Genomic DNA, 230,686 nt, shown 5'->3' with positions numbered 1-230,686 from the left:
ATCGATGATTTCGTATCTAAAATTTCATTGATTCGATTGGCAGAAACATTGGCTCTTGGCAAGAAGATTGCAATGGTACTGATCATCAAGAAGGCAATGATAATTTGCATCGCATATTGAATAAAGGCCATCATATCGCCGACTTGCAGTTTTCCGGCATCGATGCCATGGGCACCCGAGTAGACGATCAATACACTGATTCCATTCATGATCAACATCATCAAAGGCATCATACAAGACATGGCACGATTGACAAATAAATTGGTTTTCGTTAGATCTTGATTGGCTTTGTCAAAGCGTTTTTCTTCAAACTTTTCTGCTGAGAAAGCACGAATAACAGGAATTCCTGTTAGGATTTCTCGTGAAATCAGGTTCACGCTGTCAATCAATTTTTGTAGGATCTTAAATTTTGGCATGACCACACCAAATAAGATGACCATCACAACGGATAGAACACCGACCGCAACGATCAATATCCAACTTAAATACGATCCTGTCTGTTGGACTTTGATAATGCCACCAATGGCTAAGATGGGTGCATATAAAACGACACGGAAGATCATAGTCATAACCAATTGGATTTGTTGGATATCATTGGTGCTTCGTGTGATCAAACTGGCCGTTGAGAATTGATTCATTTCTTTAGCAGAATACGTTAATACCGTTTCATACGTCTTATTACGTAGGTCTTTTCCCAATTCAGCCGCAATTCGACTGGCAATCAAAGCCACCAAGATGGAACAAATCATTGCCACTACAGCCATAAGAATCATTTTCTTTCCGGTATTCCATAGATAGTCGTTTTGTTTCTGATCGAGATCTACGCCTTGGGCTTTGTATTCTTGTTGCACAAATAAGATAGCAGCTTGAGTGATCATCGTGTCCGGATAATCTTTTAAGCGTTTGTTGATTTCTTTGCGTACTTGTGGCATTTGAACTTGCGGTATCATTTGAACCGGAATATTTCGTTTTTCCATAATATAAAGCATCATTTCGGCTTTGGATAACACATCATTCAAATGGTCGTGGGATTCGGTATCCAAATCTTTGACAACATACATGTCTTTTTTCTTTGAATAGGTATAGCCATCTTCAATCGTTTTTTGATTTTTTTCGGTAGAAACATACAAAAGATTTTGCATCGTTTCCACACGAAAGGAATCGGCAACCGCATCTTCTACTCCTTTTTGTTGAAGACCGGTATCTACGATCTTAGAGGTATAGGAAGGAAGCGATAGATCACAATAGGCTTGCCCTAACAATAAGCCAAAAATGATCAATATCCAGATCACATTCTTCTTCATAAATCGAAACATTCGTACCATATTTATTTCCCTTCTTTACTGAGTCTTTTGATATTTTGATTGATTTGATGTAAAACATCGATAAATATCTTTATGTTATCTTCGGGAATTCCCTCAAACATCTTTTTGATTTCTTTTTGACGCACATCATCCAATTTCTTGGTTAATTGCTGTCCTTTTTCTGTCAATGCGAAATGAATCAATCGCCGATCCGCAATATCGATCTCGCTGATGACATATCCACGCTTTACCAAAGAATCCATGGATCGGGAAGCTTGTCCTTTATTGACACACAATGCGTCACTCAAATCATTGAGGGTATCTGCTTCGGGATGGATATACAATCCATTCATTAAGATCACATCGATCATTTTTAGATCATATTCCTTTAAAAAAGCATCCGCTATTTTTTTGATGAGTTGCTTGATTTTTCGCCAAGATAAAAATTCATAATCTTGCATAGGATCACCTCATTTCATTTTAAATGATTTATTTTTAAACATTACAACTTTCCGATACATATTTCAACTTTATTTTGTTAGAATACTTATATGAATAAAATTATTTATCAAAATGATGATCGTATCTATGCCGCCACGACCATGCGCGATATCACCTGTCCGGAAGCTAACAATATGGCTTTACATGTATGTAACGATCCAGAAGCCATCCTACAGAATCGTAAACAATTAGAAAAAGAAACCATTTCCTTGGATCATTGGGCTTTGCCATGGCAAAAACACACCAACAAATCTTATCGCATCACCCAGGCCGATTGGTCAAGAGGTGCCTATACCAAAGAGAGTTCGATCATGGGTGTGGATGCTGTCTATACGACAGAACCACAAACGTTGATTGGTGTTTTTACAGCTGATTGTGTTGGTTTATTGTTGATTGATGAAACAACACCTTGTATTTGTGCAATTCATTCAGGTTGGAAAGGAACGGTACAAGCCATTACCGATAAGACCGTTCATCAATTATTGGATGAACACCTTTTACATCCAGAATCAACCAGGGCATATTTTAGTCCAAGTCTTCAATTTGAGACCTTAGAAGTTGGTTTGGAAGTCGTTGATCAATTGAAAGAAAACCATATCGATATGGATGGGTGTATCCAATATATGCCTAATCATAAGGCTTATATTGATAATCAAGGTATGAATATCAAAATGTTAGAAAAATATGGAATCACTCACATTTATCCTTCGACCTATGATACGAAACCAGATCCACATTGTTTTTCCTATCGCCGTGATGGTAAAACCACCGGTGAACATTTCACCTTTGCCTATATAAAAAACAAGAATGATTAACAGCCCAAAAAAGGGCTGTTTTTTTGAGACCAAATACAACTTGATTTGTATATATAGTGAAAGGACCTTTAAATATGGAGGAGAGACAATGAAGATTCCAATTGATGATTTGGTACCAGCCTATAAAGACTGCATCTTTCGTACGGCTTTTAGTATTACTCGAAATGTAGCCGATGCAGAAGATATCGTCCAAGAAACATTTTATCAATATATAGTGACAACACGTGATTTTGAAAACGAAGAACATATCAAAGCGTGGCTTTTACGAACTGCAATCAATAAAGCCAAAAATATAAGAATATCGTTCTGGTCACAAAAGCGTGTATCTTTACCTGATTCTATGTGGGGTACATCCCCTCAGATATCCGATGATCAAAGATTAATAAAGGCGGTTTTATCCTTACCAACAAAATATCGAATTGTGATTCATTTGTACTATTATGAAGACTATTCCGTCAATGAAATCAGTCAATTGGTACGGGCTACACCCAGTGCTGTTAAAAACCGTTTGCTTCGCGCGAGACGCATGTTGAAAGATAAATTAAAGGAGGATTGGCATGATGACGAATAAAGAATGGTATAAACGCGCTTTTTCATCGTTACATACATCACCTGATTTTATGGTACAGTTAGAGAATAGAAAAACAGCAAAGTGGTCAAAAAAATGGGCATTTGCGGGGGCATTCATGGTCCTGATCATAGGAACTTCGACCATTTATGCAGCAAATATTGGCGGCATACAAAGAACGATTCAAATATGGATGCATGGAGAATTGACGGATGCAACGTTGACAATCGATGAGAATAATGGAACCTACTCAATCAAGGATCCAAATGGAAAAGCCATACAAAGTGGAGGTGGTGTAGCCATTGATACACAAGGTCATTCCCGTGCTTTAACTCCAGAAGAAATCATGGAAGATCAGGAAAACATGGTATCAACGGAAAAAATAGATGGTCATATGTATCTCTATTATAAAGATCAAAAATATGATATTACCAATCCATTGGCTCATAATACCTATACCTATATCACTTTACGAGATGGCAAAAAAACCTTGTATATCACGGTTGTGAAGTCGGGTGGTGTAGCAACCAGTGAAGATCGATATGTATTACCAGATGAGTTTTCTTGCAACTAAAAAACGATAGTGGTTTTTCGCCACTATCGTTTATGAATTTGTTTATTTACATTTCTGTTTTGAATACTTCTGTTTCATTAGGAAGTAGATACCCAATCCAGTCATCACGATTAAGCTTTCATAGGCTGTAATGTCCATACGGGTACTTGTTTGTACAGTGGTTGAGACTTGTTTAGATGTTTGAGGAACATTTGTTTTTTTGTTTTCTTGTTGTTTTGGACTTTCTATTTCTTTTTTCTTTTCGATATTTGTGATAATGAATCCTTCTTCCATATTTCCACTAATGGAAGTTTCGTATACATCATTGTTTATTTCTTCATAAATTGTATATTGGATTCTTTGCCCATTTTCATCATATTTTTTTAGATCTACAAACGATCCTGTCCATTGGTTTTCTGCATGTAATGTGATAAATACATTTGTTCTTTGTCCATTCGCCAACAATTCCACCTTCACGAAATCGGCTTTTTTTCCATTCCAAACCTTTTGTACATGAATTTGTGTAGAAAGATGGTTTGTCAAAAGATAGCCGTCTTTTTCATTTCCCTCGACTGTATACATATAGCCTTCCAATGACTTTTCCTTGACTCTATAGTGATAATTTGATCCTGTTGCTGTTTGTGTTGGTAAATTTGTAAATACATAATGCCATTGACCATTTTCATCTGCTTTTATATACCCATAACCAACAAAAATTTCTTCATTCAAATCATCGGTTCGATATAAGTCCAACTCTACTAAAGATGGTCTTTTTTCTGGCTCATTTTGATCATCCCATTGTTTCTCTACTGCAATGGATGTTGTGTCTACATCTCCCATAGTGACCAATCCATTGGAACCAATACCACCACGAGTAGTGGAAGTGTTTCCTGTTATCCAAACCTTTGCTAAGGAAGAGGCCATCGCATCTGCCAGCTCATCTGTATGCAAAGATAAGGATTCACTAAAGAGACCAATTAAACTACCTTCTAATTTATCTTGTGGTACTAAAGTGCCATCTTGATATTTCCAATAATATGGATGTCCACCTAACATTGCGTTCATAATGGAAAATTTTGGATTTCCTGAATGAGCCCCCATCGTCGATGAAGCCAAAATATAAATTTCATTCGCATTTTTTGCTTGATTTCCATACAATGCTACACCGTTTTTCAAGTATATTTTTGTGATAGATACAGGACAAGCTGCATAGCCACCACCATCAAGTGTAGCTGTATTATCTGTAATGATCGCATTATTTAATTGTAAGACACCATCATGAAAAGCTTTGTTCATTTTGGAGTATCCATTCACATAGATGCCGCCGCCAAACAAAACATTATCTTTGTGATTGGTACCGAGCATTTGGTTATTTGTGATATAGCCGCCAGTAATCGTTGCTACGGAATAAGATGGTCCGCCATAAGATTCACTATATCCGGCTTGGACAAAAATGCCACCGCCACAACCGCCTGATCGATTCCCATCAATTCGACCACCAGTCATATTTAAAATATTTTGACCATTACTTGCTTGTAAATACCCCAATGAGATACCACCACCAGGGCCTTCCGAATTATTATCCTGAATCAACCCACCACTTAAATTGATCACCGTTTGGGATTTATCACGATCACTGACAACCATGCCCTGTACATAGGCTCCAATGCCGCCGCCACAACCAACAGTATCTCCATCAAATCCGCCTATTTTACCATCAACTGCTGAATTATTGCGAATGGTAGCACCCGACATATTTAAAACTGCAAAATTCAACAAGATGCCACCACCATAACAAGCTTGATTGTTCTGAATGATACCACCCATCATATTGATAGTGCTTAATTCCGCATAGATAGCACCACCTTCTGCACGGTAAATAGGTCCATTCGGACGCTTGATCTTATTGTTTTGGAGAATGGCGCCATCTTGAATATTCAACTGTTGATTATACAAAACTTTAATTAATGATTTTTCGGTATTGGGACAATTTTCACTGTTTCCATCAACCGTGATACCTGAAAGAGTAGCTGTTCCCTTTACATTAAACAAGTATCCATTAAAATTCGGATGACGTTTTATTATCGCATTCGTTCCTTTCAACGAAACATCTCCGCTAATGTCAACCGTATCCGTCACATAAATTGTATTTACTGTTTGGATAGACGTTGCTTTTTCACGTGCTTTCTCGAATGTCTTCAAAGCCTTTTCAATGCTTGTTCCATCATTCGTATCATTTACAGTTTGTCCATTTAAATACAACTCCGTAACATTTTGTACGGGTGTATCTTTCATTGGTGTATCTAACGCACCCGCTGTTGGCATAGTCTTTTCATCTGTAACAGCCGTATTGTCGACAACTTCAGTCTCAGTTTGTACAGGTTCTGGACTGACTTCTTCTGCAAAAATAGTTAAAGTAAATATATGACAAGCACAAACAAAAACGAACGCAAAACAACTCATCCACATCCATTTCCATACTGCTTTCTTATGAATACACATAAATCTCTCTCCTTTCTAGAATAAATTTTATTTATTCATCTTAAATATATCGTTATAATTAATTTTTTGTACTTTTTAAATAAATCAATTTAATTTTTAACATTTAATTATATTTATTTAAATATGTCTATTTATAACACATGAAAAAAGGTATCAAACATTTCGTTCGATACCTTTTTAGAATTGATATTGTAAGAATTAGTAATACCTGCGCATTAACAGGATGATACCTAATAATGGTAAAATTGTCATCATGAAATACACACGGATATCCATTTCTACACCCGTCTGTGTACTCTTTTGCTTGGTTGGTTTTTCTTTTACAGATGCACTAGCAACTATATGTTTATTTGTGATGATAAAGCCATCATTCGCATCCTCGCTGATGGAAGTCGAATAGCAATCCATCTTGTTCTCACTGTTCAGCTTGACGGCCTTGTTCGTATCTTTGCCATCGGCCAACAGATGTACCGTAACCTCTTTGGCGCGTTTGCCATCTTGGTTGTTATTGTCATCCTATTTCTTGGAAATAGCAATTGAAGTTGTCGCCATTTGGTTATTGAATGTGATGCCATCTACTTTCGTTTTTCTGATAGGTTGGATTTGCGAGAATTCGTCCTGTTTCTTTCCCGGATGCATCATATTCCAATTGTGGTGTCACAGTTACTGTATATTCATTATCCGTTCCGGATAATCCTTGTACTGTATATCCAACAGGTACATTTATCATATCCACACCAAATCGTACATAAGTTGTTAAATATCCATCGATTTTCTTTATATTTGTAATCTTTATAGCTTACAGATCTGAAGCAACTTGTTGAATCGAAAAATGCTCATTAGATTCCGCACATAGATATTTAACATACGAATCTAAATGATCAATCAAATGAATTTCATTTTGTGCAAATCCATTGCTATTCCAAAATTTAATCGCCTGATGATGTACTTGCTTGATCCAATGTGTAACGAACCGAGACAATGGCGTTTGTACCAGATTCAAACGTATCATTATTTGTAGTAATCACAGCATGAAAATGAGAGGATACATCTTGATTGGATGTCTCTATTGTTTGATCTTCTGATGACTCAGCTTGTAATGGAATTGAATTCGAAGTCAAAATGCCAAAAAACATCACAACAACTAAAAAACTTGTGAATAGGTTTTAGCTCCCTTTGTTCATTTTCATTGTCTTTCCCTCTTCATACACTTTAATACGATCAACTAAAGTTATCTTTCTCTTAAATAAGTTTACGCTCCTAATTCTGCTTTTATGTGATTTTACATGTATTAAAAAATAACTGAGCTATTCATGATAGCTCAGCTATTTGATTTAGATTCGATTTAAATATATTTTATTCACCGAAATAACGTTTCAACAAGCCTTCGAATGCTTTACCATGACGAGCTTCGTCACGAGCCATTTCATGAACAGTATCATGAATAGCATCCAAATTAAGTTGTTTTGCTTTCTTAGCCAATTCGAATTTACCTTCGGTTGCACCATATTCAGCTTCCACACGAAGTTCCAAATTCTTCTTTGTCGAATCGGTTACAACTTCACCTAACAATTCTGCAAAACGAGAGGCATGATCTGCTTCTTCAAATGCAGCTTGACGATAATACATACCAATTTCAGGATATCCTTCACGCATAGCTACACGACTCATTGCTAAATACATACCAACTTCAGAGCATTCACCTTCAAAGTTTGCACGCAATCCTTCAATAATTTCTGGATCTACACCTTTCGCAACACCAACAACATGTTCGGCTGCCCATTCACGATCAGCGGATTCATCAACCAATACGAATTTGTCTTTTGGTTGTTTACAAGTTGGACATTTCCAATCTGCAGGAAGATCTGCAAATTTTACACCTTCTACTTCTTCATCATAGATGTGTCCACATACTGTACATTTATACTTTGCCATAAAAATTTCCTCCTTTAGTTTCTATTTCTTGATTGGGATTTTTCTAAGCATGACTCACACGTGCCATAAAAGTTAATGGAACACCCCGTGATCTGACCTTTGAAGTGACGACTGGCTCGTTTTTGTATTTCTGTTACGTCCAGATCGTCTTCCATATCATATACACGTCCACACTTTTGGCAGATGAAGTGATTATGAGGAATCATATTTCCATCATAATGATCCGCGCCTATGCCTGTCGATAATCGACGAATAACACCCAAATCAGTCAATACCGATAAGTTACGATAGACCGTACCCAAACTAATATTAGGAAAGGTCTTAGATACATCCTGATACACATCATCCGCTGTTGGATGGTCTGTACGATGTTTGATGTTTTCTAAAATTGCTTCCCGTTGTCGGGTATACTTCAATGTTGCCATCTTTTCTCCTTTTCAATAATAGTAACTATTACTGTTATTATAATAATCAAAAGAGGGTTTACTGTCAACCCTCTTTTTGAAAAATTATTTACTACGAAGTGGTTTTCCTTCTTTATCCCACATACCAATACCGGTAATGGCACAGACCATTGAGAAGATTGGAACGATGAAGATGAACCATGCATATGGAATATACGCATTGGAACATCCCAATACACCCATAACATAGATAGTCGCAACACCCCAAGGAACGATTGGTGCGGATAAGGTACCAGCATCCTCTAGCGTACGTGATAGTACTTTTCGGTTAATGTTCATATCATCAAACGTGGATTCAAACGTTTGTTCGGTCACAATGATAGATACGGTTTGTCCACCAGCTGTCAAGAAATTGACGATGTAGCAATAAATCAAAGTAACCAAGACCAAGATGGATTTATTCTTGATAAACTTCAATAAGACATTTTGTGCTAAGACTTCCAAGATACCTGTAGAAGTAATGATAGCACCCATAACAGAAGCAACCATAAAGGTTACCAACAATTCGGCCATAGATAACACACCACCACGATTCAACATCGGATCGACGATGGCTACACCAGTTTTAATGGAGAATCCATTAAAGGCAAAGTTCATCAAATCCACAAAGTTCACACCTTGGAACAACATCGCAAAAATAACGGATACACATACAGCCAAGCCCATACCTAATAAGGATGGTAATTTGAATACAGAAACCAAAATAACTAAGATTGCTGGTAAGATCAACAATAAATTGATATTGAAGTTTTTAGACAACGTCTCCATGATCAATTTCTGTTGGGCCATATCCATGGCTCCACCACTATAATGTAGACCCGCAATCGTAAACAAGATCAATGCGACTAAACCGGCAGGCAATGTTGTAAACTGCATTGAATGGATATGATCATACAAAGGGACTTTCGATACACCACTGGCTAAGTTGGTCGTATCGGATAATGGTGACATTTTATCACCTAACCATGCCCCTGAAACGATAGCACCAACAACCAATGGAATCGGAATACTGGTTGTCGAGGCAATGCCGACCATGGCCAAACCCATTGTGGCAACCGAACCAAATGATGTTCCGGTAAATTCAGATGTTAAAGCACACAACACAAAGGCCAATGGTACTAAGATTTTTGGCGAGATGACCATCATACCATAATACATCAAGCTAGGAACGGTTCCGCCGGCCATCCAGATACCGACTAACATACCAACCATGATAACAATCAAGAAGGTTGGCATACAATCAGCTGCCGTAGAAATAATGGATTTTTCCACTTCTTTCCAAGGAATGCCTAAAATCTTTGTGATGATAACCGCAACAATCACACCCGCAAACACGGACATGGTCGTATTGACACCAATATTGATCATTACGATCAAAACTAATACGATCGCAAAAAATGAAATCAACGCAAACGCTGTTGATGGTTTTTTTCTTTCCTCCATACTACTTCAATTCCTTTCTTAAAAAGTTTTCAGCACTTTCCATACGTGCTTTTCGATAGGCAAATGACATAAATCGATGTTCTGCTCCTGGTACGATCAACAAGTTGGCTCGATCTTGATAGATTTCTTTGTACTTGTAGGAACATTGACAACTCGCCGTAATATCTTGATCTCCATGCACAATATTGACGTTTTTATCAAATCGTGCGGCATCTTTGTATGGATCCAATTGGAAACAATCTTGATAAAAGGCATAGCCCATCTTTAATCCTTCTGCATCCGCACATTGGATTTGTTCAATATCAGATACATCCGTACCACATAAGGTTTTGTGTTCTCGCAAATTATAAATCAGATCCGGTGCTGGACACCACATTGATAATGCTTTGATTTCATCTTTATGACGACCAGCTACCATGGAAGCAACCGCACCACCAAGGCTTGTTCCATGTAAGGCAATTTTGTGAGGATCCACAAAATCTTGGGCTTGTACATAAGCCAACATGGCTTCAGCATCTTTGATTTCACTGGAAACCGTCATATCCTCAAAGCGACCATCGCTTTCGCCACTACCATTCATATCAAAACGTACACTCGCGATACCATCTTTGCAGAGTCGTTTCGACAATTCTGTATGAACAAAATTAATTTCATTGCGATCATCGCAAAATCCATGTAACAAGATGACCATACCAACGGGTTGGCTTAGATCGTCTGGAACATGCATCATACCTCGAAGTGTCAATCCATCACGAATGATTTCCACATATCTCTCCATGTCATTTTCCTCCCGACCTGAGTATCATACCACAATTTCCCATATTTGTTTATATTTTTGATTCATTTGTTCATTATACAAACACAAGAAAAATCCGAATCCTGAGATCCGAACTTTTCTTATCAGGCACCTGCCATCGGATGATCAATGGTCACGACCAAATACACTTGTTTATCTGTTTTCATATGGGCTTTCAATACTTGAATCAGTTCTTTTTCTGATCTTTTTTCATCGAATGGAACAACTAAATCAAAGACTAAATTGGTGTGGGTTGGTCCATCCACAATACGAAAATCATGAAAGGTCCATCCTTCATCAATTTCTTTGATGGCATTCTTCAATAACTTTCGATATTGGTTCGTTAAAGGATCATTGATCTTGACCGGATCCATATGAATGACCAATTCCATTTGGAGTTGTTTTTTGACCATTCGTTCCAAATTATCAATGCTATCATGAATATCTAAAATATTATCTTCTGCATCCACTTCCACATGTGCACTCGCAAAGACTTGACCAGGACCATAATCGTGGATCATGACATCATGAACGCCAAAAATTTTATCATTTTCCATCAATATTGTTTTTAAGGCTTTAATTTTAGCGGGGTCCGGTGCCTTTCCAATCAAATCATTCATCGTTTCTTTAATTAATTGGAATGCATTATAAATAATTAATATGGATACGATTACACCCATATATCCATCTAAATTAATTGAAATCATTGGTGAAATACATGTCGAAAGCAATACCGCACTGGTACCAAATAAGTCACTGATGGCATCCATGGCTACTGCTTTTAATAAAGAAGATCCATATTTTTTGGATAAGGACATATTGTAGGCATACATATATCCTTTTACACAAATAGAAATCACTAGGATCAAAACTGTGATCCATCGAAAATCAATCGCATTTGGGTGTTGAATCTTCAGCACGCTTTCTTCCATCATGCGTAAACCTAATACACATAGAAACAGCGCAATCACAAAGGATGTCAATGTTTCCGTGCGTTGATGTCCAAATGGATGTTCTTGATCAGCGGGTTTATTCGCAAAATGAAAGGAAATGACCGATACAATGCTGGAACCTGCATCGGTTAAGTTATTGATACCATCGGCCTGAATGGAAATGGAATGAACAATGGTACCAATGCCAAATTTGATCACAAATAAAAATATATTAAGAAAGATACCTAAAATGCCACTGATGCGACCAACGATATCGCGTGTATGTGGTGAATTGGGATCTTGCCCTTTTGTATACCGTTGTATTAACCATTGAATCATATCCCTAATACTAACATTCGCGCTTTACCTTTTCAATGGATTTTCGTAAGCCTCATAAAACTCTTTATTCTTATTGAAAGTTTATGTTATAATGGTCGGGCATGGAGACGTATCGAAGTGGTCATAACGAGCTCGACTCGAAATCGAGTTGTCCATCCGGGCACGAGGGTTCGAATCCCTCCGTCTCCGCCATTACGTAAAGAAAGCAGCCATGAGCTGCTTTTTTTTAATCTTCTCCATATTTTTCTTGATTTTTCTGAACGATCGCAATGATCTCACTGGCCGTTTCTTCAATGGCTTTATTGGTTACATCGATAACACGACAATGCAGACGATGCATAATATTGTGCGCATATTCCAACTCTTTTTCAATGGATTCTACATTGGAGTAATTGGCTTCGGGTTCTAGCCCAATTGTTTTTAATCGTTCACTGCGAATGGAACTCAATTTTTCTTTGGATACTGTCAAACCAATGATTTTATAAGGAGGAACTTGAAAGATTTCCGGCGGTAATGGAACTTCGGGTTCCAATGGCAAATTGGCCACTTTGATTTTTTTGTTTCCCAAATACATCGATAACGGTGTTTTGGATGTACGCGATACACCCACCAAGACAATATCCGCATGTAAGAAACCAATCGGATTTTTACCATCATCGTATTTCACCGCAAATTCAATGGAATTGACTTTCTTGAAATATTCACTATCCAATCGATGCACCAATCCAGGTTCCAAACTCGGTGGACATGACGTAATCGTACCTACTGCACTCATGATTGGCCCCATGATATCAACGGTAACAATGTGATTTTGTTGGCAACGTACACTCAAATAGGTACGCAATTCGGGTGAAATCAAAGTATGGGCAATGATGGCCGATTGATTTTCAATTTCAGAGATCAAAAGATCAATCTGGGAAAACTCGCGTACATTGGGTAAGCGAACAATATCAAACGATTCCTCCGGAAATTGAGAGATAGCAGCCCGTACGACAGTTTCTGCCGTTTCCCCAATCGAATCCGATACAACATAGATTGTTGGTTTTATTTGCGACACACCATCATCTCCTTTCCTGTTTGGCTAGGTCCACAATGATCTGGATAAAATTCGTTTTTGTGATTCGTCCGCGAATGCGGAACGATCCATCTTCTTCTTGATGAAGCACAGGCAAACAATCCACTTCATGATCGATCATTTTCTGTGCTGCAACCACGATCGATTCCGAATCTAGTATGGTCACCAATTTTGACTTCGGTGTCATTACCATCGAAATAGGCAGACTTTTTAGATCATCTTTGTGCATTGCCGCTTTCAATAAATCTTTTCGCGATACGATTCCAACCAATTGATTTTGATTGACGACAAAAACACTTCCCACATCTTCCGTAAATAAAGTAATAATGGCATCATAGACATGACTGTCTGGAGCAACCACAACAGGCAACGAACAATATTGATCAACTCTTTGATTTAATATCGTATTGTTTAAAGGGTCCATTGGTTTGCCAACATAGTAATATCCTAGCTTTCTCTTGGCTCCAATGATTTCTAATGAAGTAAGTAACTCAAAATCACCGCGCAACGCTGCTCGTGTGACATGACACTGTGCCGCAATCGCATTGCCAGAAATTGGCCCTTGTTGGCGAACAATATCAATGATTTTTTCTTGTCGGTCGCTCAACTCCATGATTCCACCATCCTTAGTAAATTTATTTTACCATATTTACCAAGCGGTATCTTCGGTATCCTTGCGACCTTTTCCAGTGGCTGCATCTAAAATCAAACGTTGTTCAAACGATGCCACATTTTTCTTAGTAGTCTTAACCATATCCGGATTTACCGAAATATAATCAATGTCATTTTGCACAAGGAATTGCGCAAACTCTGGATAGACAGATGGTGCTTGTCCACAAATCGATACGGTCTTGCCATCTTGGTGTGCGGTTTCAATCAAATGACGAATGGCACGTTTCACAGCCAAATTTCTTTCATCAAACAAAGAGGAAATGCCTTCATTATTGCGATCACAACCTAACAATAACATCGTTAAATCATTGGAACCAATCGAGTAACCATCCACATATGGATTGAATTGATCGGCTAAGATAATATTGGATGGAATTTCTGCCATTAAATACAATTTAAAATCATCATTTCGAACCAATTCTTCACTTTGCATGATGGCCGTGATTTTTTGAATCTCAGAAACCGTACGACAGAATGGAATCATGCAGTGTAAATTGATCAAACCAAATTCTTCGCGCACTTTTTTTACAGCACGTAATTCCAATTTAAATCCTTCGATATATCTTGGATCATAATAGCGACTGGCTCCGCGCCATCCTAATAAATCCGCTGGTTCTACGGGTTCAAATTCTTCACCGCCTTTTAAATTGCGATATTCACCCGACTTAAAATCAGAGAAACGCAAAACAACCGGGCGTGGATTTAGGGCCCGAGCCACTTTGGCAATGCCATCTGCCAATTGATCAATGACATCTTGGGCTCTTCCGGTTTTGATCATATATAATGGATGTTCATGAATAAAGGTAGTCCAAATAAATTCTTCACGCATCAATCCCACACCATCACAAGGTAATGAAGCATATTTTTCAGCAAGATCGGGATTGCCTAAATTCATCATGATCTTGGTTGCAGTAGGTGCAAAATATTCAGCTTGAACGATGGTTTCTTGTTTCTGCTCTTTTGGCTTAACTAAATCTGTGACCATACCCTCATAGATAATGCCGTTACGTGCATCCACTGTCACTTCCATACCCGTTTTTAAGACATCCGTTGCACTTTGCGAACGTGATTTTGTACCGACTACACACGGAATTCCTAATTCTCTGGATACGATGGATGCATGGCAGGTCATTCCTCCTGCATCGGTAATAATCGCAACGGCTTTTTTCATGGCTGGTACTAAATCAGGTGATGTCATAGAGGTGACTAAGATGTCACCGGCTTTGAATTGATCCATATCGTCTGGGTTGCGGATCACTTGTACTTTTCCAGCAGCCACTCCAGGACTTGCCGGTAATCCTTTCACTAAAACATGATGATTTGTGGTCATAGTTGATTTTTCCTTTTTCTTGCGTGACCAAACGGTTTCAGGACGAGCTTGTAGGATCTTGATTTGGTTATCTCTTCGATCAACGGCCCATTCCATATCCATGTAACAGCCATAGTGCTTTTCAATGGCCAAGGCAATTCTAGCCAATTCTTTCACTTGTTCATCCGTAATAGCTGGTGCGTTCGCCCTTTCATCGGAAACCTTACGTTCTTCTACGCCACCATCTTCTTTTTGAACCAATTCGATTGGTTTGCGATTGATTTGTTTACGAACAATACTTAAATCACTCTTACGAACTAAAAAGTTATCGGGTGTTACGGTTCCTTGTACGACATATTCGCCCAGTCCCCATGCACCTTCGATCATGATGTTTTCATCCGATCCATTGGAAATATCGACGGTAAACATCACACCAGCCGCTTTGGAGAATGCCATCAATTGAACAGCGGCCGATAAGGCAACATCTTCATGGGAAAAGCCTTGTTTTTCTCGATAATAGACTGCTCGATCCGTAAAACAAGAGGCATAACATTCTTTTACTTTTTCAACCACTTCAGCTTTACCTTTCACATTCAAATACGTATCTTGTTGTCCGGCAAATGAAGCATCGGGAAGATCTTCAGCGGTGGCACTGGAACGAACCGCTACAAACGGATCGGATTCCCCAATCTTTTCGGCCAATTGATCATACGCTGTCTCGATGGCTTCTTGTAGATCTTCAGGCATAATAGCTGCCATGATCATTTCACGTATTCTCTTACATACTTTCGAAAGGGCAATGGAATCATCCACATTTTCCAGTTCAGCTAATTCTTTGTGAATCTTTTGATTGGTTCCCGTTGCTTCCATAAAATATCGATAGCCATGGGCCGTTGTTGCAAAGCCATAGGGAACAGGTGCCTTTGTTTGGGATGTCATTTCTCCTAAGGAAGACGATTTTCCACCAACTAGGGCTACATCTTCTTTTCGTAATTCATCAAACCATAATACATAGGCTTCTTCTCTTGTACGCATACTACTTCCTCCTGAATGATATATATAGTATATATCTTTTTGTAACTTATAGTATATACTATTTATATTTTTAAGTATATACTTTTTTAAAAAAAACATAAAAAAAGTCTGAAATCTTTACGACTTCAGACCATTTGATATAGGATTAAGCTGCATTTTGTATATTGAAATCAGGATCATCATCGCCATGTTTATAGACGATCTTCAATAGAATTGGCGTAATGATCGTTGAGAAGACAACGCTTAATAAGACCGGTGTGATAAAGATTTGTGGCAACAAATGGAGTGCCATACCTTTATTGGCTACGATCAAGGCAACTTCACCACGTGAAATCATTCCACATCCAATTCGAATACTTTGTTCTTTTGAATAGTGACAAATAACACCACCTAAACCACAGCCAACAATCTTTGTCAAAACCGCAGCAATACACAAAATCAACGTTAACGCTAACAACTCACCGGTAAAATGAATAGGTGAAAGTTTTAAACCAATACTAGCGAAGAAAATAGGTGTAATCAAAATATACGATACAGTACCAATTCGTTTGGTTACATATGGACATTGTTGCGTACCCGAAATAATCAAACCAGCTACGAATGAACCGGTGATATCGGCAACACCAAAGAATGCTTCAGCAATATAGGCCATGATCAAAGCAAACGCAAATGATGTGATCGAATATCTTTGTAGACCACCTCGTGAATCGTGTTCAAACCAGAATTCAAAGGCTTTGTGTAAAAAGTAACCAGCAACAACCGCAAATACAAAGAACAATACGATTTTCAATAATACCATACCAATATGTACGGACGTATCGGCCATACCAGAGACCAAAGTCAAACAAATGATACCTAATACATCATCGATGACAGCCGCAGCCAAAATGGCATTTCCACTTTCGGTGGCTAAACAATCCATTTCTTTCAATGTTTCTACGGTAATTCCAACACTGGTAGCAGTTAAGATAACACCTAAGAACAAATTACCTAACCAGGCTTCGGGTCCGACATTATAGAAGCCACCAATGATATAACCAACGATCAATGGAACGATGACACCAATCGTGGCAATGATAAAGGCTTTTAGCCCCGCTCGTTTTAAATCGGTGATACTTGTTCCCAAACCGGCACCAAACATTAGAATGATGACACCAATTTCCGATAATGATTCAATCAAATTGCTCATCTGAACAAGGTTTAAACAAGCTGGGCCTAAAATAATACCCGCAATTAATGCACCGACAACACTTGGCATTTGTAGACAACGTGTGAATAAACCAAAAACTTTGGTGCTTAATAATATTAATGCGATATCCAACAAATAACGATAATCTGTCATATACATTCCCCCAAAGAAAATTGTCTTAATTTACATAGCTCATTGTACAACATTCAGACAAAATATAAAAAAATTTTTTATTCATTTTACAACATTTGCCCATTGTGAAACGGATAAAATGGTATCACTTTTCCTTGCATAAAACATAAGATATACCTATAATATTCTTTGTGTTCGGTAGAAGATAGTGAGAGAACATGGGAACCATGTACCGAAGAATTAATGATTTCAGGTCTTTAGATCACTATTGGACGAACCTCTGGAGAGATCCGTATGGACACCGAAGGAGCAAAACTCTCAGGTAAAAGGACAGAGGAGATAAAGTTTTTTATATGTCTCCTCCAATTAAGGAGGAATTTTTTTATGTCTGAGCTGACTGCCATACTTACTACGATCGATAGTGCCATCTGGGGACTACCATTAATCCTCTTGCTTCTCGGAACGGGAATTTATTTCACCTTCCGTCTTGGTTTTTTACAATTCCGGAAATTACCACTTGCTTTCCACTATATTTTCCATGGTGACAGTGAAGAAAATGACGAAAACGGGGATGTATCCGGTTTCCAAGCTTTGTGTACCGCCCTTTCTTCAACCATTGGTACGGGAAATATCGTTGGTGTAGCCACAGCCATTGCCGCTGGTGGACCCGGTGCTTTATTCTGGATGTGGGTATCCGCCTTCTTTGGTATTGCCACCAAATATTCCGAATGCTTATTGGCACATAAATATCGTGTCAAAGATGAAAATGGCCAAATTGCTGGTGGGCCTATGTACTATATTCAAAATGGTCTTCACTCCAAAGTATTAGCGAAGATCTTTGCCTTGTTTGGTGTTGGTGTTGCCCTTTTAGGTATCGGTACTTTCACCCAAGTTAAATCGATTTCCGATGCTTTGACATTAAGCTTTAACATTCCTAATTATGTAACAGCAATCGTCTTAACCTTGTTGGTTGCGTTCATTACGATTGGTGGTATTCATCGAATTGCTCATGTCGCTGAAAAAATCATTCCATTTATGTGTATCTTCTACATCACTGGTGTGGTGTTAATTTTAGTCACTCATTTATCTGCTATTCCTGGTGTTTTCTATTTGATTGTTAAAACGGCATTTGTTCCATCTAGCGTTGTTGGTGGTGGTATTGGTATTGCGATGCAAAAAGGTATTGCCCGTGGTATTTTCTCCAATGAAAGTGGTTTGGGTTCGGCTCCTATTGCCGCAGCAGCTGCTAAGACAGAATCGCATGTAGAACAAGGCTTGATCTCCATGACAGGTACTTTTATTGATACGATCATCGTATGTACAATGACAGGTCTTGCCATCTTGATCATGAATGCGAATACAACTGGTCTAGAAGGAGCTGCCATGACAACTTATGCCTTCCAAAATGGATTATTTATTCCTTATGTTGGTAAATATATCGTTAATATTGGTTTGGTTTTCTTTGCCTTTACAACGATCATTGGTTGGAACTACTATGGCGAACGTTGTATGTACTATCTAAAAGGCTTGAAAGCTGTTAAAGTTTATAAAATCATTTATATCGTATTTATTGCGATTGGTCCTTTCATGACATTGGATTTCATTTTTATCTTAGCCGATATCGTCAATGGTTTGATGGCTATTCCAAACTTGATTGGTCTAATTGGCTTACGTAAAGTGGTCTATGAAGAAACGATGAATTACTTCAAAGCACCAGAAAAACAACACGTTACAGTGGATGAATTAGCGGAAGAATCCGCTTGATCGATAGTTTGACTATCGATCTTTTTTTATTAGCGACTGCTTGAATGACATCATCTGCCATCGCAATCAAAATGGCAAGTGCAAGTAGTTCTTGTTTCTTCTCAAAGATTTCAATTTCATACTGTTCCGCAATCGAGATTGCCTTTCTTTTGATGGGCCATTTGGATCCACAGCCGTGAAATGCAAACTGAAGATATTCCCATCTACCGAATAACCATTTATCAGTTCATACGACTTTTTAAAAAGTTGAAATTTTCGTGCAATCGAACAAATCATTTGATCTTCTAGATAAATATAAATAAAGCATACGCTGTTCAATATACGCATGTTTTTGCCCATTCATCTCATAATGTGGTCTTATCACCAAAGGATACGACCTTACTGGATATCTCATAGACTTGTTTTTCTGTATCATAGACATACAAACGTTTATGCAAGGATAAAAGTTTTTCTTTTATATAATATTTCATGTACTTTCCTACTTTCTATTTTTTTCTTTATGTTATAATAACCAAACGAAAGGATTCGATGATATGAAATTTAGTGATATTGATTTTTCAAGCATCGCCAATATGATGAATAATTTAAGCGATGAACAAAAAGAAAATCTAAACTCGATGGCTCAAGATATGATGGATAAAGTACAAACAGAGCCAGAAGAAGAAATCAGTTTTTATGAATACTTGCACATTGATGAAAAGGACTATAAAGAATTACCAGGCCAAGTCTTAGATTATATCGAAGCAGCCAGTGATATGGAACAATTCTACGAAGACGATGAAAATGCCGATGTATCAGCCGCTGCTCTTTACTATGCCAAAGCTGTCTTAGTCATGGAACGAGAATATCATTTTCCTATCTTTAAAAATGTACTGCAAGTACCAAACATGACCATTCCTGCAACTACAACGATCCAATCGTATTGGAACGCATTGACAGATGAAAACATCCATCGCTTAGCGGATGAATATTTTGGATCATCCGACCAATGGGTCAAAGAAAAACAACTTCTCCAAACCGTTATGATTTGTTTAAATCGTGCGGAATACGATGTCATTCATGCACAAGATCTGCAAGTATTAAAAAAAGCCCTTATTGATGAACAAGGACTTCTTCAAATCGCAGCACTGCAATAAGTGCTGTTTTTATTTGTTTAAATAATAATGACCTAAAGCATCGGCGGCTTTGATGGCATGGGCCACCATCGTTGAATTGACTTCAAATGGCATATTGTGCAACGTATCCTTTTCGGCACAAGCCAATGTCGCTACATCCATACACTTTTGATTCGTCAATTCTTTGACACCCAATTGTTCCATGGTCACTGGCAATCCCACTTCAATACAGAAAGGTACCAGAACATCCAATTCTTCTTTTGGTGCATCTTCCAAAACCAACTGAACCAATGTTCCAAATGCTACCTTTTCTCCATGATACATGGCATGACACTCTGGTAAACAGGTTAACCCATTATGAATGGCATGGGCTCCTGCAAGACCTGCGCTTTCAAAGCCAATACCCGAAAGCAAGGTATTCGCTTCAATGATCTTTTCTACCGATGGTGTACAAACACCCGCTTCTAAGGCGATTTTCGCTTTAACACCTTCCGCTAACAACGTATCTCGACATAATTTAGCAATAGCCATTGCCGCAAGAGTTGTTTTTCCACCTGCACAAGAAATCGCATCACTGCGTTGGCAGGCTCTAGCTTCATAATAGGTAGCTAGTGCATCGCCAATACCAGAAACGGTTAATCGTACGGGCGATTTGGCAATGATTTCAGTATCCATCATGACCAGATTTGGATTGGATGGTAAAAATAAATACTCTTGGAATACGCCTTCTTCATTATAAATAACCGATAAGCCAGAACAAGGTGCATCCGTGGAAGCAATTGTTGGCACGATAAATACGGGTGTTTTCGCATAATAAGCAACGGCTTTGGCGGTATCAAAGATCTTACCACCACCAATGCCAATGACAAGATCACATTGATTGTCTTGGAGAATATCTTTTAATCGATTGATTTCTGACATGCAACATTCTCCATGGAAATAATCAAATACATAATCGCAATCTTGATCTTTGAAACTAGCTTCAATTTGTGCACCCGAGCGCTTATAACCACCCTGACTTATTATAATAAGGGCTTTGGTTCCGGATTGACTGGCATAGGTACCTAAATGATTCATTTCACCCGGACCTTGAACGTACTTGCTTGGGGCAATTAGAACTTTTGTCATAAAAATACCACTCTTTCTTTATTTCATTATATAAAGCTTGTGATATTTTTAGCAAGCATAAAAAAACAGCATATCTTTCGATACACTGTCTTATCCATTAGTCTTTGTTGCGAGCTTCGAAAGCCATCTTGCTGGATCCACTATGACTTTGTGGTTCAACCAATTTCTTACCAGACTTGAATGCAACCATACATCCAAGAGCTAACAATAAGATAGCGAAGATCAATTGTAAACCATCGGTCATGAATACAAATCCACCGGTAACAAATAACTTCATTACGATGTTGTAGATACTTAAGCATAATGAAGAAACGGTAACAACAAACATAAATACCATTGGTACATATAACATAGCACCTTTACGTCCGGTAACCTTTAAGAATACAGCTAATGTGATCAAGGTCATCGCAGCTAACAATTGGTTGGTAGCACCGAATAGTGGCCAGATATTTTGATATCCACCTAAACCTAACAAATAACCACCGAACAAAGAGATAGCTGTAGCTACATATTTATTGGTTAACCATTGTAATGATTTGTTGTCTTCAACCAATTCTTGTAAAGACATACGAGCGATACGAGATACAGCATCCAATGTCGTTAAGGCCAAAGCCGATACGAACATAGTCATGACACACAATCCAACGGATTGAGGTAATCCTAATTGATCAACTAAACCAGTAACACCAGCAGCAAATTTTGTGAATGGTGTAGCACCATCAGCCAATGCAAGACTCGCTAATTGTTTATTTAATACACCATTGCTAGCTAAACTTGGTAAAGAACCAACAACTACGATAACTAATACAGCTAACATGGATTCTAGTAACATAGCACCATATCCAACTTGTAACATATCTTTTTCATTTGCGATTTGTTTTGAACTTGTTTCACTAGAAACCAAAGAGTGGAAACCACTGACAGCACCACAAGCGATCGTGACAAACAAAGTTGGGAATAAATACGTACCTTTGACAGGTTGCCAACTTGTAACAGCTGGTGCTGTGATCGTTGGATTGGAAACGACAACACCAAATACAGCCGCAATGATCATACCAACAAACAAGAATGTAGTTAAGTAATCACGAGGTTGTTTCATAAAGGCAATTGGTGAAATAGCGGCAAAGAAGATATAGGCAAATACTAAATATGTCCAAACTTGTTTACTGAAGAATACTGGGAAAGCAATTCCTAAAGCCAACATAGCTAATACAAAGACAACGCCTAATACAACTTGTTTCCAACCATTTAATTTGGCTTTACGTACGACCCATCCAAATAAGATAGCGCCAACAACATAGAAAATAGAAATCGAAGCAGCGGAACCATTTGGTGTCAAACGAGCACCGGTTGTTGAGAAACCATTGAATGTACCAGAAACCATATCGGCAAATGCAGCAATGATGATCATGCAGAACAACCAGCAGAACAAGAAGAACAAACGTTTTCCGGTTTTACCAATGTATTGTTCAACGATCTGTCCCATGGATTTACCTTTTGATTTAACGGATGCATACAAAGCACCGAAATCATGAACGGCACCAAAGAAGATACCACCAACAACGATCCATAATACAGCCGGTAACCATCCAAACATCAAAGCCATAACAGGACCAGTTACTGGACCGGCACCGGCAATCGATGAAAATTGATGGGCGAATACACGCCATTTATTACTAGGTACATAATCTACACCATCTTCAAATTCTTGAGCTGGCGTCTTCGCATTGGGGTCGATTCCCCAAGTCTTAACTAAATACCTTCCATAGAATAGATAGGCGCATACAAATAATACAGCGACCAATCCTAACAAAACTAAACCATTCATAATACAATCTCTCCTCCTCTGTACATACAAATAAAAAAGCTCTTCATCTTACTAAGACGAAAAGCTGTTTCCGCGGTACCACTCAGTTTATGTAAAAAAATTACATCTCTTTGACATCCAACAATGTCTTTTTCATTAACGCCGAATCCGCGGATTTCTTTACTTGATTCAAGAAATCAACTCGCAAGGGATAATCACTTAAAGGTTGCCTGCATCATTTCCACCAACATGACGCTCTCTAGTAAGGGACTTTCTAATTGATCTTGTCTTGTTCGAAGTCTTTTTATTTCTATGTACATTTGCTAGTATAGTACGAAAAAATGTAAAGTCAATAAATATTTTTCAAAAATTTACTGTAAGCGTATTCAATTTTTTACATAAAAAAAAGCCTCATTCTGAGGCTTACGCAACTTGATCTAAGATATCCTTCATCTTTTTGGCTAGACCCTTTGTCTTGGCAACCGACAAAGAACAAACAGCCACACGAATACCCTTATTGACTTTTACTGTATAAATATGATTTTTCATCAATGCTTCATGGAATGCATCACGCACATCATTGTCCATCGATAAAGTCACAAAGAAACCTTCGCGATATGGATAATGTTTCAAGCCAACTTCAGCGGCTTCTTGAATAAAGATATCGCTTCTTTCTTTCAATAAAGCCACGTATTTTCTACGCTCTGCATTGTATTCTTCTTTATGGTTTTCTAATACATCCACAAACATAGCCATCGCACCATTGTTGATATTGGACCAAGTGGCACGAGCATCTTTCTCAAAGACATTCTTCATATCTCGTAAGTTATCTTCATTCTTTGTCATGACGATGGCAGCTCCACAACGCATACCATAAGCCGTCATCGATTTTGATAAGGAGAAAGATACGACTACGGCTACATTTTCATCGATATCATCAAAGACTTTGAAGTATTCTTTTGATTTTTCTTGTCCATACGCAAAATCAATATACGCAATATCATTCAATAATACGACTTCATGGGTTTTCGCACATGTATTCAATAAAGCCACAACTTGTTTCCATTCATCGATCGTCATTGAATAGCCAGTTGGATTTTGACATGGATCATTGATCACAATGACCAACTTGTCTTGTTTTGCCATAACTGCTTTACAAGCTCGTTCTAGATCTTTGATGTTGAAGGCATCACCATCAAACAAGGCATAGTTTTCCACATTCAAACTATTCATACCAGCCATCAACTTATACGATCCCCAAGCAATTTCTGGCAAAATGACAGTCTGTCCTGCATCCAAGCATTCACTAATGGTCATATCCACCGCACCGGTTCCACCAGGTGTGGCAATAACTTCATGAGGTAATGTACTATTGCCATTCAATACCCAATCGTAGACATCCTTACAAAAATCGGGATTTCCCGTAAAAGCCGATGCATATTTCGCTAAGACACGATTATCCAAGGCTTTTAATGATGAAAAACATGTATCCAATGCTACCAATTGTCCTTGTTCATCATATAATGAACCAATCGTTGCATCGGTTACGACATCGGCCCCATTTTTGGCCACATCTTCCTTCGCTTTTCTCACAATTGCAAATACCGTATCGACAATTGGTTCGGTACTTACACTTTTTTTCACAAAACTCATTTCTTTTCCTCCTCAATTCCTTCTACAGGATACATTCCTAATACTTTGAATGACTCACATACCTCTTTGATTTCTCTCAATGCTTCTTTCACATTGTCGGAATCCAGCATTTCATCCAATATTTCAATATAGAAAAAATATTCAAAAGGTTCATTTTTGCGTGGACGCGATTGAATACTGTCCATATTCAAATGATGTTTCGCAATAATCTCGATAATCTTTGCCAAAGATCCACTAATATGTTGGGTTTCAAAAATAATACTAAAACGATTTCCTGTTTTGGCTGGTTCTAGACCAATCACTAAGAATCGCGTCGTATTTTGACTATTTTCTTCAATATGTTCCGCGAGTATCTTTAGGCCATATAAATCGGCATTTTCTTTCGCGCCGATAGCGGCTTTATGAATATCGTTTTCATTGGCCACATATTGTGCAGCCATAGCGGTATTTGGATAGGCAATGGTTTGTACACTCAATTGTTGTAAAAAACGTTTTGATTGGGCCAATGCCTGGTCTTTCGAATACACATATTCAATATCTTTTAACGTAGCTTCAGGCATTCCCAATAAACATTGCTCAATTTGTTGATCGGCCATTTTTTGGATATACACCGGATATTTGCGTAATCCATCCAATACTTCGCCCACCAAACCAGAGTTACTATTTTCAAAAGGAATGACCCCATAATGGGCTTTTCGATTCACCACGGCTTGAAACACTTCATCAAACGATTTGAAATGAATGGTTGGACTACCGGGAAATAAGCGTTCTGTCGCTAAATGACCGAAAGCGCCTTTCACACCACAATACGCAATCACATCATTCGACAACAAGGTTTGTTGATATTCGCGTGAATTCCGCATCATCATTTTCACAAAATCACGATACGGTCTTTTATAGTTGGGATTCTCGATTTGACCGACATTTTTTTCAATGACTTGCCCTTCGCGTTTGGCATCCAGTATAGGTAGACCATGTTCTTTTTTATATTGAAGAACTTTTGTGACTGCATCTAAACGACGTGTATAGAGGTTTGCCATTTCACGATCGACCGCATCGATTTCTTTTCTTGCTTCTTCTAATTGATTCATACCGGTACCATCATATCATAATTTTCATTCCGTTTTCTGAAAATTTGTTTCTTTCGTGCTATGATGATACACAGGAGGATGGAACTTTATGCAGATGATAGTCCATTTAGGTGAAAATTCTTACCCCATTACCATTGAAGAAGGGGCAATCCATCATATACAAGATACCATCGATACGCATCGAAAAATTGCCATCATTGCCGATGACAAAGTCCCTGATCAATGGGTAAATATCGTTGCGGATCAATGTGAAAATGCGTTTGTTTTACGATTTCCAGCTGGTGAAGGATCCAAATGTTTTACACAATTTGAAGCCTTGTTGGAACAACTGGCTGATCAAGAAATGACAAGAAAAGATGCCATCATTGCGATTGGTGGCGGTGTAACCGGTGATTTATCCGGTTTTGTTGCCGCAAGCTACATGCGTGGTATTGATTTCTATAATATTCCAACCACGGTCTTATCCCAAGTGGATTCTAGTGTTGGTGGAAAAGTTGCCATTGATATGGGATCGTATAAAAATATTGTCGGTGCTTTTTGGCAACCGAAAGCCGTCATCATCGATCCCGATGTGTTGACAACATTATCTTCTCGACAAGTCAATAATGGTTTAGTGGAAGCCTTAAAAACGGGTTTGATCCAAGATCCCGTTTTAGTGGATTTGTTTGAAAAAGAGACGCTAGATCTCCCTCAGATCATTACCCGTTCCATTGATGTGAAACGAAAAGTAGTGGAAGCTGATGAAAAAGAAGCAGGATTACGCAAGATCTTAAACTTCGGTCATACGATTGGTCATGCCATTGAAAGTGCCTATGGTTTGGATACCTATCTGCATGGTGAATGTGTAGCTATGGGCATGTTGTTCTTTATTGAAGATAAAGCGCTAAAGGATCGCGTATTAAAGATCTATGATCGTTTGGATCTGCCTAAAGTTCCCGATTATTCCATTGATCAATTGATGCATTATATTGCCCATGATAAAAAAAGCAATCGGAATTCGGTGACTGTTGTGAAAGTGAAGTCAGCCGGATCCTATATCTTAGAAGATTTATCCTTTGATCAAATTCGTTCTCGCTTAGAAAGAGGTCCTTATGAAGAATAATATTGGCACAAATATATCGATGACTTTATTTGGTGAATCCCATGGTGCTGCGGTTGGTGTGGTATTAGATGGGCTTCCTGCTGGTTTTGCCATTGATACAGATCGGATAAAATCCGATATGGACAAACGAAAGGCCAAAGGTCGCATTTCAACCCAACGACATGAGGCCGATGCCGTACAAATCGTTTCAGGTTTCTTTGAAGGAAAAACTACGGGTACACCATTGACCCTAGTCATTCAAAACACCAATACCCGTTCTTCCGATTATACGAAAACCCATGGTCGTCTGCGTCCGGGACATGCGGATTATACTGCGTTTGAAAAGTATCATGGTTTTCAGGATTATCGTGGCGGTGGTCATTTTTCAGGTCGGTTAACAGCTCCGATTGTTGCGGCTGGTAGTATTTGTCGACAAATTTTGGAGGCCAATGGTGTACAAATTGGTTCACATATTGAACAGTTATATACCGTTCATGATGATGTGTTTTCCAATGATATCGATGTACTAAAAGATCAAATACATACAGTCAATCAAAAAGACTTTGCGACATTGGATCCGCAATGTGAAACGGAAATGAAAGCATTGATTGAAAAAGTCGCAGTCGAAGGTGATTCTTTGGGTGGTATTGTTGAAACGGCTGTTATTGGCTTACCCACTGGTTTGGGTGAACCAGCTTTTGATAGTGTAGAAAGCATTCTTTCGCATTTGTTGTTTTCGGTACCTGCTGTTAAAGGTGTTTCTTTTGGATTAGGGTTTGGTTTTGCGAATGTCAAAGGTTCCACGGCCAATGATGATTTTGAATACAAAGATGGTAAGATTTCCACTCTGACCAACCATAATGCAGGCATCAATGGAGGAATCACCAATGGTATGCCAATCATCATTCATACGTGTGTGAAGCCAACGCCTTCCATTTATAAAGAACAAGCTTCGGTTGATTATTTAACAAAAGAAAATGTCAAGTTGCAGATCCAAGGTCGTCATGATCCATGCATCATTCATCGGGCTCGTATCGTCATTGATTCGGTCGTTGCTTTTGGTTTATTGGATCTATGGATGTCGAAAAATGCACAAGGAGATCTCGTATGAAAGTAAAAGTATCCCCATCGCAAGTTGCTGGTTCCGTTGCCATTCCTTCCAGTAAATCCTTAGCCCATCGTGCGATTATTTGTGCCAGTTTAGCACAAGGAACAAGCACCGTATCCAATATTACGTATTCAAAAGATATCGATGCGACGATTGCTTGTATGGAAGCGTTAGGAGCTAAAATTAAAAAACAAGAAACCTCTTGTATCATTACTGGAACCAATGTCAAAAATCGAACAGAACCGGTATCGATGGATTGTAACGAATCGGGTTCGACCTTACGTTTTTTGATTCCTTTATGTGCTTTATCCAATCAAAAAGCCACATTAATAGGACATGGTCGGTTGATGCAACGTCCAATGGATGTATACGCAAAAATTTTTAAAGAACAACAACTTTCTTTCAAACAAACCGATCATATGGAAGTATGTGGTCCACTACAGCCAAGTGTCTATAAGATTCGTGGTGATATTTCCAGTCAATTTATCACTGGGTTACTTTTGGCTTTGCCTTTATTAGCACAAGATAGCCAAATTGAGATCATCCCACCGTATGAATCAAAATCCTATGTGGATTTGACCTTACAGATGTTAAAGACATTTGGGATCATAATTCATCAAACGGATGCAACGCATTACCAAATTCCAGGTCATCAGTCCTATCTTGCCAAAGATGTACGGGTCGAAGGGGATTGGTCACAAGCAGCTTTCTATACCGTATTGGGTGCCATTCAAGGACCGTTAACTTTAAATAATATGAAAGCTGATTCGTTACAGGGAGATAAAGTCGTCATTGATGCGATCCACAATAAAACTTGGCAACAAGATCATTTGATCATTGATCGAGCTCCATTGGCGGGTCAAACGATTGATTTAGCCAATTGTCCGGATCTGGGTCCGATCTTATGCATCTTGGCTGCGTATAGTCAAGGAACAACGCATTTGATCCATGCACAACGATTACGCATGAAAGAAAGTGATCGAATTGCGGCGATGGAAGAAGAATTAAGAAAATGGAATGTCGATGTATCGAGTACCTATGATACAATCACCATTGTAGGTAAAGAAACGTATCGAAAAGATGGAGTAGAAATTCATGGTCATAATGATCATCGAATCGTAATGGCTATGACTATTTTTGGGTTGTGTGCACAATCGCCTTGTATCATTGATGATGCACAAGCCATTACGAAATCGTATCCTAACTTTTTTCAAGATATACAAGCCATTGGTGGAAAGGTGGAAATACTATGAACTATGGAATTGTTGGCTTAGGACTAATGGGAGCAAGCTTAGCCAGTCGATTGATGGAGCTTGGTCATAATGAGGTCTATGGTTTTGATATCAATCCGTTGACCATTCAGATTGCGAAAGATCGTAACTATATCACGGAAGGCTCAACAAATCCTGAAGAATTATTGGATCGTTGCCAAATCATTATTTTAGCTTTGTATCCAACGCAGATCCAACCTTGGATTGAAAAATATCAGTCTTCCATCCAAGTGGGCTCCATTTTAATGGATATTAGTGGTGTAAAATCAAACATTGTGAAGCCTTGTCAAGAAATCTTAAAATATGGCTTGGAACTGATTAGTATCCATCCGATGTGTGGTCGAGAAAGTCGTGGTATCGAACAAGCCGATCCTACCATCTTTGATGATGCAAACTTTATTGTTGTACCAACAGAGAAAAACACGCATTCCAGTATTCTATTAGCGGAACAATTGGGATCGTATTTAGGATGTACAAGAGTGGCTACTTTGACACCATTGGAACATGATCGAATGATTGGTTTCTTATCTCAATTGACCCATGTGATCGCGGTTTCTTTGATGAATACACACGATAATAGTCATTTGGTTGAATATACGGGAGATAGTTTCCGTGATTTAACGCGGATTGCTTCCATCAATGAGGATTTATGGTCGGAATTATTTATCTTAAATAAAGATATTTTATTGGATGAAACCAACCAGTTTATCGATGCAATCACACATTTCCGTGATGTCTTACAAGCCGAAGATATTGAAGAAATGAAACGCTTGTTTATTCAATCGACCGAACGTCGTCAACTCTTTAATAAGTAAAAGAAAACGTTGCGAGTGCAACGTTTTTTTCTATACTTTTGTATCTCTTTGACCACCTAAGAATTTTGGTAGTTTTTCTGGATGTCCATTTTTGATCCATTGTGTATATTCAGCCGTAGCTGCAAACATAACATCTCCGGAAGAGTTCAAGGCTGTTTCTACACTATCTTGAACGACACCAATGATAAAGCCAATACCAACAGCTTGCATGGCAATATCGGCACTAATACCAAACAAGGAGCAGGCCATTGGAATCAATAACAAGCTACCACCCGCAACACCACTGGCTCCGCAGGCTGCAAATGTTGCCAAAACGCTTAAAACCAGGGCTGTGGCAAAATCCACATGAACTCCAACTGTATTACATGTTGCCAGAGTAAAGATGGTGATCGTGATGGCGGCCCCATCCATATTGATCGTTGATCCCAATGGAATAGAGACCGAATACATTTCTTCATCCAATAATAATTTTTCGCACAGTTCCATATTGACGGGAATATTGGCAGCTGAACTTCGCGTAAAGAAAGCCATGACACCACTTTCTTTTAAGCATCGGAGTACCAATGGATAAGGATTTCGATGTAAGAATAGAAAGGCGATAAATGGATCAACAATCAAAGCCACCGTTAACATCGATCCTACCAATACCAGCAACAAGGATCCATAGGTTTGGAAAACACCTAAACCATTTTCACTAACCATGGAATAGGTCAAACCCATAATTCCAAATGGCGCTAAATTAATGATCCAACGAACTAAAGTACTCATACCATCACTGATATCATTTAAGAATGTTTTCGATGTGTCAGCTGCAATGCTTTTCAATGCCAATCCTAACAGGATAGACCAAAATAAAATACTTAAATATTGTCCTTCGGCTAAGGCTTCCACTGGATTCATGACAACGGTATTCAATAAATTGGTCATGACTTCACCAATGCCGCCAGGTGCAGCGGTTTCTTGCGCGGCTTTTCCCGTCAACACCAAAGTTTGTGGAAAAGTAAAACTAACAGTAACCGCAACGATAGCTGCAAAAAAAGTACTAATCATATATAAAAAGATAACGCGTCCAAATCGTTTATCCATTCCGGTACTGGATGATGCCAAGGAATTGGTAATCAACACAAACACGAGAACGGGCGCAATCGAACGTAGGGCGCCTTTAAATAGGTCACCTAAAATGCCAATTGGCAAATTTTTAAATAAAACCCCCAAAATCGTACCAATGATCAAGCCAATCACAATGCGAAGGATCAAACTTGTTTCATTATACTTTCGAATCACATTCATATTCCTTTCTCCTTATTCTTAACTTTTATTTTACTTTATTTTTAAGTGTTTTTCAAAATTTACATACATTTGTATGTAAATAATATACAATTTTGTGAAAGTAAGTGATTTTAGCACTCTTATTGCATTGGTGCTAAAACGGTGTATAATGTTTTCAACAGGAGGATTCTATATGAATAATCAGAATCAAAGACAACGATATCTGCGGATATGGACCATCATATTAATTGTTCTATTAATATTTGATTGGGTCGTTGTACCGATGATTTCCGGCGCTCATACACAGGAAACAACTTATTCTAATTTTTTGAACAAAGTCGAGGATCGACAAGTCAAGGAAGTCCAAATTGAAGATAATGTCATTTATTATACATTGAAAAAAGATGATTCGATGACATATCAGACAGGTGAAATGAATGATTCAAAATTAGTGGATCGTTTGGAAGATAATGGTGTTGAATTTTCACAACGCATTCATCAAAAATCTTGGTTGGATAATCCATTTATTAATTTCTTGCTCCTCTTCTTAATACCAATCTTATTCTTTACTTGGTTATTGCGACGTAGCATGAAGCGATTCCAAGATAAAATGGGTGGTGGCAATACATTTACATTTACACCTGGTGGTAATGAAGATGATGACAATAATGGATTTGGTGGTTTTGGTGGCTTTGGCGGCCTAGGTAACTTAGGGAAATCCAACGCCAAAGTCTATGAAGGCAAGAAGACAGGCATTACATTCAAAGATGTGGCTGGTCAAGAAGAAGCCAAAGAGAACTTAAAAGAAATTGTGGATTTCTTAAATAATCCAAAGAAGTATACAGATATTGGTGCAACGATGCCAAAAGGTGCCTTATTGGTAGGTCCTCCGGGCACTGGTAAAACCTTATTGGCAAAAGCTGTTGCCGGTGAGGCAGGCGTTCCATTCTTCTCCATTTCAGGTTCTGAATTTGTTGAAATGTTTGTTGGTCGTGGTGCCGCTAAAGTACGTGATTTGTTTACACAAGCGCGGAAAAAAGCACCTTGTATCGTTTTCATCGATGAGATTGATACGATTGGTAAGCGTCGTGATGGAGCTGGATCCATGGGTGGCAACGATGAACGGGAACAAACATTGAACCAATTATTGGCCGAAATGGATGGTTTTGATGGATCCAAAGGCGTTGTCCTTTTAGCCGCAACCAACCGTCCTGAAATTTTGGATCCAGCCTTAACGCGTCCAGGTCGTTTTGACCGTCGTATTCCGGTTGAATTACCAGACTTAGCAGGTCGTGAAGCTATCTTGCGTTTACACGCAAAGAAAATTAAACATTCACCAGATATTGATTTTAATGTGGTAGCTCGTGCCGCAGCTGGTTCTAGTGGTGCCGATTTAGCCAATATCATCAATGAAGGTGCCTTGTTGGCGGTGCGTGATGGTCGTCATACAGTGATTCAGCGTGATCTTGAAGAAGCCATTGAAATCGTCATTGCCGGTGAACAAAAGAAAGGTGCTGTCATTTCACCAAAAGAAAAATTAATCGTATCGTATCATGAGATTGGTCATGCCTTAGTAGCTGCCAAGTCTAAAAACTCAGCTCCTGTCCATAAGATCACGATCATCCCAAGAACCAAAGGGGCTTTGGGATATACGATGCAAGTGGAAGAAGATGAACAGAATTTATTATCGAAAGATGAATTATATAGTCGTATTGTTACGTATACAGCTGGTCGAGCTGCTGAGGAATTGATCTTCCACAATTATACTTCTGGTGCTTCGAATGATATTGAACAAGCCACCAAACTCGCAAGAGCTATGATTACACGTTTTGGTATGAGTGATACCTTTGATATGACTGCCTTAGAAACGGTAACCAATCAATATCTAGGTGGTGATACAAGCTTAGCTTGTTCTTCAGAAACAGCCGCCAAAGTGGATGAAGAAGTCATTGCCTTGATTCGTAGAGCGCATCAAGATGCTTTACAAATTTTAAAAGACAATATGCCAAAATTGCATGAATTGGCTAAATACTTATATGAAAAGGAAACGATTACAGGTGAACAATTTATGTATATTTTAAATAAGCCGGCTGAAATTCCTACAAATGCGACAAATTAAGACGTTGCGAATCAACGTCTTTTTTTCTATGATGAATTTATGAAAATACTTCATGTAGATAAACCCATATCAATTGATTTTGATACGGATGTGATCGAGTGTTTGGCAGATCCAAATTGTGATTTTTCTTGGATCTTAGATATTCGAGACCAATGTATCCAAAAACATATTTTATTTCGTTTTGTTTCAACCGGTCCAACATTGATCAAAGATGGTAAGATCTATCATATTCCAACCAATCAGCAGGTTTCACAAGCTAAGAAAGCCCAAATTGATTATTCACCAAACGATGATTTGTTTGTGCGTTTGTCGCATTCAAAATTTCGTTCTTCGTTTTATTTACGTAAAAAGGATCGTACCTACATCCAACAAAAAGGATGGGAAACCATTGATCAACATGCGCATGATTTTATTGCGTCGCGTTTAGCACCGGCCCATCCGCATCATGATGGTAAACAAACACCGATGAAGGGCCATCCTGTATTTTTAGCGCAACATGCAACGGGTACATGTTGTCGGAATTGTTTGTATAAATGGCATCATATTCCCAAAGAAAAAGACCTAACAGATAAAGAACAAAACTATATCTGTCAGGTCATTATGGATTGGTTATTTCGTCAAATGGAAAAGTGAACCGTTTTTTTCGGTTCACTTTCATTTTTATAATTAGCTTTGTTTACGTTTTAAGGCCACTAGGATCACGATCACAACGATGGCTGCTGCCCCAACGCCCATATATAATCCGGAATTTGTTTGGGTACCTGTATTGGTTCCCGATGTCGTTTGTGTATTTTGACCAATGTATGTATTGGTTAAAGTGTATCCACTGACATCACCACGATAATGGCTTAATGCCTTTTCTTTAATGGTATATGTATAGGCATTGCCATTTTCATCATTCTTTGGCAATCCTTTGAATTCAAATGTCCATTGATCATCACTGCCCTGTACTTCCATGGCTTTGTATTGTTTATCATTGGCATATAAGATAACCGTTACCGTTTTTGGCCGTTGTTTATTTTTATCGGAATCATCTTTCCAAACGATCTTACCTTGTACATTCACAGTTTCATCGGTATTATCGGTTGCTAAAACTTCCGTATCTGTGGATTGATCAATCACAAGAATGTTGTTTTGTTGAACATTCTCCACATTGACTTCAATGTTATTTTGTTTCATTTCCACATTGGTCTGATTATTTGTATTGTTTGTAGTGGTTGTAGATTGATCAGTCGATTTTGTATCTGAAGTTTTTGTATCATCTGTTGTTTTATCCGTAGCGGATTGGTCTGTCGTTGTATTATCGGTAGTTTTGTCGTCAGTTGTCGTTTCATCTTTGGCATCGGTGGATGTCATATCAACATCAATGTACTTCACCGTATCATTGGATTTCGCATTGGTTTTGACTTCACTTGTAAAGTTATCAACAGGTTCCACTTCAACAGAATAATCAACTTCTGTTTGTTGGGTATCATCGGTATACTTTGGTTCTTGTCCAAACGTAAATTTCCAATCACTACCAGTGACTTCATATGAATCTCCTGTAGATTGTCCATTGGCCAATAATGTCACTTTTACTTCTTCTGGTTTTTGGGAATCTTTCACATCTTTACCCCAATCAATGACACCTTGTAAAGAGACGGTCTTTATGTTTGTATCATCCAAAGTGATATTGATATCTTTGATTTCTGTTGTATCTGCAGTTGTTTCATCGCTTGATTCCACTTCGGCAGATGAATCATCCGTATCCGTTGTAGATTCATCGGTTGTATCTTTTTCTACTTGTACATCTTCAAAGGTCGTATCTTTTTGTACCGTAAATGGAATTTCAACCGAATGTGTACCAGCTGAAACATCTTCCAATGTCATTTCACTGACTTGACCTTTATTATCGGTAGTTTTTACATCAACTGGCTGACTATCAACCGTCACATTTTCTTCTTGTACATCAATATTTGGTAAATTCAAGGTTAAATCGTTACCATCAAAATTGACATCATTAATTTGCATGACCATTTGATCATTGATCGTTACCTCTGTATCTTCGTTGACTGGTGTTCCATCTTTGACAAGTTGAACCGTACCCGCATCATTATAGTTTGTTGTCTCTTGTGCATAAACAGGGACACTTCCAAAATTGGAGTATACCATTGTTGCTGCAAATAAAATACCCATTGCATGATTTCTTTTCATAATAAAGCTCCTTCTTTATTTCATTATACTAAAAAAAAAGCATTGGATACAACCAATGCTTAAACGATTATAGATTGTTTTCAACAAATTCAAGTACTTTTGGTTCTGGAATAAATCCTGAAAAAGCATTCACTTGTTCGCCTTTTTTAAATAAGATCACTGTAGGTACAGCCATGATACCAAATTTTTCTGCCAAATCGCTGGATTCATCGACATCAACGGATACAACTTTGCATTTGCCAGCTAATTTTTCGGAAACGCTAGCCATGATTGGTGTCAACATTTTACATGGTCCACACCAAGTAGCTGAAAAATCAACCAAAACGGCATCTTCTTTCATTAATTCATTGAATTGTTCTGTATTTACTTTATTTACCATTCTAGAAATCCTCCTGTTGTTAAGTTCATTGTAACCAATGGGAAAATCGTTGTCTATTCATTTGCCTCTGGCCATTTATCATTGATAAAGGCAAGGGTTTTTTGAAGTGCATCTTCTCTTGCTTTGTGACAATGTTTTGGATAATTTCTTTCAATTTGGAATAAACGACGATATAAAATATGGTCTTTATGAAAGGCTTTTGGTGGTATGATCGCATGACTCACCACTTGATATTGTAGATGTCGGGCTCCATATCGATAGTCACTATCTTGAAGACGACGAACAATTTGTCGACAAGCATACTCACTTGGCAAAACTACATCATTTTGTGAAGAAATCAACAAAATAGGGCATTGAATATTTTCTACGGGAATGATCATTTCTTCTTTTAAACCATAAGCCAAACATTGCTCATACCGATCGACAGTATGAAATTCATGACTAAATTTCATTTCACGAGCTACTTGTTTCCACATCTTGGTTTCCGGTTTTAATAGTGGCAAAGGCAATCCTTTATACAAGATCGTCATAGAAGTTGGTTTGATCGACAATGGCTGATATAAAAGGTCGAATGGATTGACTGCGATCACAAGATCAATATCATCTGGATAGTGACTAGCTACGCTTAGCGCAATGCTTCCACCAAAACCCCAACCCCATAAACCAACGTGCTCATAGCCTTGGGAATGCATGGTTTGGGCAACAAACGAAATATCATCGAGAGATACTTCACGTCCGGGTTCAATAACATCTAAAGCAAGGGTATCCATGTTTTCTTCTGTAAATGCTTTCGCAATCACATCATTACGAATGGTACTTAAGATGATCAATATCGAGGTGTTCGATGCTTTTCCCTGATAGTACCGAGCAGAGAAGCCATCTTCATCAAATTTATAATTGAATTTCATAGTTAAATCTTCTTGTATTGCTTATTATTTGTCAATGCACAAAAGTTTTAATTTATCTAAAATGAACCACATAGTCCATTGTTTTATTGTTTTCCGGATAGAGATGATAATTGATTTGTTCATACAATTCCGGATCATACGATACATGAATGGTAATATGTTGTCCTTCTTTTACTTGTTTGGTTTTGGTCGTCAAATGAATGCTTTTCACAAATTGCATTTCCACTTCATTGGTTTGATCAAATTTCTTTTTTATGTTTTTCTTCACTTTGATGTCTTCAATTTGATTGCCTTGGTATTCCACTTGTACATAATCTTTCAGATAAATGGGTTTGGCATCTTGACTATAGGTACAACCAACTAAGAAAAAAATCAAAAGTAGTATTCGTTTCCACATGGTTTCATTATAACGTAAAAAAAGTAATCCATGTTTATGGATTACAGTTCTTACAAGGTCGATATCCTTCACTGATGATTGTTTCACGAGAATCTGTTGATGTGATTTTATTATTTTCACTCATTCGTTTTACACTGAAGCAATCGGGTCGATGAAAGACATGAGTGTTTGGATTTAATATATATGTTGTACTTGTTGTTTCGGTTTGTGTTTCTGTACTTGTAGTTTCCGTTTCAGTTTGTGTATTTGTTTCTGTACTCGTATTTTCCGTACGATGACTATCACCGGTTGCATAATCAATTGTAATGCCCGGTTGGACATTGTAGACAAATACATTAAACGATAGATTTTGGTCTTCCATCGACAAGGCTTCCATATGTACGCCATGTGCTACCAAATCATTCCCATCATAGATGGGTGTAACACGATAGAGGACATGATGATGGGTGGATCGTATATAATCAGCAACCTGATTTTCAAATGGTAACATACCATCGACATTCATATATCGGGTGCCCGTAATTAAGTTATATTTATTCGCATTTTGTCCACTCAACATATACGCTATCAAATGACATCGATTGTATAAATAATGATCTTCAATTAAATCATCATACCGGACCGTATGCCATCCACTTGGTTTGATCATACCAATGGATCCTCTTTTTTTGGTTGGCATGGTCTCTTTTCCTAAAATAGCCTGGGCTTGATGGCACCGTCCCAAATCATCCCATTTGGAGTAGGATTGATACACCGTTGTGGATTTTTCATCATCCGTAAATGACGGCACATTATTATTGATTTCTACATAGGGCGTACCAGAATAGGCAGGAATTACTGATACATCGATATCTCCTTGTTGCGCATGTACACAAGCCGTGCTAAAGAATACAAGCAGCGAACAGAAGAATACAAACAATCTCTTTCTCATAAAAATAGTATACCACATAAAAAAGCCATAATTCATCGAACTATGACTTATAAGATATTCTCGGTTCGTGCGATGATGGCATTTTGTGCTTCTGGCATCAACGATACAAATTGGGCACAATATCCAGCTACACGAACAATCAGATCCGTATGTTTTTCTGGATCTTTTTGTGCTTCTTTCAGTTCCTGAGATGATACAACATTAAATTGATTATGATAAATGCCTTTTTTTGCAGAAACAATCAAGAAGTCAATAAAGCGTTCCAAATTGGCATCGCCTGCTAGCGTTTGTGGACTCAATCGCATATTTAACAGTTGTCCAGCAGCTACCCGTACGTTTGGTAATTTGGATACGGAATTGATTAGAGCTGTAGGTCCTGTCTGATCGGTGCCTTGGGTTGGTGAACATCCTTCATTCAATGGACTACCTGCCATACGGCCATCTGGTGTGGCACCAACCACAAAACCATTTGGCACATAAGATGTGATATTCGAAGTCGACATTGTATAACAACTTACCTCCGGTCCTTTGTCTTGGCGAATTGTATGATACGAAGGTAATAATTCCAAGTAAGAATCAAACACATCCGCAACGATTTTATCCACATCATCGATGTCATTTCCAAATTTAGGCAAACGTAATATTTTGTTGCGTATGCGCATGGATTCCTCCGATTGCCAATTTTCATCCATGGCGTTCAGCAATTGTTCCCATGTCAATGTGTGATCTTCATACACAAGTTTCTTGATCGTATATAAAGAATTGCCTACGACCGATGGACCAATATTGGATTGCGAGATCACATCGTATTTACAACCACCTTGTTTCAAGGTCTTACCAAGTTTCATTGAGTTTTGAATGAAACAAGAAGCAAGTGGATCCGCATCATAGATTTCCAAGCTTTCATCACAAATGGCATCACATGCCACGCTAATATCGGAATAAAATTTTAAGTAGCGTTTCCATTCGTTCCACAATTGGTCATATGTGTCTTTTGATCGTCCTTTCAACATACAGATTCCTGTATTGGGATCTTTCCCATCATGGAGCATGATTTCTAATACTTTTCCCCAATTGACATAGGTCATGCCAGTTGCTCGATGTCCGTATTTTCCAGGAACTCCAGTTTCAACACAGCCAATTGGACAATAATCCAAAGCATCTTCTTTTGGAATACCGAGGTCCATGATTCCTTTGGCAACAACTTCATCATTGAACATGCTTGGCATACCACATCCGGTGCGAATCAATTGGGCACAAGCTCGTAAATACGATCTTGGTGATTGAACATGATAGCGAGCCGAAAAGTTCGGTTCAGATAATCGACATTGATGCATGGCTTCAATACACAAATATGTCAAATCATTGGTTCCATCCGTACCATCTGGTTTTAATCCACCCACAACTAAATTGGAGTACAATGGATATCCTTGTGAAAACTTTGTATGACCATAAGGACGCACTTTATTTAGGGAGGAATTCATGATAAACATATGAGTGATAATTTCTAAAGCTTCCTTGGAAGTAATCACTCCAGATTCTAAGTCTTTTTGATAATATGGATAGATATATTGATCAAACCGTCCATAACAGAATGAATGACCATTGCTTTCTATCATCTGAAGCACATGAATCATATAGGTAACTTCTACCGCTTCATAAAAACTGCGAGCTCCTTGTTCCATCATGGTCAAGGCCATAGTAGACATATTTTCATATTCTTGTTTACGAATGGGATTGGTTTCACTTATCGCCAATTCTTGTGCAAGTTTTCCATAACGTTTAAAGAATGTCAATGCACCTTCTAAAGAAACAATCACGCTTTGATAGAAAGCCAACTGTTCATCCGAAAGATTTTCTTTCAATTTTCTTTTTGCAGTATTTATGATTGTACGAAACCCTTGTTTCAATACTGTTTCATGATCTGGTACGATATGGCCATCGCCACTCATCGAAATACCACCGCGATGAAGAACGCCTTGTTTTTCAGCCATTCGTATAGAATCGGTGATATGAGCATTGACGCGATCTTCATGTGTATGTCCCTTCCAATAAGGTGCAATTGAACGAAGATCTTCTTTGATTTTTTCATCAATATAAAAGATATCTCCCGATCGTTTTGCAAACGTATCCAATTCATCAATGACCCATTGAATGGAATATTCTGGAAAGATTGGTGCTGCAAAATTTTGGGATGCCTGATTTCCAAAAATTAAAGAGTCTGGCTCTATATAGATGGTCATATGCTCTAAGGTATAAGCAAACGCTTTGGCCTTACGTAAAATATAAGGTTCACCCTCAGTTTGTTGAAAAGATTGCGTATATAAAACAGCTCTTTGCGCACAAATTGTTGCTTTACGTTTTTCCATCTTTTCACGAAGTCGTTTTGTACGTTCGTTGATCATAAGTCAGACCCCTTCCTTCATTATTTTTTCAAATCAAGTACAACAGGCACGGAACGATAGCCAACACCCATACGATCAATACCCATATCAATTAATTTTAAGAAATGTTCACGTGTACGGATGCAACCAGACCCTTTGATCTTGCATTTACCTTGGTTTTCATCCATGATCAATTGTATAACTTCTGGTGTAGCACCGACATTTTCATGTCCCGTTAAGAATCCTGTGCTTGTCTTGATGAAATCGGCGCCCGAATCCATGACACAATGACATCCAGCCTTGATTTCTTCTTTCGTCAATGCATCGGTTTCCAAAATAACTTTCAATGCACGTCCATATTTATGAGCTGCATCAGCACATGCTTTTAAATCTTCTGTTACTTCATCCAATTTTCCAGAACGAATCTTACCAAAATTGGCAACGATATCTACTTCTTTTACTGTATCACATTTTGCGACAGCTTCAATTTGTTGTACACGACTTTCAGTGGAACTATCACCAAATGGGAAATCCGTGACTGGACAAAGCATCGTTTCTGATCCTTTGACATAGGGTTCGCAAAGATCCATATAGCCTGGGTTGATACAAATCGTAGCACATCCCAATTGCACACCATCTTTGGTCAAATCAATAATCTCTTGTTCTGTAAATTCTGGTTTCAATACACTGTAATCAATGTATTTTGCTAATTCTTTCGTAGTCATTTCTTTTGCTGGTTTATTTGGTTTCATTATAATATATGTTCGATAACTTTCGTTATCTTTCCTCCTGTATCTATATAATAGCATATTACATTCGTTATACAACTATATTTTTTTGTTTATTTTCTTTTATGTTCGTTTTTAAGGCTTTCTAATATTTGATGACATATTTTTTCTATGTATATCGACTAGATAAAACTTTCACTATTTGGATCAGAATAGTAAAATAAAGAAGATCTTAAATGTTATCTTGTTTACACGAACTAAAGAGAAAGGAATTAAAATGATGAACAATGATATGACTGTATCAGAAAAGAAAAATAGAATAGTTGAACAAATGTCTTCCATCTCTATTCTTCCTATAAAAGATGAGTCAATTATGGAAGACGACAATTATACAAAAATCCCTTATATGTCATTTTTAGCCTTAGGCACCGGCTTAGAACCTGTGGCAAACCTGCTACAAAAAGCGATTTTGGGAAATGATCAAAGCGGTCTATATTGGGTAAGAGTTCCCAAAGGACATCATTTAGCTAGGCGAATCGATGGTAGTGGACTGATAGGAGCTACTCTTTTTAATGATACAAACCAAGTGGCCGGACAAGCCATATTGAATAATGTTACTTCTTTAGATCCAACCCTACTATTTATAATCGCAACTCTCTATGCAATTAACCATAAATTGGATGCGATCAACCAAGGACAAAAAGACATTCAATCGTTTTTAGAGCAAAAGGAACACTCTGAATTGCAAGGAAGCTTACTGTTTCTAACAGATGTGATCAATAATTACAAATATAATTGGAACAATGACTTTTATCTCAAGAATAATCATTTAAAAGCACTAGACATAAAAGAAATGGCAGAACAAAAAATAGATTTCTATCAAAGTCAAATCCGTAAAGAAACCTCTAAAAAAGAATTCTTGCTAATGGATAAGGATGTTAAAAAGAAACTTGATGTTATAAAAAATGATCTAATCAATTATCAACTGACATTCTATCTTTTGTCTTTTGCCTCCTTATTGGAAGTTATTTTAAGTGAATCATTTGATTCTTGTTATATACAATCTGTCATTCATAAACTGAGTCATTACTCACTAGAGTATCGGCAATTATATACAGAATGCTATGATATTATAGAAAAAAACGTCAAAAATACTGTTGAATCACAAGCCATAAACGGAATCTCTACTATAAGCAAGGTTATGGGTAAAACAATTGAAAAAGCGCCGTTATTAGGTAAAACGCCAATTGATGAATCTTTGATTTCTGCTTCAGATAAACTAATTGCTTTGAATAATGATCATACGGAAACTCTAATGAAAGAACTCATTCAAAACCAAGGTGGTTTTGTCAAGCCATTTATAGATACTCTAACATCAATGAAAAAAATATATAGTCAAGACCTACAGTTCGCAATGGATGATAAAAATATTTATATCCATCAGGATTTGATCAATTGATAGGCTACAAATTTTATATGATACAAATTCAAAAAATAGTACAAAAAAATAAGCGAGTAGATACCCCAGAAAACGGATAACAGAACTATAAATAAGATATAAAAAATAAAAAGCCCTTTAAATAAAGGACTTTATGGACTTTGGTGCAGAAGAAGGGATTTGAACCCTCACAAGATTGCTCTTACTGCCGCCTGAAGACAGCGCGTCTGCCGTTCCGCCACTTCTGCAAGTGGTTTTATTATATCATGAACTGACAAAAAAAGAAGAGGTTTCCCTCTTCTCTTAGAATAATCCAACGATCTTTCCGTTCTCATCAATATCCATATCCAATGCACTTGGATGTTTTGGTAAACCAGGCATCGTTAATACCTTACCTGTTAAGGCTACGATAAAGCCAGCGCCTAAACTTGGACGTAATTCACGAACCGTAATCCGAAATCCAGTTGGACGACCCATGATCTTTCCATCATCGGTTAATGACATCTGGGTTTTGGCCATACAAATTGGTAATTCATTCCAACCCAAACGATTAAATGTATCAATCTGAGCTTTTGCTTCATCCGTAAAATCAACGCCATCGGCACCATATACTTTTTGGGCAATGGTATTGATCTTATCTTCAATGGATGCATGGACATCATACAATGGTGCATATGTATTTGGTTGATCACAAAGCGCAATAACTTGTTGCGCCAGATCCAATGCACCTTCGCCACCTTTTGCCCATACTTGAGACAAAGACATTGGATGACCATTTTCTTTACACCAATTCTCTAATGCTTCAATTTCTTTTGGTGAATCGGATTCAAATTGGTTGATCGCAACAATATAAGGTAAACCAAATTGTTGGACCGTATCGATATGTTTCGCTAAGTTACCACAACCAGCTAACATCGCATCCACATTTTCTTCTTTCAAATCTTCAAAAGCAACACCACCATGTTGCTTCAACGCACGAATCGTTGCTACGATTACTACCGCATTTGGTTTCAAATTGGCCAATCGACATTTAATATCTAAGAATTTTTCCGCACCTAGATCGGCACCAAAACCAGCCTCTGTAACTGTATAATCTGCTAGCTCTAAGCAAGCTTTTGTCGCAATGACAGAGTTACATCCATGGGCAATATTCGCAAATGGACCACCATGGATCAATACAGGATTGTGTTCCAAAGTTTGTACGATGTTTGGTAAAACCGCATCTTTCATAACCATCGCCATGGCACCTTGGATACCTAGATCACGTACATAAACTGGATCACCATCATAGGTATAAGCCACTTGCATACGAGCAAAACGCTCTTTTAGATCCATTAAATCATCAGCCAAACAAAGAGCTGCCATGACTTCAGAAGCAACGGTAATATTGAATCCATCCTTACGCTCTACCCCATTGGCTTTCGATCCTTGACCAATCGTAATATCACGAAGGGTACGATCGTTCATATCTAGACAACGTTTAAAAGTGACTTTGGTTGGATCAATATGTAATGGATTTCCTTGATGAATCGAGTTATCCAAACAAGCACAAACTAAGTTATTTGTGGTCGTAATCGCATGCATATCACCCGTAAAGTGCAAGTTGATATCTTCCATAGGTACAACTTGGGCATAGCCGCCACCCGTTGCTCCACCTTTTAAACCAAAGACAGGACCTAAACTTGGTTCACGCAAAGCCATCATCGTTTTCTTGCCTAAGCGATTCAAAGCATCACCTAAACCAACGGTTGTCGTACTTTTTCCTTCTCCTGCTTTGGTTGGGTTGATAGCTGTTACTAAGATCAATTTTCCTTGTGGTTGATCTTGTATCGATTTTAAATAATCAAAAGATAATTTAGCTTTATATTTTCCATAATATTCCAATGCATCTTCTGGAATCCCAATCTTTGCAGCCACTTTTTGAATGGGTTCCATTGGCGTTGCTTGAGCAATCTCTAAATCTGTCATTAGTCCATATCCTTCTTTCCAATATCATGACGATAGAATAAATCCGAACATTGAATACGTTTTACATCTTCATATGTCTTTTTAAATGCTTCTTCCAATGTATCCGCCATATTAGTAACCATCAATACACGACCACCATCGGTCACTAAAAGTCCATCTTGCATCTTCGTTCCCATATGATACACATAACCATTGAGATCATCCGGAATTTCAATCACAGCTCCCTTGGTTGAACTTTGTGGATAATTGGTACTTGCCATGACTACACCATGACTAACTTGTTTGGTCCATTTTAAATCAACTGGTTTATCGTCCATGACATCTAACATGGCTTGCACAAAATCACTTTCCAAGCGAGGTAAAATAACTTCGGCTTCAGGATCACCAAAACGAGCATTAAATTCAATTGTCTTCACACCATCTTTGGTCTCCATCAAACCACCATATAAGAAACCTGTAAATGGTACGCCTTCTTTGACCATCGCTTTAGCCATTGGATAAATAATTTTTTCCAAGGCTTCTTCTTTTAAAGCGGGTGTAATCTTTTTAACCGGACTATACGAACCCATACCACCGGTATTCGCACCAACATCACCATCACCAACTGGCTTATGGTCTTGAGCTACTTCTAAAGGATATACCTTATCGTTATGAACCAATGAAATCAATGAAAATTCAAAGCCTACCAAACATTCTTCAATAACAACGCGATTGCCTTCAATCGCAAAGGCAACATCCAATGCTTCTTTGGCTTGATCAATCGTTTGACAAACCGTTACACCCTTTCCAGCTTTCAAACCATCTTCCTTAACAACAATCGGTGCTCCTTGGGCTTGTACATATGCCCAAGCATCTTCTTCATTATCAAATGTTTGATACGCAGCTGTTGGAATATCATACTTAGCCATGATCTTCTTCGCAAAATCTTTACTCGATTCGACTTGTGTAGCTGCTTTCGTCGGACCAAAAATCTTTAATCCCGCATCATGGAATGCATCCACAATACCTAATGCCAACGTAGCTTCCGGACCAACAACCGTTAAATCAATTGCTTTTTCTTTCGCAAAAGCCACCAATCCATCAATATCACTGTCACTAATTTCTACACAATGTGCAAATTGTGCCATACCTGGATTTCCAGGCGCAGCATATAATTCTGTACATAATGGTGATTGGGAACAAGCCAATGCCAACGCATGTTCACGACCACCTTTCCCAACAACTAATATTTTCATAGTCTACTCCTTCTTTTCCTCGTCGCATTTATTGTACCAAAAAAAATAGAGCTATATAGCTCTATTTTTAAAGTTTTAAAAATTGTTCGACATCCAAGACAAAAACGGTCGCGCCGCCAACTGTCACTTTTACGGGATAGGTTGAAAATGCGCCCATATCATAACCAGCTGTATTTGGAACCAACTCTTCTCTTTGTGAAGAATACTTCTCAATGATTTCAATAGCGCGTTGTACTTTTTCAGCTTCACAACCAATCAATAAAGTGGTATTGCCAGCACGTAAGAACCCTCCCGTTGTTGCCAACTTTGTGACTTGATACGATTCCTTATTCAAACCACGAATAAGTGCCGTACTATCATCATTTGAAATAATGGCTAAAATGAGTTTCATACGTACTTCCTCCTACCGTTATTATAATACAAATGTTCGTTATTGATACTTTTTCATTTTAATCATGCGATTGATATGTTGTGCAGCGATTGCGCCATCATTGGTTGCGGTAACCACTTGACGAAGATCTTTATCCACAATATCACCCGCTGCATAGATGCCTGGTACTTTGGTCATACGATTTTCATCAACGACCACATAACCACGTGTATTCACTACATCCAAAGAAACCAAAGCCGAACTCATTGGATTTTCTCCTTCATATGGGAAAATGCCTTTTACATCCAAGGTCCGCTGTGTATGCGTCTTCGCATCTTCGATCACCAAGCCTGTTACTTTACCTTTTTCACTCAATACTTCCACTGGCTTTGCGTTCGTGATCTTTTCAATCTTGTCATTTCCTTCAATCAATTGTTGATTACTTGGCTCGGCTGTATAATCATCGCCACGAACAACAATGTAGATCTTACTGGCAAACTGCGATAAGAAAGCTGTTTCTTCTAAAGCGGAGTTATTGCCACCGACTACCGCAACTGGCTGATCTCTAAAGAAAGCTCCATCACAAACCGCACAGAAACTTACGCCATGACCCACATTGGCTCTTTCACCAGGAATACCCATCATTGCTTCTTGCGTACCGGTTGCCACGATAACGGCTTTGCCTTTATACACTGTACCATCGGCCAATTTCACTTCTTTATCTTTGGTAATTTCAACAACATCTCCATATACATATTCCGCTCCAAATGCGGTCGATTGCTCAAACATCGTTGCTGCTAAGTCGGCTCCATTCACATCGGGTGTGCCTGGGTAGTTCGCAATTTTAAAGGTCTTCAACAATTTACCACCTGGTGCACCACTTTCAATCATTGCTGTATGTAATCCAGCACGAGAACCATAAATCGCTGCTGTCATACCAGCTGGTCCCGCACCAATAACAATCAAATCAAATGTTTTTGTTTCCATTGTATTTCTCCTTTTTTATTAGTATGAATTAACTTTGCTAAAAATTCAAAAATGATGCATAAAAAATGGTGATTTACAAATCACCAAATACGTGTATCACACCAAGCTCGACTTTCTTGCACAATATCTTGCAGTTCACTAAATGAATGAATCAAGCGACAAGGATCATACACCAATAATTCCTTTTTCTCGGATGAATACGCACTAAACGCAATCGAATACGCTGCCATATTACGAGCTGCTTGTATATCTTGGCACGTGTCCCCCACATAAACCAAATCATCATGACCGACATTTAAAGCATCACAAGCAGCTACCAAACCAGACGAACTCGGCTTGGGCTTTGGCATGTTTTCGGCACCAATGACACAATCAATACAAGAATCAATCCCAATCAAATTTAGATCAATTTCAATCAAATTTGTGGTCTTATTCGATACCACACCAATTAAATAGCCATCATCATGTAGATGTTGAATCGTATCTTCTACACCAGGAATGGCCAAGACCATTTGGGATGCATATTTTTCATATAATGCATCATACATTTCATGAATCTTTTTACCATCTTCATTAGGAAAGTATTGTTTAATGGTTTCCTCTACCGTTGGACCGGAAAAAGAATCTTTTTGGTCTTGGGTCAATACATCATCCGGACGATATTTTTGAAAAATGTCTGTCCAAATTTGGGCAACACAAGCTTTACTAGAAGAAATGGTACCATCTACATCCAAGAGGATCACTGGTTTATGATACCATCCAAAAATACGATGAAAAACGCCTTTTAAACCAATCAAACCAATAATGATCGCAATAACCGAAATGATCTGTGCAATCCGGAAAGATCCAATCATCAAAGAATCCGAACGCATGCCTTCCACTATAAAACGCGTAATGCCATACCAAACACAGTACATGAAACCACAATCACCGCGATGTCGATACAACTTCTTTCGACCAATGGTGGAAATCAAAAGAAATCCCAATAAATTTAAACAACTTTCATATAAAAATGTCGGTTGTCGATAGTAACCATCAATAAACATTTGATTCTTTATGAACGATGGAAAAAATTTGTAGTAAGAAGCTGAGACAATTTGTCCATACGCTTCTTGATTCGCAAAGTTGCCCCAACGACCAAAGGCTTGTGCCAATAAAACATTGGGCATGATCAGATCAAACATACGTAAGAATGAAACATGATGATTATGAAAATAATAAAGACTAAACAACAAGCCCGCAATGATTCCACCATGAATGGCTAATCCACCATGCCAGATAGCCACGATTTCTTCCACATGTTGAGAATAATAGCTCCATTCAAAGATCACATAATAAATACGCGCACCCAGAATGCCTATCAATAAAAGGGGAAACAAATAATCTTCCAATAAGGCACTGGCATATCCCCATTTTTTGATTGTTCTTTGACAAAGTGCATAAGCAATCAGTGCCCCTGTCAAAATACATATGGCATACCAAGTAATATGAAGCGTGCCAAATGACACAAATATTTTTGAATTCGGAAAAAACTGCATACCTTACGCATCATCCTCTTCTTCTTTATTCTTTTCGATTTGAGAAATTACTCGTTGCTCAAATTCTTTGGCAGAATCAATACCATTTTGCATCAATAAATAATTCGTAACAGCTGTTTCAATAATAGTAGACATAGGCCGACCAGAACTAACTGGAATGCGTTGTTTTAAGATCTTAACGCCAAAAATTTCTGTATATTCCTTTTCTTCAATACCCACGCGATCGTATTGTACGGAATCTTTAAATGGTTCCAAAACCAAATGTAAACGAATTTGTGCTTGTGGTGAAAACGAACTGACACCATACATACGAGTCACATCGATGACACCAATACCACGCATTTCCATATATCCTTGCAGCAATTCCGGACAACGACCAATCAAACCATTATGAATATGATAGCAATCCACACGATCATCCGCAATGATCTGATGTCCTTTTTTGACCAATTCCAAAGCGATTTCACTTTTTCCCATACCAGAACGACCTGTGATCAAGACGCCCACACCAAAAATCCGCATCAGTTCTCCATGAATGATCATAGATTCCGCTAATTGTTCATCTAAATAATTGGTTACATTGATGATGGCTTGTGATGTGTTAACTTTCGTTGTGAAAACCGGAAAATTCTTTCGCTGTGCAATATCGATCAAAGATTCCGGAACGGGTTGTTCATGACACACAACAATGGCTGGTGTTTCATCACTAGTTAAAAATTCAAAAGCCCGTCGCTGCGAAACTTGATCCATTTCTTCTTCAATATATTTACTTTCTTTTTCACCGATGATCACCAATCGTTTGGTCATCGAATCAGGAAAATAACCAGCCAACTCCAATCCCGGACGATTAGTATCTGCTACTTTGACAGGTCGATTGAAAGCTTCTTGTTCGCCAACAACAACTTTCCAATGAAATTTTTCCGCTAAATCTCTGACTGTGACTTTATTCATAGTGGCCTCTTTCTAACAACGGCTTTAAATACTGACCGGTATAACTGGATTCCACTTGGGCAACTTGTTCCGGTGTACCTGTACAAACAACCGTTCCACCTTGGTCGCCTCCTTCTGGACCCATATCAATTAACCAATCGGCACATTTCACGACATCTAGATTATGTTCAATTACTAATACTGTATCACCATGATCAACCAAACGTTGTAAAACATCGATTAATTTTTTTACATCATCACTATGTAAACCGGTAGTTGGCTCATCCAATACATATAATGTTTTGCCCGTCGGCTTTTTCTGTAGCTCACTCGCCAACTTGACACGCTGTGCTTCCCCACCACTCAACGTTGTAGCGGATTGACCTAATTTAATATAAGACAATCCCACATCCGCTAATGTTTGTAGCTTATGCTTGATCTTGGATACGGAATCAAAAAAGGTCACGGCCTCATCGACAGTCATATCCAAAACATCCGCAATGGATTTACCCTTATATTTAACTTGTAACGTTTCTTCATTATATCGCGTGCCATCGCATTGATCACATTTCACATAGACATCCGGCAAAAACTGCATCGAAATTTTAATGATGCCATCGCCTTGACATGCTTCACAACGACCACCTTTCACATTGAAAGAGAAGCGACTTTTATCATATCCCAATAATTTGGCTTCTTTGGTTTGTGCAAATAACGTACGAATATCATCAAATACACCTGTATACGTAGCAGGATTGGATCGTGGTGTTCGTCCAATAGGATCTTGCGAAATTTCTACCAACTTATCAATATTCTCTAAGCCTTTGATGGCTTTGACTTTACCGGGTTGCACATGTGCTTTTCCTAATGTATGTTGGATTCCATGGGTCAATACTTCCGTCACAAGGGAACTCTTACCAGAACCGGATACCCCAGTCACAACGGTAAACGTACCCAATTTGAGATCCACTGTGACTTTCTTTAAGTTATTTTGTTGAGCTTGGACAATGCGAATTTTCTTGCCATTGCCTTTTCGTCTTTTTTTCGGAATTGGAATATATTTACGACCACTTAAATATGCACCCGTTAACGAATTTGGATTGGCCATTACTTCTTCGGGTGTACCGGCTGCAACAATGGTGCCGCCATGAACACCAGCTCCTGGACCTACATCCACAATATAATCCGAAGCACGCATTGTATCTTCATCGTGTTCGACAACGATCAAAGTATTACCTAAATCTCGCATTTCTTTTAATGAATTGATCAACTTATCATTATCGCGTTGATGTAAACCAATGCTTGGTTCATCCAATACATACATAACTCCGGTTAATTTGGAACCAATCTGCGTAGCTAAACGGATGCGTTGGGCTTCACCACCACTTAACGAACCGGCCAAACGATCCAATGTCATATAACCCAAACCGACATGGTCCAAGAACTCTAAACGATTGGATATTTCTTTGACAATTAAATTGGCAATGCTTTTCTGCATGTCATTCAGTTCCAAATGTGCCATAAATTGTCGTGCTTCTTGAATGCTCATTTGCGTAAATTCATAAATATTTTTGCCTTGTATTTGAACAGACAGTGCTTGTTCATTTAAACGAGCCCCTTTACAATCCGGACATTCTTGATTGGAAATAAAAGATCCATACCATTCTCTTGAAAAAGCCGATCCGGTTTCTCGATAGCGTCGTTCGATCATCGGACAAACCCCTTCGATATATTCTAGTTTTGTCTGGGTAATGCCAGAACGAGAATGCAATGTATACGCAATGGCTACATCCGATCCATATAATATATAATTTAGATCTTTTTTCTTGAGTTTCTTTAATGGCAAGTCTTTATCGATTTCATAATATTTCATCAAGGCATCAATACGCTGCCATTCTAGATTTTCGGTATTCACGATATTTTTATAATAACGAATACCACCTTGGTTGATACTTTTATCCCAATCGGGAATCAATAGATCAATATCTACTTTTTGGGTAATGCCTAATCCATTACATGTCGGACAAGCACCAAATGGTGCATTAAAGGAAAACAAGCGTGGTTCGAGTTTCGGTACCGAAAAGCCACAGATCTTACAAGCATAGTTACTCGAGAAGAGGGTTTCACCATCGGGTGTCATACAGATGGCTAAGCCATCACTTAATTGTAAAGCAGTTTCTAAAGAATCATAAAAACGAGAACGATTGTCTTTACGGATGATACGATCGACAACAACATCAATCGTATGTTTCTTGTTTTTTTCCAAATCATCCATTTCTTCGATATATTTGATTTCGCCATCCACGCGAACTCGTACATAGCCTTCTTTTCCTAGATCATTCAATAAGTCTTTATGCATGCCTTTTTTACCAGAAACCACTGGACTCAAAATGGTACAACGCGTGCCTTCTGGTAGTTCCATGATTTTATCCACCATTTCTTTGATGGTATTTCCAGTGATGGGAATATGATGATGGGGACAATACGGCGTACCAACGCGTGCATATAAAAGTCGTAAATAATCATAGATTTCGGTGGATGTACCAACGGTGGATCGAGGATTATTGGACGTAGTTTTTTGATCAATCGCAATGGCTGGGGATAAACCCGAAATTTCATCTACATCGGGTTTTTCGCTATTGCCTAAAAATTGACGAGCATAACTGGACAAACTTTCCATATAGCGTCGTTGTCCTTCGGCATAAATTGTATCGAATGCGAGTGAAGATTTGCCTGAACCCGATACCCCAGTCAAGATCACAAATTGATCTTTGGGAATTTTCACATTGATATTTTTTAAATTATTTTCACGAGCACCTTTAATGTCTATATATTTTTGCGCCATAGTACATCCCCTTTCTTTCGCGACTCATTATAACGAAAAAAGATGGACACTTCCATCTTTTTACTCAAAGATATCTTGCTGATAACTAATGTGCAAATGTTCATAGGCTTTATGCGTCGCAATACGACCTCGTGGTGTACGATTAATGAAACCAATTTGGAGTAAATATGGTTCATAGACATCTTCAATGGTACTGGGTTCTTCACCAATACTTGAAGCAATGGCTTCCAAGCCAACGGGTCCACCACGAAAGCGTTCAATGATGCCTCTTAAATATTTATGGTCTACGCGATCCAAGCCTAAATTATCGACTTGAAGACGGTCCAAAGCTTGTTTGGCAATATCTAAAGAAATAACTCCGTCATTGTATACTTGGGCAAAATCACGAACTCGACGGAATAAACGATTGGCAATACGTGGTGTGCCTCGAGAGCGTAAAGCAATTTCTTTGACGGCTTCTTCTTCACAAGTGGTATTCATGACACGGCTGGTACGTGCAACGATTTGTGACAATTCTTCTAACGAATAGTATTCCAATTGAGAAGTGATGCCAAAACGATCGCGCAAGGGTGCACTTAAATCACCAGCCCGCGTAGTGGCTCCCACCAAAGTAAAGGGAGGAAGGTCCAAACGAATGGAATGGGTCGTGGCACTATCTTTGCCTACAACAATGTCTAAACAATAATCTTCCATAGCGGGATAGAGGACTTCTTCTACTTGTTTAGGAAGTCGATGGATCTCATCGATAAAGAGGACATCACCGGGTTCTAATGTAGATAAGATTGCAGCTAGATCCCCACTTTTTTCAATGGAAGGGCCCGATGTGGTTTTAAGATTGCCATGCATTTCATTGGCTAAGATATAAGCCAATGTTGTTTTTCCAAGTCCTGGTGGACCATAAAGGAGTACATGATCTAATGCTTCATTTCGTTGTTTCGCGGCATTGATAAATACCGATAAATTCGCTTTTAAGGTCTTTTGACCAATATATTCATCCAAGGTTTGGGGACGCAAACTTACTTCCAGATTATCTTGTTCTTGAAGTTGTGCATCCATTGTTCTTGTATTCAATCCAATTCCTCATTTCTATTGTGTTGCGAGCAAACGCAATGCTTTTTGTAGCATTTGTTCGGTTGTTAAATTTTGATTGGCCAATTCTTTTTTGATTGTCGTTAATTGATTGGCTTTATATCCCAAACTGATCAACGCTTCTTGGGTTTCCTTCCATGCAGGATCATCCATACTTGTATCTTCTTTCTCAATAGATACAAATTTTCCTTTTAGATCCAATACAATTTGACTCGCTGTTTTAGCTCCAATGCCTGGTAAAGATTTCAATCGTTTGACATCATCATTTTCAATGGCTTCAATCATTTGTGAACCAGAAATAGCTGATAAGATATTTAATGCACTTTTAGGCCCAATGCCCCGAACATTGATCAGGCGCATAAATACTTCATAATCTTCTTCTTTTTCAAAACCAAATAAGAGAATGGCATCTTCCCGTACATATTGATAGGTATATAAAAATAAGTCTTTACCCAAGTGGACCGTTTCAGGTCGACTTACATAAATTTCATAGCCAATACCTTGTACATCCACAACGATAGTTTCCGTTCGGATCAATCGTACGGTTCCTTGAATAAATGCGATCATATCCTTGCTCCTTAATATTTTCATTATATCATTATACTTACAAATTATGTGAAATTGTCAATTTACTTGTAAATTGAAATAAAAGTGATTATACTTTTCTCGATCTTAACAAAAAGGGGTATAAATGGAAAGAAAGAAAATTAAACCGTTAACACAAACACAAAAAGAGTTTTTAGCTTATAGTAAAGGAATTGCCGATTCTGATCTTATGAATCAAGAACGCAATTTCACTCAACATCGTGGTACAACCGTTTATGAACATTCCATTGGTGTAGCATATACGAGTTATTTCATTGCGAAACATATGCCTTTTTCTTTTCGAGAAGCATCCTTGGTCAAAGGTGCATTATTACATGATTATTTTTTATATGACTGGCATGAAAAAGATGATTCGCATAAATGGCATGGATTCTGTCATCCACGCATTGCGATGAATAAAGCCAATGCAGATTATGGAATCAATCCAGTGGAAGCCAACATCATTCATCGTCATATGTTCCCTTTAACACCGATTCCACCCAAATATAAAGAAAGTTATTTGGTGTCGATCATGGATAAGGTGTGTGCCATTGGCGAAATGTTGAATATTCGTTATTTATCAAAATCCATGCGCATTGAGTTGGGATTGGATTAGACAAAAATACCAGCAGATTGAATCTGCTGGTGTTTTTTTATTAAAATTCTTTTTTGTTCATGATTTGGATACTGAAGAAACGGGAAATTCCATATCCTATGACACTTAGAAACAGAAAGATCCCTAACCATACAAAATCCGATAGATGCATGGAAGAGAATACTTTTGTCAGTTTGGTAATCAACAGGAAAAATCCACCAAGGACCAAAAACATAACGATACGACTTTTTTCCATACCAAATTTCAATCGAATCGGAATAAGGATTGATTGAACCAAGACCATTGAACAAGCAATCATGATCATGTTTCCATAGGTATCTGTTGTGTTTGGTACCTTACCCAGTAGGATCATCCATACATCAATCAGTAAACATCCACCCCATAACAAGGCCAACATAAAACGATATTTTTCAACCACATAGTCTTTTCGTGAAATGGGCAACGTAAATAGAAATGTATAACCATGATCCAATTCATCATAACCGATCGAACTTTGGGTAAAAAAGGAAAGAATGGCAGGAAAAAAAGTAAGGATGAAAGAGGCGTCCTCCGACCAGAAAAGAGATCCAATCGATAGCAAGACGATTATTATGAAAAAATTTTTTTGTAGATAAACATATTGTAGATCTTTGATCCATAGTCCTTTCATATCTTTTCTCCTTTTGTCATCAAGACAAGTATTTTATCAATGGATGCCTTTTCTATAACAACTTCTGGTGCATTTTCAACATAATATTGTCTTTCATTGGTCAAACATTGAAAGCCATAGACCTCTTTTTTGACGCGCAGAAGATAGGATGTATCGAGTTGTTGATACTGTGCTTCATTGACTTTTAAAATGGCATATTCATCCAATAGCACATCCGTATCTTCATGAAGCAAGATTTGTCCTTCATCAATCAAATAGATGTCATCGCAAAGATGTTCCAAATCATTGGATATATGAGAACTCATCAAGATGGCACCCTGTTCTTGATTTTCCATAAACATTCTTAAAAGATCTAAGATTTCTTCACGGGCCATCACATCCAATCCTGCTGTCGGTTCATCCAAGATCAATAACTGGGCTTGATGAGACATCGCAATCAACACTTTTAATTTGGCTTTCATACCAGTAGAAAAATCTTTGATCTTCTTATCCATGGGCAATTGAAAGTGATGAGCTTGATGAATAAAAAAATCTCGATCAAAAACAGCATATATATTCTGTAAGATGGGAATGATTTGTGAAATGGTCAAGTATTCACTCATTCCTGTATCAAAAAGGACAACACCAAGAGCATTTCGATCATTGGCTTGTATTTGACGGATATCCTTTCCCCATAATGTGATCGTTCCCCCATCCAGGGTAATCAATCCCAAAATACTTTTAAATAAAGTTGTTTTTCCAGCTCCATTCTTGCCAATCAATCCCGTGATATGACCGGCTTTCACTTGTAACGAACAACGCAAAGCAAACGAATCATATCGTTTTTGTGCTTGGTCTACTTTTAATACTTCCATACATCAATCCTCCAACAACACATCCAACAAGTCTTTAAGCTCTTCATTTGAAAACCCAAATCGTCTTCCTTTTTGAATCACTTTTTCTAAGTCGGATTCCAATTCTTTTCTTTGGTCTTCTAACAGCAATTCCGTATTGGTTGCCGTTACATATGTTCCTTTTCCATGAATCGTTACGGTGAAGCCTTCATGATCCAACGTGTCATAGGCTTTTTTAACGGTTAAGGCACTGATCTTTAAGGACCGAGATAATGAACGTACCGATGGTAAAGCATCATTTTCTTGGAGTTCCCCCTTTCGAATCATGGTTTTAATTTGATCAACGATTTGTTCATAAATAGGAATCATCAAAGATGTATTGATAATAATAGGCATAGGACTCCTTTCATATAACAGTATATAACAGTTTATAACTGTTGCCAACAAAAAAACTTGATTCTTCATAATGAAGAATCAAGCCTTCTTTGTTTAATCATCGCGTGAATTGCCGCCAATAATGATGACCCATCGTAACAATTGCATCAAGCTCACAAATAGGGCAGCGACATATGTCAATGCAGCAGCCGTGAGAACGGCTTTGGCCCCACGATAATCGGTGCCGGTAAACAAGCCACAGGAATCAATGGTTTGTAGAGCACGATGGCTGGCATTAAATTCAACCGGTAATGTGATCAATTGAAAAAGAGTGGATAAACCAAAACATAATACACCAAGCCATGCTAAATTAACGACATTTAAGATCAAACCTAAAATGATCAATGGAATAGCTAAGGTCGCACCAATATTGGTAATTGGAATGATCGCATTACGAACCTTGATGGGGAAATAACCCACATGATGTTGAACAACATGCCCCACCTCATGGCAAGCAATACCGATGGCAGCAATGCTTGTACCATTATAAATATCACTTGAAAGACTGACTACTTTATTGGTGGGATTATAATTGTCGGTCAATTCACCACCAATCATTTGAATATCTACATCATAAATGTCATTTTGTTCCATCATATATCTGGCTACTTGAGCGCCTGTCATGCCTTGACTATTGCCATATTGACGCCATTTTTTATAGGTTGAAGTCACTTTCCATTGTGCCCATCCCGTAAATATAAGGGCTGGTCCCACCAATATAATATATAGGGGATCAATATAAAACATTGGATAATACATATACTCACATCCTTACTGTATTTGTCGATTATAGCACATAGTCTTGGATACCGCCAATATTCACAGCATCAACACCTTTTTGTTGCAGTTGTTGGACCGCGATCATCGAACGTCGACCGCTTTGACAATAAACAAAGTATTTCTTGTTTTCCGGTTGATACGTATCGATCTCATCCAAAGGAACATTGATGGCATCAGGAATATGGTTCGATACGAATTCTTTTCTTGTGCGTACGTCTAATAAGATACTGTTTGGAGTGGATCGAAAGGTTTTAATTCCCGCATTGATATCTAATTTCTTTCGTTGAAAAAACATCGTTATTTCTCCTTTTCTATGAGTAGTTCATCCATTGTTCGTTTTGGGACATAATGAACACCATCTTGTCGATAATAATTGTTCGAATCCGTGCAATCAACTAATTGAATATTTTCTATCCCTTTGCCTAATGCAATAACCAATCGCGGTACAAGATTGGCTTTGAGATTTAAATAGGATTGCACTTTTTTCGAATCAAAGGCACCAAGCATACATCCAGCATAGCCTTCTTCAACAGCCGATAAAAGAATGGTTTGTGCTGCGATGCCAACATCCACCATCACAAATTGGCCATTGGAAATGGATGTATCCTGCAAAATTACCACAAAGGCAACTGGATGCTGATGTGGTTTTGGTAGGTGTTCTTTCGGCAATGCGGCTGCCCATTTTGTGAGAGCAAGCAAACCTTCGACATCATTCTTTTCATTTAAAATACAATATTTCAGTGGTTGACGATTAGCAGCCGAACCACAATAGCGTGTATACGATATCCATTTTTTCAATGTTTCCGCATCTATTTTTTGGGTTTCATCAAAGCCACGCGTACTTCGATTCTTTTTTAATATTGTTTCTATCATGGCTTCATTCTAGCATAAAAAAAAGGTGTAAACACAAGTTATGCTTACACCCTTGATAGAAGGTCTGTTATTATCCGTCGTATTCAACTTCGAATGATTTCCAAGGAATATTGACTGGTTTTCCTTGATTAATGATTTCATCAACATGCATCAACAATGGGAATTCTTCTTTCTTATATTTTCCTAAAGCATCTAAACGTTTCACGGCACGTGCTGTACGCGTTGCGATAACGATCGATTCCAAGGTTACTCCTTTTAATTCTTCCATCGCTTGATCAAAACTCAAGCCACGTCCTAATAAAGTACCAATCTTACGTGTACGTCCACCAAATACCGTTACATATAAGTCACCAGCACCATATACGATATTATCATCGTTTCCACCAACGATAGCCAATAATTTACGCATTTCACGAACACCTTGTCCAAACAAAGCAGCTTGTGAATTGTAGTGAACAGCACCAATGCCTTCTTTCTTTTCAGCCAAACCAACGGCTAAAGATACACCCAATGCATAGGCATTCTTCAAAGCAACGGCACATTCCACACCAACAACATCGGTAGAGCAAGAAATATGATAATAATCCGTTGTGAATAAGCTTTTTAAATAATGTAAGGTTTCCATGTTTCTACCACAGAAAGCAACACAAGAATTGTCTTTATCCGCTAATTCATAAGAAGTACATGGACCACCAATGGCATTGATCGATAATCCTTTTCCACCTTCGGTTTGTTCCCAGAATTCAGGATATGTCATCATCGATCCATCTTCTTGATCGATCATACCTTTAGTGACAGAAAGTAAAGGAATATTTCTAGGAATCTTTGGTAAAACTTCTTCAGCAAACCAATCTACACCAAAACTGGATACACCACCTAAAATCGCATCGGCACCTTTAATGGCTTCTTCCATTTCTTCTACTTGATAGTATTTGATTCCTTCATGCAATGTTCTCTTCAAATTAATATGGAAATTATCTTTTCTTAATCCATCAATAACATCGCGATCCAATGGAGTACCCACTAGACGTACTTCATGACCATTTTCGAAAGCAGGGAATGTCAATGCACTGGCCATTTGTCCAGCACCAATAAACGTAATAATACTCATAATTATTGTTCCTCCAAACTTAATATCTTATTTACAGGTTCATTATTGCATAAAAATAAGGGATGTCAATACGAAATAGGATATTTCTTATATATTGGGATTTTTTTCATTTCATTGAAATATAGCCTTATATAAAGTAGATATTTTCATTGAAATTTCAACCATCTTCCATTATATTGATACATAGAAACATAAGATTTCATCCTATGAAATTTATTGCATTGGAGGTGTGCTATGGATCAATATCGTACAAACTTGATTGTCCGCATTGCAAAATTGCATTATGAATTGGGCATGTCACAAATTGAAATCGCAAAACAAGAACATTTATCCACATCTACGGTCAGTCGTTTGATCAAATTGGCTTCGGAGTTGGGATTAGTTAAAATAACGATCGTGGAGCCAAAACATTCGTTTACAGATCTAGAAAATTTATTTATGGCTCGTTTTCATCTGAAAAAAGTAACGATCTTATCGGATATCGTTGAAAATCAGGGCGTATTGTTGCAAGATGTGAGTCAAGCTGCTGCCGAAGATTTATCGAAACTAGTTACGGATCATTGTACGATTGGAATTGCGTGGGGACGTACATTGACCACACTTTCTCAAGTGTTGGTTCCTGTTAAAAAGAAGGGCGTTTCCATCGTACAATTAAATGGTGGTGTATCTCGTGTATTATATGATGCCGGTTATACCACGGCTATTCGTTCGTTTGTAGATGCTTTTAATGGCGATGGATATATGTTGCCAGCGCCAGCTATCGTATCGAATGCAGATATTGCGAAAAGCATTCAAACGGATCAATTCATTCATGAAAGTCTAGAATTAGCGAAGCGATGTGATATTGCCGTGTATTCCATTGGTGCAATTGGTCATGATACTGCTCTTTATAAGATGGGTTATTTTTCAACTGAGTTCTATGATCATATTGTGGAAAATGCGGTGGGTGATGTTTGTAGTCATTTTATCGACATCAATGGAAAAATTGCCGATGAAGAATTGGATAGTCGTGTCATTGCCGTACCGTTATCCATCATACGTACGATTCCGAACAAGGTCGTAATCGCGGTTGGTACAGAAAAGGCGCAATCCATTCTATCTGCCATTCATGGTCAATTGGTTGATTATTTATATATTGATCAACCGACAGCGCGTAAAGTTTTACAATTATCCAATAAAATCGATATGTGATTGGACGATGTCATCAACATCGTCTTTTTTTTATGGGATCAAAAGATATGAAATATAAACAAAAAAATTTCCCATCCGGCCAAAGATGGGAAAAGAAGAGAATTTATTTGAATGCGGCTTACTTACGCATACAAACCGAAACTTAATAAGAATCCAACGATTACACCGATTGGACCTGTGATAATACGAGAATACAATACCGCAGGAACACCCATTTCGATTGTTTCTGGTTCTGCTTCTCCTAATGACAAACCAACAGGGATGAAGTCACATCCTACTTGCGCGTTGATTGCAAACAAAGCTGGCAATGAATATTGAGGAGGAATGTTTCCTTTGGCGAATTCAGCACCTAACAATGTTCCGACAACCTGTGCGATGACGGCACCTGGACCAAGGATTGGTGACAAGAATGGCATACCACAAATGAATGAGATAGCGATCATACCTGGCAATGTAGAACATAATGGACTGATCGTATGGGCAATGACATTTCCTAATCCACTGGCTTGGATGATACCCAACAAAGTGGATGTGAAGGCCATGAATGGCAGGATATTACGGATAACCATGTCAATGGAATCACGACCTGCAGCGAAGAACTTGTTGACAACATGTCCGACACCTACACCGATACGAGTGACAAGATTTTGTTTCTTTTGTCCTTGCGCAGCAGCTACTTCTGCTTTTGCTTGTTCTTTTGATTTAGGACCATCTGCAGTAGCTAATTCTTCTTCAGCTGTACTTGCAGTGGATGCATTTGTTTCATCTGTATAAGATAAGTTGCTTTCCTTAACATCGGATACATAAATTTCTGGTTTGATGTACATAGCCAATGGACCAACAGCTCCAACTGGTTCGACGTTGACGGTCATAATGCCTTTCTTTGGATAGACACCGCAACGAGCTGTACCACCGCAGTTGACAACGGCAACAGCAACTTCATCATCCGGAACGGTTGTCTTGAATCCATCAACCAATTCACAACCTGTCATTTCAGCAATCTTTTTCGCAACTGGACTGACTTGTTGTCCGGTTACACACAATACTTTATTTTTATGCTCATTGGGTTCGATGATCAATGGTCCACCAAATCCGGCATTACCTTTTGTGATTTTAATATTTTTATAAGCCATATTCTCATCCTCCCTTATTCAGCACTTTCTGCAGCTGTTAAATGCATATAAATTCCTTGCGTGATATAACCACGAATAGCACACATGATGATACCTGCAATGAAGTAACGAATAGCTAGGTCTCCAAGTGGCAATCCTAATTCTTGGATACCAGAAGCAATACCCATGTAAACAAATAATTCACCAGCATTGGCATGTGGAAACAATCCAGTTACAGGGTGGGCAAATGTAGCGACAACATCGAACATGGCTGGTTTATCTTTTTCATCACAGAAACGCATGATGGAATATCCCATTGGGTTTCCTAGGAAGATCAAACCAATCATTGGCATCAATGTATAACGAAGAATGGCATATTTTGTCAATTTTGCAGTAAAACGATTCACACGATCTTCACCGACAAGTTTGATAATAGAGTTCATAAATGTCAGCAAGCAAACGATCATTGGGATAATACTTGTTACCCATCCAGTAAAGGTTTTTCCACCTGTAGTGAACAGTGACATAAATCCCTGAGCAATATTTGATAATACTTCCATGGTATTTCTTCTTCCTCCTAATTTATGAAAGGCCTTTCATATTTCTTACGGCATTAGTATTTCATTAATTTATATTGAAGTCAATGATTTTTAGGATTTATACCGTATATTGGGATTTATTTCATTAGGCTTCAATTAATTAACTATTATTTAAAAGATATTTCCCATGCGTGAAATTTATTGCATAAACAAGCTTAAAAAAAGCCATCCGAAGATGGCTAAAGTTAATAATTTACTTTAATAAAGATTCGTTCCAATGTTCATTTGGTTCAATGCCTAAGAAATCAGCAACTGTAGCAGCAATATTGCTTAATCCCAAGTTGTCATCAGTTTTTAATTTACATTTGGCATTGTATACAATAAATGGAACACGATTCAATGTATGTGAAGTTTTAGCTTTTAATGGCTGTCCTTCTTTTGGTGCTTGATACATTTCATCGGCATTACCATGATCGGCTGTGATCAACAATACACCATTGACCTTCTTTACGGATTCCATGACACGTTGTAAACCAAGATCAACGGATTCAACACCAATAATCGTAGAAGTTAGACTACCTGTATGTCCAACCATATCACCATTTGGATAGTTTGTACGTAAGAAATCGTATTTACCACTTTCAATGGCTGCACATAATTCATCTGTAATTTCAGCCGATTTCATCCAAGGACGTTGTTCAAATGGAACGACATCGGATTTGATTTCAACATAAGTTTCTAGATTTTCATCAAATTTTTCAGAACGGTTACCATTCCAGAAATACGTAACGTGACCATATTTTTGAGTTTCACTAATTGCGTATTCACGAATACCATGTTTACATAATTCTTCTGTCAATGTGTATTTAATTTTTGGTGGTTCTGTCAAATACATCTTTGGAATTTGTAAATCGGCATCATATTGTAACATACCAGCAAATTTTACATTTGGTACTTTGACACGATCAAATTTATCAAATGAAGCATCACCATCAAAAGCACGAGAAATTTCTTGTGCACGGTCACCACGGAAGTTGAATAAGATAACGCTATCGCCATCATCAATCGTACCAACAGGTTGACCATCTTTCGCAACGACAAATCCAGGCAAATCTTGATCGATTACACCTAATTCTTTACGATATGTTTCAATGGCTTCGGTTGCGGATGCAAATTGACGTCCTTCACCTTGTACATGGATACGCCATCCTTTTTCAACCATGGACCAATCGGCTTCATAACGGTCCATCGTGATTTGCATACGTCCACCACCACTGGCGATGCAAGCATGGAATGTATCATCATTTAATTCACCCATGAAGTTTTCAATATCATCTACATAAGTCAATGCACTTGTATCTGGTACATCACGACCATCCAATAATGCATGGACGCGAACTTCATGAATGCCTTCTGCTTTTGCTTGTTTGATCAAAGCTTTTAAGTGATTGATATGAGAGTGGACATTTCCATCACTCAACAAACCAATAAAGTGCATCTTATGACCATCTTTGCAGAAATCGACTAATTCTCTCCATGCCTTTGAATTAAAGATTTCACCAGAATCGATATTTTCATTAACAAGTTTTGCACCTTGTGAATAAATTTGACCACAACCAATGGCATTATGACCAACTTCACTATTTCCCATATCACCATCCGTTGGCAAACCAACAGCTAATCCATGTGCACGTAAACGTGTATGTGGACAACTTGCATATAAGAAATCCAAGGTTGGTTTATGTGCTTGTTGAACAGCATTTCCAAGATGAGTTTCTGCTAAACCCATACCATCCATAACAACCAAAACTACAGGTCTTTTTTCCATTTTTATTTCCTCCAATTTGTCGATTTTATTCTATCACAAAAATGCCATAACAATACTGAAAATTGCGTTTTCAGAAAAGAGAAAGACTTTTCTGAAAAAAAACCACATTCTTACCGGTTTATGGTAAAATCTACTATATATGAATATAAGGGAGAGCGAAAATGAAAATATTCAAAAAAGTTATGGCATTGGTGCTTGTGGTTGGCATGACTTTAGGATTATCCGCTTGTGGAAATAGTTCTAAGAGTAGCGATGCAGCAAGTAAAAATGATGATTCGGTGTTAGTGGTTGGCTTTGATCAAAATTTCCCACCTTTTGGTTATAAAAACAAAAAAGGAAAATTTGTTGGTTTTGATATTGAAGCGGCTAAAGCTTGTGCCAAAGAAATGGGTGTAGATATCAAGTTGCAACCAATCGATTGGGATTCTAAAGATATGGAATTGGAATCCGGAACCATTGATTGTATCTGGAATGGTTTTACCATCAATGGACGTGAAAAGAAATATACATGGACAGAACCATATATGAATAACTATCAAGTCTTTGTAGTAAAATCAGATTCGGGTATTAATACAATAGCCGATCTAAAAGATAAGAATGTGGAAGTACAAAAGGAATCAAGTGCTGAAACAGCAATCAATGATGATAAAGATTTAAAAGCTTCTTTTGCACAATACACTTCGGTTGCTGACTACAACACAGCCATGATGGATTTGGATTCTGGAGCCGCGGATGCCATTGCGATGGATTACTTTGTTGCTTTAGATCAAACCAAGGGTAAAGATCAATTCAAGATCCTTGATGAAAAACTAAGCCAAGAACAATATGCAGTTGGCTTTGAAAAAGGAAACACGAAACTTCGTGACCAAGTACAAAAAGCAATGAAGAAAATGGTCAAAGATGGCACATATGCGAAGTTATCAGAAAAATACTTCGGTGAAAATGTCGTTGTATTAAGTGCTGATTAATAAAAAACCAGGCAATATGCCTGGTTTCAATTTGTAAGAAAGGAGCCGATTATGGAAACTATCAGTTTGATGGAATCTTTCCAACAACTTATTGGTGGTATGGGCACCACCATTCAAATCTTTGTATTAACGCTTTTATTTTCTCTTCCCTTAGGATTAATCATCGCGTTTGGGCGTATGTCAAAAAATGGTATTCTTCAAACCATTATGAAGATCTATATTTCGATCATGCGAGGAACACCATTGATGCTACAACTACTCGTTGTATACTTTGGTCCATACTATTTATTTAATGTAAGTATCACACCTGCGTATCGAGGTGTTGCCGTCATTATTGCCTTTGCCTTAAATTATGCTGCCTATTTTGCCGAAATCTATCGTAGTGGTATTGAATCCATGCCAAAGGGTCAATATGAAGCTGCTAAAGTTTTAGGCTATAGTCGAACCCAGACATTCTTTACGATCATCTTCCCACAAGTATTAAAACGAATCTTGCCTGCATTGACCAATGAAATCATCACTTTGGTCAAAGATACTTCGTTGGCTTATTCCATTGCTTACATGGAAATGTTTACTGAAGCAAAGGCTTTGGCCGCAAGCTTTAAGAGCATGATTCCATTTGTTGCTGCTGCCATTTTCTATTATATTTTCAACTTTATTGTGGCAACCATTATGGAATACTTCGAAAAGCGTATGCGCTATTATGACTAAGGAGGTTGGGTACGATGAAAATTTTAGAAATGAATCATATTAAGAAAAGTTTCGGTAACAACCAAGTATTAAAAGATATCAGTTTTTCAGTAGATGAAGGGGAAGTCGTTTCCATTATTGGCCCTTCTGGATCCGGTAAGAGTACACTTCTTCGTTGTGCAACTTTTCTAGAAACGATGGATGATGGTTCATTATCCTATGTAGGTGATGAAGTAGTCAAAAGTGTAAATGGTCATGCCGTCTATGGTTCCAAACAACAACAAAGAAAAGCATTGAGCTATTTTGGCCTGGTTTTCCAAAACTTTAATTTATTTCCTCACTTCACAGTTATGAAAAATATTACGGATGCACCGATTCGAATCCAAAAACGCAATGTTGAAGAAGTCAATGCCCAAGCAAGAAAACTATTGAGTCAAATGGGATTATCCGATAAAGAAGATGCCTATCCAAGTCAATTGTCTGGTGGACAACAACAGCGTGTATCCATTGCACGTGCCCTGGCCCTCAATCCAAAGATCTTATTCTTTGATGAACCCACTTCGGCATTGGATCCAGAATTAACGCTAGAAATCTTAAAAGTCATCAAAGATTTAGCGGCACAAAGAATGACCATGGTCATCGTTACACATGAAATGACATTTGCGCATGATGTATCTAATCGTATGATTTTCATGGATAAAGGTGTCATTGTCGAAAATGGTACACCCGATGAATTATTTCATTCATCGAATTCGAGAACACAATCTTTCTTGGGAAAATATCACGAATTGGGCTAGCACAGCAAGCGCTGTGCTTTTTTTGTGCATACAAAAAGAGCTATAAGCTATGCTTATAACTCTAACGATTGATTAATTTACGTAAAATACACAATAATAAGCCAATCACAGCTAATAAAGGAATGTATCGCATCGGTGTAATAAAGTATTGAACCCATTGCCATGCACCGGATTCACCATGCATACCTGCTACATATAAAGTGATTGGATATGATAACGCAACGATAATAAAACCAATGAGACCATGTCCTGTATCCACACGGTATTCTTCTTCACCAGCCTTCATCTTCTTTGTCGTTAAAGTCCAAATACCTTCAATGACACAGAATACTACGAAAGCTGCCATACCACCTAAGAAAATCTTATGATCTTGTCCTTGTGATGTGATCATGACACGAACGAATTCTGTATAATTCAATGCGTTCATCACAAACAAGACTGCGGAACCAAACATACACAAAGCACAAATCACTTGCATTAAACGAGATAAGATCTTAAGAGCACCTTTGGCACCTTTTTTCTTTATTTCTTCCGTATTTAAATTTTGTAACGGATTATTGGAAGGTTCTTGTTTAACCAATTGAATTTCCGTTTCTTGTGGAATACTTGCGGTTTCTTGTGCAACGCTTTCTACCGCTGCTACCAAATCACGATCTTCTGGATGTTTATTGAACCATTCCTTCGAATAGGTGGATGTTGGAACAACCAAACCACCATTTTTACGAATCTTATTCAATGCCAAAGACATCATTTTATTTTCGACTTTTGGACTTATTTGCGTATTTTTAGCAACATCTCCAATTCGATATACCCCATCTTCATTGGCAAAATCTAAATGTGCCAATACTGCATCATTATCATCAACCAATTGAACTTGATTTTTGTACACTTTTAATAACATTTTTATAGCCCCCTATTTGTAGAAAAATATACCTTATTTTCTATTAAAAATCAATTTTTCATTTCCCTTAACATCTCTTTTACTTCTTGCGCATGCGTTAGATCATACGCAATTTGTAGATAATATCTGGCCTGATCATATTGTTTCTTTTCAACATATGTCTTGCCATATCCATAGGCCAAACCGACAACCGTTTGATCCGCCCCTATCGGAAGTCCTGCTTTTTTTAGATCTTCTAAAGAAGCCGGAACAAAAGTTGGTGTTTCTAAGTCCTGCATTTGTTTCATAACACTTTCATCTTCAACAAATTGAAGACTCAGTCCCAAACATCCATACTGATAATTGGGTTGGTTTTTCTTTTCATAATACGTGGCAAAATTCTTATATAATTGCGCAATATCACGGGGATGAAACATATATTGGAAAGCAAATTTTGTATACGCAAAATACTTTTCTAGATCATCCATTTCACTCATATACAAAAAATGAATCTTAGATGACATCGGATTCCATTCCAATGCTTTTTCCAATGCTTCATGACAAGCTTGTTGTTCACCTTTATCTTTCCATAAACAAGCATATAGATAATATACATCACTATACATGACCGGTGTCGTTGATACTTTTTTCTTCGGCTTTTCTAAATACATATACAAAGCTTGTTCAAAAGGTTCATGGAAAGAAAAATAATCTTGAATTTGATCATTCTTAAAAAGGGTTTCTTTTTCCATGGTCTTGATGATCGGACGTAAAATGGATAAGGCTTTATCAAATTCTTTCTTTTCTCGATAGTATTCCACTTCTTTTAATGTTTGTTCCGTTTGTTTCTGATCTTTTTCAATCGAAATACGATAGGCTTGTTGCTGATTGGCATCCAAACGATCATAAATCATCTTACCAATTTCCCGTTGAATGGCTTCCTGTAAAGGATGGTCTTTATATTCTTGTATTTGTTTGCGCAAATAGACAATATCTTCTTTATTATTCCCGGTTAATCCCGACTGAATCTGCTTCATAATGGCATCAAATGACATATTATTCCTCTTTTCTTGATTGGCGAATCACTTCGATCAAATCTTTTTCTATCACAAAATTGGTCGTGAATGGATCAATCACAAAAGCATCGTATTGATCAACTAAATCTGGAAGAGACACACGTACCCAAAAAAACTCATTATAATACGCATCTTTGATTTCTTTACGATCTGTAAATAAAGGAATGTAGGATCGATCTCCTTTGATCAATTCGTCAGGTACTTTCTTAATTCCCGATTTTGGTAATATGGTCATGGGCATCCATAAAGAATTTTGACACAACAGGATCAAAGTATCGGCCAACTTTGTTTTGGTTGGTTCTTGCATATAAGACTGGATTTGATTAGTTAATGACATAACTCTCCTTGTAAAAAAGAGCCATACGGCTCTTAGCATGACATCTGGCTATAGGGATCAAAGTATTTTTCAGATGTCTTTTGGATTATACCAAACATTCTTCTATTTGTGTATCGTACTAATTCGCAAATCGATCATTTTTACGTAAAAATAAAACTAAATCATGATAATGTGCATCTTTTGTGGAAAAAATCACTCTTTTATCTTTCAATTCAAAGGAAATACGATTATCTCCTAGAGAGTACACTTTTATTTCATCCCAATGGAACTCTTCGGTCTTTTTCATTGGCGAAGTATACGTCACTGTATCTTTTGTCACAACGATTTTACGATTGGCATAAACAAGCAACAAACGAATACTGTCGATAAAAATAATAATATATACCAACAAAAAGAAAAAATTTGTACCACTGGTTCCTACTCCATTCATCATATCTTGAATCGTACCGTATCCAAAATAAATCGCTAAAACAAAAATAACCACTGGCAACAATAAGTTTGATGAAGTTTTTGATGAACAAGTAATTTGATTTTTCATATAAACGCTCCTGGCTTCTATTATACATCCTTTCATGAATTCAAAACACTCTTTTTATGAAATCATGGTATGATGGATATAAATTAGGAGAGAAAAAGAAATGAAAAAGTTTTTTGAAGAATTTAAAGAATTTGCGATGCAAGGCAATGTCTTGGATATGGCCATTGGTGTTGTTATTGGTGGTGCCTTTTCAACCATTGTTACGAGTTTGGTCAATGATATCATCATGCCTATTGTTGGTGCCATTACTGGCGGCTTAGATTTTACGGGATTTGTAATTACCCTCAATGCAGGTACGGGCTTAACCTTAAAGATTGGTAATTTCATTCAATCCGTTGTGAATTTCTTGATCATTGCTTTATGTATTTTCTGTGCCATTAAAGCCATCAACAAAATGCATAAACCACACGAAGAAGAAGCACCTGCACCTGAAGTGGATGAACGATTGGAAACATTAAAAGAAATTCGTGATTTATTAAAAGATCAAAAGTAAAAAAAGGAGTTGTGTGATAGGATCCCTGTCAAGTAGACAGTGGAAATATCATACAAACTCCTTTTTTAGTATAATGGTTTACCACAATGTGGACAAAACGAATAGCTATCATTTTCAATGGGCATACCACAATGCGGACATACCCGTGTTTCTTTTTGCATGGTTTCTAAATCAGACCATGTGATGGAAACATCTCCCTTTTCTAATTGCTTGCCTTTTTCCGAATTCAGCTGATAGATATCCCCATTTTCCGTTTGTATACGATAGGTTCTGCCCCAATGGAATAGGGGAATCAGAAAAATCGCAAACTCTTGATAGGTCACATATACATGGGCATTCATGGTTAGACAATCGATCCAATGAAATCCTAGATCTTTAGTTTTGGGTAAAATAGAAAAAAAGAAAAACATTATTTTAGATCCAACTCGATCGGACAATGATCCGATCCATAAATATCGGTTAAAATCTTCGAATCTTCTACTTTGTCCCAAAGTCTAGGATCCACTAGCCAATAATCAATGCGCCATCCGGCATTTTTTTCTCGTGCATGAAAACGATAGCTCCACCATGAATATTCCACTTTATCGGGATATAACGTTCGATAGCTATCTTTGTAATGTTTCAATAAGTTTGCTTTAAAACTATTGCGTTCTTCATCCGTAAAACCGGCATTCTTATGATTTGTTTTGGGATTTTTGATATCAATTTCTTCATTTGCCACATTTAAGTCACCACAAATAATGACTGGCTTTTCTAAACTGGTAACATATTCCGTAAAAGCTTTATCCCATTCCATACGATAATCCAGTCGTTTTAAACCCGTCCCTGAATTGGGGGTATAGACAGTCACTAAATCAAAATCTTCATATTCGATCGTAATCACTCGACCTTCGGTATCGTGTTCTGGCTGATTCATTCCATAGATAATGGAAAGTGGTTCTTTCTTACAAAAAATCATCGTACCACTGTATCCTTTTCGTTGTGCACTATTCATATATTGATAAGGATATAAATCTTTACAGTCCACTTCAATTTGATCGGGTTGTGCTTTCGTTTCTTGAATACAAAATACATCTGCATCTAATGTATATAATATATCCAAGAAATCTTTTTTTAGAACGGCACGAATACCATTCACGTTCCAAGAAATGAGTTTCACAATTACCTCCTATAGATATATTGGATACCAATTGAACCCATTCCCGTATGACAATTAATCACGGGACATAGATCATCACGTTCAATTTCGATCCCTGGTACCAATAACTCTAACATATCTTGGGCATATTGTGCATACCCTCGTGCACGAGAATCCATGATTACAATTTGATAGTCTTTGGCATTCAATTGCGGATCTTGACTTATGATTTCACACGTTTGTTTGATAGCTCGTTTCATTGTACGAACTTTATCATAAATATCCACACGCCCTTTGGTATCTTTGGATACTCGCAAAATCGGTTTGATTTTCAGCATACCTCCTAATTTTGCAGCCATCGGCGTTAAGCGACCACCTTTCGCTAAATGGTCCAAGTCTTCTACAATTAAATATCCACAGGAACGATCGACACTTTCTTTTAAACGAGCAATGATCGTTTCTGGGTCCAATCCTTCATCAACCATTCGTTTAGCATAAATAGCCATATACTTTTCCATACCAAGTGTCGAATAAATATCTAGTGTATGCATATGCAAGCCATGTTCTTGACCCATGATTTGCACTTTTTCATTGGTTGAAGACAAAGCATTGGATAAGGTAATCAAAACAACATCGGTAATACCGGTATTCTTATATTCTTGAAATAATTCATCAACAAGGCCTAATGGTGGTAAACTGGTTTGTACTTTTGCACCTTTTTCCATTTGGTCATATAGAAAATCCCGATCTAAATCAACACCATCCATGTATGTTTGACCATTGATCATGACTTGTAGAGGTAAGTAATCAATTCCCAGTTGATTGGCTTCTTGTTTATTCATCAAGCCACCACTATCCATCACAACTTTAATTTTCATTGTTGTTCTCCTTTGTTGATTTTTCTACATATGAGTATTATTATTACTAATATCTATGAAATCAATTCCCAATTTAAAATATATTGAGGATTTTTCCACAATTGGAAAGGATTTGTTGACTATGGATCGTCGCATCATCAAAACCAAACAAGCCATTGAATCGGCTTATTTTCGTTTACTTCAAGCCAATCCAGGCAAACGGATATCGATCACCAGCATCGCCAAAGAAGCCAATATTGATCGCAAAACATTTTATCTTCATTACAACACTTGTGAAGATATCATAAAAGATTTTGCACATCGCAAAATTGTAGAACTTTTTTCACAATTAAATGATGATCATTTTTTCCAAGACCCCTATAATTCAAAAGAAGTTTTTAAGATTTTTAACCAATTTATTCAAAGTGATCTTCACCTATACCAATTTTTTTCCAGCGATTCCTTGTATGATCTTTTTTGGCCTCCCTTCGAAAAAGAATGCATTTCCTATTTAAAAGATATTTATGCCGAAGAATTAGGAATGAAACCCATTGAAAAAGAAGTCTATATCACCTACTTCTTTTCCGGCCTCTTGGCTGTATACACAAACTATTTTCGTTCTTCCGATAAAATGTCCTTAGATGAAGTCAATCAACTTCTCTACCAGATTTCTTTTTATGGCATTCAATCTACCATGCAAAAAAAAGAAGACGATCATTCTTCGCCTTCTATTTATTTATCCACTAGAAAGTAAGCAATATATAATTTTTGAGAGAGAAAGGGAATTTCTAGTAAACAAATTCAAGGTAGCTCCTTGATGGTTTCATCATAGTAGAGCTACCTTAATTTTAGTTTAAAGTTTAAAAATTAATGTTTAAAATGACGAACACCCGTAAATACCATGGCGATGTTATGGGCATTGCATTCATCAATGGATTCTTGATCTCGAATGGATCCACCTGGTTGAATAATGGCAGTGACACCGGCTTCGATGGCAGTTTGTACCGTATCTTTAAATGGGAAGAAAGCATCGCTTGACATTACGGAGCCTTTGGCTTTTTCGCCAGCTTCTTTAATGGCAATTTCAGCCGAACCAACACGATTCATCTGACCGGCACCAACACCAATGGTCATATTATCTTTCACCAATACGATCGCATTGGATTTCACATGTTTAACAACCTTCCATGCGAACAACAATTGATCCATTTCTTCATCGGTTGGTTTACGATTTGTTACGCAACGAAGATCTTCTTTATTGATTTGTTTGGTATCCATTTCTTGCACCAACAAACCATCATTGACATTTGTATATTTGAATGTATTGTTTACACTCTGCGTTACATCCAACGTCATCAAACGAATGTTCTTTTTCTTTGTCAAAATATCTAAAGCATCTTGTGAGAAAGAAGGAGCAATGATGATTTCCAAGAAGATCTTAGATAACTTTTCAGCTGTTGTTTCATTGACTTCATCATTGAAAGCCACGATACCACCAAAAATAGAAACTGGATCGGCTTCAAAACATTTATCCCATGCTTCATCAATACTGTTTCCAAGACCAATACCACATGGATTCATATGTTTCAAACCAACAGCAGCATGTTGACCCTCAAATTCTTTCAGAATTTCGATGGCAGCATTTCCATCTTGAATATTGTTGTAAGAAAGTTCTTTTCCATGTAACTGTTTCGCATTGGCCAATGAATATTGTGGTTTCATGCCTTTATAGAAAGCCGCTTTTTGATGTGGGTTTTCGCCATAACGAAGATCTTGTACTTTATCAAAAGTGATCGTTAATTTTTCTGGGAATTCTTCGCCTGTTTTCTTTGTGAGATAATCCGCAATCATCGCATCGTATTGAGCTGTTGTACGGAAGACCTTAGCAGCTAAACGTTCTCTTGTTTCTGGCGTTGTATCTCCCTTTTCTTTGATTTCGGCTAATACGACATCGTAATCGGCTGGATCACAAACAACGGTAACAGCTTGATAGTTTTTAGAAGCACTACGCAACATCGAAGGACCACCAATATCAATATTTTCAATAATTTCTTCGTGCGATACACCTGGTTTTTGTACGGTCTGTTTAAAAGGATACAAATTCACAACAACCATATCAATTGGATCAATACCTAATTCTTGGATTTGTTTCATATGATCCGGATTGCTACGCACAGCCAATAAACCACCATGTACTTTTGGATGCAATGTTTTTACACGACCATCTAAGATTTCTGGAAATCCCGTAACTTCCGAAATACCAATAGGTTTCAAACCTGCTTCTTCCAAAGCTTTTTTGGTACCACCAGTCGAAATAATTTCATAACCAGCATCAACTAATCCTTGTACAAAAGGAATCAAACCACTTTTATCTGATACACTGACTAATGCTCTTTTCATTCGTTTTTCTCCTTTTCTATTTTTTCTGCTACTTCTTTGATCACTCGCCAAAATAAATCGTATTCAACAGCATGGACATGCGTTTCCAACGTAGCCAAATCCCAATCGGGATCAATATCTAATCGACGTTGTTGAATAATGGGTCCTGTATCTACACCTTCATCTACATAGTGGACCGTAACACCGGTTTGTTTCACATGAGCTTCAAAAGCATCTAATATCGCATGTGCACCCGGGAATTCTGGTAAATATGCTGGATGAATATTAATAATGCGATTTGGATACGCTTCTAATAAAACCTTTCCAATGTATCGCATATATCCACTTAAAACAATTAGGTCTACTTTTTTTTCTTGAAGGATATGTAAGATCATCATTTCATATTCTTCTTTACTGGCATATCGTTTCGGATTCACAAAAAAGGATTGGACCTTATATTTTTCAGCTCGTCGAATACAATAGGCATCACTTTTATCAACGATCAAACATTGACAAGATACCGGCAAAGAGCCATCTTGAATATGTTTCATGATGGCTTCAAAATTCGTACCGGATCCAGAAGCAAAGATGGCAATATTGATCATTTCAAAACGACCTTTCCTGAATCCGTGACTTTACCAACAACATAGGATGGTTCGCCCATTTCTTGTAGTTTGGCTTGTACAGTATCGACATCACTTGGATCTACTGCCATCATAAAGCCAATTCCCATATTGAAGACATTGTACATTTCTTGCGTCTCAATGTTTCCTGTTTTTTGAATGAAATCAAAAATCTTTGGACGTGGGAATGAAGTTGTATCAATTTCAACACCCATTCCATCTTTCAACATTCTTGGGATATTCTCAAAGAAACCACCACCTGTAATATGGCTCATCGCATGAATATCAACCACATCAAATAATGAAGTCACTGCTTTCACGTAAATCTTGGTTGGCGTCAAAAGAACATCACCTAAAACTTGTCCATCCAATTCTTCATATGTCGCATGTGGATCCAAATGGGCATCTTTAAATAAAACCTTTCGAACCAAACTAAAGCCATTGGAATGGACACCCGTAGAAGGTAAACCAATCAAGGTATCGCCAACTTTTAGATTTCTTGAATCTTTTAATTTCGATTTATCGACAACACCAACACAGAAGCCAGCCAAATCGTAATGATCTTTATCATACATATCTGGCATTTCGGCGGTTTCACCACCAATTAAAGCTGCATTGGATTGTACACAACCATCCGCAACACCTTTCACAATTTGTTCGATCACAGCCGGTTTATTTTGACCGACCGCAATATAATCTAAGAAATAAATGGGTTGGGCGCCTTGTACCAATACGTCATTGACACACATCGCAACAGCATCGATTCCAATTGTATCGTGTTTATCCATTTCAAATGCCAACATCAATTTTGTACCTACACCATCGGTGCCGGAAACCAATACAGGTTCTTTAATATTGTAAACACTTAAATCAAACATACCACCAAAAGCACCAATCGAATCCATGGCACCTTTGACTTTCGTACGTGCTACATGCGATTGAATACGGCGTACCGATTCGTAACCCGCTTCTAGATTGACGCCTGCCTCTTTATATTTTTCTGCCATTTTCCTTCTCCTTATTTATGTGTAAAGAATCGTACACCATTCGCAAAGATGTTTTGTTCTTTATTTCCATCAATATTTTGGAATAAACCAGATTCATAACGTTCACTATGACCCATCTTACCAAAAATATGACCATCTTCGGATACGATTCCTTCAATAGCTAATGTAGAGCCATTGATATTATCCACACCATTCATGGTTGGATGACCAAATTCATTAACATATTGTGTCGCAACTTGTCCATTTGCCAATAATTTTTCAATCACTGCATCACTGGCTACAAATTTACCTTCACCATGACTCATGGCGATTGAATACATACTACCTGGTGTACATCCTTGTAACCAAGGGGATTTATTCGATGTGACACGCGTACGAGCAATATGACTCACATGGCGATTGATATTGTTGCGGAACAATGTTGGATTTTGTGCATCCAATTTCTTCACATCACCATATGGTAATAGACCCGATTTGATTAAAGCTTGGAATCCGTTACAAATACCAAGGATCAATCCTTCGTTTGCACGCATCTTTTCCACGGCTGCATTGATTTTTGGATTCTTTAATACCGTTGCGATGAATTTACCCGATCCATCTGGTTCATCACCACTTGAGAAACCACCTACCAACATTAAAATTTGTGCAGTTTCAATTTCTTTAGCCAATTTATCAATGCTTTCTTGAATATCAGCAACACTCATATTATTAAATACGACTTGGGTAACGGTTGCACCCGCACGTTCAAATTGTTGCGTTGTATCGTATTCACAGTTCTGTCCTGGGAAAATAGGAATCACTACTTTTGGTGTTTCTACAACTTTCTTGGATAGTGGTAATTCTACATTCGTCAATGGCGTTTGTAGGGCTTTTCCATTGCGATCTGTCGTGGCCGGATAAATCTTGTCATATCGTTTTTGCCAAATTGCGATCGCATCACTGATCTTGGTTTTTTCCTCATTTAAGATAATCTCTGGTTCAACCTTGGTCATACCTAATAAGGTGAAATGTGGATCTTGGATCGATTCCGTCGTTTCCACGACAATGGAACCGATGTTAAAACCATATAGATCTTCATCCGTTTGAACGGCCACACCAATCTTATTTCCAAAACTCATACGGGCAAGTGTAGCGCCTAAGCCGCCGAATTTGACGGTAGCTGCACTTACGATCTTGCCATTATGCATGTATTTATGGATCGTATTGAAATTATCTTTTAATTCTTCATAATTTGGTACATTATTTTTGCCTGGATGATGTTTGATCAAATAGACATAGTTGCTGGCTTTCTTAAAAGCAGCACTCACAATTTCATCGGTCTTCGCTGTAGTGACCGCAAACGTAATAACGGTTGGTGGCACATGAATATCATTGTATGTTCCGGACATGGAGTCTTTACCACCAATGGCTGGTGTTTCAAAAGCCAATTGTGCATCAATCAATCCCAATAAAGCTTGAAATGGATTGCCCCATTTCTTATCATCTTTACTTAGATGTTCGAAATATTCTTGGTTGCTTAAACGCGCTGTCGAATAATCAGCACCCAGAGCCGTCAATCGAGCTAATGCTTCTACCACACTATATTGTGCACCTAGATAAGGCGAATACTTACTTAGATCTGGATCGTATCCATACGTCATCAATGAACATGTATTGGTAAAGCCATGAACTGGTAATTTTTGTACCGATCCTTCTTCTTGCGTCAATTGATATTTTCCACCCCAAGGCATCAATACCGTACTTTTACCAATGGATGCATCAAACATTTCGCTCAAGCCAATTTGTGAAGCCACATTTGGACTTTGGAGAACATCCGATAACGTTGTATTGGACGGAGCAAATGGATCTACATCGTATTCACTATTGGTTACTTCGACATTTTGATGTTGACGAACACCGTTGGTATTTAAGAAGTCACGTGACATATCTACGATGACTTTATCTCGCCAATGCATCACAAGACGATTATTATCGGTCACATCAGCTACCTTGACAGCACCTAAGTTTTCTTCATGGGCTAATTGTACAAAGTGATCAAAATCTTTGGCTTCAATACAAACCGCCATTCGTTCTTGTGATTCCGAAATAGCCAGTTCAGTACCATCCAAACCTAAGTATTTAACGGGAACTGCATCTAAGTTGATATCCAGTCCATCGGCCAATTCACCAACGGCAACGGATACACCACCAGCACCAAAATCGTTACAGATCTTGATCAAGCGAGTACATTCAGGATTTCGGAATAATCGTTGTAGCTTTCGTTCAATCAAAGCGTTTCCTTTTTGTACTTCACTGGCACATTTATCCAAAGAAGTATCGTTATGTTCTTTACTGGAACCGGTTGCTCCACCAATACCATCACGACCTGTGGCACCACCTAATAAGACAATGATATCGCCTGGTTCAGCATGTTCACGAATGACATGGTCTTTTGGTGCCGCACCAACAACGGCTCCTACTTCCATACGTTTAGCGACATAGCCTTCATCATAGATTTCTTCTACATAAGTGGTAGCTAAACCGATTTGGTTACCATAGCTTGAATAACCATGTGCCGCTTCGGTTGAAATCTTTGACTGTGGCAATTTATGTTCCATGGTTTCACTGATTGGTTTGGTGATATCGCCAGCACCGGTAATACGCATGGCTTGATAGATATAGCTTCGTCCACTTAGTGGATCACGAATGGCTCCACCAATACAAGTGGCCGCTCCACCAAATGGTTCAATTTCGGTTGGATGGTTATGTGTTTCGTTTTTAAACATCAATAACCAATCTTCATCTTTACCATCCACATCGACTTTGATTTCAATCGAACAAGCATTGATTTCATCACTAACTTCTAGATTTTCCAATTTACCTTGTTTACGCAAGTATTTACCACCAATGGTTGCCATATCCATTAGGGTTTGTTCTTTGTGCGTACGATTGAGCTCTTCTCGTAATTTTAAGTATTGTTCATAACTAGCTTGTAGTTGATCAGCAAAGGTATCTAGTTTAAAATCGACATTTTCTAATACGGTTTCAAATGTTGTATGTCGACAATGATCCGACCAATAGGTATCTAATACGCGAATTTCCGTCATGGTTGGTTCCCGTTTTTCGGTATTCTTAAAATAATCTTGTACAAATTCAATATCTTCTTGTGACATGGCTAAACCAAGTTCTTCTCGATAATCCGATAAAGCTTTTGTATCCATTTCATTAAAGCCTGTCAATACGGGAACATCTTTTACCGTAATATCTTGATCATCTTCCAATACAGCTAGATCTTTCTTTCGGGCTTCGACAGGGTTGATCAAATAGTGTTCAATGGCGGCTAATTGATTATCTTCTACATTTTCAAATACCAGTAACGTTCCTGAATGAATACGAACGGTTTGTTTATTGTTTAGAAGCATCAAACATTGCATGGCACTATCAGCTCGTTGATCATATTGTCCTGGTAAATATTCATAGGCCAAATAGGTCTTTCCTTCTAAATCAACGGTATCATAGACCGAATCGGTAACGACTTCACTACATACGTCATTTTTTAATAATTCAATATCTTGTGTATCGGCATTGAATACATCATAGATATTGTAGCGAGATAGCGAAAAATCATCGGCTAAACCCAATGAATCTCTTAATTCATTGGTCAATGATTTTCCTTCTGTACGAAATTGTTCTTTCTTTTGAACAAAGAATCTTGTATCCATATAGTCTCCTATTCTACGACTGAATCGGCCAAAACTTTTTCGGCTTGCGCTTTTTTGAAATCAATGATTTTTTGTTGGACAGCAGCATCACCGATACCAATCATTTGGCAAGCTAAGATAGCCGCATTTTTTGGTCCAGCTTTACCAATCGCAACGGTTGCAACGGGTACACCACTTGGCATTTGTACGGTTGATAATAACGAGTCCATACCACCTAAAGCAGAAGTTTGGATGGGAATACCAATAACTGGCAATGGTGTTGAACTTGCGATTACACCAGCTAGATGAGCAGCACCTCCAGCTGCGGCAATAATGACACCAAATCCATTTTCTTTGGCTTCACTCGATACTTTTAATACAGCTTCCGGTGTACGATGGGCACTTAATACTCGAACTTGGTATTCCATTCCAAATTCATCCAATTGTTTCATACATCCTTCCATAGCTGGTAAATCCGAACGGGATCCCATCACGATCAAAACTTTCTTCGACATAGTTAGTTATTTCCTCCTTTTTCATACAAAAAAAAGCGCACCTAAAAATGGCGCACGATGACAACATTATCATACATTTTTGTGAATCTACTTAAGACCATAAGTTAGACCTCCAAAATTCTATGCACCATTATTTTACATGAAATTCATAGGAACGTCTATGACTTATTTTCATCAAAAAAAGCAGAAATTCTCATTTCCGCTTTAAAGCTTCTTGATACAGCACATTTTTTGATGCCCCTGTTTCTTTGGCTACTTGTTTACATGCTTCTTTTAATTTCATCGTTTGTGATAAATCGATGACACGATCTACCGCTTTATCTAAGTCAAAGGAATCTTCTTCTTGATAGCCATCCATCACAATGACCATTTCACCTTTTAATTCCTCACACACATCTAAGATTTCAGAAATTGTACCTCGTAAATATTCTTCATGGACTTTGGTCAATTCTCTGGCCAGTACCATTTTGCGATCACCCAAGACTGTAAGCATATCCGTTAATGTAGTTTGTATGCGATGGGGTGCTTCATAAAAAAGAATCGTATAAGGAAAAGCTTTTAACGTTTCTAATTCTTGGACGCGTTTATTATGTTTATTGTCTAAAAAGCCATAAAACATATAATGATAACATGGTAGTCCACTCGCAACCAAAGCGTCCAATGCCGCATTAGGGCCTGAAATCGATACAACGGGTATTTCTTTTTGAATCAGTGTTTCCACCAAATGTTGACCTGGATCAGAAACCAATGGATAACCTGCATCGGATACGACCGCAATCGATTTTCCCGATTCAATCGCTTCTAATACCTGTGGAATGGCTACTTTTTGATTGTGTTCATGACAAGCTAAAAGTGATTTATGGATCCCATAGTGGGTTAATAATTTACGGGTGTTTCGGGTATCTTCAGCTGCCACCAAATCCACTTGATTCAGGATATCCAAAGCTCGCGGTGTCAGTTCGGTTAGATTTCCAATGGGTGTAGGTACTAAGTATACGGTTGGTCTTTGAGAAACAAAGCTTTTTTGTCTAATCATTGTTAAAATCCTTGTCTGGCCATAATTCTTTGAATGTCACAAAGCGAACTTCTTCACGATTTTCTAGTTTTGCGGTTTTTTGAATCACATTCATACTTGTGATTTTATATGTATTGCCTTCAAATTGGATCTTTGAATTGATTTTTGGCAAACCTTGTCGCATAGCGGTATATTCGTCATTTTCAAAACGTAAACAACACATCAATTTGCCGCATTGACCACTTAATTTAGAAATATTCAAAGCCAATAATTGATTTTTTGCCATATTAATGGATACCGTTTGAAAATCATTCAAGAAACGAGAACAACAAGTTTCCATTCCACAATTTCCTAATCCACCAATCATCTTGGCTTTATTACGAGGGCCAACTTGGCGCAATTCAATTCGACAATGAAGTTGACTGGCTAAATCTTTCAATAATTGACGGAAGTCAACTCTCTGATCCGCAACATAGGTAAAAATAACTTTGGCACGATCCAGCGTATATTCTCCATTGATCAAATGCATATCTAAGCCAAGGCTTTCAATGCATTTACGACAAATTTTAATGGCTTTTTCTGCAGCTTCTTCATTTTCTACTTTTTGGATTTCATCGTATTTTGTCGCCAAACGTAATACTGGTTTGATGTCACCTTTGGTTTTTTTCGGATCAAAAGGGACACTTGGCGCACAAACAGTTCCTAACTCTTTACCACGAACGGTTTCCACAACGACTTTTTGGCCTTTATGATAATCGGTTCGTGCACCAAAACTATATTGTTTGGCCGAATGATCAAACTGAATATATATTAAAAACTTGTAGTGAGGATCGCTCCTTCTTTCTTTATCTTCTTTCATTTTGTACAACCTTTCGTATTTGAGCATACACGCGATCTAAAAATAATCCTAAATCAACGGGCATGCGTAATGTATCTATGGCTTCCACAAGAATCAGTTCCAGATCCACGCGTGTAGCTAAAGAAAGTTCCGTATCTTGTTTGATCAAAAACAATAACCATTGGATCCAAACACGGATCCATGTTTTATCACACAATGGACTTTTAGGAACAAATATTTGTGTCTGCATATCGACAATCGATTGCCAGCTTTGCCAATGTTTTCGATAGTTTTTTGCAGCTTGTTCAATCACTTCAAATTGTGGATCCGCAGCAATTTCTACAGCTTCTTCATATGTATATCGACTATGCGCTAACATATTGGCTTTTTCATCGGACATCTCATCTTTTAAAGATACATACAAATCATGGACCGATGGAGGACGAAAAACAATCGATTGACAACGAGATTGAATCGTTGGTAAAACATTATTTACTTCGTCTGCTACTAGAATACCATAAATTCCAGGTTGTGGTTCTTCGAGAAACTTCAATAAGCTATTCGAAGCTTCGGGTGTAGCTTGATCATAGTCTTCCAATATAAATACACGGGTATTATCTTTTTCTGCACTTGTTGCTTCAAAAAAAGATTGAAGTTCCACAATATCTGATTTTTTGATTCGACTGGAAACTATCGTTTTGGATTGATTGGAAAAAGGATCTTTTATCACTTTTTTATAATGGATGCCATGTTTCCAAAAAAAATCAATGGATTCTTCGTTGGCAATACGTTGGCAACTGTCACAAGTTTGACAAGCAAACCCATCTTCATCCCGATGGCTACAAGCAATACTTTGGGCCAATAGTAAAGCAACTTCTTTTTTTGGAGAGCCTTTGGGTCCTGAAAAGAGATATGCATGGGCTAAGCGATTTTTTTTTAGGGCATTGGATAATGTACGATAGACAATCGGTTGCGTATTCTTGAATTGTTCTTTATTCATAGGCATGCACAACCTCTAAGACAGAAGCCATTGTCTGATGGATGACAGTATCCAGTTCTGGTTCCGCATCGATCACAACAATACGATCTTTCTGTTGTTCACAAAGGATTTCATAGCCTTTTCGTACAGCTTGATGAAAATCATTTGCTTCTAAATCTAAACGGTTCTTTTCACCACGGATATCCATGCGTTTTTGTCCTGTTTCGATGGAAACCGATAAGAAAATCGTACGATCGGGCATGTGTCCATCAATCGCAAATTGATTGATGGACCAAATTGATGACATTCCAATTTTTCGGGCATAGCCCTGATAGGCTAGACTGGAATCGATAAAACGATCACATAAAACAATTTGTTTCTTTTCTAAAGCTGGTAATATTTTTTCAACAAGATGTTGTCGACGACTGGCTGCATATAATAACGCTTCGGTTAGTGGATCCATCGATTGATTATGGGTATTTAATAAGATATCACGAATCTTTTCTGCAATTTGCGAACCGCCTGGTTCGCGTGTATAAATAACATCATATCCTTGTTCGAGTAATTTTTTATAGATAGCTTTACAAACGGTTGTCTTTCCTGCACCGTCATTGCCTTCAAATGTGATAAATACGCCTTTTTTCATATGGCCCATTATAACAGAAAAGACCAAGGATGGGTGAAATTCCTTGGCCTTTTTAATACTCGTCCACAGAAGATTAAGGATAGATGATTCGGTGCAATCATCTAGTGAGAGGAAATTTTATGGACTATTCTGTGACTTTAACTATTAAAGATTTAACGCCGCTTTAATGGCTGTTACATCTTCATCGGTTCCATCATTCTCTACTTTATAAAGAACAGGAACATCGTACATTTCGGCAATTTTGTCGCCGGCTTGGCAATAGGCATCGCCATAATCTTTGGATCCAGAGACAACAACACCAGTCAAATGATTGGAATTGGCCATCAAGAAGGAATCCACTTCCATTGGGATATCGCCATAGCCATCTGTATATGTAAATAATACATAATCGTCATCGCAAGTTTCAGATCCAGTATCAATGCGTTGGGCATCCAATCCTAACTTTTGAATCAAACTCTCTACATTACCTGTACGAGATGCATAAATATACTTCATCGGGCAACCTCCTTGTTAGTCATTACTAACTGTCTATAAGTTATCATAGACTAACTAAGATGTCAACCTTCATTTTTAAATTCTTCCCTCAAATTCAGTCATGAATTGGCCAATGATTTTTTCAACTGTTTTTCCTGTGACTCATTATGATCATAGATACGTATTCATCATAAATATTGCCATACCGGCACAAATCTTGCTGTCTATTTTTCAGATAATACTACTTTGTATTCGTCATCTTCATTGTCATGATTGAAAATAAGTTGGGAAAATATTCCACACGTATCCTATCACACAATCGCAAATATCGTCTTTATCAAGATTTGAAATAGATTCATTTCTATAACATGATCCACATCTCATACCATTGGGTTTTGAATGGATAGACTGCATCGATTTCTTTTTTCATCTATTGCGACAATATTTCCATCATGCGTTCCAATGCGATTTGTTGATATTGATAGGCAGGGAGATTCTTATGGCATTGGGTAAGATGCAACATCATCAAAAACCATTCTTCGCTCGTTCATATGATTTTGTATTATTTTTCATTTTATTTATGAGGATACGATGACAAGTCCGTAACATCCTAGTGCTAAATATGTTAAAAAAACGATGGCTGCACTTTGCCCTGGATAATAAGACAATTCGGAAAAGACAAAGGGAATCGCTGCCCAATCGGCCATCATATGAATGAAAGATACATAGCCAAGTGATTGTGTTTTGACATAAATTGATCCAAAATAGATGCCTAATCCGATGCTCCATAAAGTTCGCATGATTACCACGATGGTGGCTTGTCCCATCATACCGGGTATGTGAAGAAGGCCATAAATCAAGGCGGTCATTCCTATCGCAAATACATCATTGTTTATGATTTTTTGAATGGATTGAAGTATTAGACCACGACAAAAAAATTCTTCAATCAAGCCGACACAGACATAATAAAAAATTCCTTCAAAAAATATTTTCATGCCAGATGGATGTCCTTCCAATGGACGAAGTCCCCAATAGATAGAAAGAAAGGGAATCAAAAATAAAAATACGATAGATAGACCATAATAGGCATGGTGTGTATGTGAATATAATTGGTAATGTGGACAAAGAACATGTGTCAAACATAAACCAATGAACCACACAACAAGGGCTTGTAGACAGAGTCCTATCGTATCGGCATGCAAATCCAAGAATGGAATATTTATATATTTAAAGGGAATACCACTTATATAAAAAAAGGCCATGCATCCAGCAATACATAGCGCATAAATTATTTCTTTTCTTTCTGTATCCATTGTTCAACCTCTTTTTGATCCATCAATAGTGCATCTTTGGGCAATCGATGCGAAATCGATGTCAATCCAGCTTGATGACTCTTTAAACCTGTAGAAGAAGCACAGGCATAGCCAGCTACAGCTACATCATAACCCATTTCAAATAATTGACAGGCACCGAATAAAACACAACAATCTGTTTCCATACCACAAACTAAGACACGTTCCATGTTTTTCCATTCCAAAAATTGAGATAATTCTTTCGTTATCGGAAAATAGGAGGAATGATAAAATTCTTGATCGGCAATTCTTTGAATTTCGGTATCAATCAAATAAGAAGATTCTTTCGATAAACCATGCCAATGCATTTTTTCTTGCCAGACACTTTGGGGTGGATTGATAAATCCACAAGCATACACTTGATCAAACCATTTTGTTTGGGCAAGGTCAACAGCGGCTTGAATGGTTTGATTGGCTTGAATATCATCGTATAATCGATCTAATTCTCGATTTCCTCTTTGTTGGTCAATAATTAATAAACATGTTTTCATGTCCTAACTATATCATAGATTTGTTCTAAGACTTAAAAAGGAATATACTTTTTATCGATGGAGGTACAATATGAATGAGTCACTAATTAAAGAATTATTAGATAAAAATATCCGTGTTGTTGCAGTCACAAAAAAACATACAAAAGAAGAAGTGGATCAATTATATGCCTTGGGTCTTTCTACTTTCGGAGAAAATCGGGTACAAGAATTTTTAACCAAATATGATCCAAAATATCATTGGCATATCATTGGTCATCTACAAACAAATAAGGTGAAATATGTGGTTGGTAAAGTCGATATGATCGAAAGTGTTGATTCTTTGAAATTAGCCAAAGAAATCAATAAACAAGCTACAAAATTAGGTATTGTACAAGATATTCTTGTTGAATTAAAAGTTACAAAAACGGATGAAAATAAAACCGGATATCCGATTGAAGGTGCTATGGATTTCTTAAAAGAGTTGGAACAATTTGATCACATTTGTGTAAAGGGTTTAATGTGCATTGCTACGCATACCGATGATGAAAGTGTCAATGCCAAAGAATTTGATGAAATGAAAGCTCTTTATGATCAAGCAAAAGAAAAATATCCACAAATGGATACATTATCTATGGGTATGTCCCATGATTGGCGTTTGGCACTTGCTCATGGTTCAAATCAAGTACGAATTGGCACTGCCTTGTTCCAATCTTGATGCTTTTTTGATATGATTGTCCTATGTCGAATACTCCGAATAAAAAAGTAAAAAGAGTTACGCATAAACCAACATCGCGTCAGCAACAAATCCGTTATGCGAAACGTAAAAAGTCCTTACGAAGACGTCGAATTCGCAATCGATTGATTGTTCTCGGTGGATTTGTACTGATTCTTTGGGCAATTATTTCGTTAGTTGTTCATTTACTTGCTCCGGCACCAATGCCGACAACGAAAAAAACAACGACCACAACGGATAAAAGCAAATATCCAGCAGTAACTGTTTGTGTAGATCCAGGTCATGGTGGCTATGATGGTGGAAATATCATGGCAGATGGAACGAGTGAGAAAGATGTCACGTTGAAATATGCGAAAGCTTTTGGAAAATACTTAAAAGAAATGAATCCAAATATCAAGATTGTATATACAAGAACAAGTGATACTGTTTCATGGCCAGAAGATGAAGTCGAAGATCTAAAAGAACGAGTCAAAATTGCTGATGATGCCAATGCAGATTATTTTATTTCCTTTCATGTGAATTCCAATGAAGATGATAGTTCATTAAATTCATATGATTTCTATGTTCGTGGAAATGATGATGCAAGTATTGCAATTGCGAAAAAAATACATCAAAACTTAAAAAAAGCGGGTTGGAATTATGATTATTTAATTCAAGATGTAGCTACCTATCCATTATATGTAATTACAGAACAGAAAAAACGTCCGTCCATGCTTTATGAAGTTGGATATGGTTCAAATCTTGCACAGGCAAAAGCTTTACAAAAAAAGAAGAACATCAATAAAATAGCCAAAGCAGCGGCTAAAGCATATCATGATTATATTTTAAAAAATAACTCGTAAAAGCATATACTTGCTTTTACGAGTTTTCATTTGTCTCGTTACTATTTTTTCGTTTTGGTAAAGATATACGCACTTCTTCAATTCGATTTTTTTCTAATTTGATTACTTGGATACGTATACCATTATCCAATGTAATATAATCATTGACTTTTGGTAATCGACCCAATGTATCAATGACCAATCCTCCGATAGAATCATAATTTTCACTATCTAATTCAATATGAAGAGCATCATTCAAATCATGTAGGCTTATATATCCTTTCACATCATAAACTCGTGCAGCGACTTGACGAATATTGGCTTGTTCATGCATATCATATTCATCTTGCACTTCACCAACAATTTCTTCAATAATATCTTCCAAAGTAATGATTCCGGCTAATTCGCCATATTCATCTAATACAATGGCCAAATTAATCGTGGATTGTCGCATTTCTAGCAATAAATCCGAAACCAGTTTATTTTCATAGGTAAAAAAAGCTTTTCGTAATATGATTTCAATATGAAAGTTTTTTGGGTCTTCAATCATCAATAAATCCTTCATATTGACCAAACCAATCACATTGTCAATAGAATCTTCATAGATAGGAATACGTGTAAACATTTCTTCACGAAATAAGGATAGCAAATCTTTGTAGGAACTATGTATATCAGCCATTACGACATGAACACGTGGAACCATAACATCTTTGGCTTTTACATCACTAAAATCAAATACATTATTGATCAATTCTTTTTCATCCGTTTCAATTACGCCTTCTTCATGACTGACATCCACAATGGTCCGCAATTCTTTTTCTGTCATCATTGGTGCATTTTCATCGGTATCGACATGCATGGCTCTTAATAAAACACCACAAATACCATTGATAAAAAGAATGACAGGTGTGAAAACAATCATCAATATGCGAATGATGTCGGCATACATCAATGCGAGATCATCAGCCCGTTGAGTAGCTAATGTCTTTGGGGTAATTTCTCCAAAAATCAAGATCAATAACGTAATCAAAAATGTGGCAACACCAACAGCTGCACCACCAAAAGCGTACGCAATCGTAGTCGCAATACTGGCTGCAAACGTATTGATTAGATTATTGCCAATCAAGATAGCACTCAACATCTTGGTTTGATTTTCTAAAATTTTTAATACCATTTTCGCATTATGATTGCCTTGATCAGCAAGTGTACGCATATGAATTTGACTGCAAGAAACAAAAGCTGTTTCAGCCGATGAGAAAAATGCCGACAACAACAATAACACGATCAATATTAGAACTTGGCTCGTTAGTTCTGTATCCATTTGACGCCTCCTACTCTATATTGGGTAGATATAAATGTAATGCTTGTTCGACAACTTCAATGGTTGGATTTCTTAATTCTCGAACTTCGCCATCTAAATTTCCATATATACTTTGGTTTTCTGTATTCATGCCAATGGTTTTGGCTTGATACAACGATACATATTCTGGATATTCGATATGTTTTCCTTGTTCATACGTTTTCGCCATGTCTATGATCATCTTTTTCGGAACGGGTTTGATCAAACATACATCAATCCATCCATCATTCAATAATGCATCCGGGCATGGTTGATATCCACCACCATAAAAACGACCATTACAAAATACCACAAACATATATTCTTGAAGGGATAATCTTTGATCATCGATCTGCAAGCGATATTCTTGTACGGAATTATGAAGCAATGTAGCTAACATCCCCATATAATAAGGAACAATGCCTTTCAATGGTAATTTGGTTTTCATATGATTGGCATATTTTGCGACTTGTACATCAAAACCAAAAGAAATGGTATTGATGGCATATTCTCCATTCACTTTTAATAGATCAATATCCATTGGGATGGGATCTTTATAATTCTCTAAATGAAGAAAATCGTCAATAGATAATGCATCAAAACTCTTAATAAAATCATTGCCTGTGCCAATCGGTATGATCGATACATATACATTGGGTGTATTGGCTACACCATTGATGACTTCATGAAGGGTTCCATCGCCACCACAAACATAAATATGGATAGGTTCCTTTTGTGCTTGAAAAGCATACTTTCTAGCAATAAAGGTAGCGAATCCTGGCCGAATGGTTTTTTCAATAATAATGCGTTGACCCGCAAAATGCATTTTGATTTCTTTCATCAGCCGATATTGTTTTTTTCTATCTGTTCGAGGATTAATAATAAATACTGTTTTCATAGATTATTTTCCTTCCTGTAACCATGCTTCTACATGTGGAATGATTTTTGGGTCATCTGGTTGAAACCAATGCACATCCATTTGATGTTTAAACCATGTATATTGTCGTTTCGCATATCGACGTGAATCCGTTTTGATTTTTTCTTTCACTTGATCTAATGTCATTTCCTTTTGAAAATAGGCACGAAATTCTTTATAACCGATGCCTTGAAAACTCGTATATTCCCATGTTTTTGGATCTGAAAATAAAGTTGTTACTTCTTTAACCAGGCCAGCATCAAACATTTGATCAACGCGTTGATCGATTCGTTGATGAAGTTGTTCTCGGTCCATATCCAATCCTAAAAAATAGACATCATATAATGGTACATGTTCTTGTTTGGCTTCACGGCTGGATTTGGTTTCGCCACTGTGACAAATTTGTAGTGCACGAATCAATCGCTTACGATTATGCGGATGAATCTTTTCTAATGATTTTGGATCAACTTGTTTTAATTGTTGGACCAGTTCTTCATTCGTTAAAGTGTGTAAATACTTGGTATAGACGGGATCGTCTTGTTCTTCTTCAAACACATAATCGTATAAAGCTGCTTTTAAGTAGAGGCCTGTACCACCACAAATAATGGGTAAACAATGTGCTTGCTTAATATTCGCAATGGCTTGGCGACATTTATCCTGAAAGATCTTTACGTTATATGGTTGATCATAGGATTGCGCATCGACTAAATAATGTGGAATGCCTTGTTGTTCTTTGGGTGTTACTTTTGCGGTCCCAATATCCATTTTCTGATAAACCTGCATACTATCGGCTGAAATCACTTGTCCATGCCATCGTTTGGCACATTGAATCGATAGTTTGGTTTTTCCAATACCGGTAGGTCCTACGATTGCTAAAACTTTATCCACGTTCAAACTCCTTACGTAATTCATCATCACTCATGGTTATAACGGTTGGTCGTCCATGTGGACAATGATATGGTTGTTTACATTTTTTTAGATCATCGATGACTTGTTGCATTTCTGCTCTTGATAATGGTCGATTAAAACGAATGGAACTGTGACAAGCCATGGTTGCTAAAACTTTATGTCGTAATGCCAACATATCTACATCTTGATTTTTTATAAAATAATCCAATAAATCATTGAGAAAGGCTTCTTGATCTACGTCATGAAACCATAGTGGAATTTCACGAATAATAACTTGATCATCCCCAAATGCTTCGAAGTGTAGACCAAAAAAGTCGGTTTTTTCATTGATCGCATCAACTTGTGAAATCACATCTGGCGTCACATTTACACGAAGTGGTACCATCAATGGTTGTTTTTGTGTACATCGTTCTTTTAATGTTTCTTTGATTTGTTCATAATGATATCGTTCTTGGGCTGCATGTTGATCGATTATCACAAGTCCTTCCGGATTGGAACATAAAATATAGGAATCATGTAGTTGTGCCAATATTTGAAGATGTTCAAAGAAGCCATATCCATGATCACTATCGGTTGGTTCTTCTTCTACTTGTAAGATTGGTTCTTCTTTTGGTGGTTCATAATCGGTAAAACTATTCACGATCGTATCTTCTTTGATTCGATTTTCATGAATGGGTTCCATCTTTTCTTCTTTGACCGGATAAGGAAATTGAATAGCTGGTTGTTCATACACCGGTGTTTTTTTGATTTTTTTCACTTCTACGGTTTGTAGGGATTCCCGCAATATTTTTGTCAATGTTTCTTTGATACAAGTCAATAATTCCCCTTGTTTGGATAATCGCACTTCCCATTTATTCGGATGGACATTCACATCGACCAATTGTGTATCCGATTCAATTTGTAAGACAACAATTGGATATCGATTTTTTGGTAAAAAATCTTCATAGGCATCCAAAATGGCTTTTTGGATGGCGTTGGAACGAATCAATCGTGAATTTAATGATAGAAACATAAAATACTTGGTTGCCCGCGTAATTTTTGGTTGTATGGCATAGCCATGAATATGAAAATCATCGGAATGTGCATCAAATGGTATGGCGTTTTTAGCTACTTCACGACCATACATTTGATAAAGAATTTGTTTTAGGTTTCCATCACCCGTAGTTTGAAATACGACATGATCATCATGTGACAAGGTAAAGCGAATATCTGGATGACTCAATGCCAATCGGTTGATCAAATTCGCAATGATCGAAAATTCATAATTTACACTTTTCAAATGTTTAAAACGAGCGGGTGTTTTTATGAACAAACCAGATACATCTATTTTACAGCCTTTGGGACAATCTATTTTTTCGTCTTCTATTTTCTTTCCATAATCGTATATGATATGCGTACCTTCTTGGCCATTACTTGTTTGTAGATCTACATGAGCAACAGAAGCTATACTAGGAATAGCTTCACCACGAAAGCCCATCGTACCTATATTAAATAGATCATCTTCACTTTGGATTTTTGAAGTTGCATGTCGATAAAAGGCTAAATTCGCATCTTCATGGTCCATTCCATCGCCATCATCGGTAATAATGATGCGTTCAATACCTCCTTGATAAACTTGCACATCAATCACATGCGCATGAGCATCCATAGAATTTTCCACACATTCTTTCACGATATTAGCTGGTCGATCGACCACTTCACCGGCTGCAATCATATTTGTTAAGTGTTCACTTAAAACATGTATCTTAGACACAGAATCCTCCTCTACTCAATTGTTTTAGCAATTTTCTTTAATTCATATAAACAATCTAAAGCTTCTCTTGGACTCATGGAATCGATATCTAATTCTTGTAGATGAGAAACTAATTCATTCTTTTCTGGTTGTACTTCATCCATCACAAATAAATTTGGTTGATAGCCACCAGATTCATTTTTACCTTCGTATTCTTTTAATAATTGATTGGCACGATCCAATACAATTTTAGGAAGGTGAGCCAAACGAGCAACATTGATTCCATAACTTTTATCCGCTTTGCCAGCGATTACTCGATATCGAAATTCAATATTTTGTTTATTTTCTTTTACATCCACATGGACATTTTTGATAGAACTATGATCTTGCTCCAACTCGGTCAATTCATGATAGTGCGTTGAAAATAAAGTTTTAGCTTGAATTGCTGAATCAATGTATTCCAACATAGCTTGTGCAAGGGCCATACCATCATAGGTAGCTGTTCCTCGACCAATTTCATCAAATAAAATCAAAGAATGTTTGGTTGCATATTGTAAGGCGACATTGGCTTCCATCATTTCTGTCATAAAGGTAGACTTTCCACTTAATATATCATCACTGGCACCAATTCGCGTAAAGATTCGATCAAATATAGGCAGTTCGGCTTCTTTTGCAGGAATAAAACTTCCCATTTGTGCCATGATCACCAATAATGCATTTTGTCGCATATAGGTGGATTTACCACCCATATTCGGACCCGTGATAATTTCGATATTGGTATTTTCATCCATATCCCAACTATTTGAAACATATTTCTGCTTTTTCATATGATTTTCCAATATAGGATGTTTGCCTTCCACAATATGAACGGAAGGTTCAGGATGAAAAGTAGGGCATATATATCCTTGGGAACTCGCTAGATCGGATAGTGCGACTAGAACATCGATGGTTGCCAACGCTTTGGCACAAGCATGTAAGTCAAACAAATATCCTTTGATAAAGTTCAATAGTTCTTTAAATAATTCTTGTTCGAGTTTCACTTTATTTTCTTGGGCATGCAGAATTTGTTCTTCTTTTTCTTTTAATTCTTGGGTAATGAACCGCGTAGCATTCGTTAAGGTTTGTTTGGGATGATAGCCATATTCATCTTTAATGGCATCTAAATTGCCATTTCTTACTTCGATATAATAACCAAAGACTCGATTATAACCCACTTTTAAAGATTTGATACCAGTTCGTTCTCGTTCTTTTGCTTCAATATCTAAAATATAATCTTTTCCTTTTTGAGCAATTTCACGAACTTTATCCAACTCTGCATTATAACCATCTGTAAAAATACCGCCATCTTTCATGGAAATGGGTGGATTTTCAACAATGGCACCATCTAATTTTTCAAATAGAGATTGACAAGTAGGCACGGTTTTAAATTCGGGATAGGATGTAATATTTTGTGCCATTTCCAAAATGGGCTGTGCATGTTCAAGTGATACTGTTAGTTGTTGTACATCTCTTGCAGAAGCATTGCCATAGGCCATGCGACTGGCCAATCGTTCCATATCGTAGATATATACCAGTTGTTCTTTTAAGTCATCACGCAACATCATATGACTATTCAATATCTTTATAGCTTGTTGGCGCTTAGCAATTTGATTGGCTTCAATCAATGGCATTTCAATCCAATTTCGCAATAAGCGAGATCCCATCGCACTTTGACAACGATCCATGAATGACCATAAACTCAATCCTTTAGATCCATGTACTAGATCCAAATGATTTTTGGTTTGATAGTCCATGACCAATACTTTTTGTGCATCCATGGATTCCATGGGCATAAAATGTTCAATGTGTTGTTTCTGAGTATCTTTTAAATAAGCCATCAGTTGGGCTAAATTATCTTGTAAGGAAGTAGAAGCATCATTTGGTAATAAGCGTTGATCTTCTTCTTGTAATTTGGATTTCTTTTGTCGTGAAACAATAAAAGATTCAATTTCATCTAAGGCATTTAACCAACGTTTGTCCATACGCATTTCAACAACCACTTCACTGACATTTTGTTCCATGAGGGCTTGTTCTAAAGCAACCAAAGAACGACTAATGGTTTGGTATTTTAATTCGCCTGTAGATAATTCACAATAAATAATAGAAACATTCCAACTGGAAAGAACAACGGAGGCTAGATAATTACTGGCTTTGGCATCCAATGCTTCATCCATATACGTACCTGGTGTAATGGTACGAATAATTCCTCTTTTTACGATTCCTTTTGCTTGTGCAGGATCTTCCAATTGTTCACAAATAGAAACTTTATAGCCTTTTTTGATCAAACGTTGAATATAAGAACTGGCTGCATGATGTGGAATTCCACACATAGGAACTTTTTCTTCTTTTCCTGCATTTTTTCCAGTTAATACTAAATCTAATTCTCTACTGGCAATTTTGGCATCTTCGAAGAACATTTCATAGAAATCACCAATACGATAAAATAAGATCGTATCGGGATTTGCTTCTTTCACTTCGAGATATTGCTCAATCATTGGTGTATATTTATTTTCTTTCATATTTCCCATTATATCAAAATTTTTAATATATACATTTATGACGTGTTGGAAAGTGATGGATAAACGCTTGGTGATCACACTGCCATTTTATTGAATTATATCAAACGCTATTTTATAATGATACTTACAATGATTGAGGAGATACGTAAATGAAACAAACTTTTGTTTTTCGAAATAAGACTTATCAAATCGATTTTGGCTTCATTGCGATTTTATGTGTTCTATGGGCCACAAGTTGTTTTGCCTTATATAATGCCTTCAATTTGATTAGTGATGGCAGCGGTATGGGCTACTTAATTCGACAGATTTTCTGGTATGTGATTGGATTCGCTACTATATTCATTTTAACCAACTTCCAAAATGCGGTAATTTTTAAATACATTCATAAAGCCTATCGTTATTTAATGTATGCATTGATTTATTTATTCTTTTCACGAATTACAGCTACTGTACTTGGATTTACATTGCCATTGACACCAGCTATCAATGGTGCGATTTCTTGGTTTCAAATTCCATTGATTGGTTCTTTCCAGCCCAGTGAATTTATGAAGATCGTATTAATTGTCATGGTTTGTGAAATCATTGATCAACATCAAAAGAAATATCCACATCCTACGGTAAAAGAAGATTGGTACTTGATTCGAGACATTTTGAAAATTATATTACCACCGCTTATCTTAATTTTTATTCAACCGGATACCGGTGTATTCATCATCATTGCTTTTACGATATTTGTGATTATTGCTTGTTCTGGCATTCGAAGAGGATATGTAATTGGTATTATCGGATTAATCATAGCAGTTGTGGCTATATTCTTCTTCCTATATTTTTATCATCAAAATGTGTTAGATGCAGTGTTTGACTCTTATCGTCTACAACGTATTGAATCTTGGTTAAATCCGGAAAGTTATATTCAAGGAAGTTCCAACCAGTTATATACAGCTTTGTTGTCATTGGGTAGTGCCGGTTTAACTGGTTATGGTTTACAGGCCAATATCATTTCTATTCCAGAAGCACATACAGACTTCATTTTTGCAGCGATTGGTCAATGTTTTGGTTTATTAGGTACCACCTTCATTTTGATCATCTGTGCTACATTGGATTTATATTTATGTAAGATTGCTTATAACACCAATAATCGAAGAGATCGTCTGATCGTAGTGGGTGTCATTGCGATGTTGGTATATCAACAATTTCAAAATATTGGTATGATTGTTGGTTTGTTACCTATTACTGGAATTACCTTGCCTTTGATTTCTTATGGTGGAAGTAGTATCTTATCGTATTTTATTTCCTTTGCGATCATCATGAATATTTCACCAGCAACTAAAAAGACGATTCATTTATGGAATCGTCACAAAAAAGTCGTTTAATATAAATTCTTTAATCGACGAAGATATGAATAAGTGCGATATCTAGCGAATCGTACTTTTTTTTCGGATGTTCTTACATAGAGTTCATTCGTATCATGGATATCATATGTCAGATGATCATAACATCCTTTCGCATATGTGAAATCTCCTTTGATTCGAATTTTTCGATCTTGTCGCATGATATATGGATTTCGTAATGAATGATGATTGTTATGAGCTATTGGCATGATTTCACATAACTGCATAACTTGTATTCCAGAATCAACCACAGCACCGGCTAAAGCTCGATTGACAGCTGTTGAACCAAATTGCGTACTGATACATAGACCCGAACCAGTGGTATTTTCAAAAAATTCATTATCTATATATACATCTAAACTGAGGGTTTTCCCAATGGTTTCAATACGAACTTCATTAAATGCATAAAACTTTTCCTCTTTTTCAGGAAGATCAATTTCCAACATAGGAAACGCTTCTATCTTTGGTTTTCGTGTAAATAAATCATTTAGAAATAAATTGATTTCACTTTGTGTATAATCCGTAAAGAAACCTAATGTACCTGTATGGACACCAACAAATGAAATTTGATCCAATTGATTGATATACGCATGAATGCTACGTAACATGGTACCATCTCCACCTACACTAATGATCAAATCTGGATTTTGCATAGAAAATTCCCATTCATGTTCGATACATGCATCTTTTATTCGTTTTGAAACTTCTTTAGAATTTACATCCCCTCGGTCTATAATTCCAAATCGCATCCAATCACTCCTTATTTGTATTATAATAGTATCATATGCAAGTGAGGTATGATTATGCAAGAACCGATTGAAAGAGAATTGAAAATCTTAGTTTCTCAAGATATATATGAAAAGATAATCCATTCATATGATTTCACAAAACCATGGAAACAAACGAATACGTATTTTGATACGCCAGATCATTCCATTAAAAATCAAAAAGGGGCTGTTCGTATACGCACGATTGGAGATCGACATATTTTCACATTAAAGATACGAAAAGATGCAATTACGCATATTGAATTAGAAAAAGATATTGATCGATCCAATATGCAATCTATAACAGATCCAGAAATTCTAAATTGGTTCAAAGAATATCAAATTAATAAAGAGCAATTATCACCAATTACTACTTTTTCTACTGTTCGTCAAACCTATGATTTTGAACACGGCCAATTATGTGCCGACAAAACTATATATTCAAATCATATCGATTATGAATTGGAATATGAATACTTTGATCAGCATGATGGGATTTCTTTCTTTAATCAGATTCTTGAACCATTTCATATAACGTATATAAAAAACTGCCCAAGCAAAATAGCTCGAGCATTCTAAATCTTATGAAATAAACGATAAAATAAACCTTTTGAATTATATTCCTCTTGTTTTTTTTGGGCCTCTTCTAATTGCTGTTTCACTTCATCCAAATTTGAAGTGGCCTCTTTTAATTTCTGATTTTCAGATTCCAATTCCTGTTTATTGACTAATAGAGATTGATTATTTTTTTCTAATTCTTCTTTATTTTCTTTAAGTTCCTGATTATTCTTTTCTAATTCAGCCTTGGTTTCTACTAAAGAATCATGTTTTTCATGGATAGATACAACTTCTTCCTTTAATTTCTGAATTTCATCATCCTTTTCCTGTGATTCTTCCGTTAATTGTTTGATCTTTTCATCTTTTGTTTTATTTTCTAATAAAAATGTTTGGCGACTACGTTCCAATTCAGCAGCTAATCGCTGTTTATATAATTCTTCAATCTGCTTTTCAGATTTTTCTTTTTCTTCAATAATAGCTTTTAATTTTTCATTTTCATATCGAAGTTCTACTTCAACAGTAGAAATTTCATTCTTTTTCTTACGAAAATAATGTGATAATTTTTCTACACCTTCGGCTTTAATTGTGATCCGCCGCGTTTGTGGATTTTTGTATTTATAACCGGCGTCTGGATAATCTTTAACTAATTTTGCGACGGCTTTATCAACCGTATTCCGTGATTTAGAAAAATGCTGACAGATTTCGGCTATTTCCATATCATAATAGACATCAACTGGACTATCCTTTGTTTCTGCCATACGTCATACCTCCCTACACGATACATTAATCCCAATTTTTTTATCATATGACGTTCCATATGATTTATCAGACTTGAAATTATTATTATTTCTTAAAATCATATGACTTCATCTGAATTTAGTTCATGATATATTTTACATAAAATTGATTTTTTTGCAAGATACTTATTTCATATTCTTTTTATGTGATTTTCCGATATTCTATATTTCTTCCATTTTCTATTCATATTCTATTCATATGATGGTTAATTTATCGATTTTATTCAATATATGAAATCATATGATTAAAATATTACCAATTTTTATTCATATATTAATCATATGATTGTTCCTATTTCATATTTTTCTTGTTTTCTTTGGTAATATTAAAATATCTGAATTTCATATTAATAGAATATCTAAAAATATGAAATTCAGATTCCTTTTACATATAACAAATTGATTTCTATAATTTTATTCCAATTTTATTCCTATATATTTTGTTTTCATATATTATTCCTATGAATCGTCCTATTTTCGATTTTCAAAGGCTTTTAGCAATGTGAGACTATCTGCATAATCCAAATGTGATCCCATAGGAATACCATATGCTAATCTTGTTACTTTTACATGATCTTTAAATATTTTCTCTAAATATAATGCTGTCGTTTCTCCATCTACTGTAGGATCGGTAGCCAATATGATTTCTTCAATATTTTCAGATTCTATTCTGTTTTTTAAACTCTCTATATTTAATTGATCGGGTAATATACCTTTTTGAATATTTATTGTTCCATTTAATACATGATATACGCCATTATATTCCTGCATTGATTCAAAGGATTGTATATCTTTCGGACTTTGTACAACACAAATCATATGATGATTCCTATTTACATCAGAACATATATCACATATTTCTCCATCCGACAAATTACCACATATTTTACATCGATGTATGTCTTCTTTCATATGACTAATCGCATTTATGAATATTTCTCTTTCTTCTGCATTCCAATCTAATACTGTATATGCATATCGTTGGGCTGTTTTTTCACCAACTCCTGGTAATAGTTGAAAGGCATGAATTAAATCTTCAAAGCGTTTCGGATACATCCTTTTCCTCCTTTTTTCTATCTAATCTTCTTTAATGATTAAATCAGGGAAAACTGATTTTAAATCTTTCTCTATCGTATTATCTTCTTTCTCTTCTTTGTGCTTGAATCTTACATCTAAATGAATAGGTTCTGGTAACGAATTATTTTTTCTTCTTTCCATATATAGTTGTACCAATGATTTTTGTTGATTTTGATCCATTGCAAATACTTTCTTAGGTACACCTAGAATCTTTTCTATTTCGTTTTCAAATCCATGTTCTTTTTCATATATATTGATTTCATTTGCTTCTAGATCAGAAGGTACACATAACAATACATAAGTATCACTGCTTGCGAATATAGTACTATTTTCTAACAATGTGATTACTCGCATCATATTCACATCGGATATGATTTCTTTTCTTTTTTCATATTTTTTTGAATCTTCTATCTTATTTTTCTTATTTGCACCTGCTAATAATTGTAGTAGATATTCATTTTCTAATATGATTTTACTATTTTTAGTATCTGACTCTTTTAATGTTTCACGTGAAACATCAGATATAGAATCATTCTTCAAATCAACCGTTTTATCGCTTATTTCACCCTTATTTTCGTTTTTATCTGCTTGTTCAGATGGTAATTCATGTGAACTATCTGATTTTTTCGCATCAAATATATGATTTTGATTATCTGATTTAGCTTCTTTCTGAACAGAAATGTCTTCATATGATTGCGTAATGACCTTTAAAAGACCAGCTTCTAGATAATCAAGTATATTGGATGCATACGTAAACTTATTAAAGGTATCCATGAGTGTATCTAATAAGTTTGTTCGGAATACTAAAGATGTATTATATAGATTTTTTTGTATAATTTCTTTTCGATGGATATTCACTAATGTCGTATTAGGGGCATACTCAACAATGATACTATCCTTGATCAAAGAGATAAAATCTGTTGTGAATCGTTTTAGATCCATGCCTTGATTCGATATTTCTTGTAGTCGTTCCATTACATCTTCCACTTGTTTATTTAGAAGGGAAGCATATATTTCGCCAATATCTTCGATAGTGACGACACCATAAATTTGTCGTACATCCTCTTCTTTAATCGTTGAAGAACAAAACGCAACACATTGATCCAATATCGATAAGGCATCACGCATTCCTCCATCTGCCAATGTAGCAATCATATCTATAGCTTCTGGTTCAATATCAATTTTCTCCGAAGCACATACTACATCCAATCGTGCATGTATATCTGCTTTCGATACTTTTGTGAAATCAAAACGTTGGCATCGAGAAATAATGGTTGGAATCACCTTATTTGGTTCTGTTGTTGCAAATATGAAAATCACATGTTTAGGAGGTTCTTCAATCGTTTTTAATAAAGCATTGAAAGCACCTTTGGTCATCATATGCACTTCATCAATAATATAAACTTTATATTTTCCTTCCATTGGCGCGTACTTTACACGTTCAATTAAATTACGAACTTCATCCACGCCATTATTTGAAGCTGCATCGATTTCAATGATATCAGGATGACTACCAGATAATGCCATTTTACAATTTTCACAATGTCCACACGGACGATCGGTATCACTGGTACAATTCAACATACGAGCAAAGATTTTCGCTATCGATGTTTTGCCTGTTCCACGAGGTCCACAAAATAAATAGGCGTGTGCAATACGATCTTGAATGATTGCATTTTTTAACGTTTGAACAATCGCTTGTTGTCCAACGACATCGTCAAATGTTTGTGGTCGATATTTTCGATATAAAGCTTGATAGGACATATTACACCAACTCTCTGTCTTTTATTATAACAAAAAAAGCAGTCGTCCACTATTTCTTGGACTTCCGCTTCTTACGAAAAAAAGATGTTAATAAGGAAGCACATTCTTCTTTTAAAAGGCCTCCTTCTACTTCAGGATAATGATTGAATCCTTTCACATCTAATAAATTTGTATTCGATCCTAGACAACCACCTTTGAAATCATAGGCACCAAAATATACCTTATCAATCCGAGATTGAATAATAGCCCCCGTACACATAGGACAAGGTTCTAAAGTCACATATAATTCACATCCATCCAATCGCCAGGATCCTAGCTTTTTACAAGCTTTTTCAATAGCTAGTATTTCTGCATGTGCCGTACTTATTTGTTTCTTTTCGCGTTGATTATATGCACGTGCAATGATTTGATCATCTTTTACGATGACACATCCAATCGGAACTTCATCCTTTTGTTCTGCTTTGATGGCTTGTTTGATTGCCTCTCGCATCCATTTTTCATTCATATTCATAATCCTATAAAAAAAACTACTACACATGATAGAGCTCCCTTAGGGCTGCTTTGTTCCCAACCTGACCCAATTCAGAAGATACCATTGTAGTAGCGAAATTAGTGTACCATGGAAATTCATCGAGTGCAACTATGAAAAAAGGGTCATATTTTCATATGACCACTCGGATATTATCCAATTTTCTTTTTACCACCCATATATGGTTGTAAAGCTTCTGGAATCAATACAGTTCCATCTTCTTGTAAGTTGTTTTCCAAGAAAGCAATCAACATACGAGGAGGCGCTACACAGGTATTATTTAATGTATGAGCAAAATATTTATTACCATCTTCATCACGAACACGAATCTTTAATCGACGTGCTTGTGCATCGGTTAAGTTTGAACAAGAACCAACCTCAAAATATTTCTTTTGACGAGGGGACCAAGCTTCTACATCCACGGATTTAGACTTCAAATCCGCTAAGTCTCCTGAGCAGCATTCCAATGTACGAACAGGAATATCTAATGTACGGAAGAAATCTACCGTATTCATATATAACTTTTTAAACCATTCTTTACTTTCACTTGGTTTACATACTACGATCATTTCTTGTTTTTCGAATTGATGAATTCGATACACACCACGTTCTTCAATTCCATGTGCTCCTTTTTCTTTACGGAAGCAAGGAGAATAGGAAGTCAATGTATATGGCAATTCTTTTTCATCAATGATCGTATCAATAAAACGACCAATCATTGAATGTTCAGAAGTACCAATTAAATACAAATCTTCTCCTTCAATTTTATACATCATGCCATCCATTTCTTCAAATGACATAACACCATCGACGACATTGGAACGAATCATATATGGTGGAATAACATAAGTAAATCCACGATCAATCATAAAATCACGTGCATAACTCAAAACGGCAGAATGTAAACGAGCAATATCACCTGTTAAATAATAGAATCCATTACCTGCTACTTTACGTGCTGAATCCAGATCAATACCATTCAAACGTTCCATGATATCCGTATGATAAGGAATTTCATAATCAGGAACTTTTGGTTCACCAAAACGTTCCAATTCCACATTTTCCGAATCATCCTTTCCAATAGGAACGGTATCCTCAATGATATTTGGAATCATTAACATTTTCTTATGAACCGATTCACGTAATTTTTCTTCTTTTTCTTCTATGGCATCCAATTCATCGGCCAAATTTTTAACTTTTTCCTTTACTTCTTCTGCTTCTTCTTTTTTTCCTTGTCCGATCAAAGCGCCAATTTGTTTCGAAATTTTTTTACGCTGTGAACGAAGATCATCGGCATGTTGTTGGGCCTGACGAAGTTCTTTGTCCTCCTGTAAAACTTCATTCACAAGATGAACTTTATGCTCTTCAAATTTCTTCATCATGTTTTCCTTCACAACATCCGGATTTTCACGTACAAATTTAATGTCTAACATATTTACTTCCTTTCCATAAAAAAAGAGACACTCTTACCCCTAAAGGGACGATGTCTCGCGTTGCCACCCTTTTTATCTTATTACTAAGATCACTCAACATGATAACGGTATGTACCGGATCCAATTACTTGATTCATTCGATCACTCCAAGGTGCTTTTCATTCTTCTTGATTCGATATTTTCACCAACCATATCGTCTCTATCAATCAATCCAAATTACTCTTCCTTATCAAAGTTTTGTCTCTATCTTTATAACATTCTTTGCTTCATTTCGCAATATGAAAAAAATAGGATTTGAAGTTCAAATCCTATTCTTCCTCTTCTTCATGATCGACCAATGTCATACGCATGACTTTCGCATCTTCCGTTAAATGAATCAAACGAACACCTTGCGTATTTCGTGAGTAAATACCAATATCTTTGACTGCAATACGAATCATGATACCACTGCTCGATACGATCATCGCATCTTCGTCACCACGCACTGCTCGTGCTACTTTTAATTGACCTGTCTTTTCTGTGATATTCATGGTTGTTACACCCTTTTTACCACGTGAAGTCATACGATAATCCGATATCTTGCTGCGCTTGCCATATCCATTTTCCGATACAACCAGTAAGGTGTCACCTTCTGTATTCAATGCAGCTCCGACAACGATACCATCATCAATCTGCATACCACGAACACCACCAGCACTACGACCCATGACACGAACTTGATCTTCCATAAAATGGATAGCGCGACCATTGGAAGAAGCCAATAAGACTTCATCATGACCTGTTGTTGGTTTCACAAAGAACAATAAATCATCTTCTTTTAAACTGATGGCAATCTTACCATTCTTATTGATTCGATCAAATTCAGATAATGCTGTTCGTTTTACTACACCATCTTTTGTGACAAACAATAAATATTTATATTCATTTTCTTGTGGTATTCCTAATAAACTAGTTACATGTTCATCTTTTTCCAATTGAATTAAATTCACAATTGGTAATCCCTTTGACGTTCTCGATGCGTTTGGAACATTGTAACCCTTTAATCGATATACACGACCTTTATCCGTAAACAACATCAAATAATCATGAGTATTCATCGCAATCATCGTATCAATATCATCTTCTTCATTTAATGTAAGTGATTTGATACCACGACCACCACGATTTTGAGCATGATATGTATCCACTGGCATTCGTTTGATGTAACCAGAATTCGTCAATAAGACAATAACATCTTCTTTTGGAATTAAATCTTCATCATCCATATCGACATAAGAATCCATAATTTCGGTTCGTCTTTCATCGCCATATTTTTCCGCAATTTCTTTCAGATCATCACGAATGATTTGAAGCACACGAGAATGATTCGCTAAGATATCTTTGTAGTCCGCAATTTTTGTCAATAAATCTTGATATTCATTCTCGATCTTATCGCGTTCCAAACCGGATAAACGACGAAGTTGCATCGCTAATATCGCTTTGGCTTGAATTTCATCAAAACCAAACTTTTCACATAACTCGGCATTCAATCCCGCTTCATCTTTATGAGAAGAACGAATCGTATGAATGACCGCATCCAATTGATCCAAGGCAATGCGGAATCCTTCCAAAATGTGAGCTCGATCTTCGGCTTTCTTTAAATCAAAACGCGTTTTTCGTTCAATGACTTCTACTTGAAAATCAATATAATCATTAATAATTTGTTTGATTGGCAATTGACGAGGTCGACCATTTTCCAAAGCTAACATATTAATGCCATAGCTTGATTGTAACGGTGTCAAACGGAACAATTGATTTAAGATCACATCTTCTTGTACATCTTTTTTCAATTCCATGACAATTCGAATACCTTCTCGATTCGATTCATCATTTAAATAGGTAACACCCTGAATTTCTTTTTCATTGATCAAACTAGCCATTTTTGAAATTAAATTGGCTTTATTGACACCATATGGAATTTCATAGAAAATGACTTGTTTCTTACCATTGCTTAACTCATTGACACGATATTTCGAACGAATATAGATCGTACCACGTCCTGTTTCATACGCTTTACGAATGCCCTTACGACCGAGAATGATACCACCCGTAGGGAAGTCTGGTCCTTTTAAGTATTCCATTAATTCAGGTACAGTAATATCTGGATCATCCATGACAGCAAAAATAGCTTGAATGACTTCACCTAAATTATGGGTTGGCATATTCGTTGCCATACCAACCGCAATACCCATCGAACCATTGACTAAAATATTAGGAAAACGAGAAGGCAAGACCAAAGGTTCTTTTTCTTCGCCATCATAATTCTCCACAAAATCGACGATATCCTTATTAATGTCACGAACCATTTCCATCGCAATCTTGGACATACGTGCTTCGGTATAACGCATGGCAGCGGCTCCATCACCATCAAGGGAACCAAAGTTACCATGTCCATCGACCAATGGATAACGATACGAGAAATCTTGGGCCATACGAACCATCGCATCATACACAGCTACATCTCCATGTGGATGATACTTACCAATGACCTCACCAACGATACGAGCACTTTTCTTATGTGCTACGCTCGAAGATATCCCCAATTGATTCATCGCATATAGAATACGACGATGCACTGGTTTTAAACCATCTCGTACATCGGGCAAGGCACGTTGGACAATGACCGACATGGAATAATCCAAAAAGTCTTCACGAACTTCTCGAGAAATTTCAACTTCTTCGACAACATCATATTGTTGATCATCATTATTGTTGTTGTCATTGATATTGTTTGTTAACTCTTCAGCCATACCATTCCTCCTAGTAATCTAAGTTCGCATAGACTGCGTTTTCTTGAATAAATTCACGACGTGGATCGACTTCTTCACCCATCAACAATTCAAACGTGCTATCTGCATATTCGGCATCATCAATCGTTACACGCTTTAAGATTCGATGTTTTGGATCCATGGTTGTTTCCCATAACTGTTCCGCATCCATTTCTCCTAATCCTTTGTATCGTTGTACTTTATAGCCATCCTTCAATTCTGCACGAATTTGATTCATCTCTTGTTCTTTATAGGCATAGACGATCTTTTTACCTTTTTGCACCTTATATAGAGGTGGCTGTGCAATATAAACATATCCACCCTCAATAACAGGACGCATATATCGATATAAGAACGTTAACATCAATGTAGCAATATGCGCACCATCCACATCGGCATCGGTCATAATAATGATCTTGTGATAGCGAAGCTTGGAAAGATCCACTTCATCTTTGATACCACAACCAAAAGCGGTGATCATCGAACGAATTTCGGCATTATCGAAAATCCGATGTTCTCTCGCTTTTTCGACATTGATGATTTTTCCACGCAAAGGTAAGATAGCCTGCGTCTTCGCATCACGACCTTGTTTGGCCGATCCACCGGCCGAATTACCCTCGACAATATAGATTTCACATTCACTGGCATCTTTGCTTGAACAATCCGTTAATTTACCTGGTAAACTCGAAATACCATCCAATGCACTCTTACGACGCGTTAATTCACGTGCTTTCTTTGCTGCCATACGTGCTTTTGAAGCAAGCGTTGCCTTATCGACAATCTTTTTTGCTTGATCTGGATTTTCTAAGAAATAACGCTGTAATTGTTTACCAACAATACTGGATACAATTTTACGTACTTCGGAGTTTCCTAATTTCGTTTTTGTTTGTCCTTCATATTGTGGATTTGGATGTTTTACCGAAATGATACAAACCAAACCTTCTTTGACATCATCCTGTGATAATTTTTCATCCTTTTTTAAAATGTTATGATCGAGTGCATATTTATTGATTTCACGCGTTAAAGCCAAACGGAAACCATCTTCATGATAACCACCCTCATGTGTATGAATATTATTACAGAACGAATAAATGTTCGATTGATATCCTTCATTATACTGCAATGCAACTTCAGCTAATATACCATCTACTAATCCTTCACAATAAATTACATCATCGGTAATTGGCGTTTTATTACGATTGATAAAACGAACATATTCAATGATGCCACCTTCATAATAATAATTCTCTTTGACTGGCTCTTGCTCGCGAAGATCTGTCAACGTTAAGCGAATCCCCTTATTTAAAAAGGCCAATTGACGCAAACGAGAATTCAATGTTTCAAAATCATAGGATGTTGTTTCTTTAAAAATAGTTGGATCGGCTTTAAAACGAACTAAAGTACCCGTTTCATTCGTTGTACCAATTTCTTTTAATGGTGCAACTGTATGACCACCATTTTCAAAACGAATAAAATAGATCTTACCATTCTGATAGACGGTTACTTCCATCCAAGAACTTAATGCATTGACAACTGAAGCACCAACACCATGAAGTCCACCAGATACCTTGTAGGCACCGCCACCAAATTTACCACCCGCATGTAATACGGTAAGAATGGTTTCTACAGCACTCACACCTGTTTTTTCATGAATGCCCACAGGCATGCCTCGACCATTATCACGAACCGCAATCACATCATCGGGTTCAATGGTGACATCGATCTTATTCGCAAAACCGGCCAATGCTTCATCGATACCATTATCAACAATTTCCCAGACAAGATGATGAAGTCCTCTTGCACTCGTTGATCCAATATACATACCCGGACGTAAACGAACAGCTTCTAGTCCTTCCAATACTTGAATATCATCAGCTGTATAGGAATGATCGACCGAAGTTGCTTCATTCTCTAACTGATCGAATTCTAAAATCTCTTGTTTTAATTCTTCCTGACTCATGGTTGTACCTCCCGAAGAGCACCGTCTTCAATATGATAAAAACGAACCGAACGATTACCAAACCAATGTTTATCGATAGGTTCCGTAGATGTGATAAATACTTGCATCGACTGCGGTAAATGTTGGATCAATTGTTTTTGGCGAATGGGATCCAATTCACTAAAAACATCATCCAATAATAAAATCGGATATTGTTGGGTCTTTTCATAAATAATTTGGGCCAGACCTAGCTTCATCGCTAATAAAAAACTACGCTTTTGTCCTTGTGATCCCACTTCATGCAGAGGTTTTTCATTCAATAGAAAAACTATGTCATCTTTATGGATACCAAATGTCGTTTGTCGATATTGTTTATCTCTTTCTAAACTTTTTTCATAGGCCATCTTTAGATTTTCCTGTAGATGATCCCATTTCACAAACGTTTGGTAATGTGCATCGATTCTTTCTTTCTGTTCCGAAAAAAAAGGATATAGAGAACGTGACTGATCCATCCATTCCTTCACAAACTTCGCCCGTTGTGAAATGATGATTTCTTCATCTTGAATCATCTGTTCCGTTAATGTATTCAATAAAAGATCATCCAAAACATCTTGTTTTAATAGCCGATTTCTTTGTTTCAATAGGGATTGAAAATGAGATAACGTCGCCGTATATGTATGTGATAATTTCATGAGTTCCATATCAATAAAACGACGCCGAGAACGTGGCGATTGTTGAAATAAAAGCATATCATCCGGACAAAACAAGATGGCATTGACTTTTCCAATGAAATCAGAATATCGTCGGACCGGATCTTGATAAACAAATAAATGTTTTTTCTTTTGGGAAACAACGATTTTCAATTGTTCATTGTGACCATGCGATTCAATCCAAGCAGAAATACTCATCCATTCTTTTTGATGCATGGTCAAACTATCGATATGGGATGTGCGAAAAGAACGTAAATGACTTAAAAAATAGATAGCCTCAATGATATTAGTTTTACCTTGCGCATTATTGCCATATAAACAATGCACACAAGCAGGCTCAAACTGATAAGAACTTCTTTCATAATTTCGAAAATGAACAAGTTCTAGTTTTTGCAGATTCATTGGATCAAGATCCTCTTGTCATCGATTTCCACGACATCATTGGCATATAGTTTTCGACCTCGACGATTTTCTTTTTCGCCATTGACCAATACGTAATGATCTGCCAAATAGGCTTTGACCATGCCTCCAGATGGTAATACATCACAAGCCTTAAGTAATTGAGAAAGTGTAATATATTCATTTTCTAATGTAAAATGCATGAAAATACCCCTTTTCACTGTCTTATTATACCATAATACGCATTTGTTTACTATATTGACCCTCCCTACATAGCATAAAAAAAAGGCCGAAATCGGCCTTTTAATCATAGCTACGCACTGGAACGACCACGATGACAATGGAATCATCTTCTGGATTTAAGATACGAATTGGCCTCATATCTCCTGAAAATTCTAGATCAACTTTGGATCCACTTAATGCACGAATAGCATCCAAGATATAACTACCATTACAAGTTAATGTTAAATTATCACCTTTGTACATACAATCCGTTAATACTTCATCACTACTACCAATTTCTGTGGAATTGGTCTTGATTCGAACAATTTCTGGACTACATTCCAATTTAACCAAATGCACTTTGTCATTACGAATAAAATTGGTACGATCGATAACACTAGCCAATTCATGCGCATCCACAACCATGGAAGCTACTGAAGATGTAGGAATAATTTTTTCAACACTAGGGAAAGTACCATCCAATAATCTTGTTTGGAAAATGGTCTTACCAAACACAAATTGGGCTTTCTTTGAATCAATATATAGTTGGACCTTGTCAATATCTTCTGAAAGGGAACGAACAACTTCTTGTAACGACTTGCTTGGAATCGTGATATTAAAATTAGCATTCTCATTTAAAGTAATGGTTTTTCTTGCCAAACGATACGAATCAGTACCTGAACAATAAAGATAGCCATCTTTGGCAGCAAAATTCACACCACTCAATACGGGACGCTGATCATTTTCGCTACAAGCAAATGCGGTTTGCGATACAATTTGCGATAACGTATACTTTGATAATTCAATCATATTGGACGGTTGATCAAAATCAATGTTTGGATATTGACTCGCTTCCATACCATTTAAATTAAATTTACCATTGGTACTTGTGATACGAACCAATTCAAAGTCCATAACTTCCAATTCTACGATGGTTGATTCAATCTTATGAATAATTTCCAATAAATAACGAGATTCTAATACGATAGAACCCGTAGATGCGATTTGAAGTTGATTTTCTTCTCCTTTATATATATGTGAACGTATTGAAATATTCGAATCACTACCCGTTAATACAATATGATCATCCTGTACATTAATACAAATACCAGATAAAGCAGGTAAAGGCGAAAAAGAACTAATAGCTCGCGATACAATGGACAATTGATTATAAAAATATTTTCGATCAATAGTAAATTTCATAATTTGAATCTCCTTTATTACTATATATGTTTATTGATTAACAATAACCTGGGGAAAACGGGGATAACTTTTGCCAAATAACGATGTTTATCGTTTATTCAGCCCATTTTCAACTATGGAAAACCAGGGAAAAAAATTAGAGGGAATCTTTGATTTTATTCATGGCAATTTGAAAAGCAGTATCCGTTTTTAATAACTTAATCGCTCGATCATACGACGATTTAATAGTGGAATGATCACGATTACCTAATTCCTGACCAATTTGCGTCCAAGATGTACCCAATGTTTCATGACAAAGATAGACGATCATATGACGCGCGTTGACTAATTTTTTTTGTCGTGATTTTCCTTCTACTTCATTATAAGAAAGTCCATAAAATTTTGTTACTACTTTCTTGATTTGTTTTGGCGTTAATTTATTCGGTTTCGCGACGATCAATTGCCCAGATAATACACGTTGTGCAAAGGGTAAATCGATCACATCGACATTTTCCAATGTGGCATTGAAAACCAAAGTACGTAAGCTTCCTTCTAGTTTACGTACATCATCTGAAAATTTATGCGCTAAGAAATCAATCGTCTCATCATTGATTTGACAAGCTTCTTCATAGCCTTCTAACTTTTTACGTAAGATAGCCCGACTCGTATCAAATTCTGGTTTCAATATATTAATAGGTAAGCCATTATTAAAACGAGAAATTAAACGATTTTGAATGCCTTCTAGTTCATTTGGATGCATATCACTGGTGATCACAATTTGTGCACCTTTCGCAATTAAAGAATTGTAGACTTTAAAAAAGATTTCTTGTGAACTCGATTGCGTCAAATTTTGAATATCATCGATCAAGAAGTAGTCATTATCAATAAGTTGGGCTTGGACCATTTCTACAGTATTGGATTGCACATTGTGGGTTTTCATCGCATCAATCAAAATGGAAACCAAATCACCACTATAGGCATAAAACACTTTTTTTTCAGGCCGTTCTTTTTGAAGATAGTTACCAATCGCATGTAGAAGATGGGTTTTTCCTAATCCGGAATTACCATAAATCAAAATAGGATTAAAGGTATGTGAGTCTTCAACACAGCAATGAAAACAAGCAGCATACGCACCTTGATTGGATTTTCCCTGTACAAAGTTTTCAAAGGTATAATCTGCATTGAATTTTGTCTGTACCAATTCTTTCGTACGTCGTTGAACAATTTCTTCGGGCATCATTTTTTCGACTTCACGATAATGCATTAATTGAATATGGACAGGCTCTCCCCACATTTCACTTAAATATTGTTCGAATAAATCCTTGGTATTGGCATCGGACATAATGTTTTTCGTAATGACAGAGCGATATGACACATATGCCATACCATCTTCAATACGAAATAAACTTGTTTTACAAATCCAAGAAAAAGTATCTGGATTAAAATTGTTTTTTATTGCTTCTAATGTTTCTTTCCATAACGTTTCATATTGATTCATACGTTTTATTATACACGAAAATAGAAAGGGAAGGTATAGCTATAAAAGTTATCCTCGTCCGAGGAAAACATATAAATGGGGAAAAATAAAACAAAGGTGGATAAAATGGGGAAAACGGGGAAAACCATTGGGGAAAAGTATGCGGTATGGGGAATAAAATAGCTTAAATTATGCGATATATAAAGGGATATTTAAAGTTATCCACATTTTCCCCGGGAAAATACAAACAAACAAAATTCATTCAAAAAAGAGAGGATAAGAACAGGAAAAAAAGAGGAATACGAAGAAAAGTGAGGAAAAATGAAAAAGAAAATCCCCATAAAATGGGGAAAACTTTTGTATAATAGACTTGATTCTAGAAGGAAATCTGTACCATAATAGAACATACGAAAGAAAGAAGGATTTGTATGGCATATCAATTCGAAACAAACATCCCGAAAGATGAATACGATACATTTGTGAAAAAACATCCATTATGTAACTTGTTACAGAGTTATGATTGGGCAAACGTAAAAAATAATTGGGATCATATATATACAGGTGTCTATGATCATCAAAAATTAGTAGCAACCGGTTTGGTCTTGATTCGAAAGTTACCTCTTCATAGAACCATGTTCTATATTCCTCGTGGTCCGATCTTAGATTATGAGAATGAACGATTAGTGGGATATTATTTTCAAGAATTAAAACGCATTGCGAAAAAACGTCATTGTTTATTTATCAAGTTTGATCCAGCTATTTTGATTTCTAGCCATCATTTAGATGAAGAAAAAAATACAATATCTTATGAAACGAAATTTAAAAATATTCAAAAAATTGGAACTGTTCATCATGGATTTACGCAAGATTTTACATCTACCGTACAGCCACGATTTCATATGGTGGAATATTACACGGATTTTGGAAAAGATCAATTAACAAAAAAAGGAAAAAAGAATCTCAAAATTGCCCAAAAAAATGAATTGCAGGTTCGTTTTGGACAAATAGAATTATTGGATGACTTTGTAGATGTGATGAAATGTACTGAAAAACGAAAAGGGATTCAGTTGCGTTCAAAAAAATATTTTCAAGAATTATTAGATATATATAAGGACAATGCTTTTATTACTTTAGGATATTTTTCAATTGTTGATAACTTAAAAAAATCACAAGAACGATATAAAAAATGTATGGAGGATTTAAAGAATTGTCCAGAAAATGCGAAAAAGAAACGGTTCACATTGGAAGAATTAAAAGTATCCTTGGAAAAGAAAATTACACAATATAGTGAAGATCAAAAAAAATATGGAGATATAGTTTGTATATGCGGTACATTAACTATTATATATGGAAAAACGGCAGAAATACTATATGCTGGTATGAATGATCAATTTAAACGTTTAATGGGGCCATATTTAACTTGGTATGAAACAATGCAACGCTGTTTTGATCAAGGATGTAAACAAAGTAATATGGGTGGTATTGAAGGCAATTTAAGTGGCGGATTAGTTGATTTTAAAGAAATTTATCATCCGCATATTAATGAATTTATTGGTGAATTTGATTTACCCGTGAATAAACCACTATTCAAATTGAGTGAAAAAGCATATACAATAGCGAAATCTCGTGCGAAAGAGCAATAATTTATTGACTTTAGAAATAAATTATGCTTATAATGTACTGCAATCTTATTTGAAAAAAGTGAATATAGACTGAGGGGTGTGAAATATGAAGAGAACATATCAGCCAAGTAAGAAGAAACATCAAAGAACGCATGGTTTCCGTGCAAGAATGGCAACCAAAGGTGGTCGTAAAGTTCTTTCTAGCAGAAGAGCAAAAGGTAGAAAGGTATTATCCGCATAGAAATCACCAAGACTGGTGATTTTTTTGTCTGGATAGGAGATACAAGTGAAAAAAGCTTATCGAGTTTGTAAAAGTTATGAATTCACATCAATTATCCAGCACCGATCGTTTGTGCTATCTTCCTCATTTGTATGCTACTACATGCCAAGAAAGGAATCCCATGCTCGTGTGGGTATTTCGGTTGGTAAAAAACTAGGTAATGCGGTAGTACGCAATAAAGTGAAACGCCAAGTACGTAGTATGGTTGATGATATCTATGATTTTAATGAAACATTTGATACAATCATCATAGTACGTCCTCGTTATCATCAAAAGAGTTACCAAGAAAATTGGAAGCAGTTAAAGCAAGATAAAGAGCGATTGGAGAAGAGGAAGGATAAGAGGTAGAAATATGAGTGATTTCTTACGTAGAAAATCGAAAATTTTATTCATTTGTTTTTTCGTCTTATTAACATGTACGGCTTGTTCAACACCACGTGGTAAAGATGGAAAAGTTAAAGTTGATCAGATCATTTCCAGTGAAACGATTCAAGTAAAGCGCAAGGATGTAAGTATTGATAGTGTATCGGATCCTAAATTAAAGACGCAATATCAAAAGTTAGATCCAAATGATACGATTACGATAAAACCAACAACGTTCTCACAAGCATTTTCAACCGGATGGTTTGATGGTTTGATTGTTTGGCCAATGGCTATGTTGATCAATAAAATTTCAGCGGCAACCGATGCTGGTATTGGAATTATCATTACGACATTGTTAGTGCAGATGATCGTATTCGCATTAACTGGTAAGTCACAAATGTCTAGCCAGCGAATGCAGGAAATTCAACCAGAACTTACGAAGATTCAAAATAAATACAAAGGTAAAACGGATCAAGAATCACAAATGAAGATGTATCAAGAAACGCAAGCCTTGTATGCGAAATATGATATTCATCCATTTGGATCGATGTTGGTCATGTTCTTGCAATTACCAATCATGATGGGTATGTATTATGCGACGATGCGTGCCTATGAAGTATTGGTAGGATATGCGTTTGGTATGCGATTATCAACGACACCAATGTATGCCATTCAACATTTGATGATTGGTGGAATTATTGTATATGCATTGATGGTTGTATCTCAATTGGTATCGACGATGCTTCCACAATGGTTGAAGAAATGGCAAGATAAGAAAGACAATGTTAAAAAACATAGTTATCGTGAATCTGAAAAACAAAATGATCCAATGAATATGAATATGTATATGTACATGATGGTCATCATCTTTGCCTTCATGTATTTGAGTTGGCCATTAGCCATGTCCTACTACTGGATGATTTGTTCCATTATTCGTATCGTCCAACAATATGTAATGCATCGTGTAATGCATCGAGCAGAAGCAAAGTAGGGGGAAAAACAATGGCATTTGAAAAATTTACGGGAAAAACATTGGAAGAAGCCCTTGACCAAGCAGCACAAGCTAAAAATGTAATGGTCGATGAACTTCACTATACCGTGACGGAAGAAAAATCTGGTTTTTTAGGATTGGGTAAACAAGTCGAAATCGAAGTATATGTAGAAAAAGATGTGGAACAATTTATTCATGATTATATTCAAACGTATTTCGATAATGCACAATTAGATGGTGAAGTAGCTATTTCAAACGATGATGGCTTCTATCATATCAATGTGAATACTTCCAATAATGCGATATTGATTGGTAAAGCCGGTCGCTCTCTACAAGCATTTAATCGTTTGGTTAAAATGGCTGCAAGTGCTGAATTTAAGAAAAAAGTTGGCTTATTGATCGATGTCAATGGCTATAAACAAGAACGATATGCCAAATTATGTCGTATGGCTATTCGTGTTGCCAAAGATGTTCGTCGTACGAAGATAGATGCTTCCTTAGATCCTATGAGTGCCGATGAAAGAAAAGCTGTGCATAATGCTTTAGCTAATATGCAAGATATTTCAACGCATTCCGAAGGAGAAGGCGACAAGCGTCATATCAATATTTTATATACACCAGGAAAAGAAACTGAATAAATAACGAGTATTTACTCGTTATTTTTCTTTAGGAGTCGTTATGAAAATTATTATTGGATTGGGAAATCCCGGAAAAAAATATGAAAATACAAGACATAATGCAGGCTTTATGGTGATGGACGCATTAGCTGCATTGTGTGATCTTTCTTTTGATCAAGAAAAGTTTTCGGCTTATTTCGCAAAAGGAAAAATTCATGGAGAAGATGTCATCTTAATGAAACCTACAACGTATATGAATAATAGTGGATTTGCTTTGCGACAAGTTTTAGATTTTTATAAAGAAAGCAGTGAAGATGTATTGATCATTTATGATGATATTGATTTACCAGTCGGGAAGATTCGATTGCGTCAAAAAGGAAGTGCTGGTGGTCATAATGGCATCAAATCCATTATTCAAGCAATGGGTACAAGTACGTTTGATCGTATTCGTGTAGGTACATCTCGTGATCCACAAATTCCTATCATTCAATGGGTCTTGACAAATTTCAAATCCGAAGAAAAAGAGGATTTGCACAAAGCGATTGATGCAGCTGCTCATGCCGCTTATTATGCCATTGATCATACGTTTAGTCAGACCATGAATCAATACAATCAGAAATAGGTGATATTTTTGAATACAACTATACAAGAACAATTATCTCAAAATGTCGTTGTTCAAGAAATCTTAAAGAAAGGTGACCATGTCGGTAATTTATATCCCATGGAAGAAGCTTTGGTGGAAGTATCTGCTTTTCTACAAGATCATAAAACACGCATTATCGTAAAAAAGAATCGTTTTGAAGCGCAGCAACTCTTTTCTCGGATTGAGCCACTCACAAAAGATGTGCTGCTTTTTGTGATGGAAGAAAGTTTACGGGTTTCTGCTATCGCTTCCTCACCCGAAGATACCCAAGCTTTTGTATCTTCGTTGACATCCTTAGTATTAGATTCAAAACCACGATTGATCATCTGTAATGTGGCTGCTTTTCTTCGCTTTTTACCAGATGTCCAACGTTTTCAATCCAGTTGTCAAATTATAAAACCAGATATGGAATTGGATATGGATAGCTTAAAAGAAACATTGGTCAAAGCAGGATATAGCCGAGTCAATTATGTAGATCGTCCATGTACGTTTGCATCTCGTGGTGGCATCATTGATATTTTTCCATTGCCATATGAACATCCGGTACGTATTGAATTTTTTGATACCATTGTGGATTCCATTCGTTTATTTGATGAAATCAATCAACGAACCATTCAAACGATTGATCAAGTGAAAATCACACCAGCAAGTCATATCTTATTTAGTGAAGATCAAATTGTTGAAGTGAAAGATAAAGTCAAACAAAAATTAGACTTGGAAAAGAAACGATTGAGCGATGAAGATTTTGAAGAATTAGAAAATCATATTGAAGAAGATCTTTATGCATTGGAATCCTATGATACGGATGCATATTTGTATTGGTACTATAGTTATACTTCGACGGCTTCACTTCTTGACTATGTTTCTGGTACTGTCATTATTTCTTCTATCGAAGAAGTAGAAAAAGCTATCAAGGATATTCAAACGGATACGATTGCATTTATACAAGAAATGGTACAAGAAAATCGTTGTTTGCCCCAATACCAAATGTTTCATACTTGGAAAGATCAACACTATGTTCATTTTCATGAATTTTTAGATTATAAAGAACCAATGGTATCGAATATCTTTCCAATTGAAAAAGCAACGCAACCACTTCCTGCAATTATTGAAAATATATCCATTCCTCATATATATTTTGCGGTCGAAAAAGACAATGTTATCAAAATTCGATCTGCATTAGTAAATTCTTCTTTTTCCTATGAATTTATAGATCCCATATTCTATGAAGGCTTTCAGTATCAAGATTTTGCGGTATATACAGAAAAAGAATTATTTATTCAACCCATACAGCGTCGTCGCTATAAAAAAACATTTAAAGATGGACAAATCATTGATTCTGTCATGGAACTCCAAAAAGGAGATTATGTGGTGCATGAACAATATGGGATTGGTCAATATTTAGGTATTGAAACTAAAAATGTTCGTGGCCAAAATCTCGATTATTTACATGTTATTTATGCTGGAAATGATGATTTATATGTTCCTTTATCCCAATTCCAATTGGTACGAAAATACGTGTCCAAAGAAGGTGTTGGTATCCATTTAAGTAAACTCGGTAGTGACAAATGGAGTAAAACAAAACAAAAAGTCAATGAACGAGTTCAAGCCATTGCCAAACAATTGGTTGCCTTGTATGCCGTTCGTAATGAAAACATTGGTTATGCATTTTCTGAAGATGATGCCCTACAAAAAGAATTTGAAGATCATTTTCCGTATGAACCTACTCCAGATCAGATACAAGCTACTGAAGAAATCAAAGCTGAAATGGAAAAATCCAAACCCATGGATCATCTATTATGTGGTGATGTCGGATTTGGAAAAACCGAAGTGGCCATGCGATGTGCTTTTAAAGCTATCTGTAATGGAAAACAAGTAGCCTTCTTATGTCCAACGACCATTCTTTCCATGCAACATTACCAAACCGTATCGGAACGATTTGCCTATACAGGTGCGAATGTTGCCTTGGTTAATCGTTTTGTATCGGATAAAGAAGTGAAAAAATTTAAAAAAGATCTAGAAGCAGGAACCATTGATATTATTATTGGCACGCATCGTTTATTGAATAAAAGCTTTAAATACAAAGACCTTGGCTTATTGATCATTGATGAGGAACAACGATTTGGTGTGGTCCATAAAGAAAAAATCAAAGAGATGAAACAAAGTATTGATGTTTTATCGTTAAGTGCAACACCAATTCCTCGTACCTTACAAATGTCATTGATTGGTGTACGGACGATATCGCAATTGAATACACCACCCGCTCAAAGACACCCCATTCAAACGTATGTGATTGAAAAAAGAGGAAGCGTCATTAAAGAAATCATTCAAAGAGAATTGGCGCGAAATGGTCAGGTTTTCTACCTTTACAACAATATTTCGAATATTTATGGTGTAGCCGAGAATTTGCGTCTTTTATTTCCAGATCATCAAATTGCGGTGGCACATGGCCGTATGAGTCGAGAAGAAATTGAACAAACGATGTTGGAGTTTGAACAACGAAAATATGATATTTTGGTTTGTACAACCATCATTGAAACAGGATTGGATATCGCCAATGCGAATACGATGATCATTGAAAATGCGGATCATTTTGGTTTATCGCAACTCTATCAGATTCGTGGTCGCGTAGGACGTCGAGATCAAATTGCGTATTGTTACTTGATGGTACAACCACATAAGAAATTAACGGAAGAAGCAACCAAACGATTAAAATCCATCAAAGAATTTACGCAATTGGGATCGGGTTATAAGATTGCAATGCGCGATTTGACCATTCGTGGTGCCGGTGATCTATTAGGTCCTCAACAAGCTGGTTTTATCGATCAAGTTGGTCTAGATTTGTATCTAGATATGTTGTCGAATGCGATTAAAGAACAAAAAGGCGAAATTGTTGAAAAAGAACCAGAAAAAATTGCGAATATACAAATGAATGGATATATCCCAAAACAGTTTACGGATAATGATGGAGATAAATTATCCTTATATCAAGAAATTAAGAAGGTAAAAACATTCGATGATTTGGAAGCCTGTGAGAGAAAAGTCAATGACTTATATGGTCGTATTCCGAAATCAGTACAAAAATTATTTGAGCGAAGAAAAATTGATCTCTTTGTGAATGAACCCGGTGTTGATACATTGGTAGAAAAAGATCGATTCATGCTTCTAACCATGACAAAAGATTGGTCAAATCATTGTAATGGTGTAAAATTATTTGAAACTATGACAACCTTAAATCGAAAGGTACAATTGCACTATAAAAATGGCAAAATAGAGATTCAAATTCCAAAAGGAAGGAATCCATATGAATTGCTTATGAAAATCATAAAAGAACTACAAACAAATGGAGAAATATATGAGGCTTGATAAATATTTAAAAACCGCAAGAATCTTAAAGCGTCGTGAAGCCGCCAAAGAATTAGCCCTGCAAGGACGTATTCAAGTGAATGGTCGTGTCGCAAAACCATCCACAGAAATTCAGATTGGTGATGTGATTCGCATTGAATTTGGATATCGTATCTTAGAAATAAAAGTTACGGATATTCAGAAACAAGTTTCGAAAAAGAATGCGGCTTTATTGTTTGAAATCATAAAGGAAGAAAATCGTGATTGAAGTTGTATGTGGGGCCTTGATCCAACAAGGAAAAGTATTAATTGCTCGTCGAAATTATGGATCATCCAAAGGCATGTATGAATTTCCTGGTGGAAAAGTAGAAAAAAATGAGACGAAGGAAAAAGCTTTGATTCGGGAAATGAAAGAGGAATTGGATATTGATATTCATACGATTCAATATTTGAGTGAAAGTGAAGATCAACAAGAGTATCCATTTCATCTGACTTGTTTTCTTTGTTTTTCCAATCAAGTTCCTAAAATGATCGTGCATGATGATTTTATCTGGACAACGCCCGATCATATTTATGATCATCATTTTTTTAAGAGTGATATTGGTTTAGTGAAGTCATTGAAGAAGGTGTGGCCGTATGTATCCCAAAACAAGTGAAACTAAAGTATTACGAGATCCCATTCATGGCTATATTCATATCCAATATCAGGTGATATGGGATTGTTTAAATAGTCGCGAATTTCAACGTTTGCATCGTATTCATCAATTGGGTGGTGTTTTTCAAGTGTATCATACGGCAGAACATTCTCGTTTTGGTCATAGCTTGGGTGTATATGAAATTGTTCGTCGGATGGTCAATGAAGTCGAAGATATCAATCAATCTTTATCGGAATATGAAAAAATTCAAGTCATGTGTGCAGGATTGCTTCATGATTTAGGCCATGGTCCGTATTCTCATTTCTTTGAATCACTGCAAACCCAAACGCATGAACAACGTACTTGTCAATTGATCCTAGATCCGCATACCGAAGTGCATCAGGCTTTGTATCGATGTGATCATTTATTACCCCAATATGTTGTGGATATATTGATGCATAGACATACAAAGGCATTAATGAATCAAATGATATCTAGTCAATTGGATGCAGATCGAATGGATTATTTATTACGAGATGCATATGAGACGGGAACAAGTTATGGAACCTTTGATTTAGAGCGTATTTTACGAACAATGCGCGTAAAAAATGGCGTCTTATGTATGAAAGAGAGTGGCATGCATAGTGTCGAAGACTATATCATGGCTCGTTATCATATGTATTGGCAAGTGTATTTACATCCGGATGCAAAAAGTTATGAAATTTTAATTCAATTATTTTTTTCTTATTATTGTCAATCGGATATTCATATTCCAGTGTTTGAATGTTTGCGTCATGAAATGACTAATGAAGAATTCATTGAAATGGATGAATGTCGCATGATGTATGGATTTCAAGAATCTAGTCATTGTGAAGATAAAATATTACGAGAATATGCCAAAGCCATTCTAGATCGTCATTTATTGGAATGGCAAGAAGATCCAAGTGAAGAGGAAATACAAGCTATTAAGAAAAAAATTGAAGCCGCTGGCTATGATCCATCACTCTGGTTTGTGGAAGAAAAGAAAAAAAGTAGTGCCTATTTACCGTATACGGAATCGGATTCGATCATCTGGATCTGGACCCGACACTATGAATTAAAGCCTTTATCGGCTTGTTCAGAAATTGTAAAGGCATTACTTCGTATGGAAAATACATTGGAAAAACGCATTTATTATGTTAAATTGTAGTATGCATTGAATATGAAAGTACAATTAGTAGAACATTCAGAAGGTATCGTGCATTATGAAGGAGCAGCATGGGTTGTTCCGATGAAAAATGGCAAAGAAATTCGATTTGGAAATGATGATCATACCTATAGTTGGAAAATCTATGAAAAGGGATTGATCATTCGTTCGACTTCGGAAATCGAAGTGGTTTTAACTTGTCGACCCAATCGAAAAACAAAGGGGCATATTTCATCCGAATATGGCACGATGGACCTTGATTTAGAAACTGTATTTTATAAAAAAACCGAAGATCGCATTGAAGTAAAATATGATTTGATACAAAATGAACAAAGACAAACTTTTCATTTTACATTAACTATGAAGGAGGAAACGACCGATGTCCATTGAAACAGAATTGAAACAAATGCTTCAAGCGGCCGTTCAATCAGCATTTGCGATTGAATTACCATTAGAAAAAATTATTATTGAAACACCAAAGACCAAAGATCATGGTGATTATGCGAGTAATGTGGCCATGCAACTGACTCGTCAGCTTCATACCAATCCTCGAGAAATTGCGAATAAAATTGTCGATGCTTGTGATCTTTCCAAAGCCAATGTATCGCATATTGAGATTGCAGGTCCAGGATTTTTAAACTTTACTTTATCCAAGGATCGTTTTTCACAAGTCATTGCCGACATTTTAGAACAAAAAGAAAACTATGGTCAACAACTAGCCAATGGCATCAAAGTGGATTTGGAATATGTGAGTGCCAATCCAACGGGTTCTTTGCATTTGGGTCATGCACGCGGTGCTGCTTGGGGAGATAGTTGTGCCCGTATCATGAAAAAAGCAGGGTATGATGTAACACGTGAATATTATGTAAATGATGCTGGTAATCAAATTCATAATTTGGCTTTGTCGTTAAATGCACGATATCGTCAAGCCCATGGTATTGAGACAGAAATTGGCCAAGATGGTTACATGGGTGAAGATGTAAAAGAAGAAGGGTATCGTTTGGCTAAAGAATATCCAAATACGTATTTAGAGCCAACAAAAGAAAATTTAGACTTTTTCAGACAAAAAGGAATTGCGTTTGAATTGGATAAAATCAAGCGTGATTTAGATGAATATCGGGTGCATTTTGATGTATGGACATCGGAACAAAAATTAAGAGATTCTGGTGTGGTTGAAAAAGCAGTTGACATTATAAGAGATAAAGGGTATACCTATGAGGCAGAAGGAGCGTTATGGTTCAAGACCACGGCTTTTGGCGATGATAAAGATCGTGTTTTACGTAAAAAAGACGGGTCATTGACTTATCTCGTTCCGGATATCGCTTGTCATAACCAAAAATTTGAGCGTGGTTACGATGAAATCGTGGATTTCTTTGGTGCTGATCATCATGGCTACATCCCTCGTTTAAAGGCTTCCATGGAAGCTTTAGGACATGATTCCAATCATTTACATGTTGATATTATTCAAATGGTACGGTTGGTATCCAATGGTGAAGAGATGAAGATGTCAAAGCGTTTGGGCAATGCGACAACCATTCATGATCTTGTACAAAGTGTCGGTGTAGATGCAGCTCGTTATTTCTTTGTCGCCCGTGCTTTAGATTCTCATTTGGATTTTGATGTGGATCTAGCCACGAAGAAATCAAATGAAAATCCAGTATACTATGCACAATATGCACATGCGCGGATGTGTTCTATCCAAAAACAAGCTAAAGATATAGAGTTAGCCGAGCACTTTGAATTATTAACCGATGAAAAAGAAATTGAATTAATGAAAACTTTACAAGAATTCAATCATGTGATCGTTGAAAGTGCCAAAACAAGACAAGTCCATAAGATGTGTCATTACATCCATGATTTAGCAAGTCATTTCCATAGTTTCTATAATGCTTGTAAAGTCATCGATCATGATAATCTGGATTTATCGAGCCAGCGTTTGGCTTTGGTTAAAGCGACCCAAACGGTTTTAGCAAATGCATTAGATTGCATTGGTGTTACAGCCGTTGAATCCATGTAACAAGGAGAAGTATTATGAGTAAATCTATGATTGATGTTGCCAGAGATACGTTGATCAAAAACAATCATCGTATGCCTTTTCTGGATTTGTGGAACAATGTTTCCCAAGAAATGAATTTCACACCATCGCAAGCGGAAGACAATATTGCTCAATTTTATTCCGACTTATCATTAGATAGTCATTTCGTCAACTTGGAAGGAAATAGTTGGGATTTGAAAACACGTCATACATTCTCAGAAAGTGTGACTGATACAGATTCCATCGCAGTTGATGACGACGAAGAGGATGAAAATCAAGAAACTCAGTCAGAAGACGACGAATAACGAAAGAATCTGCCAGAGTGTAGATTCTTTTATTTTATGATAAACTATTATCATTAAAGGAGCGTATTTATGTTTAAAAGCATTTCATATGTGGTGAAAGAAAACTTTACGAATTTATATCGTATTTATAGCATCGCTAAATATGAGTTGTTAGCGGATATGCGTGATTCTAAATTTGGTATATTTTGGAATTTCGCTTCGCCAGCCATTCAAGTTTTCACCTATTGGCTTGTTTTTGGTGTTGCTTGGGGACGTAGTGCACAAACATATCGTGGTATCACAGTTTCTTATCTACCATGGTTGGTTGTTGGTTTTGCCGTATGGTGGTATATCCGACCATGCATTACCGAAGGTTGCTCGGCGGTCTTTGCAAAGACCAATGTCATCACCAAAATGAAATTTCCGGTTTCTGTTTTACCTGCAACCGTTTGCTTAAAAGAATTGTTTAATCACTTTGTGATGTTGATTATCACATTTGTAACGCTATTACTAAGTGGATATACACCCACATGGAATTGGCTATGGATCATTTATTATATGTTTTGTGCTTTTATGCTTGGTGAAGCTATTTCACTTGTTTTATCCGTACTCACCATGTTATGGCGTGATGTGAAAAAGTTTATTACTTCCATCATGCGTATGTTGATGTATTTTTCACCAATTCTATGGGATTGTCATTTTAAAAGTCATGTCCCTTTTCATTCTTTATTGAATAAATTAGTAAAGGCCAATCCGGTCTACTATGTGATTCAAGGCTATCGAGATGCGATATTCTATAATCGAAGTGTTTTGAATCACCCAGCCATTACGTTATATTTTTGGTGTTTAGTGATTTTGATATTTGCTTTTGGATGCATCTTGATGTACAAATTCAAGAAAAAGTTCATTGATATGATCTAGGAGGATATGATGGAATACGCAGTTGAGGTTGAAAATATCTCAAAGATTTATACGCTTCGGAATAAAAATAATCAGTATAAAACAGATAAAAAAGAATTTTATGCCCTGAAAGACGTTTCTTTTCGCATTAAACAAGGAGATGTCGTTGGTATTTTAGGAACCAATGGTTCTGGTAAATCGACATTGTCATTATTATTATCGGGTATTTCTGAAATCAATAGTGGCACGATGAAAATTAATGGTGAACAAGCATTGATTGCCATCAATACCGGATTGAATCCCCAATTGACAGGTCTAGAAAATATCAATGTAAAAGGGGCATTGATGGGATTGCGAAAAAAACGCATTCAAGAAATAACCAATGATGTCATTGATTTTGCGGAATTGGGAGACTTTCTCTACCAACCTGTAAAAAAATATTCATCCGGTATGAAATCTCGTTTGGGATTCTCTATTTCCTTGGCATTAAATCCAGATATTTTCATTGTGGATGAAGCCTTAAGTGTTGGTGATAAAGGTTTCGCCAAAAAATGTATGGATCGCATGATGAAATTGCGCGATGAAGAAGGAAAAACCATCTTCTTTATTTCCCATTCTTTGAGTCAGGTACGTGAATTTTGTAAAACGGGTATGTGGATTGAAGGTGGCAAATTGATTGAAATTGATGATATTGATAAAGTATGTGATGATTATTCTGAATATGTCGATTTCATGAATGCCATGACCAAGAAACAAAAGAAGAAATTTATGGATGAAAAATTTGAAAAGCGATTGGTGGAAGCACCACCAAAGAGATTTTCGCTATTTCATAGAAAGTAAAGGTGACGAACATGAAAACAGTAATTACATATGGAACATTTGATTTATTTCACATTGGTCATTTAAATCTTTTGCGTCGTGCAAAAGATTTAGGAGATTATCTGATTGTTGCGGTAAGTACCGATCGTTTTAACTGGGTAGAAAAACATAAAAAATGTCAAATTCCCGATAAAGATCGTATGGCAATCGTAGAAGCCATCAAATACGTCGATAAAGTCATTCCCGAAGATAGTTGGGATCAAAAGATTAAAGATGTACAAAAATATGATGTGGATGTTTTCGTCATGGGAGACGATTGGAAAGGAAAATTTGATTTCTTGAAAGATTATTGTGAAGTGGTATATCTACCAAGAACGGAAGGAATCAGTTCTAGTTCATTAAAAGAGGACATGAGAAATAAGTAGTATGAAAAAAATTAGTATCATTATCCCTTTCTCCCACTATATCCACTATTTAGAAGAGTGTTTGGATTCATTAAAAGTCAGTGCGTTTCAAGATTTTGAAACGCTTTTAGTCGTGGATAAAGAACATGACAATGTCGATCCAATCATCAAAAAATATCCTTTTGTACGTTTGATTCAAACGGATGTCCATGGTGTGGCTGCTTGTCGAAATGTTGGATTAGCCCATGCACAAGGCGAATATGTATATTTTTTGGATGCCGATGATTATGTTTTAGAAAATACTTTGGGTTTATTAGCCGAAGCTGCCAAAGGACAAGATATTGTATATGGTCGAGTAGCTCATACATGGAATAATAAAGCCAATTACTTAGAAAAGATTGAAAATAAAGAAATCGATCCAGAAGATGAAGAAGAAAAAGAACAAATGCGCCAACAAAAAATCGATTCGTATAAGGAAAAGAATCCGAATGTCGATCCGGTTCAATTGCGTGCTGTCTATTATTTGTTGCGTGTAAAACATGGTATCCGAAATGTAACAGTTTTAGGTGTTTTATATAAAACCGTATTTTTACGTATGTATTCGTTTAAATTCCATGAAGAATTTCGTTATTACAGTGATATGACTTTCCTATGTCCGGTTTTGGAACATATTCGTAGTGAAGCTTATGTTGAAGATGCAGTATATGTAAAAAGAAAACATAATGATCCCATCAATTATCCGGCTTTAAGTCAAGAAGAGAATGATGATCGCTTCTATGAACGAATTCGTGCCGTGGAATATACGCGAAACACAATCACCAGTGATGGTATTGTTCGTTATTATTTAGATTTCAAGATTGTTCATTTCTTTACGCGTAAAATGGCAAAAAGGATTCGTCGTTCTCAAGATGAGCGTTGGCGCAATGAATATTTCCAAGCCATGATTCCTTGTATTGAAAATTGTCGCCCGGAAGTATTGGATGAATTGAATCATTCCAATCGTAAATTGGTTCAAGCTTTATTGAATAATGATTTGAATGGCGTACAAAAAGAAGTACGTTGGGTATTGGGTAAAAAGAAATTAAAACGAGTTTTCAAAAATAAGAATACAGCGTATAAATTGGCTTATTTCCATCGTTATTTAAAGAAGCCAATCAAAGATAATGTGATTTTATTTGAAACTTTCATGGCTAAAAACTATAGTGATTCGCCTAAATATATCTATGAATATATTGCCCAACACTATCCTGAATATGAATGTGTGTGGGCCATCAATGATGGGGCAAAGATTCCTTATGGAGCCAAATGTGTTAAACGTTTTAGTTTTGAATATGCGTATTACTTAGCCGTTGCCAAATATCTTGTGTTCAATGTACGACCACCACTATGGTATCGGAAACGCGAAGGACAAGTCTTCTTGGAAACTTGGCATGGTACGCCACTAAAACGTTTGGTTTTTGATCAACAAGAAGTAACGAGTGCTTCACCAAAGTATAAGCAACAATTCTATAAACAAAGACAAGATTGGGATTTTTTGGTCAGTGCCAATCCATTCAGTACCAAAACATTCCGTAGTTGTTTTATGTATGAAGGTAAAATGTTAGAATATGGCTATCCACGAAATGATATTTTATATTGGCCAAATAAAGATGAAATTGCGAAAGATTTACGCAAGAAATTAGGTATTCCAACCGATAAGAAAACGATTTTATATGCCCCAACATGGCGTGATGATCAACATTATGGTTCGGGTCAATATAAATTCGAATTGGCTTTGGATCTCCATTTGATGCAAGAACGATTATCGGATGAATACGTTGTCTTGTTGCGTACCCATCATTATATTTCGGATAAGATCGATGTGACGGGTATGGAAGGATTTGTTTATAATCTATCCGATTATGACGATATTTCAGAAATCTATTTGATCAGTGATATTTGTATCACCGATTATTCGAGTGTGTTCTTTGATTATGCTAACTTGAAACGACCTATTTTATTCTATACGTATGATTTAGATAAGTATAAGAATCAATTGCGTGGTTTCTATATTGATATGAATACAGAAGTTCCAGGACCATTATTGTATACAAGTGAAGAAGTTGTCGATGCGATTGAAAATATTGACAAAATCACAGAAGAATACAAGGAACGTTATGATACATTCTATAGTCGTTTCTGTTGTTACGATGATGGACATGCATCGGAACATGTTGCGAAAGCATTGTTAGGTAAGGAGTAGGTGATGATATGGCATGGAAACAAAATATGATCCGACATGCCAAACGATTGGTCATTCGTTGTTTTAAAGTCGTCTACAAAGGGATGCAAAAGACGGTGTCTGTGGATGAGCACACCGTCATTTTCATTGCCTTTCATGGACGTGGCTATACGGATAATCCAAAATATATTCATCAAGAAATGTGTAAACAATCACGATTTGATGATTATACGTTTGTATGGGCATTGAAGAAACCAAATGTGGAAATTGAACATGCCAAAACCATTCGGTATAATTCTTTGCATTATTTTTATTACATGTGTAAAGCCAAATACTGGATCGTAAATTGTAAATTACCGAAACATATCCAGAAAAAACCGGAACAGGTGTATCTACAAACATGGCATGGTACACCATTAAAACGATTGGCCCATGACATTGTAGAAGTTGAAAATCAGACGTTCTATCGCAGTGGTATGAATCGGAAACAAATGACGGATACCTATGACGATGATGTCGCCAAGTACAATTATATGATTGCACCGAATGAATTTAGTTATGAAGTCTTTCAAACGGCTTTTCGTATTAATCCAAAACGATTGATCAAAACCGGTTATCCACGAAATGATTTTTTGACCAATATTACCCCAGAAGAAATCGAAAATATAAAACAACGATTCCATATTCCTGCCCATAAAAAAATATTATTGTATGCACCAACATGGCGTGATAATTCCTATAATACGAGAGGATACACGTTTGAATTAAAAGCCGATTTCCATCGATGGAAAGAAGTATTAGGCGATGAATACGTGGTTCTTTTTAAACCACATTATTTGATCATCAATAAATTTGAAAACGATGCGTCTTTAGAAGGATTTATTTATAATGTGGACGCCAATGCCGATATCAACGATCTCTATGTGATCAGTGATGTATTGGTAACAGATTATTCGAGTGTGTTCTTTGATTATGCCAATTTAAATCGTCCAATGTATTTCTATATGTTTGATTTGGAAGAATATGCCGATGAATTGCGTGGTTTCTATTTTGATATCTATGAAGTGATGCCAGGTGACATCATTCAAGATGAAGAACAGTTATTGGCAGATATCAAAAAAGGACAGTATGACTTTAAACGTTTAGAAGCGTTTAATCAACGTTTTAATAATTGGCAAGATGGCCATGCATCACAAAGAGTCATTGATATCGTTTTTGGAAAGGAATAGTTTATGGGTCTACAAAAGCGAATTCTGAATTTAGCTCTTCAAATTGTGAATGTACTGACATTTTGGATCCATACACGATCCAATCGAATCACGTTTATATCCTTGACCCAAGATCATTTAACCGGTGATTTTTTATTGTTGGATGAAGCGTTGAAAAAAGAAAAGAAATACGATATTCATTATAATTTGATTCAATTTGATCAAAGTCTAATAAGCAAAATGTCTTATTTTTTCAATTGTTTAAAACAATTGGTAGAATGTAAGAAAAGTGCATTGATCATTTTGAATGATAATAATTATGTGATTTCAACGCATAAACCAAAAACATGTCAAGTTTTACAAGTATGGCATGCGTGCGGAGCTATCAAAAAATTTGGTAATGAAATTCAACGCGAATACCCTATTCAAAATTATGATGCTGTGATTTGTAATGCACCATACTGGCAAGAAGTCTATGCGAAAAGTTTTGGTGTTCAACCCAATCAAGTCTATGTGACAGGTATGCCACGTTGTGATACTTTGCTGCAAACCAAAGCCAATGCTTTCTTTTTAAAACATCCTGAATGCAAAGATAAGAAGATTATTTTATATGCACCCACATTTCGTGGCAATATCATTCATGGATTTCAAGTGGTTTCCTTTAATATTAAAAAGCTACAAGACCTGTTTCCAGAGTGTGTGATCGTATATAAGTTTCATCCTTTGTTGGGGAATATTCACATAGACAATACGACCGCCATCAATGCGAATGAGGAAGACTTGTATACATTGATGCAAGCATCGGATTGTTTGATCAGTGATTATTCATCGGTAATCTTGGATTACTCTTTGTTGCATAAACCCATTATTGGATATATTCCCGATATTGAATCGTATGAAGATACGATTGGTTTAAACATTACATTGGAACAATATCCAGGACCTGTTTGTCGGAATGAAAAGGATTTGATATCTGCATTAAAACATTTGGATTCCTATGATTATCAAAAAGAGCAAGAATTTCAACATATGTGTATGACCTATACCGATGGAAACAATACCAATCGTTGTATTCAATTGATTGATACATTGATGAAAAGACATCCTATTTCAGAATAGGATGTCTTTTTTCGCTTGCTTTTAATTTTGTCATTTTTTCATCTAATCGTGCACAAATTTCAGCGGCTTCATAAAGATCAGTTGCCATTTCCTCCAATCGTTCAGGCGAAAGATCTTTCTTATAACGCAACTTATGTTCCAATGTAGCCCATAGATCCATTGCGATGGTACGAAATTGTACTTCCACTTTGATCCAACGTTTTTCATTCGCAAGAAAAATCGGTGTTTCGATAATTAAATGGAGGCTTCGATAACCATTTGGCTTCGGATGTGCAATGTAGTCTTTCCTTTCAATCAAATGCACATCATCTTGTTGAAGCAGCAATTTCGCCAACATATAGATATCATCGACAAAAGAGCCAATGACTCGAATACCGGCAATATCAAATAAATTTTCTTGCATGGACTCAAGGGTGAGTGGTAATCCGCGATTTTTTAATTTCCTCATGATACTCGTTTGTGATTTGATCCGGGTTTCAATATTTTCAATGGGATTCCGATCATAATACATGGAGAATTGTTCATCTAAAACACGAAATTTCGTTTCCACTTCGCGTAAAGCACAGCGATAATAGGTCATTGTTTGACGATAAGGTAATGATTTTTCTTCATAGTCATCGTCTAAACAAGATTTGAGTAATTCTTCTAATTCGTCATTCATATAATCATTTTAACATACATCGAATATAAACAATATTGACAAAAATAATGTCAATTATAGGATAATAATAATTATGATATAATGCTTAAGATGAATAGAAAAGAATTTCAATCCGCCTGTCAACGACAAGGCGTTGATGTAACAGACAAGCAATTAGATCAATTGGAAAAGTATCTTCATTTACTCCAAGAATGGAATCAAAAGATGAATTTGACGGCTATTGATGAAGAAGATCAAATCTGGGAAAAACACTTTTATGATTGTGTGATCCCTTTTGTACATGAAACCGGTGAAACCATTTGTGATGTAGGTTCTGGTGCTGGTTTTCCAGGCATTCCTGTAGCCATTGTGTATCCTCAGTTTCATGTAACTTTAGTAGAACCGCTTCAAAAGCGGTGTCGTTTTCTAGAAACAGTCAAACAAGAATTGGGATTAGACATTCAAATCTGCAATGAAAGAGCGGAGGATTTTGCGAAAAAGAATCGTGCTCAATTTGATATTGTCACATCTCGTGCTGTGGCTCGTTTAACCATTTTATTGGAATTATGCATTCCTTTATTACGAGTGACAGGTTCCTTTATCGCATTAAAAGGTAAGAATGCAGAAAATGAAGTAGAAAAGGCAAAAGTAGCGATGGAAACGTTGCATGTGATCTTAAAAGATGAAAAAACAGTTCGTGTAGCGGATGCCAATCATGTGAACTTATATTTTGAAAAAATGAAGCCAACCTCAAAGAAATATCCAAGAGTGTATGGCCAAATTAAAAAGAAGCCTTTGGGAGAATAAATATGGGAAAAGTTATTGCGATTGCCAATCAAAAGGGTGGTGTTGGCAAGACCACAACAGCCATTAATTTATCAAGTGGTTTGTCCTATCGTGACAAGCGTGTTTTGTTAGTGGATTTGGATCCACAAGCCAATGCAACACATGGCTTATTGCGACCAAATGATGTATATGATAAAGACATCTATCAAGTGTTGATGTCAGAAATATCGATTGAAGAAGCTATCATTCATAAAACAAAACCACATTTGGATATTTTGCCTTCACACATCAGTTTAGCGGGTGCGGAATTGGTAATGGATAAAATTGAAAAAGGAAAAGAAGCGTTATTAAAGAAACAATTGGATACCATTCGTGATCAATATGATTACATTATTATTGATTGTCCGCCAAGTTTGGGTTTATTGACAACCAATGCACTAACAGCAGCGGATAGCGTATTGATTCCTGTACAATGTGAATATTATGCATTGGAAGGTGTTACACAATTGTTTTTGACGATTCGTTTGGTCCAGAAAACGTACAATCCAAAATTACGAATTGAAGGTATTTTATTGACGATGTTTGATGTACGTACACGATTAAGCGTGGAAGTCAGTCAAGAAGTTCGAAAGAATTTTATGAAACAAGTCTATCAGATTGCGATTCCTCGCAATGTGAAATTATCGGAGGCACCAAGTCGAAGCTTGAGCATTTTTGAGTATGATGATAGTAGTGCAGGTGCAAAAGCGTATAAACAATTAACGGAAGAATTGATTGAACAAAACGAAAGCAGGTGAAGGCATTGAGCAGTAAAGAAAGCAGTCGTTTAGGTCGTGGTTTGGATTCTTTGTTTGGGCAAGAAAATGTCACAAAGATCTTAGATGATATTGAAAACAATAACGAAGGACAAGAACAATTGATGTTACCGGTCGATCAGATTCGACCCAATCCGTATCAGCCTCGTAAAGTATTTGATAAAGATGCCTTACAAGAGTTGAGTGAATCCATTCAACAACATGGTGTATTTACACCAATTTTGGTAAAAAAGAGTATTTCGGGTTATGAATTGGTCACAGGAGAGCGTCGTTTGCGTGCTTCTAAAATGGCAGGCTTAGATACGATTCCAGCTATTTTAGTTGATTTTGATGATCAACAAATGATGGAAATTGCTTTACTAGAAAATGTCCAACGTGAAGATTTAAATATTATTGAAGAAGCAAAAGCCTATGATCAATTGATCAAACGTTTGAATTATACGCAAGAACAATTGGCTCATCGTATCGGAAAATCACGTGAACATATCACCAATACATTGCGTTTATTGAAACTGCCAGAAGATGTCCAAAATTATGTAGTCGCCAAACAATTAAGCATGGGACATGTACGTGCATTATTGGGTTTGAAAGATGAAGATATGATGCGTAAAGTAGCGCGTCAAGCGATTGCACAAGGCATGAGTGTTCGTAAGGTTGAACAGTTAGTAAAGTCCATCAATGGTAAGAAAGTGGAAAAGTCGAAAGAACCAAGTTTGTTTGTGAAAGAAGCAAAAAAACAATTGGAAGAATATTTTCAAACGTCGGTATCCATTAGTCAACATAGTGTATCGATTCATTATGAAAATGAAGATGATTTGAATCGTTTGTTGGATAAATTGGGGTTGATTGAAAAATAGTACGGATAGTTATATCCGTATTTTTTTGTAAGCGCATTCCCTTTTATCTTTATGTGAATATTTTGTGAATTTCATAAGAAGTGTTTAATTTCTATGAAAAATCATTATAATGGAAAATATCGTGGAGAAATAAAAGAGGAGCGCCCGGACTAGAAAACTAGTTGACGAGGACCAGGTTTATCGAAAGATTCGGCGGATGGCCTGGAGGTTGATACGACCTAGAAACAAGGACAAAACCAAGCGGTGACGTTTGAACAAATTCCTTGGGTATCCTCCATGATAAAAACATATAATAAGGAGGATATTGTATATGTGTGGAATTACAGCGTTTACAGGTAAAGATGCAGCTTTACCCATTTTGTTGAGCGGTTTAGAGAAGTTAGAATATCGTGGTTATGATTCAGCCGGTATTACTTTGGTTGATGACAAAGGTTTATTCACTAAAAAAGCTAAGGGAAGATTGAAAGATCTAGAAGATATGTTAGATGTGCCTTCTTTCCATCAGACAACAGGTATTGGTCATACCCGTTGGGCAACACATGGTGTACCAAGTCAATTGAATTCGCATCCACATACAAATGCAGCCAATACGATTTCTATTGTTCACAATGGTATCATTGAAAATTATGAAGGCATTAAAGCAAATCTAAAAGCGAAAGGATATGAATTCCAATCCGAAACGGATAGTGAAGTAATCGTTCATTTATTGGATTACTACTATGATGGCAATATGTTAGAAGCCATGAAGAAAACCGTTAATCAATTGGAAGGAAGCTTTGCGATTTGTGTTTTATCAACCGATGAACCAGATACGGTTTATGTTGCTAAAACAGCCAGTCCTATGGTTTTAGGAAAATCGGAGAACGGCACCTTTGCAGCATCGGATATTCCTGCAATTTTGGAATATACAAAAGATGTTTTAATTTTGGAAGATGGTCAAATGGCCAAATTAACACCAAATGAAATTTCTGTTTATACATTCCATTGCGAACCAGTTGAAGCCAAATGGACGCATATTCCTTATGATATTGAAGCTGCCCAAAAAGGTGGATACGATACGTTCATGTTGAAAGAAATTTATGAACAACCAGAAGCAATTCGTGAAACTTTGCGTGGACGTATTGAGAAGGGTGAAATCCATTTGGAAGATTTAGAAAAACTAGATTTCACCAAAATCAATCGTGTCTATTTTGTAGCTTGTGGTACAGCTTGGCATGCAGGTATCTATGCGAATACATTGTTCCAAAAATGGATCGATGTGCCTTCAATTTGTGTAGCTGCTAGTGAATTCCGATATAGTGATCCACATGTAGATGATAAGACATTGTGTGTCTATATTTCCCAATCAGGAGAAACAGCCGATACATTAGCTGCTTTAAAGATGTCTAAAGAGAAAGGAGCACAAACGATTTCCATCGTCAATGTATTGGGTTCATCGATTGCACGTGCGAGCGATGTGACTTTGTATACATGTGCGGGACCTGAAATTGCGGTTGCTTCTACCAAAGCTTTTACGACTCAATTGGCATTGGTTACTTTATTGATTTTAAAGATTGCGGAATTACGCGGTACAGATGTAGCATGTAAAGCGGAATTGTTGGAAGGCTTAAAACAGATGCCAGAAGTTGTCAGTGCAATGTTGGATAAACATGAACTGATGAAAGAATATGCTGGTTTCTTAAAGAATCAACAAGATGCGTATTTCATTGGTCGTCAATTGGATTATGTTAGTGTATTGGAAGGTGCTTTAAAATTAAAAGAAGTATCGTATGTGCATGCGGATGCTTACTTTGCCGGTGAATTAAAACATGGTGCGATTGCTTTGATCGAAAAAGATACCGTCGTGATCGCAATGGCTACCCAACCAGAAGTTGCTGCCAAGACGATTTCAAACATTGAAGAGACCATGGCTCGTGGTGCCAATGTCATCTTGATCACTACCAAAGATCAACCAGCGCCAAAATTTAAATATGTGATTCGTATTCCAGATGTACATCCATTGTTGGCTGTTATTCCGGTTACGATCTTATTGCAGTTATTTGCTTATTATGCAGCGGTTGAAAAAGGTCGCGATGTCGATAAACCACGTAACCTTGCGAAATCAGTTACAGTAGAATAAATAAAATAGCGGATCAAATATCAAATTTGAATCCGCTTTTTTTATGCGCCACAATATAAGCAATGGTGGCATCCAATCCATTGTCGGCTAGATACTGTAAGAGATGGAGAATTAAACGATCAGTTTCTTCATGAATTAGGATCCGACTGCGACCTTGGTTGTAGTAGTCCAATGCACTATGATCGGTATATGCATCGCCTTGGTAGATCATACTGGCGGCTACGCGATCACAAAACATTTCGACAACATAATTTTCAGGCATTTTGCACGCATAGAGTCCATCTTTTCCTACATCAATCCAATATTCCCAGTGATGTTTATTGCGTCCTTTGTGATGCAACCAACCTAAAGAATAGCCTTTTTCTTCTTTTTCGGCATCGATAGGAGATCGAAAACCTTGATAATAATGAAAGCCTGTTTTGAGTTCAATGTATGAATATTTACTTAAATCATGAAGAATTCCTTGTTTATATAGATGACATCGAAAACAAAGTTGTGTGACTTTCATTTTATGTCGATTAATCGTTCTTAAATGACCAATTACTTTATTCATGGAATCAGTATACAACGAACATGGAATTTATGCTTGAATTTTTTATAGGGCATTGATATAATCAACGTGCCTTACTTTAAACACGCAAGAGGTTTAAGGCGGAAGGAGGAACAAACATGAAAAAAGGAATTCATCCAAATTACCATAAGGTTAAATGTGTTTGTACATCTTGTGGTGCAGAATTCGAAACGGGATCAACGATCAAGGGAGATGTTTTACGAGTAGATACTTGTTCAAATTGTCATCCATTCTATACAGGTCGTCAACGTTTTGCGGCTGCCCAAGGACGTATCGAGAAATTTAACAAGAAATATGGTTTAAAATAGTAAGCGATGGAAACATCGCTTTTTTTGTACTCTTTTTGTGAATTTTCGTATAAGAGTATATGAAATGTTACCGATGTCAAAATACGGATCCTAAGTATTTTATATTGGATCATGGCGTATATTATTGTCGCAAATGCATTGGTTTTTCTCGTGTAGAAGCGGATACGCCACTTACGCCAGTTGTTTTGCGTACTTTTCGCTATACGGGAGCCTATCATTTAAAATATGAATTGACCCCATCTCAAAAAGAAGCTTCTTCCCAAGCTTTAGCCTATTTATGTGCAGGAAAAGATGTATTTATCTATGCAGCCACAGGAGCTGGAAAGACTGAAATTACGTTCGCATCCATTCGTTATTATTTGTCTTGTGGTAAAAAAGTGGGCTTTGCGATTAGTCGAAGACAAGTCGTATTAGAAATTCGTGACCGTCTGCAAGAAGCGTTTTCAGATTTACATGTCATTGCGGTTTGCCAAGGGTATACAACAGTGACCGATGGAGATATCATTGTTTGTACGATGCATCAACTCTATCGCTACTATCAAGCCTTTGATTTATTGATCATGGACGAAGTGGATGCCTTTCCGTATGTTGGAAATTCGGTCTTAGAGGCCATTGCGGATGGTGCTTGTAAAGGACAGAAACTTTTATTGAGTGCAACACCCGATGAAAAGAGTTTAAAACAAATGGCGGCGCATAAAATGGAAAGGATTACCTTGTTTGAACGTCCTCATAAGCATCCATTGATCATTCCAGATGTTATAGAAAGACCCATATGGATACAGTGGATCCTCGTTGTCTATTATTGCTTAAAATGGCAACCCAAACAAATTCTATTATTCGTACCTACGAAACAAATCGCATTTTTCTTTTATTTGATCTTATCGCATATCCTATCGTGCTCCTACGTTCATTCCTCCAAAGAAGATAAAGATGAAATCATACAAGCTTTCCGTGAAGGAAAATTTCAAGTTTTGATTTGTACCACTTTATTAGAACGAGGTATTACGGTACCTAGCGTTCAAGTCATTGTGTATCGAGCGGATCATATTGTATTTACAAGTGCTAGCTTGATTCAAATATTTGGACGTGTTGGACGCAGTTTTCAAGATCCTACCGGAAAAGGACTTTGTTTATGTCGATCATCCACCAAATCTATCAAAACATGTATCGTGCAACTGTTCCAGATGAACCAGTCTGTTCAATCTGCCAAGGACCAATCGAATTGAATCGACAACTCATTCATCCTTGTCTTTGTCAAAGTTGTGCGGATGCGATGCAGAAAGTCAAGAAAGTATATAAGATCCATGGTATCTATTGGTATGTGTTGTATGCCTATAATGATTTCTTAGAACGATTGTGGTTTCAATTGAAAGAACAAAAAGATATTGTCTTAGCGTCTATTTTTTTAGCCGAGGAAGACGTCGATTTGCGTTCCTATTGTTTATGTGCCATGCCTAGCAGTGAACAAAAACGAATGGTACGAGGATTTGAACCGATTATCGAAGTATTTAAAAGTACCGGAATGGAAATATATTCTCCTTTTTATAAAACTTCGGATCTCAAACAATCCAATCAACCCAAATCCAAAAGACAAGATATTCAAGATGTTTTAGAATTAAAAACTTGTTACTGGATGCCAGATAAACCAATCCTATTAGTGGATGATGTTTGTACAACGGGAGCAACATTATCCAAAGCTTGTACTTTACTTTCGACTTCTAAAGTGTTTATAATATCGGCACATCCTTTATGGATGGCTTCACAAGAGCCAAACGAGGTGGCAAATGCCCCTTGGATTTGGTAAAATACTTGGTAAAAAGGGGAGACAAGTATGACAAGACGTGATGAAATTTCTGATTTGTTGGATTCCATTGAAAATGATGATACGTTAGAGCGGAAGATGCATGCTTTCAAAGCAAAGAAAGATAAAATCTCTCGAGTTGAACGTAGTCAACAGGAAAAAACAGAAGAGCCGAAAGAAGTTGAATCGACATCCGATACGGTTGTAATACCACCTGTACATGTCCAAAAAGGGGAAATGGACAATAGTCATTTATCGGAAACAAAAGTAATGCAGCCTACATCGGCTGGTGGTAAAACAACGGTTTTTGATCCAGAAAAAATTGAAGAAATAAAGCCAGAAACCAATGATACGGTCGTGATTGATGATCAAAAGATCCAAAAGATCATGCATCAACAAAACACTTCGGGTCTAAAACTGGAAAGAAGAGTCGTTTCTTCCAATAAAAAACCGAAGAAGGCAAAAAAAGTCATAGATCATAAAAAGCAAGATAAAAAAATCATTGGGATCATTGCGGCTTTAGTTGTTATATTGGTCGTAATTGGTGGCATTAACTTAGCTACTTCAGGTTCTATTTTTGGATTGCTTCAACAAACTTCGGAACAAACACAAACACATACTTCAGGCTATTCACGATTGTTGAACTGGGTCAAAGGATATGGTGATTTAAGTAGTAGTGAAAAACTGGATATCACAACGTACGAAAATATCTATAATAAATTAACCAGTTCCGAAAAGAAAACGATCGATGGAATTTTGGAAAAAGCAACAGGTAAAGATTTTAATACATTGTTGAAATCGGCCAAAGCAAAGAAAAAGAGCAGTTCGAAGAATAATAATGTGAAATCGGCTGAACAAAAAGCAAAATTGCGTTCACAGATTTCACAGTTACAATCGCAATTGAGTCAAGCTCAATCCGATTTGGATGAAGCGTCTTCTAAAGTAAAAGAAGCGCAATCGAGTATGGATGATATCCAATCGCAAATTAGTTCTTATCAATCAAAAATCAAACAATATCAAACGGAAGTGACGGATTTGCAGCAACAGATTGCAGATGCTGGTGAAGATGAAGATACAACTTCGTTACAATCACAATTGATGGATGCACAAAAGAAGCTCAGTGATGCAGAAACATCCAGTGAATATACGGATCTTCAATCACAATATTCCAGTCTCCAAAATGATTTGGCAACGTATCAAAGCAATCAGGCAACGGCACAAGCAACCGTGGATTCTTTGAATTCTCAAATCAGTGCTTTGCAACAACAATTAAATGCATTAGACTAGGTCTTTCTTAGAAAGGCTAGTCTTTTTTAATTTGCTTGAATGACAATTATTGTATAGAATGTATGATGTATGAAAGTTAGGTGGTAAGGATATGCGCAATGCCATTATATTGGCAGCTGGCAAAGGCACGCGAATGAAATCATCCCAATCCAAGGTGATGCATTCCATTATCGACCGGCCTATGTTGGCATATATTATTGATGCATTACGTGCTGTGCATGTAGAACGAATTGTGGTCGTGGTTGGCTATCAAGCCCAAACCATTGAAGCAACATTTAAGGATGTGGAATTTGCTTTACAAGAACCACAATTAGGAACGGGACATGCGGTCATGCAATGTCAGCAATTAGCGAATGAAACAGGCGATACGATCATCATTAATGGTGATGGACCATGTATACAACCAGAAACATTAGAAAAATTGTTCCAAGCCAATGAAACGGCTTCCGCAACATTATGCACAGCCATCTTAGAAGATGCCGGTGCTTATGGACGAATTGTACGTGATCAAGCCAACAATGTGATTGGTATCGTAGAAGCAAAAGATTGTGATCCAGAACAATTAAAGATCAAGGAAATCAATGCCGGTATCTATTGTTTTAAAAACCAGGATTTATTTGCTTCCTTAGATAAATTGGAGCCAAACAACGCTCAACATGAATATTATTTAACCGATTTAATATCCATATTATCCAATCAAGGAAAAACCGTAAACGGTATGGTCATTGAAAATCGTGAAGAAGTCATGGGCATCAATGATTGCAAAGAATTGTATCGTGCGTATACTTGGATGACCAATCATATCAATTCATATTGGTTGGAACAAGGTGTACAGATCATTGATCCAAAACGTACAATGATTGGCAAAGATGTGAAGATTGGTCATGATGTGATCATTTATCCGAATGTAGAAATTACCGGAAAGACACAAATTGGTAATGGTGTAATCATTCGTTCCAATTCACGGATCGTAGATTCAACGATCCAGGATGGCGTTACGATTGATGCAAGTATCATTACATCTTCACAAATTGATCAAGACACACAAATTGGGCCAATGACAGCGATTACGAATTGTCAAGTTGATAGACAATGTCGATTAAAGAGTTTTGAACGATTCGAAAATGAACACATCGCTAAGGGACAAGAAAAATAGGAAGGAAACATTCATGGAAAACACAGTTGTATTCGCATTATCATCAAGTAAACAATTAGCATCAGAAATTTGTCAAGAATTAAACTTACCACTTGGAAATATTAGTATCAACCATTTTGCCGATAAAGAAATTTTGGTAACGCCAAAAGAATCCATTCGAGGAAAACACGTTTATCTTGTTCAAAGTACCAACGATCCAGTTAATGATAACTTAATGGAATTATTGATTGCGATTGATGCTTGTAAACGTGCCAGTGCCAAAACGATCAATGCCATTATTCCTTATTATGGATATGCACGACAAGATCGTAAAGCAGCCCCTCGTCAACCAATTAGTGCCAAGTTGGTTGCTTCACTATTAGAACGTGCCGGAGCAGATCGTGTCGTTACGATTGATTTACATGCTACCCAAATTCAAGGTTTCTTTGATATCCCAGCCGATGATATTGCTGCGAATCGATTGATTGGTGAATATTTCGAATCACGAAAAGATCTTGGCGATTTGGTTGTTGTATCACCAGACCATGGAGGAGCAGTTCGTGCACGTAAATTAGCTGAAATTCTTCATGCACCAATTGCCATCATTGATAAACGTCGTCCAAAACCAAATGTAGCCGTTGCCATGAACTTAATTGGTGATGTTCAGGGTAAGGTCGCTATCATCATTGATGATATGGTCGATACGGGCGGAACCATTGCTTCCGGTGTACAAATGTTAAAAGATCATGGGGCTACCAAAGTCTTTGTAACTTGTTCCCATGCCATTTTATCTGGACCAGCTGTAGAACGTTTACGTGCAACTGGTTTGGAAGAATTTGTATGTACAAATACCATCGATCAAACCGAACACCAAAAAGAATTCCCAGAAATGAAAGTCTTATCGGTTGCACCATTATTAGCTCGCTTGATTAGTGCAGTAGAAAATAATACATCACTTTCCGTTGCGTTGAATAAACCTTTCATGCATGAATAAGATTACTTTTATTGGCTATCCCAAATGTTCCACATGTAAGAAAGCCTATCAAACATTAGAAGATTTAGGAATCCATGCCGAATATCGCGACATCACAAAAGAAAATCCAACCGTTGATGAAATCAAAAGTTGGATTGATCGTGGTGTGGAATTAAAACAATTATTCAATACAAGTGGTCAACTCTATCGCAAATTAGATGTCAAAACCAAGCGACAAACCTATAGCGATGATCAATTGATTGAATTATTGGCAAGTGATGGCATGTTGGTCAAACGCCCCATTGTGGTCAGCGATGATACGATCATCATCGGGAATAGGCCAGATGCTTATGCAACGCTAAAATAAAGAATCAAAATTATTCTGGATCTGTGAACAAACAATGTCTTCATCGAGTTGTTTCAATTCACAGATCTTTTTTTCTACATATTGGACATACATCGGTTCATTTTGACGGCCTCGATATGGTTCTGGACACATATAAGGACAATCCGTTTCACTCAATAAACGATCCAAAGGACAAGCTATCGCAACTTGTTTCGCTTTCTTGGCATTCTTAAAAGTGACAGGGCCACCCAATGAAATAAAACTATTCATTTTTAAGCATTCCTTCATCGTTTCTACAGAACCCGAAAAACAATGAAAAATGATCTTGGTTTGGGCATAGGTGCGCAATATATCCAAACAATCTTTGGTGGCATCACGCATATGAATGGAAATGGGCAAATGGGATTTATTCGCCATTTGGATCTGACGAATAAAGATGCGCTTCTGCTCTTCAATAAAAGAAGTGTCCCAATGATAATCCAAACCAATTTCACCTACACAGTCAATTTGATGATTGGAAATCGCTTGTTCAAGTTTATGAAAATGCTCTTCGGTGATATCTTTCGCATCTTCGGGAAACCATCCCCACGCAATTTTAAATTTAGGGTCTTTTTCTTTTAGTGGTAAAGCTCGTAAAAACTCTTCTTCTGAAGTACACATGATCATCGCTCTAGATACATCTTTCATATTCTGAAGTACTTCATCGATTCTTTCATATAAATCATCACAAGTGATGTGACAATGACTATCTGTATACATACGTTTAATCTCCTTCTATATAAACACTATCGTTATTATATGTACCTTTGACATCAATGGCACCATTTTTGATTGGTGCTTCCGAAGCAATTTGTATCCATCCATTCTCTTGTTTTTTGATAATGACACTGATAACTGAACCCTTGGTGTATGTATATAATACATTTCCATTTGGTTTATCATATACTGGTATATCTTGAGTACACATCCAAGTGGATGGCTTCTGTTTGAGATTTGGTTCTAATTGATAGTAAATCGAAGCAGCCTTTTCACCCCAATAGGGATCCGAAGCATAGTTCACATTGATCCCCGTACTTTTATCGCCAAACCATGAACCACGATATCGAGAATCTTTCGGATTGGCATATCCCTTTTGGATAAAATCGACATCATGGGCTTGAATGCAATTGGCAATACTGGCGTAACTGGTTGCCGCATCGGGATTGGAATCATAAGCTGCATGACCAAATAAGTTATTGGTTAATTTCGCAATGGTGCTTTGACCATATGCACTTTCATTACAAGCCAGGGAAAAAACCATGGCCGCATTGATTCCATATGTATTTTGTCCTTTTAAGAAAGTTTCACCTTGATCATACAATAAGGAATTGGTACGATGCTTGTTTTCCAAAAATGTATTGAAGTCTTCTGCCGATAAAGAAGTAGTCGATCGATGTGGCATAAATTGATATGGATTATAATACGCTGTCGAATTCACGGCATGATCATGTCTTTCGAGCTGCATATCATCGGATAATTTATCAAAAGAATCATAAAACCAATGTCCATCATAGGAAAAATAAACTGTATTTTCTTGAAGACCTTCTGGTTTCGGACCAATCGCATAGGTAACCGATTGGGTATCTGTCACATTTAAAGAAATCGTATGATTGAGTGCATTTCCTTGAATGGTGTAATAGGAACTATGCACTTGATCCGAATAAGGATATAAAACAACATCACTACGATTAAACCAAGCGCGCACGCCACTGATCATACATAAAATTTTTGAACCATCATGATTTGTTCCTAAATAAAGTGCATCAGCACCATATTGACCATTGATATAGCCTTTTTCATCAGTGCCGTCAATCGTATACGATGTATTTTCGGTGATGGCCTTGGTATGTAGATTGACCAAACCTTCTTTTAAAGCAAGAACATTTCCTTGTTCATCCATGATGCACAAATTTCGATCATTGCTGGCAGCTAATGCATTCTTAGCTAACCAAAAATGATGATAGGTATCTTGAATCTGTGTTGTACCATTCGCATAAGAAACCAATTGATACGTACCGGATTCAGTGAATTTGAAACCAAGAAAGATCCCAATCATCATCGCAAAACAAAGGACCAAGATGATTTGAGAACGTTGTAATTTTCGCATATCTATATTTTATCAAAAATGAATAAGAGTGTCATTTATAGGGTAATCATGATATATTATTAGGGTTGAGAGGATGAATAATATGGCAAAAATGGAAGACCGTTTAGACGGTATGGTAAAGCGTTATAACGAAATCAATGAAATGATGATGGACAGTAAAATTGTCTCTGATCGAAAGACAATGGCAAAGCTAGGCCGTGAACAACGAGAATTGACGCCTATTGTTGAAACATATCAAGAATATAAAAAAGCGAAAGAAGATTTAGCAGAAGCAAAAGAATTAACGAAAGAAGACGATAAAGAAATTCGGGAAATGGCACAAATGGAAGTCGACGAATTAGAACCAAAAATTCAAGATTATTTGGATCAATTGGAAAAACTATTAGTGCCAAAAGATCCAAATGATTCACACAACTGCATCATTGAAATTCGTGGTGCTGCTGGTGGTGACGAAGGCAATATCTTTGCTGGTGATTTGTATCGTATGTATGTCAAATATTGCGAACAAAAAGGATGGCGTACCGAAGTCATCGAATCCGAACCAAGTGAAGCAGGTGGATACAGCTTAATTTCTTTCAAAGTCAATGGCGATGGAGCCTATGGCACTTTGAAGTTTGAAAGTGGTAGTCATCGTGTACAACGTGTGCCAAAGACGGAATCACAAGGCCGTATTCATACATCAACAGCTACTGTTTTGTGTATGCCAGAAATCGAAGAAGATGATTTTGAAATCGATATGAACGATTTGGAAATCGATACGATGCGATCGAGTGGAGCTGGTGGTCAGCATATCAATAAAACCGATTCTGCCGTTCGTATTGTTCATAAACCAACCGGTATTGTCGTAAAATGTCAGGATGGTCGATCACAACATGAAAACCGTGCCACCGCATTGATGACGATTCGTGCTCGTGTCTATGAAGCCCATCAACGAGAACTGGAAGAAAAGAACGATAAAGCCCGTATGTCAAAGATTGGTACAGGAGATCGTGCGGAAAAGATTCGTACGTACAACTATCCACAAAATCGTGTGACCGATCATCGCATTGGTTATACGGTCAATCAATTGGATCGAATTATGGATGGTCGATTGGAAGATTTGATGCAAGCTTTGGCAGCGGCTGATCAACAAGCAAAGATTGCAGGAGAAAAGAGCGAATGACATTTCATCGTCTGATCAATGAAGGAAAAGAACGACTCTATAAAGCCGGACAGGGTGAACAAGCTGCGATGCTTTATATGGTGGAGTTGTGTCAGAATGCCCATATTGATTTGTATAGTCAGATGGACGAAGAGATTCCTGAAGAAATACAAACCGATTATCTTGAAGGCATTCACTTGATGGAACAAGGAGAACCATTAAGTTATGTGCTTGGTTATGAATGTTTTTATGGCTATAACTTCAAAGTCAATGAAGATGTATTGATTCCTCGCCCAGAAACGGAAGAATTGGTTGCTTTGGTCTTACAACTATTTGATGATCATTTTGGTGATAAAGAATCTGTACAAGTATTTGATGTAGCTACAGGTTCAGGTGCCATTGGCATTACACTAAATTTAGAAGAACCCAAAATGAATGTGATTGCATCGGATATTTCTAAAAAAGCATTGATCGTTGCGAAAGAAAACAACGATACCTTAGGTGCACATGTGAACTTTATTTGTGGAAATATGTTAGATCCATTTATCGAACGCAATCTAACCTGTGATATTTTGGTTTGTAACCCACCCTATATCCCAAATGAAGAAAAGATGGAAAAGAGTGTTGTCAACTATGAACCACATGTTGCTTTATTTGGTGGTGAAGATGGCTTGAAATTTTATCGGGATGTGTTTGAAAAAGCTCATCAAGTATTGAATGAACATGCTTTTTTAGCTTTTGAAATGGGATGGAATCAAGGCCAAGCGCTATCGAAATTAGCTAGAGAATATTTTCCGGATGCAAAAATCACGATTCATAAAGATATGAGTAAAAAAGATCGTATGTTTACCATTGAAAGATAGAAAGAAGCGATAGTATGAAAATGAATAAGAATGCACCATGTTGGTGTGGATCTCATAAGAAATATAAGAATTGTCATGAAAAATGGGATGATACCATTAATGTGTTACGTCTTCAAGGACAAATCGTACCTGAACATCGATTGATCAAAAATGCAGATGATATCCACTGGATCAAAAAAGCAGCGGTCATCAATAATGGCATTTTGGATGAGTTGGAAGATCGTATCCAACCTGGCATCACAACGTTGGAAATTGATCAATTTGTATATGATTATACAACGCAACATGGCGGTATCCCCGCAGATCTTGGTTATGAAGGATTTCCAAAAAGTGTGTGTACATCCGTAAATAATGAAATTTGTCACGGTATCCCAAGTGATAAAGTCATTTTAAAAGAAGGCGATATCGTAAATGTGGATTGTACCACTATTTTCCATGATCATTATGCCGATGCATCACGTATGTACATGGTCGGAAAAGTTTCGGATGAAGCCAAACGCTTGGTTGAAGTGACCAAAGAATGTTTGGAAGTAGGAAAAGCAGCCGTTCGTCCTTGGGGACATGTTGGTGATATCGGTGCAGCCATTCAAGAACATGCACATAAAAACGGCTATACAGTCGTTCGTGAATTCTGTGGTCATGGTGTTGGAAATGGCTTCCATGAAGATCCATATATCACGCATTTTGGCATTAAAAATACCGGTATGGTCTTAGCACCTGGTATGGTCTTTACCATTGAACCAATGATCAATCAAGGAAAGGCTACTTTGTTTGTGGATAAGAAAAATGGTTGGACAGCTTATACGAGTGATGGTAAATTAAGTGCCCAATGGGAAAACACATTAATGGTCACAGACCATGGAATTGAAGTCTTAGCTTGGTAAAAACTTGAAATTTCTTAAGTGTTTTACTAAGATATAACATAAGAAAGGAATGAAGATTATGGCAACAAAGAAAACGAAGTGGACGCAAGAGCAATATGCCCAACGGTTACAAGAAATGAAACAAGAAGCACATGATAAAATGTGGTTATATATTGAAATTAATGCCAAAGAGTTCAATGAAGAAAGTGAACCTAAGGTAAAGAATTTGACACCTTGCTGCAAAGCTATGTTAGATGCCATGTTAGAAGGCGATAGTTTCATTGTTGAACCAAAGATTCGCACGAAAATTGCGGGTATATTAACCGTTCGCTATTATGTGGATAATCTGGATCCATCGCGCAGAAAATATGCCGATGTGCAAGCAGAACAAGCATAATTATATTAAATCGAAATATTTAAATGCATGATACAGACCGTGTTTACGAATATCTTTTGTAACATAGTCTGCTTTTTTTTGGATTTCCGGTTTCGCATTGCCCATGGCCACCGCAATATCGGCTGCTTCAAACATGCTTAGATCATTTTCACTATCACCAAACGCAATTGTTCGGTATTCGTTTCCATAATAGTTTTTTACATCCTGAATAGCCGTTCCCTTGTTATGATGGATATTTGTGATTTCACCGGTATCCATACCAAACATTGTCAATTCACAATCGGACGTAACAGCCTGTTGAATGATGGCAGGATCCACTGCATTGGGATTGCACAAGTACAATTTCGTGAATTGAGAATAGTCTTCCTCTTTCACTTGATGGATGTTTGGCATCGCTAAAAAACGTTGGATGGCTTGTGCTTGGGGATTGACTTGAATGCGTTGTAGAAATTCCGCTTTATTGATGGCGTCCAAATAGGTTTTATCCGATCCTTCTAGCGATACACCAATTTTATGATCAAGCATAAATTGTGTCATGGATTTGGCATCTTCTGGTTTTAAAGGATCAAAAATCAATGTTTGATCACCAATATATATTTCACTACCGGCAGAGAAACAATAGCCATCTAATTTTAATGGCAATAGGGGTACAATACCTTCCCCTTTGGTACGACCGGTATTCACAAAAATTTTATGTCCATTATGTTTGGCTTGGAAAATAGCACTCGAAGCAGAAAGGGGAATTTGTTCGTTGAGCCATAAAGTGGCATCTAAATCTAAAAAAAGGATGTTTTTCATAGTTGAATTATATCATAGTTGAATTATAAAATAAGGATATGAATAATAAATATGTAATGATTACCGTTTCTCGTCAATTTGGTACAAATGGTCGTGAAATTGGACGAGTATTAGCCGAATATTTAGATATTGGCTACTACAATAAAGAAATTATGGCACAGATTGCGAATGATATGCAGATTGATCCATCTTTCTTTGAAGACAGCAACCTGAATGATGCAGGGTTCTTTAGCTTATCCAAACGAACATTTACATTATCGACTATGGCAGAAATTTCGGTGAATTCAGAATTGTATGAAAAATCTTGTGATTTGATTCAAGGGATTGCTCAAAGAGAATCAGCTGTTATTGTTGGTCGATGTGCGGATTACATTTTAAAAGATGATCCCAATGTAATTCGGGTATTCTGTTACAGTGATCGAGATACACGAATCAAGGTAGCTATGAATGAATATGGCGTTCCATTCAAGAAAGTGGATAAGTTTGTGGATCTACAAGATCAAAAACGATCCGGCTTTTATGAATTTTATACCAATCAAAAATGGGGACAACCAGCTAATTATGATGTGATGATCAATACATCCACGGTCTCCTTAGAAGAAGCGGTAGAATTCTTAGCGCATTGGTATGATCATAAAATGGGTGTGGAATCCATCAAAGGTGCATTCATGAATCAATATTTGAATGAGAAAAAAGTGGATTTATCTAGAGAAAGTGCATAAAAAAAGTGGCTTGGAATTTTCCAAGCCATTTCTTTTACATAAAGTTTGGTGTCGCAAAATAGATGACGAAGATCACTAACAAGACCCAAACGGTTGGATGAATTTCTTTGGCTTTGCCACAAGCACACATCGCAACTGTGTATGCAATGAATCCCATCGCAATACCATTGGAAATCGAATACGATAAGATCATGAAGATAATGGTAATAAAACCAGCACAAGTAAAGATGATGTTATCCCAATCGATACCACCTAACTGACCAGCCATCATGATACCAACAACAACCAAAGCCGGTGCAGTAACCGCATTAGTTACGGCACTTAAGATGATTGGTGAAATGAAGATGGACAATAAGAATAATATACCGGTTGTACAAGCGGTTAGACCACTACGTCCACCAACACCGACACCAGAAGTGGATTCCACAAAACTTGTGATTGTTGAAGTACCTAAAACAGCACCTAAACATGTACCAAAGGCATCCGTAAATAAAGCTTTTTCAACACCAATCAATTCTCCATCTGGTTTTACGATACCAATTTGATTACCAACGGAAATCAAGGTTCCTGCAGTATCGAAGAAATCAACAAATAAGAAAGAGAAGATGATCACGAAAGCCGATAAAGGACTTTTAAATAGTTCACCAAAACCACCAAAGCAAGCACCAAATGTACTCATTTCAAAAGTTGACGTAAACGCATGATCTGGTAAAGATGGCATGCCTTTAAAACCAAGAGCACCTAAAATAATACCAACAATAGCGGTAATGACCATACCAACGAATACACCAGCAGGTACTTTTTTAGCCACCAAACCAATTGTGATAATGATACCAAACAAAGCCAATAACACGGTTGGATCGGTAAAGTTTCCTAAGGCTACATACGTAGATTCATTCGCAACGATAATGCCGGCATTTTTTAAACCAACAAAGGCAACGAAGAAACCAATACCAGCACCAATCGCAAACTTTAACTGCATGGGAATGGCATCAATGATCTTTTTACGAATTCCGGTTACGGAAATAACTAAGAAGATCAAACCAGAAATCAAGACAGCTGCTAAAGCCGCTTGCCATGAATAGCCCATGGCTCCACAAATCGTATACGCAAATAAGGCATTGACACCCATACCAGCTGACAACGCAACGGGATAGTTTGCCAATAAACCCATGATCAAGCTTGTGATACCAGATGCGACAGCAGTTGCTAGGAATACCGCATTGATATCCATGCCCGCATCATGCAAGATGGATGGGTTGACACCAAGAATATATGCCATTGCCAAGAAAGTCGTAATACCAGCAAGAATCTCGGTTTTGACATTGGTATTCTTTTCACTCAATTTGAAAAATTTATCCATATATTTCTCTCCTTTATACCGGTATATTGTAGTATAAAGAAAATATTTAAGCAAATTAGATGGTAATAATTTGCCCTAAATGAAACGAATAGATATATGTTTGGATTGGTTTAGATGGTTCCATGATTTCCATCGCTTTTTTATAAGTTTCCAATTGTTTATGGTATGTTTCAATCAATTCCTCAGCTGTAGCGGTATCGGTTTTATAGTCAACAATAATGATTTGATTTTCTTCCCATACGACCAAGTCCATAAATCCATTCGTGATTTGATTGTGATCTTTCACAATATAACTACATTCAAATTCATGTTTTTCTTGCATCCATTGTTGATATAAAGGATTTGTATTCATGGTTTGTAGTTGTTTTATATCCGTTGATGATAAAACATATCCATATTTCTTGGCCATTTGTTCCATATCTTGAATTTGATAAGGAAAAGGACACTGCATGATTTCATGAAATAAAGTACCACGTGTAGTATTTTGTTTCTTTACAAGTTCTAAAGGTTGCCAAGCCAAGATTCGTTTGGCTTGTGAAGCTGTACTGCTTTGTATCCATGTAGAAGGTTTTTCATATGTTTTCCAGGAACGTGGATTGGAGATGGGATCTTTACTTTCCGGACGTTCCAATAAATTGCACTGGATAAAATGGACCGGTGCAGAAGGATCTTCAAAATAAGTATGAAATAACCATCCGGTATAGCTTTGATCTTGTAACAAAACACTACTTGTGAGAGGGCCCGTATAGGATTTTGTATCTTTTATTTGATCCACAAAAATCAATTCTTGCTGAGCTCGTGTCGTGGCAACATAAAATACACGCATTTCCTCTTGTAGGGCTTCTTGAGCATGTTTGGTTTTCATCGCTACATAGGATTTTGTCGGCTTTTTAATTTGGCCATCTTCTGAAAAACAAGAAATACCCAGATCAGCATCCATCATAAACGCATTGCTTTTGTGCTTATTTGAACCATGGTTCGACAAAATATACACAACCGGAAATTGTAAGCCTTTGGATGCATGCATCGTTTTAATTTGGACGACATCATCTTGTTTGGAAAAAGCACTTGCTGGGCCAACACTATCCGCTTTGCTGTCTTTCTGTAGGGCTTCAATAAAGTCAGAAAGCGTATCAAATTCACAGGATTTCTCTAATAAAGCATCTAAATTTGTCTTTTCTAATGATGTTGTATGTTTCATATAAAAATCATGAAATTGATAAATGGCTTGTAGCCATTCGGTTGGGCTATCATGAGATTGTTCATATAAAGATAACCAATCATGCATACAGTCTTGTTCTTTGATATGCATGAATAGACTTTCATTTTTTTCTTTATCGCTACAACATTTTGCCAATTGTTCACAAGAAACACGTCCAATGGGACTCAATAAAGAAGCCGTTAAAGAAATATCATCCATTGGATCATAGATCGATGATAGAGTAGTTAGCACAATTTGAATGGCAGCGACCTGATAGAAACCCGATTTTAAATCGGTATAAACCGGAATATCATAAGCTTCTAGAACATTTTTAATATTCTCTTGTGGCTTATTGTCACGTGTAAGAATGCATATATCTCTATAGGAACGTCCTTTTTCGTGTTGTTTTAGAATATCATGCGCAATGATATCAAAGCGATTTTCCTCTTTTTCTGTCGAATATAAGAAACGAATCGGATATTGAGGATTTTCTGTTTGATACGTTGCACCTGGATAGGCAATATCCACTTTTTCAAATTGTGTACCACATAGAGGACCATTCATGATTTTTTCATAAAAATCATTATTAAACGCAATGATATTGGCATTGGAACGAAAATTCTTATCCATGACGATCAATGTATCTTCATCGGATTTCATATGATTTTTCATAATTTCCGGACGTGCTTGGCGGAATCCATAAATGGATTGTTTGACATCACCAACACGAAAGACATTGTCACCACGCTCAATCAAGTGAATGATGCTTTCTTGCAGATCATTGGTATCTTGAAATTCATCCACTAAGATCATGTCATATTGTTTGCTAACTTCTTCTTGAATCAAAGGATTTTTTAATAATTGATGGGCAAATGTTTCCATATCGGAAAAATCAATGATTTCCATTTCTTGTTTGATTTTGGCATATTCTTGTTGTGTCGTTTGTACCAAGTCACAAAATTCGGAAAGAATGGCAGTCGTATCATCATAAGAATCAAATAGATATTGAGCGATTGCCTTTTCATGAAAAGCAAGTGCATCTTTATAGGGATTAAATTCATCTTTTGAGCTATGTGTAGTTTTCTTGGCAAAACGAAAATATCCATATTTCGCAAAATAGACTAAGAAATGGGAGCGCATATTGTCATAATCCAATGGTAATAAGGCTTCTAAAGCAACTTTTTTTTCACCAAATCGATCATCTATATCCTGTGCTAAATCACAAATTTCAATTATAGCTTGGATATGTTGACGGAAATATTTCATGAACCAAGCATCAATATCAGAATCAAATCGATTTTTTCTAACATCCTGTAACCATTGGAGGGGATCCGGTTTTGCCCAAGCAATTGCAATCGTATCTTTCAGTGCTTTTTGCAGATCGTTATCTTTTATATGCATCGCCCAAATATAATCATTCAAATGTGGCAGAGATAGGCTTTCTTTTGCATGTTGAAAAGCTTGATCAAAGGCTTGTTGTTTTTGGGCATCACTCGCAATGGCATTGGCCATTTTTAAAGAAATTGGTATTTGATAGTAATAATTTTGAACAAGCGATAAACAAAAACTATCAATCGTACAAATCTGGGCGGTTTCCAGTAATGCCAATTGATCACGAATATAAGAAGTTTGTTCTTGTTTTAATAATTCTTGGCGTAAGCGTTCTTTCATTTCACTGGCCGCATCATTGGTAAATGTCATAGCCAAGATATGATTGATGGAAATTTTATCATGGGTGACCAATTGACATAAACGCTCAACAAGTACACTGGTTTTTCCGCTTCCTGCACTGGCAGAAACCAGAATATTCGCTCCACGCAAATCAATGGCTTTTTTTTGTGCTTCCGTAAATGGCATAACTACTCTTCCTCCTTGACGCGATCTGGTTTATCTACGATTTGACGCGATGTACGACAAATCGAACGATATGGACAATAGGTGCAAGCATCGGATGAAGCTTGGGCCACAATGGTTCCGGAACGAATATCTTCTACGATTGAAGTCATGATTTCTTCCCACATTGTTTTTATCTTTCCAAAGGAAGGTATTTCGGATTTACGTTGAAACCATTGTGAATCATCATATAAAGTCAAATCTTGTCGATCAAAGACCCAGCCCTTGATTCGACCTTTATCGAAATACTCTTTTTGTGCATATTTCAAAGTTTCCAAATCATAATTATCTTTTTTTCGTTGATAGTTCAGCTTTACACCCATTTGTGTTGACATTGGCGAAGTCAGTGAAATATAAAAAATACCAATCGGAACTTGATGGGTTTCTTGTTCTCTTTCAATCGCATATGTAGGTAATTGTAAAGAAAGACCTTTGGCAAACTCATTTTTCGTGATTTCTTTTTGACTGGATTTATAGTCAAAAATCACAAAGGCACCTTTGGTTCCATCGATTCGATCAATAAAGCCATGTAAAGAATAGGTATCCGTATCTAGATAAAATTCATGTTCTAGATCTTGTGGTTCCATATGCCATTGTTCTTCAAACGGTTTTAATCGTGCAAGTAAACAATGCAGTTGCCATTTAACCTCATTCTTTTGATTTTGAATCCAGTTCATTTTTGTTGGGAAATGCTTTTCAATCCATTGGAATTGATCGTCTACGATCGCATCGAGATTTTGATTTACATAGTCTTTTCCATAGGTTCGAATACCTTCTTCTAAGATCTTATGAAGCAAGGAACCACGAATACGAATATCCGTCCAATCTTTGGGCTCTTTTAAGTACAATCCATATTGTAGAAAATAACGAAATGGACAATGCACAAACGTTTCAAAACTCGATACCGAACCACGCACTTTATCCTTTTTGACAAATAAGGTTTCAGCCATTGTTTTGGAAAGCGAGTGGTTTGGTCTTTCAAAATGACTAGGTTCCAAAACATCAATAAAGGTGGCTGATCCTAACCAATCATTCATTTCGATACTGGGCTCATATGCCTTGGATTGATAATCGGTTTGCGGATAGGAAACATATAAAATATCCGGTTGTGTCAATCCTTTTTTTAACATTTCTTTTTGGGTATCTAAACGATACGCTAATGTTGGCCAATTGGTTTTTGATACATAGTCTTCATTAAAAATGCCATTTTCCTGACGCAAATCTGGATAGGTCTTACTATGTACATTCATCAAGAAAGTGATTTTTTGTAAGGGACTGATGTTTTGTCTAGGACCAATCCATACGCCTTCTAAAGATGTATTTTTTTGATTGGTTGGGATATTCTGTATGGCATGATACAAAATAGCAAGATCATCACTGGTTTGTATTTTGTCATAAGAAGCAACAATCAATTCCTGGATGGATTGAAAAATGGCGATATTTTCTTGCGTGGGTGCATGCAACGATTGAATCAACGTGGCCATTTTTTCAAAATCATGTATAGAAAAATCAAGGTCGTGTTCTTGTTCAAACTGTTGCGCTTTTGCTTTGGCATATTGATAATGGGAATACGTATATGCATCTACAAATGCATTGGGTTCATATACATCATTGTCTTTAAACCCTAATTCATACCAATCCAATACATCTTTTTCTTTCGGAAAACAAACTTGAATCAAGTGACATAAGTTTTTTGTGCTTTTTTGTTTGGCATAATTCAAACAAGCCAACCATTGGGATGGAATCAAAGAATGATTGGGTTTATTTGTGAGAGTATAAGGGATTTGGTATGTGTCTAACATCTGGACCATGACAGCTTGATCTTTTTCATCATTTAACGCAATATACACATCATTAGCATCATAGTTATTGTTGATGATTTCTTCACAAATCCATTGCGCCTGTTTCCGATTGGTTGCCATCGTCACATAATGCGTTTCTGGTTCGGTATCAGATTCTAACCATTGCGCACCATGATCAAGTAATATATCGACCCAATCAAAATCGGGATATTCCTTACGAAGAATATACACATTATGTAATGCAGGAATTTCAATAGTAGGAAAATGGATATCTTGGCAACATCGAATGATTTCCAAGAGCGCTTTTTCTTTCGAAGTTTCACTTGGATATGTATCGATTTCATACAAATGGGCTTTTTTTAGAAATTGATAGACTTGTGTTAAAAATTCAGGATCCTTTCGACTTTCATAAAAAGGATTGGTTGGATTTAGATCTTGTAGGTGTTCTTTGATTTGAAAGATATATTCAATATCGGTTAATTCTGGCTCACACAAAAAAGATCGGACAAAAGTTTGTAGGCTTAAAACTTGTACGCCAAGACGATTGCCGATTTGTTCATAAATAGCTAAATGCATAGAAGCAGGCGCTATGATGGTTCCTTTTTCTGGAAAGTGCATGGAGGTTCTCCTTTCAAAAAACAGGAGTTAAGACTCCTGTTCTAAAATATCATGGGCAACATAAACACCCGAAGCCGATGCATGTGATAACGAATGGGTAACACCACTACAATCACCAATCACATACAATCCTTTATGACAGGTTTCCAAATGTTTATTGACATCTACTTGCATATTATAGAATTTTACTTCAACGCCATACAATAAAGTATCATCACTCGCGGTGGATGGACAGACTTTATCTAAGGCATAAATCATTTCGATGATATCATCCAATTGGCGTTTGGGAATGACCAAAGACAAATCACCTGGTGTCGCTTTTAAGGTAGGACGAACAAAACCAGCCTGGATACGATCGGGCGTACTTCTTTGACCACGAATCAAATCGCCAAAACGTTGAACGATGACGCCGCCTCCCAACATATTGGATAATTTCGCAATGTTTTCACCATATTGATTACTTTGATGAAAAGGTTGCGTGAAATGATTGGAAACCAATAACGCAAAATTCGTGTTTTCGGTAAAACGTTTGGGATCGGTATAACTATGTCCATTGACAGTAACGATACCGTTGGTATTTTCATTAACGACTACACCATGTGGATTCATACAGAATGTACGCACGCGATCTTGATACGTTTTGGAACGATAGACGATCTTCGATTCATATAAGCTATCGGTTAATTCACTAAAGGTATCGGCATTTAATTCGACACGGACACCAATATCGACACGATTGCTTTTGGTTTCAATGCCTAAATGCGAACAAATGGATTCCATCCATTTACTACCCGAACGACCTGTGGAAATAATGCATCGAGCACCTGTATATACCCCTTTTGATGTTTCAATTTGGTATCCACTTTCTAAATGATCGACGCGTGTAACGTGTTCGAAAAAGTGAAATTCTACTTTATCTTCCAATTGTTTGTATAGATTTTGCAGAACAATATAGTTGATATCCGTACCCAAATGACGAACTTTGGCCTTTAATAGATGCAAGTTATTTTGTAGACACTTTTTCGCAATGATCGTATCAAAGTTATCATATAGTTTGGTTTCAGCTCCACCATATTCACAATTGATTTCGTCGACATAATCCATCAATTCAATGGCTTTTTCTTTACCGATATATTCATATAAATTTCCACCAAATTCATTGGTGATATTGTATTTACCATCACTGAATGCACCAGCTCCGCCAAATCCAGACATGATGGAACAAACAGGACAATGTACACACGATTTGATTTTGTCACCATCGATGGGACATTTTCTTTGGTGAAGTGGACCACCTGTTTCAAATACCGCAATTTTCCAATTGGGACGATATTTCATCAATTCATAGGCCGAAAAAATACCGCCAGGGCCGGCCCCTATGATACATACATCATACATATAGACTTCCTCCTAACGCAATTTGTGCCATGGTATCAAATGCTGTTTCCCGTTGTTGTGCTGTGGTTTCTTGTTGGGTAACCAAAGAATCCGATACGGTACAAATACAAGCTGCTTTTTTACCCGTGACTTTGGCATTATGAAAGAGCGCAAAACTTTCCATTTCAACCACGGCACATTGGTTTTCTATGGCGCCTGAATCGATTCCATCTTCATAATAGAAAATGTCACTGGAATGGAAACGGCAAGGGTGCAACATTTGATTTTGCTCTTTTGCAGCTCTTTGCAAGGCCTGATTGATCGCAGAACTTGGATATTGGATCGTATCCATATCATGCGATTGTTCTTGTGCATAGGTCGAACGTGACCAAGCAGAATCGGCCAAGACGACATCAAATAAGTCCAGAGATGGAATCAAAGCACCACAAGAACCAATCCGAATGATCGTATCCACATCATATTGGGTATAGAGCTCATAGGAATAAATGCCAATACTTGGCATGCCCATGCCAGAACCCATGATGGAAATGGGGCGTCCTTGATACAGACCGGTATATCCCAACATATTTCGAACATGATTGAAACAATGAATATCAGTTAAATAATGGGTTGCGATGTATTTTGCTCGTAAAGGATCTCCGGGCATAAGGACAGTATTCGCAATTTCATCTTTTTTTGCTTGATTATGAGGTGTCATAAAATCACCGCCTTATCTTTAGGATACCATAAAAGTTAAATCAATGAGATGATGATGGTCTCAAAAGAGAATAGAAACAAATAGAGCTATCATTGCGATAAAGAACAATAATGCAATGTACGAAAGAATCATTGCCCATTTACCTGTTCCTTTTATGGCAGAATAAGCAAAGATAATTTCGCCTATTAAAATGATTGGAAATAAAACGTAAAATAATGGTTCGATAGCCAGTAATGCCAAACTTGTAAATATAGAAATCACCTCTAAATCTTCTATTCCTATGAAATATGTATATAACGCTATTTTATGAAAACAATGATATAATTTAAACACATAGAAAGGGGATGACGATGTGAAACAATGGAAAATGATCATGTATATTCTTCTTGGGAATTTCTTGATTGCTTGTGGTACGACTTTTTTTATTTTACCAAACAATATTTTAAATGGTGGTACGGCCGGTGTAGCCGTGGCTCTTCAACCGTTGTTTCATATAGATACGGTGTGGATGACCAATGCTTTGACCGTTGGACTCTATGGTGTAGGTGTCATTTTTTTAGGCAAACGCTTTGCGATGCGTTCCTTGATTTCGACGATCTGTTATCCTGTTTTTATTTTACTATTGAATCAATATGTGAATACATTACCACGCTCTACATTTATTATGCCTGCGTATTTGGCTTCAATCTATTCTGGGTTATTGCTTGGTGTTGGATTGGGTTTGGTCTTTCGAGTGGATGCGAGTACAGGTGGTATGGATGTACCGGCACTGATCTTGCATAAATATACCCAATTATCCAGTGGGGATGCGGTCATGATCGTGGATATTGCGACTGTTGCTTTAGGAATTTATACTTATGGTTTGGTACCTGCTTTGATTGGTATCCTATCGGTATATATTTCTGGAGCGGCCATCAATCGAACGATGACATTGCGTTCACAAGCGGCGAAAAATGTCATGATCATCTCCGATTCTTGGCAAGTTATCAAGGAAGTTTTATTGAACGAAGTGGATCGTGGTGTAACGATTTTAGAAGGACATGGTGGATACACCGGAAATTCACGTCCGGTTTTAATGTGTGTCATCAATCAGAAACAATATCCGAAATTGGAACAAGCTGTTTTACATAAGGATCCACATGCGTTTATCATCGTAAATGATGTACAAGAAGTGAAGGGATATGGATTTAGTTATGAAGAAGATTCATGAAATCATTGTCGTCGAAGGAAAAAATGATACAAATACACTGCAATCCTACTTTGAATGCGATACCATTGAAACAGGTGGAGATCAGATCGTCCAGACAACGATTGATCGCATCAAAGAAGCACAAAGAGTGCGTGGTGTGATTATTTTTACCGATCCCGATTCGCCCGGGGAACATATTCGTCGTTGGATCAATGATCAAGTACCTGGATGCAAGAATGCGTTTATTCCTAAAGATAAAGCAAAGGCTCCGAAAAAAGTCGGTGTTGAACATGCAAATGCACAAGATTTATGGGAAGCTCTTTCGCATTGTGTAACATTTGAAGACGATGTGCATACATTGGATTGGCAAGATTTCATTGATTTAGGTCTAGTTGGCAATCAGTCTTTACGAAATAGCGTTTGTGCTGCCTTTCACATTGGACCATGTAACGGTAAGACCTGTTTTAAACGATTGAATGCGATGCATGTAACAAAGGCACAAATAGAGAGGAAAATAAATCATGAATGATCCCATTGCGACAATCAAGAGGACCAAGGCAATCCAAGATAAATACCAAGTTTTCACAAAGAAGTCATATGGTCAAAATTTTATCATCGAACCTCGCATCGTGGAAAAGATTGCGGAAGCTGCCATTGCCGATCCATCAGAACTTGTCATTGAGATTGGCCCTGGCATTGGTGCTTTAACACAACAACTTTGTGCTCGATCGCAACATGTGATTGCGTATGAAATTGATCCACGCATGCCCAACATTCTACAAAACGAAATTCAAAGTCCACATTTAGAAGTGGTCTTACAAGATTTTTTAGATGTGGATGTCGATGAAGAAATCAAGAAATATCGTAAGGAAAATCAACCGGTCGTATTCACATCGAATTTGCCTTACTACATTACTACACCGATTTTATTTAAATTGTTTGAAACCAAAGAACCAATTGAGCGAATAACTGTTATGATGCAAAAAGAAGTTGGACAACGCTTTATGGCCCAACCATCGGATAAAGAATACAATGCGTTGAGTGTCATATGGCAATATAAATGTGATTGTCACAAAGTGATGGATGTATCTCGACATGTGTTTTGGCCAAGTCCCAATGTGGATTCGGTTGTGTTGCAATTTAATTTTCATCATCGATATCATCTACTCAATGAAAGCGTTTTTCTATCTATGGTCAAAGGATGTTTTGTACAACGACGAAAAACGATATATAATAATCTTCAAAGTTATTTACAAGATAAAGAATTGGCAAAAACGTGCTTAGAAAAGGCCGGGATTGCTTTAAATACACGTGCACAACAATGTGCTTTGAACGATTTTATTCGACTCTATGAGGTGAATTATGAAAGTATATGCACCAGCCAAAGTGAATCTAGCTCTGGATGTGATTGGAAAAAATGAACAAGGATATCATGATTTGGATATGATCATGGCTCCGGTATCTTTATACAACATTGTTGATATCACAAGAGCAGACCAAACCAAGATCACTTGTACAAATGGTAAGATTCCGGATGATAATGCGACCAAAAAAATGGTCCAAGTTTTAAAGGATCGTTATGATATATCCAATTATGAAATTTCCATTGAAGAACATATTCCTATGCAAGCCGGTTTAGCCGGGGCCAGTGCCAATGCAGCCGCCGTTTTAAAAGCCATCAATGATATTGATGGTCTACAATTGACTATTGATGAAATGATCTTATTAGGTAAAAAAGTGGGAGCCGATGTGCCTTTCTGTGTGGTTAATAAATATGCACGAGTACAAGGAATTGGTGAAAAGATTCGCAAGATTGAATGCGATTGGAAATTTCCCATTCTACTTGTGAAACCAGAACAAGGCGTATCCACACCAGAGGCATTTGTGACTTGGCACGCATTGGATCCGCTACATCCAAATTTGGATATTTTAGAGAAAGCTTTGATCTATCAAGACTTGCCATTTTATGTAACGCATATGGGCAATGCCCTACAGCCAGCCGCTTTTCAATTGGTACCTGCCTTGGAAGCATTGAAAGCCGACATGGAAGCTTTTGAACTATATGTGATGATGACAGGATCAGGATCAACGATGATGGGATTTGGCAGTAAAGAAAATTTAATGCAGGCACAAAAAGAATTATCGAAAAAATATCCATTTGTGAAGATTGTTACGGTAGGATAGGTGTAGATATGACATATGCATTTCTTCGATATTTTGTATTTATTTTATGTTTTGGTTTGAGTTTTTATGCCTTAAGTGGCGTTAAATTTGATAAATTTTGTTCGGTAAAAGAACCACGGAAAGCGGTTGTATTGCTTTTCTTGTTGTCGTTTGTGTTGGCTTATTTAGCAAGTGAAGCCGTCTTGCAATTGACAATATATAATGGATTTGGAGGATGATGAAGATGTTTGATCACTGGTATGCGATGGATTTTGGTGGCACCACATGCCGTTTCTTTGATTTTGTGAAAGAAGAGACGGTATCTTTTCCTGCTTGTATCGCAACCAAAGATGACCAAATTGTAGCCATTGGAAAAGAAGCCCTTTCCCATGCGTATACAGACACAATAAAATATCCTTTTGATCATGGTCAATTGTATACTTCAATCACACCGTTGGTAAAATCGGGATTGGAACAATTGGGAGCCAATCATAGTTTGTTGCATCCATCGGCACTGGTTGTGGCGCCAACCGATGCTACGGATGATCAATTGGATGTATGGCAAACGCAAATATTAGCGGCAGGCATACAAAAAATCTCATTTTTGAATGTCATGGATGCCCTTCAAACCGAAGAGCCAACCATGATCGTTCATGCAGGTCATACCTATACAGAAATTGGCATCTATGCCCATCAACAACAGTTTACCCATCAAACGATTTATTTTGCGGGTAAACAAATTGAAGAAGCAATCATGCAAGATATTCAAAAGAAATATGGATGTTTTATCACGGTTGAGGATGCCCATGCTTTAAAAGAAGCGGCAAGCAATGCGCTGTGGAAAGGAAAGAATGCTCGATTGCGTTGTAATGCCAAAAATGCGCAGGGACAGTATGGATTGATTGAGGTTCGTGCTTTGGATTTATGGCCTTGTATGAAAGGTGTCATAGATCAAATCATGTTGTGGTCGAAACAATGTTTAGAAAAAGTATCGGTCGATCTAAAAGAAAGCATTCATGAAAATGGCATTTTATTGAGTGGTGGTTTAGCCCGATGTTTTGGTCTTCGTCAAACGTTGGAACAAGCGTTGAATGATCCTGTCATTGTGACAAAAACACCGGAAATGGATTTACTTGAAAATATGAAAGGATGGAAATAATGTTGAACTGGAACATTATCATCATTCCTTTTTTGATTTCATGTGTGTTGACGCCGGTAATCAAAAAATATTCGATATGGGCCAAAGCCTATGCAAAAGAAAATAATCGAACGGTCCATCATGGCATTATTTCACGTATTGGTGGGATCGCGATTTATTGTGCTTTCTTAATTACGGTTACAATTACCATGGATCCCGATCAAGCGTTAATGGGAATCATCTATGGTGGAAGTATCATGTTTTTTACCGGATTGGTGGATGATTTGATCGATATTCGACCACCGGTTAAATTATTTTTTCAATTGATAGCTGCTATTGTTTTGATCATCAATGGCGTCAGTGTCGATGTGATTCATTTGCCATTTGGCATCGTGATCCATAATGAAATTATTTCCGTTTTATTTACGATCATTTGGGTAGCTGGTATTACCAATTCCATCAATTTAATTGATGGATTAGATGGTTTGGCTGGCGGTATGTCCGTGATCATGTTGGTTGTCATTGCTTCTATGGCATGGATGGAACGTCGTTTGGACGTAGCCATGCTCTCTTTTATCTTAGCTGCTAGTACCAGTGGCTTTTTGATTTATAATTCTCATCCGGCCAGTATCTTTATGGGCGATTGCGGATCCCTGTTCTTGGGATTTATGATTTCAGCGATTTCGTTATTAGGATTTAAAGGATCGACCATCGTCACTTTAGCATTACCAATGTTACTGTTGATGATTCCAATCATTGATACCCTTAGTGCAATTTTACGGCGTACGATTAAGGGCATGAAATTTATGCAAGCAGATAAAAGTCACATTCATCATTTGTTGATGGCACAATTTGGTCATACCAAAACTGTCATTATCATGTGTGGATTGACTGCTTTGTTTGGCATGTGTGCGTATGTGTATTTGTTTAACACCAAAATTGGCTTTGCGGTCATGTTGCTTTTACTACTAGGCGTAGAAATCTTTATTGAAAAGAGCGCCATGATTTCCGAACATTTTCATCCTTTGATGAGTTTATATGCGAAAATTCGTAAAAAAATGAAATTTTCTCATGAGTCTTCATGATATCTTCACTTTCCTTTGATTGAATGATTGTATGCAAGCAAAGGATTGGTTGATTTCTAAGCGCTATGATCGAATGGACGCATTATGGGAAGAAGCGCAGGCTCGTGAAAAACAAATGTTACAAAAATTATCACCGCAAGAGGCTTATGCCTATTTGGTTTCCAAATTAAATTGGTGTGATCGTAAACAAATTTCCAGTTGTCAGGAATTAGGCGTACATATTCGCAAAGGTGATATTTGTTTTGTGGAATATGGATCGGCATATTTATGTGAAATTGGTTATCAACATTTTGGTTTAATTTTGGCAATCGTGCATCATAAAGCGTTGATCGTTCCTATTAGTGGGAGTAAATCGGCGTATCAACATGCTGCGCATAAAAAACATGTGATGCGTTTAGGACGTGTGCCAGGAATGAATAAGGTTTCAGTATTGTATTTGAATGATGCGAAATGGATCAATACCGTACGTATCATTGATGTGAAAGCACATCTAGATACGGATTCTTCCTTGTTCATGGAAGTCGAAAAAAGAATCAAAGAAATGTTATAATGGGAACATGAAAATTATAGTGGCATGTTCGGGTGGACCGGACAGTATGGCTTTATTGGATCAATTACGAAAGAAGGACTATGCGATTTGTGTCGCACATGTGAATTATCATCAACGTCCCACCGCAAATCGGGATGAGAGGATCGTGAAAGAATATTGTGATCAATATCATTTGGAGTTTCGTTCTATAGCTCCACAATGGATACATCGCGGAAACTTTCAAGCATGGGCTCGACATGTTCGTTACGACTTCTTTTTTTCTTGTGCAAAAGAAATGGGAACAACGGATATTTATGTAGCGCATCAGCTGGATGATGTATTAGAAACGTACATTTTTCAAAAACAAAATCATCGGATTCCTCAGGTATATGGATTGGCTTCTATTTCGTATCAACATGGATTTCGAATTATTCGACCTTTATTACAGTATACAAAAATGGAATTGCGACAATATTGTGATGATAATTCCATTCCATATGGTATTGATGAATCCAATTTAACGGATCATTATACACGAAATGTCATTCGTCATCATGTTTTAGATGGATATACAAAAGAGCAGAAACAAGCTTTGCTGCAAGAAATCAACGAGCAAAATGAAAAGCTACAAAAAAAACGCTTGTGGGCCCAAAAACAAATTTCGTCTTTACATTGGTTAGATGATCCGGAAGCATGGTTTATTTTAGATGTGTATCTTTATGAACAAACGCATAAGCATTTTGCGAAAAAATTCTTAATGGATATGGTCAAACAACTTCATGGTCCGTGTGTAATTGATTTAGGAGCATATGAGTTGGAACGTTGGCAAGATCAGTTGTATTGTATGAAAAAAGAAATGATTCAACCCATGCATTTGAATCAAATCGAATATGGTGATTTTCAAGGATTTTCCCTGCGAACATCGGGAACCAAAATTGAGTCAGTCAATATAAAACCATCGGATTTTCCAATCACGATTCGGTTGGTACAACCGGGAGATCAAATCCATATGCGATTTGGTACGAAAAAGGTTTCGCGGTTTTTTGTGGATTGGAAGATCCCCCATTTGATACGAAAACGATGGTTGGTCATCGAAAATTGTCACAACCAGGTGATATTTGTACCAAAAATAGGATGTGACATAAATCATTATAGTGCCAAACCAAACGTGTTTATGGTACAATATACTCTACTTAAGGAGAATGCGAAATGATACAAGACGATGTCGCTAAAGTGTTAGTGAGTGAAGAAGAAATAGAAAAAAAGTGTAAAGAATTAGCCCAACAAATTGAAGCCGATTATCAGAAAAAAGGACAAGTACCTATTATTGTTGGATTGTTAAAGGGTAGTGTGCCTTTTATGGCTGAATTGATCAAATATTTTACGTTTGATTGCGAAATTGATTTTATGAAAGTTAGCTCGTATGAAGGAACACGTTCGATTGGAGATGTACGTATCGATATGGATATGACCCTTTCGACAAAAGGACGTCCAATCCTTTTGGTAGAAGATATCATCGATACAGGACGTACTTTAGTTTCAGTTAAAAAGATGTTTAAAAATAAAGGAGCAACCGATGTCAAAGTGGTTTCCTTATTGGATAAACCAAGTCGTCGTACCTTTGATATCAATGCGGATTATGTAGGTTTTTCGGTGCCTGATGAATTTGTTGTGGGTTATGGTTTAGACTATAATCAAAAATATCGAAATTTACCATATATTGGTGTATTGAAACCGGAAATCTACGAAGATTAAGGGGGGAGCATTATGAAACGAAATTGGCTTAATTATTTGCCAACGATTTTTGTTATTTGTATAATCGTCAGCCTATTGGCATACAATGTACAAGGCAATACCGTACAAATGAATTATACCCAATTTGAATCGTTGAGTAAGCATGCGACATTTGATGATTCGAACTTGGATATCAATGATACGGTGATTACTGTATCTGGTACATATGATGACACGCATAAAAAAGGACATGATCCTGTTGAATATAGTGTTATCGTTCCGAATACAGATGAAAATATCAATTGGTTAAAAGAAACGTTGTCCAAAGATGGTGGTAGCATTACCATCAACAATCCACATTCTGGAGATATTTGGGTCAATTTATTAGCACAATTTTTACCATTTTTGATCGTTGCGATTTTCTTCTATTACATGTTTAGTCGTATGGGTGGTGGCAGTTCGCAAAATAAAGCTTTTGAGTTTGCGAAGTCACGTGCCAATATGGAACAAAATGTAAAGACACGATTTAAAGATGTGGCAGGTTGCGAAGAAGAAAAAGAAGAAGTGAAAGAAATCATTGACTACTTGCGATCACCAAAGAAATTTACCGATATGGGTGCCCATATCCCAAAGGGTATTTTGATGGTTGGTCCTCCTGGAACTGGTAAAACCTTACTGGCTAAAGCGGTAGCAGGAGAAGCGAATGTTCCATTCTTCTCGATTTCTGGTTCAGATTTCGTAGAAATGTTTGTTGGTACAGGTGCAAGTCGTGTACGTGATATGTTCAAGAATGCACAAAAAGCCGCGCCATGTATTATCTTTATTGATGAGATCGATGCAGTAGGTCGTCAGCGTGGTGCTGGTATGGGCGGCGGCAATGACGAACGTGAACAGACATTGAACCAATTATTGGTAGAGATGGATGGTATGACAGATAATAGTGGTATTGTCGTTATCGCAGCTACGAACCGTCCAGATATTTTGGACCCTGCTTTGTTGCGTAGTGGTCGTTTTGATCGTCGTATTACCGTTACGTTACCAGATATCAGAGGTCGTGAAGAAATTTTAAAGGTACATGCACGCAATAAGAAATTAGCACCCGATGTATCTTTGCATAATTTAGCACAACGTTGTCCGGGTTTCTCTGGTGCGGATTTAGCCAATGTATTGAATGAAGGCGCTATTTTAGCGGTTCGTAATAAGGAACATCAAATTACGATGGATGATTTGGATGAAGCCATCGATCGTGTCATGATGGGTCCAGCGAAGAAATCAAAGAAATACAATGAAATGGATAAGAAATTAGTTGCTTATCATGAAGCCGGTCATGCGGTCATTGGTTTGAAGCTAGAGGATGCGGAAAAAGTACAAAAAGTTACGATCATTCCACGTGGTGAAGCCGGTGGTTATAACTTGATGACGCCAAAGGAAGAAAAATACTTCCATCGTAAGAGTGAATTATTAGCACAAATTACGGGTTTATTAGGTGGTCGTACAGCCGAAGAACTTGTGTATGGTGAAGTGAGTGCCGGTGCCGTTAATGATATCGAACAGTTGACCAAAATAGCTAAGAACATGGTTCGTGTGTATGGTATGTCTAGTTTAGGTCCTATCCAATATGCCGATCCACAAGGAAATGTTTTCTTAGGTCGTGATTATACGCAAGGTGGTTCCTATTCGGAAGGTGTTGCCGGCGAAATTGATAAAGAAGTTCGTGAAATCGTACATCAGTGTGAAGTTAAGTGTCGCAAGATTTTAACAGATAATCGAGATTTATTGGATTTGATCGCGAAGAATTTGTATGAACATGAGACTTTGACGAATGAAGAAATCATGAATTTGATGAATTATGGAGAATTGAAAAATCCAAATCAAAAAGTAGAAGAGCCATCTTTGCCTCCAGTTCCTGATCAAACAACCGAGAAACAAGAACCGGAAAAAGAAGAAAAAGAAGAAGATGAGCCAAAAGGCATTGATCAGAAAGATCTTGACGATGCTTTCAATGAACTCACAAAACGAAAAGATTAGACGCCTTCAGCGTCTTTTCTTTTATAGAAAGGAAAATATATGAAAGATCAATTATTAAAGGCATTGGTATGTCAAGGGCGAGTGCGCCTATATATCGCAAGAACAACGGATTTGGTGCAAGAAGCACGAGATCGTTTTGATTTATATCCTTGTGCATCCGCGGCATTAGGAAGAACTTTATCGGTTGGCACGATGATGGGTTCTATGTTGAAAAGTGATCAAGAAATGTTGACGATTACCATTAATGGGCATGGACCTATTGGTACAGTCATGGTCGATGCCTATGCGAATGGCAATGTACGTGGCTTTGTATCGAATCCCCATGTGCCAACGCAAAAGAATGAAAATGGACATTTGGATGTTGGTGGAGTTGTTGGTACCAATGGAACGTTGACTGTCACCAAAGATTTGCACATGGAAGAGAATTGGACAGGTACAGTCGCTTTACAATCGGGTGAGATTGGGGAAGATTTTGCGTATTATTTTACTTTAAGTGAGCAAATTCCTACGGCTGTCGATGTGGGTGTACTAGTGGCTCCGGATCATAATATTGTTTCGAGTGGCGCCATGATCATTCAAATGTTGCCAGATGCAACCGAAACGGATATTTCCATTTGTGAACATGTTCTTCAAGGACTAAAACCTATGTCACAAATTATGCAAGAATATGATGATTCAAGTTTGGAACAATTAGCTATCGACATGTTTGAAGATGTACAGATCCTTAGTACACAAGCTATTCAGTATTGGTGCCCTTGTTCGAAGGAAAGAATGGCACGTGCTTTATCGACCATTGCCGATCGTGATTTGGAAGCGATGATTCATGAAGATCATGGTGCAGAAGTTACTTGTAACTTCTGCAATGAAGTGTATCAATTCAGTGAACAAGAATTGGTGGATATTTTGGAGATGAAACATGCCACACGTAGTTAAGATTGGCAATGTAACTTTAGCGAACAATGTAGTCGTGGCTCCTATGGCGGGCATTTCCAATATTGCGTTTCGAAAAATTAGTAAAGCTTTGGGTGCGGGTTTGGTGTGCAATGAAATGGTCAGTGATAAGGCATTGTTTTATGGTTCGAAAAAAACAGAAGCAATGTGTATTAGCAATCCAGACGAGCATCCATTAAGCTTTCAACTATTTGGACATGATATTGAATCGGTTGTCTATGCGGGAAAATATCTCGATACACAAACGGATTGCGATATCATTGACTTTAATATGGGATGTCCTGTAAACAAGGTCATAAAAGCGCATGCAGGCTCGTATTTGATGAAAGACATAGATTATGCCAAAGAACTCATGGATGCGCTTGTACATGCTGTAAATAAGCCGGTAACGGTAAAAATGCGAATTGGTTTTGATCAAGAACATATCAATTGTGTAGAATTAGCGAAAGCCTTGGAATCTGTGGGTGTACAAGCTATCGCGGTTCATGGTCGTACACGATCGCAGATGTATGAAGGAAAAGCCAATTGGGACTATATCAAAGCGGTAAAAGAGGCGGTTTCCATACCAGTCATTGGGAATGGCGATGTGCGTAGTGTAAAGGATTACTGGGATATCCAGGATCAAACGGGTTGTGATGCAGTCATGATTGGTCGTGGTATTGTGGGAAATCCTTTTTTGATTCAAGATTGTGTCAATGGAAAAGAAAGCGAGCATTCCAATAAACAACGAATGGATATGTGTTGGCAACATGCCATGTTATTAGCAGCATATAAAGGTGAAAAAGTAGCCATAGGTGAAATGCGCGGATTGGCTAGTTGGTATTTTAAGGGATTACCCAATTCGCATGCATTTAAGGATCGTTGTTCGAAGATGCAGAGTTTAGATGATTTGTATGCCATTTTAGAAGCGTATGAAGGCTAAAAATAAGTTGAATGCGCTTACATGAAATTTTATTAAAAAAGGGGTTGCAGAAGGGGGATAGATTTGATAATATAACTGAGCACGCGAAAGCGTGACGATCTTTGAAAACTGAACAGGAAACCAAGAAACACGTCAATTTCGAAAAGGAAAAAAAGATGTCAGAGACATCGTAGAGCTAAATCAAATGAAGAGTTTGATCCTGGCTCAGGATGAACGCTGGCGGCATGCCTAATACATGCAAGTCGAACGGAGAAGGAAGGTGCTTGCATCTTCCGGATCAGTGGCGAACGGGTGAGTAACACGTAGGTAACCTGCCCATGTACCCGGGACAACGGTTGGAAACGACTGCTAAAACCGGATAGGCATATGGAAGGCATCTTCGATATGTTAAAGGGGCCACGGCCCTGGACATGGATGGACCTGCGGTGCATTAGCCAGTTGGTGAGGTAACGGCCCACCAAGGCGACGATGCATAGCCGACCTGAGAGGGCGAACGGCCACATTGGGACTGAGACACGGCCCAAACTCCTACGGGAGGCAGCAGTAGGGAATTTTCGTCAATGGGGGGAACCCTGAACGAGCAATGCCGCGTGAGTGAAGACGGTCTTCGGATTGTAAAGCTCTGTTGCGAGAGAAAAAGGACAGGAAGAGGGAATGCTTCCGGTTTGATGGTATCTCGCCAGAAAGTCACGGCTAACTACGTGCCAGCAGCCGCGGTAATACGTAGGTGGCGAGCGTTATCCGGAATGATTGGGCGTAAAGGGTACGTAGGCGGCCAGATAAGTCTGGTGTGAAAGGCTGCAGCTCAACTGCAGCACTGCACTGGAAACTGTCCGGCTGGAGTGCAGAAGAGGGCGATGGAACTCCATGTGTAGCGGTAAAATGCGTAGATATATGGAAGAACACCGGTGGCGAAGGCGGTCGCCTGGTCTGCAACTGACGCTGAAGTACGAAAGCGTGGGGAGCAAATAGGATTAGATACCCTAGTAGTCCACGCCGTAAACGATGAGAACTAGGTGTTGGGGGAATAACTCAGTGCCGCAGTCAACGCAATAAGTTCTCCGCCTGGGGAGTATGCACGCAAGTGTGAAACTCAAAGGAATTGACGGGGGCCCGCACAAGCGGTGGAGTATGTGGTTTAATTCGAAGCAACGCGAAGAACCTTACCAGGCCTTGACATCCCCTGCAAAGATGCAGAGATGTATCGGAGGCTATCAGGGAGACAGGTGGTGCATGGTTGTCGTCAGCTCGTGTCGTGAGATGTTGGGTTAAGTCCCGCAACGAGCGCAACCCTTGTGATATGTTACCAGTATCAAGTTAGGGACTCATATCAGACTGCCGGTGACAAACCGGAGGAAGGTGGGGATGACGTCAAATCATCATGCCCCTTATGGCCTGGGCCACACACGTACTACAATGGCGGATACAGAGGGCAGCGACAGGGCGACCTGGAGCGAATCCCGAAAAGTCCGTCCCAGTTCGGATTGGAGTCTGCAACCCGACTCCATGAAGTTGGAATCGCTAGTAATCGCGAATCAGCATGTCGCGGTGAATACGTTCTCGGGCCTTGTACACACCGCCCGTCAAACCATGGGAGTCAGTAATACCCGAAGCCGGTGGCATAACCTTAGGGAGTGAGCCGTCGAAGGTAGGACCGATGACTGGGGTTAAGTCGTAACAAGGTATCCCTACGGGAACGTGGGGATGGATCACCTCCTTTCTAAGGAGAAAGCAAGTGTACAGAGAGATGTGCGAAAAGGATTCCTGATCAGTTTTGAGAGATCGGAAGATTTCTCAGAGATGATCTTTGAAAATCGAACAACGAAGAAGACAACAGAAGGTCTATAACGTTTAGTGAAGAAGATTTCATAAACAGTAGTAGAACAGTTCTGAAGAATCTCGAAGAAAACACGAAGAGAACCAAGATCAAGCAAGGAAGGGCGTACGGCGAATGCCTGGCCACTCAATACTGAAGAAGGACGTGCCAAACTGCGAAAAGCGACGGGGAGCTGTTAGGGAGCGAAGATCCATCGATATCCGAATGGGGGAACCCGGCCGATAGAAGATCGGTCATCATATTCTGAATCCATAGGGATATGAGAGGTACGCGGGGAACTGAAACATCTAAGTACCCGCAGGAGAAGAAAATAAGAATGATTCCCTGAGTAGCGGCGAGCGAAAGGGGACCAGCCCAAACCGTCCCGAGGGACGGGGTTGAAGGACTGCCAAAGACGAATGGAGCATAGTGGAACGCGATTGGAAGCGCGGCCGAAGAGGGTGCAAGCCCCGTAGACGACATGCGAAAGGAAGCGGGCAGGATCCTGAGTACGGCGAGACACGAGGAATCTTGTCGGAAGCAGGCGGGACCATCCGCCAAGGCTAAATATAGTTGAGTGAGCGATAGTGGACCAGTACCGTGAGGGAAAGGTGAAAAGAACCGCGGGAGCGGAGTGAAAGAGAACCTGAAACCGTATGCCTACAAGAAGTCAGAGCCCGTTGAAGGGTGATGGCGTGCCTTTTGTAGAATGAACCGGCGAGTTGCGATGAGATGCGAGGTTAAGCGGGAAAACGCGGAGCCGCAGCGAAAGCGAGTCTGAATAGGGCGGAAGTAGAACATCGCAGACCCGAAACCGGGTGATCTAGCCATGAGCAGGTTGAAGTTCAGGTGAAACTGAATGGAGGACCGAACCGACCATCGTTGAAAAGCTGGCGGATGACTTGTGGCTAGGGGAGAAATTCCAATCGAACCCGGAGATAGCTGGTTCTCCCCGAAATAGCTTTAGGGCTAGCGTCGTGAAGAACCTGATCGGAGGTAGAGCACTGAATGAGTGATGGCCCCATCCCGGGGTACTGAACTCAATCAAACTCCGAATGCCGAACAGGATGCACGGCAGTCAGACCGTGAGTGATAAAGTCCATGGTCAAGAGGGAAACAGCCCAGATCGCCAGTTAAGGTCCCAAAATTCCGGCCAAGTGGAAAAGGAAGTGGGGATGCACAGACAACTAGGAGGTTGGCTCAGAAGCAGCCATCCTTGAAAGAGTGCGTAACAGCTCACTAGTCGAGTGACCCTGCGCCGAAAATGTACCGGGGCTAAGCCGGATACCGAAACTGCGGATATCGTAAAGATGTGGTAGGGGAGCGTTGCATGCAGGAAGAAGCCGTACCGAGAGGAGCGGTGGACCGCATGGAAGCGAGAATGCCGGTGTGAGTAGCGAGATGAAGGTGAGAATCCTTCACACCGAAAGCCCAAGGATTCCAGGGGAAGGTTCGTCCGCCCTGGGTAAGTCGGGACCTAACGCGAGGCCGAAAGGCGTAGCGGATGGAAAGCAGGCAGATATTCCTGCACCCGGATGTAGAGCGAAGGAGTGACGGAGACGGGAAGCATGACCCTCTTAACGGATTGAGGGCGAAGCGAGGTAGCGGATGACCAGGCAAATCCGGTCATCGGAACGTGAAGACGTGACAGGGAAGCGAAAGAGCGATCGAGTAGCGAAGACATGCGGACCGGCTTCCAGGAAAAGCTTCTAGCAATGTATGTCCGGCCCGTACCAAAACCGACACAGGTGGGCAGGGAGAGTATCCCGAGGTGAGCGAGAGAACTGTTGCCAAGGAACTCGGCAAAATGACTCCGTAAGTTAGCGAGAAGGAGTGCTCGAAAGAGCCGCAGTGAAGAGGCCCAAGCGACTGTTTAACTAAAACACAGCTCTCTGCGAAGCCGCAAGGCGAAGTATAGAGGGTGACACCTGCCCGGTGCTGGAAGGTTAAGAGGATCTGTGAATCGAAAGAGGAAGCAGTGAGTTGAAGCCCCAGTGAACGGCGGCCGTAACTATAACGGTCCTAAGGTAGCGAAATTCCTTGTCAGGTAAGTTCTGACCCGCACGAAAGGTGTAACGATTTGGGCGCTGTCTCGGCAGCAGACTCGGTGAAATCTTAGTACCTGTGAAAATGCAGGTTACCCGCAACTAGACGGAAAGACCCCATGGAGCTTTACTGCAGCTTGATATTGAACTTTGGTCGTAGACGTACAGGATAGGTGGGAGACAGAGAGACGTGTTCGCCAGAATACGAGGAGTCGCCGGTGGGATACCACTCTTGTGCGATCGGAGTTCTAACCCAGGTCCCTGAGCGGGACCGGGGACCGTGTCAGGCAGGCAGTTTGACTGGGGCGGTCGCCTCCCAAAGAGTAACGGAGGCGCCCAAAGGTACGCTCAGATTGGATGGAAACCAATCGTCGAGTGCAAATGCAGAAGCGTGCTTGACTGTGAGACAAACAGGTCGAACAGGGACGAAAGTCGGGATTAGTGATCCGGCGGTGCCGAATGGAAGGGCCGTCGCTCAACGGATAAAAGCTACCCTGGGGATAACAGGCTGATCTCGCCCAAGAGTTCACATCGACGGCGAGGTTTGGCACCTCGATGTCGGCTCATCGCATCCTGGAGCTGGATTCGGTTCCAAGGGTTGGGCTGTCCGCCCATTAAAGCGGTACGCGAGCTGGGTTCAGAACGTCGTGAGACAGTTCGGTCCCTATCTGTTGTGGGCGTTGGAGATCTGAGGAGAGCTGTCCTCAGTACGAGAGGACCGGGATGGACCTGCCGCTGGTGCACCGGTTGTTCCGCCAGGAGCACAGCCGGGTAGCTAAGCAGGGAAAGGATAAGCGCTGAAAGCATCTAAGCACGAAGCCTACTCCAAGATGAGATCTCCCAAGAAGTAAGACCCCTTAAAGACGATAAGGTAGATAGGCCAGGGATGGAAGTACAGCGATGTACGGAGTTGACTGGTACTAATCGGTCGAGGACTTGATCTGAGAAGAGTCGGAAGCGTTGTTCGATTTTGAGAGAGCATCTCTCAAAGGATCCGGTAGCGATAGCGGAGTGGATACACCTGTTGACATCCCGAACACAGAAGTTAAGCACTCCCGCGGCGAAGATAGTTGGGCCTGCCCCTGCGAACATAGCACGCTGCCGGGTCCTTTTTTTTTGAAATTCATAAAGAAATAAAGCCCTTTCAATATTTCAAAAACATATCATTTATAATATAATAAATATGTTTAAGGAGGACTTCTTATGGACCAAAAGAAAGTTCAAGCTTTTTTCGAAGGGAACGAAATCAAAGCCTACGATATATTTGGTGCACACCTAACGAAAGCAGGCGTTCATTTTGCGGTATATGCACCAAATGCAAAAAATATTTCGGTCATCGGTGCTTTTAATAATTGGGATGACAAAGAAAATACTATGAAAAAGGATGCGCATGGAATTTGGGAAGCAGATGTATCGAATGCCAAACCGGGCCAATCCTATAAATACCGCATTACTCAAGCCACTGGAACCATTGTAGATAAGATGGATCCCTATGCTTTTTATAGCGAATTAAGACCCAATACCGCAAGTATCATTTCGGATTTATCCTATGATAAATGGACCGATCAAAAATGGTTAGATCAAAGAAATAAAGGATTTGATTCTCCAGTCAATATTTATGAGATCCATGTTGGTTCATGGAAAAAACCGGATGAAGATCCCGAAACGTTTGTTCATTATCATGAAATCGAACAAGATTTGATCGAGCACTGTAAAAAACATCATTTTACCCATGTGGAAATGATGCCATTGTGTGAATATCCATTTGATGGTTCATGGGGCTATCAATGTACAGGATATTTTTCAAGCACGTCACGTTATGGAACAAACCATGAACTCATGCATTTTGTGAATGCCTTACACAATGCCGGAATTGGTGTGATCATGGATTTTGTACCCGTTCATTTTGTGAAAGATAATTATGCCCTAGCCATGTATGATGGTACACCACTGTATGAATATGCCAAACCAGCCGATGCCTATTCGCAATGGGATACCTATAATTTTGATCTATGGAAAGAAGAAGTACGTAGTTTTTTAATGAGCGCTGCGAATTTCTGGATCGATATCTATCATTTTGATGGTTTACGTATGGATGCCATCTCCAATGCAATCTTCTGGCAAGGTGATAAACGAAATGGTGTCAATGAGGGAGCTTGCAACTTCATGAAACGCATGAATTTCAATCTGCATAAAGAACATGATGGTAAGATCATGCTGATTGCTGAAGATTCGACAGATTTCCCAAATGTAACAAGATCCACTTTAGATGGTGGTTTAGGATTTGATTATAAATGGGATCTTGGATGGATGAACGATACTTTAAATTATTGTAAGAAAGATCCAATTTATCGTCAGTGGCATCAAAATTCCATTACTTTCTCTATGGCTTATTTCTATTCGGAACGATTTATGAACGTCTTCTCGCATGATGAAGTGGTCCATGGAAAAGCGACCATTGTGGATAAGATGTGGGGTAGTTATGAAGATAAATTTGCGCAAGCACGTGCTATTTATGCCTACATGTTTACACATCCAGGTAAGAAATTAAATTTCATGGGTAATGAAATTGGCCAATTGCGTGAATGGGATGAAACGAAGAGTTGTGATTGGTTCTTGTTGGAGTATCCAATGCATGATGCATTTAATCATTTCTTCCAAGATCTTGGAAAGTTATATGTTGAAAATGATGCGTTCTGGAAAAATGATTATTCACCAGAATCGTTTGAATGGATCGATGCGGATAATGCGACACACAATATGTTCTCCTATATTCGTAAAGGAACGGATAAGGATTATGTCATTATCCTAAACTTCTCAACGAATCCTTATGATCATCAACAATTTGGTGTCGCTTCTATGGGTGAATACAAAGAAGTATTAAATACGGAATGGTCAAAATATAATGGCAACTACAAAGATGATAAACCACAAAAATGTCATGCAGTTCGTTTATCACGTAATGGTAAACCATTCATGATTGAATGTAACGTTCCTAGTTTAGGAGCAACTATTTTTGAAGTTAATAAAAAATAGACCGAGAAATCGGTCAATGGTGTCAACCTAAGAATGATTAGGTTGGCATCTTTTTCTGTGACTGACTTAACCACACGATTCTTGCTGATCAGCGAAAAAAAGCGTATATGAAAACTCATACCTGATTGGAAATTTTTCACATATAAGATATCATATTCTTAACGGGGCTTGATCGTCATCAGTCTGCCGTTCCATGATATGGTATTTGGCCATTCTCGTCCATCCAATCGAAAACGCATCGGCTTGCTCTGAGAGATGACCCTGCCCCACCTCTTATAGTGCCTGCCGGGACGGACAGGTACTTTGATCTTATTAATGATCTTACTTATCAGTTCCATGATTTTTTGTATCTTTTTCTGGTTCTCATTGCGCATCCATCTCAATATTTTTTCGTCCCGAAGCAAATTATTGAGATGTTTTCGGTTGATCTTATAACCATATTTGGTTTTTTTTGGATGATTTTCATACAATTCTTTATCCATCTCTTTTTGTACGATACCACTTAAATTATGAAACAGTACTTTTGCGTAGATTGAAGATCTCTCGCTGTCACATTCCTTGCTGAAATAGCGTTCCCATTCCTGATTGCTTTTCAAAATCTTGTAACTATTCTCAATATCCCAACGCCTGTTGTAAAGATAAACGATGTCACTTGAAGAAAACTCGTCTTTACTTAGGTTGGTAAAATACATTAGATCGACAGTGGTCGTCTGATTGTTTTTGTTCACGATATAGTGATACCTCACCACGCGAATCTTTATATAGGGATCTTTCGAAAACCGTTCTCTTGGCTGCTCATATTTCAATCGTTTCTGCCAGACCTTATCAACCTTTACTTTGATCCATTCATCATTTGATTTCATCTTCTCGATATAATGCTTAAAGAAATTGGATTTGGCCCGTATACAATATTTCAGGCCATGACTTTCTAAAATAGAAAATAATTCGACACTGTCATAATACCGGTCTGCCAGATAAATGCCTGGATATCCATTCATCAGAGATAAATATTTCAATTGTTCGATGGCAATAGGTATCTCCGAATCTTTAAATCTTTTCATCTGGAAATCGACGATCAATCCATTCGTCACATCATAAAGAGCAGCTGAACGGGATGTCGATTTTGCTGCTTGGAATGCATTGCGTGCATTTTGATTCTTGACGAATCCATACCGTTGAAGAGATTCATCCGTTTTATAGAGATTCAACGTTGTCCCATCTTCTGCCAACAGAAGATACCCTTTATAAGTCTTCACCAATTTCGATTGATAAAAACGTTCCGCCAATTTATGGATCAGAAGTTTAAAGACAGATGGATCTACTTTACGAATAGCTTTGAAAGCAGCTTGACGGCTGATTCGGCGAGCCGGCAACCCGATACAGGAATAATAATGACTTAATTCTGAACCAATACAATCCCGGTTACGAAAGATGAGGAAGAGAAGAACGTCATACCACGGAAACTTGTATCTGCGAATAAAATCATGGGGAGATTTACGAGCTGCCTCACGTACTTGTTCGGATTTGATAAAACGACCAAACCAGGAGAACAAAGAAGCAATAGATNTTACAATATACAATAGATTCTTTATTGTTTTGTGTATTTCACCTTCTCTTTTAAAAAAGTTGCTTCAGGATCCTTGGCAAAAGCCGCACGAAGATAAGGAAGATGTTTTGCATCAAATTGACCGAGCTTAACTACAACACGATGTTTAGAGACACCATTTTCATCACGGAAAGATTCGACAAGGTCACAGAAATAGGTCATTTTCTTACCCTTATTGTTTGGAATAACCCGTACAAACATAGAAAGCCCTCCTTTATACTTAACTATATTATAAAGGCTTATATATAAATATTTATAGTCTATATACTTAACTATAAATATATATTTTAGACATTTCTTTTAATTGTTTAAAAACTAGAAGGAAATAAAAAATGGTGTCAAACTAATCATTCTTAGGTTGACACCATTGACCGAGAAATCGGTCTTTTTTAGTTAAGTAAGGGAAACTGTTTATACCATTTCTTTGGAAATATGTTATTTTTTGATTGGGAATATGACTTTTGTGATGTGTTTGTAACAAATGTCTTATTCGTTTATAATGTACATATGGTACAGTATTTTGAAAACGATGCATCTCAAAAACATAAACCAAGCACAATTTCCTTTACGATCCAAGATCATGCATTTATGCTCGAAAGCAATAGTGGTGTTTTTTCAAAAGATCGATTGGATACCGGAACAAGAATTTTGTTAGAAGCAATTCTTGAGAATGAATCTTCTTGTTCTCATGTTTTGGATCTAGGTTGTGGTATTGGTCCTGTTGGGGTGGTATTAGGTACGTTCTGGCATTGTGATCTGACATGCATTGATGTGAATGAGAAAGCTGTACAATTGACGAAAAGAAATCTACAAAAGAATGGTCTGTCCGGAAATGTACTTTGTAGTGATGGAGTCCAATCGGGTACATATGATTGTGTTGTTTTAAATCCACCGATTCGAGCGGGTAAAAAGACAATTTATCGCCTGTTTGATGAAGCTATGGCACATTGTACAAATCATCTATGGATCGTTATGCGAAAACAACATGGAGCAGCCAGTGCACAGGATTATTTGGCAACGAAATATTCGGTATCTCGAGTCAAACGGGATAAAGGATATTGGGTGTTAAGAGTAAGTAGTGATGATGTAGTATGACAAAAAAACAGATCCACTTTTTTCGTATAAGCGCATGGATTTTATGTGTACTAGAAATTTGGAAGCAAATTTATTTAACCTATGTGGTTGGTCATTATTTATGGTGGCATTTTCCTTTTCAAATTTGTAGTATTCCTATGTATTTGTGCTTTGCGATTGGTTATGGAAAAAAGAAATATCAAAATCGCTTATTGTGTTATTTAATGACATATTCCACAGTAGGCGCATGGGCAGGTTTACTGGGATGTCCATTTTTAGTTTGGCCACGATTTATTTTCAATCTGCATTCGTATTTCTGGCATATTTATATTGTTTTTGTAGGATGGGTGGCTGGACATATATGGATGCAAACAAAACGAGACTTGAATGATTTTAAGCAGTCTACGTACCTCTATTTTGCGTTTTGTTTGATTGCTTACTTTATCAATCAAATTGTTTATCCATTTGCCGGCATTAACTTATTTTATTTAAATCCAAAAGTTGAATTTAATTTGCCAATTTATCGCGATTTCATTCCTTGTATTGGCTATTCTTGGACTATCTTTATTTATTTAACATCCGTAGTTTGTTTTTCTTTGATGACATTAAATATATGGTTTAATTCGAGTTCCTGGTATAAACAAAATCATAAAAATCAAGAATCAGAAAACATGAAAACAGTGCATGAATCCGAATAACATGCATTGTTTTTATTTGGTAAAATTATTAAATTCGGTTGTAAAAACAACATACTTTATTTCCTTCTTTCTGTATCATCATAGATGAAAAACAGGGAGGAAATTTTAATGAACGAAATGTTTTGTTTTCAATGCGAACAAACAGCCGGATGCAAAGGATGTATGGGCAAGGCTGGTGTTTGTGGAAAATCTGCGGAAGTAGCTCACTTACAAGATCAATTGACGGGTGCATTGATTGGTCTATCAAAATCAATAAAAGATCAAGAAACTGTATCAGATGCAGTTTGGAATATATTGATCGATGGCTTATTTATGACGATTACGAATGTAAATTTTGATGCTGAATCGATTCAAAAACAAATTGATGCTGTTCATGCACCATCTATTTATGACTTAAATCAAGTATGGAAATATAATGAAGATATTCGTTCCTTGAAGTCTTTGATTTTGTTTGGACTTCGTGGTATGGCAGCCTATGCACATCATGCAGCTATGTTGGGATACCAAGATCAAGAGGTAAATCATTTCTTTGCCCAAGCTCTTGCAGCCATTGGGGAAGATCTAAGTGGTGACGAATTATTGCCATTGGTATTAAAAACAGGAGAAATCAATTTAAAATGTATGGCTTTGTTGGATCAAGCCAATACAGAAAGTTATGGTAATCCAGTACCTACAACGGTACCTTTGACCATTGAAAAAGGACCATTCATTGTCGTAACGGGACATGATTTAAAAGATTTGAAGCTTTTGTTGGAACAAACAAAAGATAAGGGTATCAATATTTATACACATGGTGAGATGTTACCAGCTCATGCGTATCCAGAATTGAAAAAATATGCGCATCTAAAAGGCAATTTTGGAACAGCCTGGCAAAATCAACAAAAAGAATTTGATCAGATTCCAGCCCCTATCTTATTTACAACGAACTGTTTGATGCCACCAAGACTTTCGTATAAAGATCGTGTCTTTACTACCGATGTTGTTTCTTTTCCGGATGTGCAACACATTGATGAAAAGAAAGATTTCACACCATTGATTGAAAAAGCTTTAGAATTGGGTGGTTATAGTGAAGACCATGAGATGACAGGTATTAATGGCGGTCATGAAGTAACGACTGGATTTGCACATAATTTTGTCTTGGATCATGCGGGTGAAATTGTTGAAGCGGTTAAAGCAGGAAAAATTAGTCATTTCTTCCTTGTTGGTGGATGTGATGGTGCCAAAGCGGGAAGAAACTACTATACCGAATTTGTGAAACAAACACCAAAAGATTCGATTGTATTGACTTTGGCTTGTGGTAAATATCGTTTCAATGATTTAGATTTAGGAACGGTTGCTGGTTTCCCTCGTATCATGGATGTAGGTCAATGTAACGATGCGTATAGTGCGATTCAGATTGCGGTTGCTTTAGCAAAAGCATTCGATTGTGATGTGAATGAACTACCACTTTCCTTTGTTTTATCTTGGTATGAACAAAAGGCCGTTTGTATTTTATTGACACTTCTTCATTTGGGTATTAAAAATATCTTGCTTGGACCTAGTCTTCCTGCATTTATTTCACCAAATGTATTACAAGTTCTTGTTGATCAATACCAAATTGGTCCAATCAGTACTCCAGAAGAAGATTTGAAGAAATTGTTATCGAAATAATCCATTGTAATTGACATAGTTAATGTATGGATATAGTCGTAAAATCATTTGATGAATTAACAACCGTAGAACTGTATGAAATTCTAAAGGCAAGAGCAGCGATTTTTGTAGTCGAACAGAATTGTGTCTATCAAGATTTGGATGATGTTGACTATCAAAGTCTGCATGTATTCTACCAAGAGGATAATCGTGTTTTAGCTTATTTGCGTGCTTTCTATAAAGAAAAAGGCGTTGTGCAAATTGGTCGTGTTTTAACCATGCAACGTGGCAATGGATGGGGTGGAAAACTCCTTCATGAAGGATTGATTCAGATTCAAAAGCGAATACCAGCTCAAAAAATATATATCGAAGCACAAAAGTATATGATTGGCTATTATCAAAGAGAAGGATTTCAAGTCACTTCAGAGCCATTTCTAGAAGATGGAATTGAACATGTACAAATGAAGTTTACGATAAAAAAAGGATCGGAATGAAAATTCCGGTCCTATTTTCTTAATTGACCATAAGGAATGGTCGCAATGGCTTGATCTAATGTTTCCATTACGTTTTGTGATATTTCTAAATAGCTTTCCATTTTTGACACATTGTTTGTTTCAAGCATTTCTTTGAAGTCTAAAAATTCATGGGCCATCCAATTGGATTGAGTATTTAAATAGATGTCTTGTGGCTTTTGGTTGCGTATGCATAAATGATAGCCTTGGATCAAATTTGCGCCATCATCTAAAACAATCGTTCCATTATCACCTTGGATGATGGCATGACCTGGACTTTCTGAATCTTTTGCACCGGTACAGATGGCATAAAAATCTGAATACGTTAGAAGTACGGTACCGGAAGTATCTACACCATTAAATCCCATGTTTGCCTGATAAGAAACGGATTTTGGTTTTCCAAATAAGGACACCACAAAATTCAGATTGTATACATTAATGTCATATAAAGCACCACCATAAAATTTTGAATCCAATGCCGGTAATACTTCTTGTTTTTTGTATTTATCATAGCGAGAAGAATACTGGGAGTAGTTACACTGAATACATTTAATTTGACCAATTTTATGAATGTCTTTTCTAAGCTGTTGAAAATTTGGTGTATGAAGAGGACGCACAGCTTCAAACACAAACAACTTTCTTTGTTTCGCTAAAGTGATAATTTCTTGTGATTGGTTGGCATGGATACAAAATGGCTTTTCAACGATCACATGTTTATTAGCTAAGACGGCTTTTTTGGCATATTCATAATGAGCGGTATTGACTAAACCAATATAGACTACATCACAATCCGTTTCTTGAAGGAGTTGATCATAGTTTGTATATACCTGGGGAATATGATATTGATCTTGCAGATCTTTTGCGGCTTGTATATTGTGTTTGGCATAAATAGCACCTACATCAATGGGTAAATCATTTAAACATTTGAGTGCTTCATGGACAATAAATCCAGTACCAATCATCGCAACTTTCATTTTGTGTCCTCCTTTTGTGTTACACTTATTATACAAGGAAGTTGAAACTATGAATAATGAAAACAAACAAAATCATATGTTGATCAATCGACAAGACAATATCGATGAATTTCTACGTATTGCTCATGAAAACTTGGATCCTGTCCAAGATTTTTTAACAAATTACGAATGTGCCATCATGGAAATAGAAACAAAATTTAATGTATTGAATGCTCGATTTTCGATAAAATACGATGGCAATCCCATTGAGTCGATTCATACCCGATTGAAGTCTTGGGACAGTATCATTGATAAATTAAATCGCAAACATTTACCATTTTCACTAGACAGTATTGCGAAGAATATTTTTGATGTGGCAGGTGTTCGTGTGGTTTGTTCGTTTGTGGATGATATCTATACCTTAGCGGATTGTCTTTTAAGTCAAGATGACATTCATTTGATTGAAAAGAAAGACTATATTAAAAATCCCAAAGAAAATGGGTATCGAAGTTTACATTTGATTGTGGAAGTACCTATTTTTACTGAAAAAGAACCAAAGAATATGCCAGTAGAAATTCAACTACGAACCATTGCGATGGATTTCTGGGCTAGCTTAGAACATAAAATGCGATATAAAAAGAATTTAAATGAGGAACAGCTACAACGATTGTCACATGAAATGATGTATTGTGCCGATCGCAGTGCCGAATTAGATGATCGTATGAATCATGTACATGAAGAACTAAAGAAAGAAGATTAGGAAGGGGCGTATACTGTGTTATTAGGAATCGCTAATGCAGATAAAAAAAGATTGGGTGTCTTTATTCAATTTGAATTAAAAAAGCGAATGCGACAGGATCCTGATTATACAGTGGATGAATTCGTGAGTGGAATTTGTTCCAAAACCAAATTCAAATTGTTGGTGCAAAATAAAGAATTATTCGATACTGACATCTATGAATTCTTTTTGCGCAAGTTGGGTTACGAATTCAATTATGACGATAAGATCATCTCTCGTGCATTGGCAGATAAACGGGATCTCCTACAACTTTTAGAGAAACAAAATATGCCTGCTTTTTATCAAGGACTCCAAAAATATCTAAAAGATATGGAAAGTGTAAAAGAATATGCTTTGGAATCCATTGAATATGAATGTTTTAATTGGATATTGGATGTAGAATTAAATACAAATGCATTTTCTGCTTTGCTTGTTCGCTTTAAAATGTTGGATGATTATGGACAGGAAATTTGTGGGTATTTTCTACTGAAATATATTCATGATCATATTGCGGATCGAATTGATGAGAAATGGTTAGATCGGTATGGATTAAAGAATTTAAAAGCTCTTCAAAATCAATTTTGGATCTTAAAGTTATTGATTCAATGGGAAGCCTATTACGATGCATCCATCTATTGTCAAAATGTATTGGATCAAGCGTATAAAAGAAAAAATGATCGATTGTTTTTTCATACACAAATCACGCGTTTGTTTATTGTCATGAAGATCCAACCATCTGCTTTTGAACACTATGCCAATCAAGTTTTAGAAAATCCCATCATACAAGAAGATCGAGAAGATGATTATGTATATGAATTTTATCATGTCGTTGGTTTACATTATTTTATTGAAAAGAATTATGAACAGGCATGGCATTATTTTCGACGAGCTATGAATGATGAGCTATATTATTTCCCGGAAATCATCTTTTTAAATCATATGGCTACGATCACATCGATGAAATTGCCAGAAGAATTAAAGGAACAAATACAAGTCCCACAAGATCAAAAGATTTATCAACCGATTTATCGGTATTTTTGTTTAAAGAACAAGAAAGAATCCTATGATACGTTAGAAACGTATTTATGGGATAATTGCTGTAAAGGATTGGATCGTTTTTATCCATCCTGGGTAATGAAAGATATTATTCAAACCGAGTTTGAGTGGATTGCCAGTCAGACGGGAGATAAGAAATATTTAAATCGCTTTTTAGAGGAAAACAAATGAAACGTGTACTAACAATTCAAGATATTTCATGTATTGGTAAATGCTCCATAACGATTGCTTTACCAGTGTTATCGACAATGGGGGTGGAATGTGCCATCTTGCCAACGACGTTATTGTCGTGTCATACGGCTTTTCCCACTTTTACCAGCTATGATCTGACTGATCATATGATGGCAATCGTGGATACATGGAAGCAACAAGATATTCATTTTGATGCCATCTATACCGGTTATTTAGGTTCTTTTAAAGAAATAGAATTGGTCAAACAAATCATTCACTTGTTTCAAGAAGATGATCCATTGATATTTATTGACCCCGTCATGGGAGATCATGGTGAATTGTATGCTGGATTTAATGAAGAATATGTCAAAGAAAATACAACACTATGTTCGTTGGCGGATATTATTGTACCCAATGTCACAGAAGCTGCCTATATGACCAATATGCCTTATAAATCGGAATATGATGTAGATTATATTCGTTCGATGTTGGATCGAGTGATTGAAATGGGAGCCAAACACGCAGTCATTACGGGCGTTTCCTTATATCCTGGCAAAACAGGAGTATATGGATTTGATGGCAATTCCTATTTTTCTTATCAGAATAAACACTATGATGCCATATTCTATGGAACGGGTGATTTATTTGCGAGTACATCCGTTGGTGCTTTAGTACAAGGGTATTCCATGGAAGAAGCATTTCAACTCGCTTCTGATCATACGGCACATACCATTGATGTAACGATGCAAGATCCAAATCGTGCTTGGTATGGAGTTGATTTTGAATCCACACTCTGTGATTTAGGTAATATAAAAAATAAAGGATAGGCACAACCGAATGTTCAGGTTGTGTTTTTTTCATCCATTGGATAATCGAATGTGATTTAGGCAACATGAAATAAGAAGCACATATCATACAATAAAGAAAAGAAGAAAAGGAAGAGGGTAATATGTTTAAAGAAGAATATGAAACGTTATCAAATGTTGCCACAAACAAGATCCGATTTTCGAAAAAAAATAAGGTTGGTATGTTTGTGATGTCCATGATGGCAGGTGCTTATATTGGGTTTGGAATATTATTGAGTTTTACAGTTGGAGGTGCTCTAACTGGTCTTCCTGCTCGATCATTGGTGATGGGTGCTTGTTTTGGCTCGGCACTAAGTTTGGTTGTCATTGCGGGTGCAGAACTATTTACAGGAAATAATTTAGTCATGACGGCAGGCTTATTAAAAGGGAAAGTAACTTTTCGAGATGTATTGCAGTTTTGGATCCTTTGTTGGATAGGAAATCTAGCCGGTGGTATGATACTAGGCATTCTGTTTCATCTTGCGGGTTTAAATACAGGAGCAACAGCCGAAACCTTTCATGCAGCGGCGTTGGCCAAAACAAGTACAGCGTGGTTACCTTTATTTGTGAAGGGAATATTATGTAATACGTTGGTTTGTATTGCGACATGGTGCGGTACCAAATGTAAATCCGAATCCGGTAAGCTTATTATGATATTCTGGTGCTTATTGATTTTCTTCACTTGTGGATTTGAACACAGTATTGCCAATATGACGGTTTTTATGGTTGCTTTGTGTAGTCATAGTGTTACCCTTGGTGGTTGTATCTATAATCTGTGTTTTGTTACGTTGGGTAACATGGTCGGTGGCATCTTATTTGTAGCTGTTCCTTATTATCTAGCTTCAAAAGAACGTTGATATGTAAGTATTGACGTTTTTTTATATGAAACGAACATCAAATATGATATAGTTACATAAGAAAGTGCTTACAAATATGAAAAAACGACAAACAGGTATATTATGTCCACTATTCAGTACACCTGGTAACCAGGGAATTGGTGATTTTGGTGCCAAAACAAAGATGTTCGTTGATGTCATTGCGGATGCAGGCTATAAAGTTTGGCAAATCTTACCTATCCAATATGCAGGAAAGACGCATTCTCCTTATCAAACGTATTCAAGTTTTGCGGGCGATCCAATTTATATCAACATTGACCGATTGTGTGAAGAAGGTTTGTTGACCCAAAGCTCCATCGTGAACTGTAATAAATTTAAAAATAGAGTGGAATACGATAAAGTACGTGAGTTTAAAGAAGTGTATTTTCGTCGTGCTTTTCGTGTGTTTAAAAAACAATTTGATACATTCAAAGAGGCTTATGAAGCATTTGAAAAAGAAGCTTTTTGGTTAAATGATTGGGCGTATTTTTATTTGTTTTCAACGATCCATCATACAACGCATTGGAGCGATTGGAATGAAGCATATCGCGATTGGTTCAAAGGTGAGCATAGCGTCGATTTGCGCGAATATGAGGATGAACTCTTTTATATCAAGTTTCTCCAATTCATGTTTTATCGTCAACTCGATGAATTGCGTGATTATGCTCATAAAAAAGGCATTTCCATCATGGGAGATGTGCCTTTCTATGTCGATTTAGAAAGCGCCGATGTATGGAGTGATCGCGATGATTTCATGTTGGATGAACAAGGCAATCCGCAATTTGTAGCCGGTTGTCCACCGGATTATTTTAGTGAAGATGGACAACGATGGGGCATGCCAACCTATAATTTTGATCATATGTACAAAAACAACTTTTTATTTTGGGTTAAACGAATGCGTTGGATGCATCGTTGTTTTGATATTATTCGTATTGATCATTTCCGTGCGTTTGCGAATTATTGGCGAATTCCAGCGGATTCAGAAACAGCTCGTATTGGTGCTTGGATCGATGCGCCAGGTGAAGAAATCTTAAATCGCATTCGGCAAGAATGTTCGGGCATTCAATTGGTGGCCGAAGATTTGGGCGGTGACATTGTTCAGCGTGTATACGATTTAGAAACTGAATTTGATATTCCAGGCATGGAAGTCATGCTTTTCCAAATGGAAACAAAATTATTGCGTAAACCTATTCGTGAAAATGTGGTGTTGTATTCAGGAACGCATGATAATGCCACGATCAATGAAGCGTATTCGCATTATACAAATAATCATCGCATCAGTTTGCGTCGTTTCTTTAAGAAACGTGGATATACCCATCGTAAGTTCAATGATATGGTTTGTCACTTCCTGTTGGATAGTGAAGCTAATTTGGTCATTTTACCAGTTTGGGATATTTGCGGATATAAACAAGAAGCACGTATCAATGTACCAAGTACATTGAGTGATCAAAATTGGTCATGGAAATTGAAAGATTTTAAAACCTTTCCAGAAGAAATTGAAAAGACAAAAGAATGGATCAAAAACGCAAATCGATAAAAAAAGTTGGAATTTTATTTCCAACTTTTTATAATGTCTTACCTGTTAATAAATGATAAGCTTCTTTGTATTTATCGATGGTTTTGTCGATGACATCTTGTGGTAAATTATAGTCACTATTTGGATTGGCTTTTAACCAATCACGAACAAATTGTTTATCAAATGATGGTTGGCTTTTTCCTGGTTCATAACCTTCTACTGGCCAGAAACGAGAACTGTCTGGAGTCAACATTTCATCGCCTAAAACGATATTTCCTTTTTCATCCAATCCGAATTCAAACTTCGTATCCGCAATGATAATGCCTTTAGATAGAGCATAATCTGCACAAGCTGTATACAATTTCAACGTATAGTCTTTGATCTTTTCAGCATATTCTTGACCATGTCCTGGAAATGCTTTTTCTAATACATCAATACTTTGTTCAAAGCTGATGTTTTCATCGTGATCACCTAAATCGGCTTTGGTACTTGGGGTATAAATGGGTTCTGGCAATTTAGCGCATTCTTTTAAGCCGGCTGGTAGTTGAATACCACAAACTGTACCGTTCTTTTGATAACTAGCCCAACCACTACCTGTGATATAACCACGAACAATGCATTCAATTGGAATCATTTTTAGTTTCTTTACCAACATAGAATTGCCATTGTATTCTGGTTGAGAGAAAAATTCAGGCATATCTTTTGGATCGACCGAGATCATATGATTGGGAACGATATCTTTTGTATAGTCAAACCAGAATTTTGACATTTGTGTCAATACAGTTCCTTTTTTGGTGATCTTATTCTTTAAAATAACGTCAAAGGCAGAAATACGATCGGTCGCAACCATGATCAATGAATCGCCATTGTCGTAAATTTCGCGTACTTTTCCTTCTTTTATGGGTTTGAATTCTTTCATGATGTTGTATCCTCCTGTACGTTTATTATGATAGCGAAATGCATGAAAAACTTCAATGAGAGATTCTTTTCGTAAAGTTTTCATAAAGTACTATCTTTTTCTATTCACTTATATTATACTGTCTAATGTTTAATTAATGAAACAAATTGTTTAATTAAAAAAACAGGAGAGAGGCTATGGAAATTGGTTCAAAATTAAAAGAGCTACGACTCAAAAATGGGTTAACACTTTCCGAATTGGCATCTCGATCGGAAGTGACCAAGGGATTCTTATCGCAATTGGAAAGAGATCTGACTAGTCCAAATATATCGACACTCGAAGATATATTGGAAGCATTGGGAACCAATCTACAAGAATTTTTTTCAGAAAAACCTGAGGAACAGATTGTTTTTCGCAAGGAAGATGTCTTTGTGGATGCCCAAGAAAATGAAACCATTCATTGGATCGTACCCAATGCGCAAAAGAATCAAATGGAACCGGTACAATTGATTCTTCATCCGCATCAATGTACGCGGAAAATTGAATCGCATGCTGGTGAAGAATTTGGTTATGTGTTATTCGGTCGTGTCAAACTGCATTATGGCGATCGAGTAGAAAACATTAAACGGAATGAAACCTTCTATGTATCGGGGCAACATACGCATTATTTGGAGAATACCACCGATAGGGAAGCATCCGTTTTGTGGATTAGTACACCACCGATTTTTTAAGAGGGAGAAAGTTTATGGAAGAGAAGAAGAAAATCATTGAATTTCGTCATATTGTGAAGAGTTTTGATGATCAAGTCGTATTAAAGGGGATCGACTTGGATATTTATGAAAATGAGTTTGTAACTTTGTTGGGGCCTTCTGGCTGTGGAAAGACAACCTTATTACGTATTTTAGCTGGGTTTTTAGAACCCAATGAAGGAGCCGTTATCTTTAATGGCGAAGATATCAAAAATTTACCACCGTATAAGCGAGAACTAAATACGGTCTTTCAAAAATATGCGTTATTTCCGCATATGAATGTATATGACAATATTGCGTATGGACTAAAGATTGCGAAGATGTCAAAAGATGTCATTGATCAAAAGGTCATGCGTATGTTGAAGTTGATTGGTTTGGAAGGGTTTGAAAAACGGGATGTAACCTTGTTGTCGGGTGGTCAGCAACAACGTGTGGCCATTGCCCGTGCTTTAGCGAATGAACCACGCGTCTTACTTTTGGATGAGCCATTGAGTGCCTTGGATATGAAACTGCGCAAAGAAATGCAGTATGAATTAAAAAATATCCAACAAGAAGTTGGGATTACTTTTATTTTCGTAACGCATGATCAAGAAGAAGCATTAACAATGTCGGATAAGATCGTGGTCATGAAGGAGGGTGAGATCCAACAAGTCGGCACACCCGAAGATGTGTATAATGAACCGGTTAATAAATATGTGGCCCAGTTTATTGGGGAATCCAATATCATGAATGGAGTCATGTTGGAAGATAAAAAAGTAAAATTTGATGATATCGTGTTTGATTGTGTGGATGTTGGGTTTAAACCCAATGAACCCGTCGATGTTGTGATTCGTCCGGAAGATATTGATATTGTCGATGTGGATCAAGGAAAGATGACCGGTACCATTGAATCGGTTCTATTTAAAGGTGTGCATTACGAAATCATGGTTGAAACCGTACCCGGAACATCGGTCAATGTGAATATGCATGTACAAAGTTTTAATGAAGTGACCAGTAGTGATGGCAAAGAAAAGATTTCTGCCAATGATTTCTATGTGGATTTGGAAGATATGAAAGATATCGATGAAAAAGAAATGATTGCGCGTGCCGATGCCCAAGCTTGGAATCCAGAAACAGATGAATTGATTTCCATTAATTCCGTAGAAACCAATCTGGAAAATAAAATTGGTGAATATACGATTACTTTTTCAACGAGCAATAAAACTTCCATTACGCGTAAGATTTGGGTCATTGACCAACGTGTCATTGAAAACAAGAAAGCCAATGAAGCCATTAGTGCGTTTAATTTCTTTAAAACGGCAGATGAAATTCAAGAGAGCCAAACTTTGGATACTGATTTAAAGACATGGGCCAATGCCCAGGCATGGAAATTGGATGATGAAGATCAAATGATTGATTTGTATGTGGATTATGATTTTGATCCCGAAAATATCAAAGAAGGTATTTATCGTGTCACCTTCTCAACGGAAGGTCATGAATTTAAGATTCACACAACGGATTATGCAGAGAAAGGAAAAGAAGTCGGTCTAACTTTCTATCCTGAAGATATCCATGTGATGGAGAAGATGGGATTCTAATGAAAAAGTTTCGTCAGTTGGTCATTCCGTATTTGATTTGGAGTGTATTGATGCTGTTGGTACCGATGCTTCTGATTGCGATGTATTCTGTTATGTCAGATGGCAACAGTATCGTTCCTTTTCAGTTGACCATTCATCATTATGTTCGTTTTTTTACCGACCCAGACTTTGTCTTGATCTTATGGCGCTCTTTAGTGATTGCCATTAAAACAACCATTATTTGCCTTTTGTTGGGGTATCCCATTGCGTACTACATTGCGAATAGTGAAGAAAAGAAACAAAATGTATTGATTCTTTTGATTACGTTGCCTATGTGGATCAATATGTTAGTTCGTACGTATGCGTGGATTGGTTTATTAGCACCCGATGGCATTATTTCTTGGTTATTGGGATTGATTGGTATTCATACCGAACTGTTGTATACCGAAAAAGCCGTTCTTTTAGGTATGGTCTATAACTTTTTGCCATTTATGATCTTGCAGATCCAGACGGCTCTATCCAAAATGGATAAGTCTTTGTTGGAAGCTAGCAATGATCTAGGTGCGGATCGTGTTCAAACGTTCATTCACATTGTTTTTCCATTATCGCTAAGTGGTGTCGTAAGTGGCATTACCTTGGTGTTCTTGCCAGCTGTATCGAGTTTCTTCATTCCAAAATTACTGGGTGGAGGTCAATTCTTCTTGATTGGTAATGTGATCGAAAATCAATTTATTACCGTTGGAGAATGGAATTTTGGATCGGCAATCAGTATGATCATGGCTGTGATCATGATGTTGCTCATGATGTTGGTTCGTAATATTGAGAAAAAAGGTGCTGTCCAAGGAGATCGTCTATGAAACAGAATAAACGGTATGTGGGCAAGATTTTATTGATTCTTTCATTGATCTTTTTCTATTTGCCTATTGTGTTCATGGTCATTTTCTCGTTCAACGACAGCAAGTCATTGACCCATTTTACGGGTTTTTCCATGCGTTGGTATCGCGCCATGTTGGAAAGCCATGGCATGATGTCCAGTTTGTATATCACGATCATCGTGGCGGTATTGGCAACCATTATCTCTACGATCATTGGTACGATGACGGCGATTGGATTGTCTCAATCCACCAAACGAGTACGTCATTTTATTACCCGTGTGGATGATTTTCCATTGATGAATCCGGATATCGTGACAGCTATTGGTTTGATGTTGTTGTTTATTACCTTCCGGATCGAAAAAGGGTTTGTGACCTTATTATTGGCTCATATTGCCTTTTGTATTCCCTATGTGATCCTTTCGGTCATGCCGCGCATTCGTCAATTGGATCCCAATTTAGCGGATGCTGCCATGGACCTTGGTGCAACTCCGTTTCAAGCCATTACCCAAGTCATTGTCCCACAAATCACGCCGGGTATTATTTCTGGTGCTTTGATTGCCTTTACAATGTCCTTTGATGATTTTATCATTTCTTATTTTGTGACCGGAAAAGGCGTAAAGAACTTGAGTATCATGGTCTACACGATGTCCAAACGAGTCAATCCAAGTGTCAATGCGATTTCGACCATTGTGGTCATCTTGATTACGATCCTTTTGTTGATCATCAATATTGTGTCATTGGTTCGAAAAAAAGAGACGGAAACATCCATGACCATGCAGCCAAAGAAACGCTGGCCAAAATGGGTTGGTGCAGGTGTTGTCGTTGTTGCGTTGGTGTTATCAATATTTGGTATGCATCGCGTAGGCAATCAACCATATGCAGGACAAACGTTACATATCTATTTACCTGGTGAATATATCAGTGATGAAATGGTTAGTGATTTTGAAGATGAAACGGGTGCAAGTGTGGTAATGGATAATTTTGATTCCAATGAACAAATGTACATCAAAGTAGCCAATGGTGAAAACTATGATTTATTGATTCCAAGTGACTATATGATCGAGCGATTGATTCAAGAAGATATGCTGCAAAAAATTGATCAAAAGAAAATGAAATCCACATTTGCGAAGATCAATCCGGATATTTTACATGAATCGTTTGATCCAAACAATGACTATAGTGTTCCTTATTTCTGGGGCAGTGTCGGCATTAGTTATGATAAACGAAAAGTCAGTCTAGAAGACTTAGAAACAGAAGGGTATAATATCTTCTTAGATACGAAGTATAAAGGTGATATTTACCTCTATGATTCGGAACGAGATTCGGTCATGATGGCATTGAAAGCGTTGGGTTATTCCATGAACACCAAAGATACGTCGCAGTTAAATCAAGCCAAGGATTGGTTAAGTCAATGTGTAACGACTATGGAACCAGAAATTGTCACAGATGAGATCATTGACAATATGGCCAATGCCCGAAAAGCACTGGGATTGGTATATTCAGGCGATGCAGCCTATATCATGAGTGAAAATAAGAATATGGGCTTCTTTATGCCAAAGGAAGGAACTAACATTTGGACAGATGCGATGGTCATTCCGAAAAATGCGAGTCATCCAAAACTGGCCATGGAATTCATGAAGTTTGTGACTACCTATTCTGAAGCAAAGAAGAATTCAGAATTTGTGGGTTATACCTCACCGAATATCAAGGTAGAAAATAAATTAGCGAAAACGACTTATAAAGGCATAAATGCGTATACACCTCGAACCAAGTATCCAAAAGATGAAGTGTTTGGTTATGATGCCAAAACACGGAAAGTCATTGCGGAGTTATGGAGCGATATCAAAGTCATTGCTTCCAATGCAGAATAGAGGTTGTTTATGAAAGTAGAAGATGTTTTAAAAAAAGCACGCACCCAAATGGGACCCAACTGTAAGTCTTGTCCAATTTGTAACGGGAGAGCTTGTGGGAATACCATGCCTGGACCTGGTGCGAAAGGCACAGGTACAGTAGCCATTCATAATTATGATGCTTGGCAAAACATTGAATTAAATATGGATACGTTATGTGAGAATGTGGAGGCGGATACCACATTCTCTCTCTTTGGAAAAACGTTCCAATACCCAATTTTTGCCGGTCCGGTTGGTCATGTTGAATTGCATTATGGTGATAAATACGATGATCAAGTCTACAATCATATTTTGGTTCGCGGCTGTCATCAAGCGGGGATTGCTGCGTTTACCGGCGATGGAATGAATGCCGATACGATGAAGGTAGCTTGTCAAAGCATCAAGGAAAATGAGGGTATTGGTATTCCAACAATCAAGCCATGGAATGAACAAGTTTATCTAGAAAAATTAGAAATGGTCAAAGAAGCCGGTGCCTTTGCGGTGGCCATGGATGTAGATGCAGCTGGTTTACCTTTCTTGAAAGGAATTGTACCGCCAGCCGGTCGAAAGACGGAAAAAGAACTACAAGCCATCATTGAAAAAACGCCCATGCCATTTATTGTTAAAGGCATTATGACAGTGAAAGGGGCATATAAAGCATGGCGTGCTGGTGCCAGTGCCATTGTGGTATCCAATCATGGAGGTCGTGTATTGGATGGTTGTGCCCCAACGGCAGAAGTATTGCCAGAAATTGTGCGTGCCATCGATGGTCGTATTCCTATCTTAGTAGATGGTGGCATTCGTACCGGAGTGGATGTATTCCGTGCCCTGGCTTTAGGGGCTGATGGTGTATTGATTGCTCGTCCATTTGTCAATATGGTATATGGTGCCCAAGAAGAAGGAATTCAAGCCTTGGTTGATAAGTTAGGATCCGAATTAAAAGATACGATGGAGATGTGTGGTGCTAAAGATCTGCAGTCCATCCATAAAGATATGATTCGCTTAAAATAAATCAACACATAAGTTGCTATCCAATAGATTGGAGGCAACTTTTTTGAATGGAAAGGGCAGTATAGAGATGGCTAAAGTTAGGATCATGTGATCGATGGCTGTTTTAGATATGTTATGATTAAGGAAATTTAGAGAAAGGGCATGAAAATATGAAAGTGTATGTCAAATGTAAAATCAATCCTAACTCCGGTTTATTGATTGGACATAGCGAAAACTTTACAAAAGCAATCTATGGATTTAGTAATTAGGGGCTGAAATCGTGCCTTACCGAATCTTGGATGATATATACGATATGGTCACAAAGAAGATATCGTAATTGATTATATTGCGCAATCCGAAATGATATTTCATAAATTTGGTTATGATAATGTACATGTAGAAGACTATCCAGTTTGTCTAAAAGCGTATTTAGGAAGAAACATTTGGAAGGATACGATCAATTCAATCGCAACTCATCCCGAAAAATGGTCAGCTGGCTGGTTTGTAAAACCAATCAAAGCCAAATCTTTTACTGGAAAAGTGATTCATTCGATACGAGATCTTGTTGGTTGTGGGAACTATAGTGAAGACTATGATGTACTATGTAGTGAAGCATTGGATATTCGTCGTGAGTGGCGGTGTTTCATCTATTATGATGAAATTTACGATATCCGGCCGTATAAAGGAGATTATCATTATACCTATGATCCAACTGTCTTGGATCAAATGATGAATGATTTTCGAAGTTGGGACAAACGCCCTATGGCTTGTACCATGGATATTGGTGTCACACAAGATCATCAAACGATTCTTATTGAGTGTAATGATGCATATGCATTCGGTTCCTATGGCTTGGAAGACTTTTCGATATGCCAAAATGATATCTGCACGATGGTCACAAATCTTAGGGCGAGAAGATGTATTTGATTTTCACACCTATGGAAAAGAAAAATAAGAAGTATCCTTCTAACTAAAAAGGAGCTATGCGATCCTAAAAGCCTTTTCATATCACGATATAAAAGTTTTGAATGTCAAACTTCAAAACTTTTTAAATATATTGATCATTATTGGATTGGTGAATGACCAAACGATAACTCACAAAGAAAAGTAGGACAATAAATAAGAAGAACCAATAGTTATCTGATGTAGCTAGATAATCATAGGTGCCATGGATCAATACCGGAATGATGAATGCCATGATGCGATAGAGAGTAGATCTGCCATATTGTGCACGATCTTGTGCTTTCTTTGCCATACCGTACCAAACACCCATGAAGATGCCGAAACAAGCATGGCCAGGAATCGCTGTAATAGCACGCACCCAAGCTACACTTAAACCATAATTGAAGACATAGAGAATATTTTCCATCAACGCAAATCCTAAAGAAACGGAAATACAATAGACAATGCCATCAAATAGACAATTAAATTCACGTGATTTCCAAGTTCCGTGATTCACAAATAGATATTTCAATCCTTCTTCGGTACAACCCACTACACCAAAATAGGCAACAAAATTTGAAGTGGCTTTATCCATTAGTGCATCTTCAATCAAGGCAGCCAAAGCCGTCGCAATCATTCCATAGATGACTAATTTCACAATTAAATCAACCGGTTCTCTTTCCATGCGATCCAATTGATACACTTTGATTAATAAATAAATAGCGGGTAAAACCGCTGCTAAGAGTAAGATCCTGGGACCATAAAATAAAAACATAAAATCACCTGGAATTATTATATAATAAAGTGCAGAAAATGGAGAATAGAATATGGATATAGAAATTATTGGTACGATTGCTTCCCAATTGGGTATCCAACCCAAACAAGTTGAAGCCGTTTTAACTTTACTGGAAGAAGGAAGTACCGTACCTTTTATCGCCCGATATCGAAAGGAAAGAACAGGTAACTTGGATGAAGAACAAATTCGTGTCATCGAAGAACAATATACGTATCGACAAAATGTCGAAAAGCGCAAAGAAGAAGTCTTACATCGCATTGAGACAGTAGGTTCATTAACTCCTGAAATCAAAGCTTCGGTCATGGCTTGTACCAAATTAGCCGAAATTGAAGAAATCTATCGTCCCTACAAACAAAAGAAAAAAACACGTGCGGGAATTGCCATCTCACATGGTTTGAAACCATTGGCCGAACGAATCTTGTCTTGTCCAAGAGATTGGAAAGAAGAAGATATCGATGCTTATCTAAACGAAGACGTTACCGATCGACAAGCTGCTCTACAAGGTGCCATGGATATTTTGGCTCAACAATTCAGTGAAGATAGTGCCCTTCGTGATACGATCTTTACTTCTATGATGAAATATGGTCGTATCGAAACGCAAATCAAAAAAGATGCTGAAGATGAGAAAAAGATCTATCGTATGTATTATGATTTTTCTTGTCGGGTAGATCGGGTAGCCAATCATCAAATCATGGCCATCAATCGAGCCGAAAAAGAAAAAGTCATTACGGTACATGTCACTTGTAACGAAGACTATTTACATAACTGGGCTCATCGTCACTTTATTCGTTATCGCAACAATCCTTGTGCAACCTATATCGATCAAGCCGTTCAAGATAGCTTAAAACGATTGGCCATTCCTTCTTTGGAGCGTTTGGTTCGTTCCCAATTAACGGAACGAGCACAAAAGAGTTCGATGGATGTTTTTTCGATGAATTTAGAGAAGTTATTGTTGCAAGCCCCATTAAAAGATAAGACCATCATGGGATTTGATCCAGCATTCCGAACAGGTTGTAAATTGGCTATTATTGATCCTTCTGGAAAGGCTTTATGTGTCGATGTGATTTATCCACATAAACCCAATCAAAAAATAGCGGAAGCCAAACGTAAATTTGTACAGTTATGTACGGATTATCATGTAGATATTGTCGCCATTGGCAATGGGACCGCTTCTAGAGAAAGTGAAGCCTTTGTAGCTGATGTGATCAAAGAATATCATTTGCCAGTTGTGTATTCGATTGTTTCCGAAGCTGGAGCGAGTGTATATAGTGCATCGAAGTTAGCCATTGCGGAATTTCCTGATTTACATGTCGAACAACGTAGTGCCATTTCCATTGCACGTCGTTTATTGGATCCCTTGTCGGAATTGATCAAGATCGATCCACAATCCATTGGTGTTGGTCAGTATCAACATGATCTGCCCCAAAAAGAATTAAAAGAACGACTGCATTTTGTGGTCGAAAAAGCAGTCAATCGTGTCGGTGTAAATATCAATACAGCAAGTGTATCTTTATTGGAAAATGTGTCGGGTTTATCCCGTGCGATGGCGCAAAGCATTGTTTCGTATCGGGAAGAAAATGGATGGATCACCAATCGCAATCAGATCAAAAAGATTCCGAAGATTGGTCCAAAATCCTTTGAACAAAGTGCAGGTTTCTTGCGTATTGAATCGGGAGATGAACCATTGGATCGTACGAGTATCCATCCAGAATCGTATGCGTTGGCTCGTCAATTGTTGAAACAATTGAAATTAACTACATCGGATATGGGTACACCCAAAGCGAAAGCAGCCATTGAAAAGGCGAATGATTCCTTATATAAAGGGGATGACTATACGATTCGTGATATTTGTGAAGCCATCATGCAGCCTTTGCGAGATTATCGTGAAAACAGTGCAGGTCCCATCTTAAAAAAAGATGTATTGACCATGGAAGACCTTCATGTCGGTGATCAATTGGAAGGTGTTGTACGCAATGTGGTTGACTTTGGTGCTTTTGTGGATATTGGTTTACATGAAGATGGTTTGGTTCATATTTCAAAGATGGCACATCATCGAGTCAATCATCCAAGTGAAATTGTATCAGTTGGTGATATTGTAACGGTATGGGTCTATCATATCGATGAAGAGAAGGGAAAGGTTCAGCTTTCTTTGGTGCAACCACGATGAAACCAGAAGAATTGATTTCCATTTTAGAAGTTGCGGGTCGTTTGAAGACAACTACGCGTCATTGTTTCTTGAAAAATGGCCGACAAGAAAGTGTAGCGGAACACAGTTGGCGATTGGCTTTGATGGCTATGCTTCTAGAAGATGCATTCGATTGCGATATGAATAAGGTCATTCGGATGTGTTTGATTCACGATCTTGGTGAGGTATTTACCGGCGATATTCCGACTTTTCAAAAAACAGATGATGATCGACGAGTGGAAGATGATCAGTATCAAGCTTGGATCGATACGTTTCCTGAAAAAGAGAAACAAATGTTTGAAGACTTGATTGTTGAAATGGCAGCACAAGAAACGATAGAAGCGAAATTATATAAGGCATTGGATAAATTAGAAGCGGTGATTTCACATAATGAAAGTTCGATTCAAACGTGGTTACCATTGGAATATGATCTTCAATATACGTATGGACAAAAAGAAGTACAATTTTCTTCCTATTTGAAGGAATTAAAAGCATATATTGATCAGTGGACAAAATCAAAGATTGAAGCAGGAGAATAAAATGAAACAATTTGTGATGTATGGTGCAGGAAGCATTGGTCGCGGATTTATCGGTGCTTTGTTTTCAAAATTGGGATATGAAGTGACATTTATTGATGTCAATGAAGAAGTGGTACGTTTATTGAATACGTATCATCAATATGATCAAGTAATTGTTGGTGAACAAACGCAGACTATCACGATCCAACATGTGAAAGCTGTGGATGGAAAAGATGAACAAGCCGTTTGTGAGGCCATTGCTTCGGCTGATTTGATGGCTACGGCTTTGGGTGCGAATATTCTACCAAAAGTTGCTCCATTGGTGGCAAAGGGATTGAAATATCGATGGGAAACACGTGGAAATGTGCCATTGGATATCTTGATTTGTGAGAATTTAAACGATGCGGATCGTATTTTTCATGATGCGGTTGCCCAATATATGGAGGATCCAAAATGGGATACGTTGGTTGGCTTTGTCGAAACGTCGATTGGGAAGATGGTGCCTCCGGCTAATAACTTTGAGGAAGCAACTTCACCTTTAGCGGTTCGACAAGAGGCGTATGAATTTTTACCAGTTAATAAAGCGGCTATCAAAACCAAGTGGACAGATGCTTCTCAGATTATTCCGTATGCACCATTTCAATATTTTGTAGAACGCAAATTGTTTGTGCATAATATGGCACATTTCACGACGGCTTTATTGGGTATGTATGAAGGGTTCACCTATATTTCAGAAGCGGCGAGTGACATATCGATTCAATGGATCGTTAAGAATTGTATGGCAGAAAGTGCGATGGCTCTAGCAGGAGCATATGGTGTTTCTTATGCCAAACTTCAAGATCATATGAATGATTTATTGTATCGTTTTCAAAATGTGGCATTAAAAGATACGGTGGCTCGTGTAGCTCGTGATCTGATGCGAAAGATCAAACCAAAGGATCGGTTGGTAGGGGCGATGCGCCTGTGTTTAGAAAATGAGATCCAACCAGTCTATCTTTGTTTCGCTATTAGTTTGGCACTTTCGTATGTGGATCAAGATGTATTGGAAGAAGTATGCGAGATTCATCAAGATGAAAAAGTATATGAGTGGATTCAAGGTGATTTAGCTTGGTTAAAGAAAAAGCCATCTTTAACACAAACTATTACGTATTTAGAAAAGCAGGAACATGAAATCATTGGTTCCGTAATTTAAGGGGGATGTGTATGTTGCATCGATATATGTTGTATTTAACGATTTATTTGATCGTATTTGTGGTGTTAGTGCTTTTGTTGATTTTTTTCAGGAAAGCCAAACGCGTATATCCAATTGTCTTTGGATGTGCGTTGGTCTTAGAAGTGATTTTTATGCACAATTATTTGTTTGATATGCCACAAGCCTTTAAGCAAAATTATGAAGAAAGAAAGGGTACGGTACAATCCGTTACGGGTACGGATTTTAAAGTGGATGGTATCACATATCGTGGCGATACAAATGGTCTAAAAAAAGGGGATACGGTCACGTTTGAATGTCTATCGCATACGCATTATGCATCCATTCATACAGTCAATGGACAAAAACCAACTATTAAAGATGAGGGATAAAGATGAAACCACAAAAATTTGAAGTTGTATTTGATGGTGTGTATTTATGTTTTGCCTTGATTGCTGGTATTTTGTTTCTTTCTCATGGACAGGTATTATGTGCCATTTGGGCTTGGGTTCTTTGTTTCGGTGATGCTTTTCATTTGGTGCCACGGATGCAGAGCTTATTGAAAGAACCAACCGAAACAGTAAAACAAAGAATGAATCGAGGCCTACAAATTTCATCCATCACTATGACGGTATTTTATATTCTTCTATATTATATTTGGAAAGAAACATATTCTGTTTCAATATCGAATGGCATTGTTTTTTTGATTTGGATCACGGCTATTATTCGTATTTTGATTTGTTTATTGCCTCAAAACAAATGGGGAGAATCCGATGCATCGATGTATTTATCCTTGCTTAGAAATGGTGTTTTTCTGATTACGGGATTATTGGTTGTGTATTTGTTTGCGAAGGTAGCCAATGTATATATGGTGGTATCCATTTTGATTTCCTTTGGTTGTTACTTACCCGTAACGTTATGGTCCAAGAAACATCCAATGATTGGGATGTTGATGTTGCCAAAGACCTGTGCCTATGTGGCGATGTTGTTGTATTTTTTATAAGATCCGCAAGGGTCTTTTTTTATTTTGTTTGACTTATACCCCCACTGGGTATAATATATGCGTACACAGGGGAGGTATAACCATGAGTTGTTGCGAACCAAAACATAAACATGTACCGCGTTCCGATGCGGAATTAAAACAATTAAAAAATCGGATTCATCGAATCATCGGTCAATTGAATGGGATTGAATCGATGTTGGAAGATAATCGGTATTGCGGGGATGTCTTGATCCAAATTGCGGCGGTGGAAAAAGCGTTACAATCGTTTGGATATACGATTCTTCAGGAGCATTTGGAAACATGTGTAACTGAAGATGTCAAAGAAGGGAATACCGACATTATGGAAGAGGTCATGAATTTAGTAAAGCGTTTAAAATAAGGAAGTGATGATATGAAAGAGGTTTTTGATGTTACGGGGATGAGTTGTGCTGCCTGTCAAGCCAATGTCACAAAGGCCGTTGCCAAGTTAGATGGTGTAAACGATGTCGATGTTTCATTGTTAGCCAATCGAATGAATGTGGATTATGATGAATCGATCGTAAATGAGAAACAGATTTGTGATGCGGTAGCACATATCGGCTATGGAGCGAGTCCCAAAGTACAAAAAGAAGTTGGAAAGTCTTCGATGAAGTCCGATTGGGAAGCTAGACAAGCACGTGTGGAAGCGGAAAGTAAAGCAGCGAAACAACGTTTGATCCAATCCATCATATTGATGATCGTGTTGATGTATATTGCGATGGGAGAAATGTTGCATCTGCCTATGCCTGCCATTTTATCCGGTGAACAAAATGCGATGATCAGTACGATCATCCAAGCTTTATTGGCAACTTATGTCATTTTTATTCAACGACATTTTTATATCGATGGGTTCAAAGGATTGATTCGACGAGCCCCGAATATGGATACCTTGGTTGCGTTGGGATCGAGTGCTAGTTATATTTATGCCTTAGCGATGACATTTATCATGGCTTATGGTTTAGGACATGGACAAATGATGATGGTCCATCAAGCCCATCATTCGTTGTATTTTGATTCTTCGGCCATGATCTTGACGTTGGTTTCAATTGGGAAATATTTGGAATCAAAATCCAAAGCCAAGACAGGCGATGCGCTAGGTAAATTGATGGATCTAACACCTAAGAATGCCACGGTCATTCGCAATGGCCAAGAAGTCGAAGTAGCGAGTGAATCCATTGTAGCGGGTGATATTGTTGTCATGAAACCAGGCCAGCGTGTACCGGTAGATGGTACGATCACACAAGGTGTTGGTTATTTGGATCAAAGCGCAATCACTGGTGAAAGTATTCCTGTTGAAAAACAAGTGGGTGACGATGTCATTTCTGCTACGATCAATGAAAATGGGATATTCCAATTTCGAGCCAATCGTGTCGGTGATGATACGACTTTAGCGCAAATTGTGCGTTTGGTTGATGAAGCGGGGACGTCAAAAGCTCCCATTGCTCGTATTGCCGATAAGGTGGCTGGAATTTTTGTGCCTATTGTCATGGGTATTGCACTTTTGACCTTTGTCGGATGGATGATTTATTCTGGTGATTTCCAACATGCATTAAACAATGGCATTAGCGTATTAGTCATTAGTTGTCCTTGTGCATTGGGATTAGCAACGCCAATGGCCATTATGGTTGGTACTGAAAAAGCAGCGCGTTATGGGATTTTGTTGAAATCAGCTGTTAGCTTGGAAAATCTTCATAATATTGATACGATCGTGTTGGATAAAACCGGAACGATCACCGAAGGAAAACCAACGTTACAGGATTTAAAGAATTTCTCGGATTATAGTGATGAAGAATTACTACAAGTGAGTGCTTCGATTGAAAATGGTTCCATGCATCCATTGGGACAAGCCATTGTTCAAGCAGCTAAAGATAAAGGCTTATCTTTGGATACCGTTACCAATTTTGTGAATGTAACAGGTCGTGGCGTAAAAGGAACAATCAATGGAAAATTATATTTGATTGGAAATGCTGCTTTCATGAAAGAAGAAAATATCGCATTTGATGATCAAGTCTCCTCTTCCCTCTCCACATTAGCGAATGAAGGAAAAACACCAATGATCCTGGCTAATGATGATGTTGTCTTAGGTATTTTAGCTGTAGCCGATACGGTTCGTACCACATCTTTACAAGCTATCCAAGCCTTTAAAGAAAAAGGCATTCATGTGGTCATGTTGACGGGTGATAATAAGCAAACGGCACAAGCGGTGGCCAAACGCTTAGGTGTCGATGAAGTCATCAGTGATGTCTTGCCGCAAGATAAGGAAGAAAAAGTTCGTCAGTTACATGATCAAGGAAAATTTGTAGCCATGGTTGGTGATGGTATCAATGATGCACCGGCTTTGGTTCGTGCGGATGTTGGTATTGCGATTGGAGCAGGAACCGATATTGCGATGGATTCTGCCGATGTGATCTTAATGAAGAATAGTTTATTGGATGTCAATACAGCTATTGATCTTTCCAAAGCAACGATTCGCAATGTACATCAAAACTTATTCTGGGCATTCTTCTATAATGCGATTTGTATCCCAGCTGCCATGGGATTGACCGGTTGGACCATGAGTCCAATGATTGGTGCCTTAGCGATGTCTTTAAGTTCCATTTGTGTATGTACAAATGCTTGGCGTTTACGCTTCTTTAAAGAGAAGATTGTTGCTCAGCAAGAAGAGACACCAAAACCAAAGGTATCAGCCGACGTTGTTGTGGAAGAAGCAAAACCACAACCAGAAGAACATGGTGATCCAGTGACCATGTCTATCAATGGTATGATGTGTGATCATTGTAAAGCCAGAGTAACCCAGGCTTTAGAGAATATCGATGGGGTATCTCATGTACAAGTCAATGTCGAAGAGAATAAAGCGGATTTTGAAGTAAATTCGACAGTCAGTGATGACCAATTAAAGGAAGCTATTACGAATGCAGGGTATGAACCTGTATCTATCGAACGCTCAACAGAGACGGTTGTATTACCAGTTGAAGGTATGATGTGTGAACATTGTGTAAAGCGAGTCAATGATGCATTAGCATCTGTAGCTGGTGTAGATAGTGTACATGTGGATCTAGATAAGGCACAAGCCGAAGTGACAATGAAAAAAGAAACAAAGATCGATGCGTTAAAAGCAGCGGTTGAAAACGCAGGATATACAGTCAAGGAGGCATAGTTATGGGACTATTTAGTAAAAAGAAAAAGAACGTAGAAGAAACGAATGAAAAAATCATTGAGAAAACGATGTTGATTGAAGGAATGGCTTGTAACCATTGTGCGGCAACGGTTCATCATGCATTGGTTCGTGTACCGGGTGTAAAGGAAGCAGATGTAAATATTACATCGGGTACAGCTGTAATCAAAATGGCAGAAGGAACAAGTTTAGTGGAATTGAAACAAGCAGTCAGTGATGCAGGGTATGAACCTGTTGGCTGGAAAGGAGCTGATACAAAACATTCCATTCAAGTACCGGATATGATGTGTAAGCATTGTGTAGCCACCATCAAAAAAGCAGTTGAAGGTGTGGATGGTGTATCGAATGTCCATGTGGATCTAGACAACAAAACAGTAACCTTTTCATCCAATCGAGAAGCATTCACAAAATCTATGCAAGCCATTACCGAAGCAGGATATCATCCGGAATAAGACATACAAAAGGGCCGATGGAAAAAATTCCATCGGCCTTTTGAGATAGAAGATAGAAAGAAAAAATTAACTAACGGGTTCACTAAGGGGTTTGTCAAGAAAAGTGTGTATTTAATATTTTATAGTCGATTTTGATAAGTTCTCGATCTTGTTTTTAAAATGATGTTTTATGCCGAGAAAACTTGTTTATAATGATCGACCCTAAGGTATGCTTAAAACGGCCAGCTGAAAATTGATTTTTTTGACTGGCCGTTTTTTCGGGTTCTTAGGGGCGGAGTCTCATTGTAAACAAGGAAATTGGAATATATATCATTTCAAGATTCAGTATTGAATGTACTTTTCGATACGATCCTTAAACTGATCGTTGACCAACAATTGATTCAATACCATCGACCAATTATTCAAATGTCCTTTGTCCCATTTTTTCTGTAGTTCCTTCACCCGTAAATAGAGCAGCTTGAATACAGCTTCATGATTTGGAAATGACCCTTTTTTCGTCACTTTTCGAAAGGAGGAATTTACCGATTCGATCGCATTTGTCGTATACATGACTTTTCGAACAGCAGATCCATAATCAAACAGCTGTTCTACATGAAGGAAATTCCTTTTCCATACTTCGATCGCTCCAGGATATTGTTTCCAGTTGTCGCAGAATGTGTCGAACGCAGTCTTAGCTGCTTTTAGTGAAGAGGCTCCATATACTTTTTTAAGATCGGCAGTGAATTTTTTGTAGTCCTTGGTTGGTACATATCGGATGGAGTTCCGAATCAGATGAACGATACATCTTTGTACGACAACTCCGGGGAAAATAGCTTTGGCACCCGATTCAAGACCGGATACGCCATCCATAGAAATGAAAAAGATATCTTCGACTCCTCGTGCCTTGATCTCATCAAATACCTGCATCCAGTAGTTCTTTGATTCCGTGGAATCCATCCACAAACCAAGAATTTCCTTTTGTCCCTGCAGGTCATACCCAAGAATCACATAAACGGCTTCTTCTTTGGCTTCATAATCGTTTCTGACAGAAACATACATACAGTCGACAAAAACAAATGGGTAACATTTTTTGAGCGGTCTGTTCTGCCATTCTTCCACTTCCGGAAGGATAGCATTGGTTATATCCGAGATCATATCATGGGATACTTTAAAACCATAAATATCCTCGATCGTTGATGAGATATCCCGTTGTGACATTCCACGTGCATACATGGATAATACCTTTCCTTCGATATCGGAAACATCCTTTGATCGTTTGGGAACAATGACTGGTTCGAAGGATCCATTCCTGTCTCTTGGCGCATTGATTTCTACTTCTCCCATTGTGGTTTTTAAAGTTTTGGGATTGGAACCATTTCTTCTGTTCTTTGTAGATTTTGGCTCTTTTGAATTGGATTTATAACCAAGATGATTGTCCATTTCCCCCTGAAGCATGCCTTCAAACAATGGACCAAAGATTTCTTTGAGAGCATCCTGCATATCGGTTAATGAATCACAGTCATATTCTTTAAGGATTTCATTGGCAATCTTGACAGCGGCGGGATTTCTTTTAATTTTACTCATTTCATTCATTTTCCTTTTTCTCCTTCAACCATATCATGAGATAGGCATAATAAAAACTGTGTTCATTAGTTAGCCGTACGCATCTAACTAACTTACACAGTTTAGATTACACTCTCTNTTTTTCTCCTTCAACCATATCATGAGATAGGCATAATAAAAACTGTGTTCATTAGTTAGCCGTACGCATCTAACTAACTTACACAGTTTAGATTACACTCTCTCACTAAGTTGTTTTTGTTTCTGCCGTTTTTCTTTCAGACGTAGGAGGATATGCTTCCAATTGGGCATATAAATACCTTCATCAGCTGGTTGTTCTTTGACGGCTGCTTTACGTTGTTGTTTGTCTTTTTTCTGGATCCACGACTTCACAAATCGAATAAATTCTTCAGGATGACCTAAGCTAAAATCACCGTGTGTGTAGTTCATCAACATGAAAATATGACTGTTTGGGACTTGTTCATGAAGTAAATCTGCACTATGTTTATAGGCTTTACGAACACGTTGACCAACCATTATAGCCATTTGACAAGTTACCTGATTTAAGTTTTCTGGCATGGTAAAAGAATACGTAGCTTCTAATTGGTTTTTGACGGTATCTTTGGATAATTGTTTAAAGTTTTGATAGTATTCTTTTTCAGCGAAATCTTTATTGAATTTTGTATAATACATGAATGAATTGAAAAGTTTATTTTGGGCGAGTGGATTGGCATAAACGGCTACTAGATCGGACCAATTCCGAATTTTCATTGGTTCCATGCGTGCTTCTTCTATTATGGCATGATCACAAAAGTCAGGACGTTTACTTAAAATGTTGATGGCAATTTGACCACCTAATGAAAATCCCGATAGGACAGCAATATGACCTTTGTATTTTTTATCAATAAAGGCAATGATTTCATCAGCCGCACTTTCGATGTCTTTAAAATCATTTCCTATGATAGGCAAAATAACAGTAAAATCTTTTTTTAATTCCTTTGTTTCAATTTTAAAACTAAATGTTGATAAGCATTCACCGTGGATATACATGAACACGGGTTTATTTCGCTTATTGATGTATTGTTTAAACTCCATGTGTATCCTTCTTTCTTTTTTTCAGTATACTGCATAATTAAATGTGCAGATATTCAATTTTTTGCGAAAATTTTTGCAAATATTCATACTCGATGCTAATTTTTATGGTGTTATAGTAAATTAGGGGGATTATCATGAATAAACGACATAGAGAAATTATTTTATATATTGAGGAATGTCAAAAATATAATAGGAAATGCTCATTAGATCGTTTGATTGATCACTTCCATGTTTCGGAACGAACCATTCGATATGATCTGGATGCAATCTCTCGTTTTTTCACAAATAAGCATTTACCTTCTTTATTGATGGATGAAGATGGAAATATTACATTTTTGGCCAATCATGAAGAAATTGAACAGGTGCTACAAAATAATGATTTTTATTCATTTAAATTAAATAAAAATGAACGCGCCGAGATGATTGCATATTTGTTGCTGGAAGCAACCGATACGATGACTTTACAAGAACTAGCAGATGTTCTTTTGGTATCGCGATCGACAATCATTCACGATGTCAATAATACGCGAAAGATCATCATGCCGTATGGCTTAGAAATCGTGCCTTTGTCCAAAGGTCTACAAATTGTGGGAAAGGAAAGTAATCGTCGGGTTGTCTTGATGAATATATCCAATCAAATGAAAGCGTTGGATTATTATGAAGGCCAAACCAAAAATCAATTATCCAAAACCGATATCAAAATCTTAGGACAAATCATTCAAGATAATGAATTGCGATTTAAGATGTTTTTGACCGATCGTTCCTTTTCGGAATTACTGCAATATCTAAATATCATGATGCGGGAAATCAATAAAGGCCGAAGTGTTGAAATTGATTATGTTTTGCAACATCCATCCATGTCAACATTGGCGAATCATATTTTGGATGTGATCACTAGCACATATGGCATTAAAATGATGCTTACTGAAAAATATTTACTAAGTGACATTTTATATAATTTAAAGTATATAAAACGAAATGATATCGATGATCAGCTCATGCGTATTCAAATCATTGCGAAAGAATTTATTGATCATGTCAATCAAGATATTCATGTGAATATTAAAAATGATTTCCAATTTTATCAAAATTTAGTCAATCATCTTCAATCCACTTTTCAAGATATCCAAGTCAATACAAATATTGACAGAGGATTACTACAGACGGTGATTCAAAATAATCCGCAAGTTGTTCAAGCCATCCAGCAGAATATTGGTCCTTTAGAAGAAGTGGCAGGACGTAAGATCTCGGAAGAAGAGATTGCGTATATAACGATCCATGTGCAGGCAGCCATTGAAAGAAGCCGTGAACATAAGAATTCGATTTCGGTTTTATTGGTGAGTGATACAGGATTAGGTGAAGTAACTTTCTTGGTTTCGAAGTTACGAAGATTTTTTAACTTCAATATTGTTAGTGTGATTCCGCAACATGCTCTATCAACATATGATGTCAATAATGTGGATTTGATCCTAACAACCGTTCCTATTCAGGAAAACCGTTGTGAAAGTATTTTAGTTACACCCGATTTGAATGATGAAGAATGTATTGTTTTGGGTGATCGTATTGAACACATTAAATCAAAGAAGAAACATTCAGATATTGATGAGAACTTTCGTAAGTTACAGATTCAATTAGCCAATGAGATCCAGGAATCACCATTGAATAAAGAAACGATTTATAAAAATATCATTAGTGTTTTGCGTCAATTCGTATATCCCGATTCCCATCAGAATATTCAAGCGATTTTAGCGTATTTATTGAAAGGACATATTGAAGTTGATGTAGAAGCTGATGACTGGCAAGATGCGATTCGCAAAAGTGCATGCGTGTTATTGGCAGAAAAATATATCAATGAAGTGTATATTGATCAAATGATCGTAAATGTTGAAGAAGATGGACCTTACATTGTTTTAGCGCAAGGTGTGGCTGTACCTCATGCATCGCCTTATATGGGCGGTTACCAATTGGGTATGTATTTAATTCGTTTGAAAAAAGCGGTATTTTTTGGGGATAAAGCCGTCCGTTATGTCTTTTGTTTATCCACCGTTGATAAGGATAGTCATTTAAAACCAATGTTTCATTTAATGAATTTGTTGGCAAATCCGGAGTTTATTCAAAGTTTGGATCAATCAGAAAGTCCAGATGAAATCTATTCGGTTATTCGCGATTACGAAGAAATGCTTTAGATAATATTGATGCCATGTTCCAAATAATTCGCTTTTAAAGAAACGGGAATGGTATTGGTGATCAATGTATAAGGTGATTGTAGATGAACTTTCACAAAGTCGATCTTGTCCAACTTGGATGCATCCGCTAGTACATATAGGGAAGGAATGGTAGTGGATAGATATTCCAATAGTTGGGTTTCAACCACACTGGATGTATAAATATGGCCTTGTGCATCAATTGCATTGATGCCGATAAACGCTTTATCAATTGGACAATATTTTAGGATTTCGATCGCGATGGGACCGGTCATTGACATGGATTTTTCGCGAAGTTCTCCGCCTAAAAGGTAAATTTTTATATTTTTCTTTTGCGAGAGCCGTAAGACCACATTGATTGAGTTTGTGACTACGGTCAAAGGAATATCGTCACCAATGGCTTCGGCAAAGAGCTCAATGGTGGATCCGGTCGCAATGAAAATGTGATCATTGGCTTTTAATTGGGTGAGGGCTTTTTGGGCAATTTGACGTTTGATTTTCGTATTTACTTTTAATCGTTTGTAGATCGTTGTTGAAGTATCATACGTTTGTTTTGACTTTAAAACGGCTCCTCCATGCGTCCGTATGAGGATGCCTTTTTTTTCGAGTTCCGATAAATCGCGACGCACCGTCATAGGCACAATCTTAAATTTTTGACTGATGGTTGATACACGAACGGAATCATTTTGTTTGAGCAAATCAATAATGGCTTGTTGGCGTTGTTGTTTCTTCATATTTTTATCTTACGAAAAATGTTCGAAAGAAACAATTTTTTGTTAAAAAGATTGAAATTTGAACAAAACGATGGAAAAAATTAGGGAATAAAAGGGAATTCTATCTATTCTGAATGTGCAAAAAGAACATTTGGAGGTAGAAAAATGAAATGTGTAGCTATTGGTGATATGTTCGTTGATGAACAAGCATTTCACAAAGAAATTGAAAAATCTGGTCTATTTGATTCGTATCAAGGTTTTACATGGAAAGGTGATTTGAATCGTGTAAAAACACGTGCTTTGATTCGAAAGATTGAAACCGAAGGAAGTGAAGCCTATCCTTTACCAGAAGACATTCGTAAAGCCGTTGTGGAAGCCGATGTTGTCTTTGTTCATTTGTGTCCCATTGGTCAAGAAGTGATCCAGCAAGCCAAACATCTACAATATATTGTTTCGGCACGCGGTGGATTAGAAAACATTGCTGTGAAAGAAGCCCAAGCAAAAGGAATCCATATCATTCATTGTCCGGCTCATAATGCCCATGCGGTTGCTGAATTAGTTGTTGGTTTGATGATTTGTGAAACACGGAATGTAGCTCGCGCAAATTATGCTTTAAAACAAGGAGAATGGCGTGAAAACTATCCAAATTCAGGAAGAATTCGTGAGTTGAGAAGTAGTAGTGTTGGGATCATTGGGTTTGGTACGATTGGTCGTTTAGTGGTGGATTTGCTTCAACCTTTCCATACAACAATCTATGTCAATGATCCATTTGTGGATGAAAAAGAAATTAAAGAAGCTGGTTGTATCCCTGTTTCTAAGGAAGATTTATTAAAAGAAGCCGATATCGTGACTTTACATGGACGAATTGGGCCAAATGATCCACCTATTATTGGTGCGCCAGAATTGGCATTAATGAAACCAACTTCTTACTTGATCAATACGGCTCGTGCAGTTTTGGTCGATATGGATGCACTGGTACATAGTTTAGAAATCCATCAAATTATGGGAGCAGCTATCGATGTATTCCCAAAAGAACCATTGGATGCGAATGATCCAATCACAAAATTAGATAATATTACGATCACGAACCATCGTGGTGGCGATACCGTGGATTCATATATTCGAAGTCCAGAGTTATTGATTGCGTATTTAGAAGAAGCTTTAAAAACAGGTAAGACTCGATATATGTTGTAGGAGATCCATATGAAAGTGACAGATACAAAATTTGTTCAGGATTATATTGCGATGGCAATGCATGGAGATGCATTGGGTTGGCATGAGCGCAATGGTGGTAATTTTACGTATTGGCTACAGGATGATGAAGTGAGATCCATCAAAGAAGAACTAACTGTTTCGAATGAATGGTTAGCGATTGGAACTAGCGTTCCTTATTTAGCCAACCAATATTTTTTGATTAGCGGTACAGGGCAGTTTTTTCATAATATGCAAAAAGACCCAACCCATACCATTGGTATTATTCAAATTGATGAGACAGGCGAAAAGTATCAAATTCTATGGGGATTAGAAGCTGGCGGTAAACCAACAAGTGAATTACCTACGCATTTGATGAATATGGAAGTGAAAGCTAAACAGACAAAAGATGCAAATCGTGTGATTTATCATTGTCATTGTCCGAATATTATCGCATTAACTTTTATTTTACCTTTGGAAAGTGAAGTATTTACTCGTGAATTATGGGAAATCATGACGGAATGTCCGGTCATTTTTCCAGAAGGCGTCGGTGTTGTGGAATGGATGGTACCAGGTGGCAAACAGATTGCCATCAAGACGAGCCAGGAAATGAAAGAACATGGTTATAATGCAGTTATTTGGGCACATCATGGCATGTTTTGTTCAGGTACGGACTTTGATCAGACGTTTGGTTTGATGCATACGATTGAAAAAGCAGCTGAAATTTGGCTAAAAGTACACAGTGTTGTAAAGGTGCCTAGACAGAGCATTCCTTTGCAGGGATTAAAAGATGTGGGACAAGCATTTGGTGTGAAATTGAATGATTCGGCATTATACGAAAAATAAGGGGTATATTTTTTTTCAAAATTGTTTGAAAAAGTCTACTCTGTTGAAAATGTAGTTTTTCGTTTAAATTGTAAGCGTAAACAGAGAAACATAGTTGCAACGTGTTACTTTACAGAAGGAGGAAATGTGAAGTGGTAATTCTTGAATTTTTGAAATCATTGATCGATAACTTCGGAGCAGCAATCATTGTTCCAATCATTATCGGTATCATCGCGTTGATCTTCCGTGTGAAACCGCAAAAAGCATTCTTGTCAGCTTTATATGCCGGCGTTTCATTGGAAGGTATCTCATTGATGGTTGGTGCTTTTACACCAATTATTACACCATTGGTACAAAATATGTCTGTTGTCATGAAAGGCTTAACAGGTGTTAACTTAAGGGTTTTCGATGTTGGATGGCAAGCGACCAGTTTGGTTGCGTTCTCAACCAGTGCCGGTATGATCTACCTAGGTTTAGGTATCTTACTACAGACGGTATTATTCTTGATCAAATGGACGAAATGTTTCCAACCATCCGATTTGTGGAATAACTATTCATACATGGTTTGGGGTGCTATGGTCATTGCCGTTACCGGTAACTTCCCATTAGGTATTGCCTGCATGATCTTATGTAACTTATATAGTTTATTAGTTGCCGATATGTTGGCAAATCGTTGGTCAAATTATTACCAATATCCAAACTGTACGATTATCGCAATGCATAATATTGAACCAGGTATCTTTGCCATCGTCTTAGATCCTGTATTGAATTTGATTGGCATGAATAAAATTAAACTGAACCCACAATCAATCCAAGAAAAAATTGGTTGGTTAGGTGAACCAATGACAATCGGTTTCATCTTAGGTTTCATTATTGGTTTATTAGGAAATATCAATAAACTGGGTACAATGCAAGCTTGGGGTTCTATCTTCACGGCTGCTGTTGCTACGGCTGCTGTCATGGCTATTTTCCCATCCATTACTGGTTTCTTTGCCCAAGCGTTTGCGCCAATTACAGAAGGAGCACGTCAATTCATGGGTGATACCAACGACCGTGAATGGTTTATTGCCGTAAATGATGCTGTTGGATATGGTGAACCAGCTACATTAACTTGTGGTTTATTATTGATGCCTATCATGGTCATCATCGCGTTCTTCTTACCAGGAAACCAAACATTGCCAGTTGTTGACTTAGTTGCAATTCCTTACATGGTTGAAGGTTTGGTTGCTGTCTATAATGGAAATATGGCGAAAGTCATTGTTACGGGTATGATTTGGTTTAGCATTGGCTTGTTGATGTGTTCGGCAACGGCTCCAATCTTTACCGAAGTAGCGAAAGATGCAGGATATGCGATTCCAGCTGGAGCCGCGATGATTACCTCATTTAATATCTTAGGAAAACCATTGGTTGGCTTAGTATTCTTTGCATTCTTGTCCAATAACCCAGTTATGATAGGTTTGGCTGTTGTCATTTATGCAGTAGCTTATATCGTTTATCGTACACATGTAAAAGGTATCGAAGCACACTTGGAAAAAATGGCTATGAAAAATGCCGGTTCTCCAGGAACAGAGGATTTAGCAGAAGCTTAAAGGAGAGTGTGAGGAATCACACTCTTATTTATAGGAAGGGTGCTACGTATGATTTGGGAAGATTTGAATAAGAAATTAATGATATTACATGCGGATGCCAAAACAACCGATGATGTTTTTGAACAATTGGGTAGTAAATTTATCCAAGAAGGCTTCTGTAAAGATAATTATGTAGAGGAACTGAAAAAAAGGGAAAAAGATTATCCAACAGGTTTGGCAATCAATGGATTTGGGATTGCGATTCCTCATACCGAAGCAGCGAATGTTCTCCGTGAAGCCGAAGGTATCATGACATTGAATGAGCCCGTACACTTTGTGCAAATGGGGACAACGGATACGATCATCGATGTAAAAGTAGTCATGATGTTGGCTATTGAAAATCCAAAAGAACATATCAAAAAATTGCAGCGAATCATCGCAATCATTCAAGATATGAATGTATTAAATGAAATTTATCAAGCAGATACAGAGGATGAAATTATCCAAGCTATAAAAGAAAAAGAAAGAAAAATCGAGGAGGCTTTATGATTATGGCAAAATCAGTTAGAATTTTATCAATTTGTGGATCTGGAACAGTAACAAGTAGTATGGTTGCTTCCAAATTAAAAGATTATTTACAAGGTCAAGGTTATTCGGTTACATCTACAGAAGCCAAACCGCAACAAGCATTGCAATTAGCACAATCGGGTCGTTTTGATATCATTGCACATACCAGTCCATTACCACGAGGCGATTATGGAATTCCTTGTGTCAATGCGTTTGCTTGTATTACGGGTATGGGCGAAGATAAATTCTTTAAAGATTTTATGGATGCTTTAAAATCTATTGGCAAGTAAATAGAAAAAATTAAAGGGGCTAAATATTATGAATATTGATATAGAAAAAGTGAGAGGATTATGTGATGCATCTCGAAATCAGCAGATTTATGTAGATGATATCATCATAGAAAAAGGTGCAATCAATCAGTTGCCTGATATCCTCCAAAAGAAATATGGGCAATATAAAAATATTGCGATGGTTTGTGATGACAATACTTATCAAGCAGCAGGTAAAAAAGTTGAAGAATTGGTTCCTGGCATCACAACGATCAAATTAGATCCCAATGGATTACATGCCGATGAGCATGGTGTAGGTGCTATGGAAAAAGCCATGGAAGACCATAAAGACGTGGATTTCTTGATTGCTTGTGGATCAGGTACGGTGCATGATATTACTCGTTATTATGCTTACAATAATCATCTACAGTTTTTATCGATCCCTACGGCTGCATCCGTGGATGGATTTGTTTCCACTGTTGCGGCAATGACATGGCATGGCTTTAAGAAAAGTTTTACAGCTGTTAGTCCTTGTTTCGTATTAGCCGATAGTGAAATTTTTTCCAAAGCACCAAGTCGTTTGACAGCCAGTGGTGTTGGCGATTTAATTGGTAAGTTTACAAGTATTTGTGACTGGAAGATTTCACATGCGGTAACGGGCGAGTATATTAGTATGCCTGTTGTCGAATGGGAACAAGACATTCTAAAAGCATTGATCGATAACTTAGATGGTATTGGTTCTGGTGATTTTGAAGCGTATGAAAATTTAATGTATGGTCTATTGTTAAGTGGATTGGCTATGCAGATGATTGGTAATTCCCGTCCTGCTTCAGGTGCAGAGCATCATTGCTCACACTTATGGGAGATGGCTACGATCAACGAACCAATTGACTTCTATCATGGTGAAAAAGTAGGTGTCGGACTTTGCATGGTTAGTGCTGTCTACAAAAAGGCACTCGCTAAGATCAAATCTGGAAATTACACAGTTAAAGATCATATGGACGTTGAAACAGACTTTATCAAGAAATATTTCAAAGAAAGTCTTGTGGATTCTATCTTAGAAGAAAATACGCCAAATATCATGGCGGATATCAATGGTGATTTATTAAAATCCAAAGAAGCTGAAATCATTGCTATTTTGGAAGAGTTGCCTAGTTCTGAACAAATCATTGGTTGGATGAATAAGGTACATGCCTTTACCAAAATTACCGATTTGACTTTGCCAGAATCGTTGCGTCCATTAACATTGAAATTAAGTCCATATGTACGTCAGCGATTAACGTTCATGCGTTTGTTGAAGTTCTATGATTTCTATGATGAGATCATTGGAGAATAGCCTATGTTAGAAGATCTCAAACAAACGGTTTTGGAGGCGAATAAATTATTGCCTGCCTATGGATTGGTTACTTTTACATGGGGCAATGTTTCACAAATTGATCGTGAAAAAGGAATTGTTGCGATCAAACCAAGTGGCGTTCCTTATGATGAACTTAAACTAGATGATATTGTTCTAACCGATTTAGATGGTAATATTGTCGAAGGCGATTTAAATCCAAGCAGTGATTTAGAAACACATTTGGAATTTTATCGCAATTGGTCAAATATTGGTGGTGTTGTGCATACACATTCCCAATGGGCAACGAGTTTTGCCCAAGCAGGATTGGATCTCAAAGCACTGGGAACAACGCATGCGGATTATTTCTATGGTGCCGTTCCTTGTACTCGTAAGATGACCGATGAAGAAATCCAAGGAGATTATGAATTAGAAACAGGCAAAGTAATCGTGGAAGAATTCAAAACAAGAGGAATTGATCCCGATGAAGTGCCGGCTGTTCTTGTTCATTCACATGGACCTTTTGTATGGGGCAAAGATGCGAAAAAAGCTGTTGAAAATTCAGTCGTTTTAGAAGAAGTAGCAAAAATGAATGCAACGGCAACGCTTCTACAAAACAATCAGATTGATTCCATGCAACAAGTTCTATTGGATAAGCATTTTAAACGGAAACATGGTCCCAATGCTTACTATGGTCAAGGCAAATAATCGTGATTGAAGCGGGGCATTCCCGCTTTTTTTGGAGTGTGGTAGATATGTTGTTTGATTGGAAAAGAAAAGATCCGTATAAAGGCCTTGAAAAATTTTCACAGGATCCAAATGGTATTTTGGTGGATGTACGGATTCCTGAAGAGTATCATCTGAAACATTTGGATGGTGCCATCAATATTCCTTTGGCGGATATCAATAATTTTCAAAAATATAACGATAAACATTGGTATGTATATTGTTTAGACGGATTCCGTGCGGAAATCGCTATGTATCGTTTACGTAACAAAGGAATTCCAGCTACGAATATTGGAGGAATTGCCCGCTATCGTTTTAACTCATGATACAATATCTTTGAGGTGTGAAATTTTATGGACAGACATTTTATACAAGTACTTGAAGATAATCCTATTGTGGCTGCCATTAAAGATGAGGCTGGACTGGAAGCAGCATTGCGTACTGAAGTAGGAATCATCTTTATTTTACATGGGAATATTTGTTCTTTGCCAAAATTAGTGGAACGAATCAAATTAAGCGGTCGTATGGCTATTGTACATGTTGATTTAATTGATGGTTTATCTAATGATGATTCTGTGTTGGATTATATAAAAAATGTAGCTCATGCAGATGGAATCATTACTACCAAATTGAATTTGATTCAATATGGTAAAAAGATTGGATTATATACCATTCATCGGTATTTTGTATTGGATAGCATGGCTTTACAGAATATCATCAAACAGTCACATGCGCGTGTGCAACCCGATGCGATCGAGATCTTACCGGGTGTCTTACAGCCGAAGATCATTCGTTATATCACAAAGCATTCCACGGTACCAGTCATGTGTGGTGGGTTGGTGACAGTTAAAGAAGATGTGATCAATTCATTACGTAATGGAGCAATTGCGGTATCGACGACACGTCAAGATATATGGAAAATGTAATTATATTTACAATAATAAAAATAATTAGTAAATAATTTATTGACAACGAAATATAATGGTTTATATAATTGATTTGAAAAAATAATGGAGGTTTTTTAATTTATGGCAATGACCGATTTAAAAGACATCCAAGAACGAATGAAGGACATAAAAACATTCATTTTGGATATGGATGGAACGATCTATCTAGGCAATGATTTATTTCCTTATACGCATAAGTTCTTGGATAAAGTAGAAGAGACAGGTCGGAATTATTATTTCTTTACCAATAATTCTTCCAAGGATCTAGAAGCCTATACAACAAAATTGGGAAAAATGGGTATTGATATCACGCCGGAACAGATGATGGTCTCGACCGATGTGATCCTGCAATATCTGGATGAACATCATCCAGGTGCCAAGTTGTATGTGGTTGGTACGCCTGCTTTGTTGCGTGCTTTTGAGAAAGCTGGATGGACACTGGATGATGAAGATCCGGATGTCGTTATCCTCGGCTTTGATACGACCTTGACGTATGAAAAATTATCGAAGCTATGTACGTTTGTTCGACATGGAAAGACGTATTACGGCATCAATCCCGATTTGAATTGTCCGGTTGAAGGTGGCGAATTCATTCCGGATTGCGGTAGTATCGCCCGATGTGTGGAATCAAGTACTGGTGTATATCCGGAATTCTTTGGCAAACCGAGCCATCGTACCCTGGATTATATCGTGAAGGCAACGGGATTAAAACCAGAAGAGATTGCAATCGTTGGGGATCGGATGTATACGGATATTGCGGTAGCTGATAATTCTGATGTTGTCAGCATCTTGGTATTGAGCGGAGAAACCAAAGAAGAAGATGTACCAAAGAGCAAGCATCAACCTGATATCATGATCGAAAACATCGGTGTTTTAGCGGATTTATTGTAAAGAGTATAATTTTGCGTCATTCTTTGAAAAAAAATGTTCAGGAAATATATTGACATATGGGAAACCTCCCATTATAATGACGTTGTAAAAAGTAAATCAATGTATGAGATTAGAGAGTATACATGAAACAGAAATTGTTTTTCGTATACTCTCTTTTTTTGATGTAGAAAGAAGGGTATGAATATGTATGATGTAATCATTGTTGGTGGAGGAGTTTCTGGTACAACATTGGCATTTGAACTTAGTAAGTACGAAGGCAGTGTATTATTACTAGAAAAAGAAAACGATGTCGCTGATGGTACGACCAAAGCAAATAGTGCCATTATCCATGCCGGATATGATGCCAAAGAAGGCACATTGATGGCGAAATATAATGTATGGGGAAATAAAGTGACACCACAGTTATGTAAGGATCTAGATGTACGGGTGAAAAACATTGGATCTTTGGTTGTTGCATTCAGTGAAGAAGAAAAGCCAATGCTTCAAACGTTATATGATCGTGGTGTAAAAAATGGAGTTCCTGATCAAAGAATCATTGGTAAAGAAGAATTACATGAGATGGAACCAAATATTGCGGATAATGCAGTAGCTGCTTTGTATGCACCAACAGCTTGTATCGTGGATCCATGGGATATTGCGATTGCGTGTGCAGAAACTGCTGTTAAAAATGGTGCCGAAGTGAAATTAAATGAAGAAGTGAAAGCCATTCAAAAAGTGGATGATCACTTCGTTGTAAAAACAGATACGGATACTTTTGAAGCAAAAACTGTTGTGAATGCAGCGGGTGTTGAATGCGATAAAGTATATGGCATGGTTAAAAAGCCAGATTATGAAATTGTTCCGAACAAGGGTGAATATTACTTGTTGGATAAAAGCCAGGGAACATTGGTCAATCATGTAATTTTCCAATGCCCAACGGCTGCAGGAAAAGGTGTGTTGGTGAGTCCAACTGTTCATGGCAACTTGATTGTAGGTCCTAACTCAAACCCAACTGTTGATGGGGATTACAGTACGACTTTACAAGGATTGGCAGATGTAAAGGCGGCTTCTATGAAGTCGGTTCCTTCCATTAATTTCCGTGAAAATATTCGTACGTTTGCCGGCTTACGAGCTCGTCGGAAAGATCATGGAGACTTTATCATCGGTGAAGATCCACAAGTTGCTGGATTCTATCAGATTGCTGCGATGCAATCACCTGGATTGTCGAGTGCTTATGCCATCGCAATTGATACAACGAGAATGATGCAAGACAAAGGGTTATTTACAGTAGCCAAAGAAAACCCTGTAACCACTCGAAAAGTTTATCGTTTTAAAGAAATGAGCGATGATGAAAGAGTTGCTTTCATCAAAGAACATCCAGCCTATGGTCGTGTCATTTGTCGTTGTGAAACCATTACCGAAGGTGAAATCATTGATGCGTTGCATCGCCCAATCGTTCCTGTTTCTATTGATGGTATCAAACGTCGTTGCAACGCCGGTATGGGACGTTGCCAAGGTGGTTTCTGTGGACCACGTGTTCAAGAAATTATCGCTAGAGAATTAGGTATTCCACAAGAAGAAGTGGTGAAAGATAAAAAAGGTTCAAAAGTTTTATTTGGACATACAAAAGAGGGAGGTCTTCAATAATGCGTAAGGAATATGATGTAATTGTCGTTGGTGGAGGGCCTGCCGGCTTAGCAGCTGCTTTACAAGCTCGTCAAAACGGTGCTGAAAGTGTTTTGATCATTGAACGTGATAAAGAATTAGGTGGTATCTTAAATCAGTGTATTCATAATGGATTTGGTTTGCATCATTTTAAAGAAGAATTAACCGGTCCTGAATATGCAGGTCGTTATATTGATGAAGTAAAGAAAACCGATATTGAATATCTATTGGATACAATGGTTATTCAAGTTACTCCAGATAAACAAGTCTATTGTACAAATGAAGAAAATGGATACATGGTTCTTCAAGGAAAAGCTATTGTCTTGACAATGGGTTGTCGTGAAAGAACACGTGGTGCCATTGCCATTCCAGGTGATCGTCCTGCTGGTGTATTTACAGCTGGTGCGGCACAACGTTATGTCAACATTGAAGGTTATATGCCAGGTAAACGCGTATTGATCCTTGGTTCTGGTGATATTGGTTTGATCATGGCTCGTCGTATGAGTTTGGAAGGTGCTAAGGTTGTTGGTTGTGTCGAATTGATGCCTTATTCCAATGGATTGAATCGTAACATCGTACAGTGCTTAAATGACTTTGATATTCCTCTATATTTAGCACATACCATTACAGATATCCAAGGAAAAGATGGTCGTGTCAACAAGGTCATCGTTCAAGAAGTTGGACCTGATCGTAATCCGGTTCCAGGTACAGAAATTGAATTTGATGTAGATACTGTCTTACTGAGTGTTGGTTTGATTCCAGAAAATGAATTGTCAAAGACGGCTGGTATTGACATTGATCGTGGAACCAATGGTCCAATTGTTTATGAAAATATGGAAACGAGCATTCCAGGTATCTTTGCGGCTGGTAATGTTGTCCATGTCCATGACTTGGTAGACTTTGTATCAGCAGAAAGTGAAGTAGCTGGTAAAGCAGCTGGCCAATATGTCAAGAATGGAGAAGCACAAAGTGCAACGACATTAGAAACCAAAGCAGTCAATGTCGGGGCTTTGGTTCCACAAAAGATTCGTAAAGATGCGATTGAAAAATCAGTACAGATTTCATTCCGAGTAAGAACGCCGATGCATGATGCCAAGATCTTGATCAAAGATGGTCAGGGAAATCAAGTTGCACAATTTAAGCGTGAACATATGGTTCCTGCTGAAATGGAAAATCTTGTTTTACCAAAAGTATTAGTTGATCGATTAGCAGATAACACGTTAGCGGTTGAAACCGTAGAGGAGGCTTAATCATGAAAGAGCTTATTTGTATTACATGTCCACGTGGTTGTCATCTAAAAGTGGATGAAGAAAATGATTATAAAGTAACGGGAAATAGTTGTCCAAGAGGTGCTATTTATGGCAAAAAAGAATGTACCCATCCCACTCGTGTCATCACCAGTAGCGTAAAGATCGTGGGTGGTACCCAAGCTCGTGTCAGTGTCAAGACCAATCATGACGTACCAAAAGAATTGATGTTTGATATCATGAAAGAAATGAACAACGTAGAAATGAAAGCACCGGTTCATCGTGGTGATGTCGTAGAAGCCAATATTTGTGGTTCTGGAGCTGATCTAGTAATCACTAAAGATGTAGCACAAGCATAATAAATATATTTCAATATACTCTTCTGTCTAAGGGAAGTCAGTTAAATGACCTCCCTTTTTTAATTTTAATCACAAGTATTAAAGTTCTCTTTTTTTGATTGATACCAATTTAGTAAATGCTTCCAATTAGGCATATATTCGAATTCCTGTTCTTTCTGTTTTCTTTCTGATTTAATTCGTGATTGCTTGTCTTTTTCCTGAACCCAGCTTTTAATAAAACGAATATATTCTTCTGGATGATCTAAGCTTAGACCACCATAACAGTATTTCATTAACATGAAAATTTCAGAATTCTTTATTTGTTTGTGCAAAATATCAGCACTTTTTCTATATTCTCTACCTTCTCGAGTACCAACTAAGATTGCTAGTTTTCCAGTGATATTATCTAAGGATGATGAAATTTTATAATTATGTAATTCTTTATACATATTAGATACAGTTTTGATTTCTAAATCATTTATTGTTTTATAATAGACTTTTTCTGATTTAGTATCGGTGTATTTAGCGTAATACATGAATGAATTAAATAACTTATTGTGCGAAAGCATTGGGAAATGAACAGCAACAATGTCACTCCAATTATGAAATTTTACAGGATACATCAGAGCACCTTCAATAATTGCATATTCACAGATATCATTTTTTATGGCCAATATCTCAGCTACTATTTGACCGCCTAAACTAAAGCCAGCTAAAACTTGTATATGACCATTGTAATGACTGCAAATGTATTCAACTATTTCTTTTGCACATTGTTTTATTGAGACAAAAGTGTTATCCAATAAAGGTAAGACAATTTCAAAATCCTTTTTTAATTCTTTTATTTGGGTATTAAAACTGTTAGGGGATAAACATTCTCCATGAATGTACATGAAAACTGGCTTTTTTTTATGGTTATATTGTTTTATTTCCATATAATTATGCTCCTTTGTGTTAATTATATTTTATGTACCATGACTAAAAAACAGTAATAATTTGCGAAAAAAGATGAAAAAAGTTACACTTTAAAATTTTAATAGCTAAGATAAGATATATAGGAGGATTTTGATGATAAATAAACGTAGTCTTGACATTGTGCATTTATTGATTGAACATGAGAGATATGATCAACCTTGTACATTAGCCATGCTAACTAAACAATTTAATGTTTCTGAACGTACTTTAAGATATGATTTGGATAATATCTCGGGTCATTTAACAGAACAAGGCTGTAAATCTTTAGGTTACGATGAACAAGGAAATATTAGACTTAATAATTCCATTAAAGATGTGGAGAGGGTAATATCTAAGCAAGATTACTACTCAATGAAGCTTTCTAGAGAAGAACGTGCAAATGTGATTGCTTATATGATTGCTGAAATTGATATCCCGCTCACAATGCAAAACTTGGCAGATTCGCTATATGTATCTCGATCTACAATCTTACATGATATGAGTGTTGTAAAAGATGTGTTGCAAAAATTTAATTTAAAACTAGAGTCATCAAAAAGGGGCTCACTAGTCGTAGGACGAGAAAGTGATCGAAGGATATTATTATTAAATTTATTTCCAAAAATATATACCAATCAAGTTGAAGTTGTAAGAGACGAAGAACAACAAGAAGTGATTGAAATAGTACAAACTATTATTCAGTCTATTGAAAAAAAGACTTATTATTTTTTACGGATGAATCATACAATGGTTTATTAACATATATAATAATTTTATTAGAAGAATTGAGAAAACAAAGATATGTAGAAATTGACTATATATTAAGACATCCGTCAATGCAATTAATTGGACTAACTGTTGTTGTCTATGCTATTTGGTATGTAGTATATCGAAAAAATTCAAATCGATTTGATGAATACTTAGAACTTCAAGCAGAAAAGAATGTGCAATAAGAGACTAATTTATTGAATTAATTAGAATATAACAAAAATGTCGATCATGATCTTGATATGATTGACATTTTTGTTTTTAATGACTAATACTTACCAATCCGAGAATTGTTTTTGCATAAGTCATGAATTTAGTAAAGCTTTGCTATCATGAAAGAAATGAAAACACCGGTTTATCGAGGGGATGTCGTGGAAACCAACATTTGTGGTTCTGGTGCTGATTTAGTGATCACTAAAGCTGTAGTCTAAGCTTCATATATATATCAAAATATACTTTTCTGTCTTAGGGAAGCTTTTAGGGCTTATCTTTTTTATGAGCAAAAAGCCAGAGATGATATTACTATCTCTGACTGAATTTATTTATAGGAATAAACCACCAAGCTTATATCCTAAAAAGAGAAGAGCTGCAAATAATACTACACCGATTATATTTATAAAAATTTTCTGTTTTCTTTTTTTCATATAATTATTAATTTTCTTTTCCACTCATTCTAACAAGGACTTTTCCTTTGTTGAAGTAGGTTTTAGTAGCTAGTTCTTTTGGAACTTCTTCAGGATCCATAATCTTTACAATGATGTCATCACAATGAATTTGATCATGTGATAATAAATTGATCGCGCGTTGCGTTGTGTGTGGATTTACAAAACTTGTTTTGATAACTAATTCTTTTTGGAATGCATTATATTGATTAAATACAGGCGGATTATTAGGATCACCTAGCCCAAATAAAACAACAGTTGCCCCTTTTCCAGCATATTCGAAAGAGTTTTCGATTGTATTTTTTAAACCGACGCACTCAATAACATGTTGAACGTTTTCAATGCCAGCGTCTTTGACCACTTGATTGACATTTTGTGTGGTTGGATCAATGAATAATGTGGCACCTAATTTCTTTGCGAGCGGTTCTTTTTCTTTTACAGGTTCAACAACAATAATATTTGAAGCACCAGAAATTCTGGCAAGTTCAACCATCATGGATCCTATAGATCCCATGCCTACAATAAGTACAGTATCTCCTGTTTTAACTTCTGCCAAATCCATGCCATGAATACTACAAGATAATGGTTCTGTTAAAGCAGCGTGCTCCATGGATAAGGAGTCTGGAATTTTATATACATTTGATTCAGGAGGACAAATATATTCGGCAAATCCTTTGACTACACCACGTGAATTTTCGCATAAATGGGTTTTTCCATTTTTACAATAATAACAATGACTACAACTCCAGTTTGGATCTGCAACGACACGGTCACCAACTTTGAAATTTGTTACTTTTGAGCCTACATCCACCACTATACCACTTGCTTCATGTCCTAATACTACGGGTGGAATAACAGGACGTGATCCACCCATCCCATTAAATTTGTGAATGTCTGTTCCACAAATTCCACAATAACTTACGGCAATTTTAACGCAATCTTCTCCCATTGGTGGTTCTTTAAAATTAGATACTCTTGCATCATGTTTTCCAAAATATACTACAGCTTTCATTGATTGAAGCCTCCTTCTGGTTGCGTTATAACATAAAAAAATCTTGAAAATAAAGAAGGTGGAAGTATTATGAAAAGGATTTTATAAAATGTATTTTTTATATGGAAGTTGTAAATGTTTTCATTTACAAACGCTTACATAGACTAAAAAATTAGATATAATTGTGCTGAAAAAGGTGAATAGAATGAAGAATCAAAAATATAAACTAAGCGGGAAAAATATATATAGAGATGCACGAGGAAGAGCTATTTACTATGTGCCAAAAGAAAAGCGTGCTTATCAAATTAAAGAAAATCAGGAAGGATTGTTTCAAACTTTACAACTTCGATATTATCTTGTTTTTGTTATTGGATTGTTAATTTATTTTACAATTGTTCCGAATTTATTGATTTCTATTGTTGTACCATGTATTTTATTTATATTTTTGGAATATGAATATCGAAGTGTGTTAAAAAATTCTGTGCAAATAGAAAATTATAATATGAAAAAAAATCATACGAAAAAGTATGATTTCGATGAAAAGGATATAGAAGAGAAGAATTCTTCCTTGATTGTCAAAATGATATTTTTTATCGTTATTGGAATATTATTGATTATCAATTCTTTTATTTCAAAGGATATTGCATCTTCAAGAATAGCCATTTTTGGTACTTATTTAGCTGCTTTAATATCATTTTATTTTAGCTATAGAGTATTTAAAATGTATTACTATAAGAATCATTTATAAAAATCAGTTCTATCCCTGTTTAATGTGAGATTCTTCATATTAAATGGTCGGTAGAGCTGATTTTTTATTCATATAATGCAAGATATTCTGTGATTGTACGTGTAATTATCATTAAAGACAGTCGAGAAGTTTGTGACATGATAGATGTATTTACAATGTTTTCTGTATGCCCAATTATTGTGATATCAGATATGCCCTGTAAACTTGTGCCTTCCTTACAAACACATGTAACCACTTTTGTTCCTGTATGTTTAGCGCGATTGGCCATGTCAAATAAAACTGGTCTAGTATTTAAAGTGGTGATGATAAATACTAAATCGTTTTGTTTTACTAGATTACTGCGTTTTAACCAAACTTCGTCAGCCATAAGGATCGGGGTGTATCCAAGCATTAAGAGTTGTTCTTGAAATTCTTGCGCAACCATGGCGGATGATCCAAGAGCACACAAGATAATACGATTTGCTGATTTTATAAAATCAATAACTTTTAATATATCTGTTATTACAATATTGTCTATGGTATACATGCATTCACGGTATGATTTGGCTAGTATCTGGTTGACGTTACCAATATCTTCGTTTTTCTTTTCATGATCATCTTCTGAGGGAGATTTATTGATTGATATACTATAGCGTAATTCAGAAATCCCACCAGAAAATCCCATTTTCTTAATCGCACGAGAGACGGTTGCCGTTGATGTAAAAGTACGGTTGGCAATCATTGTAATTGAGAATGATTCAACTTTATTTTCGTGAGTTTCAATATAGTCAATAACTTTTTTTTCGGAATCAGACAATTCACGATATAAATCTGTATTTAACATCAAAGACATGAAAACTCCTTTTCTAGGATTAAATCCAATGTGATGTGTTGAATAAATACTGCATAATAGAATAAATAGGCCGTTTTCAATTATGCAATTCAATTTATGATTGTTATACATAATATATAATAAAACAATTAAAATTTCTATTTTGAGAATAGTAACAGGCTTTTAAAAATATAGTATATATGTCTGAAATGACGGATTGAATCACATATATCATCTATATCATTGACGGAATATTTTGTAAAGGTTTTCAAAAATCAGAAAATATGACAAAAATATGAAAAAGAATTGAATGAAATCGTATTCCAAAGATGGAAATGATTCATTATGATATAAACGTAGATCGGAGAAAAGAATTCTAAAGAAGGGAGGAAACAAAATTAGGTATATACAATCATTAAGAAAGGTTAGCAAGTACTTGATGATTGTCGAATAAGAATTTTATTTCTCCCTGTATACATAATAACAGAAAAGGAGACAGAAATTTATGATTTTATCAGCAATTTTAGTGGCATTGCTGGCAACAGGTAGTCAATGGTGGTTCAACCATTTGATTACAAGAACTTGGTTATATCCATTATGGTCTGGTTTCTTAGTTGGAGTGTTCATGGGACAACCAATCTTAGGCATGAAAGCAGCAGCATATATTCAATTGACTTATTTAGGATGGATCACAGCAGGAGGATCTATGCCTGGAAACTTGATGGTTGCAGGTATTTATGGAACTGCTCTGACGATTATTTCAAAGGCAGATCCGCGAATGGCTGTTACATTTGCAGCAGCATTATCGTTAATAGGTATTGTACAGAATACAGCGTATATGACAATCAATGCATTTTGGGTACATCGTGCTGATAAATATTTGGAAGAAGGTAACTTAAAAGGTGTACGCCTGATGAATTATTTGCCATCTGGAATCTTGTCCTTGCTATTGTACGGTTTACCAGTATTCTTGATGATTGTTTATGGAGCAACCTGGTCACAAAATATGATTGCTTCAATCCCTAAGAGCTTAGCGAATGCTTTAAACTTAGTTGCATCCATTATGCCAGCTTTAGGTATTGGTATGTTATTGAACTACATTGGAAAGAAAAAACTTATTGGTTTCTTCTTCTTGGGCTTCTTCTTAACCGTGTACTTCAAATTGGATACGATGGCTTGTTTCGTCTTCGCATCATGCGTTGCTGCAGTTATGTATTACTTCCAAAATGATACAGAGGAGGCAGAATAATTATGGCAGAACATCATTTGACACATAAGGATTTAGTTAAGGCTTGGGTATTGTCCTATTCAAGTGAAACTTGTTATAACTACGAACGATTGCAGGCTTTGGGGCAGACGAACCAGATGATGTCTGTAGTCACAAAACTATATGACACCAAAGAAGAACAAGTTGCAGCGTTAAAGAAATACATGGAATTCTTTAATACTGAACCTTCTTGGATTGGTACTGTTATTCATGGAATTACGATTTCAATGGAGGAGCAGAAAGCCAATGGTGCAGCTATTGAAGATGAAGATATTATTTCTCTACGTACTGGTTTGATGGGACCTATGGCAGGTATTGGTGATACAGTTTCTCAAGCTGTTGTTTATCCAATTTTAGCAGGTATTTGCTGTCAATTTGCATTACAAGGAAATATTGCAGGACCGTTGCTGTTTGAAATTGTTTATAAAGCATTGATGATTTTCTTTGGATATAACTGTTTCATGATGGGTTACAAACAAGGAAAACAAGCAATTGTTTCATTGTTACAATCTGGAACCTTGGATAAAATTACTGAAGCCTTTAGTATCATCGGTCTCGTTGTTGTCGGAAATATGGCTTATTCTCGTGTTGCTGTTAAATGTCCGCTAACTTTCAGATCCGGAGAAGTAAAGGTTGTTGTTCAGGATATGTTTGACACCTTGTTGCCTGGTGCTATTCCATTAATCATTACTTTGCTGGTATGGCGTATGGTAAATAAGAAAATGAATCCTACTTTAATTATTTTAATCATCTTTATATTTGGTATTGTTTGTTCATATTTAGGAATTTTATCGGCGGCATAAACATAAAAGAATTAATTAAGCTATGATATTACCTCAAATGAATGTCATAGCTTGATTATTTAAAGGAGGATTAGAGTGAAAGAAGTGAAAATTTCTCCATCAATCATGTGCTGCAAGGTAGAAGAATTTAAGCCATATCTTGATTTATTTGCAAAAGTGAAATTAGATAGTATCCACTTTGATGTAATGGATGGGCACTTTGTTGATAACGTGATGTTGGGAGTTACAACATATAATGATGTAAAGCGATTAAGTGATTTACCAGTGGATATGCATTTTATGTGTACTAATCCAGAAAAGTTTATTGATATGTATCACATTAT

Annotated in this window: 218 protein-coding genes, 2 tRNA genes, 3 rRNA genes, 1 other RNA gene, 1 pseudogene, 1 riboswitch and 2 other annotated features (2 of these 228 only partly in view); of the genes and pseudogenes, 119 read left to right on the top strand and 106 right to left on the bottom strand. The window is 37.3% G+C overall.

Annotated features, from left to right (window positions below; translation table 11 throughout):
* Both EDX97_RS07665 and EDX97_RS07660 read right to left on the bottom strand, forming a co-directional pair.
* A protein-coding gene (locus EDX97_RS07665; RefSeq protein ID WP_128520565.1) for an ABC transporter ATP-binding protein crosses the window boundary here: on the bottom strand, positions 1-1,325 show its 5' portion. It extends 784 nt beyond the left edge of the window; only the first 1,325 of its 2,109 coding nucleotides appear in the window; it begins with the start codon at positions 1,323-1,325; the stop codon falls past the left edge of the window.
* A 2-nt stretch (positions 1,326-1,327) separates the two neighbouring features.
* Complete coding sequence (locus tag EDX97_RS07660) at positions 1,328-1,765, bottom strand: MarR family winged helix-turn-helix transcriptional regulator (protein ID WP_128520564.1); 438 nt, start codon at positions 1,763-1,765, stop codon at positions 1,328-1,330.
* Between the two features lie 90 nt (positions 1,766-1,855).
* On the opposite strand from EDX97_RS07660, the gene EDX97_RS07655 reads away from it, so the two are divergent.
* The 3 genes from EDX97_RS07655 to EDX97_RS07645 all read left to right on the top strand — a co-directional run bounded on the left by EDX97_RS07655 (position 1,856) and on the right by EDX97_RS07645 (position 3,762).
* Positions 1,856-2,620 (top strand): purine nucleoside phosphorylase YfiH/LACC1 family protein, encoded by a 765-nt coding sequence (locus tag EDX97_RS07655; protein WP_128520563.1) that lies wholly within the window; start codon positions 1,856-1,858, stop codon positions 2,618-2,620.
* A gap of 88 nt (positions 2,621-2,708) precedes the next feature.
* Positions 2,709-3,191 (top strand): RNA polymerase sigma factor, encoded by a 483-nt coding sequence (locus EDX97_RS07650; RefSeq protein WP_128520562.1) that lies wholly within the window; start codon positions 2,709-2,711, stop codon positions 3,189-3,191.
* On the top strand, positions 3,178-3,762 hold the full coding sequence (locus EDX97_RS07645; RefSeq protein ID WP_128520561.1) for a hypothetical protein: 585 nt from the start codon (positions 3,178-3,180) through the stop codon (positions 3,760-3,762). The genes EDX97_RS07650 and EDX97_RS07645 overlap by 14 nt, the downstream gene beginning before the upstream one ends.
* Before the next feature lie 42 nt (positions 3,763-3,804).
* On the opposite strand, the gene EDX97_RS07640 is transcribed toward EDX97_RS07645, so the two are convergent.
* From EDX97_RS07640 to EDX97_RS07605, 9 genes and pseudogenes are all read right to left on the bottom strand, one after another.
* Entirely contained in the window at positions 3,805-6,243 is a 2,439-nt protein-coding gene (locus EDX97_RS07640) for a Cna B-type domain-containing protein (protein WP_128520560.1), read from the bottom strand.
* A 198-nt stretch (positions 6,244-6,441) separates the two neighbouring features.
* Positions 6,442-6,747, bottom strand: a pseudogene (locus EDX97_RS07635) (Cna B-type domain-containing protein); the annotation flags it as partial.
* Between the two features lie 52 nt (positions 6,748-6,799).
* Complete coding sequence (locus EDX97_RS11735) at positions 6,800-6,973, bottom strand: hypothetical protein (protein WP_183164307.1); 174 nt, start codon at positions 6,971-6,973, stop codon at positions 6,800-6,802.
* A 199-nt stretch (positions 6,974-7,172) separates the two neighbouring features.
* Positions 7,173-7,379, bottom strand: a complete 207-nt coding sequence (locus EDX97_RS07630) for a hypothetical protein (protein WP_128520558.1) — start codon at positions 7,377-7,379, stop codon at positions 7,173-7,175.
* A 220-nt stretch (positions 7,380-7,599) separates the two neighbouring features.
* On the bottom strand, positions 7,600-8,178 hold the full coding sequence (locus EDX97_RS07625) for a ferritin family protein (RefSeq protein WP_128520557.1): 579 nt from the start codon (positions 8,176-8,178) through the stop codon (positions 7,600-7,602).
* 14 nt (positions 8,179-8,192) lie between these two features.
* Positions 8,193-8,603 carry a Fur family transcriptional regulator gene (locus EDX97_RS07620; protein ID WP_128520556.1) on the bottom strand — a complete coding sequence of 137 codons (411 nt, stop codon included), beginning with the start codon at positions 8,601-8,603 and terminating at the stop codon, positions 8,193-8,195.
* Positions 8,604-8,687: 84 nt separating this feature from the next.
* On the bottom strand, positions 8,688-10,085 hold the full coding sequence (gene nhaC, locus EDX97_RS07615) for a Na+/H+ antiporter NhaC (RefSeq protein ID WP_128520555.1): 1,398 nt from the start codon (positions 10,083-10,085) through the stop codon (positions 8,688-8,690).
* 1 nt (position 10,086) lies between these two features.
* Positions 10,087-10,863, bottom strand: coding sequence for an alpha/beta hydrolase (locus tag EDX97_RS07610; protein ID WP_128520554.1), 777 nt, complete (start codon positions 10,861-10,863; stop codon positions 10,087-10,089).
* Positions 10,864-10,985: 122 nt separating this feature from the next.
* Entirely contained in the window at positions 10,986-12,152 is a 1,167-nt protein-coding gene (locus EDX97_RS07605; protein WP_128520553.1) for a cation diffusion facilitator family transporter, read from the bottom strand.
* 103 nt (positions 12,153-12,255) lie between these two features.
* Between EDX97_RS07605 and EDX97_RS07600 the strand changes: the two genes are divergently transcribed.
* Positions 12,256-12,344 (top strand) — tRNA-Ser (locus tag EDX97_RS07600).
* Positions 12,345-12,378: 34 nt separating this feature from the next.
* Here EDX97_RS07600 and EDX97_RS07595 read toward each other — a convergent pair.
* The 4 genes from EDX97_RS07595 to EDX97_RS07580 form a co-directional block, all read right to left on the bottom strand.
* Positions 12,379-13,209 carry a pyruvate, water dikinase regulatory protein gene (locus EDX97_RS07595; RefSeq protein WP_128520552.1) on the bottom strand — a complete coding sequence of 277 codons (831 nt, stop codon included), beginning with the start codon at positions 13,207-13,209 and terminating at the stop codon, positions 12,379-12,381.
* A 4-nt stretch (positions 13,210-13,213) separates the two neighbouring features.
* Positions 13,214-13,840 (bottom strand): CBS domain-containing protein, encoded by a 627-nt coding sequence (locus tag EDX97_RS07590; protein WP_128520551.1) that lies wholly within the window; start codon positions 13,838-13,840, stop codon positions 13,214-13,216.
* A 36-nt stretch (positions 13,841-13,876) separates the two neighbouring features.
* The gene (gene ppsA, locus EDX97_RS07585) at positions 13,877-16,243 is read right to left on the bottom strand and encodes a phosphoenolpyruvate synthase (RefSeq protein WP_128520550.1); all 2,367 of its coding nucleotides are present in this window, start codon (positions 16,241-16,243) and stop codon (positions 13,877-13,879) included.
* Between the two features lie 145 nt (positions 16,244-16,388).
* Positions 16,389-17,585 carry a cation:proton antiporter gene (locus EDX97_RS07580; protein ID WP_128520549.1) on the bottom strand — a complete coding sequence of 399 codons (1,197 nt, stop codon included), beginning with the start codon at positions 17,583-17,585 and terminating at the stop codon, positions 16,389-16,391.
* Between the two features lie 249 nt (positions 17,586-17,834).
* A riboswitch (glycine riboswitch) is annotated at positions 17,835-17,908 on the top strand.
* A 40-nt stretch (positions 17,909-17,948) separates the two neighbouring features.
* Between EDX97_RS07580 and EDX97_RS07575 the strand changes: the two genes are divergently transcribed.
* Positions 17,949-19,328, top strand: coding sequence for an alanine/glycine:cation symporter family protein (locus EDX97_RS07575; RefSeq protein ID WP_128520548.1), 1,380 nt, complete (start codon positions 17,949-17,951; stop codon positions 19,326-19,328).
* Positions 19,329-19,672: 344 nt separating this feature from the next.
* Here the strand turns inward: EDX97_RS07575 and EDX97_RS12110 are convergent, their stop codons facing one another.
* Positions 19,673-19,798: an LURP-one-related/scramblase family protein gene (locus EDX97_RS12110; protein WP_276330009.1), complete on the bottom strand. Its 126-nt coding sequence runs from the start codon at positions 19,796-19,798 to the stop codon at positions 19,673-19,675.
* A 63-nt stretch (positions 19,799-19,861) separates the two neighbouring features.
* Here EDX97_RS12110 and EDX97_RS07570 point away from each other — a divergent pair, with 63 nt between their 5' ends.
* Positions 19,862-20,464, top strand: a complete 603-nt coding sequence (locus EDX97_RS07570; RefSeq protein ID WP_128520547.1) for a hypothetical protein — start codon at positions 19,862-19,864, stop codon at positions 20,462-20,464.
* A gap of 9 nt (positions 20,465-20,473) precedes the next feature.
* Here the strand turns inward: EDX97_RS07570 and EDX97_RS07565 are convergent, their stop codons facing one another.
* The 4 genes from EDX97_RS07565 to EDX97_RS07550 form a co-directional block, all read right to left on the bottom strand.
* Positions 20,474-21,571: a glycerol dehydrogenase gene (locus tag EDX97_RS07565; protein WP_128520546.1), complete on the bottom strand. Its 1,098-nt coding sequence runs from the start codon at positions 21,569-21,571 to the stop codon at positions 20,474-20,476.
* 97 nt (positions 21,572-21,668) lie between these two features.
* Entirely contained in the window at positions 21,669-23,399 is a 1,731-nt protein-coding gene (locus tag EDX97_RS07560; RefSeq protein ID WP_128520545.1) for a carbon starvation CstA family protein, read from the bottom strand.
* A gap of 49 nt (positions 23,400-23,448) precedes the next feature.
* Positions 23,449-23,684 (bottom strand) — a binding site (T-box leader).
* Between the two features lie 117 nt (positions 23,685-23,801).
* Positions 23,802-25,031 (bottom strand): pyridoxal phosphate-dependent aminotransferase, encoded by a 1,230-nt coding sequence (locus tag EDX97_RS07555; protein ID WP_128520544.1) that lies wholly within the window; start codon positions 25,029-25,031, stop codon positions 23,802-23,804.
* Entirely contained in the window at positions 25,028-26,122 is a 1,095-nt protein-coding gene (locus EDX97_RS07550; RefSeq protein WP_128520543.1) for a chorismate mutase, read from the bottom strand. The genes EDX97_RS07555 and EDX97_RS07550 overlap by 4 nt, the downstream gene beginning before the upstream one ends.
* 88 nt (positions 26,123-26,210) lie before the next feature.
* Here EDX97_RS07550 and aroB point away from each other — a divergent pair, with 88 nt between their 5' ends.
* The 4 genes from aroB to EDX97_RS07530 are packed head-to-tail and all read left to right on the top strand — an operon-like array spanning position 26,211 to position 30,397.
* Entirely contained in the window at positions 26,211-27,224 is a 1,014-nt protein-coding gene (aroB, locus tag EDX97_RS07545; protein WP_128520542.1) for a 3-dehydroquinate synthase, read from the top strand.
* Positions 27,214-28,314, top strand: coding sequence for a chorismate synthase (gene aroC, locus EDX97_RS07540; protein WP_128520541.1), 1,101 nt, complete (start codon positions 27,214-27,216; stop codon positions 28,312-28,314). The genes aroB and aroC overlap by 11 nt, the downstream gene beginning before the upstream one ends.
* Complete coding sequence (aroA, locus tag EDX97_RS07535; protein WP_128520540.1) at positions 28,311-29,564, top strand: 3-phosphoshikimate 1-carboxyvinyltransferase; 1,254 nt, start codon at positions 28,311-28,313, stop codon at positions 29,562-29,564. The genes aroC and aroA overlap by 4 nt, the downstream gene beginning before the upstream one ends.
* On the top strand, positions 29,561-30,397 hold the full coding sequence (locus tag EDX97_RS07530; RefSeq protein ID WP_128520539.1) for a prephenate dehydrogenase: 837 nt from the start codon (positions 29,561-29,563) through the stop codon (positions 30,395-30,397). Before aroA ends, EDX97_RS07530 begins: the two co-directional genes overlap by 4 nt.
* A 30-nt stretch (positions 30,398-30,427) precedes the next feature.
* On the opposite strand, the gene sstT is transcribed toward EDX97_RS07530, so the two are convergent.
* The gene (gene sstT, locus EDX97_RS07525; RefSeq protein ID WP_128520538.1) at positions 30,428-31,687 is read right to left on the bottom strand and encodes a serine/threonine transporter SstT; all 1,260 of its coding nucleotides are present in this window, start codon (positions 31,685-31,687) and stop codon (positions 30,428-30,430) included.
* Positions 31,688-31,859: 172 nt separating this feature from the next.
* Here sstT and ftsH (EDX97_RS07520) point away from each other — a divergent pair, with 172 nt between their 5' ends.
* Both ftsH (EDX97_RS07520) and EDX97_RS07515 read left to right on the top strand, forming a co-directional pair.
* On the top strand, positions 31,860-33,785 hold the full coding sequence (gene ftsH, locus EDX97_RS07520; RefSeq protein ID WP_128520537.1) for an ATP-dependent zinc metalloprotease FtsH: 1,926 nt from the start codon (positions 31,860-31,862) through the stop codon (positions 33,783-33,785).
* A 39-nt stretch (positions 33,786-33,824) separates the two neighbouring features.
* Complete coding sequence (locus tag EDX97_RS07515; RefSeq protein WP_128520536.1) at positions 33,825-34,418, top strand: DUF4186 domain-containing protein; 594 nt, start codon at positions 33,825-33,827, stop codon at positions 34,416-34,418.
* A 33-nt stretch (positions 34,419-34,451) separates the two neighbouring features.
* Here EDX97_RS07515 and EDX97_RS07510 read toward each other — a convergent pair whose 3' ends face one another.
* The 7 genes from EDX97_RS07510 to deoC all read right to left on the bottom strand — a co-directional run bounded on the left by EDX97_RS07510 (position 34,452) and on the right by deoC (position 41,729).
* Entirely contained in the window at positions 34,452-35,978 is a 1,527-nt protein-coding gene (locus EDX97_RS07510; protein ID WP_128520535.1) for a Cna B-type domain-containing protein, read from the bottom strand.
* A gap of 67 nt (positions 35,979-36,045) precedes the next feature.
* Entirely contained in the window at positions 36,046-36,396 is a 351-nt protein-coding gene (gene trxA, locus EDX97_RS07505) for a thioredoxin (protein ID WP_338076165.1), read from the bottom strand.
* A gap of 14 nt (positions 36,397-36,410) precedes the next feature.
* Positions 36,411-37,265, bottom strand: coding sequence for an acyl-CoA thioester hydrolase/BAAT C-terminal domain-containing protein (locus tag EDX97_RS07500; protein ID WP_128520533.1), 855 nt, complete (start codon positions 37,263-37,265; stop codon positions 36,411-36,413).
* A gap of 52 nt (positions 37,266-37,317) precedes the next feature.
* The gene (locus EDX97_RS07495) at positions 37,318-37,662 is read right to left on the bottom strand and encodes a hypothetical protein (protein WP_128520532.1); all 345 of its coding nucleotides are present in this window, start codon (positions 37,660-37,662) and stop codon (positions 37,318-37,320) included.
* Positions 37,663-37,696: 34 nt separating this feature from the next.
* Positions 37,697-38,593 carry a DNA/RNA non-specific endonuclease gene (locus tag EDX97_RS07490; protein ID WP_128520531.1) on the bottom strand — a complete coding sequence of 299 codons (897 nt, stop codon included), beginning with the start codon at positions 38,591-38,593 and terminating at the stop codon, positions 37,697-37,699.
* Positions 38,594-38,640: 47 nt separating this feature from the next.
* On the bottom strand, positions 38,641-40,998 hold the full coding sequence (locus tag EDX97_RS07485; RefSeq protein ID WP_128520530.1) for a glycyl radical protein: 2,358 nt from the start codon (positions 40,996-40,998) through the stop codon (positions 38,641-38,643).
* A 20-nt stretch (positions 40,999-41,018) separates the two neighbouring features.
* Positions 41,019-41,729: a deoxyribose-phosphate aldolase gene (gene deoC, locus EDX97_RS07480; RefSeq protein WP_128520529.1), complete on the bottom strand. Its 711-nt coding sequence runs from the start codon at positions 41,727-41,729 to the stop codon at positions 41,019-41,021.
* 253 nt (positions 41,730-41,982) lie between these two features.
* Between deoC and EDX97_RS07475 the strand changes: the two genes are divergently transcribed.
* The gene (locus EDX97_RS07475; RefSeq protein ID WP_183164306.1) at positions 41,983-43,164 is read left to right on the top strand and encodes a hypothetical protein; all 1,182 of its coding nucleotides are present in this window, start codon (positions 41,983-41,985) and stop codon (positions 43,162-43,164) included.
* Positions 43,165-43,305: 141 nt separating this feature from the next.
* Here the strand turns inward: EDX97_RS07475 and EDX97_RS07470 are convergent.
* The 10 genes from EDX97_RS07470 to ruvA all read right to left on the bottom strand — a co-directional run bounded on the left by EDX97_RS07470 (position 43,306) and on the right by ruvA (position 54,672).
* Positions 43,306-43,391: transfer RNA gene (locus tag EDX97_RS07470), tRNA-Leu, on the bottom strand.
* A gap of 55 nt (positions 43,392-43,446) precedes the next feature.
* Positions 43,447-45,111: a formate--tetrahydrofolate ligase gene (locus tag EDX97_RS07465; protein ID WP_128520527.1), complete on the bottom strand. Its 1,665-nt coding sequence runs from the start codon at positions 45,109-45,111 to the stop codon at positions 43,447-43,449.
* Positions 45,111-46,346 carry a phosphoribosylamine--glycine ligase gene (gene purD, locus EDX97_RS07460; RefSeq protein WP_128520526.1) on the bottom strand — a complete coding sequence of 412 codons (1,236 nt, stop codon included), beginning with the start codon at positions 46,344-46,346 and terminating at the stop codon, positions 45,111-45,113. The genes EDX97_RS07465 and purD overlap by 1 nt, the downstream gene beginning before the upstream one ends.
* Before the next feature lie 67 nt (positions 46,347-46,413).
* Positions 46,414-46,737 (bottom strand): cyclic-di-AMP receptor, encoded by a 324-nt coding sequence (locus EDX97_RS07455; protein ID WP_128520525.1) that lies wholly within the window; start codon positions 46,735-46,737, stop codon positions 46,414-46,416.
* Positions 46,738-46,776: 39 nt separating this feature from the next.
* The gene (locus EDX97_RS07450; RefSeq protein ID WP_128520524.1) at positions 46,777-47,703 is read right to left on the bottom strand and encodes an NAD(P)/FAD-dependent oxidoreductase; all 927 of its coding nucleotides are present in this window, start codon (positions 47,701-47,703) and stop codon (positions 46,777-46,779) included.
* Positions 47,704-47,783: 80 nt separating this feature from the next.
* Positions 47,784-49,241: a prolipoprotein diacylglyceryl transferase gene (gene lgt, locus EDX97_RS07445; RefSeq protein WP_128520523.1), complete on the bottom strand. Its 1,458-nt coding sequence runs from the start codon at positions 49,239-49,241 to the stop codon at positions 47,784-47,786.
* A 3-nt stretch (positions 49,242-49,244) separates the two neighbouring features.
* Positions 49,245-50,192 carry an HPr(Ser) kinase/phosphatase gene (gene hprK, locus EDX97_RS07440; RefSeq protein ID WP_128520522.1) on the bottom strand — a complete coding sequence of 316 codons (948 nt, stop codon included), beginning with the start codon at positions 50,190-50,192 and terminating at the stop codon, positions 49,245-49,247.
* Complete coding sequence (gene uvrA, locus EDX97_RS07435; protein WP_128520521.1) at positions 50,185-53,016, bottom strand: excinuclease ABC subunit UvrA; 2,832 nt, start codon at positions 53,014-53,016, stop codon at positions 50,185-50,187. The genes hprK and uvrA overlap by 8 nt, the downstream gene beginning before the upstream one ends.
* A gap of 60 nt (positions 53,017-53,076) precedes the next feature.
* Positions 53,077-54,072: a Holliday junction branch migration DNA helicase RuvB gene (gene ruvB / locus EDX97_RS07430; protein ID WP_128520653.1), complete on the bottom strand. Its 996-nt coding sequence runs from the start codon at positions 54,070-54,072 to the stop codon at positions 53,077-53,079.
* A gap of 30 nt (positions 54,073-54,102) precedes the next feature.
* Positions 54,103-54,672 (bottom strand): Holliday junction branch migration protein RuvA, encoded by a 570-nt coding sequence (ruvA, locus tag EDX97_RS07425; protein ID WP_128520652.1) that lies wholly within the window; start codon positions 54,670-54,672, stop codon positions 54,103-54,105.
* A 124-nt stretch (positions 54,673-54,796) separates the two neighbouring features.
* Here ruvA and EDX97_RS07420 point away from each other — a divergent pair, with 124 nt between their 5' ends.
* Complete coding sequence (locus EDX97_RS07420) at positions 54,797-55,306, top strand: HD domain-containing protein (protein ID WP_245978027.1); 510 nt, start codon at positions 54,797-54,799, stop codon at positions 55,304-55,306.
* A gap of 40 nt (positions 55,307-55,346) precedes the next feature.
* Here EDX97_RS07420 and EDX97_RS07415 read toward each other — a convergent pair whose 3' ends face one another.
* The 7 genes from EDX97_RS07415 to EDX97_RS07385 all read right to left on the bottom strand — a co-directional run bounded on the left by EDX97_RS07415 (position 55,347) and on the right by EDX97_RS07385 (position 59,987).
* Positions 55,347-55,955 (bottom strand): ABC-2 transporter permease, encoded by a 609-nt coding sequence (locus EDX97_RS07415; protein WP_128520520.1) that lies wholly within the window; start codon positions 55,953-55,955, stop codon positions 55,347-55,349.
* Positions 55,952-56,809 carry an ABC transporter ATP-binding protein gene (locus EDX97_RS07410; RefSeq protein ID WP_128520519.1) on the bottom strand — a complete coding sequence of 286 codons (858 nt, stop codon included), beginning with the start codon at positions 56,807-56,809 and terminating at the stop codon, positions 55,952-55,954. The genes EDX97_RS07415 and EDX97_RS07410 overlap by 4 nt, the downstream gene beginning before the upstream one ends.
* Before the next feature lie 3 nt (positions 56,810-56,812).
* Positions 56,813-57,184, bottom strand: a complete 372-nt coding sequence (locus EDX97_RS07405; RefSeq protein ID WP_128520518.1) for a GntR family transcriptional regulator — start codon at positions 57,182-57,184, stop codon at positions 56,813-56,815.
* A gap of 93 nt (positions 57,185-57,277) precedes the next feature.
* On the bottom strand, positions 57,278-57,982 hold the full coding sequence (locus tag EDX97_RS07400) for a zinc metallopeptidase (RefSeq protein ID WP_221175904.1): 705 nt from the start codon (positions 57,980-57,982) through the stop codon (positions 57,278-57,280).
* Between the two features lie 28 nt (positions 57,983-58,010).
* Positions 58,011-58,298 (bottom strand): rhodanese-like domain-containing protein, encoded by a 288-nt coding sequence (locus EDX97_RS07395; RefSeq protein ID WP_128520517.1) that lies wholly within the window; start codon positions 58,296-58,298, stop codon positions 58,011-58,013.
* Between the two features lie 2 nt (positions 58,299-58,300).
* Positions 58,301-58,876, bottom strand: a complete 576-nt coding sequence (locus tag EDX97_RS07390) for a nitroreductase family protein (RefSeq protein ID WP_128520516.1) — start codon at positions 58,874-58,876, stop codon at positions 58,301-58,303.
* 70 nt (positions 58,877-58,946) lie between these two features.
* On the bottom strand, positions 58,947-59,987 hold the full coding sequence (locus EDX97_RS07385; RefSeq protein WP_128520515.1) for an NAD(P)H-dependent glycerol-3-phosphate dehydrogenase: 1,041 nt from the start codon (positions 59,985-59,987) through the stop codon (positions 58,947-58,949).
* Positions 59,988-60,221: 234 nt separating this feature from the next.
* Between EDX97_RS07385 and EDX97_RS07380 the strand changes: the two genes are divergently transcribed.
* Positions 60,222-61,178 (top strand): sugar-binding transcriptional regulator, encoded by a 957-nt coding sequence (locus EDX97_RS07380; protein WP_128520514.1) that lies wholly within the window; start codon positions 60,222-60,224, stop codon positions 61,176-61,178.
* Between the two features lie 122 nt (positions 61,179-61,300).
* Here the strand turns inward: EDX97_RS07380 and srlE are convergent, their stop codons facing one another.
* From srlE to gpmI, 3 genes are all read right to left on the bottom strand, one after another.
* Positions 61,301-62,311, bottom strand: a complete 1,011-nt coding sequence (srlE, locus tag EDX97_RS07375) for a PTS glucitol/sorbitol transporter subunit IIB (protein ID WP_128520513.1) — start codon at positions 62,309-62,311, stop codon at positions 61,301-61,303.
* Between the two features lie 14 nt (positions 62,312-62,325).
* Positions 62,326-62,850 (bottom strand): PTS glucitol/sorbitol transporter subunit IIC, encoded by a 525-nt coding sequence (gene srlA / locus EDX97_RS07370; protein ID WP_128520512.1) that lies wholly within the window; start codon positions 62,848-62,850, stop codon positions 62,326-62,328.
* A 232-nt stretch (positions 62,851-63,082) separates the two neighbouring features.
* Positions 63,083-64,657, bottom strand: a complete 1,575-nt coding sequence (gpmI, locus tag EDX97_RS07365) for a 2,3-bisphosphoglycerate-independent phosphoglycerate mutase (RefSeq protein ID WP_128520511.1) — start codon at positions 64,655-64,657, stop codon at positions 63,083-63,085.
* Positions 64,658-64,818: 161 nt separating this feature from the next.
* Here gpmI and EDX97_RS07360 point away from each other — a divergent pair, with 161 nt between their 5' ends.
* The 3 genes from EDX97_RS07360 to EDX97_RS07350 are packed head-to-tail and all read left to right on the top strand — an operon-like array spanning position 64,819 to position 67,112.
* A complete protein-coding gene (locus tag EDX97_RS07360) occupies positions 64,819-65,625 on the top strand; it encodes an amino acid ABC transporter substrate-binding protein (RefSeq protein ID WP_128520510.1) in 807 nt (268 codons plus the stop codon).
* A gap of 51 nt (positions 65,626-65,676) precedes the next feature.
* On the top strand, positions 65,677-66,336 hold the full coding sequence (locus EDX97_RS07355; RefSeq protein WP_128520509.1) for an amino acid ABC transporter permease: 660 nt from the start codon (positions 65,677-65,679) through the stop codon (positions 66,334-66,336).
* Between the two features lie 14 nt (positions 66,337-66,350).
* Entirely contained in the window at positions 66,351-67,112 is a 762-nt protein-coding gene (locus EDX97_RS07350; RefSeq protein ID WP_128520508.1) for an amino acid ABC transporter ATP-binding protein, read from the top strand.
* A 61-nt stretch (positions 67,113-67,173) separates the two neighbouring features.
* On the opposite strand, the gene EDX97_RS07345 is transcribed toward EDX97_RS07350, so the two are convergent.
* From EDX97_RS07345 to EDX97_RS07330, 4 genes are all read right to left on the bottom strand, one after another.
* Entirely contained in the window at positions 67,174-68,013 is an 840-nt protein-coding gene (locus EDX97_RS07345; protein ID WP_128520507.1) for a GNAT family protein, read from the bottom strand.
* A gap of 50 nt (positions 68,014-68,063) precedes the next feature.
* Complete coding sequence (locus EDX97_RS07340; RefSeq protein WP_128520506.1) at positions 68,064-69,047, bottom strand: hypothetical protein; 984 nt, start codon at positions 69,045-69,047, stop codon at positions 68,064-68,066.
* Position 69,048: 1 nt separating this feature from the next.
* A complete protein-coding gene (locus EDX97_RS07335; RefSeq protein ID WP_173445911.1) occupies positions 69,049-69,405 on the bottom strand; it encodes an SseB family protein in 357 nt (118 codons plus the stop codon).
* Positions 69,406-69,523: 118 nt separating this feature from the next.
* Positions 69,524-69,943 (bottom strand): hypothetical protein, encoded by a 420-nt coding sequence (locus EDX97_RS07330; protein ID WP_128520504.1) that lies wholly within the window; start codon positions 69,941-69,943, stop codon positions 69,524-69,526.
* 100 nt (positions 69,944-70,043) lie between these two features.
* Between EDX97_RS07330 and mscL the strand changes: the two genes are divergently transcribed.
* On the top strand, positions 70,044-70,436 hold the full coding sequence (mscL, locus tag EDX97_RS07325) for a large-conductance mechanosensitive channel protein MscL (protein WP_128520503.1): 393 nt from the start codon (positions 70,044-70,046) through the stop codon (positions 70,434-70,436).
* A 65-nt stretch (positions 70,437-70,501) separates the two neighbouring features.
* On the opposite strand, the gene EDX97_RS07320 is transcribed toward mscL, so the two are convergent.
* The 3 genes from EDX97_RS07320 to EDX97_RS07310 are packed head-to-tail and all read right to left on the bottom strand — an operon-like array spanning position 70,502 to position 72,452.
* Positions 70,502-70,846, bottom strand: a complete 345-nt coding sequence (locus EDX97_RS07320) for a zinc-ribbon domain-containing protein (RefSeq protein WP_128520502.1) — start codon at positions 70,844-70,846, stop codon at positions 70,502-70,504.
* Positions 70,846-71,595 (bottom strand): exodeoxyribonuclease III, encoded by a 750-nt coding sequence (locus EDX97_RS07315; protein ID WP_128520501.1) that lies wholly within the window; start codon positions 71,593-71,595, stop codon positions 70,846-70,848. The genes EDX97_RS07320 and EDX97_RS07315 overlap by 1 nt, the downstream gene beginning before the upstream one ends.
* A 2-nt stretch (positions 71,596-71,597) precedes the next feature.
* Entirely contained in the window at positions 71,598-72,452 is an 855-nt protein-coding gene (locus EDX97_RS07310) for a DegV family protein (protein ID WP_128520500.1), read from the bottom strand.
* A 55-nt stretch (positions 72,453-72,507) separates the two neighbouring features.
* Here EDX97_RS07310 and EDX97_RS07305 point away from each other — a divergent pair, with 55 nt between their 5' ends.
* Positions 72,508-73,185, top strand: a complete 678-nt coding sequence (locus EDX97_RS07305) for a TetR/AcrR family transcriptional regulator (protein WP_128520499.1) — start codon at positions 72,508-72,510, stop codon at positions 73,183-73,185.
* 113 nt (positions 73,186-73,298) lie between these two features.
* Here the strand turns inward: EDX97_RS07305 and purH are convergent, their stop codons facing one another.
* From purH to EDX97_RS07245, 12 genes are all read right to left on the bottom strand, one after another.
* Complete coding sequence (gene purH, locus EDX97_RS07300) at positions 73,299-74,831, bottom strand: bifunctional phosphoribosylaminoimidazolecarboxamide formyltransferase/IMP cyclohydrolase (protein WP_128520498.1); 1,533 nt, start codon at positions 74,829-74,831, stop codon at positions 73,299-73,301.
* Complete coding sequence (purN, locus tag EDX97_RS07295; protein ID WP_128520497.1) at positions 74,828-75,415, bottom strand: phosphoribosylglycinamide formyltransferase; 588 nt, start codon at positions 75,413-75,415, stop codon at positions 74,828-74,830. The genes purH and purN overlap by 4 nt, the downstream gene beginning before the upstream one ends.
* Positions 75,412-76,440, bottom strand: coding sequence for a phosphoribosylformylglycinamidine cyclo-ligase (gene purM, locus EDX97_RS07290; protein ID WP_128520496.1), 1,029 nt, complete (start codon positions 76,438-76,440; stop codon positions 75,412-75,414). The genes purN and purM overlap by 4 nt, the downstream gene beginning before the upstream one ends.
* Before the next feature lie 11 nt (positions 76,441-76,451).
* Positions 76,452-80,141 carry a phosphoribosylformylglycinamidine synthase gene (locus EDX97_RS07285; RefSeq protein ID WP_128520495.1) on the bottom strand — a complete coding sequence of 1,230 codons (3,690 nt, stop codon included), beginning with the start codon at positions 80,139-80,141 and terminating at the stop codon, positions 76,452-76,454.
* Positions 80,142-80,149: 8 nt separating this feature from the next.
* Positions 80,150-80,635, bottom strand: a complete 486-nt coding sequence (purE, locus tag EDX97_RS07280; RefSeq protein ID WP_128520494.1) for a 5-(carboxyamino)imidazole ribonucleotide mutase — start codon at positions 80,633-80,635, stop codon at positions 80,150-80,152.
* A 193-nt stretch (positions 80,636-80,828) separates the two neighbouring features.
* Complete coding sequence (gene rsmI, locus EDX97_RS07275; protein WP_128520493.1) at positions 80,829-81,671, bottom strand: 16S rRNA (cytidine(1402)-2'-O)-methyltransferase; 843 nt, start codon at positions 81,669-81,671, stop codon at positions 80,829-80,831.
* The gene (gene ricT / locus EDX97_RS07270) at positions 81,664-82,509 is read right to left on the bottom strand and encodes a regulatory iron-sulfur-containing complex subunit RicT (RefSeq protein ID WP_245978025.1); all 846 of its coding nucleotides are present in this window, start codon (positions 82,507-82,509) and stop codon (positions 81,664-81,666) included. The genes rsmI and ricT overlap by 8 nt, the downstream gene beginning before the upstream one ends.
* Positions 82,496-83,488, bottom strand: a complete 993-nt coding sequence (locus EDX97_RS07265; protein ID WP_183164305.1) for a DNA polymerase III subunit — start codon at positions 83,486-83,488, stop codon at positions 82,496-82,498. Before EDX97_RS07265 ends, ricT begins: the two co-directional genes overlap by 14 nt.
* Positions 83,481-84,113, bottom strand: a complete 633-nt coding sequence (gene tmk, locus EDX97_RS07260) for a dTMP kinase (RefSeq protein ID WP_128520490.1) — start codon at positions 84,111-84,113, stop codon at positions 83,481-83,483. Before tmk ends, EDX97_RS07265 begins: the two co-directional genes overlap by 8 nt.
* Positions 84,114-84,257: 144 nt before the next feature.
* A complete protein-coding gene (gene nrdI, locus EDX97_RS07255; RefSeq protein ID WP_128520489.1) occupies positions 84,258-84,608 on the bottom strand; it encodes a class Ib ribonucleoside-diphosphate reductase assembly flavoprotein NrdI in 351 nt (116 codons plus the stop codon).
* Between the two features lie 557 nt (positions 84,609-85,165).
* Positions 85,166-85,900, bottom strand: coding sequence for a CPBP family intramembrane glutamic endopeptidase (locus EDX97_RS07250; protein WP_128520488.1), 735 nt, complete (start codon positions 85,898-85,900; stop codon positions 85,166-85,168).
* Positions 85,876-86,430, bottom strand: coding sequence for an isochorismatase family protein (locus EDX97_RS07245; protein ID WP_128520487.1), 555 nt, complete (start codon positions 86,428-86,430; stop codon positions 85,876-85,878). The genes EDX97_RS07250 and EDX97_RS07245 overlap by 25 nt, the downstream gene beginning before the upstream one ends.
* 70 nt (positions 86,431-86,500) lie before the next feature.
* Between EDX97_RS07245 and EDX97_RS07240 the strand changes: the two genes are divergently transcribed.
* Both EDX97_RS07240 and EDX97_RS07235 read left to right on the top strand, forming a co-directional pair.
* On the top strand, positions 86,501-87,124 hold the full coding sequence (locus EDX97_RS07240) for a YggS family pyridoxal phosphate-dependent enzyme (protein WP_128520486.1): 624 nt from the start codon (positions 86,501-86,503) through the stop codon (positions 87,122-87,124).
* 23 nt (positions 87,125-87,147) lie between these two features.
* Complete coding sequence (locus EDX97_RS07235; protein WP_128520485.1) at positions 87,148-87,984, top strand: N-acetylmuramoyl-L-alanine amidase; 837 nt, start codon at positions 87,148-87,150, stop codon at positions 87,982-87,984.
* Positions 87,985-88,000: 16 nt separating this feature from the next.
* Here the strand turns inward: EDX97_RS07235 and EDX97_RS07230 are convergent, their stop codons facing one another.
* Genes EDX97_RS07230 through mutS form a run of 5 tightly spaced genes read right to left on the bottom strand, consistent with a single transcriptional unit; the run spans position 88,001 to position 95,417 of the window.
* The gene (locus EDX97_RS07230; protein ID WP_128520484.1) at positions 88,001-89,284 is read right to left on the bottom strand and encodes an HlyC/CorC family transporter; all 1,284 of its coding nucleotides are present in this window, start codon (positions 89,282-89,284) and stop codon (positions 88,001-88,003) included.
* A gap of 10 nt (positions 89,285-89,294) precedes the next feature.
* Positions 89,295-90,200 carry a diacylglycerol/lipid kinase family protein gene (locus tag EDX97_RS07225; protein WP_128520483.1) on the bottom strand — a complete coding sequence of 302 codons (906 nt, stop codon included), beginning with the start codon at positions 90,198-90,200 and terminating at the stop codon, positions 89,295-89,297.
* Positions 90,201-90,203: 3 nt separating this feature from the next.
* Positions 90,204-91,106, bottom strand: a complete 903-nt coding sequence (gene miaA, locus EDX97_RS07220) for a tRNA (adenosine(37)-N6)-dimethylallyltransferase MiaA (protein ID WP_128520482.1) — start codon at positions 91,104-91,106, stop codon at positions 90,204-90,206.
* A complete protein-coding gene (gene mutL, locus EDX97_RS07215) occupies positions 91,099-92,880 on the bottom strand; it encodes a DNA mismatch repair endonuclease MutL (protein ID WP_128520481.1) in 1,782 nt (593 codons plus the stop codon). The genes miaA and mutL overlap by 8 nt, the downstream gene beginning before the upstream one ends.
* Before the next feature lie 11 nt (positions 92,881-92,891).
* Entirely contained in the window at positions 92,892-95,417 is a 2,526-nt protein-coding gene (gene mutS / locus EDX97_RS07210) for a DNA mismatch repair protein MutS (RefSeq protein ID WP_128520480.1), read from the bottom strand.
* A 149-nt stretch (positions 95,418-95,566) separates the two neighbouring features.
* Between mutS and EDX97_RS07205 the strand changes: the two genes are divergently transcribed.
* Positions 95,567-96,790 (top strand): FtsW/RodA/SpoVE family cell cycle protein, encoded by a 1,224-nt coding sequence (locus tag EDX97_RS07205; protein ID WP_128520479.1) that lies wholly within the window; start codon positions 95,567-95,569, stop codon positions 96,788-96,790.
* Here the strand turns inward: EDX97_RS07205 and EDX97_RS07200 are convergent.
* Positions 96,787-97,557, bottom strand: coding sequence for an NAD(+)/NADH kinase (locus EDX97_RS07200; RefSeq protein WP_128520478.1), 771 nt, complete (start codon positions 97,555-97,557; stop codon positions 96,787-96,789). The two genes, EDX97_RS07205 and EDX97_RS07200, sit on opposite strands and share 4 nt — an antisense overlap.
* Before the next feature lie 54 nt (positions 97,558-97,611).
* On the opposite strand from EDX97_RS07200, the gene EDX97_RS07195 reads away from it, so the two are divergent.
* On the top strand, positions 97,612-98,154 hold the full coding sequence (locus EDX97_RS07195) for a CYTH domain-containing protein (RefSeq protein ID WP_128520649.1): 543 nt from the start codon (positions 97,612-97,614) through the stop codon (positions 98,152-98,154).
* Here EDX97_RS07195 and EDX97_RS07190 read toward each other — a convergent pair.
* The 12 genes from EDX97_RS07190 to dnaA form a co-directional block, all read right to left on the bottom strand.
* Positions 98,151-98,891, bottom strand: a complete 741-nt coding sequence (locus tag EDX97_RS07190) for an AAA family ATPase (RefSeq protein ID WP_128520477.1) — start codon at positions 98,889-98,891, stop codon at positions 98,151-98,153. The genes EDX97_RS07195 and EDX97_RS07190 overlap by 4 nt on opposite strands.
* 510 nt (positions 98,892-99,401) lie before the next feature.
* A complete protein-coding gene (recR, locus tag EDX97_RS07185; RefSeq protein WP_128520476.1) occupies positions 99,402-99,986 on the bottom strand; it encodes a recombination mediator RecR in 585 nt (194 codons plus the stop codon).
* 21 nt (positions 99,987-100,007) lie between these two features.
* Positions 100,008-101,771: a DNA polymerase III subunit gamma/tau gene (gene dnaX / locus EDX97_RS07180; RefSeq protein ID WP_128520475.1), complete on the bottom strand. Its 1,764-nt coding sequence runs from the start codon at positions 101,769-101,771 to the stop codon at positions 100,008-100,010.
* A gap of 49 nt (positions 101,772-101,820) precedes the next feature.
* On the bottom strand, positions 101,821-102,276 hold the full coding sequence (gene tadA, locus EDX97_RS07175; RefSeq protein WP_128520648.1) for a tRNA adenosine(34) deaminase TadA: 456 nt from the start codon (positions 102,274-102,276) through the stop codon (positions 101,821-101,823).
* Between the two features lie 16 nt (positions 102,277-102,292).
* Positions 102,293-102,378, bottom strand: an RNA gene (gene ffs, locus EDX97_RS07170) — signal recognition particle sRNA small type.
* A gap of 74 nt (positions 102,379-102,452) precedes the next feature.
* Positions 102,453-103,733 (bottom strand): serine--tRNA ligase, encoded by a 1,281-nt coding sequence (gene serS, locus EDX97_RS07165; protein ID WP_128520474.1) that lies wholly within the window; start codon positions 103,731-103,733, stop codon positions 102,453-102,455.
* Between the two features lie 40 nt (positions 103,734-103,773).
* Positions 103,774-103,975 (bottom strand) — a binding site (T-box leader).
* 66 nt (positions 103,976-104,041) lie between these two features.
* Positions 104,042-106,522 (bottom strand): DNA gyrase subunit A, encoded by a 2,481-nt coding sequence (gyrA, locus tag EDX97_RS07160; protein ID WP_128520473.1) that lies wholly within the window; start codon positions 106,520-106,522, stop codon positions 104,042-104,044.
* Positions 106,523-106,532: 10 nt separating this feature from the next.
* A complete protein-coding gene (gene gyrB / locus EDX97_RS07155) occupies positions 106,533-108,500 on the bottom strand; it encodes a DNA topoisomerase (ATP-hydrolyzing) subunit B (RefSeq protein ID WP_128520472.1) in 1,968 nt (655 codons plus the stop codon).
* Positions 108,497-109,591: a DNA replication/repair protein RecF gene (gene recF, locus EDX97_RS07150; RefSeq protein WP_128520471.1), complete on the bottom strand. Its 1,095-nt coding sequence runs from the start codon at positions 109,589-109,591 to the stop codon at positions 108,497-108,499. Before recF ends, gyrB begins: the two co-directional genes overlap by 4 nt.
* Positions 109,588-109,791, bottom strand: a complete 204-nt coding sequence (gene yaaA / locus EDX97_RS07145; protein ID WP_128520470.1) for a S4 domain-containing protein YaaA — start codon at positions 109,789-109,791, stop codon at positions 109,588-109,590. The genes recF and yaaA overlap by 4 nt, the downstream gene beginning before the upstream one ends.
* A 100-nt stretch (positions 109,792-109,891) precedes the next feature.
* A complete protein-coding gene (gene dnaN / locus EDX97_RS07140; protein ID WP_128520469.1) occupies positions 109,892-111,013 on the bottom strand; it encodes a DNA polymerase III subunit beta in 1,122 nt (373 codons plus the stop codon).
* A 136-nt stretch (positions 111,014-111,149) separates the two neighbouring features.
* Positions 111,150-112,490 (bottom strand): chromosomal replication initiator protein DnaA, encoded by a 1,341-nt coding sequence (gene dnaA / locus EDX97_RS07135; RefSeq protein ID WP_128520468.1) that lies wholly within the window; start codon positions 112,488-112,490, stop codon positions 111,150-111,152.
* A gap of 407 nt (positions 112,491-112,897) precedes the next feature.
* On the opposite strand from dnaA, the gene EDX97_RS07130 reads away from it, so the two are divergent.
* The 19 genes from EDX97_RS07130 to EDX97_RS07040 all read left to right on the top strand — a co-directional run bounded on the left by EDX97_RS07130 (position 112,898) and on the right by EDX97_RS07040 (position 131,141).
* Positions 112,898-114,112 (top strand): peptidoglycan bridge formation glycyltransferase FemA/FemB family protein, encoded by a 1,215-nt coding sequence (locus EDX97_RS07130; protein WP_128520467.1) that lies wholly within the window; start codon positions 112,898-112,900, stop codon positions 114,110-114,112.
* 85 nt (positions 114,113-114,197) lie between these two features.
* Positions 114,198-114,332 carry a 50S ribosomal protein L34 gene (rpmH, locus tag EDX97_RS07125; RefSeq protein WP_128520466.1) on the top strand — a complete coding sequence of 45 codons (135 nt, stop codon included), beginning with the start codon at positions 114,198-114,200 and terminating at the stop codon, positions 114,330-114,332.
* A 45-nt stretch (positions 114,333-114,377) separates the two neighbouring features.
* A complete protein-coding gene (gene rnpA / locus EDX97_RS07120; RefSeq protein ID WP_128520465.1) occupies positions 114,378-114,719 on the top strand; it encodes a ribonuclease P protein component in 342 nt (113 codons plus the stop codon).
* Between the two features lie 4 nt (positions 114,720-114,723).
* Positions 114,724-115,725 carry a YidC/Oxa1 family membrane protein insertase gene (locus tag EDX97_RS07115; protein ID WP_128520464.1) on the top strand — a complete coding sequence of 334 codons (1,002 nt, stop codon included), beginning with the start codon at positions 114,724-114,726 and terminating at the stop codon, positions 115,723-115,725.
* A gap of 11 nt (positions 115,726-115,736) precedes the next feature.
* Positions 115,737-116,363, top strand: coding sequence for a Jag family protein (locus EDX97_RS07110; protein WP_128520463.1), 627 nt, complete (start codon positions 115,737-115,739; stop codon positions 116,361-116,363).
* A gap of 40 nt (positions 116,364-116,403) precedes the next feature.
* Positions 116,404-116,964: an aminoacyl-tRNA hydrolase gene (pth, locus tag EDX97_RS07105; protein ID WP_128520462.1), complete on the top strand. Its 561-nt coding sequence runs from the start codon at positions 116,404-116,406 to the stop codon at positions 116,962-116,964.
* Complete coding sequence (mfd, locus tag EDX97_RS07100; RefSeq protein ID WP_128520461.1) at positions 116,965-120,351, top strand: transcription-repair coupling factor; 3,387 nt, start codon at positions 116,965-116,967, stop codon at positions 120,349-120,351.
* Complete coding sequence (locus EDX97_RS07095; protein WP_128520460.1) at positions 120,341-120,598, top strand: RNA-binding S4 domain-containing protein; 258 nt, start codon at positions 120,341-120,343, stop codon at positions 120,596-120,598. The genes mfd and EDX97_RS07095 overlap by 11 nt, the downstream gene beginning before the upstream one ends.
* Complete coding sequence (locus EDX97_RS07090) at positions 120,591-120,986, top strand: (deoxy)nucleoside triphosphate pyrophosphohydrolase (protein WP_128520459.1); 396 nt, start codon at positions 120,591-120,593, stop codon at positions 120,984-120,986. The genes EDX97_RS07095 and EDX97_RS07090 overlap by 8 nt, the downstream gene beginning before the upstream one ends.
* Complete coding sequence (locus EDX97_RS07085) at positions 120,967-122,154, top strand: HD domain-containing protein (protein ID WP_128520458.1); 1,188 nt, start codon at positions 120,967-120,969, stop codon at positions 122,152-122,154. The genes EDX97_RS07090 and EDX97_RS07085 overlap by 20 nt, the downstream gene beginning before the upstream one ends.
* A 12-nt stretch (positions 122,155-122,166) precedes the next feature.
* Entirely contained in the window at positions 122,167-122,541 is a 375-nt protein-coding gene (locus EDX97_RS07080; RefSeq protein WP_128520457.1) for a DUF1934 family protein, read from the top strand.
* A complete protein-coding gene (gene argS / locus EDX97_RS07075) occupies positions 122,531-124,168 on the top strand; it encodes an arginine--tRNA ligase (protein ID WP_128520456.1) in 1,638 nt (545 codons plus the stop codon). The genes EDX97_RS07080 and argS overlap by 11 nt, the downstream gene beginning before the upstream one ends.
* Positions 124,169-124,182: 14 nt before the next feature.
* On the top strand, positions 124,183-124,491 hold the full coding sequence (rpoE, locus tag EDX97_RS07070) for a DNA-directed RNA polymerase subunit delta (protein ID WP_128520455.1): 309 nt from the start codon (positions 124,183-124,185) through the stop codon (positions 124,489-124,491).
* Positions 124,492-124,560: 69 nt separating this feature from the next.
* The gene (locus EDX97_RS07065) at positions 124,561-125,391 is read left to right on the top strand and encodes an ABC transporter permease (RefSeq protein WP_128520454.1); all 831 of its coding nucleotides are present in this window, start codon (positions 124,561-124,563) and stop codon (positions 125,389-125,391) included.
* 6 nt (positions 125,392-125,397) lie between these two features.
* Positions 125,398-126,210: an ABC transporter ATP-binding protein gene (locus EDX97_RS07060; RefSeq protein WP_128520453.1), complete on the top strand. Its 813-nt coding sequence runs from the start codon at positions 125,398-125,400 to the stop codon at positions 126,208-126,210.
* An 11-nt stretch (positions 126,211-126,221) separates the two neighbouring features.
* Entirely contained in the window at positions 126,222-126,614 is a 393-nt protein-coding gene (tagD, locus tag EDX97_RS07055; RefSeq protein ID WP_128520452.1) for a glycerol-3-phosphate cytidylyltransferase, read from the top strand.
* 1 nt (position 126,615) lies between these two features.
* Entirely contained in the window at positions 126,616-128,835 is a 2,220-nt protein-coding gene (locus EDX97_RS07050) for a bifunctional glycosyltransferase/CDP-glycerol:glycerophosphate glycerophosphotransferase (protein ID WP_128520451.1), read from the top strand.
* Positions 128,836-128,843: 8 nt separating this feature from the next.
* The gene (locus EDX97_RS07045; protein ID WP_245978024.1) at positions 128,844-130,043 is read left to right on the top strand and encodes a CDP-glycerol glycerophosphotransferase family protein; all 1,200 of its coding nucleotides are present in this window, start codon (positions 128,844-128,846) and stop codon (positions 130,041-130,043) included.
* Between the two features lie 3 nt (positions 130,044-130,046).
* Positions 130,047-131,141 (top strand): CDP-glycerol glycerophosphotransferase family protein, encoded by a 1,095-nt coding sequence (locus EDX97_RS07040; RefSeq protein ID WP_128520450.1) that lies wholly within the window; start codon positions 130,047-130,049, stop codon positions 131,139-131,141.
* Here EDX97_RS07040 and EDX97_RS07035 read toward each other — a convergent pair.
* Complete coding sequence (locus EDX97_RS07035; RefSeq protein WP_128520449.1) at positions 131,128-131,802, bottom strand: GTP pyrophosphokinase; 675 nt, start codon at positions 131,800-131,802, stop codon at positions 131,128-131,130. The two genes, EDX97_RS07040 and EDX97_RS07035, sit on opposite strands and share 14 nt — an antisense overlap.
* A 90-nt stretch (positions 131,803-131,892) precedes the next feature.
* Here EDX97_RS07035 and rsmG point away from each other — a divergent pair, with 90 nt between their 5' ends.
* The 4 genes from rsmG to glmS all read left to right on the top strand — a co-directional run bounded on the left by rsmG (position 131,893) and on the right by glmS (position 136,358).
* On the top strand, positions 131,893-132,588 hold the full coding sequence (gene rsmG / locus EDX97_RS07030) for a 16S rRNA (guanine(527)-N(7))-methyltransferase RsmG (protein ID WP_128520448.1): 696 nt from the start codon (positions 131,893-131,895) through the stop codon (positions 132,586-132,588).
* 2 nt (positions 132,589-132,590) lie between these two features.
* The gene (locus EDX97_RS07025) at positions 132,591-133,364 is read left to right on the top strand and encodes a ParA family protein (protein ID WP_128520447.1); all 774 of its coding nucleotides are present in this window, start codon (positions 132,591-132,593) and stop codon (positions 133,362-133,364) included.
* Positions 133,361-134,239: a ParB/RepB/Spo0J family partition protein gene (locus EDX97_RS07020; RefSeq protein ID WP_420884692.1), complete on the top strand. Its 879-nt coding sequence runs from the start codon at positions 133,361-133,363 to the stop codon at positions 134,237-134,239. The genes EDX97_RS07025 and EDX97_RS07020 overlap by 4 nt, the downstream gene beginning before the upstream one ends.
* Positions 134,240-134,549: 310 nt before the next feature.
* Positions 134,550-136,358 carry a glutamine--fructose-6-phosphate transaminase (isomerizing) gene (gene glmS / locus EDX97_RS07015; protein ID WP_128520445.1) on the top strand — a complete coding sequence of 603 codons (1,809 nt, stop codon included), beginning with the start codon at positions 134,550-134,552 and terminating at the stop codon, positions 136,356-136,358.
* A 13-nt stretch (positions 136,359-136,371) separates the two neighbouring features.
* Here the strand turns inward: glmS and EDX97_RS07010 are convergent, their stop codons facing one another.
* Positions 136,372-136,911 (bottom strand): DUF5662 family protein, encoded by a 540-nt coding sequence (locus EDX97_RS07010; RefSeq protein WP_128520444.1) that lies wholly within the window; start codon positions 136,909-136,911, stop codon positions 136,372-136,374.
* Between the two features lie 116 nt (positions 136,912-137,027).
* On the opposite strand from EDX97_RS07010, the gene rpmE reads away from it, so the two are divergent.
* From rpmE to EDX97_RS06975, 7 genes are all read left to right on the top strand, one after another.
* On the top strand, positions 137,028-137,237 hold the full coding sequence (gene rpmE / locus EDX97_RS07005; protein WP_128520443.1) for a 50S ribosomal protein L31: 210 nt from the start codon (positions 137,028-137,030) through the stop codon (positions 137,235-137,237).
* Positions 137,238-137,296: 59 nt separating this feature from the next.
* A complete protein-coding gene (locus EDX97_RS07000; RefSeq protein ID WP_128520442.1) occupies positions 137,297-138,463 on the top strand; it encodes a helicase-related protein in 1,167 nt (388 codons plus the stop codon).
* Positions 138,400-139,041, top strand: a complete 642-nt coding sequence (locus tag EDX97_RS06995; RefSeq protein ID WP_183164303.1) for a hypothetical protein — start codon at positions 138,400-138,402, stop codon at positions 139,039-139,041. The genes EDX97_RS07000 and EDX97_RS06995 overlap by 64 nt, the downstream gene beginning before the upstream one ends.
* A 27-nt stretch (positions 139,042-139,068) precedes the next feature.
* Positions 139,069-140,325: a hypothetical protein gene (locus EDX97_RS06990; protein ID WP_128520440.1), complete on the top strand. Its 1,257-nt coding sequence runs from the start codon at positions 139,069-139,071 to the stop codon at positions 140,323-140,325.
* Positions 140,326-140,416: 91 nt separating this feature from the next.
* Positions 140,417-141,481, top strand: a complete 1,065-nt coding sequence (locus tag EDX97_RS06985) for a bifunctional UDP-N-acetylglucosamine diphosphorylase/glucosamine-1-phosphate N-acetyltransferase GlmU (RefSeq protein WP_128520439.1) — start codon at positions 140,417-140,419, stop codon at positions 141,479-141,481.
* A gap of 13 nt (positions 141,482-141,494) precedes the next feature.
* Complete coding sequence (locus EDX97_RS06980; RefSeq protein ID WP_128520438.1) at positions 141,495-142,454, top strand: ribose-phosphate diphosphokinase; 960 nt, start codon at positions 141,495-141,497, stop codon at positions 142,452-142,454.
* Positions 142,447-142,800 (top strand): Spx/MgsR family RNA polymerase-binding regulatory protein, encoded by a 354-nt coding sequence (locus EDX97_RS06975; RefSeq protein ID WP_128520437.1) that lies wholly within the window; start codon positions 142,447-142,449, stop codon positions 142,798-142,800. Before EDX97_RS06980 ends, EDX97_RS06975 begins: the two co-directional genes overlap by 8 nt.
* Here the strand turns inward: EDX97_RS06975 and EDX97_RS06970 are convergent.
* Positions 142,792-143,538 (bottom strand): TatD family hydrolase, encoded by a 747-nt coding sequence (locus tag EDX97_RS06970; RefSeq protein WP_128520436.1) that lies wholly within the window; start codon positions 143,536-143,538, stop codon positions 142,792-142,794. The genes EDX97_RS06975 and EDX97_RS06970 overlap by 9 nt on opposite strands.
* 4 nt (positions 143,539-143,542) lie before the next feature.
* The gene (locus EDX97_RS06965; RefSeq protein ID WP_128520435.1) at positions 143,543-144,925 is read right to left on the bottom strand and encodes an N-acetylglucosaminidase; all 1,383 of its coding nucleotides are present in this window, start codon (positions 144,923-144,925) and stop codon (positions 143,543-143,545) included.
* A gap of 82 nt (positions 144,926-145,007) precedes the next feature.
* Here EDX97_RS06965 and prfA point away from each other — a divergent pair, with 82 nt between their 5' ends.
* The 4 genes from prfA to EDX97_RS06945 are packed head-to-tail and all read left to right on the top strand — an operon-like array spanning position 145,008 to position 148,189.
* Complete coding sequence (prfA, locus tag EDX97_RS06960; protein WP_128520434.1) at positions 145,008-146,087, top strand: peptide chain release factor 1; 1,080 nt, start codon at positions 145,008-145,010, stop codon at positions 146,085-146,087.
* Complete coding sequence (gene prmC / locus EDX97_RS06955; protein WP_128520433.1) at positions 146,084-146,929, top strand: peptide chain release factor N(5)-glutamine methyltransferase; 846 nt, start codon at positions 146,084-146,086, stop codon at positions 146,927-146,929. Before prfA ends, prmC begins: the two co-directional genes overlap by 4 nt.
* A 14-nt stretch (positions 146,930-146,943) precedes the next feature.
* Positions 146,944-147,813: a methionyl aminopeptidase gene (locus EDX97_RS06950; protein WP_128520432.1), complete on the top strand. Its 870-nt coding sequence runs from the start codon at positions 146,944-146,946 to the stop codon at positions 147,811-147,813.
* Positions 147,814-147,871: 58 nt separating this feature from the next.
* Entirely contained in the window at positions 147,872-148,189 is a 318-nt protein-coding gene (locus EDX97_RS06945; RefSeq protein ID WP_128520431.1) for a hypothetical protein, read from the top strand.
* On the opposite strand, the gene EDX97_RS06940 is transcribed toward EDX97_RS06945, so the two are convergent.
* Positions 148,190-148,987 (bottom strand): HAD-IIB family hydrolase, encoded by a 798-nt coding sequence (locus tag EDX97_RS06940; RefSeq protein ID WP_128520430.1) that lies wholly within the window; start codon positions 148,985-148,987, stop codon positions 148,190-148,192.
* 38 nt (positions 148,988-149,025) lie between these two features.
* On the opposite strand from EDX97_RS06940, the gene EDX97_RS06935 reads away from it, so the two are divergent.
* A complete protein-coding gene (locus EDX97_RS06935; RefSeq protein ID WP_128520429.1) occupies positions 149,026-149,709 on the top strand; it encodes a cytidylate kinase-like family protein in 684 nt (227 codons plus the stop codon).
* 34 nt (positions 149,710-149,743) lie between these two features.
* Here the strand turns inward: EDX97_RS06935 and EDX97_RS06930 are convergent, their stop codons facing one another.
* From EDX97_RS06930 to deoD, 5 genes are read right to left on the bottom strand one after another with little or no spacing between them, the layout of a single operon-like run.
* Positions 149,744-151,072: an NCS2 family permease gene (locus EDX97_RS06930; RefSeq protein ID WP_128520428.1), complete on the bottom strand. Its 1,329-nt coding sequence runs from the start codon at positions 151,070-151,072 to the stop codon at positions 149,744-149,746.
* Between the two features lie 55 nt (positions 151,073-151,127).
* Positions 151,128-154,130 (bottom strand): UvrD-helicase domain-containing protein, encoded by a 3,003-nt coding sequence (locus EDX97_RS06925; RefSeq protein WP_128520427.1) that lies wholly within the window; start codon positions 154,128-154,130, stop codon positions 151,128-151,130.
* A 2-nt stretch (positions 154,131-154,132) separates the two neighbouring features.
* A complete protein-coding gene (locus EDX97_RS06920) occupies positions 154,133-156,586 on the bottom strand; it encodes a PD-(D/E)XK nuclease family protein (protein WP_128520426.1) in 2,454 nt (817 codons plus the stop codon).
* A 27-nt stretch (positions 156,587-156,613) separates the two neighbouring features.
* Positions 156,614-157,984, bottom strand: coding sequence for an NAD(P)/FAD-dependent oxidoreductase (locus EDX97_RS06915; protein WP_128520425.1), 1,371 nt, complete (start codon positions 157,982-157,984; stop codon positions 156,614-156,616).
* The gene (deoD, locus tag EDX97_RS06910; protein WP_128520424.1) at positions 157,977-158,681 is read right to left on the bottom strand and encodes a purine-nucleoside phosphorylase; all 705 of its coding nucleotides are present in this window, start codon (positions 158,679-158,681) and stop codon (positions 157,977-157,979) included. The genes EDX97_RS06915 and deoD overlap by 8 nt, the downstream gene beginning before the upstream one ends.
* 352 nt (positions 158,682-159,033) lie before the next feature.
* Here deoD and EDX97_RS06905 point away from each other — a divergent pair, with 352 nt between their 5' ends.
* From EDX97_RS06905 to glgB, 17 genes are all read left to right on the top strand, one after another.
* Entirely contained in the window at positions 159,034-159,891 is an 858-nt protein-coding gene (locus EDX97_RS06905; RefSeq protein ID WP_245978022.1) for a YitT family protein, read from the top strand.
* Positions 159,875-160,399, top strand: coding sequence for a ribonuclease M5 (rnmV, locus tag EDX97_RS06900; RefSeq protein ID WP_245978020.1), 525 nt, complete (start codon positions 159,875-159,877; stop codon positions 160,397-160,399). Before EDX97_RS06905 ends, rnmV begins: the two co-directional genes overlap by 17 nt.
* Positions 160,392-161,291, top strand: coding sequence for a 16S rRNA (adenine(1518)-N(6)/adenine(1519)-N(6))-dimethyltransferase RsmA (gene rsmA, locus EDX97_RS06895; protein WP_128520422.1), 900 nt, complete (start codon positions 160,392-160,394; stop codon positions 161,289-161,291). The genes rnmV and rsmA overlap by 8 nt, the downstream gene beginning before the upstream one ends.
* On the top strand, positions 161,233-162,054 hold the full coding sequence (ispE, locus tag EDX97_RS06890; protein WP_128520421.1) for a 4-(cytidine 5'-diphospho)-2-C-methyl-D-erythritol kinase: 822 nt from the start codon (positions 161,233-161,235) through the stop codon (positions 162,052-162,054). Before rsmA ends, ispE begins: the two co-directional genes overlap by 59 nt.
* 8 nt (positions 162,055-162,062) lie before the next feature.
* Positions 162,063-162,272 (top strand): DUF1146 family protein, encoded by a 210-nt coding sequence (locus EDX97_RS06885; protein WP_128520420.1) that lies wholly within the window; start codon positions 162,063-162,065, stop codon positions 162,270-162,272.
* 5 nt (positions 162,273-162,277) lie between these two features.
* The gene (locus tag EDX97_RS06880) at positions 162,278-163,192 is read left to right on the top strand and encodes a rod shape-determining protein (protein WP_183164301.1); all 915 of its coding nucleotides are present in this window, start codon (positions 162,278-162,280) and stop codon (positions 163,190-163,192) included.
* A complete protein-coding gene (locus EDX97_RS06875) occupies positions 163,192-164,256 on the top strand; it encodes an MraY family glycosyltransferase (protein ID WP_128520418.1) in 1,065 nt (354 codons plus the stop codon). Before EDX97_RS06880 ends, EDX97_RS06875 begins: the two co-directional genes overlap by 1 nt.
* A gap of 31 nt (positions 164,257-164,287) precedes the next feature.
* The gene (locus EDX97_RS06870; RefSeq protein ID WP_128520417.1) at positions 164,288-164,806 is read left to right on the top strand and encodes a hypothetical protein; all 519 of its coding nucleotides are present in this window, start codon (positions 164,288-164,290) and stop codon (positions 164,804-164,806) included.
* A gap of 7 nt (positions 164,807-164,813) precedes the next feature.
* Positions 164,814-165,998 (top strand): tRNA lysidine(34) synthetase TilS, encoded by a 1,185-nt coding sequence (gene tilS, locus EDX97_RS06865; RefSeq protein WP_128520416.1) that lies wholly within the window; start codon positions 164,814-164,816, stop codon positions 165,996-165,998.
* Positions 165,995-166,540 (top strand): hypoxanthine phosphoribosyltransferase, encoded by a 546-nt coding sequence (gene hpt, locus EDX97_RS06860; protein WP_420534972.1) that lies wholly within the window; start codon positions 165,995-165,997, stop codon positions 166,538-166,540. The genes tilS and hpt overlap by 4 nt, the downstream gene beginning before the upstream one ends.
* 12 nt (positions 166,541-166,552) lie before the next feature.
* On the top strand, positions 166,553-168,547 hold the full coding sequence (gene ftsH / locus EDX97_RS06855; RefSeq protein ID WP_128520415.1) for an ATP-dependent zinc metalloprotease FtsH: 1,995 nt from the start codon (positions 166,553-166,555) through the stop codon (positions 168,545-168,547).
* Between the two features lie 39 nt (positions 168,548-168,586).
* A complete protein-coding gene (gene hslO, locus EDX97_RS06850) occupies positions 168,587-169,480 on the top strand; it encodes an Hsp33 family molecular chaperone HslO (RefSeq protein ID WP_128520414.1) in 894 nt (297 codons plus the stop codon).
* Positions 169,464-170,420: a tRNA dihydrouridine synthase DusB gene (gene dusB, locus EDX97_RS06845; protein WP_128520413.1), complete on the top strand. Its 957-nt coding sequence runs from the start codon at positions 169,464-169,466 to the stop codon at positions 170,418-170,420. Before hslO ends, dusB begins: the two co-directional genes overlap by 17 nt.
* 181 nt (positions 170,421-170,601) lie before the next feature.
* A 16S ribosomal RNA gene (locus tag EDX97_RS06840) occupies positions 170,602-172,140 on the top strand.
* A gap of 204 nt (positions 172,141-172,344) precedes the next feature.
* A 23S ribosomal RNA gene (locus EDX97_RS06835) occupies positions 172,345-175,225 on the top strand.
* 49 nt (positions 175,226-175,274) lie between these two features.
* Positions 175,275-175,388 (top strand): 5S ribosomal RNA (rrf, locus tag EDX97_RS06830).
* Together the 16S, 23S and 5S rRNA genes form the textbook arrangement of a ribosomal RNA operon.
* A 96-nt stretch (positions 175,389-175,484) precedes the next feature.
* The gene (gene glgB, locus EDX97_RS06825) at positions 175,485-177,317 is read left to right on the top strand and encodes a 1,4-alpha-glucan branching protein GlgB (RefSeq protein WP_128520412.1); all 1,833 of its coding nucleotides are present in this window, start codon (positions 175,485-175,487) and stop codon (positions 177,315-177,317) included.
* Positions 177,318-177,475: 158 nt separating this feature from the next.
* On the opposite strand, the gene EDX97_RS06820 is transcribed toward glgB, so the two are convergent.
* Both EDX97_RS06820 and EDX97_RS06815 read right to left on the bottom strand, forming a co-directional pair.
* Positions 177,476-178,870, bottom strand: coding sequence for an IS4 family transposase (locus tag EDX97_RS06820; RefSeq protein ID WP_245978033.1), 1,395 nt, complete (start codon positions 178,868-178,870; stop codon positions 177,476-177,478).
* Positions 178,871-178,905: 35 nt separating this feature from the next.
* Positions 178,906-179,124 (bottom strand): hypothetical protein, encoded by a 219-nt coding sequence (locus EDX97_RS06815; protein ID WP_128519420.1) that lies wholly within the window; start codon positions 179,122-179,124, stop codon positions 178,906-178,908.
* Positions 179,125-179,355: 231 nt separating this feature from the next.
* On the opposite strand from EDX97_RS06815, the gene EDX97_RS06810 reads away from it, so the two are divergent.
* From EDX97_RS06810 to EDX97_RS06795, 4 genes are all read left to right on the top strand, one after another.
* Positions 179,356-180,018, top strand: a complete 663-nt coding sequence (locus tag EDX97_RS06810) for a class I SAM-dependent methyltransferase (protein WP_245978018.1) — start codon at positions 179,356-179,358, stop codon at positions 180,016-180,018.
* The gene (locus EDX97_RS06805) at positions 180,015-180,695 is read left to right on the top strand and encodes a TMEM164 family acyltransferase (protein ID WP_128520409.1); all 681 of its coding nucleotides are present in this window, start codon (positions 180,015-180,017) and stop codon (positions 180,693-180,695) included. Before EDX97_RS06810 ends, EDX97_RS06805 begins: the two co-directional genes overlap by 4 nt.
* A 108-nt stretch (positions 180,696-180,803) precedes the next feature.
* The gene (gene hcp, locus EDX97_RS06800; RefSeq protein WP_221175903.1) at positions 180,804-182,345 is read left to right on the top strand and encodes a hydroxylamine reductase; all 1,542 of its coding nucleotides are present in this window, start codon (positions 180,804-180,806) and stop codon (positions 182,343-182,345) included.
* Between the two features lie 26 nt (positions 182,346-182,371).
* Positions 182,372-182,818: a GNAT family N-acetyltransferase gene (locus tag EDX97_RS06795; RefSeq protein ID WP_128520408.1), complete on the top strand. Its 447-nt coding sequence runs from the start codon at positions 182,372-182,374 to the stop codon at positions 182,816-182,818.
* A gap of 11 nt (positions 182,819-182,829) precedes the next feature.
* Here EDX97_RS06795 and EDX97_RS06790 read toward each other — a convergent pair whose 3' ends face one another.
* Positions 182,830-183,810, bottom strand: coding sequence for a Gfo/Idh/MocA family protein (locus tag EDX97_RS06790; RefSeq protein ID WP_128520407.1), 981 nt, complete (start codon positions 183,808-183,810; stop codon positions 182,830-182,832).
* A gap of 49 nt (positions 183,811-183,859) precedes the next feature.
* Between EDX97_RS06790 and EDX97_RS06785 the strand changes: the two genes are divergently transcribed.
* From EDX97_RS06785 to malQ, 5 genes are all read left to right on the top strand, one after another.
* Positions 183,860-184,549 (top strand): GTP pyrophosphokinase, encoded by a 690-nt coding sequence (locus EDX97_RS06785; RefSeq protein ID WP_128520406.1) that lies wholly within the window; start codon positions 183,860-183,862, stop codon positions 184,547-184,549.
* 15 nt (positions 184,550-184,564) lie between these two features.
* Positions 184,565-185,794 (top strand): hypothetical protein, encoded by a 1,230-nt coding sequence (locus EDX97_RS06780; protein WP_128520405.1) that lies wholly within the window; start codon positions 184,565-184,567, stop codon positions 185,792-185,794.
* A complete protein-coding gene (locus EDX97_RS06775) occupies positions 185,791-186,621 on the top strand; it encodes a pyridoxamine kinase (RefSeq protein WP_128520404.1) in 831 nt (276 codons plus the stop codon). The genes EDX97_RS06780 and EDX97_RS06775 overlap by 4 nt, the downstream gene beginning before the upstream one ends.
* Before the next feature lie 122 nt (positions 186,622-186,743).
* Positions 186,744-187,496 (top strand): formate/nitrite transporter family protein, encoded by a 753-nt coding sequence (locus EDX97_RS06770; protein ID WP_128520403.1) that lies wholly within the window; start codon positions 186,744-186,746, stop codon positions 187,494-187,496.
* Positions 187,497-187,572: 76 nt separating this feature from the next.
* Positions 187,573-189,051: a 4-alpha-glucanotransferase gene (gene malQ / locus EDX97_RS06765; protein WP_128520402.1), complete on the top strand. Its 1,479-nt coding sequence runs from the start codon at positions 187,573-187,575 to the stop codon at positions 189,049-189,051.
* 28 nt (positions 189,052-189,079) lie between these two features.
* On the opposite strand, the gene EDX97_RS06760 is transcribed toward malQ, so the two are convergent.
* Positions 189,080-189,949: a phosphoribosylaminoimidazolesuccinocarboxamide synthase gene (locus tag EDX97_RS06760; protein WP_128520401.1), complete on the bottom strand. Its 870-nt coding sequence runs from the start codon at positions 189,947-189,949 to the stop codon at positions 189,080-189,082.
* 176 nt (positions 189,950-190,125) lie between these two features.
* Here EDX97_RS06760 and EDX97_RS06755 point away from each other — a divergent pair, with 176 nt between their 5' ends.
* The 6 genes from EDX97_RS06755 to EDX97_RS06730 all read left to right on the top strand — a co-directional run bounded on the left by EDX97_RS06755 (position 190,126) and on the right by EDX97_RS06730 (position 196,914).
* Positions 190,126-190,659, top strand: coding sequence for a helix-turn-helix domain-containing protein (locus EDX97_RS06755; RefSeq protein ID WP_128520400.1), 534 nt, complete (start codon positions 190,126-190,128; stop codon positions 190,657-190,659).
* Positions 190,660-190,673: 14 nt separating this feature from the next.
* Complete coding sequence (locus EDX97_RS06750; protein ID WP_128520399.1) at positions 190,674-192,254, top strand: ABC transporter ATP-binding protein; 1,581 nt, start codon at positions 190,674-190,676, stop codon at positions 192,252-192,254.
* A complete protein-coding gene (locus EDX97_RS06745) occupies positions 192,254-193,090 on the top strand; it encodes an ABC transporter permease (RefSeq protein WP_128520398.1) in 837 nt (278 codons plus the stop codon). Before EDX97_RS06750 ends, EDX97_RS06745 begins: the two co-directional genes overlap by 1 nt.
* The gene (locus EDX97_RS06740; RefSeq protein WP_128520397.1) at positions 193,087-194,979 is read left to right on the top strand and encodes an extracellular solute-binding protein; all 1,893 of its coding nucleotides are present in this window, start codon (positions 193,087-193,089) and stop codon (positions 194,977-194,979) included. The genes EDX97_RS06745 and EDX97_RS06740 overlap by 4 nt, the downstream gene beginning before the upstream one ends.
* A 9-nt stretch (positions 194,980-194,988) precedes the next feature.
* Complete coding sequence (locus EDX97_RS06735; protein WP_128520396.1) at positions 194,989-196,008, top strand: alpha-hydroxy-acid oxidizing protein; 1,020 nt, start codon at positions 194,989-194,991, stop codon at positions 196,006-196,008.
* Positions 196,009-196,347: 339 nt separating this feature from the next.
* Entirely contained in the window at positions 196,348-196,914 is a 567-nt protein-coding gene (locus EDX97_RS06730) for an ATP-grasp domain-containing protein (RefSeq protein ID WP_221175902.1), read from the top strand.
* 121 nt (positions 196,915-197,035) lie between these two features.
* Here the strand turns inward: EDX97_RS06730 and EDX97_RS06725 are convergent, their stop codons facing one another.
* Positions 197,036-197,704, bottom strand: coding sequence for a PrsW family intramembrane metalloprotease (locus EDX97_RS06725; protein ID WP_128520395.1), 669 nt, complete (start codon positions 197,702-197,704; stop codon positions 197,036-197,038).
* A gap of 52 nt (positions 197,705-197,756) precedes the next feature.
* Here EDX97_RS06725 and EDX97_RS06720 point away from each other — a divergent pair, with 52 nt between their 5' ends.
* The 8 genes from EDX97_RS06720 to EDX97_RS06685 all read left to right on the top strand — a co-directional run bounded on the left by EDX97_RS06720 (position 197,757) and on the right by EDX97_RS06685 (position 206,265).
* Positions 197,757-199,892, top strand: coding sequence for a Tex family protein (locus EDX97_RS06720; protein WP_128520394.1), 2,136 nt, complete (start codon positions 197,757-197,759; stop codon positions 199,890-199,892).
* Positions 199,889-200,449: an HD domain-containing protein gene (locus EDX97_RS06715; RefSeq protein ID WP_128520393.1), complete on the top strand. Its 561-nt coding sequence runs from the start codon at positions 199,889-199,891 to the stop codon at positions 200,447-200,449. The genes EDX97_RS06720 and EDX97_RS06715 overlap by 4 nt, the downstream gene beginning before the upstream one ends.
* A gap of 1 nt (position 200,450) precedes the next feature.
* Positions 200,451-201,620 (top strand): mannitol dehydrogenase family protein, encoded by a 1,170-nt coding sequence (locus tag EDX97_RS06710; RefSeq protein WP_128520392.1) that lies wholly within the window; start codon positions 200,451-200,453, stop codon positions 201,618-201,620.
* An 11-nt stretch (positions 201,621-201,631) separates the two neighbouring features.
* Positions 201,632-202,009 carry a hypothetical protein gene (locus EDX97_RS06705; protein WP_128520391.1) on the top strand — a complete coding sequence of 126 codons (378 nt, stop codon included), beginning with the start codon at positions 201,632-201,634 and terminating at the stop codon, positions 202,007-202,009.
* Positions 202,010-202,011: 2 nt separating this feature from the next.
* Positions 202,012-202,620, top strand: coding sequence for a hypothetical protein (locus tag EDX97_RS06700; protein ID WP_128520390.1), 609 nt, complete (start codon positions 202,012-202,014; stop codon positions 202,618-202,620).
* A gap of 82 nt (positions 202,621-202,702) precedes the next feature.
* A complete protein-coding gene (locus EDX97_RS06695) occupies positions 202,703-202,999 on the top strand; it encodes a metal-sensing transcriptional repressor (RefSeq protein WP_128520389.1) in 297 nt (98 codons plus the stop codon).
* Between the two features lie 12 nt (positions 203,000-203,011).
* Entirely contained in the window at positions 203,012-205,795 is a 2,784-nt protein-coding gene (locus EDX97_RS06690) for a heavy metal translocating P-type ATPase (RefSeq protein WP_128520388.1), read from the top strand.
* A gap of 2 nt (positions 205,796-205,797) precedes the next feature.
* Positions 205,798-206,265 (top strand): heavy-metal-associated domain-containing protein, encoded by a 468-nt coding sequence (locus tag EDX97_RS06685; RefSeq protein ID WP_128520387.1) that lies wholly within the window; start codon positions 205,798-205,800, stop codon positions 206,263-206,265.
* Between the two features lie 321 nt (positions 206,266-206,586).
* Here the strand turns inward: EDX97_RS06685 and EDX97_RS06680 are convergent, their stop codons facing one another.
* Both EDX97_RS06680 and EDX97_RS06675 read right to left on the bottom strand, forming a co-directional pair.
* Complete coding sequence (locus EDX97_RS06680) at positions 206,587-207,828, bottom strand: IS256 family transposase (protein WP_420884685.1); 1,242 nt, start codon at positions 207,826-207,828, stop codon at positions 206,587-206,589.
* 210 nt (positions 207,829-208,038) lie between these two features.
* Positions 208,039-208,899, bottom strand: coding sequence for an alpha/beta fold hydrolase (locus EDX97_RS06675; RefSeq protein ID WP_128520386.1), 861 nt, complete (start codon positions 208,897-208,899; stop codon positions 208,039-208,041).
* A 134-nt stretch (positions 208,900-209,033) separates the two neighbouring features.
* Here EDX97_RS06675 and EDX97_RS06670 point away from each other — a divergent pair, with 134 nt between their 5' ends.
* Entirely contained in the window at positions 209,034-211,085 is a 2,052-nt protein-coding gene (locus EDX97_RS06670) for a BglG family transcription antiterminator (RefSeq protein ID WP_128520385.1), read from the top strand.
* On the opposite strand, the gene EDX97_RS06665 is transcribed toward EDX97_RS06670, so the two are convergent.
* The gene (locus tag EDX97_RS06665) at positions 211,082-211,837 is read right to left on the bottom strand and encodes a DeoR/GlpR family DNA-binding transcription regulator (protein WP_128520384.1); all 756 of its coding nucleotides are present in this window, start codon (positions 211,835-211,837) and stop codon (positions 211,082-211,084) included. The two genes, EDX97_RS06670 and EDX97_RS06665, sit on opposite strands and share 4 nt — an antisense overlap.
* 144 nt (positions 211,838-211,981) lie before the next feature.
* Between EDX97_RS06665 and EDX97_RS06660 the strand changes: the two genes are divergently transcribed.
* From EDX97_RS06660 to EDX97_RS06600, 13 genes are all read left to right on the top strand, one after another.
* The gene (locus EDX97_RS06660; protein ID WP_128520383.1) at positions 211,982-213,010 is read left to right on the top strand and encodes a 2-hydroxyacid dehydrogenase; all 1,029 of its coding nucleotides are present in this window, start codon (positions 211,982-211,984) and stop codon (positions 213,008-213,010) included.
* A gap of 9 nt (positions 213,011-213,019) precedes the next feature.
* Positions 213,020-213,853 (top strand): rhamnulose-1-phosphate aldolase, encoded by an 834-nt coding sequence (gene rhaD, locus EDX97_RS06655; RefSeq protein WP_128520382.1) that lies wholly within the window; start codon positions 213,020-213,022, stop codon positions 213,851-213,853.
* Positions 213,854-213,984: 131 nt separating this feature from the next.
* Entirely contained in the window at positions 213,985-215,421 is a 1,437-nt protein-coding gene (locus EDX97_RS06650; RefSeq protein WP_128520381.1) for a PTS galactitol transporter subunit IIC, read from the top strand.
* 48 nt (positions 215,422-215,469) lie between these two features.
* A complete protein-coding gene (locus tag EDX97_RS06645) occupies positions 215,470-215,949 on the top strand; it encodes a PTS sugar transporter subunit IIA (protein ID WP_128520380.1) in 480 nt (159 codons plus the stop codon).
* Between the two features lie 2 nt (positions 215,950-215,951).
* Complete coding sequence (locus tag EDX97_RS06640; RefSeq protein WP_128520379.1) at positions 215,952-216,257, top strand: PTS sugar transporter subunit IIB; 306 nt, start codon at positions 215,952-215,954, stop codon at positions 216,255-216,257.
* Positions 216,258-216,285: 28 nt separating this feature from the next.
* Positions 216,286-217,572, top strand: a complete 1,287-nt coding sequence (locus tag EDX97_RS06635; protein ID WP_128520378.1) for a sn-glycerol-1-phosphate dehydrogenase — start codon at positions 216,286-216,288, stop codon at positions 217,570-217,572.
* 3 nt (positions 217,573-217,575) lie between these two features.
* Positions 217,576-218,277 (top strand): L-ribulose-5-phosphate 4-epimerase, encoded by a 702-nt coding sequence (locus tag EDX97_RS06630; protein ID WP_128520377.1) that lies wholly within the window; start codon positions 217,576-217,578, stop codon positions 218,275-218,277.
* Between the two features lie 47 nt (positions 218,278-218,324).
* Positions 218,325-218,621, top strand: coding sequence for a rhodanese-like domain-containing protein (locus tag EDX97_RS06625; protein ID WP_128520376.1), 297 nt, complete (start codon positions 218,325-218,327; stop codon positions 218,619-218,621).
* A gap of 27 nt (positions 218,622-218,648) precedes the next feature.
* Positions 218,649-219,221, top strand: a complete 573-nt coding sequence (locus EDX97_RS06620) for a glycerol-3-phosphate responsive antiterminator (protein ID WP_128520375.1) — start codon at positions 218,649-218,651, stop codon at positions 219,219-219,221.
* A 102-nt stretch (positions 219,222-219,323) separates the two neighbouring features.
* Entirely contained in the window at positions 219,324-220,133 is an 810-nt protein-coding gene (locus tag EDX97_RS06615; protein ID WP_128520374.1) for an HAD-IIA family hydrolase, read from the top strand.
* Positions 220,134-220,316: 183 nt separating this feature from the next.
* On the top strand, positions 220,317-221,759 hold the full coding sequence (locus EDX97_RS06610) for an NAD(P)/FAD-dependent oxidoreductase (RefSeq protein ID WP_128520373.1): 1,443 nt from the start codon (positions 220,317-220,319) through the stop codon (positions 221,757-221,759).
* A complete protein-coding gene (locus tag EDX97_RS06605; protein WP_128520372.1) occupies positions 221,759-223,027 on the top strand; it encodes an NAD(P)/FAD-dependent oxidoreductase in 1,269 nt (422 codons plus the stop codon). Before EDX97_RS06610 ends, EDX97_RS06605 begins: the two co-directional genes overlap by 1 nt.
* Before the next feature lie 2 nt (positions 223,028-223,029).
* On the top strand, positions 223,030-223,383 hold the full coding sequence (locus tag EDX97_RS06600) for a DUF1667 domain-containing protein (RefSeq protein WP_128520371.1): 354 nt from the start codon (positions 223,030-223,032) through the stop codon (positions 223,381-223,383).
* 65 nt (positions 223,384-223,448) lie between these two features.
* Here EDX97_RS06600 and EDX97_RS06595 read toward each other — a convergent pair whose 3' ends face one another.
* Positions 223,449-224,297 (bottom strand): alpha/beta hydrolase, encoded by an 849-nt coding sequence (locus EDX97_RS06595; RefSeq protein ID WP_128520370.1) that lies wholly within the window; start codon positions 224,295-224,297, stop codon positions 223,449-223,451.
* 133 nt (positions 224,298-224,430) lie between these two features.
* On the opposite strand from EDX97_RS06595, the gene EDX97_RS06590 reads away from it, so the two are divergent.
* Positions 224,431-225,072 (top strand): helix-turn-helix domain-containing protein, encoded by a 642-nt coding sequence (locus EDX97_RS06590; protein WP_128520369.1) that lies wholly within the window; start codon positions 224,431-224,433, stop codon positions 225,070-225,072.
* Positions 225,073-225,413: 341 nt separating this feature from the next.
* Positions 225,414-225,512 (top strand): DUF1667 domain-containing protein, encoded by a 99-nt coding sequence (locus EDX97_RS06585; protein ID WP_128520368.1) that lies wholly within the window; start codon positions 225,414-225,416, stop codon positions 225,510-225,512.
* Between the two features lie 220 nt (positions 225,513-225,732).
* Here the strand turns inward: EDX97_RS06585 and EDX97_RS06580 are convergent, their stop codons facing one another.
* Positions 225,733-226,755 (bottom strand): zinc-dependent alcohol dehydrogenase family protein, encoded by a 1,023-nt coding sequence (locus EDX97_RS06580; protein ID WP_128520367.1) that lies wholly within the window; start codon positions 226,753-226,755, stop codon positions 225,733-225,735.
* A gap of 184 nt (positions 226,756-226,939) precedes the next feature.
* On the opposite strand from EDX97_RS06580, the gene EDX97_RS06575 reads away from it, so the two are divergent.
* Entirely contained in the window at positions 226,940-227,482 is a 543-nt protein-coding gene (locus tag EDX97_RS06575) for a hypothetical protein (protein ID WP_128520366.1), read from the top strand.
* 64 nt (positions 227,483-227,546) lie between these two features.
* Here EDX97_RS06575 and EDX97_RS06570 read toward each other — a convergent pair whose 3' ends face one another.
* On the bottom strand, positions 227,547-228,314 hold the full coding sequence (locus tag EDX97_RS06570) for a MurR/RpiR family transcriptional regulator (RefSeq protein WP_183164300.1): 768 nt from the start codon (positions 228,312-228,314) through the stop codon (positions 227,547-227,549).
* A 484-nt stretch (positions 228,315-228,798) separates the two neighbouring features.
* On the opposite strand from EDX97_RS06570, the gene EDX97_RS06565 reads away from it, so the two are divergent.
* From EDX97_RS06565 to EDX97_RS06555, 3 genes are all read left to right on the top strand, one after another.
* Positions 228,799-229,542, top strand: coding sequence for a PTS mannose/fructose/sorbose/N-acetylgalactosamine transporter subunit IIC (locus EDX97_RS06565; protein ID WP_128520364.1), 744 nt, complete (start codon positions 228,799-228,801; stop codon positions 229,540-229,542).
* Between the two features lie 2 nt (positions 229,543-229,544).
* On the top strand, positions 229,545-230,363 hold the full coding sequence (locus tag EDX97_RS06560; RefSeq protein WP_128520363.1) for a PTS system mannose/fructose/sorbose family transporter subunit IID: 819 nt from the start codon (positions 229,545-229,547) through the stop codon (positions 230,361-230,363).
* 75 nt (positions 230,364-230,438) lie between these two features.
* A protein-coding gene (locus tag EDX97_RS06555; protein WP_245978016.1) for a ribulose-phosphate 3-epimerase crosses the window boundary here: on the top strand, positions 230,439-230,686 show its 5' portion. It continues 433 nt past the right edge of the window; only the first 248 of its 681 coding nucleotides appear in the window; it begins with the start codon at positions 230,439-230,441; the stop codon falls past the right edge of the window.

It is taken from the genome of Absicoccus porci, assembly GCF_003725415.1.
Taxonomy (GTDB): domain Bacteria; phylum Bacillota_I; class Bacilli_A; order Erysipelotrichales; family Erysipelotrichaceae; genus Absicoccus; species Absicoccus porci.
Note: the sequence above shows the minus strand (reverse complement) of the source record. Positions and strands in the feature narration are given on the sequence as shown.

Excerpts from the sequence above, each read along its gene's own strand:
- EDX97_RS06965 (WP_128520435.1), bottom strand. The coding sequence starts at position 144,925 with ATGCGAAAATTACAACGTTCTCAAATCATCTTGGTCCTTTGTTTTGCG.
- rsmG (WP_128520448.1), top strand. The coding sequence starts at position 131,893 with ATGAATAGAAAAGAATTTCAATCCGCCTGTCAACGACAAGGCGTTGAT.
- EDX97_RS06880 (WP_183164301.1), top strand. The coding sequence starts at position 162,278 with ATGTTTGATCACTGGTATGCGATGGATTTTGGTGGCACCACATGCCGT.
- EDX97_RS07080 (WP_128520457.1), top strand. The coding sequence starts at position 122,167 with ATGAAAGTACAATTAGTAGAACATTCAGAAGGTATCGTGCATTATGAA.
- EDX97_RS06670 (WP_128520385.1), top strand. The coding sequence starts at position 209,034 with ATGAATAAACGACATAGAGAAATTATTTTATATATTGAGGAATGTCAA.
- EDX97_RS06675 (WP_128520386.1), bottom strand. The coding sequence starts at position 208,899 with ATGGAGTTTAAACAATACATCAATAAGCGAAATAAACCCGTGTTCATG.
- gyrA (WP_128520473.1), bottom strand. The coding sequence starts at position 106,522 with ATGGCTGAAGAGTTAACAAACAATATCAATGACAACAACAATAATGAT.
- EDX97_RS06740 (WP_128520397.1), top strand. The coding sequence starts at position 193,087 with ATGAAACAGAATAAACGGTATGTGGGCAAGATTTTATTGATTCTTTCA.
- EDX97_RS07340 (WP_128520506.1), bottom strand. The coding sequence starts at position 69,047 with ATGTCATTTGATGCCATTATGAAGCAGATTCAGTCGGGATTAACCGGG.
- EDX97_RS07530 (WP_128520539.1), top strand. The coding sequence starts at position 29,561 with ATGAACTATGGAATTGTTGGCTTAGGACTAATGGGAGCAAGCTTAGCC.
- EDX97_RS07205 (WP_128520479.1), top strand. The coding sequence starts at position 95,567 with ATGAAACAAACTTTTGTTTTTCGAAATAAGACTTATCAAATCGATTTT.
- dnaX (WP_128520475.1), bottom strand. The coding sequence starts at position 101,771 with ATGTCCTATCAAGCTTTATATCGAAAATATCGACCACAAACATTTGAC.
- EDX97_RS06795 (WP_128520408.1), top strand. The coding sequence starts at position 182,372 with ATGGATATAGTCGTAAAATCATTTGATGAATTAACAACCGTAGAACTG.
- EDX97_RS06605 (WP_128520372.1), top strand. The coding sequence starts at position 221,759 with ATGCGTAAGGAATATGATGTAATTGTCGTTGGTGGAGGGCCTGCCGGC.
- srlE (WP_128520513.1), bottom strand. The coding sequence starts at position 62,311 with ATGGCTTATAAAAATATTAAAATCACAAAAGGTAATGCCGGATTTGGT.
- EDX97_RS07335 (WP_173445911.1), bottom strand. The coding sequence starts at position 69,405 with ATGTCATTAACTAATCAAATCCAGTCTTATATGCAAGAACCAACCAAA.
- EDX97_RS07355 (WP_128520509.1), top strand. The coding sequence starts at position 65,677 with ATGGAAACTATCAGTTTGATGGAATCTTTCCAACAACTTATTGGTGGT.
- EDX97_RS07565 (WP_128520546.1), bottom strand. The coding sequence starts at position 21,571 with ATGACAAAAGTTCTAATTGCCCCAAGCAAGTACGTTCAAGGTCCGGGT.
- purN (WP_128520497.1), bottom strand. The coding sequence starts at position 75,415 with ATGATCAATATTGCCATCTTTGCTTCTGGATCCGGTACGAATTTTGAA.
- EDX97_RS07515 (WP_128520536.1), top strand. The coding sequence starts at position 33,825 with ATGAAAATACTTCATGTAGATAAACCCATATCAATTGATTTTGATACG.
- EDX97_RS06585 (WP_128520368.1), top strand. The coding sequence starts at position 225,414 with ATGAAAGAAATGAAAACACCGGTTTATCGAGGGGATGTCGTGGAAACC.
- EDX97_RS07450 (WP_128520524.1), bottom strand. The coding sequence starts at position 47,703 with ATGGAAACAAAAACATTTGATTTGATTGTTATTGGTGCGGGACCAGCT.
- EDX97_RS06725 (WP_128520395.1), bottom strand. The coding sequence starts at position 197,704 with ATGTTTTTATTTTATGGTCCCAGGATCTTACTCTTAGCAGCGGTTTTA.
- EDX97_RS06775 (WP_128520404.1), top strand. The coding sequence starts at position 185,791 with ATGAAACGTGTACTAACAATTCAAGATATTTCATGTATTGGTAAATGC.
- EDX97_RS06660 (WP_128520383.1), top strand. The coding sequence starts at position 211,982 with ATGAAATGTGTAGCTATTGGTGATATGTTCGTTGATGAACAAGCATTT.
- EDX97_RS06755 (WP_128520400.1), top strand. The coding sequence starts at position 190,126 with ATGGAAATTGGTTCAAAATTAAAAGAGCTACGACTCAAAAATGGGTTA.
- aroC (WP_128520541.1), top strand. The coding sequence starts at position 27,214 with ATGAAGAATAATATTGGCACAAATATATCGATGACTTTATTTGGTGAA.
- rhaD (WP_128520382.1), top strand. The coding sequence starts at position 213,020 with ATGAAAGTGACAGATACAAAATTTGTTCAGGATTATATTGCGATGGCA.
- sstT (WP_128520538.1), bottom strand. The coding sequence starts at position 31,687 with ATGAATGTGATTCGAAAGTATAATGAAACAAGTTTGATCCTTCGCATT.
- prmC (WP_128520433.1), top strand. The coding sequence starts at position 146,084 with ATGACATTTCATCGTCTGATCAATGAAGGAAAAGAACGACTCTATAAA.
- EDX97_RS06885 (WP_128520420.1), top strand. The coding sequence starts at position 162,063 with ATGACATATGCATTTCTTCGATATTTTGTATTTATTTTATGTTTTGGT.
- EDX97_RS11735 (WP_183164307.1), bottom strand. The coding sequence starts at position 6,973 with ATGATAAATGTACCTGTTGGATATACAGTACAAGGATTATCCGGAACG.
- rpoE (WP_128520455.1), top strand. The coding sequence starts at position 124,183 with ATGAGTAAATCTATGATTGATGTTGCCAGAGATACGTTGATCAAAAAC.
- aroA (WP_128520540.1), top strand. The coding sequence starts at position 28,311 with ATGAAAGTAAAAGTATCCCCATCGCAAGTTGCTGGTTCCGTTGCCATT.
- EDX97_RS07485 (WP_128520530.1), bottom strand. The coding sequence starts at position 40,998 with ATGATCAACGAACGTACAAAACGACTTCGTGAAAAGATGGAAAAACGT.
- EDX97_RS07590 (WP_128520551.1), bottom strand. The coding sequence starts at position 13,840 with ATGGAGTTGAGCGACCGACAAGAAAAAATCATTGATATTGTTCGCCAA.
- EDX97_RS07060 (WP_128520453.1), top strand. The coding sequence starts at position 125,398 with ATGATGGAATACGCAGTTGAGGTTGAAAATATCTCAAAGATTTATACG.
- EDX97_RS06735 (WP_128520396.1), top strand. The coding sequence starts at position 194,989 with ATGAAAGTAGAAGATGTTTTAAAAAAAGCACGCACCCAAATGGGACCC.
- purH (WP_128520498.1), bottom strand. The coding sequence starts at position 74,831 with ATGAAAAGAGCATTAGTCAGTGTATCAGATAAAAGTGGTTTGATTCCT.
- EDX97_RS06615 (WP_128520374.1), top strand. The coding sequence starts at position 219,324 with ATGGCAATGACCGATTTAAAAGACATCCAAGAACGAATGAAGGACATA.
- purD (WP_128520526.1), bottom strand. The coding sequence starts at position 46,346 with ATGAAAATATTAGTTGTTGGGAAAGGTGGTCGTGAACATGCGTTGGCA.
- EDX97_RS06695 (WP_128520389.1), top strand. The coding sequence starts at position 202,703 with ATGAGTTGTTGCGAACCAAAACATAAACATGTACCGCGTTCCGATGCG.
- EDX97_RS06635 (WP_128520378.1), top strand. The coding sequence starts at position 216,286 with ATGAATATTGATATAGAAAAAGTGAGAGGATTATGTGATGCATCTCGA.
- EDX97_RS06750 (WP_128520399.1), top strand. The coding sequence starts at position 190,674 with ATGGAAGAGAAGAAGAAAATCATTGAATTTCGTCATATTGTGAAGAGT.
- hslO (WP_128520414.1), top strand. The coding sequence starts at position 168,587 with ATGAAAGATCAATTATTAAAGGCATTGGTATGTCAAGGGCGAGTGCGC.
- EDX97_RS07410 (WP_128520519.1), bottom strand. The coding sequence starts at position 56,809 with ATGGAAGTATTAAAAGTAGACCAAGCACAAAAACGATATGATTCGTTT.
- EDX97_RS06920 (WP_128520426.1), bottom strand. The coding sequence starts at position 156,586 with ATGCACTTTCCAGAAAAAGGAACCATCATAGCGCCTGCTTCTATGCAT.
- EDX97_RS07575 (WP_128520548.1), top strand. The coding sequence starts at position 17,949 with ATGTCTGAGCTGACTGCCATACTTACTACGATCGATAGTGCCATCTGG.
- rsmI (WP_128520493.1), bottom strand. The coding sequence starts at position 81,671 with ATGATTAGACAAAAAAGCTTTGTTTCTCAAAGACCAACCGTATACTTA.
- EDX97_RS07035 (WP_128520449.1), bottom strand. The coding sequence starts at position 131,802 with ATGAATGACGAATTAGAAGAATTACTCAAATCTTGTTTAGACGATGAC.
- EDX97_RS07405 (WP_128520518.1), bottom strand. The coding sequence starts at position 57,184 with ATGCCTATTATTATCAATACATCTTTGATGATTCCTATTTATGAACAA.
- mutS (WP_128520480.1), bottom strand. The coding sequence starts at position 95,417 with ATGAAAGAAAATAAATATACACCAATGATTGAGCAATATCTCGAAGTG.
- EDX97_RS06970 (WP_128520436.1), bottom strand. The coding sequence starts at position 143,538 with ATGTATACAGATAGTCATTGTCACATCACTTGTGATGATTTATATGAA.
- EDX97_RS07415 (WP_128520520.1), bottom strand. The coding sequence starts at position 55,955 with ATGAAAGGACTATGGATCAAAGATCTACAATATGTTTATCTACAAAAA.
- EDX97_RS07040 (WP_128520450.1), top strand. The coding sequence starts at position 130,047 with ATGGGTCTACAAAAGCGAATTCTGAATTTAGCTCTTCAAATTGTGAAT.
- EDX97_RS06925 (WP_128520427.1), bottom strand. The coding sequence starts at position 154,130 with ATGCCATTTACGGAAGCACAAAAAAAAGCCATTGATTTGCGTGGAGCG.
- EDX97_RS06680 (WP_420884685.1), bottom strand. The coding sequence starts at position 207,828 with ATGAGTAAAATTAAAAGAAATCCCGCCGCTGTCAAGATTGCCAATGAA.
- EDX97_RS06575 (WP_128520366.1), top strand. The coding sequence starts at position 226,940 with ATGAAGAATCAAAAATATAAACTAAGCGGGAAAAATATATATAGAGAT.
- EDX97_RS07625 (WP_128520557.1), bottom strand. The coding sequence starts at position 8,178 with ATGGCAAAGTATAAATGTACAGTATGTGGACACATCTATGATGAAGAA.
- EDX97_RS07555 (WP_128520544.1), bottom strand. The coding sequence starts at position 25,031 with ATGAGTTTTGTGAAAAAAAGTGTAAGTACCGAACCAATTGTCGATACG.
- EDX97_RS06625 (WP_128520376.1), top strand. The coding sequence starts at position 218,325 with ATGTTGTTTGATTGGAAAAGAAAAGATCCGTATAAAGGCCTTGAAAAA.
- recR (WP_128520476.1), bottom strand. The coding sequence starts at position 99,986 with ATGTATCCGAAACGCTTTGAAGATTTAATTCATGCCTTTCAACTATTA.
- EDX97_RS06940 (WP_128520430.1), bottom strand. The coding sequence starts at position 148,987 with ATGAAAAACATCCTTTTTTTAGATTTAGATGCCACTTTATGGCTCAAC.
- dnaN (WP_128520469.1), bottom strand. The coding sequence starts at position 111,013 with ATGAAATTTACTATTGATCGAAAATATTTTTATAATCAATTGTCCATT.
- EDX97_RS06980 (WP_128520438.1), top strand. The coding sequence starts at position 141,495 with ATGGAAAACACAGTTGTATTCGCATTATCATCAAGTAAACAATTAGCA.
- EDX97_RS06875 (WP_128520418.1), top strand. The coding sequence starts at position 163,192 with ATGTTGAACTGGAACATTATCATCATTCCTTTTTTGATTTCATGTGTG.
- EDX97_RS06595 (WP_128520370.1), bottom strand. The coding sequence starts at position 224,297 with ATGGAAATAAAACAATATAACCATAAAAAAAAGCCAGTTTTCATGTAC.
- EDX97_RS07230 (WP_128520484.1), bottom strand. The coding sequence starts at position 89,284 with ATGGATACAGAACTAACGAGCCAAGTTCTAATATTGATCGTGTTATTG.
- EDX97_RS07305 (WP_128520499.1), top strand. The coding sequence starts at position 72,508 with ATGAAATCAATTCCCAATTTAAAATATATTGAGGATTTTTCCACAATT.
- EDX97_RS06640 (WP_128520379.1), top strand. The coding sequence starts at position 215,952 with ATGGCAAAATCAGTTAGAATTTTATCAATTTGTGGATCTGGAACAGTA.
- tadA (WP_128520648.1), bottom strand. The coding sequence starts at position 102,276 with ATGAATGAAAAATGGATGCGAGAGGCAATCAAACAAGCCATCAAAGCA.
- srlA (WP_128520512.1), bottom strand. The coding sequence starts at position 62,850 with ATGGAAGTATTATCAAATATTGCTCAGGGATTTATGTCACTGTTCACT.
- EDX97_RS06570 (WP_183164300.1), bottom strand. The coding sequence starts at position 228,314 with ATGTCTTTGATGTTAAATACAGATTTATATCGTGAATTGTCTGATTCC.
- deoD (WP_128520424.1), bottom strand. The coding sequence starts at position 158,681 with ATGACACCTCATAATCAAGCAAAAAAAGATGAAATTGCGAATACTGTC.
- EDX97_RS06620 (WP_128520375.1), top strand. The coding sequence starts at position 218,649 with ATGGACAGACATTTTATACAAGTACTTGAAGATAATCCTATTGTGGCT.
- EDX97_RS06705 (WP_128520391.1), top strand. The coding sequence starts at position 201,632 with ATGTTGCATCGATATATGTTGTATTTAACGATTTATTTGATCGTATTT.
- glgB (WP_128520412.1), top strand. The coding sequence starts at position 175,485 with ATGGACCAAAAGAAAGTTCAAGCTTTTTTCGAAGGGAACGAAATCAAA.
- EDX97_RS06950 (WP_128520432.1), top strand. The coding sequence starts at position 146,944 with ATGAAAATGAATAAGAATGCACCATGTTGGTGTGGATCTCATAAGAAA.
- EDX97_RS06760 (WP_128520401.1), bottom strand. The coding sequence starts at position 189,949 with ATGAAAGAATTCAAACCCATAAAAGAAGGAAAAGTACGCGAAATTTAC.
- EDX97_RS06810 (WP_245978018.1), top strand. The coding sequence starts at position 179,356 with ATGTTATTTTTTGATTGGGAATATGACTTTTGTGATGTGTTTGTAACA.
- ppsA (WP_128520550.1), bottom strand. The coding sequence starts at position 16,243 with ATGCGTACAAGAGAAGAAGCCTATGTATTATGGTTTGATGAATTACGA.
- mscL (WP_128520503.1), top strand. The coding sequence starts at position 70,044 with ATGAAAAAGTTTTTTGAAGAATTTAAAGAATTTGCGATGCAAGGCAAT.
- EDX97_RS07235 (WP_128520485.1), top strand. The coding sequence starts at position 87,148 with ATGTCGAATACTCCGAATAAAAAAGTAAAAAGAGTTACGCATAAACCA.
- EDX97_RS07605 (WP_128520553.1), bottom strand. The coding sequence starts at position 12,152 with ATGATTCAATGGTTAATACAACGGTATACAAAAGGGCAAGATCCCAAT.
- EDX97_RS06600 (WP_128520371.1), top strand. The coding sequence starts at position 223,030 with ATGAAAGAGCTTATTTGTATTACATGTCCACGTGGTTGTCATCTAAAA.
- EDX97_RS07245 (WP_128520487.1), bottom strand. The coding sequence starts at position 86,430 with ATGAAAACATGTTTATTAATTATTGACCAACAAAGAGGAAATCGAGAA.
- EDX97_RS07360 (WP_128520510.1), top strand. The coding sequence starts at position 64,819 with ATGAAAATATTCAAAAAAGTTATGGCATTGGTGCTTGTGGTTGGCATG.
- EDX97_RS06790 (WP_128520407.1), bottom strand. The coding sequence starts at position 183,810 with ATGAAAGTTGCGATGATTGGTACTGGATTTATTGTCCATGAAGCACTC.
- EDX97_RS07095 (WP_128520460.1), top strand. The coding sequence starts at position 120,341 with ATGAGGCTTGATAAATATTTAAAAACCGCAAGAATCTTAAAGCGTCGT.
- EDX97_RS06700 (WP_128520390.1), top strand. The coding sequence starts at position 202,012 with ATGAAACCACAAAAATTTGAAGTTGTATTTGATGGTGTGTATTTATGT.
- EDX97_RS06665 (WP_128520384.1), bottom strand. The coding sequence starts at position 211,837 with ATGAAGAAACAACAACGCCAACAAGCCATTATTGATTTGCTCAAACAA.
- uvrA (WP_128520521.1), bottom strand. The coding sequence starts at position 53,016 with ATGGCGCAAAAATATATAGACATTAAAGGTGCTCGTGAAAATAATTTA.
- EDX97_RS07045 (WP_245978024.1), top strand. The coding sequence starts at position 128,844 with ATGGCATGGAAACAAAATATGATCCGACATGCCAAACGATTGGTCATT.
- rpmH (WP_128520466.1), top strand. The coding sequence starts at position 114,198 with ATGAAGAGAACATATCAGCCAAGTAAGAAGAAACATCAAAGAACGCAT.
- EDX97_RS07000 (WP_128520442.1), top strand. The coding sequence starts at position 137,297 with ATGAAATGTTACCGATGTCAAAATACGGATCCTAAGTATTTTATATTG.
- EDX97_RS07385 (WP_128520515.1), bottom strand. The coding sequence starts at position 59,987 with ATGAGTATTATTACGTTTATTGGTGCTGGACAAATGGCCAGTGCATTG.
- ftsH (WP_128520415.1), top strand. The coding sequence starts at position 166,553 with ATGAAACGAAATTGGCTTAATTATTTGCCAACGATTTTTGTTATTTGT.
- EDX97_RS07380 (WP_128520514.1), top strand. The coding sequence starts at position 60,222 with ATGGATCAATATCGTACAAACTTGATTGTCCGCATTGCAAAATTGCAT.
- EDX97_RS07455 (WP_128520525.1), bottom strand. The coding sequence starts at position 46,737 with ATGAAACTCATTTTAGCCATTATTTCAAATGATGATAGTACGGCACTT.
- EDX97_RS07330 (WP_128520504.1), bottom strand. The coding sequence starts at position 69,943 with ATGAAAAATCAAATTACTTGTTCATCAAAAACTTCATCAAACTTATTG.
- EDX97_RS07285 (WP_128520495.1), bottom strand. The coding sequence starts at position 80,141 with ATGGATACAAGATTCTTTGTTCAAAAGAAAGAACAATTTCGTACAGAA.
- EDX97_RS06805 (WP_128520409.1), top strand. The coding sequence starts at position 180,015 with ATGACAAAAAAACAGATCCACTTTTTTCGTATAAGCGCATGGATTTTA.
- nrdI (WP_128520489.1), bottom strand. The coding sequence starts at position 84,608 with ATGAAGTATATTTATGCATCTCGTACAGGTAATGTAGAGAGTTTGATT.
- ricT (WP_245978025.1), bottom strand. The coding sequence starts at position 82,509 with ATGAAAGAAGATAAAGAAAGAAGGAGCGATCCTCACTACAAGTTTTTA.
- deoC (WP_128520529.1), bottom strand. The coding sequence starts at position 41,729 with ATGAAACCAAATAAACCAGCAAAAGAAATGACTACGAAAGAATTAGCA.
- EDX97_RS07640 (WP_128520560.1), bottom strand. The coding sequence starts at position 6,243 with ATGTGTATTCATAAGAAAGCAGTATGGAAATGGATGTGGATGAGTTGT.
- EDX97_RS07010 (WP_128520444.1), bottom strand. The coding sequence starts at position 136,911 with ATGAATAAAGTAATTGGTCATTTAAGAACGATTAATCGACATAAAATG.
- EDX97_RS06985 (WP_128520439.1), top strand. The coding sequence starts at position 140,417 with ATGCGCAATGCCATTATATTGGCAGCTGGCAAAGGCACGCGAATGAAA.
- EDX97_RS06730 (WP_221175902.1), top strand. The coding sequence starts at position 196,348 with ATGATATTTCATAAATTTGGTTATGATAATGTACATGTAGAAGACTAT.
- EDX97_RS07320 (WP_128520502.1), bottom strand. The coding sequence starts at position 70,846 with ATGTTTTTCTTTTTTTCTATTTTACCCAAAACTAAAGATCTAGGATTT.
- EDX97_RS07660 (WP_128520564.1), bottom strand. The coding sequence starts at position 1,765 with ATGCAAGATTATGAATTTTTATCTTGGCGAAAAATCAAGCAACTCATC.
- nhaC (WP_128520555.1), bottom strand. The coding sequence starts at position 10,085 with ATGGAGGAAAGAAAAAAACCATCAACAGCGTTTGCGTTGATTTCATTT.
- tilS (WP_128520416.1), top strand. The coding sequence starts at position 164,814 with ATGAAAATTATAGTGGCATGTTCGGGTGGACCGGACAGTATGGCTTTA.
- ruvB (WP_128520653.1), bottom strand. The coding sequence starts at position 54,072 with ATGGATGCACAACTTCAAGAACAAGATAATCTGGAAGTAAGTTTGCGT.
- EDX97_RS07500 (WP_128520533.1), bottom strand. The coding sequence starts at position 37,265 with ATGAAATTCAATTATAAATTTGATGAAGATGGCTTCTCTGCTCGGTAC.
- EDX97_RS07065 (WP_128520454.1), top strand. The coding sequence starts at position 124,561 with ATGTTTAAAAGCATTTCATATGTGGTGAAAGAAAACTTTACGAATTTA.
- EDX97_RS07560 (WP_128520545.1), bottom strand. The coding sequence starts at position 23,399 with ATGAATGGTTTAGTTTTGTTAGGATTGGTCGCTGTATTATTTGTATGC.
- EDX97_RS06815 (WP_128519420.1), bottom strand. The coding sequence starts at position 179,124 with ATGTTTGTACGGGTTATTCCAAACAATAAGGGTAAGAAAATGACCTAT.
- EDX97_RS07650 (WP_128520562.1), top strand. The coding sequence starts at position 2,709 with ATGAAGATTCCAATTGATGATTTGGTACCAGCCTATAAAGACTGCATC.
- EDX97_RS07195 (WP_128520649.1), top strand. The coding sequence starts at position 97,612 with ATGCAAGAACCGATTGAAAGAGAATTGAAAATCTTAGTTTCTCAAGAT.
- pth (WP_128520462.1), top strand. The coding sequence starts at position 116,404 with ATGAAAATTATTATTGGATTGGGAAATCCCGGAAAAAAATATGAAAAT.
- EDX97_RS07250 (WP_128520488.1), bottom strand. The coding sequence starts at position 85,900 with ATGGATACAGAAAGAAAAGAAATAATTTATGCGCTATGTATTGCTGGA.
- EDX97_RS06915 (WP_128520425.1), bottom strand. The coding sequence starts at position 157,984 with ATGTATGATGTATGTATCATAGGGGCCGGCCCTGGCGGTATTTTTTCG.
- EDX97_RS06630 (WP_128520377.1), top strand. The coding sequence starts at position 217,576 with ATGTTAGAAGATCTCAAACAAACGGTTTTGGAGGCGAATAAATTATTG.
- EDX97_RS07200 (WP_128520478.1), bottom strand. The coding sequence starts at position 97,557 with ATGCGATTTGGAATTATAGACCGAGGGGATGTAAATTCTAAAGAAGTT.
- prfA (WP_128520434.1), top strand. The coding sequence starts at position 145,008 with ATGGCAAAAATGGAAGACCGTTTAGACGGTATGGTAAAGCGTTATAAC.
- purE (WP_128520494.1), bottom strand. The coding sequence starts at position 80,635 with ATGTCGAAGAAAGTTTTGATCGTGATGGGATCCCGTTCGGATTTACCA.
- EDX97_RS07225 (WP_128520483.1), bottom strand. The coding sequence starts at position 90,200 with ATGAAAACAGTATTTATTATTAATCCTCGAACAGATAGAAAAAAACAA.
- tagD (WP_128520452.1), top strand. The coding sequence starts at position 126,222 with ATGAAAACAGTAATTACATATGGAACATTTGATTTATTTCACATTGGT.
- rnmV (WP_245978020.1), top strand. The coding sequence starts at position 159,875 with ATGAAGAAGATTCATGAAATCATTGTCGTCGAAGGAAAAAATGATACA.
- recF (WP_128520471.1), bottom strand. The coding sequence starts at position 109,591 with ATGAATCTGCAAAAACTAGAACTTGTTCATTTTCGAAATTATGAAAGA.
- EDX97_RS07495 (WP_128520532.1), bottom strand. The coding sequence starts at position 37,662 with ATGTGGAAACGAATACTACTTTTGATTTTTTTCTTAGTTGGTTGTACC.
- hpt (WP_420534972.1), top strand. The coding sequence starts at position 165,995 with ATGATACAAGACGATGTCGCTAAAGTGTTAGTGAGTGAAGAAGAAATA.
- EDX97_RS06715 (WP_128520393.1), top strand. The coding sequence starts at position 199,889 with ATGAAACCAGAAGAATTGATTTCCATTTTAGAAGTTGCGGGTCGTTTG.
- serS (WP_128520474.1), bottom strand. The coding sequence starts at position 103,733 with ATGTTAGACATTAAATTTGTACGTGAAAATCCGGATGTTGTGAAGGAA.
- EDX97_RS07610 (WP_128520554.1), bottom strand. The coding sequence starts at position 10,863 with ATGGAGAGATATGTGGAAATCATTCGTGATGGATTGACACTTCGAGGT.
- EDX97_RS06580 (WP_128520367.1), bottom strand. The coding sequence starts at position 226,755 with ATGAAAGCTGTAGTATATTTTGGAAAACATGATGCAAGAGTATCTAAT.
- aroB (WP_128520542.1), top strand. The coding sequence starts at position 26,211 with ATGCAGATGATAGTCCATTTAGGTGAAAATTCTTACCCCATTACCATT.
- EDX97_RS06870 (WP_128520417.1), top strand. The coding sequence starts at position 164,288 with ATGCAAGCAAAGGATTGGTTGATTTCTAAGCGCTATGATCGAATGGAC.
- EDX97_RS07395 (WP_128520517.1), bottom strand. The coding sequence starts at position 58,298 with ATGTTTTTTCAACGAAAGAAATTAGATATCAATGCGGGAATTAAAACC.
- EDX97_RS06770 (WP_128520403.1), top strand. The coding sequence starts at position 186,744 with ATGTTTAAAGAAGAATATGAAACGTTATCAAATGTTGCCACAAACAAG.
- EDX97_RS07390 (WP_128520516.1), bottom strand. The coding sequence starts at position 58,876 with ATGATAGAAACAATATTAAAAAAGAATCGAAGTACGCGTGGCTTTGAT.
- EDX97_RS12110 (WP_276330009.1), bottom strand. The coding sequence starts at position 19,798 with ATGAAATATTATATAAAAGAAAAACTTTTATCCTTGCATAAACGTTTG.
- EDX97_RS06945 (WP_128520431.1), top strand. The coding sequence starts at position 147,872 with ATGGCAACAAAGAAAACGAAGTGGACGCAAGAGCAATATGCCCAACGG.
- hprK (WP_128520522.1), bottom strand. The coding sequence starts at position 50,192 with ATGAATAAAGTCACAGTCAGAGATTTAGCGGAAAAATTTCATTGGAAA.
- malQ (WP_128520402.1), top strand. The coding sequence starts at position 187,573 with ATGAAAAAACGACAAACAGGTATATTATGTCCACTATTCAGTACACCT.
- EDX97_RS06645 (WP_128520380.1), top strand. The coding sequence starts at position 215,470 with ATGATTTGGGAAGATTTGAATAAGAAATTAATGATATTACATGCGGAT.
- EDX97_RS06935 (WP_128520429.1), top strand. The coding sequence starts at position 149,026 with ATGAATAATAAATATGTAATGATTACCGTTTCTCGTCAATTTGGTACA.
- EDX97_RS07085 (WP_128520458.1), top strand. The coding sequence starts at position 120,967 with ATGTATCCCAAAACAAGTGAAACTAAAGTATTACGAGATCCCATTCAT.
- EDX97_RS07240 (WP_128520486.1), top strand. The coding sequence starts at position 86,501 with ATGAATGAGTCACTAATTAAAGAATTATTAGATAAAAATATCCGTGTT.
- rsmA (WP_128520422.1), top strand. The coding sequence starts at position 160,392 with ATGAATGATCCCATTGCGACAATCAAGAGGACCAAGGCAATCCAAGAT.
- EDX97_RS07025 (WP_128520447.1), top strand. The coding sequence starts at position 132,591 with ATGGGAAAAGTTATTGCGATTGCCAATCAAAAGGGTGGTGTTGGCAAG.
- EDX97_RS07580 (WP_128520549.1), bottom strand. The coding sequence starts at position 17,585 with ATGACAGATTATCGTTATTTGTTGGATATCGCATTAATATTATTAAGC.
- rpmE (WP_128520443.1), top strand. The coding sequence starts at position 137,028 with ATGAAAAAAGGAATTCATCCAAATTACCATAAGGTTAAATGTGTTTGT.
- EDX97_RS06930 (WP_128520428.1), bottom strand. The coding sequence starts at position 151,072 with ATGGATAAATTTTTCAAATTGAGTGAAAAGAATACCAATGTCAAAACC.
- EDX97_RS07510 (WP_128520535.1), bottom strand. The coding sequence starts at position 35,978 with ATGAAAAGAAATCATGCAATGGGTATTTTATTTGCAGCAACAATGGTA.
- EDX97_RS06975 (WP_128520437.1), top strand. The coding sequence starts at position 142,447 with ATGAATAAGATTACTTTTATTGGCTATCCCAAATGTTCCACATGTAAG.
- argS (WP_128520456.1), top strand. The coding sequence starts at position 122,531 with ATGTCCATTGAAACAGAATTGAAACAAATGCTTCAAGCGGCCGTTCAA.
- ruvA (WP_128520652.1), bottom strand. The coding sequence starts at position 54,672 with ATGATCGCATTTATTCAAGGAACCGTACGATTGATCCGAACGGAAACT.
- gpmI (WP_128520511.1), bottom strand. The coding sequence starts at position 64,657 with ATGGAAAAAAGACCTGTAGTTTTGGTTGTTATGGATGGTATGGGTTTA.
- lgt (WP_128520523.1), bottom strand. The coding sequence starts at position 49,241 with ATGCAGTTTTTTCCGAATTCAAAAATATTTGTGTCATTTGGCACGCTT.
- EDX97_RS06995 (WP_183164303.1), top strand. The coding sequence starts at position 138,400 with ATGTATCGTGCAACTGTTCCAGATGAACCAGTCTGTTCAATCTGCCAA.
- dusB (WP_128520413.1), top strand. The coding sequence starts at position 169,464 with ATGCCACACGTAGTTAAGATTGGCAATGTAACTTTAGCGAACAATGTA.
- EDX97_RS07420 (WP_245978027.1), top strand. The coding sequence starts at position 54,797 with ATGGAAAGAAAGAAAATTAAACCGTTAACACAAACACAAAAAGAGTTT.
- EDX97_RS07645 (WP_128520561.1), top strand. The coding sequence starts at position 3,178 with ATGATGACGAATAAAGAATGGTATAAACGCGCTTTTTCATCGTTACAT.
- purM (WP_128520496.1), bottom strand. The coding sequence starts at position 76,440 with ATGGCAGAAAAATATAAAGAGGCAGGCGTCAATCTAGAAGCGGGTTAC.
- EDX97_RS07110 (WP_128520463.1), top strand. The coding sequence starts at position 115,737 with ATGGCATTTGAAAAATTTACGGGAAAAACATTGGAAGAAGCCCTTGAC.
- EDX97_RS06710 (WP_128520392.1), top strand. The coding sequence starts at position 200,451 with ATGAAACAATTTGTGATGTATGGTGCAGGAAGCATTGGTCGCGGATTT.
- EDX97_RS07310 (WP_128520500.1), bottom strand. The coding sequence starts at position 72,452 with ATGAAAATTAAAGTTGTGATGGATAGTGGTGGCTTGATGAATAAACAA.
- EDX97_RS07115 (WP_128520464.1), top strand. The coding sequence starts at position 114,724 with ATGAGTGATTTCTTACGTAGAAAATCGAAAATTTTATTCATTTGTTTT.
- ftsH (WP_128520537.1), top strand. The coding sequence starts at position 31,860 with ATGAATAATCAGAATCAAAGACAACGATATCTGCGGATATGGACCATC.
- yaaA (WP_128520470.1), bottom strand. The coding sequence starts at position 109,791 with ATGCATTTTACATTAGAAAATGAATATATTACACTTTCTCAATTACTT.
- hcp (WP_221175903.1), top strand. The coding sequence starts at position 180,804 with ATGAACGAAATGTTTTGTTTTCAATGCGAACAAACAGCCGGATGCAAA.
- EDX97_RS07620 (WP_128520556.1), bottom strand. The coding sequence starts at position 8,603 with ATGGCAACATTGAAGTATACCCGACAACGGGAAGCAATTTTAGAAAAC.
- EDX97_RS07570 (WP_128520547.1), top strand. The coding sequence starts at position 19,862 with ATGAAATTTAGTGATATTGATTTTTCAAGCATCGCCAATATGATGAAT.
- EDX97_RS07130 (WP_128520467.1), top strand. The coding sequence starts at position 112,898 with ATGGCATATCAATTCGAAACAAACATCCCGAAAGATGAATACGATACA.
- ispE (WP_128520421.1), top strand. The coding sequence starts at position 161,233 with ATGAAAGTATATGCACCAGCCAAAGTGAATCTAGCTCTGGATGTGATT.
- EDX97_RS06685 (WP_128520387.1), top strand. The coding sequence starts at position 205,798 with ATGGGACTATTTAGTAAAAAGAAAAAGAACGTAGAAGAAACGAATGAA.
- EDX97_RS07490 (WP_128520531.1), bottom strand. The coding sequence starts at position 38,593 with ATGAGAAAGAGATTGTTTGTATTCTTCTGTTCGCTGCTTGTATTCTTT.
- EDX97_RS06590 (WP_128520369.1), top strand. The coding sequence starts at position 224,431 with ATGATAAATAAACGTAGTCTTGACATTGTGCATTTATTGATTGAACAT.
- gyrB (WP_128520472.1), bottom strand. The coding sequence starts at position 108,500 with ATGAGTCAGGAAGAATTAAAACAAGAGATTTTAGAATTCGATCAGTTA.
- EDX97_RS07190 (WP_128520477.1), bottom strand. The coding sequence starts at position 98,891 with ATGGCAGAAACAAAGGATAGTCCAGTTGATGTCTATTATGATATGGAA.
- EDX97_RS07465 (WP_128520527.1), bottom strand. The coding sequence starts at position 45,111 with ATGACAGATTTAGAGATTGCTCAAGCAACGCCAATGGAACCCATTCAA.
- EDX97_RS07050 (WP_128520451.1), top strand. The coding sequence starts at position 126,616 with ATGAAAAAAATTAGTATCATTATCCCTTTCTCCCACTATATCCACTAT.
- EDX97_RS07350 (WP_128520508.1), top strand. The coding sequence starts at position 66,351 with ATGAAAATTTTAGAAATGAATCATATTAAGAAAAGTTTCGGTAACAAC.
- EDX97_RS06745 (WP_128520398.1), top strand. The coding sequence starts at position 192,254 with ATGAAAAAGTTTCGTCAGTTGGTCATTCCGTATTTGATTTGGAGTGTA.
- EDX97_RS06690 (WP_128520388.1), top strand. The coding sequence starts at position 203,012 with ATGAAAGAGGTTTTTGATGTTACGGGGATGAGTTGTGCTGCCTGTCAA.
- dnaA (WP_128520468.1), bottom strand. The coding sequence starts at position 112,490 with ATGAATCAATATGAAACGTTATGGAAAGAAACATTAGAAGCAATAAAA.
- EDX97_RS06565 (WP_128520364.1), top strand. The coding sequence starts at position 228,799 with ATGATTTTATCAGCAATTTTAGTGGCATTGCTGGCAACAGGTAGTCAA.
- EDX97_RS07345 (WP_128520507.1), bottom strand. The coding sequence starts at position 68,013 with ATGTTATTAAAAGTGTACAAAAATCAAGTTCAATTGGTTGATGATAAT.
- EDX97_RS07655 (WP_128520563.1), top strand. The coding sequence starts at position 1,856 with ATGAATAAAATTATTTATCAAAATGATGATCGTATCTATGCCGCCACG.
- EDX97_RS07265 (WP_183164305.1), bottom strand. The coding sequence starts at position 83,488 with ATGAATAAAGAACAATTCAAGAATACGCAACCGATTGTCTATCGTACA.
- EDX97_RS06990 (WP_128520440.1), top strand. The coding sequence starts at position 139,069 with ATGACAAGACGTGATGAAATTTCTGATTTGTTGGATTCCATTGAAAAT.
- EDX97_RS06560 (WP_128520363.1), top strand. The coding sequence starts at position 229,545 with ATGGCAGAACATCATTTGACACATAAGGATTTAGTTAAGGCTTGGGTA.
- EDX97_RS07400 (WP_221175904.1), bottom strand. The coding sequence starts at position 57,982 with ATGTATTATCCAATGTTTTATATTGATCCCCTATATATTATATTGGTG.
- tmk (WP_128520490.1), bottom strand. The coding sequence starts at position 84,113 with ATGAAAAAAGGCGTATTTATCACATTTGAAGGCAATGACGGTGCAGGA.
- EDX97_RS06720 (WP_128520394.1), top strand. The coding sequence starts at position 197,757 with ATGGATATAGAAATTATTGGTACGATTGCTTCCCAATTGGGTATCCAA.
- glmS (WP_128520445.1), top strand. The coding sequence starts at position 134,550 with ATGTGTGGAATTACAGCGTTTACAGGTAAAGATGCAGCTTTACCCATT.
- EDX97_RS06785 (WP_128520406.1), top strand. The coding sequence starts at position 183,860 with ATGAATAATGAAAACAAACAAAATCATATGTTGATCAATCGACAAGAC.
- EDX97_RS07550 (WP_128520543.1), bottom strand. The coding sequence starts at position 26,122 with ATGAATCAATTAGAAGAAGCAAGAAAAGAAATCGATGCGGTCGATCGT.
- EDX97_RS06610 (WP_128520373.1), top strand. The coding sequence starts at position 220,317 with ATGTATGATGTAATCATTGTTGGTGGAGGAGTTTCTGGTACAACATTG.
- EDX97_RS07475 (WP_183164306.1), top strand. The coding sequence starts at position 41,983 with ATGATGAACAATGATATGACTGTATCAGAAAAGAAAAATAGAATAGTT.
- EDX97_RS07630 (WP_128520558.1), bottom strand. The coding sequence starts at position 7,379 with ATGTTTTTTGGCATTTTGACTTCGAATTCAATTCCATTACAAGCTGAG.